Origin of the sequence: Amycolatopsis silviterrae (assembly GCF_042684085.1) — a bacterium.
GTDB lineage: Bacteria > Actinomycetota > Actinomycetes > Mycobacteriales > Pseudonocardiaceae > Amycolatopsis > Amycolatopsis silviterrae.
Map to the genome: position 1 here is coordinate 1 of NZ_JBHUKS010000030.1, position 228003 is coordinate 228003.

The 228003-nt window shown below is 70.7% G+C and carries 207 protein-coding genes and 1 pseudogene (1 of these 208 only partly in view); 118 read left to right on the top strand and 90 right to left on the bottom strand.

Annotation, left to right across the window (positions count from 1 at the left end; genetic code table 11):
- Positions 1-276: 276 nt before the first annotated feature.
- Positions 277-1005, bottom strand: a complete 729-nt coding sequence (locus ACFSVL_RS37245) for a FadR/GntR family transcriptional regulator (protein WP_378311307.1) — start codon at positions 1003-1005, stop codon at positions 277-279.
- A 55-nt stretch (positions 1006-1060) separates the two neighbouring features.
- On the opposite strand from ACFSVL_RS37245, the gene ACFSVL_RS37250 reads away from it, so the two are divergent.
- Positions 1061-3844, top strand: a complete 2784-nt coding sequence (locus ACFSVL_RS37250) for an FAD-binding and (Fe-S)-binding domain-containing protein (protein WP_378311309.1) — start codon at positions 1061-1063, stop codon at positions 3842-3844.
- 11 nt (positions 3845-3855) lie between these two features.
- Here ACFSVL_RS37250 and ACFSVL_RS37255 read toward each other — a convergent pair whose 3' ends face one another.
- Complete coding sequence (locus ACFSVL_RS37255) at positions 3856-4533, bottom strand: GntR family transcriptional regulator (protein WP_378311310.1); 678 nt, start codon at positions 4531-4533, stop codon at positions 3856-3858.
- A 179-nt stretch (positions 4534-4712) separates the two neighbouring features.
- On the opposite strand from ACFSVL_RS37255, the gene ACFSVL_RS37260 reads away from it, so the two are divergent.
- The gene (locus ACFSVL_RS37260; RefSeq protein ID WP_378311312.1) at positions 4713-5579 is read left to right on the top strand and encodes an FAS1-like dehydratase domain-containing protein; all 867 of its coding nucleotides are present in this window, start codon (positions 4713-4715) and stop codon (positions 5577-5579) included.
- Between the two features lie 28 nt (positions 5580-5607).
- Positions 5608-6414 (top strand): enoyl-CoA hydratase/isomerase family protein, encoded by an 807-nt coding sequence (locus ACFSVL_RS37265; protein WP_378311314.1) that lies wholly within the window; start codon positions 5608-5610, stop codon positions 6412-6414.
- 306 nt (positions 6415-6720) lie between these two features.
- Here ACFSVL_RS37265 and ACFSVL_RS37270 read toward each other — a convergent pair whose 3' ends face one another.
- A complete protein-coding gene (locus ACFSVL_RS37270) occupies positions 6721-7485 on the bottom strand; it encodes a GntR family transcriptional regulator (protein ID WP_378311316.1) in 765 nt (254 codons plus the stop codon).
- A gap of 98 nt (positions 7486-7583) precedes the next feature.
- On the opposite strand from ACFSVL_RS37270, the gene iolC reads away from it, so the two are divergent.
- Genes iolC through ACFSVL_RS37295 form a run of 5 tightly spaced genes read left to right on the top strand, consistent with a single transcriptional unit; the run spans position 7584 to position 13452 of the window.
- Entirely contained in the window at positions 7584-8531 is a 948-nt protein-coding gene (gene iolC, locus ACFSVL_RS37275; RefSeq protein WP_378311318.1) for a 5-dehydro-2-deoxygluconokinase, read from the top strand.
- Entirely contained in the window at positions 8528-9394 is an 867-nt protein-coding gene (locus tag ACFSVL_RS37280) for a Cgl0159 family (beta/alpha)8-fold protein (protein WP_378311319.1), read from the top strand. The genes iolC and ACFSVL_RS37280 overlap by 4 nt, the downstream gene beginning before the upstream one ends.
- Entirely contained in the window at positions 9391-10212 is an 822-nt protein-coding gene (gene iolB / locus ACFSVL_RS37285) for a 5-deoxy-glucuronate isomerase (RefSeq protein WP_378311321.1), read from the top strand. Before ACFSVL_RS37280 ends, iolB begins: the two co-directional genes overlap by 4 nt.
- Positions 10209-12068, top strand: a complete 1860-nt coding sequence (gene iolD / locus ACFSVL_RS37290) for a 3D-(3,5/4)-trihydroxycyclohexane-1,2-dione acylhydrolase (decyclizing) (RefSeq protein ID WP_378311322.1) — start codon at positions 10209-10211, stop codon at positions 12066-12068. Before iolB ends, iolD begins: the two co-directional genes overlap by 4 nt.
- 43 nt (positions 12069-12111) lie before the next feature.
- Positions 12112-13452 carry an MFS transporter gene (locus ACFSVL_RS37295; protein ID WP_378311324.1) on the top strand — a complete coding sequence of 447 codons (1341 nt, stop codon included), beginning with the start codon at positions 12112-12114 and terminating at the stop codon, positions 13450-13452.
- A 143-nt stretch (positions 13453-13595) separates the two neighbouring features.
- On the opposite strand, the gene ACFSVL_RS37300 is transcribed toward ACFSVL_RS37295, so the two are convergent.
- From ACFSVL_RS37300 to ACFSVL_RS37315, 4 genes are all read right to left on the bottom strand, one after another.
- Positions 13596-13718 (bottom strand): hypothetical protein, encoded by a 123-nt coding sequence (locus tag ACFSVL_RS37300; RefSeq protein WP_378311326.1) that lies wholly within the window; start codon positions 13716-13718, stop codon positions 13596-13598.
- 123 nt (positions 13719-13841) lie between these two features.
- Entirely contained in the window at positions 13842-14552 is a 711-nt protein-coding gene (locus ACFSVL_RS37305; protein ID WP_378311328.1) for an SDR family NAD(P)-dependent oxidoreductase, read from the bottom strand.
- Positions 14546-15424 carry a dihydrodipicolinate synthase family protein gene (locus ACFSVL_RS37310; protein WP_378311329.1) on the bottom strand — a complete coding sequence of 293 codons (879 nt, stop codon included), beginning with the start codon at positions 15422-15424 and terminating at the stop codon, positions 14546-14548. The genes ACFSVL_RS37305 and ACFSVL_RS37310 overlap by 7 nt, the downstream gene beginning before the upstream one ends.
- Positions 15425-15428: 4 nt before the next feature.
- The gene (locus ACFSVL_RS37315) at positions 15429-16595 is read right to left on the bottom strand and encodes a mandelate racemase/muconate lactonizing enzyme family protein (RefSeq protein ID WP_378311331.1); all 1167 of its coding nucleotides are present in this window, start codon (positions 16593-16595) and stop codon (positions 15429-15431) included.
- Positions 16596-16684: 89 nt separating this feature from the next.
- Between ACFSVL_RS37315 and ACFSVL_RS37320 the strand changes: the two genes are divergently transcribed.
- Both ACFSVL_RS37320 and ACFSVL_RS37325 read left to right on the top strand, forming a co-directional pair.
- A complete protein-coding gene (locus ACFSVL_RS37320; protein WP_378311333.1) occupies positions 16685-17488 on the top strand; it encodes an IclR family transcriptional regulator in 804 nt (267 codons plus the stop codon).
- A gap of 73 nt (positions 17489-17561) precedes the next feature.
- Positions 17562-18857, top strand: a complete 1296-nt coding sequence (locus tag ACFSVL_RS37325; RefSeq protein WP_378311334.1) for an MFS transporter — start codon at positions 17562-17564, stop codon at positions 18855-18857.
- Between the two features lie 3 nt (positions 18858-18860).
- Here ACFSVL_RS37325 and ACFSVL_RS37330 read toward each other — a convergent pair whose 3' ends face one another.
- The gene (locus ACFSVL_RS37330; protein WP_378311336.1) at positions 18861-20012 is read right to left on the bottom strand and encodes a DUF418 domain-containing protein; all 1152 of its coding nucleotides are present in this window, start codon (positions 20010-20012) and stop codon (positions 18861-18863) included.
- A 155-nt stretch (positions 20013-20167) separates the two neighbouring features.
- Between ACFSVL_RS37330 and ACFSVL_RS37335 the strand changes: the two genes are divergently transcribed.
- From ACFSVL_RS37335 to ACFSVL_RS37350, 4 genes are all read left to right on the top strand, one after another.
- A complete protein-coding gene (locus tag ACFSVL_RS37335) occupies positions 20168-20707 on the top strand; it encodes a hypothetical protein (RefSeq protein WP_378311338.1) in 540 nt (179 codons plus the stop codon).
- The gene (cseB, locus tag ACFSVL_RS37340; RefSeq protein ID WP_378311340.1) at positions 20704-21375 is read left to right on the top strand and encodes a two-component system response regulator CseB; all 672 of its coding nucleotides are present in this window, start codon (positions 20704-20706) and stop codon (positions 21373-21375) included. Before ACFSVL_RS37335 ends, cseB begins: the two co-directional genes overlap by 4 nt.
- A complete protein-coding gene (locus ACFSVL_RS37345; protein WP_378311342.1) occupies positions 21372-22568 on the top strand; it encodes a sensor histidine kinase in 1197 nt (398 codons plus the stop codon). The genes cseB and ACFSVL_RS37345 overlap by 4 nt, the downstream gene beginning before the upstream one ends.
- Positions 22569-23054: 486 nt before the next feature.
- Positions 23055-26321, top strand: a complete 3267-nt coding sequence (locus ACFSVL_RS37350) for a GH92 family glycosyl hydrolase (RefSeq protein WP_378311344.1) — start codon at positions 23055-23057, stop codon at positions 26319-26321.
- A gap of 108 nt (positions 26322-26429) precedes the next feature.
- On the opposite strand, the gene ACFSVL_RS37355 is transcribed toward ACFSVL_RS37350, so the two are convergent.
- A complete protein-coding gene (locus tag ACFSVL_RS37355) occupies positions 26430-28451 on the bottom strand; it encodes a glycosyltransferase (RefSeq protein ID WP_378311346.1) in 2022 nt (673 codons plus the stop codon).
- Entirely contained in the window at positions 28448-29041 is a 594-nt protein-coding gene (locus tag ACFSVL_RS37360) for a DUF998 domain-containing protein (protein WP_378311347.1), read from the bottom strand. Before ACFSVL_RS37360 ends, ACFSVL_RS37355 begins: the two co-directional genes overlap by 4 nt.
- A 405-nt stretch (positions 29042-29446) precedes the next feature.
- Between ACFSVL_RS37360 and ACFSVL_RS37365 the strand changes: the two genes are divergently transcribed.
- Both ACFSVL_RS37365 and ACFSVL_RS37370 read left to right on the top strand, forming a co-directional pair.
- Positions 29447-30001 (top strand): OmpA family protein, encoded by a 555-nt coding sequence (locus ACFSVL_RS37365; RefSeq protein ID WP_378311349.1) that lies wholly within the window; start codon positions 29447-29449, stop codon positions 29999-30001.
- Positions 29998-31167 carry a polysaccharide pyruvyl transferase family protein gene (locus ACFSVL_RS37370; protein WP_378311350.1) on the top strand — a complete coding sequence of 390 codons (1170 nt, stop codon included), beginning with the start codon at positions 29998-30000 and terminating at the stop codon, positions 31165-31167. Before ACFSVL_RS37365 ends, ACFSVL_RS37370 begins: the two co-directional genes overlap by 4 nt.
- On the opposite strand, the gene ACFSVL_RS37375 is transcribed toward ACFSVL_RS37370, so the two are convergent.
- Together ACFSVL_RS37375 and ACFSVL_RS37380 are read right to left on the bottom strand one after the other, a co-directional pair.
- Positions 31160-32476, bottom strand: coding sequence for an MFS transporter (locus ACFSVL_RS37375; RefSeq protein ID WP_378311352.1), 1317 nt, complete (start codon positions 32474-32476; stop codon positions 31160-31162). The genes ACFSVL_RS37370 and ACFSVL_RS37375 overlap by 8 nt on opposite strands.
- Before the next feature lie 178 nt (positions 32477-32654).
- A complete protein-coding gene (locus ACFSVL_RS37380; RefSeq protein ID WP_378311354.1) occupies positions 32655-33395 on the bottom strand; it encodes an IclR family transcriptional regulator in 741 nt (246 codons plus the stop codon).
- Between the two features lie 127 nt (positions 33396-33522).
- Here ACFSVL_RS37380 and ACFSVL_RS37385 point away from each other — a divergent pair, with 127 nt between their 5' ends.
- Together ACFSVL_RS37385 and ACFSVL_RS37390 are read left to right on the top strand one after the other, a co-directional pair.
- Positions 33523-34704: an acyl-CoA dehydrogenase family protein gene (locus ACFSVL_RS37385; RefSeq protein WP_378311356.1), complete on the top strand. Its 1182-nt coding sequence runs from the start codon at positions 33523-33525 to the stop codon at positions 34702-34704.
- Positions 34704-35888 (top strand): CaiB/BaiF CoA transferase family protein, encoded by a 1185-nt coding sequence (locus ACFSVL_RS37390; protein WP_378311358.1) that lies wholly within the window; start codon positions 34704-34706, stop codon positions 35886-35888. The genes ACFSVL_RS37385 and ACFSVL_RS37390 overlap by 1 nt, the downstream gene beginning before the upstream one ends.
- A 57-nt stretch (positions 35889-35945) precedes the next feature.
- Here the strand turns inward: ACFSVL_RS37390 and ACFSVL_RS37395 are convergent, their stop codons facing one another.
- From ACFSVL_RS37395 to ACFSVL_RS37405, 3 genes are all read right to left on the bottom strand, one after another.
- The gene (locus ACFSVL_RS37395; RefSeq protein WP_378311359.1) at positions 35946-39827 is read right to left on the bottom strand and encodes a Pls/PosA family non-ribosomal peptide synthetase; all 3882 of its coding nucleotides are present in this window, start codon (positions 39825-39827) and stop codon (positions 35946-35948) included.
- Between the two features lie 261 nt (positions 39828-40088).
- Positions 40089-41525, bottom strand: coding sequence for an LCP family protein (locus ACFSVL_RS37400; RefSeq protein WP_378311361.1), 1437 nt, complete (start codon positions 41523-41525; stop codon positions 40089-40091).
- Positions 41526-41685: 160 nt separating this feature from the next.
- Entirely contained in the window at positions 41686-43023 is a 1338-nt protein-coding gene (locus ACFSVL_RS37405; RefSeq protein WP_378311363.1) for an MFS transporter, read from the bottom strand.
- Between the two features lie 97 nt (positions 43024-43120).
- Here ACFSVL_RS37405 and ACFSVL_RS37410 point away from each other — a divergent pair, with 97 nt between their 5' ends.
- From ACFSVL_RS37410 to ACFSVL_RS37440, 7 genes are all read left to right on the top strand, one after another.
- Positions 43121-43606, top strand: coding sequence for a MarR family winged helix-turn-helix transcriptional regulator (locus ACFSVL_RS37410; RefSeq protein ID WP_378311365.1), 486 nt, complete (start codon positions 43121-43123; stop codon positions 43604-43606).
- 61 nt (positions 43607-43667) lie between these two features.
- A complete protein-coding gene (locus ACFSVL_RS37415) occupies positions 43668-44588 on the top strand; it encodes a hydroxymethylglutaryl-CoA lyase (RefSeq protein ID WP_378311367.1) in 921 nt (306 codons plus the stop codon).
- A 19-nt stretch (positions 44589-44607) separates the two neighbouring features.
- The gene (locus ACFSVL_RS37420; RefSeq protein WP_378311369.1) at positions 44608-45324 is read left to right on the top strand and encodes an enoyl-CoA hydratase/isomerase family protein; all 717 of its coding nucleotides are present in this window, start codon (positions 44608-44610) and stop codon (positions 45322-45324) included.
- Positions 45321-46511 (top strand): CaiB/BaiF CoA transferase family protein, encoded by a 1191-nt coding sequence (locus tag ACFSVL_RS37425; protein WP_378311371.1) that lies wholly within the window; start codon positions 45321-45323, stop codon positions 46509-46511. The genes ACFSVL_RS37420 and ACFSVL_RS37425 overlap by 4 nt, the downstream gene beginning before the upstream one ends.
- Positions 46511-47251, top strand: coding sequence for an enoyl-CoA hydratase/isomerase family protein (locus ACFSVL_RS37430; RefSeq protein ID WP_378311373.1), 741 nt, complete (start codon positions 46511-46513; stop codon positions 47249-47251). Before ACFSVL_RS37425 ends, ACFSVL_RS37430 begins: the two co-directional genes overlap by 1 nt.
- Positions 47248-48825: an AMP-binding protein gene (locus tag ACFSVL_RS37435; RefSeq protein ID WP_378311375.1), complete on the top strand. Its 1578-nt coding sequence runs from the start codon at positions 47248-47250 to the stop codon at positions 48823-48825. The genes ACFSVL_RS37430 and ACFSVL_RS37435 overlap by 4 nt, the downstream gene beginning before the upstream one ends.
- A complete protein-coding gene (locus ACFSVL_RS37440; RefSeq protein WP_378311377.1) occupies positions 48822-49802 on the top strand; it encodes an NAD(P)H-dependent flavin oxidoreductase in 981 nt (326 codons plus the stop codon). The genes ACFSVL_RS37435 and ACFSVL_RS37440 overlap by 4 nt, the downstream gene beginning before the upstream one ends.
- On the opposite strand, the gene ACFSVL_RS37445 is transcribed toward ACFSVL_RS37440, so the two are convergent.
- Positions 49756-50400 carry a VC0807 family protein gene (locus ACFSVL_RS37445; protein WP_378311379.1) on the bottom strand — a complete coding sequence of 215 codons (645 nt, stop codon included), beginning with the start codon at positions 50398-50400 and terminating at the stop codon, positions 49756-49758. The genes ACFSVL_RS37440 and ACFSVL_RS37445 overlap by 47 nt on opposite strands.
- Positions 50401-50439: 39 nt before the next feature.
- Here ACFSVL_RS37445 and ACFSVL_RS37450 point away from each other — a divergent pair, with 39 nt between their 5' ends.
- Positions 50440-50661 (top strand): hypothetical protein, encoded by a 222-nt coding sequence (locus tag ACFSVL_RS37450; RefSeq protein ID WP_378311381.1) that lies wholly within the window; start codon positions 50440-50442, stop codon positions 50659-50661.
- 233 nt (positions 50662-50894) lie between these two features.
- Here the strand turns inward: ACFSVL_RS37450 and ACFSVL_RS37455 are convergent, their stop codons facing one another.
- Complete coding sequence (locus ACFSVL_RS37455) at positions 50895-51779, bottom strand: SDR family oxidoreductase (protein ID WP_378311382.1); 885 nt, start codon at positions 51777-51779, stop codon at positions 50895-50897.
- Positions 51780-51810: 31 nt separating this feature from the next.
- A complete protein-coding gene (locus ACFSVL_RS37460) occupies positions 51811-53439 on the bottom strand; it encodes an AMP-binding protein (RefSeq protein ID WP_378311384.1) in 1629 nt (542 codons plus the stop codon).
- A gap of 90 nt (positions 53440-53529) precedes the next feature.
- Between ACFSVL_RS37460 and ACFSVL_RS37465 the strand changes: the two genes are divergently transcribed.
- The gene (locus ACFSVL_RS37465) at positions 53530-54375 is read left to right on the top strand and encodes a LuxR C-terminal-related transcriptional regulator (protein ID WP_378311386.1); all 846 of its coding nucleotides are present in this window, start codon (positions 53530-53532) and stop codon (positions 54373-54375) included.
- 502 nt (positions 54376-54877) lie between these two features.
- On the opposite strand, the gene ACFSVL_RS37470 is transcribed toward ACFSVL_RS37465, so the two are convergent.
- The 15 genes and pseudogenes from ACFSVL_RS37470 to ACFSVL_RS37540 all read right to left on the bottom strand — a co-directional run bounded on the left by ACFSVL_RS37470 (position 54878) and on the right by ACFSVL_RS37540 (position 79349).
- Positions 54878-55867: a 3-deoxy-7-phosphoheptulonate synthase gene (locus tag ACFSVL_RS37470; protein ID WP_378311388.1), complete on the bottom strand. Its 990-nt coding sequence runs from the start codon at positions 55865-55867 to the stop codon at positions 54878-54880.
- Positions 55868-57178 (bottom strand): MDR family MFS transporter, encoded by a 1311-nt coding sequence (locus tag ACFSVL_RS37475; protein WP_378311670.1) that lies wholly within the window; start codon positions 57176-57178, stop codon positions 55868-55870.
- 41 nt (positions 57179-57219) lie between these two features.
- Positions 57220-67098 (bottom strand): amino acid adenylation domain-containing protein, encoded by a 9879-nt coding sequence (locus tag ACFSVL_RS37480; protein WP_378311390.1) that lies wholly within the window; start codon positions 67096-67098, stop codon positions 57220-57222.
- A gap of 28 nt (positions 67099-67126) precedes the next feature.
- Positions 67127-67903: an ABC transporter ATP-binding protein gene (locus ACFSVL_RS37485; protein WP_378311391.1), complete on the bottom strand. Its 777-nt coding sequence runs from the start codon at positions 67901-67903 to the stop codon at positions 67127-67129.
- On the bottom strand, positions 67900-68922 hold the full coding sequence (locus ACFSVL_RS37490; protein WP_378311393.1) for a FecCD family ABC transporter permease: 1023 nt from the start codon (positions 68920-68922) through the stop codon (positions 67900-67902). The genes ACFSVL_RS37485 and ACFSVL_RS37490 overlap by 4 nt, the downstream gene beginning before the upstream one ends.
- On the bottom strand, positions 68919-69902 hold the full coding sequence (locus ACFSVL_RS37495) for a FecCD family ABC transporter permease (protein WP_378311395.1): 984 nt from the start codon (positions 69900-69902) through the stop codon (positions 68919-68921). The genes ACFSVL_RS37490 and ACFSVL_RS37495 overlap by 4 nt, the downstream gene beginning before the upstream one ends.
- On the bottom strand, positions 69899-70897 hold the full coding sequence (locus ACFSVL_RS37500; RefSeq protein ID WP_378311397.1) for an ABC transporter substrate-binding protein: 999 nt from the start codon (positions 70895-70897) through the stop codon (positions 69899-69901). The genes ACFSVL_RS37495 and ACFSVL_RS37500 overlap by 4 nt, the downstream gene beginning before the upstream one ends.
- 36 nt (positions 70898-70933) lie before the next feature.
- Positions 70934-71791, bottom strand: a complete 858-nt coding sequence (locus tag ACFSVL_RS37505; protein WP_378311399.1) for a siderophore-interacting protein — start codon at positions 71789-71791, stop codon at positions 70934-70936.
- Positions 71788-72030 (bottom strand): phosphopantetheine-binding protein, encoded by a 243-nt coding sequence (locus ACFSVL_RS37510; protein ID WP_378311401.1) that lies wholly within the window; start codon positions 72028-72030, stop codon positions 71788-71790. Before ACFSVL_RS37510 ends, ACFSVL_RS37505 begins: the two co-directional genes overlap by 4 nt.
- Entirely contained in the window at positions 72027-72689 is a 663-nt protein-coding gene (locus ACFSVL_RS37515; protein WP_378311403.1) for an isochorismatase family protein, read from the bottom strand. The genes ACFSVL_RS37510 and ACFSVL_RS37515 overlap by 4 nt, the downstream gene beginning before the upstream one ends.
- 3 nt (positions 72690-72692) lie before the next feature.
- Positions 72693-74291 (bottom strand): (2,3-dihydroxybenzoyl)adenylate synthase, encoded by a 1599-nt coding sequence (locus ACFSVL_RS37520; RefSeq protein ID WP_378311404.1) that lies wholly within the window; start codon positions 74289-74291, stop codon positions 72693-72695.
- On the bottom strand, positions 74288-75724 hold the full coding sequence (locus tag ACFSVL_RS37525; RefSeq protein WP_449224402.1) for an isochorismate synthase: 1437 nt from the start codon (positions 75722-75724) through the stop codon (positions 74288-74290). Before ACFSVL_RS37525 ends, ACFSVL_RS37520 begins: the two co-directional genes overlap by 4 nt.
- A 153-nt stretch (positions 75725-75877) precedes the next feature.
- Positions 75878-76639 (bottom strand): 2,3-dihydro-2,3-dihydroxybenzoate dehydrogenase, encoded by a 762-nt coding sequence (locus ACFSVL_RS37530; RefSeq protein WP_378311672.1) that lies wholly within the window; start codon positions 76637-76639, stop codon positions 75878-75880.
- 234 nt (positions 76640-76873) lie between these two features.
- A pseudogene (locus ACFSVL_RS37535) lies at positions 76874-77041 on the bottom strand (SDR family NAD(P)-dependent oxidoreductase); the annotation flags it as partial.
- Positions 77042-77111: 70 nt separating this feature from the next.
- Complete coding sequence (locus tag ACFSVL_RS37540) at positions 77112-79349, bottom strand: heavy metal translocating P-type ATPase (protein ID WP_378311406.1); 2238 nt, start codon at positions 79347-79349, stop codon at positions 77112-77114.
- A gap of 188 nt (positions 79350-79537) precedes the next feature.
- On the opposite strand from ACFSVL_RS37540, the gene ACFSVL_RS37545 reads away from it, so the two are divergent.
- Positions 79538-79771 (top strand): hypothetical protein, encoded by a 234-nt coding sequence (locus ACFSVL_RS37545; RefSeq protein ID WP_378311408.1) that lies wholly within the window; start codon positions 79538-79540, stop codon positions 79769-79771.
- An 89-nt stretch (positions 79772-79860) separates the two neighbouring features.
- On the opposite strand, the gene ACFSVL_RS37550 is transcribed toward ACFSVL_RS37545, so the two are convergent.
- Both ACFSVL_RS37550 and ACFSVL_RS37555 read right to left on the bottom strand, forming a co-directional pair.
- The gene (locus ACFSVL_RS37550) at positions 79861-81801 is read right to left on the bottom strand and encodes a cytochrome c oxidase assembly protein (protein WP_378311410.1); all 1941 of its coding nucleotides are present in this window, start codon (positions 81799-81801) and stop codon (positions 79861-79863) included.
- Positions 81802-82545: 744 nt separating this feature from the next.
- Positions 82546-83115, bottom strand: a complete 570-nt coding sequence (locus tag ACFSVL_RS37555; protein ID WP_378311411.1) for a sigma-70 family RNA polymerase sigma factor — start codon at positions 83113-83115, stop codon at positions 82546-82548.
- Positions 83116-83216: 101 nt separating this feature from the next.
- On the opposite strand from ACFSVL_RS37555, the gene ACFSVL_RS37560 reads away from it, so the two are divergent.
- Complete coding sequence (locus ACFSVL_RS37560; protein ID WP_378311413.1) at positions 83217-83957, top strand: zf-HC2 domain-containing protein; 741 nt, start codon at positions 83217-83219, stop codon at positions 83955-83957.
- 369 nt (positions 83958-84326) lie between these two features.
- On the opposite strand, the gene ACFSVL_RS37565 is transcribed toward ACFSVL_RS37560, so the two are convergent.
- Positions 84327-84935, bottom strand: coding sequence for a DUF5134 domain-containing protein (locus ACFSVL_RS37565; RefSeq protein ID WP_378311415.1), 609 nt, complete (start codon positions 84933-84935; stop codon positions 84327-84329).
- Positions 84932-86248, bottom strand: coding sequence for a PepSY-associated TM helix domain-containing protein (locus ACFSVL_RS37570; protein WP_378311417.1), 1317 nt, complete (start codon positions 86246-86248; stop codon positions 84932-84934). Before ACFSVL_RS37570 ends, ACFSVL_RS37565 begins: the two co-directional genes overlap by 4 nt.
- Before the next feature lie 190 nt (positions 86249-86438).
- Here ACFSVL_RS37570 and mftA point away from each other — a divergent pair, with 190 nt between their 5' ends.
- The 7 genes from mftA to mftD are packed head-to-tail and all read left to right on the top strand — an operon-like array spanning position 86439 to position 92082.
- A complete protein-coding gene (mftA, locus tag ACFSVL_RS37575) occupies positions 86439-86543 on the top strand; it encodes a mycofactocin precursor MftA (protein WP_378311419.1) in 105 nt (34 codons plus the stop codon).
- Positions 86533-86826, top strand: coding sequence for a mycofactocin biosynthesis chaperone MftB (gene mftB, locus ACFSVL_RS37580; protein WP_378311421.1), 294 nt, complete (start codon positions 86533-86535; stop codon positions 86824-86826). Before mftA ends, mftB begins: the two co-directional genes overlap by 11 nt.
- Positions 86826-88013, top strand: a complete 1188-nt coding sequence (gene mftC / locus ACFSVL_RS37585; protein WP_378311423.1) for a mycofactocin radical SAM maturase — start codon at positions 86826-86828, stop codon at positions 88011-88013. The genes mftB and mftC overlap by 1 nt, the downstream gene beginning before the upstream one ends.
- A gap of 1 nt (position 88014) precedes the next feature.
- Positions 88015-88704, top strand: coding sequence for a mycofactocin biosynthesis peptidyl-dipeptidase MftE (gene mftE / locus ACFSVL_RS37590; RefSeq protein WP_378311425.1), 690 nt, complete (start codon positions 88015-88017; stop codon positions 88702-88704).
- Positions 88701-89489: a mycofactocin-coupled SDR family oxidoreductase gene (locus ACFSVL_RS37595; RefSeq protein ID WP_378311427.1), complete on the top strand. Its 789-nt coding sequence runs from the start codon at positions 88701-88703 to the stop codon at positions 89487-89489. Before mftE ends, ACFSVL_RS37595 begins: the two co-directional genes overlap by 4 nt.
- Entirely contained in the window at positions 89486-90913 is a 1428-nt protein-coding gene (mftF, locus tag ACFSVL_RS37600) for a mycofactocin biosynthesis glycosyltransferase MftF (protein WP_378311428.1), read from the top strand. The genes ACFSVL_RS37595 and mftF overlap by 4 nt, the downstream gene beginning before the upstream one ends.
- Entirely contained in the window at positions 90910-92082 is a 1173-nt protein-coding gene (gene mftD, locus ACFSVL_RS37605; protein ID WP_378311430.1) for a pre-mycofactocin synthase MftD, read from the top strand. The genes mftF and mftD overlap by 4 nt, the downstream gene beginning before the upstream one ends.
- 176 nt (positions 92083-92258) lie before the next feature.
- On the opposite strand, the gene ACFSVL_RS37610 is transcribed toward mftD, so the two are convergent.
- A complete protein-coding gene (locus ACFSVL_RS37610; RefSeq protein ID WP_378311432.1) occupies positions 92259-93239 on the bottom strand; it encodes a winged helix-turn-helix domain-containing protein in 981 nt (326 codons plus the stop codon).
- A 275-nt stretch (positions 93240-93514) separates the two neighbouring features.
- Here ACFSVL_RS37610 and ACFSVL_RS37615 point away from each other — a divergent pair, with 275 nt between their 5' ends.
- Positions 93515-93928: a hypothetical protein gene (locus ACFSVL_RS37615; protein WP_378311434.1), complete on the top strand. Its 414-nt coding sequence runs from the start codon at positions 93515-93517 to the stop codon at positions 93926-93928.
- A gap of 53 nt (positions 93929-93981) precedes the next feature.
- Here the strand turns inward: ACFSVL_RS37615 and ACFSVL_RS37620 are convergent, their stop codons facing one another.
- Complete coding sequence (locus ACFSVL_RS37620) at positions 93982-94566, bottom strand: nuclear transport factor 2 family protein (protein WP_378311436.1); 585 nt, start codon at positions 94564-94566, stop codon at positions 93982-93984.
- 64 nt (positions 94567-94630) lie between these two features.
- Positions 94631-95323, bottom strand: coding sequence for a helix-turn-helix transcriptional regulator (locus ACFSVL_RS37625; RefSeq protein ID WP_378311438.1), 693 nt, complete (start codon positions 95321-95323; stop codon positions 94631-94633).
- 270 nt (positions 95324-95593) lie between these two features.
- On the opposite strand from ACFSVL_RS37625, the gene ACFSVL_RS37630 reads away from it, so the two are divergent.
- The 5 genes from ACFSVL_RS37630 (at position 95594) to ACFSVL_RS37650 (ending at position 98903) form a co-directional block, all read left to right on the top strand.
- Positions 95594-96421, top strand: coding sequence for a MerR family transcriptional regulator (locus ACFSVL_RS37630; RefSeq protein WP_378311440.1), 828 nt, complete (start codon positions 95594-95596; stop codon positions 96419-96421).
- Positions 96422-96503: 82 nt separating this feature from the next.
- The gene (locus tag ACFSVL_RS37635) at positions 96504-97433 is read left to right on the top strand and encodes a hypothetical protein (protein WP_378311442.1); all 930 of its coding nucleotides are present in this window, start codon (positions 96504-96506) and stop codon (positions 97431-97433) included.
- Between the two features lie 7 nt (positions 97434-97440).
- Positions 97441-97806 carry an RNA-binding S4 domain-containing protein gene (locus ACFSVL_RS37640; protein WP_378311443.1) on the top strand — a complete coding sequence of 122 codons (366 nt, stop codon included), beginning with the start codon at positions 97441-97443 and terminating at the stop codon, positions 97804-97806.
- Positions 97807-97896: 90 nt separating this feature from the next.
- Positions 97897-98328: a hypothetical protein gene (locus ACFSVL_RS37645; RefSeq protein ID WP_378311445.1), complete on the top strand. Its 432-nt coding sequence runs from the start codon at positions 97897-97899 to the stop codon at positions 98326-98328.
- Positions 98325-98903 carry a TetR/AcrR family transcriptional regulator gene (locus ACFSVL_RS37650; RefSeq protein ID WP_378311446.1) on the top strand — a complete coding sequence of 193 codons (579 nt, stop codon included), beginning with the start codon at positions 98325-98327 and terminating at the stop codon, positions 98901-98903. Before ACFSVL_RS37645 ends, ACFSVL_RS37650 begins: the two co-directional genes overlap by 4 nt.
- Here ACFSVL_RS37650 and ctaD read toward each other — a convergent pair whose 3' ends face one another.
- The 3 genes from ctaD to ACFSVL_RS37665 form a co-directional block, all read right to left on the bottom strand.
- Positions 98904-100610, bottom strand: a complete 1707-nt coding sequence (gene ctaD / locus ACFSVL_RS37655; RefSeq protein ID WP_378311447.1) for an aa3-type cytochrome oxidase subunit I — start codon at positions 100608-100610, stop codon at positions 98904-98906.
- A gap of 102 nt (positions 100611-100712) precedes the next feature.
- A complete protein-coding gene (locus ACFSVL_RS37660) occupies positions 100713-100955 on the bottom strand; it encodes a hypothetical protein (RefSeq protein ID WP_378311449.1) in 243 nt (80 codons plus the stop codon).
- A 5-nt stretch (positions 100956-100960) separates the two neighbouring features.
- The gene (locus tag ACFSVL_RS37665; RefSeq protein ID WP_378311450.1) at positions 100961-101377 is read right to left on the bottom strand and encodes an SPW repeat domain-containing protein; all 417 of its coding nucleotides are present in this window, start codon (positions 101375-101377) and stop codon (positions 100961-100963) included.
- A gap of 394 nt (positions 101378-101771) precedes the next feature.
- On the opposite strand from ACFSVL_RS37665, the gene ACFSVL_RS37670 reads away from it, so the two are divergent.
- The 4 genes from ACFSVL_RS37670 to ACFSVL_RS37685 all read left to right on the top strand — a co-directional run bounded on the left by ACFSVL_RS37670 (position 101772) and on the right by ACFSVL_RS37685 (position 105239).
- Positions 101772-102866, top strand: coding sequence for a calcium:proton antiporter (locus ACFSVL_RS37670; RefSeq protein ID WP_378311452.1), 1095 nt, complete (start codon positions 101772-101774; stop codon positions 102864-102866).
- Positions 102867-103222: 356 nt separating this feature from the next.
- On the top strand, positions 103223-103390 hold the full coding sequence (locus ACFSVL_RS37675) for a hypothetical protein (RefSeq protein ID WP_378311454.1): 168 nt from the start codon (positions 103223-103225) through the stop codon (positions 103388-103390).
- Positions 103387-104829: an MDR family MFS transporter gene (locus tag ACFSVL_RS37680; protein ID WP_378311456.1), complete on the top strand. Its 1443-nt coding sequence runs from the start codon at positions 103387-103389 to the stop codon at positions 104827-104829. Before ACFSVL_RS37675 ends, ACFSVL_RS37680 begins: the two co-directional genes overlap by 4 nt.
- Before the next feature lie 53 nt (positions 104830-104882).
- Positions 104883-105239 (top strand): hypothetical protein, encoded by a 357-nt coding sequence (locus tag ACFSVL_RS37685; RefSeq protein ID WP_378311458.1) that lies wholly within the window; start codon positions 104883-104885, stop codon positions 105237-105239.
- A 504-nt stretch (positions 105240-105743) separates the two neighbouring features.
- On the opposite strand, the gene ACFSVL_RS37690 is transcribed toward ACFSVL_RS37685, so the two are convergent.
- From ACFSVL_RS37690 to ACFSVL_RS37700, 3 genes are all read right to left on the bottom strand, one after another.
- The gene (locus tag ACFSVL_RS37690; protein WP_378311460.1) at positions 105744-107339 is read right to left on the bottom strand and encodes an FUSC family protein; all 1596 of its coding nucleotides are present in this window, start codon (positions 107337-107339) and stop codon (positions 105744-105746) included.
- A 445-nt stretch (positions 107340-107784) separates the two neighbouring features.
- A complete protein-coding gene (locus ACFSVL_RS37695; RefSeq protein ID WP_378311461.1) occupies positions 107785-109947 on the bottom strand; it encodes a tetratricopeptide repeat protein in 2163 nt (720 codons plus the stop codon).
- 62 nt (positions 109948-110009) lie between these two features.
- Positions 110010-110153 carry a hypothetical protein gene (locus ACFSVL_RS37700; RefSeq protein WP_378311463.1) on the bottom strand — a complete coding sequence of 48 codons (144 nt, stop codon included), beginning with the start codon at positions 110151-110153 and terminating at the stop codon, positions 110010-110012.
- Between the two features lie 534 nt (positions 110154-110687).
- Between ACFSVL_RS37700 and ACFSVL_RS37705 the strand changes: the two genes are divergently transcribed.
- From ACFSVL_RS37705 to ACFSVL_RS37715, 3 genes are all read left to right on the top strand, one after another.
- The gene (locus tag ACFSVL_RS37705; RefSeq protein WP_378311465.1) at positions 110688-111647 is read left to right on the top strand and encodes a hypothetical protein; all 960 of its coding nucleotides are present in this window, start codon (positions 110688-110690) and stop codon (positions 111645-111647) included.
- A 24-nt stretch (positions 111648-111671) separates the two neighbouring features.
- On the top strand, positions 111672-111794 hold the full coding sequence (locus tag ACFSVL_RS37710; RefSeq protein WP_378311467.1) for a hypothetical protein: 123 nt from the start codon (positions 111672-111674) through the stop codon (positions 111792-111794).
- Between the two features lie 130 nt (positions 111795-111924).
- Positions 111925-112575 carry a sigma-70 family RNA polymerase sigma factor gene (locus ACFSVL_RS37715; protein WP_378311468.1) on the top strand — a complete coding sequence of 217 codons (651 nt, stop codon included), beginning with the start codon at positions 111925-111927 and terminating at the stop codon, positions 112573-112575.
- Positions 112576-112699: 124 nt separating this feature from the next.
- Here ACFSVL_RS37715 and ACFSVL_RS37720 read toward each other — a convergent pair whose 3' ends face one another.
- Entirely contained in the window at positions 112700-113116 is a 417-nt protein-coding gene (locus ACFSVL_RS37720; protein ID WP_378311470.1) for an STAS domain-containing protein, read from the bottom strand.
- A gap of 257 nt (positions 113117-113373) precedes the next feature.
- Between ACFSVL_RS37720 and ACFSVL_RS37725 the strand changes: the two genes are divergently transcribed.
- On the top strand, positions 113374-114081 hold the full coding sequence (locus ACFSVL_RS37725) for a S1 family peptidase (RefSeq protein WP_378311471.1): 708 nt from the start codon (positions 113374-113376) through the stop codon (positions 114079-114081).
- 48 nt (positions 114082-114129) lie between these two features.
- On the opposite strand, the gene ACFSVL_RS37730 is transcribed toward ACFSVL_RS37725, so the two are convergent.
- From ACFSVL_RS37730 to ACFSVL_RS37740, 3 genes are read right to left on the bottom strand one after another with little or no spacing between them, the layout of a single operon-like run.
- On the bottom strand, positions 114130-117330 hold the full coding sequence (locus ACFSVL_RS37730; RefSeq protein WP_378311473.1) for an ATP-binding protein: 3201 nt from the start codon (positions 117328-117330) through the stop codon (positions 114130-114132).
- Positions 117327-119630: a KGGVGR-motif variant AAA ATPase gene (locus tag ACFSVL_RS37735; RefSeq protein ID WP_378311475.1), complete on the bottom strand. Its 2304-nt coding sequence runs from the start codon at positions 119628-119630 to the stop codon at positions 117327-117329. The genes ACFSVL_RS37730 and ACFSVL_RS37735 overlap by 4 nt, the downstream gene beginning before the upstream one ends.
- A gap of 4 nt (positions 119631-119634) precedes the next feature.
- Positions 119635-120210 carry a TIR domain-containing protein gene (locus ACFSVL_RS37740; protein ID WP_378311477.1) on the bottom strand — a complete coding sequence of 192 codons (576 nt, stop codon included), beginning with the start codon at positions 120208-120210 and terminating at the stop codon, positions 119635-119637.
- A 192-nt stretch (positions 120211-120402) separates the two neighbouring features.
- On the opposite strand from ACFSVL_RS37740, the gene ACFSVL_RS37745 reads away from it, so the two are divergent.
- Positions 120403-121368: an SEFIR domain-containing protein gene (locus tag ACFSVL_RS37745; RefSeq protein WP_378311479.1), complete on the top strand. Its 966-nt coding sequence runs from the start codon at positions 120403-120405 to the stop codon at positions 121366-121368.
- A 505-nt stretch (positions 121369-121873) separates the two neighbouring features.
- On the opposite strand, the gene ACFSVL_RS37750 is transcribed toward ACFSVL_RS37745, so the two are convergent.
- Positions 121874-122779, bottom strand: coding sequence for a serine hydrolase (locus ACFSVL_RS37750; RefSeq protein ID WP_378311480.1), 906 nt, complete (start codon positions 122777-122779; stop codon positions 121874-121876).
- A gap of 4 nt (positions 122780-122783) precedes the next feature.
- Positions 122784-123668, bottom strand: a complete 885-nt coding sequence (locus ACFSVL_RS37755) for a LysR family transcriptional regulator (RefSeq protein WP_449224404.1) — start codon at positions 123666-123668, stop codon at positions 122784-122786.
- 104 nt (positions 123669-123772) lie between these two features.
- On the opposite strand from ACFSVL_RS37755, the gene bla reads away from it, so the two are divergent.
- From bla to ACFSVL_RS37790, 7 genes are all read left to right on the top strand, one after another.
- Positions 123773-124660, top strand: a complete 888-nt coding sequence (gene bla, locus ACFSVL_RS37760; protein ID WP_378311483.1) for a class A beta-lactamase — start codon at positions 123773-123775, stop codon at positions 124658-124660.
- The gene (locus tag ACFSVL_RS37765; protein WP_378311485.1) at positions 124657-125178 is read left to right on the top strand and encodes a D-alanyl-D-alanine carboxypeptidase family protein; all 522 of its coding nucleotides are present in this window, start codon (positions 124657-124659) and stop codon (positions 125176-125178) included. The genes bla and ACFSVL_RS37765 overlap by 4 nt, the downstream gene beginning before the upstream one ends.
- A 128-nt stretch (positions 125179-125306) precedes the next feature.
- Positions 125307-126038 (top strand): hypothetical protein, encoded by a 732-nt coding sequence (locus ACFSVL_RS37770; protein ID WP_378311487.1) that lies wholly within the window; start codon positions 125307-125309, stop codon positions 126036-126038.
- Positions 126039-126192: 154 nt separating this feature from the next.
- Complete coding sequence (locus ACFSVL_RS37775) at positions 126193-126906, top strand: hypothetical protein (protein ID WP_378311489.1); 714 nt, start codon at positions 126193-126195, stop codon at positions 126904-126906.
- Positions 126907-126946: 40 nt separating this feature from the next.
- Positions 126947-127672 (top strand): maleate cis-trans isomerase family protein, encoded by a 726-nt coding sequence (locus ACFSVL_RS37780; RefSeq protein WP_378311490.1) that lies wholly within the window; start codon positions 126947-126949, stop codon positions 127670-127672.
- 53 nt (positions 127673-127725) lie between these two features.
- A complete protein-coding gene (locus tag ACFSVL_RS37785) occupies positions 127726-128088 on the top strand; it encodes a VOC family protein (protein WP_378311492.1) in 363 nt (120 codons plus the stop codon).
- A 32-nt stretch (positions 128089-128120) separates the two neighbouring features.
- A complete protein-coding gene (locus ACFSVL_RS37790; protein ID WP_378311494.1) occupies positions 128121-128576 on the top strand; it encodes a MarR family winged helix-turn-helix transcriptional regulator in 456 nt (151 codons plus the stop codon).
- Here ACFSVL_RS37790 and ACFSVL_RS37795 read toward each other — a convergent pair whose 3' ends face one another.
- Positions 128577-129194 carry a hypothetical protein gene (locus ACFSVL_RS37795; protein ID WP_378311496.1) on the bottom strand — a complete coding sequence of 206 codons (618 nt, stop codon included), beginning with the start codon at positions 129192-129194 and terminating at the stop codon, positions 128577-128579.
- A 118-nt stretch (positions 129195-129312) separates the two neighbouring features.
- Here ACFSVL_RS37795 and lexA point away from each other — a divergent pair, with 118 nt between their 5' ends.
- Positions 129313-129966, top strand: a complete 654-nt coding sequence (gene lexA, locus ACFSVL_RS37800) for a transcriptional repressor LexA (RefSeq protein WP_378311498.1) — start codon at positions 129313-129315, stop codon at positions 129964-129966.
- A 59-nt stretch (positions 129967-130025) separates the two neighbouring features.
- On the opposite strand, the gene ACFSVL_RS37805 is transcribed toward lexA, so the two are convergent.
- The gene (locus ACFSVL_RS37805; RefSeq protein ID WP_378311500.1) at positions 130026-131294 is read right to left on the bottom strand and encodes a Bcr/CflA family multidrug efflux MFS transporter; all 1269 of its coding nucleotides are present in this window, start codon (positions 131292-131294) and stop codon (positions 130026-130028) included.
- 105 nt (positions 131295-131399) lie between these two features.
- Positions 131400-134546 (bottom strand): GH92 family glycosyl hydrolase, encoded by a 3147-nt coding sequence (locus ACFSVL_RS37810; protein WP_378311502.1) that lies wholly within the window; start codon positions 134544-134546, stop codon positions 131400-131402.
- A gap of 143 nt (positions 134547-134689) precedes the next feature.
- On the opposite strand from ACFSVL_RS37810, the gene ACFSVL_RS37815 reads away from it, so the two are divergent.
- The 5 genes from ACFSVL_RS37815 (at position 134690) to ACFSVL_RS37835 (ending at position 138219) form a co-directional block, all read left to right on the top strand.
- On the top strand, positions 134690-135028 hold the full coding sequence (locus ACFSVL_RS37815) for a HEAT repeat domain-containing protein (protein WP_378311503.1): 339 nt from the start codon (positions 134690-134692) through the stop codon (positions 135026-135028).
- Positions 135029-135058: 30 nt separating this feature from the next.
- Positions 135059-135367 (top strand): cupin domain-containing protein, encoded by a 309-nt coding sequence (locus ACFSVL_RS37820; RefSeq protein ID WP_378311505.1) that lies wholly within the window; start codon positions 135059-135061, stop codon positions 135365-135367.
- Between the two features lie 80 nt (positions 135368-135447).
- Positions 135448-136275: a peptidoglycan-binding domain-containing protein gene (locus ACFSVL_RS37825; RefSeq protein WP_378311507.1), complete on the top strand. Its 828-nt coding sequence runs from the start codon at positions 135448-135450 to the stop codon at positions 136273-136275.
- A gap of 57 nt (positions 136276-136332) precedes the next feature.
- The gene (locus tag ACFSVL_RS37830) at positions 136333-137151 is read left to right on the top strand and encodes an LLM class flavin-dependent oxidoreductase (RefSeq protein ID WP_378311509.1); all 819 of its coding nucleotides are present in this window, start codon (positions 136333-136335) and stop codon (positions 137149-137151) included.
- Positions 137152-137196: 45 nt separating this feature from the next.
- Positions 137197-138219: an NADPH:quinone reductase gene (locus ACFSVL_RS37835; protein ID WP_378311511.1), complete on the top strand. Its 1023-nt coding sequence runs from the start codon at positions 137197-137199 to the stop codon at positions 138217-138219.
- On the opposite strand, the gene ACFSVL_RS37840 is transcribed toward ACFSVL_RS37835, so the two are convergent.
- Positions 138212-139072, bottom strand: a complete 861-nt coding sequence (locus ACFSVL_RS37840) for an SDR family NAD(P)-dependent oxidoreductase (protein ID WP_378311513.1) — start codon at positions 139070-139072, stop codon at positions 138212-138214. The genes ACFSVL_RS37835 and ACFSVL_RS37840 overlap by 8 nt on opposite strands.
- Positions 139073-139139: 67 nt before the next feature.
- Here ACFSVL_RS37840 and ACFSVL_RS37845 point away from each other — a divergent pair, with 67 nt between their 5' ends.
- A complete protein-coding gene (locus tag ACFSVL_RS37845; RefSeq protein WP_378311515.1) occupies positions 139140-139709 on the top strand; it encodes a TetR/AcrR family transcriptional regulator in 570 nt (189 codons plus the stop codon).
- A gap of 7 nt (positions 139710-139716) precedes the next feature.
- On the opposite strand, the gene ACFSVL_RS37850 is transcribed toward ACFSVL_RS37845, so the two are convergent.
- Positions 139717-140280, bottom strand: a complete 564-nt coding sequence (locus ACFSVL_RS37850) for a TetR/AcrR family transcriptional regulator (RefSeq protein ID WP_378311516.1) — start codon at positions 140278-140280, stop codon at positions 139717-139719.
- Positions 140281-140360: 80 nt separating this feature from the next.
- On the opposite strand from ACFSVL_RS37850, the gene ACFSVL_RS37855 reads away from it, so the two are divergent.
- Complete coding sequence (locus ACFSVL_RS37855; protein WP_378311518.1) at positions 140361-141278, top strand: NADP-dependent oxidoreductase; 918 nt, start codon at positions 140361-140363, stop codon at positions 141276-141278.
- 263 nt (positions 141279-141541) lie between these two features.
- Complete coding sequence (locus tag ACFSVL_RS37860) at positions 141542-141970, top strand: DoxX family protein (protein ID WP_378311520.1); 429 nt, start codon at positions 141542-141544, stop codon at positions 141968-141970.
- An 18-nt stretch (positions 141971-141988) separates the two neighbouring features.
- Here the strand turns inward: ACFSVL_RS37860 and ACFSVL_RS37865 are convergent, their stop codons facing one another.
- Positions 141989-143017: a LacI family DNA-binding transcriptional regulator gene (locus ACFSVL_RS37865; protein ID WP_378311522.1), complete on the bottom strand. Its 1029-nt coding sequence runs from the start codon at positions 143015-143017 to the stop codon at positions 141989-141991.
- Positions 143018-143137: 120 nt separating this feature from the next.
- Between ACFSVL_RS37865 and ACFSVL_RS37870 the strand changes: the two genes are divergently transcribed.
- Genes ACFSVL_RS37870 through ACFSVL_RS37880 form a run of 3 tightly spaced genes read left to right on the top strand, consistent with a single transcriptional unit; the run spans position 143138 to position 147087 of the window.
- Positions 143138-144574, top strand: a complete 1437-nt coding sequence (locus tag ACFSVL_RS37870) for a purine-cytosine permease family protein (protein WP_378311524.1) — start codon at positions 143138-143140, stop codon at positions 144572-144574.
- 24 nt (positions 144575-144598) lie between these two features.
- On the top strand, positions 144599-146197 hold the full coding sequence (locus ACFSVL_RS37875; protein WP_378311526.1) for an amidohydrolase: 1599 nt from the start codon (positions 144599-144601) through the stop codon (positions 146195-146197).
- Positions 146198-146229: 32 nt separating this feature from the next.
- Positions 146230-147087, top strand: a complete 858-nt coding sequence (locus ACFSVL_RS37880) for an LLM class flavin-dependent oxidoreductase (protein WP_378311528.1) — start codon at positions 146230-146232, stop codon at positions 147085-147087.
- 86 nt (positions 147088-147173) lie between these two features.
- Here ACFSVL_RS37880 and ACFSVL_RS37885 read toward each other — a convergent pair whose 3' ends face one another.
- The 4 genes from ACFSVL_RS37885 to ACFSVL_RS37900 form a co-directional block, all read right to left on the bottom strand.
- Entirely contained in the window at positions 147174-147632 is a 459-nt protein-coding gene (locus ACFSVL_RS37885) for a MarR family winged helix-turn-helix transcriptional regulator (RefSeq protein WP_378311530.1), read from the bottom strand.
- A complete protein-coding gene (locus ACFSVL_RS37890; RefSeq protein ID WP_378311532.1) occupies positions 147629-148987 on the bottom strand; it encodes an MFS transporter in 1359 nt (452 codons plus the stop codon). Before ACFSVL_RS37890 ends, ACFSVL_RS37885 begins: the two co-directional genes overlap by 4 nt.
- 635 nt (positions 148988-149622) lie before the next feature.
- A complete protein-coding gene (locus ACFSVL_RS37895) occupies positions 149623-150936 on the bottom strand; it encodes a M14 family zinc carboxypeptidase (RefSeq protein ID WP_378311533.1) in 1314 nt (437 codons plus the stop codon).
- 108 nt (positions 150937-151044) lie between these two features.
- Positions 151045-151356: a hypothetical protein gene (locus ACFSVL_RS37900; RefSeq protein ID WP_378311534.1), complete on the bottom strand. Its 312-nt coding sequence runs from the start codon at positions 151354-151356 to the stop codon at positions 151045-151047.
- Between the two features lie 31 nt (positions 151357-151387).
- Here ACFSVL_RS37900 and ACFSVL_RS37905 point away from each other — a divergent pair, with 31 nt between their 5' ends.
- Complete coding sequence (locus ACFSVL_RS37905) at positions 151388-151777, top strand: hypothetical protein (protein WP_378311536.1); 390 nt, start codon at positions 151388-151390, stop codon at positions 151775-151777.
- 68 nt (positions 151778-151845) lie between these two features.
- On the opposite strand, the gene ACFSVL_RS37910 is transcribed toward ACFSVL_RS37905, so the two are convergent.
- On the bottom strand, positions 151846-152703 hold the full coding sequence (locus ACFSVL_RS37910; protein WP_378311537.1) for an NAD(+)/NADH kinase: 858 nt from the start codon (positions 152701-152703) through the stop codon (positions 151846-151848).
- A 64-nt stretch (positions 152704-152767) separates the two neighbouring features.
- Between ACFSVL_RS37910 and ACFSVL_RS37915 the strand changes: the two genes are divergently transcribed.
- From ACFSVL_RS37915 to ACFSVL_RS37930, 4 genes are all read left to right on the top strand, one after another.
- The gene (locus ACFSVL_RS37915) at positions 152768-154003 is read left to right on the top strand and encodes an FAD-binding protein (protein WP_378311538.1); all 1236 of its coding nucleotides are present in this window, start codon (positions 152768-152770) and stop codon (positions 154001-154003) included.
- Positions 154004-154154: 151 nt separating this feature from the next.
- Complete coding sequence (locus ACFSVL_RS37920; protein WP_378311540.1) at positions 154155-155129, top strand: amino acid ABC transporter permease; 975 nt, start codon at positions 154155-154157, stop codon at positions 155127-155129.
- Entirely contained in the window at positions 155126-155905 is a 780-nt protein-coding gene (locus ACFSVL_RS37925; RefSeq protein ID WP_378311542.1) for an amino acid ABC transporter ATP-binding protein, read from the top strand. The genes ACFSVL_RS37920 and ACFSVL_RS37925 overlap by 4 nt, the downstream gene beginning before the upstream one ends.
- On the top strand, positions 155902-156891 hold the full coding sequence (locus ACFSVL_RS37930) for a transporter substrate-binding domain-containing protein (RefSeq protein ID WP_378311543.1): 990 nt from the start codon (positions 155902-155904) through the stop codon (positions 156889-156891). The genes ACFSVL_RS37925 and ACFSVL_RS37930 overlap by 4 nt, the downstream gene beginning before the upstream one ends.
- Positions 156892-157273: 382 nt before the next feature.
- Here the strand turns inward: ACFSVL_RS37930 and ACFSVL_RS37935 are convergent, their stop codons facing one another.
- On the bottom strand, positions 157274-157969 hold the full coding sequence (locus ACFSVL_RS37935) for a GNAT family N-acetyltransferase (RefSeq protein ID WP_449224403.1): 696 nt from the start codon (positions 157967-157969) through the stop codon (positions 157274-157276).
- A complete protein-coding gene (locus ACFSVL_RS37940) occupies positions 157966-159315 on the bottom strand; it encodes an aminotransferase class I/II-fold pyridoxal phosphate-dependent enzyme (RefSeq protein WP_378311547.1) in 1350 nt (449 codons plus the stop codon). Before ACFSVL_RS37940 ends, ACFSVL_RS37935 begins: the two co-directional genes overlap by 4 nt.
- A 188-nt stretch (positions 159316-159503) precedes the next feature.
- On the opposite strand from ACFSVL_RS37940, the gene ACFSVL_RS37945 reads away from it, so the two are divergent.
- The 3 genes from ACFSVL_RS37945 to ACFSVL_RS37955 are packed head-to-tail and all read left to right on the top strand — an operon-like array spanning position 159504 to position 163473.
- Positions 159504-160334 carry an ABC transporter ATP-binding protein gene (locus tag ACFSVL_RS37945; protein ID WP_378311549.1) on the top strand — a complete coding sequence of 277 codons (831 nt, stop codon included), beginning with the start codon at positions 159504-159506 and terminating at the stop codon, positions 160332-160334.
- 30 nt (positions 160335-160364) lie between these two features.
- A complete protein-coding gene (locus ACFSVL_RS37950) occupies positions 160365-161372 on the top strand; it encodes an ABC transporter substrate-binding protein (protein WP_378311551.1) in 1008 nt (335 codons plus the stop codon).
- 4 nt (positions 161373-161376) lie between these two features.
- The gene (locus ACFSVL_RS37955) at positions 161377-163473 is read left to right on the top strand and encodes an iron ABC transporter permease (protein ID WP_378311553.1); all 2097 of its coding nucleotides are present in this window, start codon (positions 161377-161379) and stop codon (positions 163471-163473) included.
- Here the strand turns inward: ACFSVL_RS37955 and ACFSVL_RS37960 are convergent.
- Complete coding sequence (locus tag ACFSVL_RS37960) at positions 163470-164885, bottom strand: FAD-dependent monooxygenase (protein WP_378311555.1); 1416 nt, start codon at positions 164883-164885, stop codon at positions 163470-163472. The genes ACFSVL_RS37955 and ACFSVL_RS37960 overlap by 4 nt on opposite strands.
- A gap of 59 nt (positions 164886-164944) precedes the next feature.
- Between ACFSVL_RS37960 and ACFSVL_RS37965 the strand changes: the two genes are divergently transcribed.
- Together ACFSVL_RS37965 and ACFSVL_RS37970 are read left to right on the top strand one after the other, a co-directional pair.
- Entirely contained in the window at positions 164945-165556 is a 612-nt protein-coding gene (locus tag ACFSVL_RS37965) for a TetR/AcrR family transcriptional regulator C-terminal domain-containing protein (RefSeq protein WP_378311557.1), read from the top strand.
- Between the two features lie 81 nt (positions 165557-165637).
- The gene (locus tag ACFSVL_RS37970; protein ID WP_378311558.1) at positions 165638-166834 is read left to right on the top strand and encodes an FAD-dependent oxidoreductase; all 1197 of its coding nucleotides are present in this window, start codon (positions 165638-165640) and stop codon (positions 166832-166834) included.
- Between the two features lie 119 nt (positions 166835-166953).
- Here ACFSVL_RS37970 and ACFSVL_RS37975 read toward each other — a convergent pair whose 3' ends face one another.
- The gene (locus tag ACFSVL_RS37975; protein WP_378311560.1) at positions 166954-168591 is read right to left on the bottom strand and encodes a choice-of-anchor A family protein; all 1638 of its coding nucleotides are present in this window, start codon (positions 168589-168591) and stop codon (positions 166954-166956) included.
- Between the two features lie 183 nt (positions 168592-168774).
- Between ACFSVL_RS37975 and ACFSVL_RS37980 the strand changes: the two genes are divergently transcribed.
- Together ACFSVL_RS37980 and ACFSVL_RS37985 are read left to right on the top strand one after the other, a co-directional pair.
- Positions 168775-169446 carry a FadR/GntR family transcriptional regulator gene (locus ACFSVL_RS37980; RefSeq protein WP_378311562.1) on the top strand — a complete coding sequence of 224 codons (672 nt, stop codon included), beginning with the start codon at positions 168775-168777 and terminating at the stop codon, positions 169444-169446.
- Positions 169443-170249, top strand: coding sequence for an ABC transporter ATP-binding protein (locus ACFSVL_RS37985; protein ID WP_378311564.1), 807 nt, complete (start codon positions 169443-169445; stop codon positions 170247-170249). The genes ACFSVL_RS37980 and ACFSVL_RS37985 overlap by 4 nt, the downstream gene beginning before the upstream one ends.
- A gap of 120 nt (positions 170250-170369) precedes the next feature.
- On the opposite strand, the gene ACFSVL_RS37990 is transcribed toward ACFSVL_RS37985, so the two are convergent.
- Positions 170370-171593: an MFS transporter gene (locus ACFSVL_RS37990; protein WP_378311566.1), complete on the bottom strand. Its 1224-nt coding sequence runs from the start codon at positions 171591-171593 to the stop codon at positions 170370-170372.
- Positions 171594-171702: 109 nt separating this feature from the next.
- Here ACFSVL_RS37990 and ACFSVL_RS37995 point away from each other — a divergent pair, with 109 nt between their 5' ends.
- The 3 genes from ACFSVL_RS37995 to ACFSVL_RS38005 all read left to right on the top strand — a co-directional run bounded on the left by ACFSVL_RS37995 (position 171703) and on the right by ACFSVL_RS38005 (position 173920).
- Positions 171703-172608, top strand: a complete 906-nt coding sequence (locus ACFSVL_RS37995) for a LysR family transcriptional regulator (protein WP_378311568.1) — start codon at positions 171703-171705, stop codon at positions 172606-172608.
- An 80-nt stretch (positions 172609-172688) separates the two neighbouring features.
- Entirely contained in the window at positions 172689-173186 is a 498-nt protein-coding gene (msrA, locus tag ACFSVL_RS38000; RefSeq protein WP_378311570.1) for a peptide-methionine (S)-S-oxide reductase MsrA, read from the top strand.
- Positions 173187-173188: 2 nt separating this feature from the next.
- Positions 173189-173920 (top strand): DUF427 domain-containing protein, encoded by a 732-nt coding sequence (locus tag ACFSVL_RS38005; RefSeq protein ID WP_378311572.1) that lies wholly within the window; start codon positions 173189-173191, stop codon positions 173918-173920.
- On the opposite strand, the gene ACFSVL_RS38010 is transcribed toward ACFSVL_RS38005, so the two are convergent.
- Together ACFSVL_RS38010 and ACFSVL_RS38015 are read right to left on the bottom strand one after the other, a co-directional pair.
- Positions 173921-176827, bottom strand: coding sequence for an MGDG synthase family glycosyltransferase (locus ACFSVL_RS38010; RefSeq protein ID WP_378311574.1), 2907 nt, complete (start codon positions 176825-176827; stop codon positions 173921-173923). It lies immediately after the preceding gene.
- A gap of 22 nt (positions 176828-176849) precedes the next feature.
- Positions 176850-177824, bottom strand: coding sequence for a DMT family transporter (locus ACFSVL_RS38015; protein WP_378311576.1), 975 nt, complete (start codon positions 177822-177824; stop codon positions 176850-176852).
- A 98-nt stretch (positions 177825-177922) separates the two neighbouring features.
- On the opposite strand from ACFSVL_RS38015, the gene ACFSVL_RS38020 reads away from it, so the two are divergent.
- Both ACFSVL_RS38020 and ACFSVL_RS38025 read left to right on the top strand, forming a co-directional pair.
- The gene (locus tag ACFSVL_RS38020; RefSeq protein ID WP_378311578.1) at positions 177923-178588 is read left to right on the top strand and encodes a VC0807 family protein; all 666 of its coding nucleotides are present in this window, start codon (positions 177923-177925) and stop codon (positions 178586-178588) included.
- Positions 178588-179337 (top strand): SDR family NAD(P)-dependent oxidoreductase, encoded by a 750-nt coding sequence (locus ACFSVL_RS38025; protein ID WP_378311580.1) that lies wholly within the window; start codon positions 178588-178590, stop codon positions 179335-179337. Before ACFSVL_RS38020 ends, ACFSVL_RS38025 begins: the two co-directional genes overlap by 1 nt.
- Before the next feature lie 115 nt (positions 179338-179452).
- Here ACFSVL_RS38025 and ACFSVL_RS38030 read toward each other — a convergent pair whose 3' ends face one another.
- On the bottom strand, positions 179453-180649 hold the full coding sequence (locus tag ACFSVL_RS38030) for a PucR family transcriptional regulator (protein ID WP_378311582.1): 1197 nt from the start codon (positions 180647-180649) through the stop codon (positions 179453-179455).
- A gap of 151 nt (positions 180650-180800) precedes the next feature.
- Between ACFSVL_RS38030 and hpnC the strand changes: the two genes are divergently transcribed.
- From hpnC to ACFSVL_RS38075, 9 genes are all read left to right on the top strand, one after another.
- Positions 180801-181667, top strand: coding sequence for a squalene synthase HpnC (hpnC, locus tag ACFSVL_RS38035; protein ID WP_378311584.1), 867 nt, complete (start codon positions 180801-180803; stop codon positions 181665-181667).
- A gap of 5 nt (positions 181668-181672) precedes the next feature.
- A complete protein-coding gene (gene hpnD / locus ACFSVL_RS38040) occupies positions 181673-182533 on the top strand; it encodes a presqualene diphosphate synthase HpnD (protein WP_378311674.1) in 861 nt (286 codons plus the stop codon).
- Entirely contained in the window at positions 182530-183867 is a 1338-nt protein-coding gene (hpnE, locus tag ACFSVL_RS38045) for a hydroxysqualene dehydroxylase HpnE (protein WP_378311586.1), read from the top strand. The genes hpnD and hpnE overlap by 4 nt, the downstream gene beginning before the upstream one ends.
- A complete protein-coding gene (locus ACFSVL_RS38050) occupies positions 183864-184904 on the top strand; it encodes a polyprenyl synthetase family protein (RefSeq protein WP_378311588.1) in 1041 nt (346 codons plus the stop codon). The genes hpnE and ACFSVL_RS38050 overlap by 4 nt, the downstream gene beginning before the upstream one ends.
- The gene (gene shc / locus ACFSVL_RS38055; RefSeq protein WP_378311590.1) at positions 184904-186808 is read left to right on the top strand and encodes a squalene--hopene cyclase; all 1905 of its coding nucleotides are present in this window, start codon (positions 184904-184906) and stop codon (positions 186806-186808) included. The genes ACFSVL_RS38050 and shc overlap by 1 nt, the downstream gene beginning before the upstream one ends.
- Positions 186805-188268 (top strand): 4-hydroxy-3-methylbut-2-enyl diphosphate reductase, encoded by a 1464-nt coding sequence (gene ispH / locus ACFSVL_RS38060; protein WP_378311592.1) that lies wholly within the window; start codon positions 186805-186807, stop codon positions 188266-188268. The genes shc and ispH overlap by 4 nt, the downstream gene beginning before the upstream one ends.
- Positions 188269-188271: 3 nt before the next feature.
- Positions 188272-189273, top strand: coding sequence for an adenosyl-hopene transferase HpnH (gene hpnH, locus ACFSVL_RS38065; protein WP_370938363.1), 1002 nt, complete (start codon positions 188272-188274; stop codon positions 189271-189273).
- A gap of 265 nt (positions 189274-189538) precedes the next feature.
- The gene (locus ACFSVL_RS38070) at positions 189539-190564 is read left to right on the top strand and encodes a phenylalanine--tRNA ligase subunit alpha (RefSeq protein WP_378311594.1); all 1026 of its coding nucleotides are present in this window, start codon (positions 189539-189541) and stop codon (positions 190562-190564) included.
- A 13-nt stretch (positions 190565-190577) separates the two neighbouring features.
- Positions 190578-192365 (top strand): phenylalanine--tRNA ligase subunit beta-related protein, encoded by a 1788-nt coding sequence (locus ACFSVL_RS38075; protein WP_378311596.1) that lies wholly within the window; start codon positions 190578-190580, stop codon positions 192363-192365.
- A gap of 10 nt (positions 192366-192375) precedes the next feature.
- Here ACFSVL_RS38075 and ACFSVL_RS38080 read toward each other — a convergent pair whose 3' ends face one another.
- Entirely contained in the window at positions 192376-192798 is a 423-nt protein-coding gene (locus ACFSVL_RS38080; RefSeq protein WP_378311598.1) for a PPOX class F420-dependent oxidoreductase, read from the bottom strand.
- A gap of 20 nt (positions 192799-192818) precedes the next feature.
- Positions 192819-194003, bottom strand: a complete 1185-nt coding sequence (locus ACFSVL_RS38085) for an MFS transporter (protein ID WP_378311599.1) — start codon at positions 194001-194003, stop codon at positions 192819-192821.
- Positions 194004-194085: 82 nt separating this feature from the next.
- Here ACFSVL_RS38085 and ACFSVL_RS38090 point away from each other — a divergent pair, with 82 nt between their 5' ends.
- Entirely contained in the window at positions 194086-195024 is a 939-nt protein-coding gene (locus ACFSVL_RS38090) for a LysR family transcriptional regulator (RefSeq protein WP_378311601.1), read from the top strand.
- Positions 195025-195046: 22 nt separating this feature from the next.
- Here the strand turns inward: ACFSVL_RS38090 and ACFSVL_RS38095 are convergent, their stop codons facing one another.
- Positions 195047-195472: an Ohr family peroxiredoxin gene (locus ACFSVL_RS38095; protein WP_378311603.1), complete on the bottom strand. Its 426-nt coding sequence runs from the start codon at positions 195470-195472 to the stop codon at positions 195047-195049.
- Between the two features lie 175 nt (positions 195473-195647).
- Between ACFSVL_RS38095 and ACFSVL_RS38100 the strand changes: the two genes are divergently transcribed.
- Positions 195648-196229, top strand: coding sequence for a CGNR zinc finger domain-containing protein (locus ACFSVL_RS38100; RefSeq protein ID WP_378311605.1), 582 nt, complete (start codon positions 195648-195650; stop codon positions 196227-196229).
- Here ACFSVL_RS38100 and ACFSVL_RS38105 read toward each other — a convergent pair.
- Positions 196215-197048 carry a helix-turn-helix transcriptional regulator gene (locus ACFSVL_RS38105; RefSeq protein WP_378311607.1) on the bottom strand — a complete coding sequence of 278 codons (834 nt, stop codon included), beginning with the start codon at positions 197046-197048 and terminating at the stop codon, positions 196215-196217. The genes ACFSVL_RS38100 and ACFSVL_RS38105 overlap by 15 nt on opposite strands.
- A 117-nt stretch (positions 197049-197165) precedes the next feature.
- On the opposite strand from ACFSVL_RS38105, the gene ACFSVL_RS38110 reads away from it, so the two are divergent.
- The 3 genes from ACFSVL_RS38110 (at position 197166) to ACFSVL_RS38120 (ending at position 200673) form a co-directional block, all read left to right on the top strand.
- A complete protein-coding gene (locus ACFSVL_RS38110; RefSeq protein WP_378311608.1) occupies positions 197166-198230 on the top strand; it encodes an aldo/keto reductase in 1065 nt (354 codons plus the stop codon).
- A 554-nt stretch (positions 198231-198784) separates the two neighbouring features.
- Entirely contained in the window at positions 198785-199303 is a 519-nt protein-coding gene (locus ACFSVL_RS38115; protein WP_378311610.1) for a lytic polysaccharide monooxygenase auxiliary activity family 9 protein, read from the top strand.
- A gap of 197 nt (positions 199304-199500) precedes the next feature.
- A complete protein-coding gene (locus tag ACFSVL_RS38120; RefSeq protein ID WP_378311612.1) occupies positions 199501-200673 on the top strand; it encodes a glycoside hydrolase family 64 protein in 1173 nt (390 codons plus the stop codon).
- 41 nt (positions 200674-200714) lie between these two features.
- On the opposite strand, the gene ACFSVL_RS38125 is transcribed toward ACFSVL_RS38120, so the two are convergent.
- Together ACFSVL_RS38125 and ACFSVL_RS38130 are read right to left on the bottom strand one after the other, a co-directional pair.
- Complete coding sequence (locus ACFSVL_RS38125; protein WP_378311613.1) at positions 200715-201842, bottom strand: mandelate racemase/muconate lactonizing enzyme family protein; 1128 nt, start codon at positions 201840-201842, stop codon at positions 200715-200717.
- A complete protein-coding gene (locus tag ACFSVL_RS38130) occupies positions 201839-202474 on the bottom strand; it encodes a TetR/AcrR family transcriptional regulator (RefSeq protein ID WP_378311617.1) in 636 nt (211 codons plus the stop codon). Before ACFSVL_RS38130 ends, ACFSVL_RS38125 begins: the two co-directional genes overlap by 4 nt.
- A gap of 83 nt (positions 202475-202557) precedes the next feature.
- On the opposite strand from ACFSVL_RS38130, the gene ACFSVL_RS38135 reads away from it, so the two are divergent.
- Positions 202558-203451 (top strand): NAD(P)H-binding protein, encoded by an 894-nt coding sequence (locus ACFSVL_RS38135; RefSeq protein ID WP_378311619.1) that lies wholly within the window; start codon positions 202558-202560, stop codon positions 203449-203451.
- Here ACFSVL_RS38135 and ACFSVL_RS38140 read toward each other — a convergent pair whose 3' ends face one another.
- Positions 203452-204183 carry a TetR/AcrR family transcriptional regulator C-terminal domain-containing protein gene (locus tag ACFSVL_RS38140; RefSeq protein ID WP_378311621.1) on the bottom strand — a complete coding sequence of 244 codons (732 nt, stop codon included), beginning with the start codon at positions 204181-204183 and terminating at the stop codon, positions 203452-203454.
- Between the two features lie 83 nt (positions 204184-204266).
- Between ACFSVL_RS38140 and ACFSVL_RS38145 the strand changes: the two genes are divergently transcribed.
- Positions 204267-205100, top strand: a complete 834-nt coding sequence (locus ACFSVL_RS38145) for an alpha/beta fold hydrolase (RefSeq protein WP_378311623.1) — start codon at positions 204267-204269, stop codon at positions 205098-205100.
- 46 nt (positions 205101-205146) lie between these two features.
- Here ACFSVL_RS38145 and ACFSVL_RS38150 read toward each other — a convergent pair whose 3' ends face one another.
- Positions 205147-205884 carry a TetR family transcriptional regulator gene (locus ACFSVL_RS38150; RefSeq protein ID WP_378311625.1) on the bottom strand — a complete coding sequence of 246 codons (738 nt, stop codon included), beginning with the start codon at positions 205882-205884 and terminating at the stop codon, positions 205147-205149.
- 84 nt (positions 205885-205968) lie between these two features.
- Here ACFSVL_RS38150 and ACFSVL_RS38155 point away from each other — a divergent pair, with 84 nt between their 5' ends.
- On the top strand, positions 205969-206424 hold the full coding sequence (locus ACFSVL_RS38155; protein WP_378311627.1) for a hypothetical protein: 456 nt from the start codon (positions 205969-205971) through the stop codon (positions 206422-206424).
- Positions 206425-206973: 549 nt separating this feature from the next.
- On the opposite strand, the gene ACFSVL_RS38160 is transcribed toward ACFSVL_RS38155, so the two are convergent.
- The 3 genes from ACFSVL_RS38160 to ACFSVL_RS38170 all read right to left on the bottom strand — a co-directional run bounded on the left by ACFSVL_RS38160 (position 206974) and on the right by ACFSVL_RS38170 (position 209255).
- Complete coding sequence (locus tag ACFSVL_RS38160; protein ID WP_378311629.1) at positions 206974-207354, bottom strand: hypothetical protein; 381 nt, start codon at positions 207352-207354, stop codon at positions 206974-206976.
- Positions 207355-207406: 52 nt separating this feature from the next.
- Positions 207407-208321, bottom strand: coding sequence for a hypothetical protein (locus ACFSVL_RS38165; protein WP_378311630.1), 915 nt, complete (start codon positions 208319-208321; stop codon positions 207407-207409).
- A 67-nt stretch (positions 208322-208388) separates the two neighbouring features.
- Positions 208389-209255 carry an EamA family transporter gene (locus tag ACFSVL_RS38170; RefSeq protein ID WP_378311631.1) on the bottom strand — a complete coding sequence of 289 codons (867 nt, stop codon included), beginning with the start codon at positions 209253-209255 and terminating at the stop codon, positions 208389-208391.
- Between the two features lie 69 nt (positions 209256-209324).
- Between ACFSVL_RS38170 and ACFSVL_RS38175 the strand changes: the two genes are divergently transcribed.
- The 3 genes from ACFSVL_RS38175 (at position 209325) to ACFSVL_RS38185 (ending at position 212042) form a co-directional block, all read left to right on the top strand.
- Entirely contained in the window at positions 209325-210206 is an 882-nt protein-coding gene (locus ACFSVL_RS38175; RefSeq protein ID WP_378311633.1) for a LysR family transcriptional regulator, read from the top strand.
- 242 nt (positions 210207-210448) lie between these two features.
- The gene (locus ACFSVL_RS38180; RefSeq protein WP_378311634.1) at positions 210449-210916 is read left to right on the top strand and encodes an HNH endonuclease; all 468 of its coding nucleotides are present in this window, start codon (positions 210449-210451) and stop codon (positions 210914-210916) included.
- A 22-nt stretch (positions 210917-210938) separates the two neighbouring features.
- Entirely contained in the window at positions 210939-212042 is a 1104-nt protein-coding gene (locus tag ACFSVL_RS38185; protein WP_378311635.1) for a PucR family transcriptional regulator, read from the top strand.
- 192 nt (positions 212043-212234) lie between these two features.
- Here the strand turns inward: ACFSVL_RS38185 and ACFSVL_RS38190 are convergent, their stop codons facing one another.
- Positions 212235-212816, bottom strand: a complete 582-nt coding sequence (locus tag ACFSVL_RS38190; RefSeq protein ID WP_378311637.1) for a TetR/AcrR family transcriptional regulator — start codon at positions 212814-212816, stop codon at positions 212235-212237.
- An 83-nt stretch (positions 212817-212899) separates the two neighbouring features.
- Between ACFSVL_RS38190 and ACFSVL_RS38195 the strand changes: the two genes are divergently transcribed.
- Complete coding sequence (locus tag ACFSVL_RS38195; RefSeq protein ID WP_378311639.1) at positions 212900-213787, top strand: alpha/beta fold hydrolase; 888 nt, start codon at positions 212900-212902, stop codon at positions 213785-213787.
- Between the two features lie 10 nt (positions 213788-213797).
- On the opposite strand, the gene ACFSVL_RS38200 is transcribed toward ACFSVL_RS38195, so the two are convergent.
- From ACFSVL_RS38200 to ACFSVL_RS38210, 3 genes are all read right to left on the bottom strand, one after another.
- On the bottom strand, positions 213798-214751 hold the full coding sequence (locus ACFSVL_RS38200) for an alpha/beta hydrolase (RefSeq protein ID WP_378311641.1): 954 nt from the start codon (positions 214749-214751) through the stop codon (positions 213798-213800).
- A 112-nt stretch (positions 214752-214863) separates the two neighbouring features.
- Positions 214864-215007, bottom strand: coding sequence for a hypothetical protein (locus tag ACFSVL_RS38205; RefSeq protein ID WP_378311643.1), 144 nt, complete (start codon positions 215005-215007; stop codon positions 214864-214866).
- Positions 215004-215282 carry a hypothetical protein gene (locus ACFSVL_RS38210; RefSeq protein ID WP_378311644.1) on the bottom strand — a complete coding sequence of 93 codons (279 nt, stop codon included), beginning with the start codon at positions 215280-215282 and terminating at the stop codon, positions 215004-215006. The genes ACFSVL_RS38205 and ACFSVL_RS38210 overlap by 4 nt, the downstream gene beginning before the upstream one ends.
- Before the next feature lie 66 nt (positions 215283-215348).
- On the opposite strand from ACFSVL_RS38210, the gene ACFSVL_RS38215 reads away from it, so the two are divergent.
- From ACFSVL_RS38215 to ACFSVL_RS38230, 4 genes are all read left to right on the top strand, one after another.
- A complete protein-coding gene (locus ACFSVL_RS38215; protein WP_378311645.1) occupies positions 215349-215984 on the top strand; it encodes a TetR/AcrR family transcriptional regulator in 636 nt (211 codons plus the stop codon).
- Between the two features lie 61 nt (positions 215985-216045).
- On the top strand, positions 216046-216486 hold the full coding sequence (locus ACFSVL_RS38220; protein ID WP_378311647.1) for a Fur family transcriptional regulator: 441 nt from the start codon (positions 216046-216048) through the stop codon (positions 216484-216486).
- Complete coding sequence (locus ACFSVL_RS38225; RefSeq protein ID WP_378311649.1) at positions 216483-218009, top strand: catalase; 1527 nt, start codon at positions 216483-216485, stop codon at positions 218007-218009. Before ACFSVL_RS38220 ends, ACFSVL_RS38225 begins: the two co-directional genes overlap by 4 nt.
- A gap of 99 nt (positions 218010-218108) precedes the next feature.
- Positions 218109-219728, top strand: a complete 1620-nt coding sequence (locus tag ACFSVL_RS38230; RefSeq protein WP_378311650.1) for an ABC-F family ATP-binding cassette domain-containing protein — start codon at positions 218109-218111, stop codon at positions 219726-219728.
- Here the strand turns inward: ACFSVL_RS38230 and ACFSVL_RS38235 are convergent.
- Positions 219725-220222 carry a putative immunity protein gene (locus ACFSVL_RS38235; RefSeq protein WP_378311652.1) on the bottom strand — a complete coding sequence of 166 codons (498 nt, stop codon included), beginning with the start codon at positions 220220-220222 and terminating at the stop codon, positions 219725-219727. The two genes, ACFSVL_RS38230 and ACFSVL_RS38235, sit on opposite strands and share 4 nt — an antisense overlap.
- Positions 220223-220317: 95 nt before the next feature.
- On the opposite strand from ACFSVL_RS38235, the gene ACFSVL_RS38240 reads away from it, so the two are divergent.
- Positions 220318-220590: a hypothetical protein gene (locus tag ACFSVL_RS38240; protein ID WP_378311654.1), complete on the top strand. Its 273-nt coding sequence runs from the start codon at positions 220318-220320 to the stop codon at positions 220588-220590.
- Positions 220591-220594: 4 nt separating this feature from the next.
- Here the strand turns inward: ACFSVL_RS38240 and ACFSVL_RS38245 are convergent, their stop codons facing one another.
- Positions 220595-221647 (bottom strand): YeiH family protein, encoded by a 1053-nt coding sequence (locus ACFSVL_RS38245; RefSeq protein ID WP_378311655.1) that lies wholly within the window; start codon positions 221645-221647, stop codon positions 220595-220597.
- A 95-nt stretch (positions 221648-221742) separates the two neighbouring features.
- Between ACFSVL_RS38245 and ACFSVL_RS38250 the strand changes: the two genes are divergently transcribed.
- On the top strand, positions 221743-222519 hold the full coding sequence (locus ACFSVL_RS38250) for a GntR family transcriptional regulator (RefSeq protein WP_378311657.1): 777 nt from the start codon (positions 221743-221745) through the stop codon (positions 222517-222519).
- Positions 222520-222908: 389 nt separating this feature from the next.
- Here ACFSVL_RS38250 and ACFSVL_RS38255 read toward each other — a convergent pair whose 3' ends face one another.
- Positions 222909-223700 (bottom strand): thioesterase family protein, encoded by a 792-nt coding sequence (locus ACFSVL_RS38255; protein ID WP_378311658.1) that lies wholly within the window; start codon positions 223698-223700, stop codon positions 222909-222911.
- A gap of 206 nt (positions 223701-223906) precedes the next feature.
- Here ACFSVL_RS38255 and ACFSVL_RS38260 point away from each other — a divergent pair, with 206 nt between their 5' ends.
- Genes ACFSVL_RS38260 through ACFSVL_RS38270 form a run of 3 tightly spaced genes read left to right on the top strand, consistent with a single transcriptional unit; the run spans position 223907 to position 225969 of the window.
- Positions 223907-224305: a YciI family protein gene (locus ACFSVL_RS38260; protein WP_378311659.1), complete on the top strand. Its 399-nt coding sequence runs from the start codon at positions 223907-223909 to the stop codon at positions 224303-224305.
- Positions 224305-225546, top strand: coding sequence for an RNA polymerase sigma factor (locus ACFSVL_RS38265; protein WP_378311661.1), 1242 nt, complete (start codon positions 224305-224307; stop codon positions 225544-225546). Before ACFSVL_RS38260 ends, ACFSVL_RS38265 begins: the two co-directional genes overlap by 1 nt.
- Positions 225547-225576: 30 nt before the next feature.
- On the top strand, positions 225577-225969 hold the full coding sequence (locus ACFSVL_RS38270; RefSeq protein ID WP_378311663.1) for an Imm1 family immunity protein: 393 nt from the start codon (positions 225577-225579) through the stop codon (positions 225967-225969).
- Positions 225970-225986: 17 nt separating this feature from the next.
- Here ACFSVL_RS38270 and ACFSVL_RS38275 read toward each other — a convergent pair whose 3' ends face one another.
- On the bottom strand, positions 225987-226814 hold the full coding sequence (locus tag ACFSVL_RS38275; RefSeq protein ID WP_378311665.1) for an SDR family oxidoreductase: 828 nt from the start codon (positions 226812-226814) through the stop codon (positions 225987-225989).
- A gap of 173 nt (positions 226815-226987) precedes the next feature.
- Between ACFSVL_RS38275 and ACFSVL_RS38280 the strand changes: the two genes are divergently transcribed.
- On the top strand, positions 226988-228003 hold the 5' portion of the coding sequence (locus ACFSVL_RS38280) for a hypothetical protein (protein ID WP_378311666.1). Its footprint extends 196 nt past the window's final position; only the first 1016 of its 1212 coding nucleotides appear in the window; its start codon is at positions 226988-226990; the stop codon falls past the right edge of the window.

The following is a 228003-nucleotide window of genomic DNA, read 5'->3' on the forward strand; positions in this document are numbered from 1 at the left end:
CCGCACCCATCTCACCAGCCCCCTCCAGCAAGATCACGAACTACAGCTGGAGTATTAGAACCGGCACAGCCACTCACAAGCCCCCAACTCGCGCTCTGCCCGTAGGTCGGTCCGTGTGCGACGACGAGCGGCCGGTGGCAACCCGCGGCTCTCGTGAGTGCTTGTGCCGGTTAGAACCGGCCGTTGAGTCTCACGACATCGCCGACAGTTGGTGTCTCAGGACATCGCGGACACTGACCGGCACAAGCACTCACGACCTCCCGTCACCGTGACCGCTCAGCCGCCCAGTTCGTCCACATAGGACCGTCCCCGCGAGACAATCCGCCCCAGCGCCGCACACCCCGGACCCGGATCCCCGGCCCGAACCCCCTCCGCGATCGCCCGGTGGTCCTCCCACGACCGGGTCAGGTCCCCGTGCTCGCCCAGTTCCTTCAGCAGCCGATCCGCCATCAACCGGCGCAACGGAACCCGGATCGCGAGCATGCTGCGCAGCAAAATCCGGTTGTGCGCCGCCTCCGCCAGCGCCACGTGGAACTCCGCGTCCGCCTCCAGAAAACGGTCCCGGTCGGTGCGAGCAGCACCCATCCGATCCACCAACCCCGCCAAAACCGCCAGTTGCGCGGCAGTCCGGCGCCGGGCGGCCAGCGCGATGATGGCCGACTCGATCGCCTCCCTCGCCTCGACCAGCTCCCGATACTCCGCGACATCCGAAGCGCCCAGCTGCCACGGCACGAACCGGGACGGCTCCGGCTCCAGCACGAACGTTCCAACACCCTGGCGCGTCTCGACCCAGCCACGCGCCTGCAGCGTCCGGACTGCCTCGCGGACGGTCAGCATCGACACCCCGGCCGAGGCCGCGAAGTGGCGCAGCGACGGCAGTGCGGTCCCGGCCGGCCATTCGCCGCCGAGGATCTTGCGGGTCATTTCTTCGACCAGCGAGTCCACCACGCTCACCCGCCGCACCCGCGCCAGCTCCGGCGGCGGGCCTCGCCGTCCCGAGGTCATCGCGTCAGCGTACGGATTGACGGCACTGTTTCAAACACCTAAATTCAGACCCGGGATGCCCACCGAAACCGATCTGCTCGCCGACCTCCGCGCGAACGTCCGCGGCGAGGTGCACGCCGACGTCCGCCGTCGCGCCGAGTACTCCACTGACGCGTCCAACTACCGTGTCGTCCCGCAGGTCGTCGTGCTGCCGAGGGAGACCGGCGACGTTCTCGCGACGCTCGAGATCGCCCGCCGCCACGGGGTTCCGCTGACCAGCCGCGGCGGGGGCACGTCGGTCGCGGGCAACGCGATCGGGCCGGGTGTGGTCGTCGACTTTTCGCGGCATCTCAACGGCATCGTCGACCTGGACCCGAAGGCCCGGACCGCGGTCGTGCAGCCTGGCGTCGTCCTCGCCGATCTTCAGCGCGCTGCCGCGCCGCACGGGCTGCGCTTCGGCCCCGACCCGTCCACGCACGCCCGCGCGACGCTCGGCGGCATGATCGGCAACAACGCTTGCGGCCCGCACGCGATCGCCTACGGCCGGACCGCCGACAACGTCCGCGAGCTGCGCGCGGTCGACGGCACCGGACGCCGGTTCACCGCGGGTCCGTCCGACGCAGTGCCCGGCCTCGCCGAGCTGATCGGGACCCGGCTCAGCTTGCTGCGCACCGAATTCGGCCGGTTCAGCCGTCAGGTGTCCGGCTATTCGCTGGAGCATCTGCTGCCGGAGAACGGCCGGTCGCTCGCCCGCGCACTGGTCGGCACCGAGGGGACGCTGGCCGTCACGCTGGAGGCGACCGTCGATCTGGTCGACATCTCCCCCGCGCGGCTGCTCGTCGTGCTCGGCTATCCGGACATGGCGACGGCCGGCGACGTGGTGCCGGGCCTGCTGCCGCACCGGCCGCTGGCGGTCGAAGGGCTCGACGCCCGGCTGGTCGATCTGGTCCGCAACCATCGCGGCGCCGTGCCCGCGCTCCCGGAAGGCGGCGGCTGGCTGATGATCGAGGTCGGCGGCGAGACTGAAACCGAGGCCCGCCACCACGCCGAACGCCTTGTGAAAGATTCCCACGCGCTCGACCACGTCGTGTTACCGCAAGGCCCCGAGGCCACCGCGATGTGGCGGATCCGCGAGGACGGCGCCGGGCTGGCCGGGCGCACCCCGGCCGGCGAGCAGGCTTGGCCCGGTTGGGAAGACGCCGCGGTCCCGCCCGAACGGCTCGGCGCGTATCTGCGGGATTTCGACGCTCTGCTGGACGAATTCGGCCTCGAAGGGCTCCCGTACGGCCACTTCGGCGACGGCTGCGTGCACGTCCGGCTCAGCCTGCCGCTGGAACGCGACGCGTCGGTGTTCCGCGCGTTCATGACCGCCGCCGCGAAGCTGGTCGTCGGCTACGGCGGCTCGTTCTCCGGCGAGCACGGCGACGGCCGGGCGCGCGGAGAGCTGCTGCCGCGGATGTACTCGGCGGAAACGATCGAGTTGTTCGGCGCGGTCAAGAATCTCTTCGATCCCGACGACCTTCTCAACCCGGGTGTCGTCGTCCGCCCACAGCCGCTCGACGCCGATCTTCGCCGCCCGCAAGCACATCCGCTCCCCGTCGTCGCGGGCGGTTTCTCCTTTTCGCACGACGGCGGCGACTTCACCCGCGCCGTCCATCGTTGCGTCGGCGTCGGGAAATGCCGTGCCGACAACCGTTCGGCCGGTGGTTTCATGTGTCCGTCCTATTTGGCCACTCGCGACGAGAAGGACAGCACGCGTGGCCGCGCCCGGGTGCTGCAGGAGGTCGCGAACGGCTCGCTGGTGTCCGGCTGGTCGGACGATGCGGTGCACGAATCGCTCGACCTGTGCTTGTCCTGCAAGGCGTGCGGCAGCGACTGTCCGGCCGGAGTGGACCTGGCGCAGTACAAATCCGAAGCCCTGCACCGGAAATACCGGCATCGGGTCCGTCCGGTGTCGCATTACACGCTGGGCCGGTTGCCGGACTGGATCCGCCTGCTGCACCGGATCCCGGTGCTCGGCCCGGTCGTCGTCAACGCGCTGATGTCGCTGCGGCCGGTCGAGAAGCTCCTTTTAGCACTGTCCGGAGTGGACACGCGACGCCGGGCGCCGAAGTTCGCTCGTCGTCCGTTCACCTGGTCCCGGCGCAGGATCCGCGACCAGGGCCCGGAAGTGGTGCTGTGGGCGGATTCCTTTTCGGACGGAATGGACACCGACGTCGCCGAGGCGGTCGCCGCGGTGCTCGCCGACGCCGGGTACCGCGTGCTCGTCCCGCCGCACCGGCCGTGCTGCGGCCTCACCTGGATCACCACCGGCCAGCTCGACACCGCGCGCCGGAAGCTCCGCGATCTCGTGCACACGCTGCGGCCCTACGCACAGGCCGGGCTCCCGATCGTCGGCGTCGAACCGTCGTGCACCGCCGTCCTGCGGTCCGATCTGCTCGATCTGTTCCCCGACGACCCGGACGCCAAAGCGGTTTCCGGTGCGGTCACGACACTCGCCGAACTTCTTGCCAAGACAGAAGGCTGGCAAGTGCCTGATCTGTCCGGCGTCACCGTGGTCGCGCAGCCGCATTGCCACCACCACTCGGTGATGGGCTTCGAGGCCGACCGAACGCTGCTCGCAGCATCCGGTGCGGAACTCCGGACTCTCGCCGGATGCTGCGGCCTGGCCGGAAACTTCGGCATGGAGCGCGGCCACTACGACGTTTCCGTTGCGGTGGCGGAGAACGCGCTCCTTCCGGCGTTGCGGGAAAACCCGGACGCCGTGTTCCTCGCCGACGGGTTCTCCTGCCGCACCCAAGCCGATCAGCTCGCCGGAGTACGCGGTGTCCACTTGGCACAGTTGCTCAAGCGGCACTGACGGCGCTGACGTCAGTGGTCCCAGAACCCTTGCTGCTCCAGCAAAGCGACCGCCCGCTCGCCGCCGTCCGCGAAGTGTTTCTCCACCACCGACCGCGCCCGCGAAGCCGACCGGGCACTGAGCGCGTTCAGGATCTTCCGGTGGTCGCCGTGCGCCTTCTCCGGCCAGTCCTCGTGCGCCTCGTAGAACCCGTGTGTCACCGTTTTCGCCAGGATGCCCAGGATCGAGACCAACCGGCGGGAATCGGCGGCGTAGTTGATCCGGCGGTGGAACTCGAAGTTCAGCCGTTCCTGTTCGACACGATCCACTTCGGACTCCATCCGGTCCGCCAGATCGTGCAGCGCCTGCAGGCTTTCCGGCGAGAGATTCTTCGCCGCCCGTTCCGCGGCCAGCCCCGACACCACGCCGAACACCCGGTAATGGTCCCGGATGTCGTCCCGCGTCATCCGCGCGACGAACGCACCGCGCCGCGCGATGTGCTCCACCACGCCCTCGTGGTCGAGCGTGATCAGCGCTTCCCGGATCGGCAGCTTGCTGATGCCGAGCTCGTCGGCCAGCGCCTCCTGGTCGATTTTCGCGCCCGAGCGCAGCTGGCCGGAAAAGACCCGTTTGCGAATCTCGTGCGCGGCCAGCGCTTTCAGGTTCGCCGGACCGCCGCGGCGCGGCCCCGCGCCCGTGGTCTCGGGCATCGCCTCTCCCCCGTCCGGCGAACTTCGGTACCGGGGAAGTATCGCATGCGGCCTCCCGCGGGCGGCCGCCGTTCGGCAGTGCCGGCCAGCGGATCATTCCTGATAAAGTATTCAGCCGACCGCGCCTCGTGGTCCATAGCGAAGGACGCCCCCGCCCCGACACAGACCCGAGGAACCCCATGTCCGGACCGGAAGCCTGGGAACCGCGCGCCGTCACCGGCGAAGACGTCGTCGAGGCCGGGCCGGTCGCCGCGCTGGCCGCGTTGTTCGACGACGGGATCCCCGCCCCGCGGGAAGGCGACGAGCTGCCGCCGCTGTGGCACTGGGTCGCGCTCCCGCGCTGGCCGGTGTCGTCCGCGCTCGACCTCGACGGCCATCCGGTGCGCGGCGATTTCCTTCCCCCGGTGAACCTGCCCCGGCGGATGTTCGCCGGCGGCGAGGTCGTGGTCCACCGCGCGCCGAAGGTCGGCGAGACGGTGCACCGGCGCTCCATTGTGGACTCCGTCACCGAGAAGTCCGGCCGCTCCGGGAAACTCGTGCTCGTCCAGGTGCGCACCGAATTGTCCGGAATGGACGGAACGCCGTACGTCGAGGAGCGCCAGGACATGCTCTACCGCGAGGCCGGACCGTCCGCCGCGCCCGCGGTGCCGGAGACCGCCGCCGCGCTGGAGCCAGTGGGTTCGCCGTTCCGCCGCACCGACGGGCAGACCTGGGAATTCGTCACCGACCCGACGCTGCTGATGCGCTTTTCCGCGGCCACCGCGAACGCGCATCGCATCCATTACGACTGGCCGTACGCGACGCGCGTCGAGGGCTATCCCGGGCTGGTCGTGCACGGGCCGCTGATGTCGCTGGCGCTGGCCGAGGTGCTGCGGCTCGACTCCCCCGCCGCACGGGTGCGCCGGATCAGCCACCGCAACCAGGCCCCGCTGTTCTGCGGACAGCCCGCACAGCTGCGCACCAGCCCGGGCGCCCGCTCCGTCGCGCTCGAACTGCTGGGCCCGTCCGGCCCGAGCACGAATCTCGCCGTCGAACTTGCCGAGTGAGAACCGATCACACCCGAAGGGACACTGCATGAGCCGCTACGCACAGTTCGAGAACCTGCGAGTCGACGGCCCGGACGAGGACGGCGTCATCGAACTGGTCCTCGACGCGCCGCACCTCAACGCGGTCAGCGAAGCCGCGCACGGCGAACTCGCCGACGTCTGGCGCGAGTTCGACCGCGACCCCGAGGTGAAGGCCGTCCTGCTGCGCGGCGAGGGCAAGGGGTTCTCGGCGGGCGGCTCGTTCGACCTGGTCGAGAAGCTGGCGAACGACTTCGAGGCCCGTTCCCGCACCATGCGCGAGGCTCGTGACCTGGTTTACAACGTCATCGACTGCTCGAAGCCGACCGTGTCCGCGATTCACGGCCCGGCCGTCGGCGCGGGACTGGTCGCCGGGCTGCTGTCGGACATTTCCGTGGCCTCCGCCAATGCCAAGATCATCGACGGGCACACCCGGCTCGGCGTCGCGGCGGGCGACCACGCGGCGATCTGCTGGCCGCTGCTGTGCGGCATGGCCAAGGCCAAGTACTACCTGATGACCTGCCGCCCGATGACCGGAGCCGAGGCCGAGCGGATCGGGCTGGTGTCGCTGTGCGTCGAGGAGGAGGACGGCCTGCTCCCGACCGCGCGGGAGATCGCGCACGAGCTGGCCAACGGCGCGCCGAACGCGATCCGCTTGACCAAGCAGAGCCTCAACCTCTGGTACCGCCAGCTCGCCGGCGCCATCTTCGACACCTCGCTGGCGCTGGAGTTCTACGGTTTCGCCGGTCCCGAGGTCCGCGAAGGCCTCGCCTCGCACCGCGAACGCCGCAAGCCGGACTTCACGCGGGAGTCCTAAAAGGACAGTCAGCGACCGGCGGGGCGGCGGGGCCGCATGACCGGATCGGAAGATGACGGAGAGCGGCTGGACACCGCCCTGCACGAATCGAAGGCGGGGAGCCGGTCAGCGGCGCAAGCCCTGGTCAAGGACCTGACGCCGATCGCCTGGCACGTCGCACGGGCACGGGGGTTGAGCGCCGCCAGGAGCTGCTGCGCTTGACCGTGCTCGCCGCTCGCGCCGACGACGCGCGTTGACCCGTTCGGAGGTCAAGCAACGCCCGCACGCGGTCGAAGCCGTGGCTTTGCAGTCCTCACAGGGGGATTCCTACTGCGGCCCGTGCGTCAGCGGAAGATTGAACGAATACCGCGACGCCCGGTAAACATGCCAGCCATACTCGACCACCCGGCCGGTTTCGTCGTACGTGGTGCGCTGCATGGTCAACAGCGCCGCACCGGGCGACTCGTCCAGCAGCGCCGCATCCTCTTCGGTCGCCAGCCGCGCGCCGATGCTCTGCTGCGCCGAATGCAGCCGGATCCCCACCCGTCGCAGCAGCTCGTACAGGCCTTGCGAACGCAGCTCGTCGTCGTCCGGGTCGAGGATGCCGTCCGGGAGGCAATTGTTCATGACCGCCAGCGGTTCGCCGCCGGTGCTGCGAATCCGTTTCAGCCGCCGGACCTCCTTCAGGTCCGGGGCTTCCAGCAGCGCGGCCGTCTCGGCGTCGGCCGGTTCCAGCCGGTTGACCAGCACTTCGGACGACGGCGTCTCGCCCAGCCCGGTGAGGTCGTCGAACAGGCTGCTCAGCCGCAGCGGCCGGGCGACCTTCGTGCGCACCACCTGGGTGCCGACGCCGCGTTTGCGCACCAGCAGCCCCTGGTTCACCAGCGACTGGATCGCCTGGCGCACCGTCGGCCGGGACAGCCGCAGGCCCGCCGCGAGGTCCAGTTCGTTCGCCAGCCGTGAGCCCGCGGGGAGGCGGCCGTCGTCGATCGCGGCGTGCAACTGGCGCGCGACCTGGAAATACAGCGGCTCGGGACTCGCCGGGTCCACCGCGATCCCGCGGACCGGATCCCAGGCCGGGCTGGTGCTCATCGGCGCAGCCTACCCCGTCCGGCCGACCTTGTCCGTATGTCTTGACAAAGTCGGCGGGCGCGGGGCACGGTCGGGGCACAGCCTGCGAGGAGGACGCGATGACCACGGGGTTCGACCTCGTCACGATGGGCCGGATCGGGGTGGACCTCTACCCGCTGCAGACCGGCGTCGGACTGGAAGACGTCACCTCGTTCGGCAAATACCTCGGCGGCAGCGCGACCAACGTCGCGGTCGCCGCCGCCCGGTACGGCCGGCGCAGTGCGGTGATCACCAAGACCGGCGACGATCCGTTCGGCCGGTTCCTGCGCCGGGCGCTCGCCGGGTTCGGCGTGGACGACCGGTTCGTCGGCACCTCGCCGCGGCTGCCGACGCCGGTGACGTTCTGTGAAGTATTCCCACCGGACGATTTCCCGCTCTACTTCTACCGTTTCCCGAAGGCACCCGACCTGGACATCGCGGTCGACGACCTGGACTTCGACGCGATCCGCGCCGCGAAAGTCTTCTGGGCGACGGTGACCGGGTTGTCCCGGGAGCCGAGCCGCTCGGCCACGCTCGCCGCGCTGGAAGCCCGTGGCCGCAACGGAATCACCGTGCTCGACCTCGACTACCGGCCGATGTTCTGGGACTCCCGCGAGCAGGCGCGCGAATGGGTCGGCAAGGCGCTGGAACACGCAACGGTCGCGGTCGGCAACCTCGACGAATGCGACACCGCGGTGGCCGTCCACGAACCTCGGGAGGCCGCGAAAGCGTTGCGGGGCCGGGGAATCTCGCTCGCGGTGGTGAAGCAGGGGCCGAAGGGCGTGCTCGCGGTGGACGCCACCGGCGAGGTGGAGGTGCCGCCGGTGCCGGTGGAGGTGGTCAACGGGCTCGGCGCGGGCGACGCGTTCGGCGGCGCACTGGTGCACGGGCTGCTGTCCGGATGGGACGTCGAGCGGATCATGCGGTTCGCGAACGCCGCGGGCGCGCACGTCGCCGGGGAACTCGCCTGCTCGGACGCGATGCCGACGGAGGACCAGGTGCTGCGGAAGCTCGGAGGGACGGAATGAACACGGTCGAGCGGATCGTCGCCAAACGGGTGCGCGATCCGGAGGCGATCGCCGAGGCCGCCGCCGCGCGGGTGCGGGCGAAATCGCCGTTCAACGACAAGGGCGCGGCGATGATCATCGCGGCCGATCATCCCGCGCGCGGCGCGAATGCCGTCGGGGCCGATCCGCTGGCGATGGCCGATCGCGGCGAACTGCTGGAACGGCTGTGTCTCGCGCTCGAACGTCCCGGCGTGACCGGTGTGCTGGCCACCCCGGACGTGATCGACGATCTGCTGCTGCTCGGCGTCCTCGACGGCAAGACGGTGCTCGGGTCGATGAACCGCACCGGACTGGCCGGGTCGAGCTTCGAAATCGATGACCGGTTCGCCTGCTACGACGCGGAAACCATCGCCCGCATGCGGTTCGACGGCGGAAAGATGCTCACCCGGATCTGCCTGGACGATCCGGCGACGCCGAGCGTCCTGGAGAACACCGCGAAGGCCATCGACTCGCTCGCCGACCGGAAACTGGTCGCGATGGTCGAGCCGTTCCTGTCCGGATGGATAGACGGGAAAATCAAGAACGACCTCTCCCCCGAGGCGGTGATCCGGTCCATCACGATCGCGTCCGGCCTCGGCCGGTCGTCGGCCTACACCTGGCTGAAGCTGCCGGTGGTCACCGACATGGAGCGGGTGCTGGCCGCCTCGACGCTGCCCGCCGTGCTGCTCGGCGGCGAGGTGACGGACCCGGACGCGGCGTTCGCGTCCTGGCAGGAGGCACTGGCATTGCCGACCGTGCAGGGCCTGGTGGTCGGACGCTCGCTGCTCTATCCGCACGACGGCGACGTGGCAAAGGCGGTCGACACGGCGGTGGGGCTGCTGTGAACCGTTCTCAAGAAGGCCCGTTCAGCCTGATCATCACTCCCGAATCGGCCGGGTGGGGGTTCTCCGGCCTGCGCGTGCTGGAACTCGACGGCACCGAGACGGTCGCCACCGGCGACGCGGAAACGCTCGTGCTCCCGCTGTCCGGGAGCTGCTCGGTGTCGGTCGACGGGGAGACGTTCGAGCTGGCCGGGCGCACCGGCGTGTTCGACGCGGTCACCGATTTCGCTTACCTGCCAAGGGATGCCGAAGCGGTAGTGAGCGGCCGGGGAAGGTTCGCGCTGCCGTCGGCGAAAACGTCGAAACGGCTGCCCGCGCGCTACGGCCCCGCGTCCGGCGTGCCGACCGAGCTGCGCGGCGCGGGGAACTGCAGCCGTCAGGTCAACAACTACTGCCTGCCGCACACCTTTCACGCCGACCAACTGCTCGTCTGTGAAGTTCTCACACCGGGCGGGAACTGGTCGTCCTATCCGCCGCACAAGCACGACGAAGCGCGCGAGGGCGAGAGCGAACTCGAGGAGATCTACTACTTCGAGGTCGCCGGCGGCGGGATGGGCTACCAGCGCGTCTACGGCACCGACGAGCGGCCGATCGACGTGCTGGAGGAGGTCCGCAGCGGCGACGTCGTGCTGATCCCGCACGGCTGGCACGGCCCGTCGATGGCCGCGCCCGGCTACGACCTGTACTACCTGAACGTGATGGCCGGTCCCGGCCCCGAACGGGCGTGGCTGATCTGCGACGACCCCGCGCACGCCTGGGTGCGCCAGACTTGGGAGACCCAGGACGTCGACCCGCGGCTGCCGTTCGGAGGCCCGCGATGAGGCTCACCACCGCCCAAGCCCTGGTGCGGTTCCTGGCCAGCCAGTACTCCGAACGCGATGGCGTCGAACACCGGCTGATCCCCGGAGTGTGGGGGATTTTCGGCCACGGCAACGTCGCCGGGCTCGGCCAGGCCCTGCTGCAGACCGCGCACACCGGGACGCTCCCCTACTACCTCGCCCGCAACGAACAGGGCCAGGTCCACGCCGCGACCGCGTTCGCGAAAATGCGCAACCGGCTGCAGACCTTCGCCTGCACCGCCTCCACCGGCCCCGGATCCACGAACATGATCACCGGTGCCGCGCTGGCGACCACGAACCGGCTCCCGGTCCTGCTGCTGCCCAGCGACGTCTTCGCCGGTCGCGGCCCGGATCCGGTGCTGCAGCAACTGGAAGACCCGCGCCACGGCGACGTCTCGGTGAATGACGCGTTCCGCCCGGTGTCGAAGTACTTCGACCGGATCACCCGGCCCGAACAGCTGATCCCCGCCGCGCTCGCCGCGATGCGCGTGCTGACCGATCCAGTCGAGACCGGCGCCGTCACGCTCGCCCTGCCGCAAGACGTGCAGGCCGAAGCCCACGACTGGCCGGAGGACTTCTTCCGCCGCCGCGTCTGGCACATCGACCGTCCGGTACCGGCTCCGGAAGCCGTCGCGCGCGCCGCGGAACTGCTGCGGTCCGCGACGAAACCGCTGATCGTCGCCGGTGGCGGCGTCGTGTACTCCGAGGCCTGGCCGGAACTGCGCGCGTTCGCCGCCGCGACGGGAATCCCGGTCGCGGACACGCACGCGGGCAAGGGCGCGGTGCCGTGGGACCATCCGTGCGCGGTCGGCGGCCTCGGCTCCACCGGCACTTCCGCGGCGAACGCTTTGGCCGCGGAAGCCGACGTCGTGCTAGGCATCGGCACCCGCTACAGCGACTTCACCACCGCGTCGCACACCGTGTTCGGCAACCCGGACGTGCGGTTCGTGAACCTCAACGTCGCCCGGTTCGACGCCGCGAAACACTCCGCCGAAATGGTGGTCGCCGACGCCCGGCGCGGTCTGGAGGCCCTGACGGCCGCGTTGTCCGGCTGGCAGGTCTCCCCCGCCTACCGCGACCGGACCCGGCAGCTCGCCGACGAATGGAACCGCACCGCCGACGCCTGCTTCGATCTCGGCCACCGCTCCCTGCCCGCGCAAACCGAGATCCTCGGCGCGCTGAACCGCTCGCTCGACGACCGCGACGTGGTGATCAACGCGGCCGGCTCGATGCCCGGCGACCTGCAAATGCTGTGGCGGGCAAGGGATCCGAAGTCCTACCACGTGGAATACGCGTACTCCTGCATGGGATACGAGGTCGCCGCCGGCGTCGGGGCGAAGCTGGCCGCGCCGGATCGCGAGGTGGTCGTGCTCGTCGGCGACGGCTCGTACCTGATGATGGCGCAGGAGATCGTCACGTTGATCGCCGAACGGCTCAAGGTGATCATCGTGCTGGTGCAGAATCACGGGTTCGCGTCGATCGGTTCGCTGTCGGAATCCCTTGGCTCGCAACGGTTCGGCACTTCCTACCGGTATCGATCGGACAGTGGCTTGCTGGACGGCGACGTGCTGCCAGTCGATCTCGCTGCCAATGCGGCCAGCCTCGGCGCGACAGTGCTGCGAGCGTCCACTGTGGAGGAATTCAAGGCGGCACTGAAGCAGGCAAAGGCGAATCCGGTGACCACGGTCGTGCATGTGGAGACCGATCCGCTCGCGCCCAATCCGCCCGGGTCGGCGTGGTGGGAGGTGCCGGTGAGCGAAGTGTCCGATTTGGACTCTACGCGGGCGGCTTACGCGGCTTATGCGGACGAGAAGCGGAAGCAGCGGCCGTACCTCTGACACTTCGGCCCCCGCCGAACCTTTCCCGGGCCACCATCGCCTGGTGACCGCAACCACCACCGCACCCAGGCAACGGCTCGCCCTGATCGCGCTGTGCCTGGCTTTTTTCATCGTCCAACTGGACGCGACCGTCGTGAACGTCGCCGTCGAAGCCATCCGGCGCGATCTCGGCGGCGGGCTGGGCGGCGAGCAGTGGGTGATCGCCAGCTACACCATCGCCCTCGCCGCCGGGATGCTCACCGCTGGCTCGCTCGGCGACCGTTACGGGTCGCGGCGGGTCTGTGTGCTGGGCACGGTCGTGTTCGGCGTCGGATCCGCGCTGTGTTCGCTGGCGCCGAGCATTCCGGTGCTGATCGTCGCGCGGACCGTGCAGGGCGTCGGCGCGGCGGCGCTGCTTCCGTGTTCCCTCGCGCTGATCGTCCGGCAGTTTCCCGAGCCCCGGGAACGGGCGCACGCGCTCGGCCTGTGGGGCGGCATCGCGGCGATCGGCCTGGCGACCGGCCCGGTCGCGGGCGGGGTGCTCATCGCGCTCGCCGACTGGCGCGCGATCTTCTGGGTCAACGTGCCGTTCGCCGTTCTCGCCGTGGTGCTGACCAGCCGTTACGTCGTCGAATCGGTGCCGGGGAACCGTCGCCTCGACCCGTACGGGCTCGTTCTCGGCACCGTCGCACTGTCCGCGCTCGCCGGCGGGCTGATCCAGGTCGGCCAGTCCGGCTGGGCCCTCCCGCTGATCGCCGCCGGCCTGCTGACCGGGCTCGCGTTCGTCCTGGTCGAGCGGCACCGGCGCGATCCGATGCTGCCGCTGGAAATCTTCTCGTCCCGTCCGTTCTCGGCCGCGAGCACCGCCGGGCTGATCTTCAACTTCTGCCTCTACGGCACCCTGCTCTGCCTGTCGCTGTACCTGCAGGGACCGCTGCACCAGTCCGCGTTCGCGACCGGCATGCTGACGCTCCCGCTCACCGTCGCGATCGGCATCGGAGCCACCGCGAGCGGACGCCTCACCGCGCGTTTCGGCCCCCGGGTCCCGATGCTGATCGGCTTCAGCCTCGCCGGACTCGGCGCCGTCCTGCTGGCCGCGGCCGGTTCCCCGCCGCTGGTGGTGGCGGGCGGCGTGGTGCTGTGCTGCTGCTCGATCGCGATGCCCGCGATGACGTCGGTCGCGATGTCAACGCCGCCCGAGGAGCACACCGGGCTGGCCGCCGGAGTGCTGAACACCGCCCGGCAAACCGGCGGCGCACTGGGCACCGCGGTGCTCGGCACGCTGCTCACCGCGGGCTCGACGATGTCGCTGAGCGTCCCGATGACGATCGTCGCCCTCGCCTACGCCGCGGCGGTCGGCTGCACTTTGCTGGCGACCCGCCGACGGGAGCCGGCCGTTCGCTAGCCCGGCAGGAGCCGCGCGGGGAGATCTGGCCGCGGGGACGCCGCCGGGGAAGCGATCGACAGCCTGCCGTCGACCGGCAGCACCTACGCCGCGGCAGTCGGCTGCACCTTGTCGGCCACCCACCGACAGGAGCCAGCCACTCGCTAGCCCGGCAGGAGCCGCGCGGGGAGATCCGGCCGCAGGAACGCCGCTGGCGAAGCAACCGACAACCCGCCGTCAACCAGCAGCACCCACGCCGCAGCGGTCCGCTGCACCTTGCCAGCCACCCACCGACAGGAGCCAGCCACTCGCCAGCCCGGCCAGAACCGCGCGCGGAGATCCGGCCGCACCAACACCGCAGCGGTCCGCTGCACCTGGCCAGCCACCCACCGACAGGAGCCAGCCACTCCCTAACCCGGCAAGAACCGCGCCCGCAAATCCGGCCGCAGAAACGCCGCCGGAGAAGCGATCGACAACCCGCCGTCGACCGGCAGCACCACCCCGGTCACGAACGACGCCCGCTCCGACGCCAGAAACTCCACCGCGTCCGCCACCTCCCGGGCAGTGCCCGTGCGGCCCAGCGGATATCCCTCGGTCACCCGCTCCAGGCCGGTCGCGCCGATCATCCCCGGCGCGACCGCGTTCACCCGGATGCCGCGCGGCCCGTACTCGAGCGCCAGCTGCCGGACCAGACCGTCCACTCCGGACTTCGCCGCCGCGTATCCGGGCAGCCCCGGCGCGGCGAGAAACCCGTTCACCGACGTCACCGCGACGATCGACCCGCCCGGCGGCAGCACCCGCAACGCCGCCCGGGCCGGGTAGAACGCCGCATCCAGCGTGTTCGCGATCGCCGCATGCCACTGTGCGTCAGTGGTGTCGACGGCCGCCGCGACCGGCTGGGCAGCAGCGGCCAGCACCAGCACGTCCACCGCCCCGGCGTGCTGGATAATCGCGTCCGCACCGTCCGAAGTGGACGCATCGGCGACCACGAAGTCCGCGTACGCCGGGTGGTCCGTCGCCGTCAAACCGGCGCCGATCACCCGGTCGCCAGCGAAGGCCTCGGCAATGGCGATCCCGATCTCCGAGCCACCGCCGATGATGACAACCGATCGCACTACCACGCCAGCTCTTCGAGAATCTCGTTCAACGCCTTGGCGGTGACCGCGTCGAGCGGCCGGGCGGGCAGCCGGACGGTTGCCGACGCGATGATCCCCCGCCGCACCAGGATTTCCTTGTGCACGGCCCACGCCTGCCCCGGCCGCACGCCGAGGTGGATCAACGGCAGCAGCCGCGCGAATCCCGCGCGCGCCTCGGCCCGGCGGCCGGCGGTGAGATCGGTTAACACGACCCGCAGCAAATCTGTGAACTCGCAAGCAGGCATGGTCCCGACGGCGCCGTTGTCGTACTCCTCGATCAGCGCCTGCGCGTTCTGCCCGCCCAGCACCGCGAGCCCGAAATCGCGCACGGCGGCGACCTTGACCGGGGTCGGCGGCGACTCGACCTTGATCGACGTGATGCCCTCGACCCCGGCCAGCGCCGCGACCGCCGCCGGATCGATCGGCACCCCGGTGACGCCGGGAGCGTCCTGGATCATCACCGGCACGTCCGCCCGCGCGGCGACCTCGGCGAAGAATTCCGCCACCTGACCAGGTCCGGGCTTCACCAGGAACGGCGGCAGGACCATGATCTGGTCCGCGCCGCCGTCCGCCGCGAGCCGCGCCTGTTCGAGCGCCGGGGCGATGCCGGTCGCATTGACCCCGGCGACCACCGGCACGTCCCGGCCGGCCGCGGCGCGCACCTCGTGCAAAATCTGCTCACGTTCCGCGGCGGACAGTGTGAAACCTTCACTCGCCATCCCGAAGACGGCGAGCCCGTCCGCGCCCGCGGACAGCTCGAACTCGACCAGCGAGCGCAGCGACGCCAGGTCGAGCGCGCCGTCCGGGGTAAACGGGGTGGCCAGGATGGGAATGAGCCCGATCGGCGGGTTCGGCACAGGGTCAGCTCTCCTTCGCAAGTGCGGCAACCGAATCAGCATCGACGTCAATGCCCAGCCCCGGCCCGTCCGGCACCGCGAAGCCGGTGGGGCCCGCGGTCAGCGGGGTGCGCAGGATGCTTTGTGCCACCGGGATCGTGTCGGGCTGGTACTCGAAATACGGCGAGTCCGCGCTCGCCGCCGTCACGTGGATCCCGGCCGCGAGCGAGACGCCGAGGCCGACGGAATGGTGGCAGACCACCGGAACGTGATACGCCGAGGTGAGTTCCACAATGGACATCGCCTCGGTGATGCCGGTGCGCGCAACGTCCGGCTGCGCCAGCCGCAGCGCGCGACGGCCGAGCCAGTCGGCGAACTCGTAGCGGTTGCGCATCGCCTCGCCGACCGCGACCGGCGTCGTGATCCGTGAGGACAATTCACAGTGCCCGTCGACGTCTTCGGGAACCAATGGCGCCTCGAAGAACAACGCACCACGGCGGTCCAGTTCGCGGCCCAGCTCGACGGCCTCGCCGATCCGGTACGCCCAGTGCGCGTCGAGCGCGATCTTCATCTCCGGCGCGGCCGCAGCAACCGCGTCGAACGTCGCCAGGTCGGCCTCGATTCCCTTGCCCGCGGCCAGTTTCACCCGCCGCGCGCCGTGGCGTGCCCAGTCCGCGGCGAGCGCGGCGCGTTCCTCGTCGGTGGAGCGGGCGAGGCCGGAGATGTAGACGCCGACGTGGTCGCGGTGCGCGCCGCCGAGCAACTGCGCGACCGACTGCCCGGTCAGCTTGCCGAAAAGATCCCACAGCGCGATGTCGACCGCGGCGAGCGCGTCGGCCTGGTGCCCGACGAGGTGGCCGCGCTCCCGCATCAGGTCGCGCAGCCCGTGCCAGAGCGGGCGCGGCCCGGTCAGTTCGCGGCCGCGCAGCCAGCCGGCCAGCAGCCGGTCGACGATCGTCGCGACGATTTCCGGGCCGACCGGGGCGAGCGCCTCGCCCCAGCCGGCGGTGCCGTCGTCCGCGGTGATCTTCACCAGCATCGTCTCGAACCGGCCGGAGTAGAGGCTGCGCCATGGCTCGCGCACGACGTAGCCCTGGTCCGCGCCCAGTTCGCTGCCGTCCTCGAGCGCGCCGAGATAGGCCTGCCGTCCAGCGGGTTTGAGCACGTAGGTCGTGACGTCGGCAATGCGCATGCAGCCCTCCAGCACCAGTATTCAGGAACTCGCAGCCAACTTTTGCACGCCACTTGCGAAATATGCAACTGCTACCCATACTCAGGACCATGGTTTCCGAGACTGGCGGCAATCAGAGCGTCGAGCGGGCCTCGGCGGTGCTCCGCGCCTTCACCCCCGGCCGTCCCGCGCTGCGTGTGTCCGACGTGGCGGCGGAGGTCGGGCTGGGCGTGTCCACCACCTCGCGGCTGCTCGCGACGCTCGAAGCGGCCGAGCTGGTGCGGCGCGATCCGGTGAGCCAGCTGTACGAGCTGGGCCCGGCGGTGCTGACCATGGCGGGCATCGCGCTCAACAACGACCCGATCTACCGGCAGGCCCGGCCGGTCGCCCAGCGGCTGGCGTGGGAACTGGGGCTGGGCGCGAACGTCGCGGTGCGGCGCGGGGCGTCGCTGTTCTACCTGCTGAACGTCGAGGGCCAGCTGGCCCAGAAGTCGTTTTCGCTGATGGGACAGCTCAATCCGCTGCACGCCACCGGCATGGGCAAGAGCCTGCTGCTCGGCACCACCGCCGAGCAGCGCGCCGAACTGCTCGGCGCCGAACCGCTGCCCGGGTTCACCTCGCACACCCACACCACCCTCGACGCGCTCGGCGCCGACCTGGCGACCTCCGCCGGGCGCGGCTACACGACCGAGATCGAAGAACTCGCGCTGGGCCGGGCCTGCATCGCCGCCCCGGTGCGCGACCACACCGGCGAGATCGCCGCCGCGATTTCGCTGTCCGGCGCGCTTTCCGCCATCGCGCTGGACGAACGCGAGGCCGAACTCGGCGCGCTCGTCGTCGAGGCGGCCGACACGGTCAGCATCGGGCTCGGCTACCTCGGCCCCGCCCACACTCCCTCCCCCGCCCGTCCGTGAGGGGAACCCTGAGGGACTCTGATTCCCTCAGGGTTCCCTTCACGGACCTCGCCGACAGACAACGAGGTCCGTCATGACTGCTTTGGGAACAGACGCGCCGGCAAGGGTTTCGCCGCGCAAGGTGGTGTTCGCCGCCGGGGCCGGCCACTTCGTGGAGTGGTTCGACGTCGGCCTCTACGGCACGCTGTCGGCCTCCATCGCGGACAACTTCTTCGCCGACGGCGACGCCACCGCGGCACTGCTGTCGACGTTCGCGGTGTTCGCCGCCGGGTTCGTGATCCGGCCGCTGGGCGGGCTGTTCTTCGGCCCGCTCGCCGACCGCATCGGCAGGCAGCGGGTGCTCGCGATCGTCGTGCTGGCAACGTCGCTGTCGACGTTCGCCATCGGCGTGCTGCCGACGCACCAGGCAGTCGGCACCCTCGCCCCGGTGCTGCTCGTGCTAGCCCGGCTGGTGCAGGGCTTCGCGGCGGGCGGCGAGACGTCCAGCGCGGTCACCGTCCTCTACGAGTTCGCGCCGCCGAACCGTCGCGGCTACTACACCAGCTTCTCCAACACTTTCGGCTTCGCCGCCTTCGTCGTCGGCTCCGGGCTGGCGCTGCTGCTCACCGCGACGCTCGGCGACGCGACGATGTCCGAGTGGGGCTGGCGGCTGCCGTTCCTGCTGGCGCTTCCGCTCGGCCTGGCCGGGCTGTACCTGCGGACGCGGCTCACCGACACACCGGAGTTCCGCGACCTCGAACGCACCGGCCAGGTTGCCGAAAGCCCGCTGCGGGACTCCTTCCGCACCGGTGGCCGGGCGATGCTGGTGCTGGCCGGACTGGTCGTGGTGAAGGGCGTCGCGCACTGGACGCTGCAGACGTTCATGCCGAGTTACCTGCAGAAAACGCTGCACTTCACGAAAACCGAATCGTTCGTCGCGGCCACCGTGTGCCTCGCCGTCGTGGCCGCGGCCGTCCCGGTCGCCGGCGCGCTGTCCGACCGGGTCGGCCGCAAACCGCTGCTCATCGCGAGCACCGCCGGGTTCGTCGTGCTGACCTGGCCCGCGCTGCTGCTGATGTCGCTGGGCAATCCGGTGCTCGCCGTCGCCGGGATGGTGCTGCTCGGCCTGCTGATCGCCGCCTACGACGGGGCCGCGGGCGCGGCGATGGCCGAACTGTTCCCGCCGCGCATCCGCTCCGGCGCGATCGCGATTCCGTACAACATCGCGGTTTCGCTCTTCGGCGGCACCGCGCCGTACATCGCGACCTGGCTCGTCGCCGCCACCGGCTACAAGCTGTCCCCGGCGTTCTACATCATGCTGGCCGCCGTGATCACCCTGGTCACGGTGCTGCGCGGGATCCGCGAAACCGCCGGACCCCGCGCCCGCTGAAACTCACGGCACGAGCAGCGTCGCCCGGTGCACCAGCCATTCCAGCGGACCGCGCCGCCGCCAGTGCCGCCACGCCACCGACGCGGCCAGCATCACCGCGACGACCGTCACCAGGAACACGAAGGAGTACGGCTTCGGCACCAGCTTCAGGACCGCGAAATGCGCCGCGTACCAGGTGAAAGCCATCCCGCCGGCGGCAGCGAGCGGCCACAGCAGGCGACGGCCGAGCGGCCGGTCCAGCACGATCAGCAACCCGCCGAGCAGCACCATCGCGACGCCGATCATGAGCACGATGCCGAGCGGGCTGGTGGCGTACAGCGATCCGTCCGGGGGCATCGCCAGGAGCACCTGCCACGGCATGTCCGGCGGCGGGGTCGTCGCGATCGCGTCGGCTCCGCCCAGCGGATAGGTGGCGATCCAGGAGACGAGGATCGAGGCGGTGGCGAGCACGAACCCGGTGTACAGCAAGCGGATCCGGATCTGGTGCGCACGGAGGTCGAGCCGGCCGATCGCCATCCCCGCCAGCGCCAGCGGCAGGCCGTACGCGACCTGGAAGCCGCCGCCGGTCAGCACCATCCCCTTGAGGAACTCGCCCCACTGCTCGGGATGCCCGAAGATCGCGAGCCCGCTCGCCGTTTCGCCCCGCATCCAGTCGGAGTGGGCGTTGAGCACCCAATACGCGTAGAGCGTCATCGCCGGAACCGCGATTCCGGACAGGACGAACAACGTCCGCGCGCGCAGCCGGGTCAGCGGCAGCAGGAGGATCATGATGATCGCGTAGTACCCGATCACCGACGCGCCGTACTCGTCGATCGCCAGGCTGAGCAGGAACAGCACCACCGCCCGGACGGCGAGGCGGCCGCGGGCGCGCCACCGCTCGTTGCCGGCGGCCGGGGCGGTGCCGCCGGTCATCAGCGCCGCGGACAGCCCGAACAGCAGCACGAACAGGCTCATCGCCCGGGACGAGGTCTGCACGTTCAGCCAGGTCAGGAAGTCCGGAGCCTGGTCCGGCGGGCCGCCGTGCAGCCAGCCGCTCGCGAAGAAGTGCTCGATGAACACCCCCACGATCGCCAGCGCGCGGACCGCGTCCACGCCCAGCAGCCGTCCTTTCGGCACCCGGGTTTCCACCGGGTCCGGCACCGTTTCCGTCCTCATCGGACTCCTCTCCCTTGTCAGTTCACCGCCAAGGTAGGAACCGCGGATCACCGGCGCGCCCGGACCGCGTTGCGGCTGTCCGGAGGAAACCCATCGGTCTTGTAACAGCGCTCCCCGAGCGGCGCGCGGACGGCAAAATGCGTACTGTGCAAAGCATGCGGAGGACAGTGCTGGCGGGGGTCGCCTTGCTGTCGCTCACCGCTTGCTCCACTGTGGACGGTGTGCGCATTTCCGGCCCTGCTCAACCGGCAGCCGCGACCACGGCACCGGCGAGCACCCCGCGCGGGCCGACCGTGGACGCGGTCGCCCTGCTGCTCGCGGACCCGACGGTCAGCGCGCGGACGAAAGCGGCGCTGCGACCGTGTCCGGACGCCGCGATCGCCGGGGAGTATCCCGTCAAAACCGCCTACTACGAGCTGACCGGTGAGACCGACGTGGTGGTGAACGTGTACCCGTGCGGCGCGGCCGGAGCCCCGGGAACCGGCAGCAGCGGCGCGGCGGGCGTGCCGGTCAGCGCGTATCTCGGCGGCTATGTCTACACCGTCGGCGGCAAACAGCTGTTCAAACTGGAGAACTCCGGCGCCCTGCTGACCGTGCTCGACGGGCAGCTGGCCACGATGTCGGCGACCGGACCGCACAACGGGGTGGCCCGCTACCGCTGGACCGGCGCCGGTTTCTCCCCGGAGGGACCGTGACGCGGGTGCTGATCGTCGAGGACGACGACGTGATCCGGGAGGCGACGCAGCTCGCGCTCGAACGCGCCGGATTCGAGGTCTCGACCGCCGCGGACGGACTGGCCGGGCTCGACCGGTTCCGCGCGCGGCCGCCGGACGTGGCCCTGCTCGACGTGATGCTGCCCGGGCTCAACGGCGTCAGCCTGTGCCGCCGGATCCGCGAGGAAAGCCGCACGCCGGTGCTGATGGTCTCCGCCCGCGACGACGCGGTCGACGTCGTGCTCGGGCTCGAAGCGGGCGCCGACGACTACGTCACCAAGCCGTTCGACACCTCGGTGCTGATCGCGCGGATCGAAGCGGTGCTCCGGCGCAGCGGCTGGTCCGGCCCCGAGGAAGACGCGCTCGTCCGGTTCGGCGACGTCGAAATCGACCGCAGCGGTTTGGAAGTGCGCCGAGCCGGCCGCCCGGTCGACCTGACCCCGACCGAACTGCGCCTGCTGCTGCGCTTCGCCGACTCGCCCGGCACCGTGCTCAGCCGGGACACCCTGCTGGCCAGCGTGTGGGATTACGCGTGGGGCGGCGACACGCGAGTGGTCGACGTCCACGTGCAGCGGCTGCGGGTGAAAATCGGCCAAGACCGGCTGCAGACCGTGCGGGGCTTCGGATACAAGCTCCGCGCCGAGCCATGAAACTCTTCCCGGCCACCCTGCGCTGGCGGCTGACCGCGGCGGTGACGCTCGTGTCCGCCGCCGTCGCGCTGACCCTGAGTTTGCTGGTGCACCAGCAATTCGCGCGCACCCAGGCCGATCAAGCACGGCACGCGCAGGACGAATGGGTGCAGCTGCTGCTGCGCAACCCCGGCGTCGACGGCCAGCTCGACGACCCGGCCCTGCCCGCTCCCCTGCGCGACGCCGTCCGCGGCGGCAACCGGGCGACCTATCTGGCCGGGCCGGTCCTCTGGGCGGCCGCCGAAACCGGCGGGCACGTCGTGTCGGTGCGGGTCAGCTACGCGGCGCAAACGCAGGCACTGGCCACTTTGGACCGGGAACTGCTGGCCGGTTCCGGTGTCGTGACCGTCGCCGGAGCGCTGCTGGGCATCGTGCTCGGCGCCGGGATGGCCCGCCGGCTCCGGCGCGCCGCCGACGCGGCCCGGGACGTCGCGAACGGCGCCCCCGCCCGGGTGCGCGACGCGATCGGCCCACGCCCGCGAGACGAAGCCGCCGACCTCGCCCAAGCCGTCGACGCGATGGCGGACGCACTGCAGGCGCGCTTGGCCGCGGAACAACGGGTCACCGCGGACATCGCGCACGAACTGCGCACCCCCGTGACCGGCCTGGTCACCGCAGCCGGCCTGCTGCCGCCCGGACGCCCGGCCGAGTTGGTCCGCGACCGGGTGGCGGCGCTGCGCTCGCTGGTGGAGGACGTCCTGGAGGTGGCCCGGCTGGACACCGCTGCCGAGCGCGCGGACCTGGCGGAGATCGACCTGGGCGAGTTCGTCCGCCGCCGGGTGCCGGACGCGGTCGTTCCGGCTTCGGTCCGGGTCCGGACGGATCCCCGGAGGCTGGAACGGATCCTGGCGAACCTGCTGTCGAACGCGGCGAAACACGGGGCGCCGCCGGTGACGGTGGAGGTGAGTGGCCGGTGTGTGGTGGTGTCCGATCGGGGGCCGGGGTATCCGGAGGTGCTGCTGCGGGAGGGTCCTGCGCGGTTCCGGACTGGGGAGGATTCTCGGGGCGGCGGGCATGGGCTGGGGCTGACGATCGCGGTGGCGCAGGCTCGGGTGCTGGGGGCGGAGCTGGAGTTCGGGAATCTGGAGGGGGGCGGGGCTCGGGCGGTGTTGCGGTTGCCGGGGGCGGGTGACGGTGCGGTGAGCGGGGAGTGACGGGCTGGGCTGGGGCGGGTGAGGCTGGGGCGGGTGAGGCTGGGGCGGGTGAGGCTGGGGCGGGTGAGGCGCTTCGGGCTGGGCGGGGAGCTGTGGTCTCGCGGCACCCCCACCAGAAGCCAGAGCCGCGCGGGTCGGCGAGCGCGGGGTCGGGTCGTCCGTGAGGGGAACCTTCACGGACTCTGATTCCCTCAGGGTTCCCTTCACGGACCTTCTGCCATGGTCATGCGGGCATCAATCGGGCACTTCGGCGGTTCTGGCGTCCTTTGTGGACGCTCAGCGGGCCGTGGCGTCGCCGCTTAAGGCCGATGTCAGCGGTCTGCCGCCTTCCCCCGGTCACCAGCCGGATCCCCGGCGAGCGGGACGGAACCTGTCCCGTTGTCGGGCTTCTCAAACCCCCGGCGGGGTGACAAGCTGCTCACCAGCCGGTCGCCTGCGTGCCGGTTCGCGTGATGACAACGTTGTCAGCCTGGGAGGTACGCGTCCATGGGGTCGCAGAAGAGACGGATGGCCGCGGTGTTCCTCGCGGCCGGGCTGGTGTCCGGGGTCGTGAACGCCACCGCCGCGAGCGCGGCCCCGGCGGAGGCTGATCCGGTTTCGCTGGTCAATCCGTTCGTCGGCACGCAGAACTTCGGCAACACGTTTCCCGGAGCCAGCGCGCCCTTCGGCATGGTCCAGGTCAGCCCCGACACTGGCGGCCAGGGCGGCTACGACTACCAGCAGAACTCCATCTACGGCTTCAGCCAGACCCACCTCTCCGGCGTCGGCTGCGGCGTCATGGGCGAGCTGCCGGTCATGCCGACCACGGGGGCCGTCGAGTCGGTCGACAAGAACGTCTACAAATCCGAGTACCGCCACGACGACGAGAAGGCCGAGCCCGGCTACTACCGCGTCGGGCTGAAGAAGTACGGCGTCAACGCCGAGCTGACCGCTACCCCGCGTACCGGGTGGCAGCGTTATTCATTTTCATCCGCCGGGCAGGCCAATGTTCTGTTTAACACCGGCCAAGCGAACCAGTCGGTGAAGGATTCCGAAATCCACGTCGTCGGCGACCGGACGCTCGAGGGGCGCGTGCGCGCCGACGGGTTCTGCGCTGGGCACGACGAGCACACCGTCTACTTCACCGCCACTTTCGACCGGCCCTTCGCCTCCTACGGCACCTGGCGCGGCACCACCCGCACCGCCGGCAGCCGGGACGCTTCGGGGACCGGCGGCAACGGCGCGTGGGTCAGCTTCGACGCTGCCGCTGATCACGACGTCGTCCTCAAGGTGGGACTCTCTTACACCGGTCTCGCCGGCGCGCGTGAAAATCTCACAGCGGAAACCGGCGACAGCTACGACTTCGACGCCACCCGCGCCGCGTTGCGGAAGCAGTGGGCGGACCGGCTCGGGGCGATCAAGATCAGCGGTGGCAGCGCCGAACGGCAGACCGCGTTTTACACCTCCCTCTATCACGCGCAGCTGCACCCGAACCTGGCCGGAGACGTCAGCGGCGACTACGCCGGTTTCGACGGCAAGGTGCATCGGGCCAGCGGTTATACGCCGTATCAGAACTTCTCGCTTTGGGACACGTATCGGCCGCAGAACCAGTTGCTTGAGATGCTGGAACCGCAGGTGGCCAGGGATGTCGCGTTGTCGGTGCTGGCGATCGGCCGCGACGGCGGCTGGTTGCCGAGATGGGCGCTGGCGGGCTCCGAGACCAACATCATGACTGGCGATCCAGTGACGCCATTCCTTGTCGAGGCCTGGTCGAAGGGGTTGTTAACCGGTCACGAGGACGAGGCGTATGGGCTGTTAAAGAAGAACGCGACCAGCACGCCGCCTGCTGATTCGCCGTACAACGGGCGCTCGGGCGTGAATTACTACAACGACCGTGGCTACATCCCGAGCGGGCTCGCGCTCGGGAAGGACTGTGCGGACAAGGGCGGCGACAACGACTGCGAGCACCCGACCTCGGCGACGATGGAGTATGCCGCTGCTGACGCCGCGCTCGCGTTAATGGCCAACGGTCTGGGGCACAAGGCCGACGCACGCGTGTTCGCCGATCGCGGCCAGTGGTACCGCAATGTGTGGAACGCCGCCGACAAGCAGTTCCGGCCGCGCACCACGGACGGCACCTGGCTCACGCCGTACGACCCGGTCGACGCCGATCACCAGTTCCACGAGGGCGGTGCGTACCAGTACCAGTGGCTCGTCCCGCAGGATCCGGCAGGACTCACCGAGCTGATGGGCGGCAAGCGGGCCACCGAGAAGCGGCTCGACTCCTTCTTCGCCTACGACAACCTGCTCAAGGACCCGGCGGGAACCGCGCGCAAGGACTGGATCGCCAGCCCGTACGACTATTACGCCAAGGCCACCTACAACCCCAACAACGAACCCGACCTCCTGTCGCCCTACATGTACAACTGGGTCGGCGCGCCGGCGAAAGCCGCGACGGTCGTCCGCGCGGCGATGACGTTGTTCACCACCGGCCCGGACGGCATGACCGGCAACGACGACCTCGGCACGATGTCCGCCTGGTACGTCTTCTCGTCGCTCGGCCTGTACCCGACGATGAGCGGCGCGAACTTCCTCGCCGTGTCGAGCCCGCAGTTCGAATCGGCGACTGTCCGGATCGGACAGTACGAGGGCAAGCAGGGCGGCACGCTCACGGTCACCGCACCGGGCGCGAGCGACACGAACCGTTACGTGCAAAGCGTTTCGCTCAACGGCCGGGACGTCCGGCAGACCTGGCTCGACTGGTCCACGGTCGCGCACGGCGGAAAGCTCGCCTATCAGGTCGGCGCGAAGCCGTCACGCTGGGGTACGCAGCCGGGCACGGAACCGCCGTCGGTGAACAAGGCCTCGGGTGATCTCCGGCGGCATGTGGACGCGACGCTCCGTCCTAGTTCCGTAGTACTGCCACAGCAATCCGCGGCGCAGACTGTCCACTTGAACCTCGACGTGCTCGGGCAGAATCCCGGTGCCCAGCCGGTCTTCGTGACTGCGTCGGCACCGTCCGGCTGGCGAGTGCAGACCGAACCGTTGCAGCTGCTGTGGTCCTTCCGGCTGCCGACGCAGAAGACCGCACCAATCACGGTAACCGTTCCGAAAGACACTCCAGTCGGGACGTATTCGGTGCAGGTCAAGGCATCTGGTCCGGGAGCGAACACCGTCACCCGCGCCGCGAGCATTGAGGTCCGTGAACCGACGGTGTGCGCGACGACGTCCGGAACGCAGTGCGCCGTCGATCTCGGCCACGACCGCAACCACGACGGCACCGCCACTGTCGCCGCGTCCGCGGAAGGCAACTTCGACGGCAGCGGCTGGAGCTACGACGCCGCACTCATGCCGCCAGCCGGAACGTTCGTCCACAACGGAGTAACCTACGCCGCGCCAGATCCTAACGGGACAGTGTCGAATTTCGTGGAAGCACGCGGGCAATCGTTGCTGCTGCCCGCTGGAAAGCATCAAGCGGTCCAGGTGATCGGCTCGTCGCACAACGGGCCGGTGTCCACCTCGCTCACCGTGCACTACAGTGACGGATCGAGCGCGGACCTCCCGGTGACGTTCGGCGACTGGGCCGGTTCGACGCCGTCCGGCACGACTGTCGTGCTGGACATGGCGCATCGCATCAAGGCGGGCAGCGGTGTCGACGGGCCGCCGGTGCGGCTGTTCGGCATGAACTCCACAGTGGACAGCGGCAAGACCGTCCAGTCGGTGAGCCTGCCGAACGACCCGCGAGTCCAGCTTTACGCGATCACTCTCGCGTAAAGCCTGGCCGGGTTCGCCGGATCCCTCCCCTCGTCCGGCGAACCCGGCCACCCCCCAGCCCCCCCAGCCTCCAAGACTCAAGCCCCAGTCCCCAGCACCCCGGCAGTCTCAGGCAGCCTGCCCCGCGGGCATCGCCGCGACCCTGCCCATCGCTTCGGCATAGCAAGCCTCGAAAGAATCCAAAGTGGACTCCAGCGCGTGCCCGGCGATCATCTTGCCGCTCGCCGCCCCCATCCGCGCCAGCGTCGCCGGGTCGGCGAGGACCGCACGCAGCCGCTCGGCCAGCTCGCCCACGTTGCCCGGTTCGAAAAGCCAGCCGTTGTATCCCGGACGGCACAGGTGCGGCAGCGCCATCGCGTCCGCGACCACCACCGGCTTCCCAGCCGCCATCGCCTCCATCGTCGCGAGGCTCTGCAGTTCGGCGATTCCCGGCATGCAGAACAGATCCGCGGCCGCGTAGGCGTCCAGCAAGTCCTCTTCGGACACAAACCCGCGGAACCGCACCCGGTCGGCGATACCAAGTTCGCCCGCGAGTTTTTCCCATTCCGCCCGGCAAGAACCGTCACCGACGATTTCCGCGCGCAGTCCGGGCACGAGTGCGACCGCGCGCAACAGCTGATCCACGCGCTTCTCCTCGTCAAGCCGTCCGACGAACAACACCGTCGGATCGTCGGACGACCGCGAAACCTCGCGCAACCGGTAGCGGTCGATGTCGATCCCGCAAGAGACCGCGACCGCTCGACGATGGAAACCGTTGTCGTGCAACAGTTCCACCGCACGTGGCGTCGGCGCGGTGACCACGCGGGCCGACGAGAAGACTCGCGTCAGGTCGCGCCACGCCCACCGCGAAGCCGCGCCGCGCAGCCACGTCGGCACCCGCACGTGGCCGAACAGGTTCTCCGGCATGAAGTGGTTCGTCGCCACCCCCGGCACGCCCATCGCGGCGGCGTGCTTCAGGACGTACCGGCCGACCACGAAATGCGCCTGGACGTGCACGAGATCCGGACGCAGCTCGTCCAGCAGCGCCGCGACGTCCTTGCTCACTTCCCACGGCAGGCCGATCCGGAAGGTCCGGTGGAACGGGGTGCGATGCGACCGGACGCGGTGCACCGTGACGTCGCCGTCTCTTTCGGTGCGCGCCGGGCCCTCCGGGTCGACAGTGATCACGTGCACCTCGTGCCCGCGGCCGGCGAGGCCGGTCGACAGCCGGTACGCGAACTGCGCCGCGCCGTTGACGTCCGGCGGATAGGTTTCGGCGGCGACCACGATGCGCAAAGCCCGGTCGTCGTTCACAGGATGCTCCGATCTGGTGGAGTGGACAGGAGAAGATTTGCTGCGGCTCAGCACCGCGACGCCGCCGACCGCCAGCACCGCGGCGGTCAGCGCGACCGCGGTCGCCGTCGCGTCGAGGTGGGTGGCTTCGCCGAGCACGCCGGCCCCGAGACCCACCGCGACCAGCGGATCCACGACCGTCAGGCAGGCGACGGCGAGATGCGGCGGACCGCACCGGTAGGACAACTGCACGAGCCAGCCACCGGCCAGCAGCGCCGCCGCCATCGCGGCGACCGACACCGCCGTGCCGAAGTCGACGGTGCCCTCGCGTACTTCGAGGGCGACCGCTCGCATCAGCACCGAAACGAAGCCGTAGGCAGCACCGCCGGCGGCGCCGAAACACAGCCCGCGGATCGACGGACGAGAGGAAATCGCGCCGATCAACGTCAGCAGCGCCACGGCCCCCAGCACCAGCAATGCCGCCCGCACCTGGGCATCGGCACTGACTTCGGTGCTCGTGGTGCTGCCCGCGGCGACGGTCACGAACGTCCCGACGCCGAGCATGGTGACCGCGACCGCGGGCAGGTCCCGCCGTCGCCGGTCGAGAATCGCGGTGATCGCGACGGCGATGACCCCGACCGGCTGTACGACGGTCAGCGGAGCCATGCCCAGCGCGATCGCGTGCACGCCCGCCCCCGAACCCAGCAGCGCCAGACCGCCGAGCCAGCGCGGCGCCCGGATCAGCTCCCCGATCCGCGGCCGACCAGGCAGTCCAGTGACCACCCGGTGCTGCAAAAGCGCGCCCACGGAAAAGAAAACCGCGCCGAGCGCGGCGAGCAGAATGGCGAAGACCGTCATGCGGGCACCTCGGCTCGCGCCGTCGCGGTGAGAGCGAAAAGCTGTGCGTAGAGCAGGGCGTACAACACGCGTTCGAACAACCCCAGAAACTCGGGCACGGACTGCTCCAGCAAGGGCAAGTGCGCCAGCAGAAACGCGAGCGAAGCGGCCCCGGACGCCAGGGAAAGCCAGCGCACCGCCTTCGCTTCCGGCCGCCGGCGCGCCAGCAACCATCCCGCCAACGGCAGGCACACGAACATCGCCGCGCCGGCATATCGGTGCACCGCACCGGAAAACGACGTCTCCACCCCGGTCGGATCGGTGGGGAAGAACGTCGCGACGACCAATCCGGCCGACCACAACGCGATCAGCACCGACTCCGGGCTGCCCTTCGGCAACCCCTGTTTGAGCAGGGCGTGCCGCACCGCCAGCGACGCCGCCGCCAGCCCGAGCGACGCGGCCGCGAGCAGCACCGCCCCGCCCGGCGGGAAGACGTAATCGCTGATCACGTCGCGGACCGGGTCGATCTCGCCCGCCACCACGTGCAACAGGAGGATCGGCACCAGCGAAAGAGCTAAGGCGGCACCGGCGAGCACCGGTGCGGTCGCCATGGGCTTCCGCGTTATGAGGGTCACATCGCTCAGCATGCTGGCGGCTGTGACCGCTCGACATCGGGGAACACCCTGAGATGCACCCCTGGAATCCGCAGCGGTCCGACTCCGGAACAGAGCGGACGCGCGCCTCCGGTTCACCGCCGGGCGAACCGCCTAAGCCGGGCTGAATAGGGCGTTATACATCAGCCGGAGAAGCCGCCCGAACTGTCCTTTGTGGACTCAACGGGTCCCTCACCCGGGTGGATGTCGGTTCCGGCGAGCGAAGCCGCGAGCCGCCGCCCGCCCTGCTGACGGCGCGAAACCGCGCGGCTGCTCGGACCTGCGGCCGGGTGAGCCGCGGTTGCCGCCGCACTGACCCCGTGGTCAGATCCCGGCGAACCCAGCCGAAGGAGCGCAATTCTCATGCAGAGGGCACTCGTCAAGGCGGTCGTCGGGGCCGCAGCTGTCATCGCCCTGGTCAGCGCGTGCGGGTCGGGCGGATCGAACGACTCGTCCGGGTCCGGCGCGTCCGGGCAGAACACCGCGCAGTCCAGCGGGGCCGGCCAGTCCGGCGACGCCGGGCAGAACGGCGCGTCCGGCCAGAACGGAGCGGACGGCGCGAACGGGCAGAACGGCCCGGCCGCACAGCAGGTCACCGCCGCGATCCAGCAGGCCGCGCAGGCCTCGCCGATCAAGTTCGAGCCGGAGAAGGCGGAACTCACCGCCAAGGCCAAGGAAGGCCTCGCCGCGATCGCGAAAGCCATGCAGGGCAACGATGTCAAGCTGAAGGTCGAAACCCACGCCGGCTACCCGGACGCGGAAAAGGCGAAGAAGCTTTCCGAAGAGCGCGCGCAGGCGATCACGACCGCGCTCGAGGGCGACGGCGTCGCCAAGGACCGCGTGCAGGCCGAGCCGAGCGGCAGCGAAAAGGCGCAGGGCGAACAGGCGTTGGACACGCAGCTCAGCGTCGCTTCGTGACCCGTGCCCCTGCTCCCCGCCGGCACTATCTGGTCGGGCCGAGCGGGTATCCGAACTTCGGCGACGAACTGATCGCCGCGGCCTGGATCCGCCGCTTGGCCCGCACCGAACCGGACGCCGAGGTCTGGCTCGACACGCATTCGCCGGGACCGGCCCAGCATTTGTTCGGCGACCTGCACCCGCGGCTGCGCTGCACCGACACTTTGTGGCGGCTGTGCGGCGAAGCCCCGTCGGATGATCCGTGGGAAGTCGCGTCCTGGGTGCAAAGCGCGGTGCACGACCCTGGTCGCGCGCCGCGCTGGGACGCGGGGATCGAATTGCTCGGCCGGCTCGACGTCGTGCATTTGATCGGCGGCGGCTACGTCAACGCGTTGTGGCCGCGGCACCTCGGCTTGGTCGCCGGGGCGGCCGCGGCCGCACAGCGTTCCGGCGCGCGCTCGGCGATGACCGGACAGGGTTTCGTCCCGTTCCCGCCGGGCGCCGCCGGACTGCTGCGCGCGCTCGCCGAACGGTTCGACGTCGTCGACGTCCGCGACGATCCTTCCGCCGAACTCCTGCACGGGGTCGCGGCTGTCGAACGGACCTGTGACGACGTCTTTCTCGACCCGCATCCGCCGACGACACCGACGTCGCGCGAGTTCGTCCTTTGTGTACAGTCCGACATCGGCACCGAGCCGACGTCCGTGCTCGCCGCGCAGGTGCTCGACTTGGTGCGCGCGTGGCGACTGCCGCCGGGCGAACTCGCGGTGGTGGAAGGGATTCCGCGCGTCGACCGCGAGGTTTTCGCGTTGCTGGAACACGAACTCCCGGGCGCGGAGTTCCACCCGTTCCGCGACGTGTGGCATCGCGGCCTGCCGCTCGCGCCCGGGCAGACGTGGCTCTCCAGCCGCTTCCACCTGCATCTGGTCGCCGCCGCGGCGGGGGCGACCGGCGTGGCTTTCGACGTTTCGCCGGAGTACTACACCACGAAACACCGGAGCCTCATCGAACTCGGTTCCGGGTGGACGCTCGTGGCGGCCGGGGCCGAGAAACCGCCGGAACGTCCGTCCGGCAACGGGTTTCCGGCCCACGTCCTGCATCACTGCGCGAACCTGAAGCGCTCGGTCGCCGATGCCGTCTATGGCGCTGCCCTGCCGAAGACCCGTCGGTGGCCGCGGCTCAGTTGAGTGCGCTGCGGCTCTGATCGGCCAGCGCGCCGATCCCGATGCACAGCGCACCCGCGACGAACAGCAGGGAAACGCCCCAGGTCGCGTGCGTCGCGGATGCCTCCACAATGGCCAGTGCGGCCAGCGGCGCGAGCCCGCCGGACACCGCTCCCCCGACCTCGCGCCCGGTGCCGAGGCCGGTCGATCGGACCTCTGCCGGGAACTGCTTGGCCAGGAACGCGCCTTGCGCCGACAGCATCGCCGGCACCACGATGCCGGTCGCGATCACCAGGCCGAGCCAGATGAACCAGCTGGTTCCGGTGTCCAGCAGCCAGAAGAACGGGAACGCCAGCAGCCCGGTCGCCACCGCTCCGGCGACCACGACCTTTTTCGCTCCGACGCGGTCGCTGATCCAGCCGGCGATCGGCACCGTCACGATCGCCACCCCGCTCGCGATGCTGATCCCCAGTGCGCCGATATTCGCCGGGACACCGCGGAAATTCGTCAGATAGGCGAGCGAGAACGTCTTGAACACATAGCTGACGCCGTTGTAGCCGATGGTGATCACCATGACCACGGCCAGCGCACGCCAATCGCTGCGGAACAGCTTCACCAGCGGCCGGTTCGCCCATCCGCGCGGGCGGTTTTCCTTGCGCTGCACCATCTTCTCGAACTCCGGCGTTTCCGGCACCCGGCGGCGCACCCACAGTCCGACGCCGACCAGCAGGAAACTCGCCAGGAACGGGATCCGCCAGCCGAAGCCGTGCAGGAATTCCTTGTCCAAAGTGGTCAGTCCGGCGACGGCCAGCGACGAAACGAGCAGCCCGACGTTCACGCCCAGCGCGGGCCACGAACCCTGCCGCCCGCGTTTGCGCGGATCCGCGTGCTCATAAGCGACCGCGATCGCGCCGCCGAATTCCGCGCCCGCGCCGAGCCCTTGCAACAGCCGCAGCACCACGAGCAGCACCGGCGCGAGCAGCCCGGCGCTCGCGTAGCTGGGCAGCAGCCCGATTCCCGCCGAGGAAACGCCCATCAGCACGAACGTCCAGGACAGCACCTTTTTCCGGCCGATCCGGTCGCCGAGCGCGCCGAACACGATGCCGCCGATCGGCCGGGCCAGGAAGCCGACGGCGAAGGTCGCGACCGAGGCCATCGTCGCGGTCGCGTCGTTGCCCGGCGGGAAGAAGACGTGCCCGAACACCAGCGCGGCCATCGACGCGTAGAGGTAGAAGTCGAACCACTCGAGCGCGGAGCCGACGACCACCGCCACCCCGACTCCGCGCGGGGCTTTCCGGGTCGTGCCAACGCTGTCGTTCACCACACTGGGCATGGTCCTGCTCTCCGGAACTGGGGCACAGGCGAGCGGAAGCCAGCCGGCGCGCGCCGTTGCGTGCGTATTTGAGAACGCTTGATGCGTATATCCGGATGCTAAGAGACCGCCGACACACCGGTCAAGGGTGTCGTGAGTGTTGATCACGGTTCTCACCGCGATCGGCGCGCACGAGCGTTCAGCTTTGGCGCGCGGCTTCCCAGCGCTGGACGACCGCCGCCGTGATGCCGGCCAGTGCGTCGCCGATCTCGGGCAGCCGTCCGGAAATCCGCGTGGTCGGGCCCGCGACCGCGATCGCCGCGACGACCTCCCCGTCGACCAGGATCGGCCGGGCCGCCGCGCTCACGTCGGGCAGCGTTTCGCCGCGGTTGAGCGCGACCCCCTCGGCGCGGACGGTCTCGAGTTCGGCCATCGCGGCCTGCACGCGGTCGGCATCGGGAAGCACGGACTTCAGATACGCCTCGCGGCGGCGCGCCGACCAGTGCGCGAGGAAGATCTTGCCCGCGCTCGGCGGGTAGAGCGGCCGCCGGGTGCGCAGCGGCGCGGAGTACCGGATCGGCTGCTCGGACTCGACCGCGTCCACGTAGATCAGCGAATCGCCGACCGCGGCGCCGAGCATCACCGTCTCGCCGAAGCGGCGGCGCAGTTCCTCCAGCGCGGGCCGGGCCGCGGTCGCGATGCCGGGCAGGCCGCCGGTGAGCAGGTTTCCCAGCGCGGGGCCGAGGCGGTACGTGCCGTCCGCCTCGATCAGGTATCCGGTCGACACCAGGCCCTTGACCAGGCCGAACACCGAGGATTTCGGCGCGTCGAGGGCGACCGACAGCTCGTGCAGCCGCATCCCGGGCTGGCGCGCGACGCACTCCAGGATGCTCGTGACGCGCCCGACCGTCCGGTGGGCCTTGGCGGTCGATTCGGGCACGGCGGCCTCCCCTGCGTTCGTAGATACGAACCCTATCGCGACATCCGCCCCGGACGGCGCTTGACCCGGAGCGCGCGCCGTCTTACGTTGGACGTATATCCGAACTTGGCGTTCTCATATACGCACGATGGAGAGCAGCACTGTGGACTTCCAGCTGACCCGAGACCAGGAGGACATCCGGCGCGCCGTCCGCGACCTGGCCGCCCGGTTCCCCGACGAGTACTGGGCGGAGCGCGACGAACGCGCCGAGTTCCCGCGCGAGTTCTACGACGCGTTCGCCTCGGCGGGCTGGCTCGGCATGGCGATCCCGGAGCAGTACGGCGGCGGCGGGCTCGGCATCCTCGAAGCCGCGCTGCTGCTGGAAGAGGTGGCCGCGTCCGGGGCCGGGATGAACGGGTGCAGCACGATGCACCTGACGATCTTCGGGCTCAACACGATCGTCAAGCACGGCAGCGAGGAAATGCGCCAGGCGATCCTGCCCGGCGCGGTCGACGGTTCGCTGCACGTCTGCTTCGGCGTGACCGAACCGGATGCGGGCACCGACACCACGCGGATCTCCACCTTCGCCCGGCGCGACGGCGATTCCTACGTGGTGCACGGCCGGAAGGTCTGGATCACCAAGGCGGGCCAGTCGCAGAAGATGGTGCTGATCGCCCGCACCACCCCCCGCGACGAGGTGGAGAAGCCGACCGACGGCATGTCCCTGTTCGTCGTGGACATCGAGTCCGACGCCGTGCAGCTGCGCGCGATCCCCAAGCTCGGCCGCAACGCGGTGTCGTCCTACGAGGTGCTCATCGACGGCCTGCGGGTGCCGGAATCGGCGCGCGTCGGCGAGGAGGGCAAGGGCTTCCGGTACCTGCTCGACGGGCTCAACCCGGAACGCATCCTGCTCGCCCACGAAGCGCTCGGCATCGGCCGGGCGGCGCTGCGGCGGGCCGTGCGGTACGCCGGGGAACGGCAGGTGTTCGGCCGTCCGATCGGGCAGAACCAGGGGCTCGCGTTCCCCCTGGCCGAGGCCGCGACCCGGCTCGACGCGGCGGAGCTGATGGCGCGCAACGCCGCCTGGCGCTACGACAACGGCCTGCCGGCCGGCAAAGAAGCGAACATGGCGAAGTGGCTGTGCGCGGACGCCGGGTTCCAGGCCGCCGACCAGGCGATCCAGACCCACGGCGGGATGGGGTACGCGCGGGAGTACCACGTCGAACGGTACTTCCGGGAGGCGCGGCTGCTGCGGCTCGCGCCGATCAGCCAGGAAATGGTGCTGAACTACGTGTCCCAGCACGTGCTCGGGCTGCCGAGGTCGTACTGATGGGCGCGCTCGACGGGCTGCGGGTGCTGGACCTTTCGCGGGTGCTGGCCGGGCCGTACTGCACGCAGATGCTGGCCGACCACGGCGCCGAGGTGGTGAAGGTCGAATCGCCGTCGGGCGACGAGACGCGGGGCTGGGGCCCGCCGTTCCTCGCCGAAGGGACCAGCGCGTACTACGCGAATCTCAACCGGGGCAAGAAGAACATCGTGCTCGATCTGTCCGGTCCGGACGGTCGGGAGCTGCTCGGCACGCTGCTGGCGGGCGCGGACGTGGTGGTGGAGAACTTCAAGGCGGGCACGCTCGCGCGCTGGGGCTGGCCGGACGAGACGATCCGGGCGGCGTATCCGGCGCTGATCCATTGCCGGATCACGGGTTTCGGCACCGACGGGCCGCTCGGCGGGCTGCCCGGGTACGACGCGGTGCTGCAGGCGTACGGCGGGCTGATGAGCGTGAACGGCGAGGCCGACGGGCCGCCGTTGCGGATCGGGGTGCCGGTCGTCGACGTGGTGACCGGGGTGCTCGGGTTCTCCGGGATCCTGCTGGCGCTGCACGAGCGGGAGCGGTCCGGGCTCGGGCAGCTGGTGGATTGTTCATTGCTGGACACGGTGATCAGCCTGCTGCATCCGCATTCCGCGGCCTGGCTCGCGGACGGCGCGGTGCCTCGGCGGACGGGTTCGGCGCATCCGTCGATCGCGCCGTACGAGACTTTTTCGACGGCGGACGGGCTGTTCTTCGTAGGCGCGGGGAACGACCGGCAGTTCGCGGCGCTGGCCGAGGTGCTTGGCGCGCCTGGGCTGGCTGCCGATCCGCGGTTCGCGTCCAATGCCGACCGGGTGAGCAATGTGGACGCGTTGCGGGCCGAGCTGAGTGTGCTGATTGGACAGTACAAACGGGACTCGCTGACGCAGCTGTTGCTGGCCAAGGGAGTTCCGGCTTCTCCGGTGCACGACCTCGCGGAGGCGATGAACGCTCCACAGGTGCGGCATCGGGAGATGGTGGTGGAGCGGGACGGATATCGCGGGGTCGGGGTGCCGGTGAAGCTCGGGCGTACGCCGGGTTGCGCTGCGGAATCGCCTCGGGCTCCGGGGGCGGATACCCGGGAAGTGCTTGCGGCGGCGGGGCTGTCCGGCGAGGAGGTGGAGGGGGCGCTGGCCAAAGGGGCGGCGTATACCCGGCTTCCGTAGGTGGTGGTCGTGAGTGTTTATCCCGGTTCTAACCGGGATAAACACTCACGACCCCGCTCACCGCCAGGGCCGGACTGGGGTGCCCCGCCACCTCGTCCGCGCGGGCACCGTCTCCCCCGCCATCACCAGCGACCCCGACCCCACCGTCGCCCCTTCCGAAATCCCGCTGCCCGGCAGCTGGAACGCACGCGGGCCCAGCGTCGCGCCATGGCCGAGACGGACCGGGTCCAGCCGCATGACGCGGTCGTGGAACAGGTGTGTCTGCAGTACGCAACCGCGGTTCACGACCGCACCGTCGCCGAGATGGACGAGGTCCGTTTCGGGCAGCCAGTAGCTCTCGCACCACACGCCGCGTCCGATGCGGGCACCGAGCGTCCGCAGCCACCAGTTCAGCACCGGCGTGCCAAGGAACGACCCGGCGAACCACGGGACGGCGAGCGTCTCGACGAAGGTGTCGTACAGCTCGTTCCGCCACACGAACGCGCTCCACAGTGGATGCCGGCCCGGCTGGAATCGGCCGACCAGCGTCCATTTCGCCAGCGTCGTCAGCAGTGCGGCGACGAGACCGGCCGACACGAACACCGCGGGCGCGAGGGCAGCGGCGACCCAGAAGCCGTCCGCGATGTCCACTCCGGACAGAACTGCGGTCACCGCGAGTCCGAGCAGGCCCGCGATCAGCAGCGGCGCGATCCGGAAGGACTCGACCACCGCGCGCGCCACCTTCAACCGGCGTGGCGGCGCGAACGTGCGGGCGGGGTCGACGGTGTCGGCGGTACGGCGCAGCTCCAGCGCCGGGCGGCCGAGCCAGGAAGTGCCTTCGGGAACGTCGGCCGGGGTGTCAGACAGGACGCCGACGAGCGCGCCGGAGCCGAGTGTCCGATCTGGACCGACGACGGCGGAGTTGCCGACGAAGGCGCGTTCGCCGACTTCGGAAACGCCTAGCCGGACCCAGCCGCGGTCCAGTTCGTACGGGGCAGCGAGGACGTCATCGGCGAGAAACGCTCCGTCTCGCACGCGCAGCAGCGACGGCAGACTGAGCACAGTGGACAGTTCGACGTCGCGGCCGATCCGCGCGCCCAGCAGCCGCATCCAGACCGGGGTCGCCAGCGCCGCGTAGAGCGGGAACAGCTGCCGCCGGGCGATTTCGAGCAGTTCGTGCACGAACCAGGCTGCCCAGCCCGCGCGGCTCAGCACCGGATAGGTGCCCGGTCGCACGGCGAGGCTGGCCAGCCGGACGAGGACGACGATTGTCAAGGCGTACAAGACAATTACGCCGAATACGAGCAGCGGTGTCCACGGCAGGATGGCCAGCGCGGCGCTGCGGGGGTCGTCTGCCGTCGGGATCAGCAGCAGCGCGACGACGATCAACGGGATCGCGGACACGAACATGAAGACCGACCGCAGCGTCCCGCCGAGCGCGAAGGCCAGCGAGTATCGCTTCGCCCGCGGTGCAGCTTCGGTGGGCCGCGAAGGACGTTCCCCGGACGGGCCGGCCGGGGAACCGCCCCAGATCGCACCGTCTGGCACGCGGGTGTCGAGCGTCGAGCCCGGCAGCAGTACCGCTCCGGTGCCGAGATCCGTGCCCGGCAACAAGGTGCTGCGGCCGCCGACCCGGGCCCCGGCACCGACTCGGACGCGGCCGATCCGCAGTACCGAGCCGTCCAGCCACCAGCCGACCAGGTCCGCCTCGGGCTCGATCGCGCAGCCGTCGCCGAAGTCGGCGAGGCCGCTGATCGGCGGCGGCGAGTGCAGATCGACCCCATGCCCGACGCGATTGCCGAGCAACCGGGCGTACGGCGCGGCGAGTGGTGTTCCGGCGACGCCCGGTGGGCCGACCACGGCAGCGAACCGTTCGGCCGTCCACAGTCGCATGTGGACAATGCCGCCCCGGCGGTACTCCCCCGGCGCAAGCTTTCCGCGCAGCAACCGCACACCGCCTGCGGCAAGGAGCATCCGTCCGGGCGGGCTCAGCAGCACCAGCCACGCTGGCACCAGGACCCACCACGACATCCTCGGCAGCCATTGCACTGGCAGCACCAGCGAGACCAGCGCCCCGAGCAGCGAAACCGAAAGCAGCCACCGCATTCCGGAGAGCGCCAGCAAAACCAGCTGCACCCCGGCCTGCCACCATCCGCTGCCGCGCACCGCTGCGGCTTGCGACTCCACCGCGACGGTTTCGACCGGCGCTCCGTCGAGTCGCTCGTAGAGTGCACGCGGCGTCGGGCAGGAGTACACATCGGACACTGCCGCGCCCGGATACCGTTCGCGCAGCACGGAAACGAGCCTCGCAGCCGTGACACTCGAACCGCCGAGGTCGAAGAAGTCGTCGTCCGGCCCAGCGGCGGTTCCCAGGTGTTCGGTCCACACCTGCAACAGCCACGCCAGCTTCGGATCGGACGGCACCACCGGAGCGGTGGACGGTTCCTCCAGCGGCCACGGCAGCGCGTCGCGGTCGAGTTTGCCGGACGCACGCACCGGCAGATCCGGCACCAACGCCAGTCGTGGCACCAAAGCCGCCGGAAGCCGGTCCCGCAGCAGACCGCGCGCCGCCGTACGATCGAGACTCTCGCCCTCCGGCACCACGTAGCCGACCAGCACCTGCGCGCCGCTGTCCGTGCGACGCACCACCGTCGCCGCCGCGGCCACGCCCGGCAGCGCCCGCAGCGCGGCGTCGATCTCGCCCAGTTCGACGCGCCGTCCGCCGATCTTGACCTGGCCGTCCGCGCGGCCGACGAACTCCAGCCCCTCCGGCACCGCGCGCACCAGGTCACCGCTGCGGTACGCGCGGCTCCAGCCGAGCCCCGGCAGCGGCACGAACTTCTGGGCGTCCTTCGCCGCGTCGAGGTAGCGGGCGAGCCCGGCCCCGCCGATCACCAGCTCGCCGTTGCGGCCCCACGGCACCGGGATGCCCGCCGGGTCGTCGGGGTCCACGACCGCGAGTTCCCAGCCGTCGAGCGGCAGCCCGATCCGCACCGGCTCGCCCGCGCGCAGCCGCTGCGCACACGCGACAACGGTGGTTTCCGTTGGGCCGTAAGTGTTCCAGATTTCCCTTTTGCCGTCGTCGAAGCGCGTCACCACCTCCGGCGGGCACGCTTCGCCGCCGAGGATGAGCAGCCGGACGCCGGCCAGAGTGTCCACTGGCCACAGTGCGGCGAGCGTCGGCACCGTCGACACGACCGTCACGCCGCGCTCCACCAGCCACGGCCCGAGGTCGGCGCCCGCGCGGACGAGCGAGCGCGGAGCCGGGACGAGGCACGCGCCGTGCCGCCAGGCCAGCCACATTTCCTCGCACGACGCGTCAAACGCGACACTCAGCCCAGCCAGCACGCGATCGCCCGGCCCGAGCGGCCGCGCGGCGCAGAACAACCGGGCCTCAGCGTCCACAAAGGCCGCTGCCGCGCGATGGGTGACCGCGACGCCCTTCGGCTTGCCGGTGGAGCCGGAGGTGAAGATGATCCAGGCGTCGTCCTGCGGCTGCGGACGGACCCGTGGCCACTGCGGCCCGTGCGACGGCGGCAATCCCGCATCGCTCAGCACCAAGCTCACCTGGGCTTCGGTCCACACTGTCTCGGCGCGGTCGGCCGGATCGTCGGCGTCGACCGGAACGTAGGCCGCGCCGGTGGCGAGAACGGCGAGAATGCTGCGGTACAGCGCCGCCGTACCGGACGTCATCCGGATGCCGACCCGGTCGCCCGGCACGACCCCGGCGGCGCGCAGGCGTCCGGCGAGTTCTTCGACCTGGGCGGCGAAATCGCGGTACGTCGCTTTTTCGGTTCCATCGTCAAGCGCGAGCGCGTCCGGGTGCTGGCGCACCGTTTCGGCGAAAATGTCGTAAAGCGTGCGCGTGGCGGGAGCCGGGCCTGCCCGGTAAACCGCCGTCGACTCTTCGGCGAGTCCGTCGGGCGCGACTGAGCGCGTCCGATCCGCGTCCAGCGTCACAGGAAAACCTCTTTCCAGGAGAACAGGATTCACGAAACCGGCTGACCGCCACTCAACAATGGGCGGCGTGAGGCCGGGCTGAAGCAGCAGCGCCATTCCCAGGCACGGAAACCGGAATATCGGGCAATCAGCGGGCCGCGACTGTGCGACCGGTCACCGGAGCCCGGACATCGGCGGACAAAAGGCCGCCGTACTCACTCGAGCGAGTTAATTTCGGCATTCGTTCTCAACGGGTTCACAGGATCGTTGTGCTTCTCCCGTTCACCGCACGCACGGCACCCCGCCTCCGGACAATTCGTCGGCGGGCGAAACCGGGGCGGCCGGCACCGGCTCCACCTGGCCGGCCTTTTCCCGGAAATCGGTGCCGAGCACCAGTTTCAGCTCCCCCGCCGGCAGCGCACTGTCGTAGCCGAGGCCGTACCCGCCGCCGAGCGCGGCCACGAGCTTCGCCGCCGACGCGGAATCACCGCGCCCGTAGCGGACCACGGTGTGGTGCGTGTGCTTGGCATTGGCCACGTGCCCGGCCCGGTATCCCCGCGACGGGAGCGTCTTCAACACCCGAGCGGCCACGCCCTCGCGGCCGCTCGCGTTCACCACGTCCACCGCCGGCCCGGCCGTCGCGGCGGGCGGCGGCGGGACCGCCCGGCCGAGCAGGCGCGCCGCGGCGGCCCGGATTTTCTCCGGATCGACGATAGCGACGTCTTCGCCCTTGGCGTCTTTTTCGAACCGTTCGACCGGAAGCGACGCCAGCGTCAGGTCTCCCCCGGCGAACGATTCCGCCTGATGCGCGAGCGCGTTGAGATCCAGCCCGGAATCGACGGCGATGTTCTGTTCGGCGACCGAAACCAGCTTCCCGAGTTTCGCCGGATCGCCGAACACCTGGCTCTCTTTCAGCTGATGCGCCAGCGAAACGAGAAAAGCTTGCTGCCGCCGTTCCCGGTCCAGGTCGGTGAACTCGTGCTGCGGATCGCGCTGTTGCCGCACGAACGCGAGAGCCTGCGCGGCGGAAATCCGCTGCTGCCCGCTCCGGAAATCCGCTCCCGAGTAGCTGTCGCGCGTGTTGCCGGACAGGCACACCGTGATCGGCTGCACGACCTCGGCGAGCTGGAAGAATCCGACGAGGGTGACTTCGACGAAATGGTCCACCACGACGCCTCCGAGGAACTGGCGCACCGTCGCGACTTCTGCCGCGCGGCCAGCGTCCCGGGACCTCTGTTCGCGAGCCGCCACGCCGGTGACGCCTTGCGCCGCGAGACGGTGGGATTCGGCGGCGAACGCGTACCCGTAAGCCTCCTTGATCCGGCCCTGGCACACTCCGCCCGGACAGCCGGCGAGATCGGTGTAGTCGTCGCGCGGAATGGAGATGACCGTCGGATGCCCGCCGTCGGCCGGGACGTGCAGCAGCATCAGCACGTCCGCGTGATAGCCGCCGGCGCGCTGGTCGCCCGCGTGCAGCTGCTCGTACAGCTCGGCGGGCAGCGGTTCGCCCCGCTCGTCGAGCCGCGAGTCGAGCCCGATGACCAGGATGTTCGTGTCCCCGCCGGACCTCGCCCGCCCGTCGAGCGCGGTGGACGTGGTCACCCCGGACAGCAGCGCGCGCAACTCGGCCCAGCCGTAGGCGGCCCCGCCCAGCAGGACCGCCACCAGGACGACCACGCCGATCCGTTCGGCCCAGTGCCCGTTCGCGCGCTTCACCACTCACCGCTCCTCCCTCCGGCGCACCCGGTCTACTCCGGGGTTCCTGTGAGAGCGATGAGAGCCGAGGCCGGCGCGGGGTCAGCGGAAGTCCGTGAGGGGAACCCTGAGGGACTCTGATTCCGTCAGGGTTCCCCTCACGGCCCGCTGGCGGCCGAGGGGGTCAGCGGCGCTGTTCGCGAAGATCCCCCGGCCGGACCCCGACCAGCAGCACCACGACCGCGAGCAGGATGATCCCCGCGCTGATCTGCAGCCCCAGCGACAGGCTCCCGGTCGAGGACTCGATGAACCCGAGCAACGACGGCGAAGCCGCGGCGGCGAACGAGCCCATGGACGTCACCACCGCGATCCCGGTGGCCGCCGCCCGGTCGGTCAGGTAGATCGACGGGATCGAGTAGAACACCGTCAGCCCGGAGTAGTGCGCGGCCGCCATCACGGCGAGCAGCAGGATGATCACCACCACGTTGCCGCCGGACACCGAGATCGCCAGCATCGCGAACGCCGCCACGATCCAGCTCGTCGCCGCGTGCCAGCGGCGCTCCAGGGTGCGGTCGGAGTGCCGCCCGACCAGCAGCATCACCACGATGCCGAGCAGCGGCGGGATCGCCGAAAAGAACCCGAGGTTCAGCACGTTGCCGACGCCGGCGTTGGCGATGATCCGCGGCGTCCAGTACGAGACGGCGTTCGCCAGCGTGTACGCACCGCAAGCGCAGAGGCCGAGAATCCACACCTTCGGGTCGCGAAGGGCCAGCAACAGGCCGCTGTGTTTCCCAGTCTCCGGGCCTTTGTCGCGCCGGTCCGCTTCGAGGTCGGCGCGCACCGCCGCCTTCTGCTCCGGCGTGAGCCACTTCGCCTGCTCCGGGCCGTCGGTGACGAAGAGCAGCACGAGCCCGGCCAGCAGGATCGGCGGGATCCCCTCGATCAGGAACAGCCACTGCCAGTCCGCGAGCCCGCTGACACCGCCGAGCGAGTGCATGATCCAGCCGGACATCACCGAGCCGAGCGCGCCGGACACCGGGATGCCGATGAAGAACACGGCCGTCATCCGCGTCCGCCGCGAGGACGGGAACCACAGCGACAGCAGGTACAGCGCACCGGGGAAGAACCCGGCCTCGGCGACGCCGAGCAGGAAGCGCGCGGCGTAGAACATGATCTCGTTGTGCACGAACATGGTCACCACGGTCATCACGCCCCAGGTGGCCATGATCCGGGCGAGTGTCTTGCGCGCGCCGATGCGGGCGAGCAGCGCGTTGCTCGGGACTTCGAAAAGGATGAAGCCGACGAAGAACAGCGTGACGCCGAGCCCGTACACCGCGGGCCCGAAGCCGAGGTCCCGTTTCAGGCCCTGCTGCGCGATCCCGATGTTGGTGCGGTCGATGTAGCTCACGACGTAACACAGCACCAGCAGCGGCATGACGCGGCGGGCGATCGTGCGATAGGTCGCTTTGCGGTCGACAGCGGCGGTTGCCGGAGCGCCGGTGACAGCGGATGGTTCGGCCACGGCTGAGACTCCTTCGTCCGGATCGGGCGAGTGGCAGTCTCCGCATCGAGTGTTGAGTTTGTCAACACCGGACGGGTAACGGCTACGATGTCCGGCCATGGCGGAACGCGCAGACGGACACGAACTGGTCCCCATTTCCGGGCTGCTGTCCTACCGGCTCTCGCGCACGTCGTCGGCGATGTCGCGCAGCGCCGCGGTGCGCTACCGCCGCGACTTCGGCGTGAGCCTCGGCGAATGGCGCGCGATCGCGCTCATCGCGGCCGACCCGACGCTCACGCTCAACCGGCTCGCGCGCCGCGCCGGACTGGACAAAGCGCAGATGAGCCGGGTGGTCAGCCGCCTGACCGAGCGCGGGCTGGTGAACCGCACGGCCGGGTCGGGGCGCACGTCGCAGCTGGCGCTGACCGCCGAGGGCACCCGGGTGTACCGCGGCCTGATCACCGCCGCCAACGAACGCGACGCGGACTTCCTCGCCGCCCTCACCGGCGAGGAGGCGCGGGTGCTGGACCGCGCGCTGGACAAGCTGGCGGAGCACGCGCTGGCCGTCGAGGAGCGTGAGCGGTCTCACCCGGCCGCCGAGTAGTGTTGACTTTATCAACACCCTCGCGTACTCCTGGAACCACCGACGAGGAGGTGGGCCCAGGATGTCCGACGCCGTCACGATCTGCGAGTGCTTCGCCCGCGACGGGCTGCAGCACGAGCCGGAGCCCGTGCCGACCGCGACGAAGATCGCGCTGCTGAACTCCTTCGCGCGCACCGGTTTCCGCCGGATCGAGGCGACCAGCTACAGCCATCCCGCGCGGGTGCCCGGGTTCTCCGACGCCTCCGAGGTGCTCGCCGGGATCGACCGGCACCCGGGCGTCGCGTTCAAGGCGACCTGCCCGAACCCGCGTGCCGTCGAACGCGCGCTCGCCGACCTCGAAGCCGGGCACGGCGCCGAGGAACTGAGCCTGCTGGTGTCGGCCACCGAAGCGCACACCGAACGGAACCTGCGCACCACGCGCGCCGGGCAGTGGGAGCGCGTGACCGAGATGGTCAAGCTCGCCGACGGACGGTTTCGCCTGGTCGGCGTGGTTTCGGTGGCGTTCGGCTGCCCGTTCGAGGGCAAGGTCGACCCGGGCCGGGTAGCCGAAGACGTCGCACGTTTCACCGACCTCGGCGCGAGCCTGGTGACGTTGGGCGACACCACCGGCGTCGCGACTCCGGGCTCGGTGCGCGCGCTGTACGCCCGGCTGTCCCGCGAAAACCCGGGCCTGCCGCTGGTCGCGCACCTGCACAACACGCGCGGCACCGGGATCGCCAACGCCGTAGCCGCGTTGGAAGCCGGGTGCCGGCATTTCGACTCCGCGATGGGCGGCGTCGGCGGGCATCCGGCGAAGATCGGCTACGGCGCCGGGCTCACCGGCAACGTGTGCACAGAGGACTTGGCCAGTCTCTTCGCCGCGATGGGCGTCGACACCGGCCTCGATCTCGACCATCTCGCCGCGGCGTCCGCGGCCTGCGAAGAAGCGCTCGGCCGCCCGCTGCACAGCATGGTCGCCCGCGCCGGCTTCGCGTCTGTCTGAACTTTTGGGGAGAAATCCAGTGCTGCTGACCGAAAATCACGACGCCGTCCGCGTCCTCACGCTCAACCGGCCGGACAAGCTCAACGCCCTCGACACCGCGCTCACCCGCGCCCTCGACACCGCGCTGGAAGAAGCCGGGCGGGACCCCAGCGTCCGCGCCATCGTGCTGACCGGGGCCGGACGGGGATTCTGCGCCGGCGCCGATCTGAACGAGTTCTCGTCGCTCACCCCGGACCAGCCGGAAGCCGTCCTCGAACGCGCCGCGCTCACCGCCCGGCTCCAGACGCGCATGCAGCAGCTGCCGGTCCCGGTCGTCAGCGCGGTGCGCGGGGCGGCCGTCGGCGGCGGCGCCGGGCTGGCGATCGGGGCGGACCTGGTGGTCGCCGGGTCGGACCTGAAGTTCGGCTACCCCGAGCTGAAGCATTCGATCGTTCCCGCGCTGGTGATGACCGGGCTGGTCCGGCACCTTGGCCGCAAGCTCGCGTTCGAGCTGGTCAGCACCGGCCGCTTGCTCACCGCCGCGGAAGCCTCTGCGTACGGGCTGGTGAACCAGGTGGTCGAACCCGCCGAGATCGTGCCCGCCGCGCTCGCGATCGCGCAGCGCTGGGCCGCAGTCGAGCCACGCGCGCTCGCCGCCGCGAAAGACCTCTTCTACCGGGTCGCGGACCTGCCGACGGACGCCGCGATGCGCGCCGGCCAGGACGTCAACGCCCTGATGCGCGGGTTCCGCTCGTGACCGGGCCGCTCGCCGGGGTGACCGTGCTGGACCTGTCCCGGGTCCTCGCCGCGCCGCTGGCCACCCAGATCCTCGCCGAACTCGGCGCGACCGTGATCAAGGTCGAACGTCCCGGCTCCGGCGACGAGACCCGCGGCTTCGAACCCCGCCTGCCGCACGGCGAAAGCGCGTACTTCTTCGCCTTCAACCGCGGCAAGCGATCGGTCACAGTGGACTTGAAGGACCCGCGCGGCCGGGACGTGATCCGGAAACTGGCCGCGCGCGCGGACGTCGTCGTGGAGAACTTCCTGCCCGGCACGCTCGACCGGCTCGGCCTCGGCTACGCCGAACTGTCCGCGGAAAACCCCGGCCTCGTGCTGGTGTCCGCGACCGGCTTCGGCCAGACCGGGCCGGACGCGCACCGCAAGGGCTACGACACGGTCTTCCAGGCGCTGTCCGGCGTGATGGCGATGACCGGCGATCCCGCGGGTCCGCCCGCGAAAACCGGGGTGCCGGTGGCGGACCTGACGTCCGGGCTGTGGGTGGTGATCGCCGCGCTGACCGGGCTCGCCGGGCGCTCGTCCGACGGCCGCGGCCGGCACCTCGACGTGGCCATGATGGACGTCCAGCTCAGCCTGCACGCCCTGAACGCCGCGCGGCTGTTCGCGCTCGGCGAGGACCCCGTCCGCACCGGGACCGAACACCCCGGGCGGGTGCCGTCGGCGGCGTTCCAGGCCGGGGACGGCGAGTGGCTGCACATCAGCGGCAGCGACCAGCACTGGGGTCCGCTGTGCACGGTGCTCGGACTGTCCGCTTTGGGCACTGACCCCTCGCTGCAGCACAACGCGGGCCGTGTCGAACACCGGGCGCGCGTCATGAAGGCCCTGCGCGGCGCGATCGCCCAGCACGACCGGGATCAGCTGGTCAAGGAACTGCAGGCCGCCGACGTCCCCGCTGGCGCGGTGCGTTCGGTCCGCGCGGCGCTGGCCGATCCGCACGCCGTCGCGCGAGGGGTCGTCGGCGAGTTCACGCATCCCGTCGAGGGCACGTTTCCAGCGCTGCGCACGCCGTTGCGCGAGACTGCCGGTGACGCGCCTGCGCCGGGAACGCCGCCGGTGCTGGGTGCGGACACCGACGCCGTGCTGCGCGAGCTGGCGGGACTGTCGGACAGCGAGATCGAGGGCCTGCGGGCCGCGGGAGTGCTCTGATGAACGAACGCGTGACGCTGGACGTCACCGAGGGGATCGCCCGCGTCGAACTGGCCCGGCCGTCGGCGCGCAATGCCGTGGACCTCGCGATGTGCCACGCGTTGAAGGAAGCCTTTGACGCCGTTGACGTCTCGGACGCCCGGGTGGTGCTGCTCAGCGGTGCCGGACCGGTCTTCTGCGCCGGTGCCGATCTGAAGGAACGCACGGGCAAGGACGCCGCTTGGGTCCGCCGTCGCCGGGTCGCGTCCTTCGCGGCCTACGCGGCGATCGAGGCCTGCCGCTGTCCCGTTGTCGCCTTGGTGCACGGCACCGTCGTCGGCTCCGGCGGGGAGATCACGCTGGCCGCCGACTTCGCTCTCGCCGCCTCGGGCACCGTTTTCCGCTTCCCTGAACCGCATTGGGGCACCGTCGGCGCGACCCAGCGGCTCCAGCGAGCCATTGGCAAACGCCGCGCGAAGGAACTGTTATTCACTAACACGCCGTTGTCTGCTGTGGACGCCGCCTCGCTAGGCCTGGTCAACCGTGTCGTCCCCGACCTGGCTGCCGCCGGCACCGAGGTGGCCGCTGCCATCGCCGCCGCCCCGCCCGGCGCGATCGCGCTGACCAAACGCGCCGTCGACCTGGGTGCGGAAACCGACCTGGACCGCGGCATCCGGATCGAAATGTCCGCCATCGAACAGAATCTCGCCGACGGCAGCTGGCGCGACGGCGTCGCCCGGTTCACTGGAGAGGCCCGATGACCGACCTGCGCACCGCCTGCCCGCTCACCGTCCAGGACGCCCTCGCCCGGGCCGCCCTGCTGGCTCCGGACGTCGAGGCCGTCGTCACCGCCGAAGCCCGGATCACCTACCGGGAACTGGCTCGTGACGTCGCCCGGGTGCGCGGCGCGCTGGCCGCTTCCGGGATCGGCCGGGGCTCCCGCGTCGGGCTCTGCCTCGGCAACACTCCCGAGTGGGTCACGCTGTTCCTGGCGCTGGGTTCCCTTGGCGCACTGGTCGTTCCCGTCAACACCCGCTTCACCGCCGACGAGGTGCACTACACGCTCGCCCATGCCGGGGTGAGCACGCTGTTCGCCGCCGACCGGGTGCTGAACGTCGATTTCCCCGCACTGTTCGCTTCCGCCGGCATCGAACCCGGCTGCGCGACCCTGCCTTCTCTGGAACGAATCATTATTCTGGGGCAAGACAGCTGGACGGATTTCCTGGCCGCGGGTTCCGAGGTGTCCGCCGAACCCGTTGCTACACCGGACGATCTTCTTCTCGTGCAATACACTTCCGGCACGACGTCGCGTCCCAAGGGCGTCCTCCTGACCCACCGCAGCATGTGCGCCGACGCCTTTTTCTCCGGCGCCCGCATGGGTTTGCGCCCCGGGGACCGATTCCACTCGGCGCGGCCGTTCTTCCACGTCGCCGGAAGCACGCTGTCGGTTCTGTCGTCGCTGCAGCACGCCACCACTTTGGTGACAATGCCGAAATTCGAGCCAGCGGAAGCGTTGCGGCTGCTGGAAACCGAGCGGTGCACGCACTTCTCCGGCAATGACACCATCGCGTTGCTCCTGCTCAATCACCCGGACCGCCCGCACCGCCGCCTTTCCCTGCGCGGCGCGTGGGTCGCCGCCTCGCCGACCGTCGTGCGCCGCGTCATCGACGAACTCGGGGCCCGCGAATGCGTTGCCGGGTACGGGCTTTCCGAAGCCTCCCCCAATGTCGCCCAATCCGCCTGGTGGGAGCCGGAAGAAATCCGCGCCTCCGGGGCGATGGCCCCCGAGCCGGGAGTGGAAATCCGCATCCGCGCTTTGGACGACACCCGCGACTGCGCGCCCGGCGAACCCGGCTCGATCCTGGTGCGCGGCTGGAACGTGATGCAAGGCTATCTGGACGATCCCGTCCGCACCGCCGAAACCGTCGACTCCGACGGCTGGCTGTCCACTGGGGACGTCGGCCTGCTCGACGAGTCCGGCCGGCTGCATTTCACCGGCCGCACCAAGGAAATCATCCGGGTCGGCGGGGAAAACGTCGCGCCCGCGGAGGTCGAGGATGTGCTGCACCGCCATCCCGCCGTACGTCAGGCCGCGGTCGTCGGAGTCCCGGACGAGCGGTTGATCGAAGTGCCTTTCGCCTTTGTCGTCCTTACCTCGCCCGGCATTTCCGAAGAGGACCTGCTCTTGTGGGCGAAAGAGCGGTTGGCGGGGTTCAAAGTCCCCCGTCATCTGCGCATTGTGGACGGCTTCGAGAAGATCGGCATGACCGCCAGCGCCAAGGTGCAGAAAAACCAGCTGGCGGCCTATGCCCGGGCTTTGCTGGAGAACTCATGACGCGGCTGCGTACCTCCGTCACCGACCTGCTGGGCCTGGACCTGCCGATCATCCAGGCCGGAATGTCGTGGGCCTCGTCGTCCTCGGCTCTCCCCTTGGCGGTCAGCAACTCCGGCGGCCTGGGCGTCGTGGCAGCCGGTCCGATGCGCCTGCCCGACCTGGCCCGGACGCTGGACGAAATGGCCGCTGGCACCGACCGTCCGTGGGCGGTGAACCTGCCCCTCTACCGGGCCGGTGCGGACGAGGTCATCGACCTGCTGCTCTCCCGCCGCCCGCCGGTCCTGATCGCCTCGCAAGGCGGCCCGCGCCGGTACCTGGACCGGTTCCATGACGTCGGGACGCGGTGCCTGCACGTCGTCGCCGGGGTGTCGCATGCGCTGAAAGCTGCCACCGCCGGGGTCGACGGGTTGGTGGTAGTCGGTGCCGAGGCCGGCGGACACCCGCCACCCGGGATGGTCACCACGCAGGTCCTGGTGCGCGCGGTGGTTTCGGCGGTGCCTTCGATCCCGGTGATCGCTTCGGGCGGAGTCGCCGATGGCGCCGGGCTGGCCGCGATGCTGGCCCTGGGCGCGGGCGCGGCGCAATTCGGGACCCGGTTCCTGGCGAGTTCCGAGGCGACTGTGCACCGTTCTTACCAGGAGGCGGTGCTCGCTGCGGGTGTTGATGACACGCGCACAGTCGGCCACGGGTTGGGTGTGATCCGTTCACTCTCGAACGACTTCACCACGAGAATGGCCGAGCTGGAGTCGTCCGGTGCCGAGGAGTCGTTGCGGCGCAAGGTCTTTCAGGCTTCTTCGCTGAAGGATGCCGCTTTGGACGGTGATGTCGTTTCGGGGAAGGTCGAGGCTGGTCAGTCGGCCGGGCTGATCACCGAGGTCCTTCCGGCGGCGGAGATCGTCTCGCGGATCACCGCGGAGTACGCGGCGGTGGTCAGCCGCCTGCCTCGGCTCGATCCTGCTCCGCCAAACGCTCGATGATCCGCCGAGGCACCTGAATCAACACCCCGCCCGCCACGCCAAGCGCGCCGACCATCCACAACGTCACCGTATTCGACATGTCGACCGCATCCGCGAGCCCCGCCTCCGAAGCACTCAGCAGGAGCACCGCCCGAACCACCGCCGCAGCCAGCAAAATCGCCCCTGACACCGCGGTCAGCGCGCGCTGCCACCGTCGATAGCGCGGCACGGAACTCCACGCGTACGCGAACGCCCGTTCCCGCGCCGGGTCGCCGAAACTGGCTGCCGACGCGGTGAAAACGTGCGTCAGCGGAGCCCGCTGAAACAGCGTGGCCAGGCAGAAAACCCCGGCGACCAGGACGTACGCCGCCTCGCGCAAGGCGGCCACCCGCGGGTTCCGCGTCACCAGCGTCAAGGTGAGCGTCGTGGCCAGTTCGGCCAGGACCAGCAGCCCGACGAAATCGAGCCGTCGCCGCCGGATCGTCGCGACGATGGCGAGCGCCGCGACTGCCAGCGCCGGCACCGTCAACGACCAGAAGACACCTGCCCCGCACGCACGCAGCACGTAGTAGCCCCGACGGAAGCCACGATCTCGAGCACCGACACTCCGGCTCTCCATCGCACCACCTCGCGGCAACCTGTCCCCGTCGTCCTCGCGATGCTGGCCGACGAGCCGCGGCACTCGTACTGGATGCAGCAGCTGATCAAGGAACGCGGCGTCGACCTGGTCGTGAACGTCCGCACCAGGTCCGGTTTGCACACCGCGCCGGAACGACTCGTCCGCGATGGTCTCGTCGGCGTGCACGCGGTCGAACGGCGGAACGACGGCCCGAGCGCACCGTTTACGAGATCACTCCAGCCGGACGGGAAACGTTGCTAACCGCAGTCCGGTCCGGCATTTCCACCCCGGCCGCCGAATTCCCGCTCTTCCCGGCGGCAGTGTCCTTTGTGCACCTGCTGACCCCGGAAGACGAGCTCCACGCGTCACGCGAAGCCAATGTCCCGCAGCTGTACTTATTGGAGCACGAACACCGCACGACCGTCGTCACCGCGGGATTGACCTGGCTCCGCGAAGTGTGCGCAGGGTTGGAAAACGGCGAACTCAGCTGGTGATCACCAGCTGTCCGGCTGCCGTCCGTCCACATCGGTCACGCCGTACTCCCGTGCCAGCTCCGCCGACGTCACCGAAAGCTGATTCCACCGTGCCCGCAACGGATCCGCCGCCATCGCCGCTACCCCGCGGCCGACATACCGCGGCGACTCCGATTCCGCGAACCCCGGCGGAGCCCCGTTCTCCAACGCCGAACGCCAGTTTTCTTCGCGCACCCCGTACGCGTCCAGCATCATTTCCGACCGCAGCCAGCCCGGCGTCACCGCCACCGCCGTCGCACCGTGCGGCGCAAGCTCATGTCCCTGCGAAAAAGCGAGCCGGTTCACCGAAGCCTTGGCCAGGTCGTAAAAGACGGAAATCCGGTAAAGCGAAGCGTTATGCGCCAAGGTCCCGTCAGTGACCTCGACCACCAATCCGCCGGGCTCGCGAATCACCAGCGGCAGCAGGAAATGCGACGTCACGAGATGCGTTTCGACCCCGAGCCGGAGAATCCGCAGCCCGGCGTCGAGATCGTGCTCCCACACCGGCGTGTTCCAGTCCGCCGGACCGCCCTTGAGCCGCTCCGCGCCCCAGATGTCGTTGACCAGCACGTGCAGCCGCCCGTACTCGGAGCGGACCAGCGCGGCCAGCCGGCGGACGTCGTCGTGGTCCAGATGGTCGGCGACGACCGGGACGCCGACGCCGCCGAGGCTGGTCACCAGTGCGGCGGTCTCCTCGATCGTCTCCGGCCGGTCGTAGTCCGAAGGCCGGCGATCGGGGCCGGCGCTGCTGCGCCCGGTGCAGAGCACGGTCGCCCCGGCCTCGCCGAGCGCGGCGGCGATGCCCCGGCCCGCGCCGCGGGTCGCCCCCGCGACGAGGGCGACCCGGCCGTGCAGATCAGGCGGCATCGGGCCAGTGTGGCACCGAGCGCGGAGAATCTCAGCGCGAAGCCGTGCTCAGCTCCCGGCCGCGCAGCGCGAACCGCTGGATCTTCCCGCTCGGCGTCTTCGGCAGTTCCGCGACGAAGTGGATCCGGCGCGGGTAGACGTGCGCCGCCAAGCGGGTTTTCACCGTCTGCTGCAGCTCGGCGACCAGTTCGTCCGAACCCTCGACGCCGGGGTTCAGCACGACGTAAGCCACCACCAGCTCCCCGCGCAGTTCGTCCGGTGCCCCGATCACCGCGGCCTCGGCGACGGCTTCGTGCTGCGCCAGCGCGCTTTCCACCTCGAACGGGCCGATCCGGTAGCCCGCCATGAGGATGACGTCGTCGTCGCGGGAACCGAAGGTGAGGTAGCCGTCGCGGTCCCGGGCGGCGATGTCGCCGGTGTAGTACCAGCGGCCGTCGGCGCTGAAGCGTTCCGCGGTCCGCTCGGGCGCGTCGCGGTAGCCGGAAAACGGCATCAACGGGCTGGCCGGCACGTCGATCGCGACCCGCCCGGTCTCGCCGACGTCCGCGATCTCGTCGCTGCCCGCTTTCAGCACCTCGACTGCGAACCCGGGCAGCGGCCGCCCCATCGAACCGGTCTTGACCGGCGCGATCAGGTGCGGATGCCAGGCGTTGCCGACGACCATGCCGGTCTCGGTCTGGCCGTAGTGGTCGCGCACCGGGCAGCCGAGCACCTCCTCGGCCCAGGTCACGACGTCCGGCGTCAGCGGCTCGCCCGCCGACGAGCAGTGCCGCAGCCGCAGGCCGGCCGGCACCGGCAGCCCCGAACTGCGCAGCGCGCGGTACACGGTGGGACCGGCGGTGAAGTTGGTGACGCCGAAGCGTTCGAGCACCTGCCAGGTCAGCTCCGGGCTGAACCCGGCGTGCAACAGCAGGCTGCGCCGCCCGGTCACGAGCGGGCCGAGCAACGCGAAGTACAGCCCGTACGCCCAGCCCGGGTCGGCGGCGTTCCAGAAGACGTCCTCGTCGGTCTGGTCGAGGCCGAACTGCTGGTAGGAGTGGATCCCGGCCAGCCCGCGCAGCGGCACCGGCACGGCCTTCGGGGTGCCGGTCGTGCCGGAGGTGAAGATCTCGACCAGCGTCCCGTCGCCGCCGACCGCGACCGGGCCGGGCAGCGGATGCGGCTCGTCGAGCAGCGCCTCGAACGACAGATCGCCACCGGACGCCTCGCCGGTCGTCACGATGATCCGCGAGGGGTCGGCAGGCAGGTCTTCACTGGGGTCGAGCTTGGCGCGCTGACCAGCGTCGACGACCACCACGCGCGTCCCGTTCCCGACGATCCGCTGCGCGATGGCCGGCGGCGCGAACGCCGTGAACAACGGCACATGGACCGCGCCGAGCCGCCAGATCGCGAGCAGCGCGGTGACCAGTTCGGCGGACTTGCCCATCAGCGTCGCGACCCGGTCCCCAGGACGCACCCCGTGCGCGGCGAGCGCGGCGGCGAAGCGGGCGGAAGCGGCCTCGAGCTGGCCGTAGGTGAGGTCGCGGCTGCTGAGATCGGCCTCCACGAGAGTGAACGCGACCGCGTCGGCGGGATGGCGCCCGCACAGCAAACGGGTCGCGTCCGCGTCCGGCGCGGCGTAGGTCTGCAGCAGGTCGAAGGTGGTCCGCTCAGGGCTCACAGCGTGCTCCACGGTCGTCGTTGGCCGGTGTCGGCGGTACTATCTCCGCACGTCAGCAGGCCCACTACCCCCGAAAAGGGGTGACGCCCGATGCCCGTCACCGACCCCGGCCCGGCCGAGGACGTCGCGGAGGTCCGCCGCGCCCTGGTCCGCCTGCGCGCAGCCGCCCAGGTCCCCCTGTCCTTCGGCGGCGTGGTGACCGACGGCCGCCGCCTCCGGATGACGGAACTGATCGGCAACTCGACCACTTCGCTGCTCGGCCTGGTCGTAGCGGAGGGCAAGGGCCTGGGCGGCCGCGCGATCGGCGTGCGGAAGCCGGTAGTGCTGCCGGACTACTACACGAGCGAAGCCATCAGCCACCACTTCGACCGCGCCGTGCAAGCCGAGGGCGTCCGTTCGGTAATGGCCGTGCCGGTGATCGTGTCCCGCACCGTCCGAGCAGTCCTCTACGGCGCCGTCCGCGAACACGTCAGCTTCGGCGACCGGTCTGTCACGGCGATGGTCGAAGTAGCCCGCGATTTGGAGCAGGAACTGGCAATCCGCACCGAGGTCCGCCGTCGCCTGGAACTGCTGGCCCCACCCGCGGACACGCCCGCCGGCGAACCAGCCGACCGCGAAACAGTCCGGGAAAACCACGCCGAACTCCGCCGCATCGCCGCGACCGTCGTTGATCCGGAGCTGCGAACCCGCCTGGACGCCATCTGCCGGTCCCTGGCCGGCGAGCCCCCGAACGGTCCGCAGCCGACGCTCTCCACACGCGAACTGGACGTCCTGGCCGGCGCGGCGGCCGGGCAGACCAACGCTGATATCGCCGAGACTTTGGGGCTGGGGCCGGAAACGGTGAAAAGCTACCTGCGCAACGCCATGCGCAAGCTCGACGCACGAACCCGCTTGCAGGCCGTCAACGCCGCCCGCCGCGCAAACCTGCTTCCGTGAGGGACCCCTTCACAGCCCCAGATTCCAATGCCAGAGATTAAAGCCGGGTGGCCTCAGTTTGCTGACCGTCCACAATGGACGCCAACGTCAGCAAAATGCCCGATTGACGCCTTGGTGACCGTTTCTTCAAGTCTGTGAGGGGAACCCTGAGGGAATCTGATTCCCTCAGGGTTCCCCTCACAGACCGAAACCGCCCACCGGGACGCACCAATGTGGCGTTCGGTGCGGCGCACGCACCCAATGTGGCATTGGTTGCATCTGACGCACCCAATGCCACATTGGGGCGCAAGCCCCACCCCCACCGAACCGCCACCGATGCACCCACCCCAGCCAGGCACCCACACCACCCCCGCACCCCGATACGAAGCCGCCCTGCGGTCGTTGGGTGTTTGTCAAGGCATCTTTCCCGCCTTGACAAACACCCAACGACCGTCAGCACACTCGGGCTTCGGGGTGCCCCCACCCACCCAGCCGCAATGTCGCCGCCAGGCGACGAGCCCCCTCACCGTCCGCGACGAGCCACCGCCAACTCCTCCAGCAACGGCACAGTCCGCTCCCACCCCAGACAAGGATCCGTCCGACTAACCCCCCGCAACGCAGGCACCCTCTCCGGATCCTGCGCCCCGTCCAGCAAATACGACTCGATCATCACCCCCACCACCGGCCCCCCGTCCCGAATCTGCCGCGCCACCTCACCCACCACCCCAGGCTGCCGGTCATGATCCTTCCCGCTATTCCCATGCGCCGCATCAACAACCACCCGCCGAGGCAACCCAGCCTCCCCCAATAACCCCACCGCCCCCGCAACCGACTCGGCGTCGTAATTAGGCACCAACCCCCCACGAAGAACCAAATGCGCATCCGGATTCCCCGTACTGCGCAAGGTCTTCATCCGCCCATCCACCCCCAACCCAGGAAACACATGCGCCGCCCCAGCAGCCCGAATCGCATCCACCGCAGGCCCCACCCTCCCGGAAACACAATTCTTCATCCCCACCGGCATCGGCAACCAAGACGCCAACTGCCGATGCGGCTGACTAGCCACCGTCCGCGCCCCAATCGCCCCCCAGCTCACCGTATCCGCGACATAAGGCGCCAACACCGGATCCACGAACTCATAAGCCAACGGCAACCCCATCCCCGCCGCCTCAAGCAAAAACCGCCGCCCCAACCGCACCCCAGCGGCGAGATCCCCTTTGCCGTCCAACGTAGGATCCGGCAAAAATCCAGTCCACCCCGTCACCGACCGAGGCTTCTCCAAATAAGCCCGCAAAACCACCACAAGATCGTCCGAATACCGCGCAGCCGCCCCCGCCAGCAATCCGGCATACTCCAGCGCCCCGTCCGGATCGTGCACCGAGCACGGCCCCACGATCACCAGCAACCGCGGATCCCGGCGAGCCAGCACCGCCGAAACAGTCTCCCGATGCCGCGCGACGTCCGGCACCACCCCCGCGGTCACCTCCGCTGGGCTGGGCAACGTGTCCTGCATCTACCGGCTCCTTTCCCTAGGCAGCTTCGCCGCCCCGGCAGCCGCCACCACGACCAGTCCGAGCACCCACCAAAACGTGTCCGCGAAAGCCGCCGCGACATCCGCGCCCCGTACGGCCAGCCGGTCCTGCAACACCAGCGCGAGCACCGCGGTCCCCACCGAACCGCCCAAGGTATTCAGCAAATTGAGCGCACCGGCGGCTTTCGGCAACTCTGCCGGTTCAAGACTGCGGTACACCAACGCCAGCACCGGCGCACTGATCATCGCCGCCCCGAACCCGCGCAGCAACAGCGAAATGACCAACACGACATCCGGCAATTCCGGGCCGAGCTGAGTAAACGCCGCAGTCCCCAGCGCGACCAGGCCGATCCCGGACAACACCAGCGTCCGCGGCGTCACCCGGTCCACGATCCGATGCACCAAAACCGACCCCGCCGCCGCACCAATCCCCTGCGGCACCAAAAGCAATCCGGTATTCCACGCATCCAGCCCAGCACCGCGCCGCAAATACAGCGGCAGCAGGAACATCGTCCCGAAAACCGACGCGCCCAGCACCACCAATGCCAACGCGGCGGCCCCGAACGGCGGCCGGGTGAACAACCGCGGGTCCAGCAACGGCGCCCGCACCCGCAACCCGTGCCGGACAAACGCGCCCAGCATCAGCAATCCCGCCACAACCGCCGCCGACGAAAGCAGCTTCGGATACCCGTCAGCAAACCCGGTAAGCCCGAAAACCACCGCCGCCAGGCCAGGCGAAAGCAAAGCGGCACCACGGAAATCGAACGGCTCGCGCGGATCAGCCGGCGCGTCCGCCGCGACATACCGCAGCCCGAGCAGCACCGCGACCACCCCGACCGGCAGATTGACGTAGAACAGCCACGGCCAGTCCGCGACGCTGAGGATCGCCCCGCTCGCCAGCGGGCCCAGCACCGGCGACAGCAACGGCACCACGCCGACGACGCTGATCAGCCGCCCGATCCGCTCCGGCCCGGCCGCTCGCGCCAGCAACGCCTGCCCGGTCGGCGGCAGCAGACCGCCGGCCAGCCCCTGCAGCACTCGGAACGCCACCAGCATCGGCAACGAACTCGCCAGCCCGCACAGCAGTGACGCCAGCACGAAGACAACCACCGCGGTCAGCCACGTCCGCCGCCCGCCGAACCGCGCGGCCAGCCAGCCGGACGCGGGCACGGCGGCCACCACCGCGAGCAGATACGCCGTGGTGACCCATTGGACCTCAGTGACCGACGCGTCGAACCGCTGCGCCAGCGTTTCCACGCCGACCGAAACGATCGTGCTGTCGAGCGTCGCCATGAACGTGCCCAGCACGAGCACGAACGCGGTCCGCCACAGGTTCACCGCGGCCACTCGCCCGCGTCGTCGTCCAGCCGGGAGGGAAGCTCGGCCAGGAACCGCAGCAGGTCCGTGACCAGCGCACGGGCCTCTGCCGCGGTGAGAATCCCGGCCTGATAACCGAACACACCGGACCAGCTGCCCGCGTGTTCAGGAATCACAGTCACCGTCATCGGGTAGTGCGTGCGCTCCCGGAACCGGGTCCCGGTGATCGCCAGCCCGGGAGCCGGTTCACGCAGCTTCGCCGGGTCCACCGGGTAGTTCTCGAACACGACAAGGCTGTCGAACAGCTGGTCCCGACCGGTCAGCGCACCCAGCTCCGCCAGGCCGACGTGCTGATGCGCCAGCAATTCCTGTTGCCGGGCTTGGGTGTGCCGAAGAGCCTCGCCGACGGTGCCGGTGAAACGAACCCGCACCGGCACGGTGTTGGCGAGCAGTCCGAGGATCTCCTCGACACCGTCCACTTCGGACGTCCGGCCGGAAACCATCGTGCCGAACGCGACGTCGTCGACACCGGCCCGCGCGGCAAGCACCGCCGCCCACGCACCCTGCAGCAAAGTCCCTGCCGTGACACCATGTTTGGCACCGGCTTGAGTCAGCGAAGCGACCAGTGAGGCGTCCACAGTGAACAGTTCCGGCTCCACCGCCGACGACTGTCCACTCAGGAGCTTTCGAGGCGGCAGACCAGCCAGCTCCGTCCGCCAGGCATGCCCGCTGACCGCGTGGTCCCGCGCCGCGAGCCACCGCGTGTACCGCGATACCGGCACCGCGTCCGGCAGCCGCTCACCGGCGTACCCCGCGAACAACTCGCCCAGGATCCGCGGCGCTGACCAGCCGTCGGACAGCAGATGATGGCTGGTGAGCACCACTTCGTGCCGCTCCGGACCGTGCCGGAGCACAGTGACCCGCAGCAACGGCCCGGCAGCGAGATCGAACGGTTCCGCGAGGTCCTCGGCCAGCAGCCGCTCGACCTCGTCCTCGACCGGGCGCACCCGGAACCCGACCCGCGGCTCCGTTGGCACGACCTGCAGCTCATGCCCGTCCGGGAAGACCGCGCCGAGGTTCGGATGCCGCCGCACCAGCGCGTTGGCAGCAGCCTCCAGCGCAGCCAAATCCAGCGCTCCGGTCAGCGAAAACGCCGCTTGCACCGGGTACGGATCCTCGCTCGCCGCCCGGGATTCGCGCAGGATCAGCTCCTGCAGCGGCGTCAACGGCAGCAGCTCGCCCGCCGGCACCGCAGCGGCCAGCGCGGCGAGTTCGTCCTGGAACAACGCGCCCAGCGCAGCGATCTCCTCGGCGGTGAAAACCGAGAACGGCCAGGTGAACCGCACCGCCAGCCGGTCGTCGCGCACCATCGCGTTCACCATCAGCGCATGCGCCAGCGGGCCGCCGTCCGAGCCGAGCGGATCGGCGTCCGGCGGGCGCTGCCACGGAGTCTCGGCCTGCGGAGCCGCCTCGAACCGGCCGAGGTAGTTCCAGCTGACGTCTGCACCGGTCGACGTGCCGCCGAGGATCCCGTACCCGAGCCCGTCGCCCGCGGCACGCAGCTGGTCGCGGACTGCGGCGATCGCCGTCGCCCCGGAGGGCGGCGTGATCCGCGCCGGGTACACCGCGGTGAACCAGCCGACCGTCCGGGACAGGTCGACCGCTCCGGCGAAGTCCGGCGTGTGATCCGGACGGCCGTGACTCTCCAGCGCGACATGCAGCTCCGAGCCGCGCCAAGCCCGGTAAGCCCGCGCGAACGCGGTGAGCAGCACGGTGTCCGGACCGGTCCGGTACGCGCCCGGCAACGTCGTCAGCACCGTCTGCGTGACGCCCTCCGGCATCTCGATCTCGTGGTGCCGCGCGGTCCCGCTTACCGGGCGAGCCGCACCGGAAACCCGTTGCCAATGCGGGCTTTCCACCTGCCGCGCCGGCTTGGCCGCAGCCAACGCGCGCGCCCAGCCGAGGAACGACGGCCCGCGATCCGGCAACGAGTGCCCGAGGTACGCCTGTTCAAGGTCGTCAAGAAGGATCCGCCACGACACCGCGTCCACGACGAGATGGTGCGCGACCAGCGCGAGCCGTCCAGGCCGCGCGGGCCCGGCGTCCACCCAAACGGCACGCAGCAACGGCCCGGTCCGCGGGTCCATGGCGGTCCGGACCGCGGTGATCCGCTCGTCCAGCAGCGCCCGCAGGTCCGCGTCCTCACCGGCCGGGACGACCATCAGCACGTCCGCCCCGGTCACCGCGCCCGGTTCCGGAATTCTCAACACGTCGCCAGCCAGGTGTGAACGGATCACATCGTGCCGTTCGAGCACTGCGTCCAGCGCCGCGCGCCACTGCGGCACGGCACCGCCGGACGGCACACAGACCTCGACCCACTGACAGAACCCATCCGCGGCCGAGCCAGCGCGTTCCAGCAGCTCACGCATGACGGGCGTCAGCGGCGCGTCCCCGACCGCGGGCGTCAGATCCGGCGAAACCACCACGGTCGTGTCACTGCAGCGGGCCGCGATCCCGGCGATGGTGCCGCCTTCGAAGACGTCCCGCGCGGTCAGGTGCAAGCCCTCCCGCCGGGCGCGCGCGACCAACCGGAGCGACGCGATGCTGTCGCCGCCGGCGTCGAGGAATCCGTCGTCCACCGTGACGTCCGGCCCGAGCAGTTCCCGAACCACTTGCAGCAGCACGGTTTCCGCTTCGGTCGCAGGCTGGCGAGCGGCGGCGGCGTTACGCGGGCCGGGTGCGGGCAGGGCGGCCTGGTCCAGCTTGCCGCTAGGGCCGAGCGGCAGCCGCTCCAGCGCGAGCACCGCCGACGGCACCATGTGCGCGGGCAGTTCGACGGCCAGATATTCGCGCAGCGCCGCCGGATCCGGGTCCGCGCCGTCGACCGGCACGACGTACCCGACCAGCCGCCGGTCCCCCGGCCGGTCCTCGCGCACCAGCACGACCGCCGCCCGCACGTCCGGATGCCGGGCCAGCGCCGACTCGATCTCGCCCGGCTCGATCCGGAACCCGCGCAGTTTCACCTGGTGGTCGGCGCGGCCGAGGAACACCAGCTGCCCGTCCGGCCGCCAGCGCACCAGGTCGCCGGTGCGGTACATCCGGTCGCCGGGCGCGCCGAACGGGTCGGCCACGAACCGCTCCGCGGTCTGCCCCGGCCGGTTCACGTAACCGCGCGCGAGCTTCGGCCCGGCGAGATACAGCTCGCCGGTGACGCCGGTCCCGACCGGCCGCAGCCCCGCGTCCAGCACATACGCCCGCACCTGCGGGTCCGGCCGCCCGATCGGCAGCGGACCCGGGTCGTCGGCGGAGTACACCCAGGTGACGGAGTTGATCGTGACCTCGGTCGGGCCGTAGGCGTTGAACAGCGCCCGCCGGTCGCCCCAGCGGCGCGCCAGCTCCGGGTCGAGCCGTTCGGCACCGACCACGAAGAACACCTCCGGGTCCACCGTCGCGTCGTCCGGCATCGCGGACAGGAACGACGGCAGCAGGTTCAGCCCGGTGACGCGGTGCTCGGCGGCATAGGCGAGCAGGTCGTCGCCCGAACCGCGGACCTCCTCCGGCGCGATCACCGAGGTGCCGCCGGACAGCAACGGCAGGAAGAACTGCCAGTAGGACACGTCGAAACTCGTGGACGCGAAGTGCAGGTACCGTTCGCCGTGCCGGATGCCGACGATGTCTTCCTGCAGCGCGACCAGGCTCGGAATGCCCCGGTGCGTAATCGCGACGCCCTTGGGCTGTCCGGTGGTTCCGGACGTGTAGATCACGTACGCCAGTGAGTCCGGCTGCGGGACCACTTCGTCCCCAGTAGACGGTCCATTAAGGACTAGCGGATCGATCACCGGAATGCCGAATCCGGGGTCCGAAGTGGACACCACTGCGGCGGGCGCGCTGTCTTTCACCAGATGCGCCAGCCGTTCGGCGGGATAGGACGGATCCATCGGCACGTGCACCGCACCGGCCTTGAGCACGCCGAACAACGCGACCACCAGGTCGATGTCCCGTTCCAGCAGCACCGCGACCGGGTCTTGCTCCCGCACCCCGGCAGCGCGCAACGCATGCGCGAGCTGGTTCGCCTTCCGGTCCAGCTCCGCATAGGTCAGCCGGCGGTCCCGGCACACGACCGCTTCAGCGTCCGGCGTTTCCCGGACCCAGCGGGCGAACTCCGCCAGGCAGTCGCCGGCTTCCCGACGCGGTTCCGGTCCGGTTCCCTGCCGCAGCAGAGCCGATTCCTCTTCTACCGCAAGAGAACGCAGCCGAGCGACCGGGCGCTCCGGGTCGGACACGATCTCGTGCAGCAGCGTCGACAGCCAGCGGCCGTACGCTTCCACGGTCGCTTCGTCGAAGGCGTTCGGCTGGTAGCCGAGACCGATCGCGATCTCGTCGCCGGGCAGCACGATCACGGTCAGCGGATAGTGCGTCGCGTCTGTGATGTCGACACCGGCGAGGTCGAGCCCCGGTGTGAGCCGTTCACGTTCCCGGCTGGAGAGCGGGAAATTCTCCATCACGAGCATCGTGTCGAACAGATCGCCGACGCCGGCCGCGCGCTGGATGTCCGGCAGGCCGAGATGGTGATGGTCGGTGAGCCGCGCATTCTCGTCCTGCACCTGCGTCAACAGCGCCGCGGCCGAATCGGACGGGGCGAACGACACGCGCACCGGGATGGTCGTGCCGAGCTGGCCGATCATCGCTTCCACCCCGGGCACGTCCGACGGACGGCCGGACACCGGGCAGCCGAACACCACGTCCTGCCGTCCGGTGAGCCGCGCCAGCAGGACGCCCCACGCGGTCTGGAACACCGCCGTCGGCGTCACGCCGCGTTCCCGCGCGAAGCCCCGCAGCTGCTCGCTGAACTCCGGGCCGAGTCCCACCCAGATCCGCTGTGGACGGTCCGAAGTGGACTCGGCAGTGGTGGGGGCGAGCCGGGTTCCTTCTTCCAGGCCGGCCAATGCCTCCCGCCAGGCCTCGACGGCCGCGTCGTGGTCGCGAGCGGCTAGCACCCGGTGGTACTCGGCGAGCGGCGGCGCGACCGGAGCCGCCGGCCCGCCGCCCAGCTCGGCGTAGGTGGCCAGCAGGGCGCGGCCGACGAGCGGCATCGACCAGCCGTCGAGCAGCGCGTGATGGATCGTCAGCACCAGCCGGTGTTCCGCCGCGCCGACGGTGAGCAGGAGGAACCGGATCAGCGGCGGTGCCGCCAGGTCGAACGGCCTGCCCAGCTCAGCCGCGCATTCGCCCCCGACGCTCGACGGACCTTCGACGTGCCGCCAGTCCAGGTGCACCTCGGCAGGCACGACCTGCACGACCTCGCCCGCCGCCGTCGTGTGCAGGTGGACACGCAGCGCCGGATGCCGTCGCAGCAGTTCCTCAGCGGCAGCGCGCATCCGGTCCGCGTCGAGCTGACCTTCGAGGTGGGTGACCGCCTGCACGGTGTAGACGTCCGGCCCGCCGCCGGTCAGCGTGTGGAAGGACAACCCGGCCTGCAGCGGCGTCGCGGGCAGGACGTCGGCGACCGGACCTTGCTGTTCGAGAGTATCGATCTCGTCCTGGCTGAGCGTGACCAGCGGAAGGTCCGACGGCGTGAGCCCGCCGGTGTTTTCCCTTGCGTGCGCGGCCAACGCGGCCAGCGCGGCGGCCCAATTTTCTTGCAGGCGTTCGACGTCCGCCGGCGGCAGCACCCGGCTGGCGGCGGTCCACTCGACCGCGATCCGCGGCACGCCGTCCTCGCGGACGAAGCAGTTCAGCGCGAGTACCTGCTCCAACGCCTTCGCGGGCGGCTCGATGACCGCGAACGGATCCTCGTCCGGCAGCTGCCAACCACCGGGCAGCGGGGCGAACCGGCCGAGGTAGTTGAGCAGGACGTCCGGCATCTCCGGCGTGAACTCCGCTCCGGGGTCCAGGTACCGGAGGACACCGAAGCCGATCCCGTCGTCCGGCACCGACCGCCGTGCTTCCTTTACCGCGCGCAGCAACCGATCGAGAGTGTCCACACCGGACAGATCTATGTGGACCGGGTATTCGGCGGTGAACCAGCCGACCGTGCGGGCAAGGTCCAAGCCTTCGCGGCCGTGGCCCTCCATCGTGACGGTCAAGGTGTCCTCGTCGCCGCGCAGCGTCAGCACGAGCGCAGCGAGCAGCACCTCGTCGACACCCGCGCGATAGGCCGCAGGCAGCGTCGTGAGGACGGCAGTGCTCTCCTCTTCGGACGCAACGGTAACCGAACGGTGTGCAGTGGCGACGGTATCGAGCGCCGGGTCAAGCTTGCTTGTCTGCGTCGACCGCCAGTACTCCAGTTCTCCGCGCCGTGCGCCGCTCCCGCCTTGTTCGGCCAGCGCCAACGCGTGCCGCCGCCAAGACGCCTTGACTGGCGCAAGAACCCCGCCCTCGCACGCGGTCTGCAGGTCCGGCAGCAGGATGCGCCAGGAAACGCCGTCAATCGCCAAGTGGTGCACGACAAGCACCAGCTGGTCCCCCACCAGCGCGACCCGCAGCATCGCCCCGGCGCGCGGGTCCAATTCGGACGCCAGCCGCTCCGCCACCTCGGCGGGATTCCCCGTCGTCTCGCTGAGCACTTCCGGCGCTTCGACCGCGCCACGCGGCCGGATCACCACCGTGCCATCAGGTTCGACGCGAAGCCGCAACACGTCGTGGTGATCGAGAACCGCCTGCACACCTTCGGCCAGCCCCGGCAGCGGACCGTCCACTCGGAGCACTGTCCACTGTGCATAGCCGACGATCGCGTCCAGATCCGGGTTCAGGTCGAACAGCGTCCGCACGATCGGCGGTGCGGGGACCTCGCCGACCGGCTCGTCCGGCGCACTGTCCGGTTCGGACAGATCCCGGCTCGCCGCCGCCAACACCGCGAAACTGCGCCGTGCGAGCAAATCCCGCGGCCGGAGGTCCAGCCCGTGCGCCCGCAGCCGGCTGCTCACGCTGATCGCGGTGATGCTGTCGCCGCCGAGCGCGAAGAAATCGTCGTCGACCGCGACCCGCTCCACCCCGATCACCTCGGCGATCGCGGCGCACAGCAACCGTTCCCGTTCCGTCCGCGGCTCGCGTCCGCCGTCTGCCGCCGCGGGCGCGGGCGCGGGCAGCGCGGCCCGGTCGAGTTTTCCGTTGTTGGTCACCGGAAGCTCGTCCAGCACCACGACCGCTGCCGGGACCATCGCCTCCGGCAACCGCTCCGCGAGCGTCGCCCGGACGTCCTCCGCGACCAGCCCGGCACCGACGACGTACCCGATCAGCCGCGGCCCGCGCACCGCCGCCGCAGCCGCCCGCACGCCCGGCACCGCACCGAGCGCGCCCTCGACCTCGCCCAATTCCACGCGGTGGCCCCGGATCTTAACCTGCCCGTCACGCCGTCCCAGATACTCCAGCCCGCGCCCGGGCACCCACCGCACGACGTCACCGGTGCGGTACATCCGCTCCCCCGGCGGCCCGAACGGATCGGCGACGAACCGTTCCGCCGTCCCGCCCGGACGGCCGAGATAGCCACGCGCCAGATGCGGCCCGGCGAGATACAGCTCCCCGCGGCTGCCCGGCAGCACCGGCCGCAAGGCAGCATCAAGCACGTAGGCACGCGTCCCCGGCACCGCGAACCCGATCACCGGTTCGTCCCCGGTGATCGCCGCGCTGGCACCGTCCACAGTGGCCTCAGTGGGACCGTAGATGTTGCGCGCCCGGATACCCGACGAAGCGATCCGCTGCCACAACGCGGGAGGCGTCGCCTCGCCGCCGAGCACCAGCAACGCCGGATCGAGTGACCCCGCGTCCAGCAACGGGGCCGCCATCGACGGCGTGGTGTCGATGACCTCGATCCCGTCCCGCACAAACGCGGCGTGCAGCGCATCGACGTCGCGGGCGGTTTCCGTGTCGTAGATGTGCAATTCGTGCCCGCACAGCATCCACAGCAACTGCTCGATCGCCGAGTCGAAAGCGAACGAATACGTGTGCGCCACGCGAAGCCGCCGCCCCCGCGCGGTCTCGGCGACCGTGGTCGCGCGGTGATTCCGCAGCAACGTCTCCAGCCCTCCGGACCGGACCAGCACCCCCTTGGGCTGACCGGTGGAGCCCGAGGTGAAAATGACGTACGCGAGATGTTCCGGATGACGGTCCACATCGGACAGATCCGCCGCCGAATACCCGGCGATCTCGTTCCGCACCAACGGATCATCTAGCCGCAGCTGCGGCACTCCGGGCAGCAGGTCCGAGTCCGTCACGGCGAGCTTCGGGGTCACCTCGGCGACCAGCGCGCGCAAGCGTTCCGCCGGATGTGCCAGGTCCAGCGGCAGGAACGCCGCCCCGGCGTCGAGCACCGCCAGCAGTGCCACCACCAGGTCGATCGAGCGGGGCAGCGCCAGCGCCACCACGTCGTCCGCCCCGACGCCCCGCGCCCGCAACGCCCGCGCCAGCCGGTGCACCCGGTCCAGCACCTCGTCGCCGGTGAGCCGTTCGTCGCCGCACACCAGCGCGGTCTGTCCGTGAAGGGCACCTTGAAGGAATCTGATTCCCTCAAGGTGCCCTTCACGGACTTCCGCCGAGGCAACCGCGGGCGCCGACCATTCGGCGAGCAGGGCGGCGACGTCCGGCACCAGGTCCACCCCGCCGACGACCGGCGCGGCCGCCCCGGTGAACGCGCCGATCAACGTCCGCAACGCGGCGAGCTGCGCGTCGACCCCGGCCTGGTCCTGGGACCGCGCGTCGACCTCGAAGCCCAGCAGCAGCCCGCCGCCGGACGTCGGCAGCACGCTGAGCCCCATGTCCTCCGGCGGCCCGCCCGCGACGTTCCGCATCGTCCCGCGCGCCTCGCCGAACGCCAGCTCCAGGTCGAACGCCTTGAGGTTGATCCCGCGCCCGTGCAGCAACGCGCCCGCACCGGGGACCGCCAGGTCCTGAGGAAGATTCTCACCCCGGTACCGCTGGTGTGCGCGCATTTCACGCAGCGCCTCGGCGACCCGCGCGGTCAGCTCCTCCGGCCGGTCCCCCGGCCGCACCCGGACCCGCAGCGGCAGCACGTTGACCGCCATCGCCGGGGTGCGCAACGCCGCCCCCGCCCGGCACATCAGCGGCACCGCGAACACGACGTCCGCCGTGCCAAGCACCCGGTGCAGGAACGCCGCGTAACACGCGATCAGCGCGTCCCCCCAGGTCGTCTTCGCCCGCTCCCCCAGCTCGCGGAGCCCGGCGACCTCGGCCGCGGTGAGTTCGGCGCGCGCGGTGAACGTCGCCTCCGGCAGCCCGGCCGTGCTCGCGTCCTCAGCCAGCTCCGGCATCGGTGTGAACCGTTCACACCAGTACTCGCGGTCCTGTGTGAAGCGCTCACTCGTCCGATACGAGCGGTCCGCTTCGACGAGATCGGCGAACCGGCCGAACGTCGACGGCGGCACGTCCTCGCCCCGCACCGCCGCGGTGTACCGGGCGGCGGTGCGCCGGGCGAGCATCGCCGCGGTGTAACCGTCGAACACCAGGTGGTGGCCGAGCTGGGTAAACCACACCTCGGTGTCGGAGAGCCGCAGGATCAGGTGCGAGAACAACGCCCGGTCCAGCATCCCCCGGCACGCCTCGGCCGCCCGCCGCCGTTCCGCCGCGACCCGTGCGTGCGCGGCGGCCAGCGGGTCCGGTTCCCCTTGCAGGTCAACGACTTCCGGCAGCGGCACCGGTTCGGCGGACACCACCTGGCGGGGGCCGTCCGGAGTGTCGAGCACCCGCAGCCGCAGGCTTTCCGCCTCCTCGGTGGTCGCGCGGATCGCCTCGGCCAGCGAGCCGAGGTCGACCGGCTCGCCGCCGGAGATCTCCACGACATCGCCGACCAGGTAGTACGGCGAGTCCGGCTCCAGCCGCTGCGCGTTCCAGATGCCCAGCTGGGCGCTGGTCAATTCGAGGGTGGCGGGTGCGGTGCTCAACTGGTGACTCCTGGGGTGCGGGCCGCGCTCAGAGCGACGGCACGACCATCGGCGTGCCGGTGACCGGATCGGGCACCACGACGCTCGGCAGGTCGAAGACTTCCTTGATCAGCGCGGCGTCCACGACGTCGCCGGGCGCGCCCTCGGCCACGACCCGGCCGTCGCGCAGGGCGACCAGGTGGTCGGCGTAGCGGCAGGCCTGGTTGATGTCGTGCAGCACCGCGATCACCGTGCGGCCTTCGTCGCGCAGCCGTTTCAGCAGCTCCAGCACCTGGTACTGGTGCGCGATGTCGAGGAACGACGTCGGCTCGTCGAGCAGCAGGTACGGCGTGCGCTGCGCGAGCACGACCGCGATCCACACCCGCTGCCGCTGCCCGCCGGACAGCTCCTGCACCGGGCGGTCGGCCAGCCCGGCGACCCCGGCCGCGGTCATCGCGCCGACGACCGCGGACTCGTCGTCGGCCGACCACGACGACAGCAGCGACTGGTGCGGGAACCGGCCGCGCGCGACCAGCTGCCGGACCCGGACGTCCTCCGGCGCGGACGGATCCTGCGGCAGGAAGCCGAGTTCCCGCGCCAGCGCCTTCGCCGGATACGCGCCGACCGCGCGGCCGTCGAAGGCCACCCCGCCCTCGGCCGGGCGGAGCAGCCGGACGAACGCGCGCAGCAATGTCGATTTGCCGCACGCGTTCGGGCCGACCACCGCGGTGAACGCGCGGTCGGGGACGTCGAGCCGCAACCCCGCCGACACGACGCGGTCGCCGTAGCGCAGGGTGAGGTCCCGCGCGGTCAAGCGAGCGGTCACTTCCGCCGCACCTCCTTGGTCAGCAGCCAGATCAGGTAACACCCGCCGATCGCCGTGCTGACCACGCCGACCGGCAGCGACACCGGGGCGAGCAGCATCTGCGCGACGAGGTCCGCGCCGGCGAGCAGCACCGCGCCGGTCAGCGCGGCGGGCAGCAGCGGGATGCCGGGCGCGCGGGCGAGCCTGCGGCCGATCTGCGGCGCGGCGAGCGCGACGAACGCGATCGGCCCGGCCACCGCGGTGACCGTCGCCGTGCAGCCGACGCCGAGCACGACCAGTTGCAGCCGCAGGGATTCGTGCCGGACGCCGGTCGTCACCGCGAGTTCCGTGCCGAGCGCCGCCTGGTGCAGCGCGGGCGCCCGGGTCAGCGTCACCGCGAACAGCACGGCCAGCACCCCGAACGGCACCGCGACGTCGTTCCAGCCGATCCCGTTGAGCGAACCGGCGCTCCATCCGACCGCCGCGATCGCCACTTCCAGGTCGGCGCGCAGCACGATCCACGAGTTCAGCGCGGTCAGCATCGCGTTGATCGCGATGCCGATGACGATCAGCCGCAACCCGGACCGGCTGCCGCCCATCGACAACAGGTACACCGCGGCCGCGGTGACCAGCCCGCCGAGCACCGACGCGAACGTCAGCTGCGCCGGCGACCCGGACAGCACCGTCATCGCGATCAGCGCGCCGGTGTAGGCGCCGGAATCGAGGCCGATGACGTCCGGACTGCCGAGCGGATTCCGCGTGACATTCTGGAAAATCGCCCCGGCCAGCCCGAGCGCGGCCCCGAAGACCAGCCCGGACGCCACGCGCGGCAGCCGCCATTCGCGGATCACCACGCCCGGCCCGCCGCCGGACCCGCCGAGCGCGGCGAACACCCGCGCCGGGCTCGCCCAGGCCGCGCCGTAGCACAGCCCCAGCAACGCCAGACCGGCGAGAATGACGACGAGCACGGCGACCAGGATGACGGTGCGGCGCTCGACCCGCATCGAAAACCGCCCGCGACGGAGCACGAAAGCGGTCATAGCGCGGCCGTCCCGTACTTGCGGACCGCCCAGATCAGCACCGGTCCGCCGACGAACGCGGTGACGATCGCGACCGGCACCTCGCCGGTCGGCAGCAGCACGCGCGAGCCGATGTCCGACAGCAGCAGCAGAATCGGGCCCAGCACGACGGCGAACGCGGTCAGCCACGGCACCGACGCACCGGCCGCGCGCCGCGCGAGATGCGGCACGATCAGGCCGACGAACAGAATCGGCCCGGCTACCGCGGTCGCCGCGCCGGCCAGCAAGGTGATCAGCAACAGCGTCACCGCGCGGATCCGGGCCACGCGCGCGCCGAGAGTGTGCGCGACGGTGTCGCCCAGGGCGAGCGCGTTCAGCTGACGGCTCAACAGGAACGCGGCGACCACGCTGACCGCGATCACGATCAGCGGCACCGCAAGCGGAGCCTGCTCCCGCCCGGCTAGCGAGCCGACCGCCCAGAACCGGTACCGGTCGAAGGTGTCCGGCAGCAACAGCCGCAGCCCGAGCGAAACCCCGCTGAGCACGAACGTCAGCGCGGTGCCGGTCAGCACCATCCGCAACGGCGACCGCCGGCCGACCGCGTACACCAGCAGCGTCGCCAGCACCGCGCCGAGCACGGCGAACAGCAGTTCGCCCGACGCCGAAACGGCGATGCCGAGCGCGGAACCGATCGTGATGGCGAACCCGGCCCCGGCGGTCACGCCGAGCACGCCGGGTTCGGCAAGCGGGTTGCGCGACAGCACCTGGACGAGCACCCCGGCCACCGCCAGCGCCGCACCGACGCCGACCGCCAGCAGCGCACGCGGTGCCCGGACGTCGCGCACCACCGCCTGATCGGCCGGATCGCCCTGCCCGAAGATGGCCCGGAGCACCTCCGCCGGCGCGATGCCGTGCGCCCCGATGCCCACGCTGACCACGGCCACCGCCGCCAGCAGGACGACGGCGGCGGCCAGCAGCACGGTCCGGCTGCGCCCCGTCACTTCTTCAGCAGCGGCGCGAACGCCTGGTCCACCGCGTCCAGCGTCTTCATCGCCGCCCGGTAGGTGGCCGCTTCGGTGTAGCGGAAGGCGAACGTCTTGCCCGCCTTCACCGCCGGAAGCTCCTTCCACAGCGGCGAATCGAGCACGTACTTCACCGCGGGCGGCACGGAGCCGTCCGGCTTGACCGAGTAGGTGATCGCGTCCGCCTGCGCGAACGCGGTCGGCAGCTCCTCGATCGACGGGTACTCGCTGACGTCCTTCGAGCCGCCGCCCTTGACCTTCACCTGTCCGAAGTAGTTCGCGCCGATGTCCTGCGCGACGTTGGTGCCCCAGGAATCCTTGAACTCGCGCTGGAAGTTGCCCTTCGCGACCTCGCCGTACGCGCCGACGTGACCCAGCTTCAGCTGCGGCAGCACGGCTTTGTACTTCTCCTTGAGCTGATTCGCCTTCGCCTCGTACTCCTGGCGCGCGGCGTCGAACCCGGCCAGCGCGCCCGCCGCGTCGGACTGCTTGCGCGAAAGCTCCCGCCACGCCGACGGCACCGACGGCCCGATCGCCACGACCGGCGCGATCTCCTGCAGCCGCTTGACGTCGATGTCGGCGAGCACCGGCTTCGGCACGCCGATCACGATCAGGTCCGGATCGGCCTGCGCGATGGCCTCGTAGTTCGTCTCGGCGGCCTGCTCGCCCGCGACCTTCGGCAGCTCGTCGTACTTCTTGCGGTCCTCGGCCGTCATCATCGGCAGGCCGCGCTTCCACGTCGAAATCCCGACGAGCGGGGCCTTCGCCTCGAGCAGCGCCGGAACGGCGTAGCCGGTCGCGATCACGCGCTTCGGCTTCACCGGGATCTTGATTTCGCCGTTGTCGGCGGCGAAGGCGCGGGTCGGGGCGTCGCTCCCGCCGCTCTGCGCGTCGCCGGAGCCGCAGCCGGCGACCACGGTGAGAGCGACGGCGAGCGCGGCCGCGGCGAGACGGGTCTTTCTGGTGACGGTCATGCGAGGGTCCTCAATGTTTCTTGCTGTTCCGATGGATCAGTGGTCGTGCTCGTCGTCGAAGTCCGCGACGCCGCGTTTCCAGTAGCCGGTCACGTCGTAGTCCTCGCGGGCGAGCCCGAGGTCGTCGCGCAGCCAGCGGCGCAGCGGCTTGATCGCGCCAGCTTCCCCGGCGACCCACGCGTAAAGCCGTTCGCCTTCGGGCATCTTGACTTCGCGCACGGCATCGGCGAGAAGCTCGACGCTGCCAGGCGGATTGCCGGGACCGCGGTGCAGCCAGCGGACTTCGACGCCGTCCGGAGCGTCGAGGTCGATCTGCTCGCTCGCGTCGGCGACCTCGGCGAACGCCCAGCCCACCGCGGTCCGCGGCAGCTCCTCCAGCCAGCGGGCCAGGGCGGGCAGCGCGGTGATGTCTCCGGCCAGCAGGTAGCGGTCGTAGTTGTGCGGCACGATCAGCCCGCCCGGCGGACCGGCGACGTGCACGGCCTCGCCCGGCCGGACCGCGCGCGCCCAGTCCGAGCCGAGGCCGCCGTCGTGCAGCGCGACGTCGAGGTCCAGCTCGCCGGACTCCGGGTCGTAACGGCGGACGGTGTACTCGCGCGAGACCGGCGAAGGCTTGGGCCAGCGGAGCATGTCGCCGTTCGCCTCGGGCAGCCGCAGCTGGCCGTCCGCGTCCGGGAAGAGGATTTTCACGTGCTCGTCTGGCGAATGCGCCTCGAACCCGGTCGTGCCCGGGCCGCCGAGGGTGACGCGCAGCAGCCCGGCGCCGACCGCGCTGGTCCGCACGACCTCCGCGCGCCGGATCCGGATGGGGTACGGCACTTTCTCCGCCTGGCGGCCCGCGCGGACCTCCGCGATCCGCGCGGTGTGGCGATGCCGGTGCGTGTCCCGGCTCATTGCGCGCCGCCGGCAAGCAATTTCGTCCAGTGCCCGAGACGCGGGTCCTCGGCGAGGTCCGCGAACTCCAGCTGCGCCGCGCCCGCGCCGCGCCACTTCTCGACCAGGCTCATGATCCGCATCGAATCGAGGCCGAGGTCGGCGAGATCGGTGTCCGGGGTCAGCTCGTCGACACCGCAGCCGAGCAGCTCGGCGACGTCGGCGTTGACCTGTTCGGCAGTCAGTCCGGGGGTGCTCATCGAGGTGCTCCTGCGGGAATCGGCGCCGACAGCGCGGCGAGCGTGTCGGCGGTGGTGGTGACGACGCCGCAGCGTTGCGCGACGTACTCGCACGCTTGGTCGTGCCGGGAGCGGTCGAAATCCGCGACCGCGTCGCTGATCAGGAACGGCCGGACGTCGCGCATGAACGCCTCGACGGCCGTGGTCTGGCAGCCGATGTGCGCGTAGACGCCGGTGATCAGCAACTGGTCGCGGTCGCCGAGTTGCTCGCGGAACGTGCTGCGCTGGAAGGCGCTGTACCGCCATTTGTCCAGCACCGTGTCACCCGGTCGCGGGGCCAGCTCGTCGACGATGTCGGCCGCGCGCGGGTCGTCGTCGATCACCGCGCCGATGCCGTCGCCCCAGAACTCGGTGAGCAGCCCGCGATCGGCGGCGGGCTGCCTTCCCGGCTGCGCGGTGTAGAACACCGGAACGCCGCTGTCGCGCGCCTTTCCGGCCAGCTCCGCGATGTTCGCGATCATCTCCGGGATCGGCGAACCCTCATACGGGGCAAGGAAATACCGCTGGACGTCGTGCACGAGCAGAGCCGCCCGCGCCGGATCGGGCCGCCAGTCGACCCGGCCCGCGGGCAGGTCCGCCGCCGTCGGCAGCGGATACGCCCGGATCTTCGGCAGGGACACGCCTCACCTCTCCTTCGCCAGGGCGGTCAGCGCCGCCCGCAGTTCGCGTTTGCTGGTCTTGCCCACGCCGGTGACCGGGAACTCCCCGACCACCTCCACCAGGTCCGGCACCTTGAACGCGGCCACCCCGCGCCCGCGCACGAACCGGCGCAGTTCCGCCGCGGTCGGCTGGGCTCCGTCCGCCGGAACGACGTACGCGCAGGTCCGCTCGCCGAGGTACTCGTCAGGCACCGCGACGACGGCCGCGTCGAGCACGCCCGGATGCGCCATCAGGTGGTTCTCGACCTCTTCCGCCGCGACCTTCTCGCCGCCGCGGTTGATCTGCTCCTTCGCCCGCCCGACGACCTCGAGATGCCCGGACTCCCGTTGCCGCACCAAATCGCCCGTGCGGTAAAAGCCGTCCTCGGTGAATGCGGTCTTGTTGTGTTCCGCGGCGTTGTAGTAACCGCGGATCGTGTACGGCCCGCGCGTGAGCAGCGCGCCGATTTCGCCCGGCTCGACGAGGTCGTCCGACGTCGCCAGCGGATCGTCCGGATTCACCACGCGCACCTCGTCGTCCGGCGAAATCGGCCGCCCCTGGGTGCCGAGGACGAGGTCCTCCGGGTCGTCCAGCCGGGTGTAGCAGACCAGCCCCTCGGCCATGCCGAACACCTGCTGCAGCCGGCAGCCCAGCGCCGGCCCGATGCGTTCGGCGAGTTCCCGGCCGCATTTCGCGCCGCCGACCAGCAGAACGTCCAAAGAGGACAGATCCCGCCCGGTCCGCGCCGCCGCCTGCACCCAGGCCGCGGCCAGCGGCGGGACGACCCCGCTGATCGTGACCCCTTCGGCCTCGATCAGCCGGAACGCGGTGTCCGCGTCCGGGCGCGGCGCCATGACCGTGGCCGCGCCCGCGTGCAGCGCCCCGAGCATCCCCGGCGAGCTGAGCGGAAAGTTGTGCGCGACGGGCAGCGCCGCGAGATAAACGCTTTCTTTCCGGAGACCGCAAATCCGCGCGCTTTCCCGGACGCTGTAAAGATAATCGTCGTGAGTACGCGGAATCAGCTTCGGCAGCCCCGTGCTTCCGCCGGAAAGCTGCAGAAACGCGATTCCCTCCGGATCCGGCTCCGGCAGCTCCTGCGGCTCGGTGTCCGCCAGCTCCCCGAACTCCGGCTCCCCGACCACGAAGACTTTTCGGTCCTGAGCAACCTCACGCGCCATCTTCGCGTGATCATGCCCCGCGTGCTCCCCGACGGTGATGATCGCTTTCGCTTCGCTCTGCTCCACGAAATGCCGCAGCTCGCTGTCCCGATGCGCGGGCAACGCGAACACCGGCACCGCACCGGCCCGCCACAGCCCGAAAACCACGGACGCGAACTCCGGGATGTTCGGCAACTGCACGACCACCCGGTCGCCTCTTCTTATCCCGCCCGCGGCAAACCCCGCCGCCAGCCGGTGCGCCCGCTCGTCCAGCTCAGCGAACGTCCACCGCGCTTCCTCGCCGACCACCGCCGTCCGGTCCGCGTACGCGTCCTTGAGCGACGTCAGCAGCGCCCCGAACGTCTGCCCGCGCCAATACCCGCTGGCCCGATACCTCGCCGCGGTTTCCTCCGGCCACCCGTTCACGCGACGCCCTCCGCACCCAGCGCACGCAGCAACGTCCCGAACTTCGCACTGGTCTCAGCCAATTCCGCCGCCGGGTCCGACCCGGCGACCACGCCCGCACCCGCGAACAACCGCGCAGTCCGGCCGGAAACCTCCGCGCACCGGATCGTGACCACCCATTCGCCGTCGCCCGCGAGGTCGGTCCAGCCGACCAGCCCCGCGTAGTACCCGCGGTCCTCGGGCTCCAGCTGCGCGATCGTGTCGCGCGCGAGGCCGACCGGCACCCCGCAGACCGCAGGCGTCGGATGCAGCGCCTCGGCCAGCTCCAACGACGACGGCCCGCCCGGCCCGACCCGCCCGGTGATCCGGGTCGAAAGGTGCCACATCGTCGGTGTGCCCATCACTTCCGGCTTCTCCGGGACGTCCAGTTCGGTGCAGTACCGGCCCAGCACCTCAGCCACCTGCGCGGCGACGAGGGCGTGCTCGTTGAGGTCCTTTTCGGACACTCGCAGGTCCGCAATCGCTTGCGCGTCCTGCGCCGGATCCCCCGTCCGCCGCCGCGACCCGGCAAGCGGATTCGCCGTTACGACGTCGCCCTTGCGCGAAACGAGCAACTCCGGACTGGCCCCGACGAGCGTCCGCGGCTCCGGATCCCCCGGCGCGCTGACGTCAACGGCGAAGGCGTGCGCCGCCGGATCCGCGAGAACCAGGTTGTTCAGCAACTGCTGGACGGAAACGCCCCGCTCCCCCACGAGATCCAGCGCCCGCGCGAGGACGACCTTGCGAAGCTCGCCGTCTTGGATGAGGTCGACCGCCCGGCGGACGCTTTCGGCGTAGACCTCGGGTGCCGGTTGGGGAACCACGGTCCAGGGTGTGTTGTTCAGCGGGGTTTCGGTGCCGTTGTTTCTTCGGTCTTTCGCGGAACGCTGGCCTGACGCGGCAGGGCGGTCCCCTTCGCGAGCGGGGTCGCGGCTGCCCGGCTCCACGCCGTCTCGCTCAGCGGCACTCGCGTTCGCGCGTTCGCCCGCAACGTCTCGCTCAGCGGCACCCGCATCCGCACCATCACCCGTGTGAGGACCTGCCACCAGCTCGTCCCCGGCACCCGCGTCCGCACAATTGCCCGCGTGGAGACCTGCGCCCAGCTCTTCCCCGGCGCCCGGCGCACCGGCCCGCCGCACCACCGCGGGCACGATCAGGCTGCTCCCGGAATCCGGCCGGAACCCGATGGCCCCCACGACGACCGGATTCTCGACCCCCGCCAGCACCGCCGCCTCCAGCGCCTCGGCAGCCGCCGCGGCCCGGTTGCCGGACGCGCCGCGGACGTGCGAGTGCACCCCGTCGGCGAGCAGCACCCCTCGGGCCGAGGAGTAGTAGAACGACCCTGGCAGGTACGCGGCCAGGAGATCCGCCGCCCGATGGACCGGCCGCGGACGGGCCGGAGCAGGTGAGGACACGAGGTGAATTCCCTTTCGCACACGTGCAGGCGGCCGAGCCGCCCCGTCCGTCCCTTGCGCAAGGCACGGCTGTCTGACTGTTCGGTTAGCCTAACCTAATGGACACTAACGTACCCGGACGAAAAGGAAAAGCCGCCCGGCGGGTCAACCCGGTCACGCACGGAGCGTGGCGCCGCCGTCGACGTAGAGGTTCTGCATGGTGATGTGCCGCGCCCGGTCGGACGCGAGGAAAAGCACCGCGTCCGCGATGTCGGCGGGATCGGCGATCCGCCCGAGCGGAATCCCGACGCGGAATTCCTCCGGATTCCCCGCGATTACCCGCGCTTCGCCGGAATCGTCCGTCCACAGCAGACGTTGCATGTCGGTGTCGGTGGACCCCGGCGAAACGATGTTGCACCGGATCCCCGACCCGGCGAGTTCGAGCCCGAGGCAACGGGTGAGCATGGTCGCGGCGGCCTTCGAAGCGGCGTAAGCGGCCATCCCGGTCCGCGGGACGCCGGCCGCGTTCGACCCGACCGTGACGAGCGCCCCGCTCCCCCGCGGCTGCATCCGCCGGGAAATCTCGCGCAGCACGGTGAACACGCCGGTCGAGTTGACCGCGAACGTCGCCGCCCAGTCCTCGTCGCTGGTCTCGCCCACCGACCCGGGCCGCAACACCCCCGCGACAGACACCCCGATCCCAATCGGCCCGAGGTCCCGCTCGACGTCCGCCACCACCCGCGCGACCGCCCCCGGATCCCCGACGTCAGCCACGAACGGCACCACTCGCCCGGCCCCGGCACTGACCGACAGCTCGGCGCGGCCACGAGTTTCCGCCACCGCGGCACTGCTTCCCGCGGCACCGCTTCCCGCGCGCACTCCCGCCGCCCGCGCGGCATCGCCGTCCGCAAAGGCCCCCGCTGGCGCGCTATCCACGAGCCGCGCACCACCAGGTCCCCCAGGCGCACCAGAACGCGACGCAACGTCGCCGCCAGCAAAAGCCCCGGCAGGCGCACCACTCACGAGCCGCGCACCACCAGACCCCTCCGGCGCTCCCGCCGCAGCAGAACCCCGCGCAGCATCGCCAGACGCCCCGAGACCCGAACCGGACCCGGCACCCCGCTCACCCGCTCCAACCGGCCCCGCACCGAAGTCCCGCGCGGCGACCTCCCGCAACCCCTCCTCGTCGATATCCACGGCGGCCACGACGGCACCGGCCCGGGCGAGCGCCTCCACGACCGCCGCCCCGATGCCGCGCGCACCGCCGGTGACCAGCGCGACCCGCCCCTCGATCCCGGCTTCCGCGTCCCGCGTCACCGCGCACCTCGCCTCCGTCACCCGATCTGATTAGGCAAACCTAACCTCATCAGGCGACCGGCGGCCAGGGTGATCCCGCCCACCTCCCTGTTCAGCGGCCGGGCGCGAAGTTCCGCAGCCGCAAGCTGTTGGCCACCACCAGCACCGACGACAGCGACATCGCGGCCCCCGCGATCAGCGGGTTCAGCAGTCCGCACGCGGCGAGCGGCAGCGCGGCCACGTTGTACCCGAACGCCCAGACGAGATTGCCGCGGATCGTGCGCAACGTCCGCTGCGCGAGGCGGATCGCATCCGGCAGCACCGACAGATCGTCGCGGACCAGGATGATGTCGGCCGAGCGCAAGGCGAGATCGGTTCCCTCCGCGACCGCCAGGCCGAGATCAGCGGTCGCCAGCGCCGGAGCATCGTTCACCCCGTCGCCGACCATCGCCACCCGATGCCCCTTGCGCTGCAATGCCGACACCGCCGCCGCCTTCTCGCTCGGCAGCACCCCGGCGAGCACGTCGGGAATTCCCACCTCGGCGGCGACCGCCTGGGCCGTCACCTCGTTGTCGCCAGTCAGCAGCACCGTTTTCAATCCCAGCCCGTGCAGTTGCGCGACCGCCGCCCGCGCCGAAGGCTTCACCTCGTCCCGCACGACGAGCATGCCCGCGACCTCTCCGCCCTTCGACACGAGCACGACCGTCGCCCCGGTCGCCTCCGCCGACGCCACCGCGGCCTCGACCTCCGGACCAACCGAAACCCTCTCGTCGGCCAGCAATCGCGGCCGCCCGACCACCACGGCCGTTCCCTCAACCAAGCCGCGCGCGCCCAGCCCTGGCAAGGCCTGGAACTCCGAGGCCTCCGGCAGCACCTCCGGCCCACCGGCGACAATCGCCGCGGCAATCGGGTGTTCTGACGAGGCTTCCACGGCAGCCGCGACACGAAGCACTTCCGCCGCGGAGAACGAACCGAACGCCCGCGTCTCGGCGAGGGTCATCCGTCCCTGAGTCACCGTGCCGGTCTTGTCCAGCACGACGGTGTCGACCGTGCGGCTCGCCTCGAGCGCGTCCGGCCCCTTCACCAGGATCCCGAGCTGCGCGCCGCGCCCGACGCCGACCATCAGCGCGGTCGGCGTCGCGAGCCCCAGCGCGCACGGGCACGCGATGATCAGCACGGACACCGCCGCGCCGAACGCGTCCCGCACCGGGTTTCCGCTGAGCAACCACCCGGCCAGCGTGAGCACCGCCAACGCCGAGACCACCGGGACGAACACCGCGCACACCCGGTCGGCGAGCCGCTGCACCGCGGCCTTCCGTTCCTGCGCCCGCTCGGCCAGCGCACTCATCTGCGCCAGCTGCGAACGCGCCCCGACCGCCTCCGCGCGCACCACCAGCCTGCCGTTCAGGTTGATGCTCCCGCCGATCACCCGGTCGCCCGGCCCGATCTCCGCCGGAACCGGTTCGCCGGTAATTGCGCTGACATCCACTGTGGACAGTCCACTGTCCACAGTGCCGTCCGCGGCGATCTTCTCCCCCGGCCGCACCACGAACCGGTCGCCGACCGCCAGTTCGCCGATGCCGACCAGCACCTCGCCGTCCGCGCGCAGGATCCGCACGTCCTTCGCCGCCAGCGCGTCCAGCGCGCCGAGCAGGTCCGCCGCACCGCGCCGGGACCGTGCCTCGAAGTACCTGCCGGCGAGCAGGAACGTCGTCACCCCGGCAGCGACGTCGAGATACACCGAATCCGCGCCCGGCGCGGTGGTGCCGAACCCGATCCAGTAGCCCGCCTCGCTGCCCGAGCCGATCAGCACCGACGCGGCCGACCACAGGTAGGACGCCAGCACGCCCAAGGAAACGAGAGTGTCCATACTGGACGATCGATGCCGCAGATTGCGCAGCGCGGCGCGGTGGAACGGGGCCGCCGACCAGAACACGACCGGGGTCGCGAGCAGCAGGCATACCAGCTCCCACAACGGGAATCGCAAGGACGGCACGAGCGCGAGCGTGATCGACAAATTGCCCAGCGGGACCGCGAGCACCGCGGCCACGATCAGCCGGCGGCGCAGATCGCGAACGCGGGCGTCGCGGTTCTCCGGGCTCGTTTCGCCGCGGACGGTCGCGGTGTAGCCCGCGCGCTCGATCGTCGCGACGAGCGCGGCGGGATCGAGATCGGCCGGGTAGTGAACGCTCGCGCGTTCGGTCGCGTAGTTCACCGTGGCGCGGACGCCGTCGAGCTTGCCGAGGGAACGCTCGACGCGCGCCGCGCAAGCGGCACAGGTCATCCCGCCGACGGCGAGATCGAGGTGATGGGTCGGGGTCGCCGCGGGGGCGGCGGTCTGCGTGGACATGATTCTCCGGATTCCAGGACGGGCACGAGGCGGTGGCAGTGCCGGCGCCGGGAAGGCGGACTGCTTCCCATCGTACGCCTGCTTTTCCGCCGCCACACCTTCGGGTGACTCGGGAACCTTTTGGCCCGCTGCGACGACTATCCGGATGGTGGCAGTGCCTGGCCCGACCCGATCAGACAGGAGCGATCATGAACGAATCCCTTGCCGCGACAGGAGATATGCGGCACGTGACCACATTCTGCGGCAACTGCGACTGCGGCTGCCCGGAGCTGTTCGTCGACGACGAAGCCCCGCCGGAACGCCGCGTCGTGCTGACCGACGACTTCGGTCAGCTGGTGCAGATGAGCGTGGCACAGCTGAAGGTTCTCGTCGCGGACGTCAAGTCCGGAGCCTTGGACGAGGTGGTGACCGCCGTGGTGTAACGACGGAATCGGCCCAGCACAAGGAGATCGCTGTTGCTGAGCCGTTGCCGGCGCGTGCTCCCGCCTGACTCGCGACAGGCAGACCGCGGCTACTGCCTTCTGGCGGCCAAGGTGGCGAGCATCGCGTTGTAGGCGGCGAAATCGTCGTCCTCGCCTTGATCGAAGCGACGGTCCAGGCGAGCGGCTTCGCGGTCGTCGTGGCGGCCCCACTGCACCAGCAGCGCCACGACGACCACGATCATCGGGATTTCGCCGGTAGCCCAAGCGATTCCGCCGCCGAGGCGCTGATCGGAAAGGAGGTCAGGCATCCACGGCAAGGAAAGGTAGCGGTAGAACGTCTCGGCGATCACCGTCTGCTTGTTCATCAGGATCACGCCGAAGAACGCGTGGAACGGCATCACCGCGAACATCATGCCGAGCCGCGCGAGATGCGGCATCGAACGCGGCGGGCGGTCGACGCCGATCACCAGCCAGAAGAAAACGTAGCCGGACACGAGGAAATGGAGGTTCATGAGCTGGTGTGCCCAGTGGTAGCGCATCGCCTCGCCGAACAGGCCGGAAAAGTACAGCGCGTAGTACGAGCCGACGAACACCACTGAAGCCACCAGTGGATGGGCGATCAGCCTGGTGAAGCGTGAGTGCAGCAATGCCGCCAGCCACTCGCGCGGGCCGTCCGGTCCTTTGCCCGCCACCGGCAGGGCGCGCAGCGCGAGGGTCACCGGGCCGCCGAGCACGAGGAGCACCGGGGCGAGCATGGCCAGCGTCATGTGGATGACCATGTGCAGGCTGAAGGTTCCGGACGAGTACTTGCCGAGGCCGGACGACGTCGCGATCAGCACCGTCGCCCAGCCGCAGGTCCACGCCCAGAACCGGCCGCGCGGCCAGTCGTCGCCGCGCTTGCGGAGGCGGCGCGCCGCGACCGCGTAGGCCGCCACGGCGAGCACTGCCACGACACCGAGCAGCAAGTCCGGACGCCAATCCAGGAAGAGCCGGGCGAACGTCGGCGGATCAGGCAGGTCGTAGCCGAGCACGGTCTCGCCGACGGTCGCCGGATCGTTCACGAACGCCGGCGGCACCAGGTGCGCGAGCCCGGCCGAGACGCCCATTGCCCCAGCCAGCACCACGACCTCCGCCACGAGAGCCGCGGTCCCGCCGCCCCACCGACGGCGGGTCACCGCGATCAGCGCCGCCAACACCGCCGCCGCCACGACCTTCACCCCGAGGAGAAAGCCATAGCCAGTAAATAATCCAGCCGGACGGGCCAGTGCGAGGCCGTCGACTATCCCGGATGCGGTCAGCACGACGAGGCAGCACGTCGCCAACCTGCGGTACCGGCGAAGTGCGACCTCGCGCGCCGAGCCCGCGCCGCGGACGTGGACCAGCAACGCGACCAGGGTGCCGGTCCACAGCGCGGCCGCGATCACGTGCCACACCAAGGCATTCGTGGCCAGGTCGTGCCACGCGCCGATGGAGACGTGCCCGGCGATCGCGCGCGGCAGCAAGCCGACGAGGGCGAGCCCCAGCCAGAACACCGTGGTCCGCCAGGTCAACGTGCGCCAGACGCCGATCGCCACCACCGTCGCCACCGCGAGGACGCAGAGCCATGCCTTGGGTTCCTCCATGGCGTCGACGAGGACGGCGAGGTTCGCCAGGTGCAACGCCTCGGAAACCGGCCGTCCGGACGCGTCGGCGGCGTCGAACGGCACCAGCACGGCGGCGGCGAGCATCCAGACGACCGCGGCGCCCGCCGCGGTGCGGGTCGCCGCGTAACCGTCCGGGGACAGCCGGCCCGATTCGCCCGGCGGACTCAGAAAGGCCGCGAACGCGAGTGCGCCGACGCAGACCACCCCGGCCGCGTCGGCGATCAACCGGAGCAAGGAGGTGCCAACGGACGTCAACGGCCCCGGAGCCGGGTTGCCGAGCGCGGCGTAGACGTCGCCCGCCGCGGCGACCACCGCCACCGCGGCCACCGCGGCAATACCCGCTGCGGCAAGCAAAGCGCGCCGGTGCGGGGTCGGAATAGTGCGCACAACTGAATGGTCGGGAGGAGGCGGCCGCGAGTTCCCGCGATCTGGATCACGGCCGGGATCCGGTGCCGGGCTGAGCCGGGATGCTGGGCGCTGTCCAGGTGCCGGGCGCGGCCGGGTCTCGGGCACGGTACAGGTGCCGGGCACAGCCTGGATGCCAGGCTCGGTCGAGGCACCGAGCACAGTCGGAGTGCCGGACGCGGTCCAGACACCAGGCACCGTCCAGGAGCCGGAGACGATCCAGGCACCAGCCACAGCCGGGGTCCCGGGCACAGCCGGGGGTCCGGGCATCGGGCAGGGCCGGGTCCGGGCGCCAGGCCGGGTCCGGGTGTCAGGCCGGGTCCGGGTGTCAGGCCGGGTCCGGGTGTCAGGCCGGGTCCGGGTGTCAGGCCGGGTCCGGGTGTCAGGCCGGGTCCGGGTGTCAGGCCGGGTCCGGGTGTCAGGCCGGGTCCGGGTGCCAGGCCGGGTCCGGGTGCCAGGCCGAGTCCGGGCCAGGCCGGGTCCGGGCACCCGGCCCTACCCGGGCCAGGCCGGGTAGGGCCAGGCCGGGTAGGGCCGGAGTGCCATGCCCAGCCGGAGTATCTGCACGGCCAGGTGCCGGACATCGCCGCGTGTCCTACGGATACGGCAACGACGGCTCGGGCAATCCGCTTGGCCGCCTAACCGCCGGGCAATCCGCCTGGCTACCCGACCGAGCCCGCCCCCGCACCGAGAGCCGCGCGATCCAGCCGGGCAGCACGACCCGCGTCACATCGCGGTGTCGTTCTCCTCCTGCGCGCGCAGCAAATCGTCGCGGGCGCGGGACACCCGGGAGCGCACCGTGCCGACCGGGCAGCCGCACACCTCGGCCGCTTCCGCGTACGACAGGCCCAGGAACTGGGTCAGCACCAGGGCTTCGCGGCGGTCGTCGTCCAGGGTGTCCAGCAGGAGGCCCAGTTCGATCAGGTCCTCGAAACCCGCCGTGCGCGTGCGGGCCGATTGTTCTTCGGCCGCGCGCTGCCAGTCGGCCGTCGTGGATTCGCGGGGGCGGACCGAGCGCGCGCGGATGCGGTCGACGACGACCCGGCGGGCGATGGACAGCAGCCACGTCCGCGACGACGACCGGCCCGCGAACCTCGGCAGCGAGCCGAACGCGCGCAGGTACGTTTCCTGGGTGAGGTCGTCCGCGTCGGCCGGGCTGGTGCGGTGGGCCAAGAACCGCCACGCGTCGGCTTGCGTCGCGCGGACCCAGGCTTCCAAAGCGACCCGGTCGCCGCGGCCGGCGGCGAGGGCCAGCGCGGTGATCCGCTCGTCGTCGTTGTCGCGGCCGGTGGACACGGGCCTCACGGTAGTCCATGCCGGTCCGGGGCCGTTCCGTGACCAGTGCCCGGGAAAAAACGCCGAACCCGGCGGGAACCCGGGCGCGCCGCCGAGCGACTATGACAGACGTGAGCTGTGAAATCTTCCGCGAAGCGCTGTCCGCGCGACTCGACGGCGAAGCGGGCCCGCTGCCCGAACCGCAGGTCGACCAGCATCTGGAGACGTGCGCGTCGTGCCGGAGCTGGTACGAGCGGAGCGCGTCGCTGCGCCGTTCCCTGCTGGTCCGCAGCGCGCCCGCGGTGCCCGACCTCACCGACCGGATCCTCGCCGAAACCCCCGCCCCACCTCGGGAAAAATGGGGACTGCGGGTCGCGCTCGGGCTGGTCGGGCTGGTCCAGTGCGGGCTCGCCTTCGCGCAGCTGCTCGGCATGGACAACGCCCACGGCAGCGGCGCGTTCATGGAAGGCCACCTCATCAACGAAAGCGCGGCCTGGAACCTCGCGGTCGGCGTCGGGCTGCTGTGGGCCGCGCTGCGGACCCGCGCCGCGGCCGGGCAGCTGCCGATGATCACCGGCTTTGTGATCGTCCTCGCGGTGCTCACGACCAGCGACCTGATCGGCGACCGGGTGACCGTCGCCCGGGTGCTGTCGCACGTCTTCCTCGTCGTCGGGCTGGTGCTGCTCTACGCGGTCCACCGGCAGCACCGGCTCCGCCACCAGCCGGGCCCTGACCTGGCCGACACCGCCGACGACCCGGACCACACCTCCGTGACGGCCCACGGCGCGCTCGCCCTGGTCCGCCCGCACCCGAAGCGCGGCCGCGATTCCCAGCGCCCGACCGGACGGCACCGCGCCGCCTGACCCCCGCGAAGCAAGCTCACACAGCCGGGAACAGGAACGCCTGCCGCACTCCGCCACCGCGACGCCTTCGGGAGAGTGCGATGGCGCGAGCCTCGCGCCCGACGACACAGCCGCCACCCCGGCGAAGACGACCGCGCAGCCTGAAAGACAGGCCGCGCAGCCTGGGGCAAACCCCGCCACCCTCCGGAACAGGCCCGCCCCGTTCAGGAGGCGGACAAGGCACCAGGGCGGAGTTGTTCACCTCGCGCAGTCGCGCACCAGCGGAGGCGATTGATCCGCACAGTGCCGCGCAAGGCAGTGCGAATCAACGGCAGTCCGGACCAATCGCCACGCTCTCACCAGGATGTCAGCAACGCGCCCCAAAAAACCTCAAATCATCGCCACCGCCATCACCGCCATCCCCAGGCTCATCACGCCCTCCATCACCAGCCCAGCCTCCCTCCGCCCAGGCCGGGCAACCGCCCGGGCGTGATCGATCGCCCGGGCCAGCCACACCGTCCCCGCCACGAGAAAAACCGCCGCCAGCAGCACCGCGACCACCACCACATGCGCCGGTGCGTGGCCGGTCATCGTCATTCCCGCGTCGCCCATGTCCATTCCCGCGTGTTCGCCGCCCATGGCTGTCGCGGACATCGTCATTCCCGCCATCGCCGACGGCATCACGAACGCCATCCACGCCATCCCGGCCATCATCAGCGCGTGGTGCGCGCCCGGCAGCCGTCCGTGGCCGAGGCCCAGTGCGGCGCTCACGGCGAACCATCCGGCCGCCGCGGTGAACAGCACGACCTGGGGCATCCGCGCGAAAGTCATCGTCGCGGGCCATGTCATCGTCACCATTCCCACGCACATCGCCGCGTGCAGGGCGTCTGCCACTCGATCGCTCACGCCGGGGCGTCGCGCGCATCGGTACAGGCAGAACGCTCCGGCTGCCGCGAACACCAGAGTGAGGATCCATCGCAAACCCAGTCCGGCGATCATCGCGCGACCTCCCGGCGCAAGCCCAGCAGGCAGTCCACCGCCAGGAATCCCAGCAACGACACCCCGAACACCGGCAGGAACCACGCCACCACCGCGGCTCCGACCAGGACCGGAGCCAGCACGCGTCCGGGTACCCGACGCCAGGCGCCGCGCACCGGCAAGCGGCCGAAGCGGGACCGTCCGCGTAGCCACCACATCCGGTATCCCCAGCCGACGACGCAGATCAACGCCAAGCCAAGGACTGTCAGCGCGATCTGGTTGGCGACCCCGAACAGCAACCCCATGTGCGCGTCGATCCCCCACCGGCTCAGTTTCGCGGCCAGCGGGTAGTCGGCGAACCGCAGCGTTCCGGTGAGCTGGCCGGTTCCGGGGTCGACCGACATCGAGTCCTGCCGGGACGGCCAGCTCCGGCCGATCTGCTGCACGACGTAACCGCCCTCGGACGGCGGCCGGATCTCCACGGGATCGGACAGTCCGGCCCGGGCGGTCGCGTCGCGGGCGGCTTGCCAGCCGACGTCGCCGGGAGTCCGCACCGAGGCCGAGACCGACGGGGTCGTCCAGTCCAAAGAGGACCGGAGATCGGTGACGTTCGCGCCCGCGTGCAGCGACCAGGTCAGTCCGGTGGCGGAAAGGAACAGCAGGCCCGCGGCGATCCACAGGCCCGCCGAACCGTGCCACGTCCGCAGGCGGCGCCGTCCGGGCTTTCCGGCGGACGGCAGCAGCACGGCACGCAGGCGCCGGCGGCGGCGGCCGAGCCACAGCGCCAATCCGGCCAGGGTGATCACCCACAGCCAGCTCGCCGCGAGTTCGCTGTAGAGGCGGCCGAAGTCGCCCAGATGCAGGCTGCGGTGCAGGGTGTCGATCCAGCCGCGGACCGGCAGCGCCTGCCCGGAGCCGTAGGTCTCGAGTGCGCCGCGAACCTCCCCGTCGTGCGGGTTCACGAACACTGTGTACCGATAACTCGGAGCCAGCCCCGGGCGGTCGAAGATCACCTGGGTGGTGTCGGTCGCCGACGGCGCCGGGCGCACGCCGATGATCTTCCCGTCCGGCACCCGACCGCGCGCGACGAGGACCTGCTGGTCGAGCGGGACCGCCCCGGCCGTGGCCGGGACGTGCAGTTCCCGCGGGTAGACAGCCTGTTCCAGCTGCGGCGTCCACACGTACGCGATCCCGGTCAGCGCGGCGACCAGGAGGAACGGTCCGACGAACACTCCGGCGTAGAAATGCAGCCGCAGCACGAGCGGGCGGAGCGCCGCCCACCCAGCCGCCGGTTCCGGTTCGATGCGTGGCACGTCGTCGATGCCGATGGCCATCCTGCTCCCTTCGCGTGGTCCGCCTCCTGAGGAGTCGGACCGGCGGGGCCGTCGGTTCCCGGCCGCGGAGAACCCCCATTCGGGTGCCCCGCGCGAGCAGGCCATTGCTTCTGGCACTGGGTGACAGTATTCTCGCCGTCACATTCGACACCAGGTGTCAAATATCGCCGCACGAGACAAAGGAGTCACGATGAGCGACACGACCGCCGCACCCGAGACGAAGCCCGAAGAGGTCGTAGCCGACGAGCTGCTCGTCGAAGAGGTCTCGATCGACGGAATGTGCGGTGTCTACTGATCGCAGCGCCGCGGCGTTCGATCTGGACGGTGCTTGGGAACTGGACAGCCGGGTCTCCATCCGGCCGGAGCGGTTCGGCGCGCTGCTGTACCACTTCGGCACCCGCCGGCTGTCGTTTCTCAAGAGCCGCACCATGCTCGCCGCGGTGCAGGCGCTGACCGACCATCCCTCCGCCCGCGCGGCGTGCGCGGAGGCCGGGGTCGCGCAGGCGGAACTGCCCCGTTACCGCGCCGCCCTCGCCGCCCTCGCGGCGTCGGACATGATCCACCCGAGGAGCGTGTGATGTCGCTTGTGGACGAATTCCAGTTCGGGCTCGACGCGCCGATCTGCCTGACCTGGGAACTCACCTACGCCTGCAATCTCTCGTGCGTGCACTGCCTTTCCTCGTCCGGCCGCCGCGACCCGCGCGAGCTGAGCACCGCCGAGTGCAAGGCGCTGATCGACGAATTCGAGCGCATGCAGGTGTTCTACGTGAACATCGGCGGCGGCGAACCGACCGTCCGGCCCGATTTCTGGGAGCTGGTCGACTACGCGACCGAGCACCACGTCGGCGTCAAGTTCTCCACCAACGGCGTCAAGATCACCGAGGACGTCGCGAAGCGGCTCGCCGGCAGCGATTACGTCGACGTCCAGATCTCCCTCGACGGCGCCACCGAGGAGGTCAACGACCACGTCCGCGGCCCCGGCTCCTACCGCACCGCGATCCGGGCGATGGAGCACCTCGCCGCCGCCGGGTTCGGGAACTTCAAGATTTCTGTCGTGGTGACCCGGCAGAATGCGGGGCAGCTCGACGACTTCAAAGAGATTGCCGACCGCTACGGCGCCCAGCTGCGGCTCACCCGGCTCCGCCCGTCCGGCCGCGGCGCGGACGTCTGGGACGAGCTGCACCCCACCGCGGCCCAGCAACGGGACCTGTACGACTGGCTGGTGAAACACGGCGAAAACGTGCTCACCGGCGATTCGTTCTTCCACCTCGCGGGCTACGGCGACGGCGGCCTGCCCGGGCTGAACCTGTGCGGCGCGGGCCGGGTGGTGTGCCTGGTCGACCCGGTCGGCGACGTGTACGCGTGCCCGTTCGCCATCCACGACACCTTCCTCGCCGGGAACATCCGCGGCGAGGGCGGTTTCACCGGCGTGTGGCGGGAATCCGCGCTGTTCGCCGAGCTGCGCAGCCCGCAAAGCGGCGGGGCCTGCACGTCGTGCTCGGCGTTCGACGCCTGCCGCGGCGGGTGCATGGCGGCGAAGTTCTTCACCGGGCTGCCGCTCGACGGCCCGGACCCGGAATGCGTGCGCGGTCACGGCGAACGCGCGCTGGCCGGGGTCGCCGCGGGCAGCGCGCCGAAACCGTCGCTGGACCACTCGCACCGCACCCGCAAGCGCGAACCGGTGCCAGTGACGATCGGCATGCGCCGTCCGCCGGAACGGGCCTGCGACGAGAACCCGCTCGCCGGCTTCACCCCCGGCCGCTGAGATGCGCCTGGCCGACCTGTCGTCGCCGGACGTCGCCGCACACGCGGCGTCCGGCGCGATCCTCGCCGTGCCGCTCGGCGCCACCGAACAGCACGGCCCGCACCTGCCGCTGAGCACGGACACCGACGTCGCGACGGCGTTGTGCGACCGGCTCGCCGCGACCCGGCCGGACGTGCTGGTCGCGCCCGCGGTCCCGTACGGATCGAGCGGCGAGCACGCCGGCTTCGCCGGGACGCTGTCGATCGGGCAGGCGGCTACGGAACTCCTGCTCGTCGAGCTGGGCCGGTCGGCCAGCGAGACGTTCCGGCGGCTGCTTTTCGTGTCCGCACACGGCGGCAACGCGGCTTCGGTGACCCGTGCGGTCGCGACGCTGCGTGCTGAATCGCGCGACGTCTCGGTGTTCGAGCCGCGCTGGCAAGGCGATCCGCACGCCGGACGGCCGGAAACCGCGCTGCAGCTGGCTCTTCGGCCCAACGCGGTGCGGATGGACAGGGCAGCGCCGGGCGACATTCGTCCGCTCAGCGAGCTGCTTCCCGCGCTGCGCAAGGGCGGCGTGCGGGCGGTGACCGACACCGGAATTCTCGGCGATCCCACCGGAGCCACCGCGGACGAAGGCCGGGACCTCCTCGACGACCTCACGACACAGTTGCGGGCGCACGTGCGTGACTGGACTTCCGCGGGGACGTCATGAAAGCCGCTCTCGTGACCGGCGCGGCGCGCGGCATCGGCGCGGCCACCGCGATGAAGCTGGCCGAACAGGGCTGGGCCGTGCTCGCCGTGGACGTCGCCGAAAACGATCCCGCCCTCCCCTACTCGATGGGCACTAGCGAAGAACTGTCCACAGTGGTCGCCAAGATCCGCGAAAACGGCGGGACCGCCGAGGAATTCCGCGCAGACGTCCGCGACCGGGCTCAGCTGGGCACGGCGGTAACAGCAGCGGAAGAACGCTGGGGCGGCCTCGACGCGGCCATCGCGGCCGCGGGGGCGATCGCGGGCGGAGTGCCGCTGTGGGAGATGCCGCCGGAGCAGGAAGACGCTGTCCTCGACATCAACCTCCGCGGCGTCCTCAACCTCGCCCACGTGGCGATTCCCGCGTTGCTGCGCCGTCCGAAACCCCGCTCCGGCCGGTTCCTGGCCGTGGCGTCCGCCGCCGCGACGCGTGGGCTGCCGATGCTCGCCGCGTACTGCGCGGCGAAAGCCGGGGTCGCCGGGCTGATTCGCGCGCTGGGCACCGAATTGGGCGACTCCGGCGTCACCGCCAACGCGGTCAGCCCGGGTTCGACCGACACGCCGATCCTCGCCGAAAGCGCCCGGCTGTACGACCTTCCTTCAGCAGAAACCTTTGCCGCCCAACAACCCGTGCAGCGGCTGCTCGATCCCGCCGAGGTCGCGGCCGTGCTGGCGTTCCTCGCCGGACCGGAAAGCAGCGCGATGACCGGCACCGTGATCCCCGCGGACGGAGGGCTGGCGCTGTGACGACCCCGCTGCCCGCCGGCTTCCGCCTCGCCAGGGACCCGAGCGTCAAACAGCTCTCCGGCAGCCTCCTCTTCGGCGGCTCCCCCGCCCGCGTGCTGCGCCTGACGAAAGCCGGGCAGACGGCATGGAAACGGCTGGCGGACCATCCGGTCGAAACCCCGGCCGAAGGCACCCTCGCCCGGCTGCTCACCGACGCTGGGTTCGCACATCCGTTGCCGCCAAAAGAAACCGCCGACGCTACCGTAGTCATCCCGGTCCGCGACCGCGCCGAACTCCTCAGCCGCTGCCTCGCCGGGCTCGACGGCCGCTACCCCGCGCTGGTCGTCGACGACGCCTCCGCCGACCCGGCCGCCATCGCCGCGGTCGCCTCCGCACACGGCGCGAAACTCGTCCGCCGCGACGTCAACGGCGGCCCGGGAGCAGCCCGGAACACCGCGCTGGAGCACGTTTCCACCGGCCTGATCGCCTTCCTGGACAGCGATTGCGTCCCCTCGCCCGACTGGATCGACCGCCTCGCCGGGCATTTCGCCGACCCACTGGTCGCGGCCGTCGCGCCACGCGTGCGTCCGCTCGCCCCCAGCACCTGGGCCGGCCGCTACACCCGCGCCGCCAGCAGCCTCGACCTCGGCACCGCCGCCGCCCGCGTCGCGCCCGGCACGCGAATGTCCTATGTGCCCACTGCCGCGCTCCTGGTTCGCCGGACAGCACTGGATTCCGTCGCCCGCAACGGTGCGGTCTTCGACCCGGCGATGCGCGTCGGCGAGGACGTCGACCTCGGCTGGCGGCTCCACGACGCCGGTTTCCGGATCCGCTACGACCCCTCCGCGCACGTCGACCACCACGAACCGGCCACCTGGCGCGCGTTGCTCCGCCGCCGCGCCAGCTACGGCACTTCCGCCGCGCCGCTCGCCATCCGCCGCCCGGCCGCGATGGCCCCGCTCGTCCTGCACCCGTGGCCAACGCTCACCGTCGCCGCGCTCCTGGCCCGCCGCCCGCTTCCCGCCGCCGCCGCGTTCACGGGCGCGGTCCTGAGCATGACCCGCGTGCTGCGCCGCAGCGACATCCCCGCAAACGGCGTCGTCCAAGCGATGGGCACCGCCGTAGGCCAGACCTGGCTCGGCTTCGGCCGCTACAGCACGCAATTCGCCGCTCCCCTGGCCGCCGCGCTCATGCTGCCCGGCGGGCGAAAACGCTGGGGACGGCGGGCTGCGCTCGCGTCCCTGCTCGCCGGACCGCCGTTGACCGCCTGGCTGCGGCAACGGCCCGATCTCGATCCGTTCCGCTACACCGCCGGCGCGGTCGCCGACGACCTCGCGTACGGCGCCGGGGTGTGGGCGGGCTGTTTCCGCCACCGGACCGCGGTCCCGCTGCGCCCGCACGTCACCTGGCGCCCGCTGCGCGCCGACCCGAAGGGAAAACGATGAGCACCACCTGGTTCGAATCGATCGCCGAAGCACAGCGCCGGGCGAAGAAGCGCCTCCCCGCGTCCGTCTACTCGGCACTGATCGCCGGTTCGGAAAAAGGGCTGACGCTGCAGGACAATCTGGCCGCGTACGACGAACTCCGCTTCGCCCCGCGCACCGCCGGGCTGCCCGGCGAACGCGATCTGAGCACGCACGTGCTCGGCCGCGACGTCGCGCTGCCGGTGCTGATCTCGCCCACCGGCGTGCAGGCCGTGCACCCCGACGGCGAGGTGGCGGTCGCCCGCGCCGCCGCCGCGCGCGGGACGTCGATGGGGCTGTCGTCGTTCGCCAGCAAGCCGGTCGAGGAAGTGGTGGCGGCCAATCCGAACACCTACTTCCAGGTCTACTGGACCGGCAGCCGCGACGACATCCTGCGCCGGCTGGAGCGCGCCCGGTCCGCCGGCGCGGTCGGGATCATCCTGACGCTCGACTGGTCGTTCTCGCACAGCCGCGACTGGGGCAGCCCGCACATCCCGGACAAGCTGTCGCTGCGCGAACTGATCCGCTTCGCACCCGAAGGCATGATGCACCCGCGGTGGCTGTTCACTTACGCCCGCACGCGGAAGCTGCCGGACCTGAGCGTCCCGAACATGGCCGAACCGGGCACTCCGGTGCCGACGTTCTTCGGCGCGTACGGCCAGTGGATGCAGACCGCGCCGCCGACCTGGGAAGACGTGAGCTGGCTGCGGAAGCAGTGGGACGGGCCGTTCCTGCTGAAGGGCGTCTACCGGGTCGACGAGGCGCGCCGCGCGGTGGACGCCGGGGTCAGCGCGATCTCGGTCTCCAACCACGGGGGCAACAACCTCGACGGCACTCCCGCCACGATCCGCGCGCTGCCCGCTGTCGCGGAAGCAGTCGGGAAGGACGTGGAAGTGGTGCTGGACGGCGGAATCCGGCGCGGCAGCGATGTCGTGAAAGCCCTCGCGCTGGGGGCGCGCGCCGTGCTGATCGGGCGCGCGTACCTGTGGGGCCTCGCGGCGGGCGGGCAGGCCGGGGTGGAGAACGTGCTGGACGTGCTGCGCAACGGCATCGACTCGACGCTGCTCGCGCTCGGGCACCGCAGCGTGCACGACCTGAGCCGGGACGACCTGATCGTCCCGGAAGGATTCGAACGCCGCATCGGCGCCTAGCTGTCCGTGAAGGACTCCTTGCGGGACATAGATTCCCGTGCCAGGAACTCAAGCTGCGCGGCCCCATGCCTGCCATATCCGAAGGTCTGTGAGGGGAACCTTCACGGACTCTGATTCCGTGAAGGTTCCCCTCACAGACAGGCCAGCCCGCGCCCTCAAGGAGTCCTTCACGGACCTCAGGCGACCAGTTGGCCGTTCAGCAGGCAAGCGCCAAGCTCGGTCAGCCCGTGCCGCGCGGTCGCGCCGGAGCGCGTCGTGCGGATCAACCCGTTGTCCCGCAGCACCGACGCGTGCTTGCTCGCCGTCGCCGGCGACACGCCGAGGTGCCGGGCCAGCGTGGTCGTCGTGCGCGTGACCCGCAGCGCCACCAGGCATTCCGCGCGAGTGCGACCCAGCAGCGAAACCAGCGCGCCGTTCAGGCTCCGCTCCGGGCGGAGCGGCGGTGCCTCGGCCGGGTAGACCAGCACCGGGGCCAGATCCGGGTCGATCAGGCTGACCGGCACGCCCGCGCAGAACGCCGACGGCACCAGCACCAGCCCGCGTCCGGCCAGCTCCACGGTGCGGTGGTGCGGGTAGCGCACCGCCAGCGTGGTCCCGTCCCAGCCGCAGACCCCCGGCAGCGTGCTGAGCACCTGGCCCATTCCCCGCTGTGCCAACGTCCGCAGCCGAGCCGAGCGGTCGCCGCCCACGACATCCTCGACCCGGTGCCGCACCGGCGCGACGAGCAGCCGGTACGCCGTCCGCAGCGATCCGACCAGGCTGCCGACCTCCCCGTCGGCCAGCTCGCGCAGCCACGACGACCCGGCGCCGCCGGGGAACGCGCGCTGGAGGTCGCCGCGCAATCTCGAACGAGAGGTGCACGCGATCGCGGCGCAACCCGCGTCCAAGTCGGACGTGTACGGCGCGGGCGTGAGGAAATCCGGGAAGTCGCCGCGCGCGGGCGCGATCGCGGTGAGGTTTTCCACCGCGGCGCGCGCGGGCAGCTCGGCCTCGGCGATCCGCCGCGCCGCGTGCGCCCGCCAGGCGTGACAGTGAGCCGCGGGCTGGCGCGATCTCAGCTGCTGCCCGGCGAGAACCAGCTCCCACAACGGGTCCGCACCCGTCGCGAAGCGCGTCCGTTCGAGGTCACGCGGACCGAAGATCATTTGCAGTACCATCGACGTCCTCCCCAGGGTCGACGCAATCACCATCTCATACGCGTCCGCCGCAAGCCAGCCGTCCGCCTTTTCGCCTCAGCGAAATCTTGTGGACTCGCCCGGACTCCCTTGTCACTGTCACCCGGACAGCCCGAAAACACTTTCGGAGGGAGAAAAAATGCGAAGTCGCGTATCTGCGTGGCTGGCAAACGCACTGGGCCTCCCGGGCGGTTGCGTCCCGGGTCGGTGCCGCGAAACCGGCACCGAGTTCTGCTGATCAATTCACTGGGGGAATCATGAGGAATTTGCTGCGCATCACCACCGGCGTCACCGCGGCGGGAGTGGCGGCCGTGCTCACCGCGACCAGCGCGTCCGCGGCGTCTTCGCCGACCTACACCAAGAGCACCACCGGCGCGAAGGCGAGCTGTTCCTTCATCAGCTGGGGAACACTCGTCCACGACGACCATTTGCAGATCAACTGCACCCTGTCCGACACGAAGGCGGACGGCGATTCGGTGTACGTCGAATGGTGGGGCGACGGATACGCGCACCGCCTGCTGTACAACCGCGGCGGGAACGGCAGCGCCAAGAAGGTCTCCGAGGCACGCGAGAACCCGGACGGCTCGTACCAGTACGCGCATTTCCGGGTGTGCCGCGACATCAACTGGTGGCCGGACAACTGTTCGGCCAGCAAGAAATGGACGATCTAGCAGGCGACTGGGGGTCGGCGCCGAGGCGGACAGCACCGCCTCGGCGCCGGACATCACGGAAGCGGGCGCGTCCCCGGCACCACCCATTCGCGGTCCACCCGCCCGTCGACCGCGACCAGCACCGCCAGCCCGCCGCGCGAGCCGTCCGACCAGGTCCCGGCGACGGTCTGCCGCACCGGATCGAGCGCCAGTTCGCCGTGCCACGGGTGCGCGCCCGCCGCCAGCGCCCGCAATCCGTCCCGGTCCAAGCCGCCTTCGCCCGGTCCGTCCGGCAAGGCCGACCGCCCGTCCGGCGAGGGGATCGTCCAGTTCCGCGCGACCTTCCCGCCGGACAGCACGCACATGTCAGCCCCGGTGATGACCACGCCGTCGCGCCGGGTGACGTCCCAGGTGAAGGCCAGCCGCTCGGTGCCGTCGATGACAAAAGTGCGCGGCACGAACACATTGCCGACCTCGACCTGATACTTCGCGATGAACGCTTCGGCGTCCGCGGGCCCGATCAGCGGGTCGAGGCCGGGTTTGGTGCCGGACCGCTGCCGTCCGTCGGCGGTGAGCAGCCGGTGCGCGAGCGAGGCGTCCTCGTTCCACATGCGACACCAGAGGGCGGGGATTTCTTCGGGGTTCAGTTCGGTTGTCATGCGACGAAGATCGCGGGCACTGGCGACACCGTCCTGTCGGTGTTTCCCCGCCGCGTGGCGCAGGTCACTCGCCGAGCGGACGGGCGGAGATCCGCGCGAGTTCGGCGTCCAGGTCCACCTCGCGGCGTTCGACGCGGTCGCCGGTGAGCGCGATGGCGCGGACCCGGTCCAGCAGGAAGCCGCGGACCGCGTCGCGCAGGCGGCACCAGCCGAGCACGTACCAGCCCGCCGGGCCCCACAGCAGTCCCAGCGGCTCGACGTCGCGTTCCGTCTCCTGGCCTTGCGCGTCCACATAGGACAGAGCGAGCACGCGCCGGGCGGCGAGGGCGGTGAGGATCAGTCCGCTGTGGACAGCCGGCGGCTCCGGCTCGCCGACCCGGTGCAGCCGCGCGGCGAGGTGCTGTTCGGCGTCGCGGACGTCGGACGGCAGCCGCGCCAGCACCTTGCGCGCCGCCGACTCCGCCGCCCCCGCGAACGGCGAACCGGCGGCCGAACGGAGCGCGACGGTGATCGCGATGGCCTCCTCCGGAGTCAGCGTCAGCGGCGGCAGCGTCCGCTCGCGGTCGAGGCCGTAGCCGCCGGTCCGCCCGGTCTCGGTCCAGATCGGGACGCCCGCCTCGCGCAGCGCGCCGAGGTCGCGTTCGACCGTGCGCACGCTGACCTCGAACCGGGACGCGAGCCACGCCGCGGTCCGGGTGCGCGGCGAGACCGCCCGAAGCTCTTCGACAAGCGCGTACAGCCGGTCCGTGCGATTCACCCGGCCAGCCTACGGACCTGCCGATACTCACCCGATCGGGTGGCTTTGCGGGCGACCGCCGTCACGAGGGAGCACCTCCGCTGTTCCGTTCGCGGGAGCCGCGCCCGGCGCCGGCCCGTCCTGTGGAGGGCGGCGGGCCGGCGAGGTCCCCTCGTTCGTCGGGGGACGAGGGGGCCTCCGGGAGCGGGTCGGCGCAGGGGGCCGGCCCGTTCCCGGTCCGGCGGGGACACTTGACTCTCACACCGTGTCAGAGCGTGTGCTGGGAAGGTCATGTTCACCATCGGAGAATTCGCCCGCCACGGCCGGGTGTCGGTCCGCATGCTGCGGCATTACGACGCGCTCGGCCTGCTCCGGCCCGCCGAAGTCGACCCGCGCACCGGCTACCGGCGCTACACCGCCGGGCAGCTGGCCGTGCTGAACCGGATCGTCGCGCTGAAAGATCTCGGCTTCGGTCTCGGCGACGTGGCCGCGCTCCTGGACGAGCGGGTCACGCCCGAGCAGGTCCGCGGCATGCTGACCCTGCGCAGGGCCGAACTGGCCGAACGGGTCGCGGCCGACCGGCTCCGGCTGGCCGAGGTCGAGGCGAGACTCCGCACCCTGGAAAGCGAGCACGCCATGCCGGACACCGACATCCTCGTGAAGGACCTCCCCGCGACGCGCGTCGTGCGGCTCACCACCACCGCGGAAAGCTTCTCCCCCGCCGCGATCACCCCCGTCCTGCGCCCGCTGTGCGCGGAACTGGGCCAGCGGCTCGAAGGATCCGACGCCTCCCCCGCCGGGCCGCTGATCTGCTACTACGAAAAGCCCGCCGGCGAGGACGACCCGGTCGTCGTGCACGCGGCGCTCCCGGTCTCCGGCCCGGTCGCCGAGCCGAACGGCCTCGAAGTGGCCGAGCTCCCCGCGTCCCGCGCCGCGACGCTGGTCCACCGCGGCCCGGCGGCCGGGATCCTCGTCGGCTACCAGCAGCTCGCCCGGTGGACCGACGAACACGGCTACCGCCCGGACGGCTTCCCGTGCGAGGTCTACCTGCACACCTCCGACGACGAGCGCGAATGGGTCGTCGAACTGCGCGAGCCCTTCGCCGAGGGTCCGCGCTGACCCGCGAAGACCCGACCTTCGGCGGTTGCGCCGCCGCCGGTTCCGGAGGCGAATGGGTGAGGTCGACCCGAGGAGGACGCAGGTGTTCTCGACAGGTCCCGGCACCCAGCCGGACCGGCTCGCCGACGCGCTGGCGGACGGGCCGTTCAGCCGCGCCCTGACCCTGGCCATCGACCGCAGCGGGCTCGGCCTCGACCGGCTCCGGGACCGGCTCGCCGCGGCCGGCGCGGCGGTCAGCACCACCACCCTCAGCTACTGGCGGACCGGCCGCACCGTGCCCGCCCGCGCCCGCTCCCGCGTCGCGGTGCGGATCCTCGAAGGCGTGCTCGACCTGCCGCCGGGCTCGCTCACCGGCCTGCTCGAACGCGATCCGGAACCGCCGCCGGTTCCCGTCGTGCGCTGGGAACGGCTGTGGGGACGGCGAGGCGCGGTGCTGCGCGTGCTGAACTCGTTCGAGGCGGCGTACCGGACGTCGCTGGTCCTGGTCAGCCTCCACGAGGCCGTGCACGTCGGCCCGGACCGGCGGCTGCACCGGCTGGAGGTGCGCGAGGTCGTCCGCGCGACCGAGGACGACACGCACATCCGGCTGGTCACCGCGCACGGCGTCGGCCCCGGCTGCCCGCCCCGGCTGGTGCGCACCCGCTACTGCTCGCCGGGGCGCTCCGAAACCCTCGCCGAGGAGGGGTTCACGGTGACCGAACTCGTCCTCGGCCGCGGCCTCGACCGGGGCGAGACCGCGATCGCCGAGTACGAGTTCGAGTTCGCCGACGACCGCCCGGACTTCTCCTACGAGCGCCGGTTCCGCAACGCCGTGCACGAACACCTGCTGGAAGTGCATTTCGCGCCCGGCTGCGAACCGCGGACCTGCCACGCCTACCGCCTCGACTCGCCCGCCGGGCCGGAGACGCCGGTCGCCGAGCTGCCGGTCGCCCGCGGCCTGCCCGCGCACGTCGTGTCGGCCGGGGTCGCCCCGGGGATCCTCGGCATGCGCTGGCATTGGGACGGGCCATGATGGACGCATGGAATCGACGCGGATCGACCGCTGGCTCTGGGCGGTCCGGCTGACGAAGACGCGCGCCGACGCGGCGGCCGCCTGCCGCGGCGGGCACGTGCGCGTGAACGACCGTCCGGCGAAGCCCGCGACCTCGGTCGTTCCCGGCGACGAGGTCCGCGCCCGGATCGGGACGACGACCCGCGTGGTCGAGGTCGTGCAGGTGATCCAGAAACGGGTCGGCGCCGCGGTCGCGGCCACCTGCCTGATCGACCGCACCCCGAAGCCGCCGCCGGAAGCGGCGATCCCGGTCGCCCGCCGCGAACGGGGAGCGGGCCGCCCGACGAAACGGGAACGCCGCGTGCTGGACGATTTCCGCCGCCAGCAGGGCTGACGACCCGCTCCTCTCTCGACAACCGGTTCCGCCCGGGCTAATTTGCGTACCTTGTAAGCTTACTTTGTACGTAAACCTGAGGAGACCGCCTTGACCACGATCGCCGTCGCCGTCCCCCTGCTGTGGCTGGCCTGGCTCGCCCTGACCGAATGGGTCCCGATGTTCCCGCTCAACGACCTCGCGCCGGGCACTCTCCGCCCACGCCTGCTCGCCGCCGCGATCAACTACCCGTTCCCGCTGCTCATCGCCGCGGGCGTGGCCCTGCACCGGCCGTGGTCGTCGATCGCGGCGCTCGCGCTGTGCGGGCTGATCCTGGCCGGGCACGTCGCCAGCTGGTGGCTGCCGTACTTCGGGATCAGCTCGGCCGCCCAGCGCGAGGTCTACGCCCGCGACTACGCGCGCACCTGGAAAATCCTGCCGGCGCGCGGGCACGACGTCGTCCCGGACGTCCAGCACCTGGTCGTCGGCCTGCTCACCCTGGTCATGCTCGGCACGACGCTGGCTGCGACGCTGACCGCATGAACGACACGCCGCGCCGCCGGCCGGGCCGCCCGCCGCAGGTCAGCGCCGACCAGATCGTCACGGCCGCGATCGGCCTCATCGACGACGACGGCCTGGACGCCCTGACCATGCGCGCGCTCGGGGCCCGCCTCGGCGTCGCGGCGATGTCGTTGTACCGCCACGTCCCGCACCGCGACGCCGTGCTCGCCGCGGTCGTCAACCGCCTGGTCACCGCCGCGCTCGCCGACCTCGAACCCCAGCCGTCCTGGCCGGAAGCGGCGACCGGGTTCGCGCGGGCCTACCGCGCCATGCTGCTCAGCCACCCGAACGCGGTTCCGCTGCTGGCCACGCATCCGGTCGACGTCGGTGCGGTCACTCCGCTGCTCGCGGGCGTGCTCGACCGGTTCGCCGCCGACGGCATCGCCCAGGACACCGCGCTGATCGCGTTGCAGTCCATCGGCGTCTACACCCTCGGCCACGCGCTGGCCCAGGTCGGCTCGCCACCGGACCGGACCGCCGATCCGGCCGCCGCCGAGTACTACGACCAGTGGTTCGCCGCCGGGCTCCGCGCCATGGTCAAGGGGTTCCGGCCGTGATCAGGCCCCGGATTTCTCCCGCGCCCGCCGTCGCCACTCGATGTGCTGCTCGTCCCGCATCCGCCGCACGGCGTCCGGGTAGTGCAGTTCGAAAGCGGGCCGTTCGGAGCGGATCCGCGGCAGTTCGGTGAAATTGTGCCGCGGCGGCGGGCACGACGTGGCCCATTCCAGCGAATTGCCGAAGCCCCACGGGTCGTCCACTTCGACACGTTCGCCGTAGCGGTAGCTCTTCACCACGTTCCAGATGAACGGCAGTACCGACGCGCCGAGAATGAACGCGCCAATGGTGGAAATCGTGTTCAGCAAGGTGAACCCGTCGCTGCGGAGATAGTCCGCGTACCGCCGCGGCATGCCTTCCGAGCCGAGCCAGTGCTGCACCAGGAACGTCGTGTGGAAACCGATGAACGTGGTCCAGAAGTGCCATTTGGCGAGCGATTCGTCGAGCATCCGGCCGGTCATCTTCGGGAACCAGAAGTAGATCCCGGCGAACGTGGCGAACACGATCGTGCCGAACAGGACGTAGTGGAAGTGCGCGACCACGAAATACGTGTCGGTGATGTGGAAGTCCAGCGCGGGCGCGGCCAGCAGCACCCCGGTCAGGCCGCCGAGCAGGAATGTCACGAGAAAGCCGACCGACCACAGCATCGGCGATTCGAACGACAGCGTCCCCTTCCACATCGTGCCGATCCAGTTGAAGAATTTCAGCCCGGTCGGCACCGCGATGAGGAAGGTCATGATCGAGAAGAACGGCAGCAGCACCGCGCCGGTCGCGTACATGTGGTGCGCCCAGACCGTCGCGGACAATCCGGTGATGCCGATCGTCGCGAACACCATCATCCGGTAGCCGTAGAGCGGTTTCCGGCTGAACACCGGAATGATCTCGGTGACGATCCCGAAATACGGCAGCGCGACGATGTACACCTCGGGATGGCCGAAGAACCAGAACAGGTGCTGCCACAGGATCGCCCCGCCGTTGGCCGGGTCGAAAACGTGCGCGCCGAGCCGCCGGTCGGCCTCCAGCGCGAACAGCGCGGCGGTGAGGATCGGGAACGCGATCAGCACGAGAATCCCGGTGAACAGGATGTTCCAGGTGAAAAGCGGCATCCGGAACATCGTCATTCCCGGTGCGCGCAGGCACAGAATCGTCGTGGTCATGTTGACCGCGCCGAGAATGGTGCCGAGGCCGGACACGATGAGGCCCATGATCCACAGATCGCCGCCGACGCCGGGGCTGTGCACGCCGTCCGACAGCGGCGTATACGCGGTCCAGCCGAAATCGGGCGCGCCGGCCGGAGTGAGGAACGAACTCAGCACGATCAATCCGCCGAACAGGTACAGCCAGTAGGAAAACGCGTTCAGCCGGGGGAACGCCACGTCCGGCGAACCGATCTGCAGCGGCAGCACGAAATTGGCGAACCCGAAGACGTTCGGCGTCGCGTACAGCAGCAGCATGATCGTGCCGTGCATGGTGAACAGCTGGTTGTACTGCTCCTGCGAGAGGAATTGCAGGCCCGGCTGGGCCAGTTCGCCGCGCATCAGCAGCGCCATCGCGCCGCCGACGAGGAAGAACGCGAACGAGGTGCCGAGGTAGAGCAGCCCGATCTGCTTGTGGTCGGTGGTGCGCAGGATGCCCAGCAGCACCCCGCCTTTCTTGCCGCGCGGCCGCGCGTCGGCGATCACTACCGGCCGGGGCTTCAGCTGCGTCATGATCGGCCTCCCGCGCACCCGACGTTTTCCGGGCAGCCGACAGCCGCCCGGCCTCACCTCGCGCCGGATAACCGGCCGCAGCCCCCGGCAAACCCGGCTTTCTCAGCGGGACGGCAGCTCCCTGTTCACCAGCGCCGCGCCGAAAACGACCGCCGCGCCGATCACCAGGAACACCGCTCCGGCGGCGGGTGCGGACGCCCACCACACCACGCCCGAAGCGGCCACCAGCCAGGCGCCGACGAGCGTCTGCTTCCGCCCCGGCGAAGCCGCCTTGAGCGAACGCAACCCCGCGCCGCCCAGGGCGAGCACGCCGAGCGCGAGCACCGCCAGCACCGGCCAGTACATGGCTCCTACTCCCGGAAATCGCCGCTGTGCCTGCGATACGCGACGGTCACCGAGATGGCCGCGAAAATCGCCAGCAGGACGCCGACGATCAACGCATTCGTGCGAAGAGCGTCGCGATGGCCGTCGACCGGGTAGCCGAACGCGAACGGCGCGGCGATCAGCCAGAACCCGATCGCGACGTTGACCAGCCCCAGCCAGCGCGCCCGCTCCGGCAGGCCGAACCGGACCAGCGCGACCACCGCCACGACGATCCCGCACAGCAGGCTGTTCCAGAACCCGGCCGTTCCGGACAGCGTGAACGAATAGGTGTACGCGAACGCCGCGATCACCAGCCACGCCCCGGCCAGGAACTCCGCGGCGAGCGGCAGCCTGCTTTCCCGCAGCTTCCGGTCCTGCGGCGTCAGCGCGATGCTCATCTTCATCGATGTTCACCTCCTCGCCGGGCTACTGCCCGGCCTTGCTCCCTGGCTCGCCGTGATCGAGCCGGATCGCTTGGCGCCACGGCACTGTCGTGGCGCGGGCCTCCCGCCGAGGCCGACGATCAGCTGGCGACCCCGTAGCCGAGCCAGCACGCGCCCCGCGCCATGGCCGTCGGCCAGCTGCGTCTCGCGGGTCATCTCCGGCTCCTTCCTCACCGGCCTCCTGCCGTGCGCCGCGCGTACCCCGCCGCCGACCTGCGGAACCCTGCAATGAGTACGCCGAACGAGTGAATTTCGCGCACCGCCGCGCGACAGGCAGTGTCCATTTCGGACGCGACACTCCCCCGCGCGGACGGCATCCCGGGCGACGGCGGGTCCGGTGTGCCAGGGTGTGCGCATGGCGCGCGTCCGCGGTTATCTGTTGTCCTGGACCACTTTGCTGCCCGTGATCTCCCTGGTCCTGCTGGCGCTCACCTGGGGCCGCACGCTGGGCCCGGCGCCGGTCGCACTGGTGGCGATCGCGCTGGCGGGCACGGTTCTCGCCGCGGTGCACCACGCCGAGGTCGTCGCGCACCGGGTCGGGGAACCGTACGGCTCGCTGGTGCTCGCGGTCGCGGTGACGGTCATCGAGGTCGCGCTGATCGTCACGATGATGGCTTCCGGCGGGGAAAAAGCCGACACCCTGGCGCGCGACACGGTGTTCGCCGCGGTGATGATCACCACCAACGGCATCGTCGGCCTGTCCCTGTTCGTGGGTGCCCGCCGGTACGGGGAAACGCGGTTCCACCCCGAAGGAAGCGGCGCGGCACTGGCGACCGTCGGCACGCTGGCGACGCTGAGCCTCGTGCTGCCGACGTTCACCACCAGCACCCCGGGCCCGGGTTTTTCCGCACCACAGCTGGCTTTCGCGGCCGGTGCGTCGCTGGTCCTGTACGCGACGTTCGTGGCGACGCAGACTGTCCGCCACCGAGACTTCTTCCTCCCGGTCGACGCCGACGGCGAGACCCGCGAGGAGGAACACGCCGAACCGCCGAGCCTCCAGAAGACCATGGTGAGCCTCGGGCTGCTGCTGGTCGCGCTGGTCACCGTGGTCGGCCTGGCGAAGGTCGAATCCCCGGCGATCGAGGCGGGCGTGCGCGCGGCCGGGCTGCCGCAGTCGTTCGTGGGCGTCGTGATCGCCCTGCTGATCCTGGCCCCGGAAACGCTGGCGGCGGTCCGCGCGGCCCGGCGCGACCGGATGCAGATCAGCCTCAACCTCGCGTACGGCTCCGCGATCGCCAGCATCGGCCTGACGATCCCGGTCATCGCGCTCGCTTCGGTGTGGCTGAAGGGCCCGCTGCTGCTGGGCCTCGGGCCGACGCACATCGTGCTGCTCGCGCTCACCGTGGTGGTCAGCGTGCTGACCGTCGTGCCGGGCCGGGCGACGCGTCTTCAGGGCGGGGTGCACCTGGTGTTGCTGGCGGGATTCCTGGTGCTGGCGATGAACCCGTGAGCTGCTGCTCGGCGGTCTCCTTCCGTGAGGGGAACCCTGGGGGACTCTGATTCCGTCAGGGTTCCCCTCACGGACAGCGGCGGCTGCGGACCGCACTCCCGCGCGGAATGCTCCGCCGCCAAGATCCCCGCAGCTCGCGATGAACTCTCCGTGAACCCACCCGCCCCCTGGTCAGGCCGCCTTTCCCGCCGCCCGCGAGCCCGCGATCAGCGCACCTCCGCACCCCTCAAGCGGAAAACGACGCCGGTTTTGTCGGTGCTCCTCCGTATCCTGGCCGGGTGAAGATCCAGCAGTCCCCCACCCCGTCCGCTGCGGCTGGTGCAGCCGCGCGCAGAGCCTTCTCGAGGAGCCGTCCGATGTTCTCCGGCCGTCCGTCGGCCGATGCCCGCTTCGTTCGTGTCGCCCCGGCGACCGCCGCGTCCGCGAGCGCCCGAGGCAACGCCGCCCGGCTCGCGACCCCCGAATTTTCCCGCGAAGCGCGCACCGCCGCCACTCCCGCGAGCACCGGCGAGGTGCGCGCATGAGCGGCGTCTCGTCCCCCGCCGCGGCGGCTCCCGGGCGGCCCGCCGCCAAGCCGGGGCTGCTGATCGGCGTGCTCGTGCTGTCGGCGTTCGTGATGATCCTCAACGAGACCATCCTGAGCATCGCGCTGCGCGACCTCACCGTCGACCTGTCCGTGCCGACCACCACGATCCAATGGCTCACCAGCGGCTTCCTGCTCACGATGGCCGTGGTGATCCCGACGACCGGGTTCCTGCTCGAACGGTTCACGCCGCGGCAGGTGTTCGTCTTCTCGCTCGCCTCGTTCAGCCTCGGCACGCTGCTGTGCGGCGTCGCGCCCGGGTTCGGCCTGCTGATGGCGGGCCGGGTCGTGCAGGCGTGCGGCACCGCGGTGATGATCCCGCTGCTGATGACCACCGTCATGCGGCTCGTGCCCGCCCAGCGCCGCGGCGCGACGATGGGCACGATCAGCATCGTCATCGCGGTCGCGCCCGCGATCGGCCCGACCATCGGCGGCGCGGTGCTGTCGTCGCTCGGCTGGCGGTGGATGTTCTTCATCGTGCTGCCGCTGTCGCTGGCCGCGCTGGTCACCGGAATGCTGCAGCTGCGGATCGACAGCGAAACCCGCGCGGTTCCGCTCGACGTCCTCTCGGTCATCCTGTCCGCGGCCGGGTTCGGCGGCGTGCTGTACGGCCTGTCGTCCGCGGGCGAATCGGCCGAGACGGCGCTGGCACCGCCGTGGCTGCCGATCGTCGTCGGCGTGGTCTCGCTCGCGGTGTTCGGCTGGCGGCAGCTGCGCCTGCAGCAACGCGACCGCGCGCTGCTGGACCTGCGGCCGTTCACCCATCGCAGTTTCGTGGTCGCGCTGGCGCTCAGCGCGTTGCTGTTCATGTGCCTGATCGGGGCGGGCGCGATCCTGCTCCCGCTGTATCTGCAGACCGTCCTGCACAAGTCCACGTTCGTCAGCGGCCTGGCCGTCCTGCCCGGCGGTCTGGTGCTGGGCTTGCTCGGCCGTCCGGTCGGCGCGCTGTTCGACCGGGTCGGCGCGCGTCCGCTGGTCCTGCCCGGCGCGCTCGCGATGACGGTCGCGCTGTGGCTGTTCTCGCTGCTCGGCCCGGACTCGCCGCTGATCGCGGTGATCGGCATCCACATCGTCCTGATGGCCGGCCTCGGCCTGATGATGACGCCGCTGATGACCGAATCGCTGGCCGTGCTGCCGGACCACCTCTACTCGCACGGCAGCGCGATTCTCTCGACGCTCCAACAGGTCGCGGGTGCGCTGGGCACCGCGGTATTCGTCAGCGTCGCGACCCTGACCAGCGCCGAGCACGCGGCGGTGAGCCCCGACGCCGACGGCCTCCAGACCGCCTTCGTCGTCGCCGGCTGCATCGGATTGGCCGGGCTGGTCGGCGCCTGGTTCGTCCGGTCGACCCGCCCGGAACAAGCGGAGGAGAAAGCCTGACGCCAGTAGACCCAGAACGGCTCGACGCCGTCGCCCGCATCTACGCCGCGGCGATGACCAGCATCCGGGGCCGGCGCGTCCACCGCCTGGTGACGCGCCGGATGGCGGGCTACGACCACGTCCTGCCCGCCGTCACCGCCGACGGCGCCCCGGCGCTGCTGGCCCTGTCCGCCGACGGCCGGGCCGCCTTCTGCCAGACCGACGGCCGCGGCCCGTCCGCGGACGTCGTCACGTGCGGCCCGACGCCGGGCGTCACCGTCACGTCCGCGCACGACCTGACCAAGGATTCGCTGCCGGTGCTGAGCTGGACCGTCCGGCATCCGGGTCTGCTGGACGTCGCGGGCCCGCTGACGATCGTCCCCGGCGACACCGGCGAAACGGAGATCGAGGCGGTCCTGCGGCCTCAGTAGCCAGACGGTCCGAGCGAGCGGAGGCAGGTGGCTCGGAGTCGACGCTGCGCGCGGTCGCGGTCCGGCTTCGAGCCGCTCGGGGCGTTCGACGCTTCGGGGTGCGCTCCTGCACGGGCCCGCCGTTCGCGGACGGGCTCGCTGGATGGCGGCGCAGGCTTGGCCAGTCATCCGCGGGCGGGCTCGGCGCGCGCATCCGCCGGGTGTCGGTGCGCTCGCCGTGCGCAAGCCATCTCCAGCGGCCCGCCGCGCCTAGGCAGGCATCCCGGCCGCACCGGGCATGCGCGCGGCGAACCGCCATCCAAGGCAGCCATCGCATCTGACCTGGAGCCACGCGACGAGCCGCCATCCGGGGCAGTCATCATGACCAGGCATTCGCACGGCAGACCACTATCCGAGGCAGTCATCGCGCCTCACCGGGCATCACACGGCATCGCCGTCGGAGGCAGTCGTGGCACCTGACCAGCCATCCGCGCGCCGCAGGGCGGGCCAGCAACCCTCCCGGTCTCACCGGCCGAACGCGCGCTCCCACCGTCCGACGTCCCGCACTCCGCCGTCCGGGGCGGACCAGCAGGCCTGGAGCAGGTCGTAACCGTCGTGGACCAGTGCCGCGTGATCGGGCCAGCGCCCGGCGGTCCAGCCGGGTTCGTTGTGCGCCGAGTCCACTCCGGCCCGGGTCGCTCCCTCCAATTCGAACTGGAGGTCCCGGCGCGCGGCCGGGCGTGGCACCGGAGCCCCGGCCAGCACCGCACGGGCTGCCGCGCGGACGCGGGATCCGGTCCAGTCCAGCGTCTTCCGGTGCGCCCGCGGCAGCACCGCGTACTGCACGACCACCGCCACCGCGACACCGATCGCCGTCTGGGCGAAGCGGTCCGCCACCGCGGGCCACACCGGGCCCGGCAGGCTCGCCACTCCGGCGGCCAGCAGCGCGAGCGGCGTGATGACCACGACCGCCACGGCGTAGTTCCGCGGCACCACCAGTTCCACACAAAACTGCAGCACCGCCAGGATCAAGATCAGCACGATCCCGGACGGCGCGGCCATCATCACCAGCCCGAAGAGCACCAGCCCGGCGGCAGTCCCGACAAACCGGTGCAGCGCACGCACATTCGCCCGCCGCCGGTCCAAGCCTTGCTGCAGCACCACGAGCGCGCTCAGGACCGCCCAATGCGGACGTCCGAACCCGACCGCCACCGCCAGCTCCCCCGCGATTACGCACCCCGCCCCGACGCGCAACGCCGTCAACGCGGCATGCGAGCGCAACGGAACCGCGCGCCGCAGCCGGTAGCCGATGCTCGGTCGCGGCAACGGCAGTTTCCCTGGCGGCAGCTCGACGGACTCGCCGGGCGAGGCGTCCGCGAACCGCCGGTGCGCGGCGAGCAGCTTCGCCACCAGGTCCGGTTGAGTGCCCCGGCGTGGATGTCCCGCGTCGTGCAACGCAGTCCACGCCGCGGACACCGCAGCGCCAGCGGCGTGCCGGGCCTCCGCCGTTTTCCGCTCCGCCGAGACAAAGACGTCGACCGCCCGCACCGCACGTTCGACGGCGGTCCGTTCCGGTTTGGCCCGATCAGCCAGTACCCCGGCCATCGACACCACCACCGACGACCCGACCCCCGCCGCCGCGCACCCCAGCACGACCCACGGCCGCGCACCCGCCTCGACGGCAGCCTGCGCACCCGCGCAAACGAGCGCGAAGAACAACGGCCCCGGCGGCCCGAGCCGCAACGCGTCGACGACGTACGTCGCCAGCACCGCGACCGCCGAAACCACCAAAACGGACACCGGCCCAGGCGGAACGACCATCCCCACCGAAGCACCCAGTGCGGCAGCCGCGAGCAACCCGGCACCAGCAGTCGCGACAACACCCGCGCGAACCCGGTACGGCCGCCCCTCGCCGTACAAGACCGCGAACGTCCCCAGCGTGACGAACAACGCCGAGGCCGACGCCCCCGCCAGCACCAGCGCGATCCCCGGAACCGCCACCGCCGCCGCGGCCCGCAGCCCCGCCGACCACCGCCGCCCGACCGGCGGGAGGGCGAACATCAGCGCCCGGAACCCCGCCACGCGAGGCAACTGCTCAATCGGCTCGGGCGACGATCCCATCCGCCCATCCCAGCACGCCCCCGCCCGCCCCGAAAGCCCGGCCACAACGGGCAGAGACGGCGGGCACACTCCGGGGCGAGGCGGGCCTGGCTTCCGGCGGCGGGGTTCTTGCCCAGCGGCCAACACCCCGGACAGGCCAGACGCACCCAGCTTCCGACGACGGGGCTCTTACCCGGCAGCCAACACCCCGGACAGGCCAGACGCACCCAGCTTCCGACGACGGGGCTCTTACCCGGCAGCCAACACCCCGGACAGGCCAGACGCACCCAGCTTCCGACGACGGGATTCTTACCCAGCGACCAGCACCCCAGATGCGCCCTGCCTCCAGCGACGGGATTCCTGCCAGCGGGACAAGTCGGCAGGAGGACATCAGCGAGCTGTGGAATCACCTGCGCGCGTCCGGAAGAGGCGAATCTCGACAGGCCCTTCGGCCGAGCCGGAGTCCTCAGTGGAACTCGGCGCGCGCGGCTGCCTCTCCGACGGTCACCGGGTCAAGCTCAGCATGCGCGGCATCAGCGCGTTCCCATTGCCCGGCAGCATCCGAAGCACTCCCCCGCGCCGCAGCGACATTCCCCAGCCCCAGGTAAGCGCGAGCCGCCTCGTGCGTGCTTCCGCGAGCCTCCGCACGAGCCGCCGCTTCCCGGTACGCCGACGATGCATCGACATACTCCCCAGCGCGGAATTTCGCCCAACCGAGACAATTCAGGCCCATCACGACGTCCAGTTCCAACTCCAGGTCCTCGAACACCTCCAAGGTTTCCTCCACCAGACGGGCGGCTTCGGCGGGGCGGCCCAGTGCGGTCAGGACCAGTGCGACGCCTCGCCGAGTGATGGCGCGGCTGCGGCGGTTGCCGGTCAGGTCGTAGAAGTCCGCGGCGGAACGCAAGTCCCGCAAGGCTTGTTCGTGGTTGCCTCGGTAGTGCTCGGCCCAGGCGGCATGGGCCAGCGCGGTCGCTTCGCCGTGGCGGTCGCCTATTTCCCGGTACTCCCGCAGGGCTTGGCGATAGCACTGGGAAGCCGCGTCCAGGTCGCCGCGGTCGACGTAGGCGATTCCCAGGTTCGCGGTGGTCGTGGCGGCGGCCCAGCGGTTGCCGGTGGCTTCGGCGGCGGCGCGCGCCCAGCGGTGGGTCGCGATCCACGGGTCCCACAGTTTGGTCAGGTAGAAGAAACCGCGCAGGAAGAACGCCAGTTGCCAGCATCGCTCCGACTCGCCGGCCCGGCGGCAGAGCGCGACCAGGTTCGGCCATTCCGCGCGGAACCAGGCGATCGCGGCGTCCTGGTCCGGGAACTCCACCTCGGGCAGGCCCGGCGGGTACGTGACTTCCGGCCGGTATCGCGGGCCGCTGATCGCGCGGTCGGCTCGTTCCGCCGTCGCTGCGGAAAAGTCCGCGAGGCGGCCGAAGGCATCGTTGTCAGCGGCCCCGGAGGCGGCGAAAACCCTTACCAGATCATGGAAACCGAACCGGCCCAGTTCCGGCTGGGTGAGCAGGTACGCCTGGTGCAGCCGGTCGAGCAGGCGTTCCGCCGAGAGGGCGTCCAGGGAACCTAGAGCTTGCGCGGCGGTGACGTCGAAGTCCGGGCCGGGGTGCAGGGCCAGCAGGCTGAACAGCCGTGCCTCCGGCTCGCCCAGCTGGCGGACGGACAAGCGGAACGCGGCGGCCAGGCTTCGTTCGCCGTCGTCGAGTTCGCCCAGGCGCCGGGTTTCGTCGGCCAGGCGGCGTTCCAGTTCCGCGACATCCCATGCCGGGTGCGCGCGCAGGCGGGCGGCGGCGATCCGGATCGCCAGCGGGAGGCGGCCGCAGCGGTCGGCGATCCGCCGCGCGGCGTCGGGCGGTGCGCTGGTCACCGCGGCGACGAGCGCGGCCGCCGAATCCGACGGGAGGACGCCCAGCGAGACGTGCCTCGCCTCGTCCAGCGCGGGCAGCCGGGAGCGGCTGGTGACCACGACGCGGCATTTCGGTTCGGCGGGCAGCAGCGGGCGCACCTGCCCGGTGCTGCCCGCGTTGTCCAGCACCAGCAGGAAACTCCGGCCGCGCAGGCAGGTCCGGAACAGCGCGGCGCGGTCGTCGGGATCGGCCGGGATCCGCTCGGCGGGCACCTCCAGGATCCGGAGCAGCCGGTCGTGCGCGTCGGCGGGCGTGACCGGTTCGTCGGAGGTGCCGCGCAGGTCCAGGAAGAGGCAGCCGTCGGCGAAGGACGCTTCGAGCCGGTACGCGCACCGCACCGCCAGCGCGGTCTTGCCCGCTCCGCCCATCCCCGAAATCACGCAGACGCCGCCGTCGGATTCGAGGATCTCGCGCACCGCCCGGGATTCCTCGTCGCGGCCGGTGAAGTCGGCGGTCACCGGAGGGAGGCCGGACGGGCGGGTGTCCGGCCGGGTCCGGCGTTTGCCGGTTTCCGCGGGAATCAGCGAAGTAAGGACGCCAGGAGTGTGGAATTCTGCTTCGCATAGGGCCGCGAGTGTGGAATTCGGGGCAGCGAAACCGGTTTCGACCTTGCTCAGGTAGCCCTTGCTGTAGTGCACCCGGCCGGCCAGTTCGGTGAGCGACAGCCCGGCCGAAGTGCGCAGCCTCCGCAATTCCGCCCCGAAAGTCGCGCGCGCGGTCATCCGCCTCCACCTTCTTCTCGCTCCCAGTATGACGGTCCGGCAGGCGCCGGAGCGCGGTTCGGTCACGGCGCGGTCCGCGCCGGAACCGGCGGCACGACCGCCCCGGGCCCGCCGGGATGGCCGAGCGCGAGGCCGGACACGAGTGCGATCCCGGCGAGCCACAACGCGGCCCGCACCAGCAGAGAAAACGAACAGACGACCTTCACGGCAGCTCCTTCGGCGGATTTCCGCCCGCCCGATCGGCGGCTTGTCCCGAGAATGCGGGAGCCCCCGCCCGCCGGGGAAGGAGTTTCCCGTTTCCGCCTTAAACAGGTGAACGGGAAACCGGAGGCCGGATTGCGCGTGCGCGCCCCGCCGCCGGGAAAGGCATTCGGCGAACGGGACGGTCCGCATCGTAGCCCCGGCCGCCGGGCAGCACGGCTTACGAGATCGCAAGCTGCCCGAACGGGATCGGCTGACCGCCTGCCAGCAGCGCGGACGGGACGTGCGCCCCTCGCGTCCCATCCGCCCCGCCCGCATCCGGAGACCCCGGCGCGCGGCAATAGATCAGTCACCCGCCGTTTCGGGAAGGCGCCATCCGAGCGAATTTCCGGCGCGGATAAACCGGGGCCCGCCAGCCGTATGCGGGAATGGGAAATCATTACGGTCACAGTCCGTGCGCCGCCGCCGGGCGAGGCTGGACATCGGCGGCCGCATTGCGGAACAGTGGCTGCGGGCGGGGAGACGCGAGGGAGGAACGGGTGGAACCGAACGCGGCGGACTTGGTCGCGGAATTGAAAGTTCTCCGGAAGGGGCGCGGCGTATTCACCACTCCGCTCGGGATTCGGGTCGGCCCGGTCCTGCGCGAGGTGTGCGGGATTCCCGATCACGCGGAAAACGTGGAGATCCGCGACCGGCTCGCGCACGTGCTGGAACCGCTGGCCAAGACGCTCCCGGACGATCTCCGGATCGCCGTGCTCGCCGCGTTCGCGATGCACGAGCCTGCGCGCAAGCCGTTCTACCAGGAGCGGGTGCACTGGGCCGCGCGCGAGCTGGACCGCGACGACCGCACGATCCGGCGGCGCATCGACGAGGGCATCCAGCACGTCGCGCAGCTCGCGCTGGCCGCGCCGCGCGAGGGCGGCGGGCGGCCCGCGCCGGACGGCAGCTGGCACACCGAGCTGCTGCGCGTCTTCCTTGCGCTGGACCAGGATCGGCCCGAGGTGTTCGAGTTCCGGCGGATCGTCGCCGACGCCGACGAGGTCGCCGAACTGGACCTCGCGCTCACCCTCACCACCACGTCCGCGACCTCCGGGCCGGTGCGGGAAAGCGATCTGGAGGTCGACGTCTTCCACGGCGGCACGCTGGTCCGCCGCGCGATGGAATCGAACGACCGGGTCGGGCTCGCCCTGCAGCTGGCCGATCCGCTGCCGCGCGGGAAAACCCACGACCTCGCGCTGCGGTTCCGCGCGGAATTCCGGCATCCGCACTACGTGTGCGTGCCGCGGCATCCGGTCGACCGGTTCGATCTGCATGTGCGCTTTCCGGCCGCGCCGCCGCCCGAAATCGTGCGGCTGGACCGCGTGTTCCAGGACGACGCACGCGATCCGGGCGCGCGCGGCGACGTGGTGCACCCGGACGGATCGGGCGAGGCGCACCTGCTGTTCGAACATCTCGCGCCCGGTTTCGCCTACGGCATCCGGTGGTGCCCGGCCGGCTGAACCGGCCGGGCCTCCGGTCAGTGCGTGATCATCGCGATTCCCCTTCCCGATCGGGACGAACTCTCCGACCGCACCGGGATCGCCGCCGCGGCGCGCCGCGCTACCGGCGGGCCGGACCTGTCCAAGATCTGTCCAGGTCCGCGCTGAACTCGTTGCCGCGCAACGGACAGAAGCTGGACAAGACCCGCGCCCGCGCAACATTCGCGCGCGGGCCCCCGATTCCCGGAGCAAGCGGGCGAGGACCGCCGCGGCCGCCCGTACGAAAGGAACGACCCCTATGCCCACCGCCACCGTGCCCGAGCCGGTCGAAGGCTATGTCCCGCTGGCCGCGCTGCCGCGCCCGTCCGGGCTGCCGCAGCAGCTGGAAACCGTCGTCCGCGCGGCCCGCGACGGCGTCCCCGGTGCGGCCCCGGAACTGCTGGCGCTGCTGAAACCGGTGATCGCGCGCTACTGCCGGGCCCGCATCGGCGGCCGCGACCTGTCGTACCTGTCGGCCGACGACGTCGCGCAGGAAGTGTGCATCGCGGTCCTGCAGGCGGTGCCGGGCTACGAGGACCGCGGCGGATCGTTCCTGCACCTGGTGCGGGCGATCGCGGCGAACAAGGTAGCCGACGCGTTCCGCGCGGTGTCGCGCGACCGTTCGCGGCCGGTGCCCGACGTCCCGGAGAACCCGGATCTCGGCGACGGCCCGGAATCGCACACGATGACCGCCGACCTCGGCGCGTCGCTGGGCAGGCTGCTGGCCGGGATGCCGAAGCTGCAGCAGGAAATCCTGACGCTGCGGGTGGTCGTCGGCCTGACGTCGGCCGAAACGGCGAAGGCGCTGGGGATCTCGCCGGGCAACGTCCGGGTGACGCAATGCCGCGCGCTGGCGAAACTGCGGGACTCGATCAAGGAGCAGGGACTCGCCGAAGCGCTGCTCGCGTGAACTGGTCACCTCCGGGCACTGGTCCGGACCACCGGCGGAAAAATCCGGGAAGTTCACCCGCTCGGGCCACGCCGCCGGAGCCCGGCAGGCCCGGGCGGGCCGGAAAGCCCGGACCGGACCCGGCTCAGCCCGCGTCGAGACGCCGGCGCATCCGGCGCAGGAACGCGATCCGGTCGGTCTCCACGCGGACCGCCGTGCGGTCGGGATAGATGTCGAACACCCCGGTCATCCCGGTCTCGGCGAGCCGGCGGCCCGCCGCGCCGGAGGGGTGCGCGAGCAGCCGCAGCACCACGCCCTCGGCGGCCGCGCGGTCCTGCGCGGCCCGCAGCACGTGGACGCCCGCGTCGCTCAGCTCGGTCAGCCCGGTCAGGTCCAGCACCAGCGCCATCGGGCGCTTGGCCAGCGCGAACGTCACCGCGCGCACCACCACCAGCGCGGTGCCGGCGTCGAGTTCGCCCGCCAGCAGCAGCGTGAGCACGTCGAGGTCGTCGTAGCGGTACGACGACCTCAGCCGTGCCGATCCCTGTGAGCCGGCTTCCATCCGCGTGCTGCGCTCCCTGTCCCAGGCGGGGCCCGTCGCTCCCGCACGTCCACCCGACACCATTCTGGACCTCCGGGCACGGTGACCGCGCGCACAGTCCCCGTCCGCGCACCTCCGGCGGGGACTGCTCCGCCTGTCCTACGACGAAAGTCGGGAACTCTGCGGGCCCGACCTTCGGCGGGTTCCGTCATTTACCGACATTCACGACGGTGGGTCAGTACCTGACAGCTCCCCGTACCCACCGGAGATGATCACCAGTGCGAATCGCGCGTACCGCCGCAGTCCTGTCCGGCCTGGCCTTCGCCGCCGCAGTCGCGGCCGCCCCGGCCTCCGCCGCCCCCGCCCAGCCCGCCATCATCGACGGCAGCAACGCCGACTCCCTGCACGCCGCCGCCCGGATGTTCGCCGGGGGCCAGGAACTCTGCTCCGCCACGATCGTCGCGCCGGATTGGATCCTCACCGCCCGGCACTGCACCCAGGGCGCGGGCGGCAAGCAGATCACCTTCCACATCGGGAGCCTCGACCAGACCCAGGGCACCGAGGTCTCCGCGACGTCGGTGCACGACTCCCCCGACGCCGACATCTCGCTGGTCCAGATCGACCAGAAGGTGGAGACCGAGTACGCGCCGCTCGGCACCGCGAGCGACGTCAACGTCGGCGACACGGTCCAGGTCTACGGCTGGGGCGCGACCTGCACCGACCAGCCCGAGATCAACTGCCAGTCGCAGCAGCTGAAGGTGGCGAACGTCCAGGTCACCTCGGTCGACTGCCCGGACGGCGCGGCCGGCGTGTCGGTGTGCGCCAACCGCGGCGACGGCATCACCGCCGGCGGCGACTCCGGCGGCCCGATGTACGCGAACGGCAAGCAGGTCGGCGTCGCCTCGACCAGCGACCGCCAGTCCTACACCGCTTACATCAACGTCACCCAGTACCGCGACTGGATCCAGTCCGTCGCGGGCGTCTGATCCGCAGCGGCCCGGGTCCGGACGGATCCCCGGGCCCGGGCCGCTGTTTCACCCCTCCCCTCTTCCCTCCCCGTTCCTGGCCCGCGCGAGCACCTCCTCGATCCGCAGCGGGCTCGCCGGGTGGTGGCTCAGGCACAGCGGCGCCGACACCCGCCGGAACCCGAACGCCTCCCCGGACACGTAGAACTGGGCCCGCTCCAGTCGCGCGATGTCCGCGACCTGGCTGCCTTTCGCCCGCGCCATCTCGTTCGCCGCGGCGATCTGCGCCGGGCTGTTGAGCCGCCCGAAGAACTGCGTCGTCGCGTTGCCGGAGATCTGGTTGTGCAGGCCTTTCGGCGCCTGCGTCGCGAACAGCAGCCCGAGCCCGTACTTCCGGGCCTGCGCGGCCAGCACGATCGTGCTGCGCGTGCTCGCGGTGAGCGGCCCGGACGCCGCGAGCGTCTGCGCCTCGTCCATGACGAACAGCCCGCCCAGCGGCCGGTCCCCCGCCGGATTCCGCTTGATCCACGCGAACAGCTCCATCTGCAGCTGGTTCACGAAACTCTGCCGCTGAGACTCGGACGGCAGCCCGGCGAAGCTGATCACTGAGATCCGCGCGCGTTTGCCGTCCGCCGGGGTGAGCAGCAGCGCCGGATCGACCGGGGTGGCGGCCCCGGCGAACAGCGGATCGTTCACCATCGCCGCCTTGAGCAGCTCGGCGACCTCGGCCGCGATTTTCCTTCCGCCGTTGAGATCCGTGACGCCCTCGGGCAGATCGGCGAGGACCCGGATCAGCTCGGGCAGGCTCCGCGACCCGGTGCGCGCGTGGTGCACGATCGTCTGCCGCAGCACCGCGAGGCCGATGTCCGCCTTCGCGGTGCTGCCGGTGAGCCGGGCCTGCGGCGCGAGCGCGGCCACCGCCACCTCGACCGCCGCGGCGAACTCGTCCTCGTCGTCGAGCACCCCGGCGAAATCCGGCAGCGGCTCGAACCCGAGCGGCCGTCCGGCGGCGCGGCCCGGCGTCCACACGACGACGTCGGTGCCCTCCAGATACCGCTCCGCGAGCCGCGCGTCCTCCGGCCCCCACCCGCTCGGCGGGCTCGGCCACGCGTCGCCGAGGCGGGCGAGGTCGTTGTTCGGGTCCAGCACGATCGACGACACGCCGAGCAGCGCGCATTCCTCGACGATCCGGCGCAGGAGCACGGTTTTCCCCGACCCGGATCCGGCGAAGACCGCGGCGTGCTTGCGCAGGGCGGACAGTTCGATCCGGACCGGAGCGCCGGAGCCGGTTTCCGTGCCGAGGGTGAGGGCGGCCTCGGGCGGGGGGTGGGTTCCGTCGGAGCGGGGGGCCTGCGCGGTGCCGTTGCGGGCGGAACGCTGCGTTTGCGCTGGTATGGAGGTGGGTTGGGGGAAGAGGGGCGGCTGGGTCGGCGAGTGCTGGACTGGGGGCGCCGGGTTGCCGGGGCGTTCCGCGGTGTCGGGCAGGACACCGGAGAGCAGCTGGGAGCGCCGGGCCGGACGGCGGTCGATGAGCCATTCGTGGACGTCCGGGCCACCCTTGACGAACATCTCGTCCAGCGCCCAGAACGTGCGGACGTCCGCTTCGGACATTTTGCGCCGTTTCCCGCCGGCCGCTTCGAAGGCCCGCAGTTCGGCCTGGGTCTGCTTGCCTTTGGACCATGACGAGTTCCTGATCACAACGAGGTGCCGGTTGTCCGCTCCCCGTCGCTGTCCGGCTGCCGAACGAGCCTTGCGGAACCGGTTCAGCACCGCGACAGCATGATTTGCGGCTATCGCACGAAACGCCCAGTGCTCCTCAAGGTCCGAAGTCTCGTCGAGCGTATGGGTGAGCCAGGCATGCAACTCGCCGTCGCTGCCGCGGGTGTCCCACTCCATCTCGTCGTCGCCGACCTCAGTGATCCAACCGCGCAATGCGGCCGAGAGCAGCCGGGGCATCACCTCGTCCTCGACCTTGTGGTCGAGCAGCGCTGACGGATCCGCCTCGGCACGGAGTTGCTCGAACCACGCATCGAGTTCAGCGAAACGATCAAGCTTCGGATGGGAACGCGCAGGCAGCGTCGTCGGCGTGTCCGGATCGAAGGTGGTCATTTCCACCACTCGCTCGGCTCGGACGCACGCCTCGATGTGCGCACCGACTCGCTTCAGCATCTCCCGTGGGGTGCATTCTTCCCACGGGCCGTCGAATGCCGAGGCGGCCACCGGCCAGGTCGCGTGCGGAGGAGTGAAATCCATCGCCGCGTAGGCGACCCCGAGACGCCGTTCCACCAGGCGCCGACCCACCTCGCCGTCCAGGACCCGTCCGAGCGTGCGCGTTTCCTCGAACCGGTCGGGCACGGTGTCGGCAGCCTTCTCCTTGACCAGCTCCCACGTCGAAGGCAGGCACGCGAGCACGGTCACCGTCCGGCGGGTGATATCCCGCAGTCCCATGAGCCCGTCGGCGATCTGGGCGACAACCAGGTCGGTTGCCCCCGGCCGCCCGCTTTCCCGCGCCAGCTTCTCCGAGCTGGCGATCAACGTGTCGAACTGATCGACGCTGATCACCAGCGGCCCGGTCAGCGCGAGCAACCGCGTGAGGTCGTGCACTTGCGCCGACGAGGACTTGGGCTTCCTCCCGATGCCCCACTTGCGACGGGCACCGGACTTCGTTTCCTCGTTCCGGCTGAGATACTCGTTGCCGACCTCATTGTGAGTCGCATCGTCCGATGCGTACAGCACCAGCGCGCGGGCCGTGTCCGCACATTCGATCGCGACCTGCCGGTCCAGTTTTCGGAGTCCGGTCAGGAACGCTTCGAGATGCGATCGGCTCAATCCCCGGCCGCTCAACAGCGCCGCAGTGCTTTCCCACGGCACGTCGCTGCGCTCGCACACCCGCCGTACAAAGCTGCGCACCTGTGGTTCCCCAGAACCGTCCAAACGCGACAGACCATGGCGCAACGCGTCGGCCGCATCTTCCCAAAACGCGTCAGCGGCAGTGAGGTTGTCCAGGAAGAAGTAGCCGCCTGCCTGATGCGCGGCCCGCCGGACCATGCCGAGCAGATGCGTCTTGCCGACGCCCTTCATCCCCTGCATCGCGAGGCCAATCGGGCTCGGTCCGTCACTCGCAGCCGCATGACGGATCCTGGCGTCGATCGCGGCCATCACGTCGGCGTGCAGGCCGTCGACATGGTAAGGCGAATCCCGCCAAACGTGGTCGGGCGCGTCGACCCAGTCGAAGCGCAAGGTCGCCAGAACAGCGAGGTGTTCGATCATGACGCCTCGATGGAGAGCAGATGATTGTCCTCACCGCCAATGCGCACGGCCGCATCCCGGTCTGCAGGGGTGAGAGCCTTGCGATTGGACTCGGGCACCAAGTGCGCCTGCCCCGTACGACTCAACTGCTTGAGCACTGCGTCTACCTCAGTGCTCGCAGCATCGCCGAGCAATGGCCGGAGGTCAGCAAGACCGACCCAGCCGCGGGGCGAGCGGGCGAGTTTCCGGTACGCCGTGCGGATCGCTTCCTCCAGGTCCGCCACCGGCGGCGCGTCGGCCCCGGAGAACACCTCTTTGAGGGAGACGTTGTGCAGGCGCAGGTACTCGAAGAACCGGTTGAGCGCCAGGTAAGCCACCACGGTCAGCGTGCTGCGCACCGGTTTCGGCGGGGTCAGCGAGGCGAGTTCCTCCTCGCACCAGACCCAGCCGTCGTCGGTCAGCCGGTGCACGAACGCGCGGCCGGATTTCCTGCTGCTGACGTACTTTTCGTTGAGCTTGAGCCGATCCCTCCCGTCGAGCGCGAAACCCGCTCTCTCGCGCAGCTGCGGGTTCGACATCTCCTGGCCGTGCACCATCAGCGCCATCATCGCCGCGGACTGCTTGTGGCTCAGTCGTTCGTGCATCCGCCGTCCTTTCTCACCGGGCGTCCCGGCCGCGGGCGCGGCCGGGCGTGGGGATTTCGCGGGCGCGGCTAGCCGCCGGTCACCCGCACGTCGAGCACCCGCCGGGCCCAGTCCAGGACCTTCTGGACCCGTTGCGGCGGCGGGATCGCGCCGTCGTCGTCCCGGCGCGGGCGCAGCAGCACCGCCAGATCCGCGCCGAGTTCCTGCGCCCGCACGCTGTCCCCGGCGCCGACTGCGGCGGGCATTTCGCCGGCGAGGTCGTCGACGAGGTCCCACAGCCCCGGCCGGAGCCGCGCGTGCACCGCTTGCCGCAGCAGGGAAACGAGGTCGGCCTGGCCGGTGTCGACCAGCGACCGGCCTGCTCCGATCTCGTCGGCGAGGCCGCGCGCGACTTTTCGCCGGGCCGTTCACCGAGCTGAGCCGCAGATGCCGCAGATTGCCGAGGTACCCGGACAGCTCGCGCGGGTCGGTCCCTTCGGTGAGCACCGGGATCAGCCTGCGGTCCTGGCCGAGCGTGCGGTGCAGGAACAGCTCGACCTCCGCCAGCTGCCACCGGCTCGCCTTGCCGTCGATCACCAGGCACAGGTGCCGGGCGTCGGTCTCCGCGCGGCCGAGCCAGGACCGGTCGCCCGACAGCGACCGGCCGACCCGGATGCCGAGCTTTTCCAGCTCCGCCACCACGTTCTTGGCGACGTCGAGACTCGAGCGGGGCATGCTGACCTGGATGTCGTAGGCGAAGTTCTGCGTCTTGGTGCGGACCGCCGCCACGTAGGCGTCGCGGTTTTCGGCCAGCAGCTCGGTCCGGTCGAAGGAATGCGCGATCACCGCGGCGACTGTTTCGAGGGCGAACCCGATTTGGTCCGCGCCCGGGCTTTTCTCCTGCAGCACCGGCAACTGCTCGCCGAAAGTCCAGTACGACACGTACGGCAGCGTGAGGTGCCGGGCCATCACCGCGGGCGGGACCTCCTGGTCCAGCCAGCTGTCGAACAGGCTCCGCGTCTCGTCGAGGCAGATTTCCCGCCAGTTCTCCGAGCGGTCGTACTCCTCGCGCGTGTCGAACCGCGAAAGCACTGGCAGCACTGGCAACTGAGGCCGGTCGTACGGCAGGGCATTCCGCGCGACGTTCGCCCGGTGCGCGACGTCGACTGCGCCGCGCAGGCTCTGCATGTTCGCGGTGTAGAGGACGACCAGCCGGTCGGGCAGGTGCGCGGTGCAGATGCCGCCGACGTCGGAGATCCCGGTGCGGCTGTCGAGCAGGACGTAGTCGTAGTCCGAGGTCCACGTCTCGCGGCAGCGTTCGAGGTACTCGCCGAACTCGTCGTCGTACAAACTCTCCCAGTCGATTCCCTGTACCTGTCCCGGATAATCAGGGCTGTCGGAGCCCGCCGGAAGGAAATCCAGTGCGCCGGGCACGGTGTCCAGATCGACCGGGAGGACGTGCCGGTTCGGTTGGACGGAGCCCGTCCGGAAGTCGGTCACGAGGTCGACGACCCCGCCCTTCGGCGCCCGGTTCAGCCGCGGGCGGAAGTACTCGCGCAGGCCCGGCGCTTCGAGGTCCCAGTCGACGCACAGCACGCGATGCCCCCAGCGGGCCAGCAGCACCGCGACGTTGGCCAGCGTGAAGCTCCGGCCCACCCCGCCTTTGTAGGAGTAGAACGTGATCACGGTCCCGGCCATCGCGTCAGAGCCTCGGGAAACGGGACGCGGGCGGGACGTCCGGCCGGGGAGTGAGCACCGGCCAGTCCGCGCGCCACACCGGCGCGTCGCTGAGCAGTTCCTCGATCTCGGCCGCGATGCGGTTCATCCGGTCGTGGAAACCGATGTATTTCGGCGAGGCCTGGAATTGCTCGTACGGATGATTCCATTCGGTCAGATTCTCCCACCGGCGCTCGTGCGCGTACGGCGGGAAATTCTTCGAATCGCAGTAGATCACCGGGTAGATCAGGGTGGCCGGGCGGTCCCCGCAGGCCAGTTCCTCGCGGCGTTCCATCGAGGCCCACTCGGCGAGGCACCATTCGTTGTAGAAGTACTTCGGGGAGCACACCGGGACCAGGATCCTGGTGTGCCGCAAGGCGGAGCGCACCTCGTCCGGCCAGCGCCCGCCGACCCGGACCGAGCCGTCGAAGAACACCTTGACCTCCCGGTCGAGGTTGCCGTCGAGCAGTTCCCGCAGCAGGGGCTGGAAATGGTTGCGCACCCATCGGGCGATCGGATCGGCGGTCCGCAGATAACTGATGAAAACGTCGTAGTGATACACCTGGGCAGCGCTCCCCGTCGAATTCCGCGGCCGTGGCTGTGCTCGACTCGACCACCGACGATACCTTCGGCCCCGGCGCGGACAAGGGACAGATTCTGGACACTTTGTGGCCGAAAACCCGCGGCCGCCGGTCGCGCCGGGGGCCGGAGCCGAAACTGGACCGGTCGCTGCCGCCGGAATCCGAGGAGACCGATGTCCGCCCCCGCCGCACCGCGGATCTTCATCAGCTACGCCCACGACACCGCCGCGCATTACCAGCGGGTCGGGGCCTTCGCCAGCTTCCTGCGCGCCCGGATCGGGCTCGACGTCCGGCTGGACCAGTGGGACGACTCCGCCCGACTCGACTGGTCGGACTGGGCGATCCGGAACATCCTCGCCGCCGATTTCGTCCTGGTGATCGCCTCCCCGGACTACAAACGGCGCGCGAACGGCGAGGCGCCCTTCGACGAGGGCCGCGGTTCCCAGTTCGAGGCGCGGATCATGCGCGACGCGCTCACCCGCGACCTGCACGGGGAGACCCGCCGCATCCTGCCGGTGATCCTGCCCGGAGGCGCCGTCGAGGACATCCCGTCGTTCCTGACCCCGTATTGCACCACGCACTACCGGATTCCGGAATTCACCGACGACGGCGTCGCCGGGCTGATCTCCGCGATCACCGGCCGCAGCCAGCACGAGCGCCCGGTGCGCGGGATCTGGCGCGGCGCACCGGATTCCGCGGCCGGGCCGACGCTGGCCACCGAATTGCCGTGGCGCGACAAGAGCGCGGACATCACGGCGGGCTCAGCGCGGATCGACGGGATCAGCTACGAGCACAGCGTCGTTTTCCGCACCGCCGGGCCGACCTCCGGCTCGTGGGCGTTCGCGGAAATCGACCTCGGCGGCAGATACGCGCATTTCACCGCGGTCGCCGGAATTCTCGACGACGCCGAGGACGCGGCATTCCAGACCGGGCTGTTCTGCGTCCGGCTCGACGGGGAAATCCGCCATCTCGACCATTCCGCGTTCGGCAGCCCTCGGCACACCGAACTCGACGTCACCGGCGTCCGGCGGCTGCGGCTGGAGATCTGCCGCCCGGCGGCGGGCGTCTCCCCGGCGGGCCCGGCCGCCCGCACGACCCGGCCGGCCGCCCTCGCCTGGGGCACTCCGACCCTTCGCTGAGCAGCCCCGAGCAGGCCCGCGCGGGGTTTTCGAAGGGCCGTGAAGGGAACCCTGAGGGAATCAGAGTCCGTGAGGGTTCCCCTCACGGACGACGAAACCCGCGACGGCCGGCCCCGTAGGGCTGGGCTGACCAGCGCGACCGCGTCCGCAGCCTCGCCCGCGCTTCCGGGCATTGGTTCCGAGTCCCTCGGGGTTCTTTCACGGACGTCCGCGGCAGCAGTGTTTCCTGCTTTCGAGGAAACAGGAAACCCCTTGTCCGCCCTCGTTCCCGGATCGCATTCTTGGTGCACGCCGCCCGCCGCGGGCGGATCGCCGAGAATCACGGAAGTCCCGGAAACCGCGAATAGCACGGCTTTCGCGGCGGGGATTTTCCGTGCCCGGATCCGGGAGGGAGGTGCGCGAAAATGCAGACGCACGGAATTGTTCTCATCCTCACGCTGCTGGGCCTCGTCTGACGAGGGAACCGGCCGGGTCCGCCGCGAGGGGGCGGACCCGGCCGGGCCGCTCAGCCGCGCGCCCGCAGGTGGTCCCGCAGCGTCCGGGCGACCCGGGCCATCAGGATCTCCGCCTCCGGCTGGACCGCCGCCGGCACGCGGGATTCGGTGAGCGCGGCGACCGCGAAACTCTGGCCGTCGGAGTGCTCCACCACCCCGATCTCGTGCCGCAGGTTCAGCAAGGTCCCGGTTTTCGAGGACCATTTGGCGGAATCGGACGCGAAATCCGGGGCCAGCCGTTGGCGCAGCAGGTTTTCGCCCATCAGTTCGCGTACCCGCGCGGACACGTCCGGGTCGATCTTCGACGGCGTCCACAACGCGGTCAGCAGGTCGGCGAACGCGCGCGCCGAACCCGAACTCGCCCGCGAAACGTCCAGCTGCCGCACCGGATGTCCCTGTCCCTCGGTGACCGCGCCGATCGCCAGCGAGTGCGCGAGATGCACGTCGGCCGCGGCGAATCGTTCCACCGGCGTATCGCTCAGCTCCCGCACCGAATGCCGCACCGAAATGCCGGTGATCCCCCAGTCGCGCACCGTTCGCGTGACCTCCGCGGGCGAGGTGAGCGCGAACAGCTCGTCGGCCGCGGCGCTGTCGCTGATCGCCGAAGCCAAGTACATCAGATCGGCGACCGCCACGCGCGCCGGATGCCGGAAGCGCGAGAGCCCGGTCGGCCCGGCGGTGTCGATGCGGTCGGGTGCGATCTCGACCTGCCGCGCGCCGTCCAGTTCGCCGCGCCGGATCCGGTCCTCGATCACCGCCACGAGCGGGACCTTGACCAGCGACGCGGTCGCGAACTCCAGGTCGGGCTCGATCCCGATCTCGCGGCCGGACCCGAGATCGCGGACGAGGAACGAGCCGCGCAGCCCGCCTTCGTCCAGTTCGTCCCGCAGCCGCGCCAGCAGCGCCTCAGTGTTCACGGCGTCAGTCTGCCCCAACGCTCGCGCCGAGACAGCGGGCGATCGCGGCGCGCAGCGGCGTCCGTACCCGGTCGACGTCGTCGCCGAGCCCGGCCGCCACGTCGTACCCGCGCGCGAGCCGGACATCGCCCACCGGCCGCCACGCCAGCCCCAGCTCCCGTGCCTGATCCGCCGAGCACAGCAGCAAATCCGCCGAACCGAAGACGCTCGCCGCGGCCGTCGTCAGCGTTCCGGCGACCTCGACCTGCGCGGGCAGCAGCCCGGCCGCGTCGCGCGCGCGGAACACGCGGTCGCGGACGTGCGGCACGTCGTCCTCCGGCTGCACCCACACCCGCCGCCGCGCGCCCGCCGACCGGCCCGCGCGCAGGGTTTCCAGGTACCGCACCGGTTCGCCGGGCTCGGCCTCGCTCGCCAGCCCCAGCGGCACCGTCCACTCCCCGTCCTCCGGCGGCACCGCGACGAGCGCGGCCCGCACCTCCTGCGTCCGCACCAGCTCGGCCCGTTCAGCGGGCCCGGCGACGCGGAATTCGAGGAACACCTCGACGGTCCGGGCCTGCGCCTCGAGTTCGGCGAGATCGCGGGTGGTGGACGTGTCCGGGACCGCCAGCCGCAGCGGCCGCCGGCGCGCGCGCTCGGCGTCGTGCTCCATCGCCTCGGCGAGCCGGACCAGGCGTTGCGCGGACGGCAGCAGGTCCCGGCCGAACGGCGTGAGCCGCGCCCGCCGCGTCGACCGGTCGAACAGCCGCTCCCCCAGGTGCCGTTCGAGCGCGGCGATGCGGCGGCTCGCCACCGGCTGCGGGATCCGCGCGACCGCCGCGCCGCCGGTGAAACTCCCCGCTTCGGTCACGCTCACGAACGCCTTGCAGCAGCCGACCAAGTCCACGACCAGAGCTTATGCCAGATTCGCATCATCTCGCACAGAAGTGTCTTGGACCGCATGAACCGGCGCGGGCACGCTGCTGGGGAGTTGATCGACTTCGGAGGGAGAACCCCGTGTTCCGCAGGCTGACCCTGGCCGCGTTCGCATTGGTCGCGCTAGCCTCATGTGCCACACCAGCACCACCGGCCGCCCCGGCGCCGTCCGCCGCTCCGGCCGCCGCCAAGACAGTCGTCCAGCCGGATTTCGCCGCGCTGGAAAAGGCTTTCGACGCGCACCTCGGCGTCTACGCGATCGACACCGGCGACGGCCGCGAAGTCGCCTATCACGCCGACGACCGCTTTGCCTACGCTTCCACGCACAAGGTGTTCAACGCGGCAGCCATCCTGCACCGAGGGGATGACCTGGCCCGGACGGTCACGATTCGGCAAAGCGATCTCGTGCCCAATTCCCCGATCACGGAGAAGCACATCGGGGAGCAAATGTCGTTACAGAGCGTCCTCGACGCTGCGCTGCGTTACAGCGACAACACGGCGGATAACCTCATGTTCCGCGAAATCGGCGGTCCGGCCGGGCTGGCCGCCGAGGTGCGCAGGCTGGGGGATACGGTCACCCACGTGGACCGCATCGAGCCCGCTCTCAACGAGACGAGCCCTGGTGACGTCCGGGACACGACCACCCCGCGAGTCTGGGCCAAGGACCTGCGCGCCGTCGCGCTCGACTCGGGACTCCCGGCGGACAAGCAGGCCGTGCTCACGAAGATCATGCGCGCCAACACCACCGGCGCGAACGTGATCCGCGCCGGCGTGCCCGCGGACTGGCCGGTCGCGGACAAGACCGGTTCCGCCGATTACGCCACGCGCAACGACATCGCCGTGCTCTGGCCGCCGCACCGGGCGCCGATCGTGCTCGCCGTGCTGTCCGACCGGGCGGGCAAAGACACGAAGTCCGACGACAAGCTGATCGCGCAGGCCGCCGCCGCGGTCGTGAAGGCGTTGCCGTGACCGGAATCTACCGAGTGGTCACCCACGTGCTCGCGGTGCTTTTCGTGCCGGTCGCGTGGGTGGTCGCGCGGGGCCGGGCACGGCACGTCGCGTGCCAGTGGGCGCTGGGGGCCCGCTACCCGGCCGAAAACCTCGCCGGGCTCACCCCCGGCACGCACGCCGCGTTCACCGCGGCGCGCACCGAAGCCTTGTGGCGGCACGGAATCCTGCTCGGCCTGACGTCCGGGCACCGCGATGCCGCGACGCAGGCCGACTTGTTCCGCAAAGAGGTGCTGCGCGCCGGTTCGCACGAACTCGCCCTGCAGCTCACGTTGCCGCCCGCGCAATCGCAGCACGTGCAAGGCGTCGCGCTCGACGTGCGCCCCTACGAAGGCGCGCAGTGGCTCGAAGTCCACGGCGGACGATTCGGCCTGTACCGCGTGTACGACAACGAATGGTGGCACTTCGAGTACCACCCCGGCGGCCGTCCGCAGCGGCTGCCGCACCCTGGCTACACCGCCACCCGCGCCGCCAGCTAGTCCACAGTGGACCGCGCCGCGGGTCACGGATGCGTGACGGAAACCGAAGCGCCGTAACGGGCACCCGGACCAGGCGATAAGCGGATGTGCTCAGGGGTGGTCCTGGGCCTGTCCCGAACGGAAATCGCATGATTCGCCCGGTTTCGCCTCGTTTTCTTCTGCGCTACGGCACTCTCGCGGCCGCTGCCGCGCTCGTGTCCACCTCCTGCTCCGGCTCCGGCGACACCGCCGCCCCGCCGCCCGCCGCGGCCAGTCCGGCCGCGAGTTCCTCGGCCGCTGGCCCGCTCGACCCCGCGGCCGTCAAGGCCGCGATGAAGAAGTCGACCGCGGTCCACGTCAAGGGCACGAACAGCGACGGCGGCGGGATGAAGCTCGACCTGCAGCTCAACCGGGACAGCGTGAGCGGTTCGATCGAGAAGGACGGCGTCGTGGTGCCGGTGCTGCGCGTCGGCGACAAGGTCTGGATGAGGTTCAGCGAATCTCTCACGAAACAGGCCGGGCTGCCCGCCGCGGCCGCCGCGATGGTGAACGACAAGTGGGTGTCGCTCGACTCCAAGCTCGGCCAGGGTCTCGGCGAGGCGTTCAAGCTGTTCCTCGACTTCGACGTCTTCGTCAGCGGCATGGCCAGCGAAACCGACAAGCCCGGCTTGACGACGGGTCAGCCCGCCGACGTGGCGGGTGCCCCGGCGCTGCGGTACCAGAACGACGGTACGACGGTCTTCGTCGAGGCCGTCGAACCGCACCGCCTGCTGCGGATGGAGTCCCCGAAGGAAGGCACGATGGAGTTCACCGGCTGGGACAAGCCGGTCCCCGCCCAGGCCCCGCCCGCCGCGGAGATCTACTCCGGCCCCGGCTCCTGACCGGGCGGCCTCGCGTTCCCGTGCCGCTCGGGAACGCGAGGCTGTTCGTCCACTGTGGACCACAGCCGTAACGAACCGCCGGGCCGCGCGATAAGCGGATGCGCCCGGCGGTGGTCCCGGGCCTGTCCCGAACGGAAATCGCATGATTCGCCCGGTGTCTCGCTGTCTCCTCCTCGCGGCCGCTGCCGCGCTCGTGTGCACCTCCTGCTCCGGCTCCGGCGAAAACGCCGCCCAGTCTCTGGTCAGCGCGGCCGCGAGTTCGCCTGCCAAGCCGTTCGACGCGCCGCCCGATGCCGCGACGGTCGGCGAAACCGCCGCGAGCCAGTTGAAGATGTCGGTCGCCCTCCATGTCAAGGGCGGGGACAGCCGGAAGACCAAGCTCGATCTGCAGCTCAACCACGACAGTGCGGGCGGCACGATCGAGTCGGACGGCCTGGCGATGCAGCTGCTGCGCGTCGGCGACAAGATCTGGGTGAAGTACAACAAGGGGATGGCCGACGCGGCCAGGCTGTCCGCCAAGGACTTCGCGGCGGTGGACGGCAAGTGGGTGCCGATGGACTCCCCGATGGCCGGGATTTTCCGCGAAGCGCTCACCCGCGCCCTTGACCTCGACTTCTTCGTCGGCAGCGTAGCCGACGACCTCGACCGGCCCGGCTACTCCGAGGGCGAACCCGTCGACCTGGCGAGCGCTCCGGCGGTGCGGTACCGGAACGGCAGCAGGACGATCTACCTCCAGCGCATCGGTTCGTCCTACGAGCTGGTGCGGTACGAGTCCCCGAAACAAGGCACGCTGGACTTCAGCGGGGACGGCCCCCACCCGTTCAAGGCCCCGGCCGCCGAGGAGATCTACTCCGGCCCCGGCTCCTGAAGTTCTGCCGGGCGGGCGGACGAGTGCGACACTGCCCGGGATGATCGGTCTGCTGTATCCCACGCGCGAGTGCGCCGAAGACGACTTCACCGCACTGGCCGGCTGCCTCGACGCCCGGCCGGGAGTGGAATTCGCCTACGTGCCCTGGGCACGGGACGTCGTCGAGCGGGAAACCGTCCAGACCGCCGTGCGCGAGCTGAGCGAACCGGACCGGCTGGTCGCGACGGCGGCGAAGTTCACGACGTCCCCGCGAGTGGTCAGCTGGGCGTGCACGAGCTGCAGTTTCCTCGACGGCGTCGCCGTGGCCAAAACGCAGACCGCCGCACTGACGGACGCGCTGGGCATCCCGGCGAGCAGCACGTCGCTGGCGTTCCTCGCCGCCGCGCACCGGCTCGGCCTCAAGCGGATCTCGCTCGCTTCGGTGTACGCGCCGGAGATCACCGACAAGTTCGCGGCGTTCCTTGCCGAGGAAGACATCGCAACCGTGCACGCCGTGTCGGCTGACGCCGGTTCGGACCGCGACCTGGCCGCCTGGGACAGCGACCGCATCCGTGACCTGGTCCGCGCCGCCGAATCCCCGGACGCCCAAGCCGTCCTCCTCCCCGAAACCGCCCTGCACACCGCGCCGCTGCTCGCCGAACTCGAAAACCTCGCGGGCAAACCGGTGCTTACCGCGACGCAGGTGACGCTGTGGCACTGCCTCACCCTGCTCGGCCGCCCGGCCGCCGGACCAGGGCTCGGCACCCTGCTCGCCCACCCGCATTGACGTCCACTGTGGACGGATGAGTAACCGGGCCGGATCGCGGGTAGCCGCCGGGCATGAGCAGTCACCTGATCGCCGTCACCGTCGACTGCCGGGACGCCGACGCGCTCGCCGAATTCTGGCGGGAGGCGCTGGGCTGCCCGCGGACCGAACGGTGGCAGGACAGCCACGGGCTCGGCTACGTCGAACTGAAGGCGCCGGACCGGCCGGCGCTGCTGTTCCAGCCGGTGCCCGAAGGGAAGACCGTCAAGAACCGGCTGCACCTGGACATCGCGCCGGACACGGTGGAACAGCGCGACGAGGTGTCCCGCCTCGTCACCCTGGGCGCGAGAGTCGTGGAAGATCCGGAAAACGACCACTGGATCGTCCTCAAAGACCCGGAAGACAACGAATTCTGCGTACTCCCCCGGCGGTCCTGACCCGCGTCCGGCCGCGGGCTACGATCTTCGCCGTGCCCGAGTCCCGCGTGCCCGCCCGTCCCGATCTCGGCATGCTCGCCGGGCAGCTGCTGTTCGCGGTGCAGCGGGAACTGTTCACCGCGCTGGCCGCCGAGGGCTTCGGCGACCTCAGCCCCCGGCACGGCGCGGTGCTCGCCTATCTGAGCCCGGACGGCTCGCGCGCGACCGAGCTGTCCCGGCTGTCCGGACGGCGCAAGCAGGTCATCGGCACGATGGTCGACGAACTCGAAACGCTCGGCTACGTCGAACGCCGCCCCGACCCCACCGACCGGCGCGCGAAACTCGTCTGCCCGACCGCCCGCGGGCAGGCCATGATCAGCGCCTCGGCCCGCGTGCTCGCCGCGATCGAGGACCGGCACGCCCGGCGGCTCGGCCGGGGCGAGTACGAGGAGTTCAAGCGCGTGCTGGCCGAGGTCACCGACCAGCAGCGGCACTTCGCCGGGCAGTGATCACCGGCCCGGCCACCCTTGCGGCGGCTGCGGCGGCTGGCCCGGCATCGGCTGCGGCGGATACGGCTGCTGCTGCGGATACGGTTGCTGGGGATACGGCTGTTGCGGATACTGCGGCGGCGTCCCGTACTGCTGCGGATACTGCGGCGGAACCGGGCCCGGCGGCGGATACTGCTGCCCGGGATACTGCTGTCCCATCGGAACCGGTGCCCCGTAAGGCATTCCGTATCCCACGGGCGGAGGCGTCTTCGCGGACACCGCGGGCAGCCACAGCACCACCGCCAGGACCGTCATCACGCCGTACGCGATGCTGTCCCACCAGGAATGAGCAAGGATCACCATGACGAGCGCACAAAGCAGCTGCACCGGCGCACCCCAGAGCAGCATCCGGCCGACCCGCTGCCTCCGCGCGAAAATCATCGCCACGCCGACGAGCACTGCGATCGCCAGCAGCAGGGACACCACAGACAGGTAATCGGAGGCGGTGCCTCTGCCGGTCACGATGTTGCCGACCCACCAGATTGCCCCGGATGCCCCGTAGATCTCCAGCAGCGCGAGCAGCACCGCCACCGCGATGCCGATCCCCGTCGCCTTGGGCCGCTCCAGCGGCTGCGTCATCCCGCTCCCCCTCCGTCACCCTCCGGAGGGAAAAGTCTACCAACCGCATCCACAGTCCACAGTGGAACAACGCCCCCGGCCCCGGCGACCGGCCCGGACGCCCTCTACGATCGGGCCCGTGACCGCCTACGACGACGTCTTCGACGACCTGGACGCTTCGGCCCTGCCCGAGCGGCAGCAGCACATCCTCGCCACCATCCGGGACTGGGTGGGCAGGCACGGGTATTCGCCCAGCACGCGCGAGATCGGCGAAGCGGTCGGGCTGCGGTCGACGTCCTCGGTGTCGAAGCATCTCGCCGCGCTGGAGGACAAGGGTTTCCTGCGCCGCAGCTCCAGCATGTCGCGGCCGATCGACGTGCGCGCGTTCCTCGGCGACGTCCCCGCCCGCGAGAGCGCCGACTCCGTGCCGGTGCCGGTGGTCGGCGACATCGCGGCCGGCACGCCGATCGCCGCGCTGGAGCACGTGGACGACGTGATGCAGCTGCCGCGCGGGCTCACCGGCCGCGGCACCGTCTTCGGGCTGCGCGTGCGCGGCGATTCGATGGTCGACGCGGCGATCTGCGACGGCGACATCGTGGTGGTGAAGCAGCAGCACGAGGCGCATTCGGGCCAGATCGTCGCCGCGATGATCGACGAGGAGGCGACGGTGAAGGTCTACCGCCGCCGCGACGGGCACGTCTACCTCGAGCCCCGCAACCCGGCCTACGACGTGATCGACGGAGACCGGGCCGCGGTGCTCGGCGTGGTCGTCTCGGTGCTCCGCAGCATGTGATCTCGTGAGCGGCGTTGCCGGTGAGAACCGGCAACGCCACTCACGACCCCCAGCAGCCCTCAGTCGACCGCCACCGGCACCCGGGCCTCGGCCAGCCCATCCAGTTCGGCGGATTCGGCCGCCCTGCCCTGCCACGGCCGCGCGATCAGCCACAGCACCAGCCCGGACACCACCAGTCCGCCGAACATCACCGCGGCCATCGCGACCGCGTTGTTGCCCAGCAGGCCGACCACCGGCGAAACCGCCGCGCCGACGCCGAACTGCACCGCACCCAGCAGCGATGCCGCCGTTCCCGCGTTGTCGCCGTGCGCGTCCAGCGCGACCGCGGGCGCGTTCGGCAGGATCAGCCCGGCGAAGAACAGCACCACCCACACCGGCACCGCGACGCCGAACATGCCGCCGAATCCGGTCAGCGCGGTCGCCAGCAGCACCGCGGCCGACACCGCCGCGGCGATGCTCGCCACGAGCAGCACCTGGTGCGGTTCGAACCGGTTCATCAGCCGGGCGTTGACCTGCGTCGCGGCGATCAGCCACACCGCGCTCGCCCCGAACATCAGGCCGAACTGCTGCTGGTCCAGCCCGTACTGCTGCTGGAACACGAACGACCCGCCGCTGACGAACGCGAACAGCCCGGCCATCGCGAACCCGGCCACCAGCACCAGCCCGACGAACGAGCGGTCGGTGAACAGGCTCCGGTAGGACCGCACGGTCGCCCGGACCTTGAACGGCTGCCGCCGCGCGGGCGGCAGGGTCTCCGGCAGCGCCAGCGCCGCCGCGATCCCGCTCGCCAGCCCGATCGCGGCGAGCACCACGAACACCCCGCGCCAGTGCGTCCACGCCAGCAGCGCGCTGCCGAGCGTCGGCGCCAGCACCGGGGAAACGCCCATCACCAGGATGAGCTTGGACAGCAGTTTCGCCGCGGCGCGATCGGTGTAGAGATCGCGCACCACGGCCAGCGCCAGCACCGCGCCCGCGGAGGCGCCGAGCCCCTGCAGCACGCGCGCCGCGCTCAGCAGCTCGACCGTCGGAGCCACCAGGCACAGCAGCGACGCGAGCACGTGGATCGCGCTTCCCGCGACGAGCGGGATCCGGCGCCCCATCGCGTCCGAAAGCGGGCCGGCGATCAGCTGGCCGAGCCCGAGCCCCAGCACCGTTCCGGTCAGGGTCAGCTGGATGGTCGACTCCGTCGTCGACAGTTCGCGGGTGATGTCCGGCAGCGCCGGCAGATACATGTCGATGGACAGCGGCCCCAGTGCCACCAGAACGCCCAGCACGAGCACCAGCTTGAGCTGGCTCCCGGCGTTCGGCGTTTCGCGTGTTTCGTTCACGCCACTCCCCTTCGTAGTGAGCACGCCAGTCACCTACGAAGAAGACGGCCGAGAAATTCCATGCCCCTCGAACAGATCACACCCTGGGAATCCTGCTTGACAAACTCAGCCGAGGCCGAGTGCGAATACGTGAAGGTCCGGATCGGCCGGGAGAGTCACCGTCGCGATCTGCTTGCCTGCCGGGATTTCCAGCGGCGCGGTGGCGTAAACCGAGGCGCCGATTCCCTGGCCGCCGGGCTGATTCCGGTGCGCGGTGCGGGCCACGAGCGTATTGCCGAACACTGGTTCGGTGCTTCCGCCCGGCAACACCCAGTCACCGAACGAAAGATCGGCGGTCGCCGTCGTGCCGTCGGTGAACGCGACGGCCGCGCTCCCCCGGTGGTCGCCGTTCGCCGCCGAACCGACGAAAAGCAGCCGGCGCGCTGAAGTTCCACCTAGATCGAGCTTCTGCCCGGACGCGACCGCGTTGTCCGGACGGCCGGACGGCGCGGCGGGCCAGACGAACGTCGTACCCGCCGCGTGCCCGGTCGACCCCGGAGCGAGACCGGCGTCAGCAAGCGCTTTCCGCGAATAGCTGTTGCCGGCGCCGTCGAAATTCGCCGAACCGCCGTCGCCGTCGTCGGAAATTCCGGTATTGCCGAACGCGCCCGCGAGACTTCCCTTCGGCGCGACCAGCACGATTACCGAGGACGAAACCGAATGTCCGGCGCCGCGCAAGGTCACCGGAACCTCGTAGTAACCCGCGCGAATTCCCGCCGCGGCCGTCACCGTCAGCTCGGTTTTCCCGCCGCCAGTGCGATCGTCGAGCCGCACCGAACGCGGGCCGGACACGGTGATCCCGGCCGGGGGCGACGTCGTGAGGTTCAGCGAGCGCAGGTGCCCGCCGAGCCGCTGGCCGTGCACCGCGACCGTGCCGGAGCCGCCCGGTTCGACGGTGACCTGGTTGGCCGCCGAGCCGACGTACGGCTCCTCACCGTCCCGATAGGACGGTGGCTGGGTGTTCGCGGCCCAGTTCCGGTCCGGCTGCGCGGACAGCGTGAAGTCGAGCCGCCCGCCGTTGCGCGCGAGATCCTGCGGCAAGGACGTCCGGTCCCACCGGTGCCCGTTCAACGCCAGCCCGTGCACGTACGGCGTGGTCGTCGACACTCCCGGCGCGCGGAGGTCCAGTGTGCGACCGCCCGGCAAGCTCAGCACCGCGCGTTCGAACAAGGGGCTGTGCACCGTGAGATCCGGCGTGCCCGGCGTCGACGGGTACAGCCCCAGCGCCGCCCAGACGTACCACGACGATTGCGCGCCGAGGTCGTCGTTGCCGGGTTCGCCGTCCGGCGTCGCGCTGAACAACGTGGTCGCGATCCGGCGCACCACTTCCTGCGTCTTCCACGGCTGGCCGACGTGGTTGTACAGCCACGGCACGCCGAAGTCCGGTTCGTTGCCCGCCCACATGTACGGCTCGTTCGGGCCGACGTTGAGCTTCTGGAAGAACGTGTCGAGCCGCGCGGACACCGCCGCCGGGCCGCCCATCGCGGTCACCAGCCCGGCCGTGTCCTGCGGCACGAGCCAGGTGTACTGCGCGGCGTTGCCCTCGTCGAACCCGTCCTGGCCGAAGGTGCCGGGCGCGGGCGGCTTGAACGCCGGACCGTCCGGGAACCGGCCGTCCTGGCCGCGCGGCTGGAGGTAGCCGGTGGCCGGGTTGAACAGGTGCTGCCAGTTCTGGCCGCGTTTCGTGAACTCGCGGGCCACACCGCGGTCGCCGATCGCGCCCGCGAACTGCGCGATGGCGAAGTCGTCGATCGCCCATTCCAGCGTGATCGACGCCCCGACCCGCGCGTGGTCGCCGCGGGAGGCGTCGTTGTTCGGCAGGTAGCCGCGGGCGAGATAATCGGCGATCCCCCGGCGCTCCTGGTACGCGCCCGGCGTTTCGTCCACCGAGGTCGCGCCCTTGACCAGGTATTTCAGCGCGGTCTTGACGTCGAAGTCGCGGGCCCCGAAGGCGTGGAGACTGGACAGCAGCGCGACCGAGCTGTCGCCGGTCATCTGCCCGGTGTAGCCGTTGGCCATCGGCCAGCGCGGCCACCAGCCGCCCTGGACCGCGTCGTTGGTCAGCGACTGCGCCATGTCGCTGGCTTCCTTCGGGAACAGCATGCCGTGGAGCGGCGCCAGCGAGCGGTAGGTGTCCCAGTCGGAGAAGTTGGCGTACTGCGCGTGCCCGGCGGGAAGCGTGCGGATCTGGTTGTCGAAGCCGATGTAGCGCCCGTCGACGTCGTTGAACGTGTTGGGATGCATCAGGCTGTGGTAGAGCGCGGTGTAGAACGTCTTGAGCTGCGCGGAATCCTTGCCCGCCACGCGAATCCGGCTCAGTGCGTCGCGCCAGGCGTCCCGAGTGCCCTTGCGCACCGCGGCGAAATCCCAGCCCGGGACCTCGGCCGCCATGTTCTTCTTCGCGCCCTGAACGTCCACATAGGACATAGACACCTTCGCGTGGACCACGCCCGCGTCGCCGAACGTCAGGTACGCCCCCGCTTTCGGCGCGTCGACCTGGTCACTGCCTGGCTGCACGGTCTTGCCGTCCCAGGTGCCGTGCGCGGTGAACGGCCGGTCGAAGGTGATGTCGTAGTAGACGGTGTACTTGTTCGGCTTGCCGCAGAAATGCCCGGTCGTGGCTTGCCCGCTGACCTCCCGGTCGCCGGTGATCCGCAGTCCCGCCGCGGAGTTCCCGGCGAGACTCGCGCCGGCCTTCACGAGCACCTGCGCGTTCTGTCCTGCGGGGAAGGTGAATGCCGCCAGCCCCGTGCGCGTGGTCGCCGTCAGCTCGCTGCGGACGCCCGAATCCGGGAAGGTGACCGCGTAATAGCCGGGCTCAGCCTGCTCGTTGTCGTGGGTGAACCGTTCGACGCGGTCCCACGGCTTCGCCCCGACGTCGCCGGTCACCGGCAGAATCGGCACGTCGCCGAACGCGTTGCAGCCGACCGACGCGTGATCGAGGCTGAAGCCGCGGATCTTGTCGCTGTGGTACTGGTAGCCGGCGTACGACCCGTCGGTGTCCGGGGAGAACTGCATCATCCCGAACGGCGCGGCCGGCCCGGGAAAGTTGTTGATCTCGCCGACCGACGACCCGCCGCGCCCGGTGCCGATGAGCGGATCGGCGTACGCCGCCGGATCGCCGGTCAACGGAGCCCCCGGCGCGGCCGCCGCGACCGCCCCCGTCCCGACGACTGCCGCCGTCATCAACGCTGCCACGACTGAGTACCGCACGGCACCTCCCAGACCTCGTGTTGTCCGACCTTTGCGGCTGGCGGGCGGCGAGGTCAACCGGATGACAGAGATCTGGCCGGTTTGGGCCGGACAAACATCCGACCGGCGGGAAAGCGCTGTACGGCGCCGATAGGTTCGATGCCATGGCGAACGGCTTCGAAGCGGCGATGCGGATGATGCGCAGCCGCGATCCGCAACGCGCGGAGGACGGCTTCGGCTTGCTGCGCGACCGAGCCGCCGAGTACCTCCCCGCGCTGCTGAAGGAGTTCGAGAACGAAGCTGAGGACCGCGGCGTGCGCAGTTGGCTGCTGGAGCTGATCGGGATGGCCGAATCCCCCGCCGCGCTGCCGGTGCTCGCCGCCCAGCTCAACAGCCAGAACGAACTGCTCCGCAACTGGGCGGTCATCGGGCTTACGCGCCTGGACACCCGCGAAGCGCGGACCGCGCTCTGGCGGGCGCGAGCCAACGGAACGATCCCCTAAACCGCACGAAGCGCGCTAACGTTGACGGACATGACAGAACCCGTCACCAGGGACGTCGAGGGCTACGAGGTCGGCTCCAGCGTTTCCGTCATCCGCGAATACGTCGTCACGCCCGGAGCCGGGCCGCGGCTCCACCGCCACCCCTACCGCGAAACCTTCGTCGTCCAGCGCGGCCGCGCGTTGTTCACCATCGGCGACGAACAGCGCGAAGGCGCGCCCGGCGACGTCCTCGTCTGCCCGCCGGACACTCCGCACAAGTTCGCCTCCATCGGCCCCGAACCGTACGAGGCGGTGCACATCCACGAGAATGACCGGTTCGTCACCGAGTGGCTGGAGTGAGGTCAGGCCGCATTTGTACGTCCCGTGTATCCCGCCGCGCGATGCTCGGCCCCGGACCGACCAGTACCGGGAGGACACGGATGTTCAGGAAACTCGCAGTGCTCACCGCCGGGGCCGCGGCGGCGGCCACGGTCGCCGTCGCCGCTCCGGGGGTCGCCGCGGCGGTGCCGGCGGCGAACATGGAGGCCGTGCTGCTGGCGGCCCAGATCGACCCGCAGCGCGCGGACAGCACGCAGACGCCGGGCGCGCACGACAGCGTCCTGCTGGTCGAGAAGGCGTTGCAGGCCAAGGGGCTGCTGGACGCCAAGTACGTCGACGGCTACTTCGGCACCACCACGATCGACGCCTACTCGAAGTACCAGAAGTCGCTGGGCTACACCGGGATCGACGCGTCCGGCCTGCCCGGCAAGACGTCGCTGGAGAAGCTCAGCAGGGGCACGTACACCGTCTCCAACGTGGTTTCCGCGGGCAGCCACGTGACCTACCACGGCGTCACGCTGAACACGCGCACCAAGGCGATGCTCCAGGCGGCCGAGAAGCTGTTCGGCAAGGAGGTCGGCCTCACCCAGGGTTCGTACAACCCGGGCGGCGTCGGCGCGTCGGCCGGGACGCACGACGGCGGCGGCGCGTTCGACGTTTCGGTGGCGAACATGTCCTCGGCGACCCGCACCGAATTCGCGAAGGACCTCCGGAAGGTCGGCTTCGCGGCCTGGGTGCGCACGCCGTCCCAGGGCGACTGGGGCTACCACATCCACGCGATCGCGGTGAACGATCCCGACCTTTCCTCGGGCGCGCAGCACCAGGTCGGCGCCTACTACCTCGGGCAGAACGGCCTCGCCAACCACGGCAAGGACGACGGGCCCGCGGTGAACCCGAAGCTGACCTGGGAGCAGTACCAGCGCGGCTGACCCGCCCGGCCGCCGCACTTGCTGGCGCGAGTGCGGCGGCCGTGGTTTTCTGGTGGCATGGCGGGAAATACTTTTCGGTTCGGGGTTGTCGCGACGGCGCAGGAAGGCGGTGCGAAATGGCGCGAAACCGCGCGCCGCGCGGAGGATCTCGGATATTCGACCCTGCTTTCGCCCGATAATCTGCACCTGCCCACCCCGACCGCCGCGCTGGCCGTCGCCGCGGCGGTGACCACCGAACTGCGCGTCGGCACGTTCGTCTTCGCCACCCCGCTGCGCACGCCGCGCGCGGCCGCGTGGGAGGCGCACAGCCTCAGCCAGGTCACCGACGGCCGGTTCGAGCTGGGGATCGGCACCGGGCTGCCGGCGATGCGCGAAGCCGCCGCCGAACTCGGGCTGCCCTACGGCACCGGTTCCGAACGGCTGGCCCAGGTGTCGGACACGATCTCGCACCTGCGCCGGCTCGACGGCGACGCGCACACGCCGGTGATGGTCGCCGCGGGCGGGCCGAAAGCGCGGCAGCTGGCGGGCGAACGCGCGGACATCGTCACCCTCGCCGGCAGCGTCCTCACCAGCCGCGCGGACACCGCGAAGCACACCGCTGAGATCCGCGCCGCGGCCGGCGACCGGAGCATCGAGCTGGCGATGAACATTTTCGTCGTCGGCGAAGAGGTACCGCCGTGGATCCGCGGCTTCATCGGCCACGACGCGCAAACCCTCATCGAGCACGATTCCCTCACCCTGCTGCGCGGCGGCCCGGCCGCGATGGCCGAGGAGCTGCAGCGGCGGCGCGAGGAACTCGGGGTGTCGTACTACAGCGTGAACGGCGCTTTCCTGGAGGACTTCGCCCCGGTGATCGCCCGGCTCAGCGGCCGCTGACCGCCCGGCGGGAATAGCCGCGCCCGCCGGTGGATTGCACCGAGGGTGAAAGCTGTGACCTACCGCCGGTTCGGCGGCCCGGAAGTGCTGACGTTGTCCGAACTCGCCGTGCCGGAGCCAGGGCCGGGCGAGGTGCGCGTGCGGATCGTCGTGTCCGCGGTGAACCCCACCGACTGGAAAGCGCGCGCCGGGTCCGGGTTCGTCGCGGAGCCGGAGCTGTCGGTGCCCCACCAGGATGGCGCCGGAGTCGTCGACGCGGTCGGCGCCGGAGTCACCGAATTCTCCGTCGGCGACCGGGTCTGGACGCTGCTGGCCGCCGCGCACGCGCCATTGTCCGGCACCGCGCAGGAGTACACCGTGCTTCCGGCGGACCGGCTCGTCCCGCTCCCTGACGAGGCCGGTTTCGACGAGGGTGCCGCGTTCGCGATCCCGGCGCTCACCGCGCACCGCGCGCTCACCGTCGCGGAGGACGGACCGCGCCGGCTGGCTCCGAATGCGTTGTCCGGCAAGACTGTTCTGGTCAGCGGCGGTGCGGGCGCGGTCGGCAACTCGGCGATCCAGCTGGCTCGCTGGGCGGGCGCGACGGTGATCTCCACGGTCAGCACCGAGACGAAGGCCGATCTCGCACGCGCGGCTGGCGCCCACCATGTCGTGCGGTACACCGAAGGAAACGTCGCGGAGGCTGTGCGGGAGATCGCGCCGGACGGCGTCGACCTGATCGTGGAAGTCGCCGCTGGCGTCAACGCGGCCCTGCACACTGCGGTACTCCGCCCTCGCGGCACCGTCGCGGCCTACGGCGACGACGGCGGCACCGGTTCGGTGGCTCTCGACTTCCGCCAGAACGTGCTTCTCAACACCCGCTACCAATTCCTGGTGCTCTACACCGTCGGATTCGACCGCCTGCGCGAAGGCGCGGAAGACCTGAACGCCGCCCTGCGCGACGGACGGCTCAGGCTCGGCCCCGACCACGGGCTGCCCGTGCACCGGTTCCCGCTGGCGGAAACCGCTCGCGCGCACGAGGCGTCGGAGAAGGGCGTCACCGGCAAGGTGCTGATCGAGGTCAGCTGACCGGCGGCTCGACCCCGGTCAGCTCCGCGCTCGCCGCCCACAACCGGGCGGCGGCTTCGGGGTCCGCGTACGGCCCCCGAACCGGCTCCGGCCGGGGCCGCCCCTTGAGACCGAACATCCGCGGCCCCCAGATCTGACCACTGTGGACATCCGGGCCGGCCGCCGCCCGCACCGCCGGCCGCGCGCCGTCGTCCTTGCCCTGCAAGACGATCCGCGCGAGACTCAGCTTCTGCCGAGCGCTGCGCACGTGCAACGGCGGCCGGTCCGGAGTCAAGCTGTCCAGCGCCCCGCCGGGATGCGCCACGACGCTCAGCTTGCTGCTCCCCGCCGCGCGGAGCCGTCGATCCAGCTCCAGCGCGAAGAGCGTTTGCGCGAGTTTCGACCGCTCGTACGCGGTTTTCGGCGCGTACGAACGCGTGCTCTGCAAATCCGTGAAATCGAGCTGAGCCGATTTCGCCGCGAAGCTCCCGGCAGTCACGATCCTGGCTTCTGGCGTCAGCCGGTCCCAGAGCGCCGCGGTCAGCGCGAAATGGCCGAGGTGATTGACCCCGAACATCAACTCGTGCCCGTCCTCGGTCTCGCGCCGCTCCGGCCCTTCGAGATACACGCCCGCGTTCAGCACGACCGCGTCGAGCGGCCCGGTCTCGATCCCCTTCACCGAAGCCAGATCGGCGAGATCCAGCCGCGCCCACGACGCCCGCGCCCCCGGCACCCGCTCGCGGAGGACCCGCAACGCGACCTCCGCCTTGGCCTCGTCACGACTGCCGAGCACGACCTCGGCACCCTGCTGCGCCAGCTGCTCCGCGACGAAGTAGCCGATCCCGGCATTGCCCCCGGTCACCAGCACCGCCATGACACCCTCCTAAATCTGAAGTCATTCTGACTTTAGACCCACTTCAGGTTTAGGTACACTCGGGGCCGTGGTCAACACCGGACGACGCGAACGCCGCAAACTCGAAACCCGGCGCCGGCTGGACGAGGTCGCGCTGCGGCTGTTCCTGGAACACGGCTACGACGGCGTGACCGTCGCGCAGATCGCCGAAGCGGCCGACATCTCCGTCGCGACCCTCTTCGCCCACGTCCCGGACGGCAAAGACGCCCTGATCTTCGACGACGGCTCCGAACGCCGTGCCGGAATCGTCGCCGCGGTCCGGGAACGCGACGAGCCGATTCTCTCGGCCCTGCACCGGTTTTTCGCCGCCCGCGGCCCCTACTCGAGCGACCTGCCGCCGGAACACGCGCCGAAACGCGACCTGATCGTGCACACGCCCGCACTGCGCGAGTACGCGCGCCGGCTGTGGCACTCCTGCGAACCCGACCTGACCGCGGCCCTGGCCGAGGAAAGCGACCTTCCGCCAGACGACCCAGCCGTACGGGCACTGGCCCGGTTCATCCTGGAAATCCCGGACCTCACCGGCACCGCGCCCGACCCCGCCGCCGCACTGGCGTCAGTGTTCGCGCTGCTGGAATCCGGCTGGCCACCACGCTGAACAGCCCTCAGCAGTCGGCGCTGGCCTCCCGCACCTCGGCGAGCACCTGCCGGGCCAGCGAGCCAAACTCGTCGCTCGCGCCGATCCACCGGTCGTAGGCGATCTCCCAGGCCAGCGCGCCCAGTTTCGCCGCCACCCGCGCGGTCAAACCCGGCACACCACGGCGTTCGAGCGCCTCGATCATCGAGTCGGCGAGGTCGGTCCTTTTCCGGGCCTCGCGTTCCCACAGCTCCGGATTGGCAGCCAGCACGGCCTGACGCCGGGCACTGAACTCACGGCGGTCGCCAGCAAAGAACTCCCGGCCGAGCGCGTCCAGCGCGTGCGCCACCGCGTCGAGCGGCCCGGCCGACGGCGGTGCCGCGGCGATCCCCTCGACCAGCAGACCGGTGATCTCGCCGCCGCCGAAGAGGACCTCGCGCTTGTCCGGGAAGTACCGGAAGAACGTGCTCTTGGTGAGCCCGGCGCGCTCCGCGATCTCGATCACGGTGGTGTTCTCGTAGCCGCGTTCCTCGAACAGGTCGAGGGCCGCGGCGGCGAGCCGTCCTGGTGCGTCGGGTTGCCAGCGGGCCATGAAAACCAGTCTACGGGACTTGGTCCCATCACCTCGGGTACGGTTGATGGGACCAAGTCCCATCACTCAGGAGGTGCCCGATGAGCAAAGCTGTCGTCTACCGGCGGTTCGGCGGTCCCGAAGCGCTCGAACTGCGAGACGTGCCCGAACCGCACGCCGGACCGGGCGAGGTCCGCGTCCGGGTCACCGCCGCCGGGCTCAACCCGATGGACTGGCAGATCGCCGCGAATCCCGAAATGGCGGCCAGGTTCGGCATCACGCTGCCGGCCGGCTTCGGCACCGACTTCGCCGGAGTGGTGGACGAGGTGGGTGCCGACGCTGTCGGATTCGCGGCGGGCGACCGCGTGCACGGGGGCGCGATCGGCCGGGCAGTCGCCGACTACGTGCTGGTCAAGACGCCTGCCACGACACTGTGGCGCACTCCGGAGGGCATCAGCGACGAGGTCGCGAGCACCCTCTCGGTGGCCGGTCTGACCGCCTCTGCCGCGCTCGCCGCGATCGGGCTCCAAGCCGGGGATACTGTCCTGATCGGCGGCGCGGCGGGCGGCGTGGGCATCTTCGCCGTGCAACTGGCGAAGCTCGCCGGCGCCCGAGTGCTCGGCACCGCTTCCGAGCGCACGTTCGGCTTCCTGCGCGAACTCGGCACCGAACCGGTGGCGTACGGGCCCGGCCTGGCGGACCGGGTGCGGGCGCTGGCTCCCGAAGGGATCACCGCGGCGGCCGACCTCTTCGACCGGGACACCGCGGAAACCGCGCTCAAGCTCGGCGTCGCGCCCGAGCGAATTTCCACCGTCGCCGACGGCCCCGCCATCCCCGGCGTGCGCGCGACTGGCGCCTTCGAAGCGGAACCGGGCTCCCTCGAACGGATCGCCGGCGCGGTCCGCTCCGGCAAGATCACCGTGCCGATCGCCGCGACCTTCCCGGTCGAGCAAATCCGCGAAGCCGTGACCACGCAAGCCGGACGGCACACGCACGGCAAGATCGTGGTCCTGCCGTGAACCGGCGGCGGGCGCGCGCAGACGCCGGAAACCCCGTTCCCCCCAACGGCCCTGCCCCTTCCCCGAACCGGACGCCGCCGCGTTCCCCAGCCGATACCACACCGGGCAGATCGGGCGGAACCTGACTTTCGCAGGTATCGCCGAGACTCCGGTCACCGGTATACCTGACACCGGTCCAGGAAAGGTCTGGACCACTGTGCGGACCGGTACGGGTGTCCGAACGGACGTCGCCGTCCGCCCGAGTCGTCCTATGTGGAGGCATCATGCACCGGCTGGACGCGGCGCAGGATTACGCGCTCGGTTTGTTCCGCATCGTCGTCGGGTTCCTTTTCGCCTGCCACGGCGCGAAAACGCTGTTCGGAGTGCTCGGCGCGGAGAGCACCGCGCAGGTGGGCGCGTGGCCGGGCTGGTGGGCCGCGCTCATCCAGCTCGTCGGCGGCGGGCTGGTCCTGCTCGGCGTCGCCACGAGGATCGCGGCGTTCATCGGATCGGGGTCGATGGCGTACGCCTACTTCACCGTCCATGTGCCGCAAGCGCTTTTCCCCATCGAGAACGGCGGCGAAGCGTCCGTGATGTTCTGCTGGGCGCTGCTGCTGATCGTGTTCACCGGCCCCGGCCGGTTCGCGCTCAGCGGGGCGCTGTCGGCGCTGCGGCCGCGGGATTCGCGCGTCGGAGCCGTTCCGCACGCCTGATTCCCGAGCACAACCCCCTCACCCCCGGGTCGATCCGCGCACCATCAGCTCGTACTCCGCCGGCCCGGGGGCCGGGGATTGTTCAATCCCCTCAACACGATCCACGAGCACCTCGACCGCGACGCGAGCCAATCGCACTGGACGCAAGTCCACCGAAGTGATCGGCGGGACGGACAACCGGGTCTGCTCGGAATCGGAATCCGACCCGCAGGCGATGCGCACGTCGCCGGGCACCGCCAGCCCCTTCGCCCGCGCGGCGGCCAGCACCCCGGCCGCGTGCCGCCCGGTCTGGCAGTACACCGCGTCCGGCGGCGAGGCCAGCCCGAACAGCTCCTCCCCCGCCTCGCGGCCGCCCGCCTCCCCGGCGACCTCCGCGCGGCGCACCGCCAGCGGCTCCTGCCCGCGCGCGCGAACCCAAGCGAGATAAGCGGTTTCGGCGTCCAGGTTCCACTCGTTGCGGTCGGTGCCCAGCACCGCCGCGACCCGCGACCCGCCCGCCTCGGCCAGATGGTCGAGCACGTCGGTCACGATCCGCCTGGTGCCGAGGTCGAGGTAGTCCGGCGACGCGGGACGCGCCGGGTCCCGGCCGACGCCGAGGAACGGCACGCATTCGCGGGTCAGCATCGTGATCAGCGGATCGTTCTCGACCGGTTCGGTGATCAGGAACCCGTCGCAGGCGAGCCCGACCGCGGGCGCGTCGGCGCGCGTCGGATCGGGCACCAGCATCAGGCCGTACCCGCGTTCCACCGCGGCCAGCGCGGCCGACCCGGCGAACCGCAGGAAGTAGTCGACGCCTTCCAGGAACGCGGTGTCCTGCGGGTCGAGCGGCCGGACCACGAGCCCGAGCACCCCGAGCCTGCTGGACCGCAGCCCGCGCGCGACCGTGTCCGGCCGGTAGCCCAGCTCGCGCGCCGCCTCCCGCACCCGGTCCGCCGTCCCGGGCGCGACCGTCCCGTTCCCGCTGAAGGCGTGCGACACGGTGGTCGGCGAAACCCCGGCGCGGCGGGCGACGTCCTTGATGGTCGCCCGCGTTCTCTTCCCGGCCATAGCGCACGAGCCTAACCTCGTCCAAATCGTTTTGGAACCCGGTCCGCCGCGGCCATTGCCCAAATCGATTTGGGTGCTTACCGTGACCCGGGTCGCGTCCCCGGCCCGGAGGTTCTCGCCATGACCGCTCCCGCCACCCCGCCCGCGTCCCCCGGCACGTCCGCGCCGCCCCCGGCCCGCTCCGGGCGCGGCCCCCGGGTGGAGGCCCACGGCATCGACGTCATCGGCGACGGCGAGCGGCACGGCCGGGCGCGGGACCTGTTCGGGGTGTGGGCCGCGCCCAACGTCAGCTACCTCAGCCTGGTGATCGGCGGCGCGCTGGTGCTCAGCGGGCTGAGCCTGCTGCAGGCGCTCGCGGTGATCGTCGTCGGCAACCTGTGCTGGGCGCTGGTCGGGCTCGTCGCGGTCAGCGGACCGGCGGCGGGCGCGCCGAGCGAGGTCATCATGCGCGCGATGTTCGGCACGCGCGGCAACCGGTTCGTGATCGGGCTGAACGGCTGGCTCGTTTCGGTCTGCTACGTGGCCCTGAGCTGGTCCGCGGCGTCGGTGACCGCGTTCAGCCTGTGCGCGCGGCTCGGCATCGAACTGAACACGCTGGGCAAAATCCTCGTGATCGTCGCGATCGCCGCCGCGACGCTGGCGATCAGCGTCTACGGGCACTCCGTGATCGTCCGGCTCTACCTGCCGCTCGCCGTCGTGACGGCCGCGATCTTCCTGGTACTGGGCGGTTTCCTGCTCCCGCACACCAAGTGGAGCTACCAGCCCGCGGCACCGCTGCACGGAGTGGCGCTGTGGGCCGCGCTGACCGGCGGCGTCGCGCTGGTCGCGTCCGCTGCGCTGTCCTACAACACCAGCGCGGACTTCGCGCGGTACTTGCCGCGCGACACCAAGCCGTTCGCCGTCGCTGCCTGGACCACCGCAGGTGCGTTCCTGCCGAGCATCGTGTTCACCGCGCTCGGCGCGTTCGCCGCGACCACTTTGGACATGAGCGATCCGCAGTCCGCGCTGGAATCCGTGCTGCCGCAATGGTTCACGCCGATCTTCCTGATCGCGGTGATCCTCGGCGCGATCGCCAACAACGCGATGACCGTGTACAGCTCCGGCCTCGCGCTGCAGGCGATGGGCGTCCGGCTCCGCCGCTCCCGCAGCGTCCTGCTGGACGGCACGGCCGGGGTCCTGCTCACGCTGTACGCCTTGCTCGTGTCGGATTTCCTCAAGGCGGTCAACGACCTGCTGCAGCTGATGGTCGTCGTGCTCGGCCCGATGATGGCGATCTACGTGACGGACCTCCTCGCGCGCCGCAACCGCTACGACGGCCACGCCCTCGCCGACGAACGCCGCGGCGGCCCGTTCTGGTACACCGGCGGGGTGCACTGGCCCGGAATCGCCGCTCTCGTCCTCGGCGCCGCCGCTTCGGCCGCGTGTCTGTCGGTTCCCGGCATGTACACCGGATTCGCCGCGAGTGCGGCCGGCGGGATCGACTTCTCGCTGCCCGCCGGAATGCTGATCGCCGCCGCCGTCTACCTGTTCATCGGCCGTCCCCGCGCAGCCGCCTGACCTTCGATCGCAAGGAGTTTCTTCATGGACCTGACCCCGGTGCACTACCGAGGCGGCCGGATCTTCACCGCCAGCCCGTGCGGCTGGGCGGAATCCATGGTCGTGCGCGGCGAAACGATCGAATACGTCGGCAGCACCGCGGACGCCGACCGAATCGACGCGCGGGTAGTCGACCTGGACGGAGCCTTCGTCCTGCCCGGTTTCGTCGACGCGCACACCCATCTGGTGTCGATGGGCGAAGCACTCGACCAGGTGGACCTGTTCCCCGCCACCTCCCCCGAGGACATCCAGCACCGGCTCGCCCGCGCCGCCGCGAACGATCCGGCGGCACCGCGGATCCTCGGCCGCAGCTGGCTTTTCGACGCGCTCGGCGACCGCGCCCCGGATCGGCAGCTGATCGACGCGGTCGTGCCGGACCGGCCGGTCTACCTCGCCGCGAACGACGTCCACTCCGCCTGGGTCAACAGCGCCGCGCTGCGCGAGCTGGGCATCGACCGCGACACGCCGGACCCGCTCGACGGGCGCATCGGCCGCGACGCGACCGGCGAACCGGACGGCATGCTCTACGAAACCGCCGCGCTGCAACTGATGCGGCACTTCCTCGACGAACAGACCAGCGACGCCGACCGGGACCGCGCCCTGAAGTCCGCCTTCGCGCAATACCGCGCGGACGGCGTCACGACCGCCGTCGACATGGCGCTCAACGAGGTCGACCTCGCGGCGCTGGAACGGGCGCTCGAAGGCGGGCGGCTGCCGATGCGTGTCGCCGGGCACTGGCTGATCGAACGCACCGGCAACACCCAGGACGATCTCCGTCAGGTCGAGCGCGCGGCCGAGTTGAGCGCGCGGTTGTCCGGACCGTGGCTTCGGGTGGCCGGGATCAAGGTGATGGTCGACGGAGTCATCGACACCTGTACTGCGGCAATGAAAAAGCCGTTCGCCGACGGCAGCCATCCCGGGCCGTTGTGGCCGCTGGAAGCACTCTCCCCGGTCGTCGCGGCAGCGGACGCGGCGGGCCTGCAGGTCGCGATGCACGCCATCGGCGACGAAGCGTCGGACATCGCACTGTCGGCGCTGGAGCACGCGATCGAGACGAACGGCCCGCGCGACCGGCGGCACCGGCTCGAACACCTGGAGACCGTGACCCCGGAAAACGTGCGGCGGCTGGCCCGGCTCGGCGCGGTCGCGTCGATGCAACCGGTGCACGCCGACCCGGCGATCCAGGAGAACTGGCGCGCGATGCTGGGCGACGACCGGGCGCGGCGCGGATACCCGTGGCCGGAAATGACCGCCGCCGGCGCCGTCCTCGCGTTCGGCTCCGACGCCCCGACCGCTCCGCATCCGCCGCTGCCGAACATGTACATCGCCACCACCCGCCGGTCCGCGCTCAACCCCCAGCTCGAACCCAACCTGCCGGAATACGCCCTGCCGCTGGCCGAAGCCCTCGGCCACGGCACCCGCGACGCGGCGTACGCCTGCCGATGGGACGGGCTGACCGGACAGCTCGCGCCGGGCCTGGCCGCGGACTTCGCCGTGCTGGACGTCGATCCGTTCGCCGAAGAACCGGACGCGCTGCTGCGTGCACAGGTGCGCCAGACTTTCGTGGCAGGCAAATCCGATTGACGCGCCACCGGGGCCTGGGCAGGGTGGCGAGTATGCGTTTCTCGGTCTGCATCCCCAATTTCGGCGATTTCGCGGACCCGCGCGCGGTGGCCCGGGTGGCCGCCGCCGCGGAAGAGACCGGCTGGGACGGGCTGTTCGTCTGGGACCACGTGGTGCTGGACAAACGTCCCGGCCGCCGGTTCGGCGACCCGTGGCTCCTGCTGGCCGCCGCCGCGCTCGCCACCAGCCGCATCCGGCTCGGCCCCATGGTCACGCCCGTCGCCCGCCGCCGCCCGCAGCAGCTCGCCCGCGTAGTGTCCACTTTGGACCACCTCTCCGGCGGCCGGGTCGTGTTCGGCGCCGGGCTGGGCGCCCCGCTCGAAGCGGAGTTCGCGGACTTCGGCGAATCCGCCGACCCGAAGGTCGTCGCCGAGAAGCTGGACGAGGGGCTCGACCTGCTCGCCCGCTTCTGGACCGGCGAGCCGGTCACGTTCTCCGGCAAGCACTTCACCGTCCGCGACGTGCCGCTGCTGCCCGAACCGGTGCAACGCCCCCGCCCGCCGATCTGGGTGGCGGGCCGCTGGCCGAACCGCCGCCCGATGCGCCGGGCGGCCCGCTGGGACGGCGTGGTGCCGATCTTCGAATCCGCCGGGCACGCGGGTTTCCCGGACCTGGCCGAGGTGCGGGACCTGATCGCCTACATCCGGCAGGAGCGCGACACCGACGCCCCGTTCGACGTGGTGTTCGGCGGACCGAGCCCCGCCGACCCGGCCCAGGCGCGAAGCCTCGTCGAACCGTTCGCCGAGGCCGGAGTCACGTGGTGGGAGGAAAGCCTGCCGTACGGAAGCCCGGAGGAGGACAAGCTGGACCCCGTACTGCGCCGCGTCGAAGCCGGCCCGCCCTCGCTCTAAGCCCGCTTCAGGTCCGTGAAGGGAACCCTGGGGGAATCAGAGTCCGTGAAGGTTCCCCTCACGGACTTTCGCCCCGACCCGCCGGTTCAGTGCGACTGCCCCGACTCCGCCAGCGCGTCGATCGCCCCGACCAGCTCGTTCAGCGCGGGCACCGCGGCCGCGATCAGATGCCGCCACGCCGGATGCACCCCGTCCAGCGCGGCGGCCAGGATCGCGGCGTTGTGCCCCTGCCACCGCTCGACCGCGGCGCGGCCGGTGTCGGTGAGTTCGAGCGCGACCGTCCGCCGGTCGTCGCCGCCGCTGGTGCGGGTGACCAGGTCCCGTGCGCGCAGCCCGGTCACCATCGTGGTGACCGAGTTCGGCGCGAGCTTCAGCAATTGCGCGATCCGGCTCGGCCGCGCGCCAGGATTCTCGAAGAGGCAGGACAGCAATTCCAGCTGCGCGACCGACAACGTGTTGTCCGGGTCGGCCGTGCGCGCGGCCCGCCGCATGGCCCGCCGCAGCCGGGCGACGACGTCGGCGAGCGCGGGTTCCGGCGCGGTCACCGTACCGGCTCCGGCCGTGCCGCCAGCCCGGTCGCCGCGGCCAGGACGCCCGCCCCCGCGAGCACCGCGAGCGCGGCCGTCTCCCCGCCGGTGTGCAGGCACAGCGTCACCAGCGCCACGCCGAGCGCCGTCCCCAGTCCGCGCGCCATGTTCACCAGTCCTCCTCCGGTGGCCGACATCCGCGCCGGGATCGCGCTCATGACAGCCGAATTGTTGGCTGGAATGAACACTCCCAGACCGAGCCCGGCCACCACCAGCGACACGCCCACCTCCCACGGAGCGGACGCCGGCCCCAGCCCCGCGCATCCGGCCGCCGCGACGAGCGCGCCCAGCACCGTGCGCCCGCGAGTGCCCAGCCGCGCCGGCAGCGCCCGGTCGGCCAGCACCGCCGCCACCGCGAACCCGGCGGGCAGGCAGGTCAGCACGAGCCCGGTCCCGCCCGCCGCGCCGAGCACCTGCGGCAGCAACGTCAGCGGCCCGAATAGCACAAGGTATCCGCACAGCGCGCCGGCCAGCCCGAGCGACACCACCGGCGGCCGCAGCACCGACAGCCGCAGCAGCGGGCTGCTCGCCGCCTTTTCCCGCAGCACGAACCCGATCGCCGCGCCGACCGCCGCCGCGGCCAGCGCGAGCACCAGCCACCCCGGCATCTCCAGCCCGGACACCCCGGAGATCACCAGCAGCAACGCGGTCGACGAGGTCGCCAGCAACGCGACGCCTGCCCCGTCGAAGCGGCCGAGCGGCGTGCGCTCGCGAGTGCGCGGCAGCAGGTACCGCCCGGCGATCAGCCCGGCCAGCCCGACCGGCGCGTTGACCAGGAAAACCCACCGCCAGCCCGCGGTGTCGACCAGCAGCCCGCCCACCGCGGGCCCGAGCGCGAGCCCCAGCGCCTGCGCCGCCGCCTGCACCCCGAGCGCGGAGCGCATCCGGTCCTCGCGCACGCTGCGCACCACCAGCGCGACGCTGTTGGCCTGCAGCATCGCCGCCCCGATCGCCTGCACCACGCGGAACGCCACCAGCCAGCCGAGCGTCGGCGCGAGCCCGCACGCGACCGACGCGACGGTGAACACGCCGAACCCCTGCACGTAGGTGAGCTTCCGCCCCACCGCGTCGGCCACCCGCCCGACCGCGGCCAGCAACCCGACCAGCGCGAGCAGATACGCCAGCGACACCCATTCGACGGCGGCCAGCGGAGCCCCGTATTCGCGCTGCAGCGCGGGAAAGGTGAGCGTGACGATGCTGGCGTCGAGCTGCCCCATGAACGCCCCGAAACACACCGCGCCGACCGCGAACCACCCGGCCTTCGGATGATCCCGCACCGCCGCCGGCCGAGCCCGCTCCAGGCCGATCGTCACTGCCGCCTCCCGTTCGATTAGTTCTGCTACCGAACTACTCTACGGGATGTACGTACATATCGCATAGCCGCTGAAGCGACGTTCTTGTGGCGAGCCGGGTGAGATAGGTCGCCCACCGAGTTACCCGACGGTGACCTGAACACCACCCGGAGCACTCAGCGAGCAGCCGTTCGACCACGAACAACGCGACGGCGGACCCAGGGGCAGCACGCCCCTGAGCCCGCCTCGGCGAGATTGCCGTCCAACGTCAGGGACTCAAGGCGGCGCTATGGGCACAGCCGAGGAGTGTCCGCCCAGGCCGAAACGGCTGACGGACCGGATTGGCTCGCACCGGGGCCGACGCGGGCGGCGGGCGCTCGGTGCGTCGTCCGTGAAGGGCACCTTGAGGGAATCAGATTCCCTCAAGGTGCCCTTCACGGACTTGAAGAAACGGGCACCCTGACATTAATCGGGCATTTCGCTGAGGTTGGCGTCCTTTATGGACGGTCAGCATGCTGAGCCACCCGGCTTAAGTCCCGGCATCAGGATTGTCGTCCGTGAGGGGAACCCTGAGAGACTCAGAGTCCCTCAGGGTTCCCCTCACGGACACTCGAACCGACGGTCGGCAGGCGGGAGACCGCGGGGTCAGCCCCCGCTCACTGCAGGTACGGAGCCGCCGCCGACTTCGCCGCGGTGATCAGCGCGCCCTTGTTCTTCGGCCAGAACGTGCTGTCCACGCACGAATACCGGGGCAGGAACCCGCCGCAGGTGCCGCTCTGCCCGCCGACCTCGAACGTGAAGCTCGCGGCCCCCAGCGCGCCGTAGGTGAAATCGTCCGTGGTCCCGCTGGTGGAGTAGCCCACGGTTTCCGTGTTGGTCCCGACCAGATACCCGTTCGACTCGCTGAACCGCGCACCGAGCTTGCGCAGCGCGGCGTTGTTCGGCGCGGGGTCGGAGGTGAAGCCCCACGGGACGATGATGTCGTTGCCGTAGCTGTGCAGCGTGATCATCGTGCCGCGCGCGGTGTCGGGAGCCGGGTCGTTGTCGCCGCTGCCGCGCTGTTCGGAGATGACCGAGCGGAAAAGCTTTTCCAGCGCCTGGACTTCCGGTTCCGAACCGGCACTCGGCCCCTGGTAGGTCTCCGCGCACGGCGAGTTCGAATCCGCGCCCCAGCGGAAGGTCGAATTGCGGTTCAGGTCGATGCCGCTTCGCGTCCCGCCGCAATTTCCGTTGCTGGTGTTCGCGTTCTTGCGCTGCAGTTTCGGCGAATTGCCGCCGGAGGCGACGATGTCGACGCCGTCCGGGTTCGAGATCGGCACCACCCACACCTCGGTGGAGTCCAGAATGGACGTCGCGGTGGCGTCTTTGCCGTAGCCGTCGGCGAGGTAGTCGATCCAGCGCCAGGCGAGTTCGCCGGTCGCGATCTCCCGCGCGTGGATCTGGGCCATCAGCACGAATTTCGGCTTCGGCGATTCCGTGGACAGCACGCAGTCGCCGTCCTGCTTCTTGGTCAGGCAGATCGCGTTGATGTCGTGGCCGCCCTTGCCCTGGGTCTTGCGCCACGACTGGCCGATCGTGTACTCGGTCGCGAGATCCGGATGCGCCGCAGCCACTTTCGCGAGATGCGCCTCGTGCGCCGGAACGGTGCGGTAGCCGCCGTAGTACGTGTCCGCCGCGGCGCGCGTCGTCACTCCTTTGTAGACAGTGTCGAAGAATTCCGGCGCGTACCCGCGATCGCGCAATTGCCGGGCCACCGCCTGGTTTCCGACCACGTACGCCACGCCCGGCCCGGATTCCGCGACGTCGAACCCGGCCCGGGCCAGATCCGCGGCTTGCGCGGGAGTAGCAGGCACGCGCCACGAAACCGGATCATCCGGTGCGGCAGCGGCGGTCGCGGTCGTGGCGCCGCCAAGAACGGCCAGCGCTCCGACGAGGCTGAGAGTGAGCCGGATCGAGAACTTGCCCGCCATCGAAGCTCCTCACGCAGCAAGGGAAGGCCAGCCGTGCAGACGGTGACCGATTAGCAGCGCACAGTGTGCTCTTCCGGACGAATCCGGCCCACCTCCGAAAGTCGGGTGTCAGCAGGTGACCGAAACCTTCGCGCCACGCTCGAACGAAACGTGGACGTGGTCGTAATGGTTCGCGGTCTCGCCGCCCCGGTCCTCCATCGCCGACCAGCCGCCGCCGTCGTTGTAGCGCTGCTGCCAGATCACGTACTTCACGCCGAAGTCCTCCTGGTGCTCGAGAACATAAGCGGCGACAGCGTTTCCGGTCTTCGTGTCCACCATGAAGTCCAGCGCGAGACCGGCCGGATGGTCGCTCGCCCCGGACCGTCCGGCCCGCCCGCCGACCGAATCCACCCCGAACTTCTCCTTGACGTGATTGCCCACCTGAGCCACCGCGGGCTGCGTTCCGGCCAAAGTGGACGAACACGCTTTCGCCGCCGGGGTTTCCGGAGTGCGCGAGGTCGTTTTGCTAGTCGGCGCACTCGAAGAAGTGGTCGGCGCGGCACTCGAAGACGTCGGCGGCGTGGAGGTGGTGGACGGAACGGTGCTCGACGCCCGCGGTGCGCTGAACGCGTGCATTTCGGCGGCGGCGGCCGGGAACTGCTCCGGTTCGACCGAACTGGCGGCCAGCCACACTGGCACCGCCAGCGCGCCGACGGCCAGCGCGCCGGCCGCGGTCGGCAGCCGCCACGATTTCGATCCGTCCCGATGTCTACCGGACACCTCGCACCACCATCTCCTCGTTCGGGTCCGCAAAGCCGCCACGACATTACGAACAGGACACGGCAATGTCACCGACAAGTGACAGCGGGCACACTCCGAACGAGATCACCGCAGGTCAGCGCCCGATTACCGGGCGAACGCGCGGCCAGCTCAGGACAGCGGGATCTCCGCCGAATCGCTGAGCCGCAGCTTGCGCCGGGCGCGCTGGTAGAACGTCGTCATGCCGAGCCGGACCACCCGGGCCGCGCCCGGCCGGGCGTGCAGGTCGACCGTTTCGCCCGGCCCGACGTACCCGGCAACCTGGCCGTCGACCTCCACCGCGAGCCGCCCGCTCGACGGCAGCACCTCCAGCGTCACGGTGTCCTGCACCGACAGCACGACGCCGCGGCTGTACGCCGAATGCGGCGCGGCGGGCGTGACCAGCAGCGCTTCCACCGCCGGGCTCGTGATCGGCCCGCCCGCGGAGAAGCTGTACGCGGTGGAGCCGGTCGGCGTCGCGACCACAACGGCGTCCGCGGCGTAGCTGACGAACTGTTCGCCGTTCACCTGCACTGCGACGACGGCGCTCCCGTCGCCGGGCACGCGCACCACCGCGACGTCGTTGAACGCGGTCTCGATCCGGCCGCCGAACCGCGCGTCCACAGCCAGCCGGGGCTCGACTGTGAATTCTTCACGGTCGATCGCGGACAGCGCGAGCGGCAGGTCCGGCACGTCGACCTCGGCGAGGAAACCGAGCTTCCCGAGATTGACGCCGAGCACCGGCGCGTGCTGCCCGTCGGCGAGCCGCATCGCGCGCAGCATCGTGCCGTCGCCACCGAGACTGACCACCAGATCCGACCGTTTGCCCAGCTCAGCGGGCTGGACGCCGGTCGCCGAGCAGTCCACGCGCGCGATCTCGTCCACGATGCCGAGGATCTCGATCCCGCGCCCGGCGGCCCAGCCCAGCACCGCGTCGACCGCGGCTTTCGAATCGCGGCGCGGGTGCAGCACGAGTCCAGCGGAATGCATGTCGGGTCTCCTAGGTCGGCCTGTCCCCAGTCTGCCGCGCCGGGGCCGGTTAGGCTCGGCGTTCGTGATCGAAAACTGGGCTGGCAATCTCACTTACCGCGCACGCGAGATCCGCGCCCCGCGCACCCTTTCCGAAGCGCAGGACCTCGTCGCGGTCGCAGCCCGGGTGAAAGCCCTCGGCAGCCGGCACAGCTTCAACACCGTCGCCGACAGCCCGGACGGCATCCAGCTCGATCTCACCGCCCTCGGCACCGCACCGGAAATCAACGCCGGAACCCTGACCATCGGCGGCGCGACCCGCTACGGCGACGTGGTCGCACAGGTGCACGAGGCCGGATACGCCCTGGCCAACCTGGCGTCGCTCCCGCACATCACCGTCGCCGGCAGCGTCGCGACCGGCACCCACGGCTCCGGCCAGCGACTGCCCGGCCTGGCGTCCGCAGTGTCCGCAGTCGAACTACTCACCGCCGACGGCTCCCTGCGCACTTTCTCCCGCGCCGACGCCGAATTCCCCGGAGTAGTGGTGAATGTCGGCGCACTCGGCGTCCTGACCCGGCTCACCCTCGACCTGGAGCCGACTTTCGAGGTGCGCCAAGACGTTTTCGACACCCTCCCCTGGTCCGCCGCACTGGAGCACTTCGACGAAATCCAAGCGGCGGGCTACAGCGTCAGCCTGTTCACGAACTGGGCCCGCGCCGCGATCGACCAAGTCCTGCTCAAAAACCGCGTACCGGCCGAGATCCCCGATTCGCTGTTCGGCGCCCGCCCCGCCGACGGCCCGCGGCATCCCGCCCACGCAGCGGGCATTTCGGCGGAAAACACCACGATGCAAGGCGGCGTCCCCGGACCGTGGTACGACCGGCTGCCGCATTTCCGCCTGGAATTCGCGCCCAGCGTCGGAACGGAATTGCAAAGCGAATACTTCGTCCCCCGCGCCCACATCGCCGCGGCTTTCGAGGCATTGCGCGGCATCGGCGACCGGATCGCGCCACTGCTGGTGGTGTCGGAAATCCGCACTGTCGCAGGCGACGAACACTGGCTGAGCCCGGCATACGGCGGCGATCAGGTGGCCGTGCATTTCACCTGGCAGCAGCGGCAGCCGGAAGTGGAAGCGGTGCTGCCGTTGGTCGAAGAGAAACTGGCCCCGTTCGGCGTCCGCGCCCATTGGGGAAAGCTGTTCCACGGCGCGGCTTTGGATCTGGACCACGACGGGGTGCGGCAGTTCCGGGAACTGGCGGCTGAACTGGATCCGGCCGGGAAGTTCCGGAACCCGTTCCTGGACCGGCATCTGCTCCGTTAGTCCACAGTAGACAGTCAGTAACAAAGCCGGTACAAAACCTCCTTCCGTACCACCGCGCTCACCATGTGGGAGTCCCCAGAGGACGCTCGACAGCCGGGAACCCAGCGGGTCACAGTGGCGATCGCCCTCTCCGCGATCCCCAGGAGCCACTGTGAGTTCTCCGCCGACGCTGCGCGCCGTGCCGTCGCCGTCCGCAGGTCCCGAACCGCCCGGCGAAGCGCGGTTGCGCGAGCTGGCCGCGAAGAAAGTCGCCCCGCTGCGCCGTCCCGGCCGCTGGGCCGCGGCGGCCCTCGTGCTCGTGCTGCTCGCCCAATTGGCGCACGCGCTGATCACCAATCCGGTGTTCCAGTGGAATGTCTTCGGCTATTGGTTCTTCCGCCCGGTGATCCTCGACGGGCTGCTGCTCACCCTTGAGCTGACCGGCCTCGCCGCGGTGTTCGGGCTCGTCGGCGGCATTGTGCTCGCGTTGCTGCGGCTGTCGAAAAACCCGCTGCTCCAAGCGGTTTCGTGGGCGTATGTGTGGATCTTCCGCTCGATTCCGCTGATCGTGCTGCTGCTGTTCCTCGCCAACGTGACCGCGCTGTACAGCACGCTGAGCATCGGCATCCCGTTCGGCCCGTCCTTCCTGAGTTTCAGCGCCACCGACGTGCTGAGCTTCTTCGTCGTCGCGGTGCTCGGCCTGAGCTTGAACGAAGCCGCCTACGCCGCGGAAATCGTGCGGGCCGGCGTGCTTTCGGTGGACCAGGGCCAGCTCGAAGCGGCGGCCGCGCTCGGGCTGCCGCGCTCCCGGCAGTACCGGCGGATCATCCTGCCGCAGGCCACCCGCGCGATCGTGCCCGCCTACGCGAACCAGCTGATCGGCCTGCTCAAAGGCACTTCAGTCGTCTACATCACGTCGCTGCTGGAGCTGTTCGGCGTGGTGGAAACCCAGGCCAGCACCAACAGCGGGCAGATCATTCCGCTGCTGCTCGTCGGAACCGTCTGGTACATCATCCTCACCAGCGTCCTGTCCGTGCTCCAGTATTACGTCGAACGTTTCTTCTCTCGCGGCGCGCTGCGCACCGTGCCGCCGACGCCGTTCCAGCGGTTCCGCGCCCGGTTTCGCGCGCTGGGGGTGGCCCGGTGAGCGTGCACGTCCGCAGCGCGGTCAAGGCATACGACGGAATCCGCGTGCTCGACGGCATCGATCTCACCGCGCCCGCCGGGCAAGTGACCGTCGTTCTCGGACCGTCCGGTTCCGGCAAATCGACTTTGTTAGGGACGATCAACCATCTGGAACGCCTGGACAGCGGCTACGTCAGCATCGACGGCGAACTGATCGGCGTGCGGGTGCACGGAGACCGGTTCAAGGAACTGAGCGAGCGCGCCATTCTGCGGCAACGGTCCCGGATCGGGTTCGTGTTCCAGAATTTCAACCTGTTCCCGCATCTCACGATCCTCGACAACATCGTGGAAGCGCCGATCGTCACGCAACGGCTGCCTCGCGCCGAAGCCGAGACGCGCGCGAAGGAACTGCTCGCCCGCGTCGGTCTCGCAGACAAGGCCGGGGCGTATCCACGGCAACTGTCCGGCGGCCAGCAGCAACGCGTCGCCATCGCGAGAGCGCTCGCCCTCGAACCACGGCTGATCCTGCTGGACGAACCGACGTCCGCGCTCGACCCGGAACTGGTCGGCGAGGTCCTGTCGGTGATCCGCGAACTGGCCCGCTCCGGCACGACGATGATCGTGGTCACGCACGAGATCGGCTTCGCCCGCGAGATCGCCGACCACGTCGTGTTCCTCGATGCCGGCCGCGTCGTCGAAGAAGGCCCGCCCGCGGCCGTCCTGGACCGTCCCCGCCACGACCGGACCCGAGCCTTCCTCGGGAAGGTCGCCCGCCTCGAAACCCAGGAGAACGCATGAAACCCCGCACGATCCTGCCCGTCCTCGCCGCGGTCGCGCTCCTCGCCGGCGCGTGCGGCGGCAACACCCAGGCGTCGACGAGTGTGAACGGTTCACAGACCGTGGAAGTCGCCGCGAACACCGCGGACGCGCACCCGGTTTCGCTGACCGTTCCCGCCGTCGCCGAGATCCGCGCGCAGCTGCCGAAGAAGGTGCTCGACCGGGGCAAACTGGTGATCGGCGTCGGCGCGCTGCCGTCGGGATTCCCGCCGTTGTCCTACGTAGGCACCGACCAGCGCACCCTCACCGGAGCCGAACCCGACCTCGGCCGCCTCGTCGCCGCCGTGCTCGGGCTGGAACCGGACGTGCAGAACGCGTCCTGGCAGAACCTGTTCGTCCGGCTGCAAAGCGGCCAGTTCGACACGGGATTCTCGAACATCACGGTCACCGAGCAGCGCAAACAGCAGGGCTTCGACTTCGCCGCCTACCGCGAGGACAACCTCGGTTTCGAGACGAACCGCGCGAACGCGTGGACCTTCGCCGGGAATTACGAGGTGCTGGCCGGAAAAACCGTCGCCGTCGACAGCGGGACCAACCAGGAGAAAATCCTCCGGGAATGGCAGCGCAAACTGACCGCCGAGGGCAAGAAACTCGACGTGCGCAATTTCGCCGACAAGAACAGCACGTACCTGGCACTGGCGTCCGGCCGGATCGACGCGTACTTCGCCCCCAACCCGAGCATCGCCTACCACGCCGCCCAGACCGCGAAAACCCCGAACCCGACGCGCAGCGCGGGCACCTACTCGGGAGCCGGGGCGCAACTGCAGGGCCTGATCGCCGCGACGACCAAAAAGGACAACGGCCTCGTGAAGCCGGTCGCAGCCGCGATCGACTACCTGATCCAGCACGGCCAGTACGCCAAATGGCTGGCCGCGTATGGGTTGGACAATGAAGCGGTGAAGAAGGCGGAGGTCAATCCGCCGGGCCTGCCGCTGAGCGATTCCTGAAGGGCCTCGTGAGTGGTGGCGCCAGTTAGAACCGGCGCCACCACTCACGAGGGGGTGCGCGACGCAACCCCGCGCGGACGGGCCTGCGACTGGCCGCCAGGCCCGCTGCGGCCACGACGCCTGGAGCGGGGTCGTGAGTGGCGATCCCGGTTAGAAGCGGGATCGCCACTCACGACCCGGTCAGCGACGCTTCCCAGCGCCGGACCAATGCGCTGGCGCAGGGCGGGGCGCGACGGCCGGACAGCCTGCTGTCTCAGGACGGAGCCGCACGACAGCAGCGCCGGACACGAGGGCGAAAGCCGGCCGCGGTCGCTTCGGCCGAGCGAGGGGTCGTGAGTGGCAATCCCGGTTAGAACCGGCATAGCCACTCACGACCCCCACCTCAAGCCGCAGCCCGCCAGTCACGCGGAATGCGCACCTGACCGAACGCATTCCGCCGCCGCAGCCGAAACCCCATCCCCTCGTACCGCCGGATCGCGTTCACGTTCCCTGCCGCCGCGTGCAGGAACGGCGTCTCGCCGCGCTCCCGGATCCCCGCCGCCACCGCGCGCACCAGCCGTCCGGCCAGCCCCCGGTCCCGATACGCCGGATCCGTGCACACCGCGCTGATCTCCGTCCACCCCGGCGGATGCAGCCGCTCCCCCGCCATCGCGACCAACACTCCCTCGTGCCGGATGCCGAGATACGTGCCCAGCAGCACCGTCCGCGGCAGGAACGGCCCAGGCTTCGTGCGGGCGACCAGATCCAGCATCTCCGGCACGTCATCGAGAGTCAGCCGGACCGCTTCGGGCCAGTGCGCCGCCTCGACCCCGTCGTCCACCAGCTGGACCCCGCCCATTTTCTCCAGAATCTCCCACTCCGCCGGTGGCGGCCCCGCCTGCGGCAGCAGCGGCACCACCGCCCCCGGCCCGGCGAGGGCGGCGATGTCGTCCCACACGCGTTCGTCCGGCTCGTCGGGCACCGCCAGGAACACAGAAACGTCGACCGGGTACCGGACCGCCTGCCCCACCCGCTCCGCGAACGCGGCATGCGGGCCGGTCAACGAAGCCCACGCGGCATTGTCCAAAACAGACATCAAGGCCGCCGCGAAGCACGGGCGATCATCCGCGCCAGGTCGGCCACCAGCGCCGGATCGTCCGGCAGCTGCCCGGTCGCCACCCGGATGTGCGGCGTCCCCGGATTGCCCGCCCGGGTGCCCGACCCGGCGGACACCCCGTTCGCCGCCAGGGTCATCAACGTCCGCGATTCCTCCGGAACCGGCACCCACAACGTCAGCCCGTCCCGCGCCCGCACCGAAATCCCGTGTTCCCGCAACGCTTCCGTCAGCGCCGCCCGGCGGTGCGCGTACCGGTTCCGGGCCCGGTTCAGCAATTCCCCGCTGCCCGGATCGGTCAGCAGAAACGCCTGCGCGTCCTGGAGAATCCGGCTCGACCACACCGACCCGGGCCCGCGCTGCTGCCGCACCCGCTCCACCAGGGCCGTCGAACCGCCGATCACGCAACTGCGCAATTCCAGCCCGAAAGCCGCGCAATAAGACCGCACCAACAGCACCCGGCCGGGCAGGTGCGCACCGAGACTCAACGACGGCGCTGAAGCCAGCGGACCGAAATCGTCGTCCTCGATCACCGCGATGTCCTCTTCGGACAGTACCTCGGCGAGTTCCGCGAGCCGGTCCGCCGGAACCGCGTGGCCGAGCGGGATCTGCGCGCGCGGCTGGTACACGAACGCGACCGGGCGATGTTCCAGCGCCGCCGCCAGCGAGGACGGCAGCGGCCCGTTCTCGTCGCAGCGCACCGGCACCACGTGGATCCGCGACCGGCGCAGCAGCTCGCGCAGCCACGGCGCGGTCGGTGCTTCCAGCGCGATCACGTCGCCCGGACGCGCGACCGCCTGGCAGGCCAGCAGCATCCCGTCCTGCCCGCCGGCCGCGACCGTCCACGCTTCGGCGGCAAACGGCCACGTCGGCCGCACCGCGGCGCGCAGTTGCGGGGTGATCGAGTTCTTGACCGGGCCGCCGAACCGTTCCGTGTGGACACCCGCCGCGACGGCGTCCTCCAGCGGCGGCAGCAGTCCCGGATCCGGCAGGCCGTGTTCCAGGTCGACCGTCTGCCAGCCGGAAAACGCGCGCTCCGGCGGCGGGCTCGAAGGAGGTTCCAGCACTATCGTGCCGCGGCGGCGCCCGGTGCCGATCAGCCCGGCGGCCCGCAGCTGCGACCACGCCTCGGCGATCGTCGTGGGGCTGACCGAAAGCTCGGCGGCCAGCGCGCGCACCGTGGGCAGCCGCGTGCCGGGCGGCACCTCCCCGTCGCGGATCAGGCCGGACACCGTCCCGGCCACGCCCCGCGCCGTGCGCTCGCCGATGCGGGACCCGAGCCAGCCTGCCCCGACCGGCAGCGTCGTCGTCGCGAGTTCGCCCGTGGCCACGCACCGGCTCCCCTCGTCACCCGGAAATCCGAAAACCTCTGACCCGATCAGAAGCTAGAGCGGCAACGGCACGCGGGAAAGGCGTTTCACATCCTGGCGGGCCCGCCCGGTACAAAGCGCCCGTGACGTCCGACACCGCCGGTGCGGGCGGTTTCAGAATTTCACTCGATCAGGTTAGGCTAACCTTCATGAGTCACTCCTGGCCGGAAGCACCGGCGCTCGCCGGCACCGGGCTCTCGCTCGGCTACGGCGGAAAGCCAGTGGTCCAGGACGCCGAGATCGTCCTGCGCGCGGGCGCGGTCACCGTCCTCGTCGGCCCCAACGGTTCCGGCAAGTCGACGCTACTCCGTTCGCTGGCCCGGCTGCATCCGCTCGCCGCGGGCGACGTCACGCTCGCCGGACAGGACGCGCTCGCGTTGTCCCCCAAGGAGTTCGCCCGGCACGTCACGCTGCTGACCCAGTCGCGCCCCACGCCCGGCGGCGTGCGCGTGCGCGACGTCGTGTCCTACGGCCGCCATCCCTACCGCGGCCGCTTCGGCTCCGGCGACCCCGAGGGACCGGAACTGGTCGAGCGGGCCATGCGGCACACCGGCGTGGACGGCATGGCCGAGCGCCCGGTCGACGAGCTGTCCGGCGGCGAGCTGCAGCGCGTCTGGCTGGCCACCTGCTTCGCCCAGGACACCGGCGTCGTCCTGCTCGACGAGCCGACCACCTTCCTCGACCTGCGCTACCAGATCGAAACGCTCGACCTCGTCCGCGACCTCGCCGACGAGCACGGCGTCGCGGTCGGCGTGGTGCTGCACGACCTCGACCAGGCCGCCGCCGTCGCCGACGAGGTGGTGCTGCTGTGCCGGGGCGCCGTCCGCGCCACCGGCCGCCCGGCCGACGTGCTGACCGCCGAAGCGCTCAGCGACGTCTACGGCCTGCGCATCGACGTCCACGTCGACGCCGAGGGGCACGTCCGCACGCGCCCGGTCGGACGGCACACCTCCCGGCCGCGGCCGGTCCGCTCAGCTTGACCTGTCCCTCTAGTTCAAAGGAAAACCCCCGTGTCCAGTGTGTTCTCCCGGCCTGCCCGCCGGTCGCTCCTCACGGCCGCGGCCGTGCTCGCCACGTTCGCGCTCGCCGCGTGCGGCACCACCGAAGCCCCCGCCGACCAGGCAGGAGCCGCCGCCGCGAAGCCGTCCGGCCCGGTGCAGCTGACCGACGAGCGCGGCAAGGTCGACCTGCCCGCGCCCGCGGCCAAGATCGTGTCGCTGGAATGGGGCCTCACCGAGAACCTGCTGGCGCTGGGCGTGAAGCCGGTCGGCGCGGCGGATGTCAAGGGATACAACACTTACGACAAGGTGATGCCGCTCGCCGCGTCCACTCCGGACGTCGGCACCCGGGGCGAGCCGAGCCTCGACGCGATCGCCGCCCTGCACCCGGACCTCGTGGTCACCACCACGGACCTGCCGGAGAACGTCATCGCGCAGCTTTCCAAGCAGACGAAGGTGCTCACGCTGCGCGGCTCCGATTCGGCCGACCCGATCGGCTACCTGCGCAAGACCGTGACGACGCTGTCCGAGGCGACCGGGACGCAGGAGAAGGGCCGCGCGCTGCTCGGCGAATTCGACGCCAAGGTCGCCGACGGCAAGAAGAAGCTGGCCGACGCGGGCAAGTCCGGGGCCAAGTTCGTCATGGCCGACGGCTACACGACCTCCGGCACGGTCACCGTCCGGATGTACACGAAGGGCTCGTTCCTCGGCAGCATCGCCGACCAGCTCGGCGCCGCCAACCAGTGGACCGAAGCGGGCGACAAGGTCTACGGCCTCGCGCCCACCGACGTCGAGGGCCTGACCAAGATCACCGACCCGGCCACGACCTTCGTCTACGCGGCCAACGCCGCCGAATCCGACGTCTTCACGCAGGACCTCGCGGGCAACGCGGTGTGGAAGCAGCTTCCGTTCGTGAAGGCCGCCAAGCTGCAGCGGATCCCGGACGGCATCTGGATGTTCGGCGGCCCGAAGTCGGCGATCGCCTACGTGGACGCGCTCACCGGCGCACTGACGCGCTGATCCGATGACCACTACCGCCCCCGCCCGGCCGCTCGCCTCGCGCAAGCCGGGGCGCACCGCGTCCGTCGTCTTCCTCTCCGGGATCGTCGCGCTGGTCGTGCTTTCCGCCGTGCACCTGCTGCAAGGCACGTCGCACGTCGGGCTTGGCGAACTCCTGCGCGCCGTTTTCCCCGGCACGGACGACGACGCGCGGAGCCAGGCGGTGGCGGTGCTCGTGGCCAGCCGGCTCCCCCGGCTGGCCGCGGCGCTGCTCGTGGGGCTGGCGCTCGGGTTCGCGGGGTGCGTGCTGCAGTCTGTCGCGCGGAACCCGCTTACCTCGCCGGACACTCTCGCGGTGAACGCCGGCGCGTACGTCTCGGTAGTCGGCGTGGCCGCGTTCGGGATCTCGCTTCCCTTCTATGTCAACGGAATCGTCGCCTTCGTCGGCGGTCTCGCCGCGGCCGGGCTGGTGTTGCTCGTCGCGCGCAGCAGCAGCGGCGGAGCGGCCCGGCTGGTGCTCGCCGGGTCCGCGATCGCATTGGCGCTGACCGCGCTCACGTCGGTACTGCTGATGTTGTTCCAGGAGCGGACCGCCGGCCTGTACGGCTGGGGCAGCGGCACGACTGTCCAATCCGGACTGCGGCAGGTTTCCCTTGCCGCGCCGGTGATCGCGATCGGCATCGTGGCCACGCTGCTGCTCGCGCACCGGCTCGACGTGCTCGGCCTCGGCGACGACCACGCGCGCGTGCTGGGCATCGACGTCCGCCGCACGCGCACCCTCGCCGTCGTCGTGGCGGTGCTGCTTTCGGCGGTCGCGGTGACCGTCGCCGGCCCGATCGGGTTCGTCGGACTGTGCGCGCCGGTGATCGCGCGACTGCTGGCCAACCGGGTGCCCGGGCTCGGCAAACATCCGCTGCTGCTGCCGCTTTCCGGGCTGACCGGCGCGCTGGTCGTGGTGGCCGCCGACGTCCTGCTGCGCGCACTCGTGCCCGCGGACAAGGCGGTTTCGGTGCCGACCGGCGTCGTGACGACTCTCGCGGGCGCGACCGTCCTGGTCTGGCTCGCCCGGCGGCAGCCCTCCGGCACGCCGTCCGCACGCGGGACGCACGGCACCGTCCGGTCCCGCCGCTGGGTGGCCGGCACCGGGATCGTGCTGGCGGTCGCGCTGGTCGGCGCGGTCATCGCCGCGCTCCTGCTCGGCGACCGGATCGTGCTGCTCGGCGACCTGATGAACTGGCTGCGCGGGGTGTCCGGCACCGAGGTGTCGTTCGCGCTCGACCTGCGCTGGCCGCGGATGCTCGCCGCGCTGCTCGGCGGGGCGGCGCTGGCCGTCGCGGGCGCGCTCGTGCAGGCGATCTGCCGCAACCCGCTGGCCGAACCGAGCCTGCTCGGCGTGACCCCCGGCGCGAGCGTCGGCGCGATCAGCGTCGTGCTGCTGGTGCCCGGCATCGGGGTCTGGCCGATGATGGGCGCGGCGACCGTCGCCGCGTTCGCGACGTTCGCCCTCGTGCACTGGCTCGCCACCGGACGCGGTGCGACCGGCCGCGGGCTGTCGTCGGACCGGCTGGTGCTGGTCGGCATCGGCGTCAGCGCGGGCGCGCAGGCGATCACGACGCTCGTCGTGGTGCTCACCTCGCCGTGGAACGCGCATCTGGCCCTCACCTGGCTCGCCGGGTCCACCTACGGCCGCGAGTTCAGCCAGGTCCTGCCGGTGCTGTTGTGCCTGGTCATCGCACTTCCGATCGCCCTGTCCAGCGCGCGGACGCTCGATCTGGTCTCGCTCGACGAGGACGTGCCGCGCGTGCTCGGCGTCCCGCTGGACCGGTCTCGCCTCGCGTTCGCCGCGCTCGCCGCGGTGCTCACCGCCGCCGCCGCGTGCGCGGTCGGAGCGCTCGGTTTCGTCGGGCTGGTGGCCCCGCACGCCGCGCGGGCGCTGGTGGGTTCCCGGCACGCGCGGTCGCTGCCGGTGGCCGCTGCGCTGGGAGCTGTGCTGGTGTGCGTCGCCGACACACTGGGCCGCACAGTGCTCGCCCCGACCCAGATCGCGGCCGGCCTGGTGACCGCGCTGATCGGGGCACCGTACTTCGGCTGGCTGTTGTGGCGGAGCCGCGCCAGCGCCTAGCCGAACCAGGCGTCCAGCGCGGTTTTCAGCTCGGCCTCCCCTCCCGTCCAGGCGATGACTCCGTCTGGGCGCAGCAAGAACGATTCGGTGTTCGTCACCGGCACCACCTCGACCCGCTTTGTTGCCAACGCGGCGAGGTCGCGGTTCTCCGGATCGAGCACGAGCACGCCCCGCCCGGTGCGCGTGTGGTCCGACAGCCGGGAGACCTGGCCGTCATCGTCCACAAGGGACCGATCGGGACTGTGCAGCCCGACGGGTTCCTCAGCCGGATAAGGGAATTCGTACCGATGGTCCACTCCGGACAGCAGATCCGAGAAGTACCGGTTCGCCTCCGGAAGATCCATCAGCTCCGCGACGATCTCCCTTAATGCGTCGACGTGCGGCCCCGGCGCGAGCAACGCCGACTGCGCCCGCGTATTGCGCAGCACCGCCGCACCGGCCGGCCCGCGCTCGCGGAAGTAGCTGTCCAGCAACGCTTCCGGTAGATCCCCGCGCACGACCGCGGCCAGCTTCCAGCCGAGGTTCGCCGCGTCGAGCAGGCCGAGGTTGAGCCCTTGCCCGCCGCTCGGCGAGTGCACATGCGCGGCATCGCCCGCCAGCAGGACCCGGCCGCGCCGGTAGTCGTCGGCCTGGCGCGCTTGATCGGTGAACCGGCGGGAATTGCGCACTTCCGCCACGGCGACCTCGTCGCCGGTCACCCGCTGGATCGCCGCCGCCAGTTCCGCCGGCGTGACCGGACCGTCGGGCTCGCCATCGCGGGCCAGCTCGGTGACACCCGCCATGCTTCCGCCGTGCATAAACGTCCCGTCGGCATAACGCCCGGCCGGCGGCACCGGCCCGGCGAACTGGACTTGGCCCGCGAGCGTCCGCAGCAACGGCGACGTGCCCGGAAACCCGAACCCGGCGAGACTCCGGACCTTTCCCCGTCCGCCGTCGCAGCCCACCAGGTACGCCGCGCCGATCCGCTGTTCCCCTTGCGGCGTCTCGACAATCGCGGTCACACCGTCCACAGCGGACTCGATCGCAGTCACCCGGTGCGCCCGGCGCACCGGAACGCCGAGCGCGTCCGCGTGCCCGGCGAGCAGCTGCTCCAGGTCCGGCTGCCAGATGTGCGTGCGCGGGCGTTCATTGTCCGGGAGGAGTTTGTGGATGTTCGCGAAATGGCCGAGCGGGCTGCCGTGGTCGCGGGCGAAGTCGCGTTCGCCCTCCTCGTGCGCCTCGGCCAGCCGCGGCCCGAGCCCGCGCCGGGTCAGCGCCTCCGTCGCGAGCACGCCGATGCCGCGCGCCTTGCGTTCCGTCGCGGGCTCCGCGAGCCGCTCCAGCACCAGCGGCCGGATGCCGCCGAGCCGGAGTTCGGCGGCGAGGAACAGGCCGACCGGCCCGGCTCCGACGATCACTGCGTCTGCGTCCATGACTCTCCTTAACTTGTTAAATACTAGACTGCCCTGAACTAGTTAAGGAGGCAACCGAGGTGCCGATCGAAATCCCCGCCGCGGTCCGGACCGCGCTCGCCCTCGTCGACGCCGACGGCCTCGACAAGCTGACCGTGCGCCGCCTCGCCACCGAACTCGGCGTCAAGGCACCCGCGCTGTACTGGCATTTCAGCAGCAAACGAGCCCTGCTCGACCACCTCGCCGACGCTCTCGTAACCCCCGCCCTGAACGACCTCCCGCCACTGGACACCCCGTGGCTGTCCTGGCTGGAACAAGCGGGCACCGCTCTGCACACCGCCCTCCTCGGCCACCGGGACGGCGCGCGCATCGCCCTCGGCGCCGACCTCCGGATCGCCCGCTCGCTGGGCGAGTTCGCCGAGCGCGCGGTGGACGTGCTGCACCGCGCCGGGTTCCCGCTCGCCGACGCGACGCGGTGCGCCGGGGTGTTCATCCACTTCGTCCTGGGCCGCGCCGTCGAGGACCAGACCTGGCCGGACGACGAGGAAGCGGCGATCGCGAGCATCCCGTTTCCGCTGATGGCGCAGGGAATGCGGGAACGGCAGGCGGCCGGGAGCACCGTCGGCGACAGCTTCGGCTACGCGCTCGGGATCGTGCTCGCCGGACTGGCGGCGAAGCGACCAGTGCAATGAGTCACTAAGTTCTACGGTTGCACTTTTTGCATGGTGCCACTTATGCTGGGCGCAGACCACACCGGCACGAGAGGGGAAACCATGAAGGAGACACCGCGCATCGCGATCGTCGGCGGCGGCCCCGGCGGGCTGCTCGCCGCCCGCGTCCTGCACCGCCACGGCATCGCCGCGACCGTGTACGACGCCGACACCGCCGTGGATTCGCGCGATCCCGGCGGCACGCTCGACCTGCACGCCGACAGCGGGCAGATCGCGCTGGAAGACGCCGGGCTGCTGCCCGCCTTCCACGCACTGGCCCGCGCCGAAGGCCAAGCCATGACCAGGCGCGACCACCACGGCACCCTGCTGAAGGAGTTCGTCCCCGCCGACGGCGAGACTTCGGCCCCGGAAATCGACCGCGGCCAGCTGCGCACCATGCTGGCCGAACAGCTCGCCCCCGGCACCGTCCACTGGGGACACAAACTCACCGAGCTGACCACCGAAAACGGCGTCCACCGCCTGCATTTCGCCGATGGCTCCACAGTGGAGTCCGACGTCGTGATCGGCGCGGACGGCACCTGGTCGAAGGTCCGCCGCCGCCTCACCGACGCCATGCCGGAATACCTCGGAGTGTCCTTTCTGGACGTCCGGTTCGACAACGTCGAGAACCGGCACCCCGGGATCGCGGCTTTGGTCGGCGACGGACAGCTGTTCGCCACCGACGGCGCGGGCCGGGCGGTGATCGTGCAGCGCAACAGCAACGGAATCATCCGCGGCTACGTGGCGTTCCGCGCCGAAGAGGACTGGGCCGCCCAGGCGGGCGTCGACCTGGCTGACCGCGAGTCGGTGCGGGAGTTCCTGCTCCGCGAGTTCCACGGCTGGGACCTGACCGTGCGCCCGCTGCTGACTGACAACGACGGCGACTATGTGGCGCGCGCCTTCACCGCACTGCCCGCTCCCCTGACCTGGCAACGGGTCCCGGGCATCACCGTCCTCGGCGACGCCGCGCATGCGATGGCCCCGTTCGGCGGGCACGGCGCGAACCTGGCGCTGCTCGACGGCGCCGAACTGGCGCACGCGCTGCACGAGGAACCGACCGTCGAGGCCGCGCTGACCCGCTACGAGACGGCGATGTTCGCCCGCACCGGGCACCTCGCCGCCGCCTCGAACGAGGCCCTGCGCGGATTCTTCGCCGACCAGCCGGACGGCGGCCAGCACGAGGTGCCGGACCGGGAAGAGGAACTCCGCGCCTACGAAACGCGAGCCGCCGAATACCGCGCCTCGCGCACCCCGGCCTGACCTGCCGTGAGGGCCACCCTGAGGGACTCAGAGTCCGTGAAGGTGGCCCTCACGGCAGCGGGCTGTGAGGGGAACCCTGAGGGAATCAGAGTCCGTCAGGGTTCCCTTCACGGCTTTGGTCAGGAGCGCTTGCGGCGAACTGCCACCGCCGCCACCAGCGCACCGCCGATGAGCAGCAGCGCAGCGCCGCCGATCAGGTAGCCGCGGACGTCCGCGCCGGTCGAGGCGAGCGGGCCCTGGTCCGAAGGACCAGTGCCCGGGGCGACGCCGCCGGAGTTGTCGCTGGTGGTCGTGATCGGGGCCGGGGCCTCCGACGACGAGGACGAACTGGACGTCGCCGGGCTCGTGCTGCCCGTCGAGGACGTGGGCTGCGAACTCGAGGACGTCGCGCTGGACGAGGTCGGCGCGGTCGAGGACGACGACTCCGTCGGGCTGGTCGACGTGGCCGAACTGCTCGACGTAGTCGGCTCAGTACTGCTCGACGTAGTACTGGACGACGTGGTGCTCGTCGGCTCGGTCGACGTGGTGGTCGAGGTCGTGGAAGAACTCGACGTGCTCGTATCGGTGGCCGAAGGCTCCGTGCTGGACGTCGTGGTGCTGGTCGAACTGGTCGGCTCCGTCGTGGTGCTGGACGTCGTGGTGCTGGAGGTAGTCGTGCTGGACGGCGTCGTGCTGGTCGAGCTGGACGTCGTGCTGGTCGGCGTCGTGGGCGTCGTCGTCGGGACGGCGCAGTCCGGCAGGTCGCCGGTGAACGGGTAGGCGTGGAACTCCTGCCCGCCCGCCGCGCCGTCGGACGTGTGCAGCAGGTTCCCCGCGGTGAAGAACCGGCCGTTCGTGCCCGACGCGGTGACCGTCGTGTCGCTGGCCGGGTTGCCGACCAGCACGCTGCCCTGGAACTGCGCCTGCCCGGCGATCTTCACCTTCGACGCGTCCGGGAAGTTCCACAGCAGCTTCTCGCGCAGCTGGTTGATCGGGTCCTGGTCGGCGAGGTCGCCGGTGTAGGTGTTGATCACCCGGGCGCCGCCGACGAGGTTCACCAGTACCGTCGCGCCCGCCGGGATGCCGGCGAATTCGAGGCCCTGCATGCCGCCGCCGGAGCCGGTGAGGTCGAAGTCGACGTTGAACACCTGCAGCGCGGACTTCCCGTCGCCGGTGAACAGCGTGCGGTAGCCCTCGTTCTTCGCCGTGCCGGTGGCCGCGGACTTGCCGTAGCAGGTGCTGGCTTCCTGCAGTTGCGGCCGAAGCTGTTTGTACGGATCGGCCGCGTTCGGGTCCTGCTTCAGCGTGCCGGTGACCGTCCCGGTGACGGTGCCGCCGTACCGCACGACGCCGCCGTCCGCGAGCAGCCGCTGGTCCGGCGCCACGGCGACATTCTTGCCGGTGGTGAGGAAGTCGCCGCCGTCCGGCGGGGGCACGCGCGAGCCGACGCCGGCGATGCCGACGTTGTAGATCGAGGACCCGCCCGCCCGCTTGTTCATGTCGAAGCCGCCGAGCACGACGACCCGGCCCTCCGCCTCGGCCGCGCCTTCGCGCACCAGGAAATCGCCGCCGGCGAAGACGTTGATGCCGTTGTCCCGTCCGGCGAACGGCCCGTTGTTGACCGGCGGGTACTTGCCGCCCGGACAGGCGTCGCCGACGCACGGGCCCAGCCCTCCCGGCAACGGAGCGGCGCTCGCGCCCGGTCCGGCCACGAACGCCACTGCACACACCGCCGCGGCGATCGCTCCGCCGACGACGGCCACTTTCCTGGCACGCATGCGGCCGATCCTTACCCGGCGCGGCCCGAATGGGGTATTCGAAACACCGTAACCCACCCGAACGGGTCAGAAAAAACCGAACCCCTCAGACAAGTAGACTAGTGACGCTCCACACTCGACCGCCCGTTCCGCGAATGTCCCGCAGTAGCATCGCCCCGTCCCCCCGACCAGAAAGCCGCTCCGATGTCCCCTCTCGTGCAACGGCATCCGCTCGCCGCGCAGGCCGCCGAAGTCCTTCTCGGGCGCATTCGCGGCGGGGAATGGCCGCTCGGCCACAAATTGCCCGGGGAAACGACTCTGGCCGCGCAGCTGGGCGTCGGCCGTTCGACTTTGCGCGAAGCGATCCGCGAACTGGCGGGCAAAGGCGTGCTCGATTCCCGCCAGGGCTCCGGGGTATTCGTGACCGCCCTGGACGTCGCCGAGGATTGGGACGCGGTGCTGCGCCGCGCCACCATCGGCGCGGTGATCGAAGCGCGCATCGCCATCGAAGCCGAGGCCGCCGCCCTCGCCGCGCACCGGCGGACGCCGACCGACCTGCGCGCGATCCGCCGCGCCCTCGCCGCCCGCGCGACCGGCGACCCGGACATCGAGTCCCTGGTGGACACCGACACCGCCTTCCACCGCACGGTGCTCGTCGCCGCGCACAACGACGTGCTGATCGAACTGTTCGACAGCTTCGTCCCGCGCATCCACCGCGCGATGACGGACATGCTGCGCGCCCGGCCGATCACCGCCCCCGAAGAAGACCAAGCCGCGCACCAGGCGCTCGTCGACGCGATCGCGGACAAAGACGCGTCCGCGGCCGCCGAACTGAGCCGGGCGCACCTGACCGCCTTGAAGGAGGCTCTTTCGTGAGCGAGGTCGTGCTGCAGCTGACCGACGTGGTGTTCCGCAGGCAGGGCAAGGAAATCCTGCACGGCGTGAACCTGACCGTGCGGGCAGGCGAACACTGGGCGCTGCTCGGCCCGAACGGCGCGGGAAAGAGCACGATCCTCGGTTTCTGCGGCGCCGTCACGCACCCGACCACCGGCACCGTCGACGTGCTGGGCGGACGGCTCGGCCGGGTCGAACTGCAGGCGCTGCGGCGCAGCATCGGGCACGTCGACCCGCGGCATCCGCTGCGTTCGCCGCTCACCGTCCGGGAGGTGGTGCTGACCGGCGTCACCGGGACCATCGACACTCCCCCGCGCTGGCAGCCGACCGCGGCGCAGCTCGCGCAGGCCGGCGAACTCGTCGCTTTGCTGGGCCTGGACGGCAAGTCCGGCGAACGCTGGCCGACGCTGTCCCAGGGCGAACGCGGCCGCGCCCTGATCGCCCGCGCGCTGATCAGCGAACCCCGGCTGCTGCTGCTCGACGAACCGTCCACCGGCCTGGACGTCGCGGCCCGCGAGCAGCTGCTCGAAACGATCGACCTGCTCACCCGGACCCATCCCCGGCTCGCCTCGATCGTGGTCACCCACCACCTGGAGGAACTGCCGGAGACGACCACGCACGCGCTGGTGATCGCGGACGGTTCGGCGGTCTCTTCCGGCCCCATCGAGCACGCCGTCACGACCGCGAGCATCAGCCGGGCGTTCGGCCACCCGATCCGGGTGGACCGGCACGACGGGCGGTGGAGCGCCCGCGCCGCCCGCACCCGGACCACCGAGGTCGCCTGACCGCCGCGGCTCTCCGCGGTCCGTGAAGGACTCCTTGAGGGAATCTGATTCCCTCAAGGAGTCCTTCACGGACTTCCGGCGACCCTGGCTCGGCAGCGGCAGCCGGACCATCGAAGCCGCTCAAGCCGTCCGCAGCACCCGCCACGCGGAGAACGCCAGCAGCACCAGCTCCGCGGCGGAAAACCCGACCAGCGCGAGCGGGCTCGGCACCCACAGCAGCGTCATGCCCACCAGCAGCACCGGCACCACCAGCCCGGCGTAGGCGGCGAGGAAGATCCCCGCCAGCACCTCGCCCCGGGACAGCGGATCGGCCAGCGCCGCCACCGTCCCGACCGCCGCGCGGAAGCCGAGCCCCATCCCGCTCCCCGCGACCACCGAGCCGACGAGGAACAACGCCAGCGAAGGCAGCAGCGCCGCGACCGAAAGCACCGCCAACCCGACCGGCATCAACACAAACCCCAAGCGCAGCTGTGCCCGCGAAGCCATCGACGCGAACACCACCTGCGCCACGGCCGCCGCGCCGAGCATCGACCCCGCGGTGACTCCGGCGAGCATCCGGCTGTGCTCGTGCAGCCCTTCGGCGAGCAGCGTCGGCGCGAGCGACATGAACAGTCCGGTGATCGCGAACGCGGCGAACACCCCGATCGCCGCGCCGACGAACGCCGGCCGCGCCCCGGCGGGCAGCGACACCCGCTGCGGCCGGTACGCCGGACGCTCCTCGCGCCGTTCGACGGTCTCCGGCACCAGGCACACCGCGAACGCGGCGACCAGCAGCACGACCAGGAACACGATGAACGTGCTGGTCAGCGGGCTGTCGATGTACTGCGCGAAGATCCCGCCGACCACCGGGCCGAGCCCAAGGCCGCCCATATTCACCACAGTGGCGATCAGGCCGGAGCGGCCGAGGTCTTCGTCCGGGCGGGTCACGGCCCGCAGTTCGGACAGGTGCGCGGTGGCGGTCGCGGTCAGCGCGCCGATGCCCACGCCGCACACGAACCGCGCGATCAGCAGGCCCGGCACCTCCGGCCAGACCAGGAACAGGACCGCGGAAAGCGCCTCGGCGAGCGTCGAAGCGAGGATCACGCGGCGGCGGCCGAGCCAGTCGCTGACGTGCCCGGCAAGATAGAGGCTGGCCATCACACCGACCGCGTAAGCCGCGAAGACGACGGTGACCAGGAACGTCGGAAACCCGTCCCGCTGCTGGTAAAGCGCGTACAGCGGGGTGGGCACGGTGGAGAACGCGAGGCACGAGGCGAACGCGAAAGCGATGACCCGGAAACCCCAGCCGTGGCTGACACGCCAGCCGGCCGGGGCGGAGAGAGCGGGCGGAACTGTGGTGACCATGTCGACCTTCCGGAACGGGAACCTGCCTCTCAGACGATCCCCGTCCCGACTCATCAAGTCCAACGAAAAGTGCTGGTCATAGTTATCGGGTTCGGCGATAATCAGCCGCATGGAGACGCGGCAGCTGGAGTTCTTCGTGGCGGTCGCCGAGGAGCTGAGCTTCACCCGGGCGGCGCAGCGGCTGTTCGCCACCCAGTCCACGGTCTCGGCGACCATCCGCGCGCTGGAGACCGACCTCGGCACGACGCTGTTCGACCGGTCCACCCGCCGGGTCGCGCTGTCGACCGCGGGCGCGCTCTTCCTGCCCGAGGCGAAAGCGGCGCTGGAATCGGTGGAGCGGGCCCGCGAGGTGGTGCAGCAGGCGTCCGCCGGCCTGCGCGGGAGCCTCCGCATCGGCACGCTGACCAGCATGAACGCCTTCGATCTGCCAGTGCTGCTCGGCGCGTTCCACCGCAGGCACCCGCGGGTCGACCTGCACCTGACGGTGTCGCTCAGCGGTTCGTCCGGCCTCGCCGACGACGTCCGGCACGGCAGGCTCGACGTCGCGCTGCTCGGCCTTTCGCAAGCGGAACTGGGCGGCCTCGACGCGACGCAGCTGGCGAGCGTGCCGTACTACGCCGTGCTGCCGGACAGCCATCCGCTGGCCGGCCGCGAGTCGGTGACGCTGCCGGAGCTGGACGGCGAGCTGTTCGTCGACTGCCCGCGCGGCTTCGGGAACCGGCTGGCGGTGGACCGCGAATTCGCCGCGCTCGGCCTTTCCCGCCGGTTGACCGCCGAGGTCGCCGACCTGCGGACGGTGCCGCGTTACGTCGCCGCCGGACTCGGCGTCGCGGTCCTGCCCGGCACCGCCCGGCTCGACATCCCGGGTGTGACGGCGATCCCCCTCGCCGACACGTCGCTGACCTGGCCGCTCACCGTCGTCGTCTCCGCCAAGCGGCCGCCGTCGCAGGCCCTGCGGACGCTGCTCGAACTGTTCGTCGCGGCCGCGGCGGAGGGAGATATTACGGAGTTCTGACCGGGCACCGGGCGGCCGGAATAGCGACCGGCTCCGCAGCGTCATCCTGTACACGGATTCCCCCGACGGGAGAGAAGGAAATGACGGAAAAAGCGATCCTGGCCGGCGGATGTTTCTGGGGCATGGAGGAGCTGTTCCGCCACCAGCCCGGCGTCACCGCGACCCGCGTCGGCTACAGCGGCGGCGACGTCCCCCACGCCACCTACCGCAACCACGGCACCCACGCCGAAACCATCGAGGTCACCTACGACCCCGCCCGCACCGACTTCCGCGCCCTGCTCGAATTCTTCTTCCAAGTCCACGACCCCAGCACGAAGAACCGCCAGGGCAACGACATCGGCGCCAGCTACCGCTCAGCGATCTTCTACACCACCGACGAGCAAAAGCAGATCGCTGAAGACACCATCGCCGACGTCGACGCCTCCGGCCTTTGGCCCGGCAAGGTCGTCACCGAGGTCACCGCGGCCGGCGACTTCTGGGAAGCGGAACCGGAGCACCAGGACTACCTCCAGCGCTACCCGCACGGCTACACCTGCCACTTCCCGCGTCCCGGCTGGAAACTCCCGAAGCGCGGCTGACCATGACCGGGTATCCAGCGGCAGCAGTCCACAAAGGACACGTCGAACCGGTCCCCCGGCGAGTGCGCGGCATGCTCGCCGGGAAGACCATTGTGGACAGCACGCGGGCCAGCTACGTCTGGGAATGGCCGTACTATCCGCAGTTCTACTTCCCGATCGCCGACGTGCTTCCCGATGTCCTCGTTCCGGAGGCCGACGGCCGGTACTCGCTTCGGGTCGAGGGCGTCGAAAAGCCTGCTGCCGCTTGGATAGCCGAAGACGTCCTACCCGGACACATCCGGTTCGCCTGGGACGCCTTGGACGCCTGGTTCGAAGAGGACGAACAGGTTTACGTCCACCCGCGCAGCCCGTACACGCGAGTGGACGCCCTGCGCTCGACCCGGCACGTCCGGGTCCAACTGGACGGCGTGACCTTGGCGGAGTCATCGTCACCAGTGCTGCTGTTCGAAACCGGCCTCCCGACGCGGTATTACTTCAACCGCACCGAAGTCGACTTCACGCATCTGGTCGCCGAGCCCGGCATGGTCACCGCCTGCCCGTACAAGGGCGAGACGTCCGGCTACTGGTCCGTCCGCGTCGGCGACGTCCTGCACGAGCATCTCGCGTGGACGTACACCTACCCGGCCGCGGCGGTCCAGCCCATCGCCGGGCTGGTGGCGTTCTACAACGAGATGGTGGACATCGAAGTAGACGGCGAACTTCTCCCCCGCCCGCACACGCACTTCTCGCAGTAGCTACACCCGGCCGAACGCCTCCACGACCGCCGCCGCCAGCCGATCCCCGCGATCATCCTGTCCGGAGGGCACGGTGATGCAGACGGTGAACCGGTCCGCCCACGTCATGATGCCGACCGCCACCGGCACCCCCGGGGCGAGCGACAACACCGGGTACACCGTGCGAACGAGCGCACCGTTAAGCACCACCGGCGACCGCGCACCAGGAAGCACCGAAGCAATGACGCTGAACCACGTGCCACGGTAGACGAGCTTGGCCGCGCGGCGATGCAGCGCCGGCGGAAGAACCCCGAGCACGCGCACAACCGCGTTGCCCGCACGGGGTGCTCCACGGCCAACCTGCTCGGACAACATCCGATCGGTCGCGCGCACCCGCTCCGGCAGCGACATCGCGGCTGTCGGCAGGTCGACCGAGGCCGCGCCGGTGTGGTTGCCGAGCTGGCGGAAGGTCCCGGTGTCGCGGACCGACATCGGGATCAGCACCCGCAGCTGATCCGGCGCGGCATCGCCGAGTTCGCGGTGCAGCGCCTCGGCGACGAGCGCGAGAACGAGATTGGTAGTAGGCACCCCCACCCGCCGCGCGGCGGCCCGCACCTCGGGCGCGGAGAGATGAGCGCGCGCGAAATGCCGCTGGGGACCGTCGATGCGCTTGTCCCAGCGAACGCGAGGCGCGGCCCCGGCCCGGGCGAGGGTCCAGACCCCGCGAGCCAGATCGGCGGCGCGGGTTGTGCTGCCGGAGCCGGACTTCGGGCGCTCGGACCCAGCGGCGCCGGACCGGGGAACGACACCAGCCCAAACGCCGCGAGCCAGACGGCTTCCGGCACCGGATCCGGGCTTCGCCCGAGCGGGCCCGGCGACGCTGGAGCCACCGGCCGTTTCCGCCGGTCGTTCCAGCCCGTGCCACACCGGCCCCGCCACGCGAGCGAACGCCTCGCGCACCGGCGTCACCAGCCCGGCAAACCCCGCCCGCCCCGGCGCCACCAGCCCGGCGAGCCCCGACCGCTCCACCCTCCGCTCGGGTCCAGACCCGTTGCGCCCCAATGTGGCATTGGGTGCACCTGACGCACCCAATGTGGCGTTCGGTGCATCCGACGCACCCAATGCGGCATTCGGTGCGTTGAGCGCACCCAATGTGGCATTCGGTGCGCTGGACGCACCCAAAGTGGCGTTCGGTGCATCCGACGCACCCAATGTGGCGTTCGGTGCGTCTGACGCACCCAAAGTGGCATTCGGTGCGTTGAGCGCACCCAATGTGGCATTGGGGCGGCCCCGCCACCCAGCCAGCCACCCCGCCCACCGTCCCCTCCGCCGAGGCACCGCCACCGGCTCCAGCGGCTCCTTCCCCCGAGCCTGCCCCACCAGCGCACTGATCACCGCGATCCCGTCACTCGCCGCATGGTGCAACGCGATCAGCAACGCCCCCTGCTCCCCCTCGATCCCGGTCACCAGCCGCGCCCGCACCGGATGTTCCGGCGACACCGGTTCCGAAAAGAACCCATCCATCTCCCGCGTCAAAGCCGCGTCCAGCGGAGCGTCCGGGCCGACCCGCACCGACGTCAGCACGTCCGCCGACGTCCGCCCCGGGTCTTCCTGCCACCGTGCCCGCCACAACCGGCTGCCCGGCAGCAAGCGCGTGCGCAGCCCGGGCGTGGCCGCCAGCAGGTGCTCCGCATCAGCGTGAGTGACCGGCGTGCCATCCGCCTTCGGGTCGAACAGCAGCACCGCCCCAACTTGCTGCGGGACCTCCGGCGTGGCCACGTGCACGAACAGCGCATCTTCAGGACGGAGCCGCTGCGTCGGCGGATTCAACGGCGAGGAAGCGAGCGACTCCAGCGCGGTCCCGAGCGGGGTCGCGGTTTCGCAATGCCGGGCGACCGCTTCGGCCAGCGTCTTGAGCCGGTCCGGTTCGGCCAGCAGGCCGCGCACCGCCGCGGCCAGCTCTCCGTCCTTTGTGGACACCAGGGCGAGGCCGGCCGCGGCCATCAGCCGGGCGTTGGCCTTGCCGTGCGCGGCGATCGGGTGGTGCATCAGCACCGGGCGGCCGCACGCCAGCGCCTCCAGCGAGGTCGCCCCGCCGGCGTTCGTCACCACGACGTCCGCCGCCAGCGTGTACAGCTCGGGCCGATCGGTCCAGCCGACCACGTGCAGCCGCGGTTCGTCGAGCGCGCGCAGCCGGGCGGCCGCCGCCTCGTTGCGGCCGCAGATCGCGATCGGCGCGACCACCGGATCCGCGGCCAGCAGTTCGCGCACCGTGGTCTCGATCTCGCCGAAACCCAGCGACCCGCACGAAACCAGCGGCACGAACGCATCCGGCGGCAGGCCCAGTTCCTGGCGCGCCGCCGCCTGGTCTCCTGGCCGGAACACCGCGCGCACCGGCGGCGCGGACACCCCGACGTGCGCCGACGGCGACGAGCGCAGCGCGGGCTCGACCGCGACGTCGTGCATCACCATGGTCAGGTCGGCCGCGCCGTAAACCCAGAACGGATGCGGCGCGAAGTCGGAAACCCACGCACCGAGCGGCACGGCGAGTTTTCCCTTGCGGCGCAGCCACGCCAGTCCCGCGGTGCCCATCGGATACGTCGACAGCACCAGGTCCGGCGCGAACTCGGCGACCGGTTTCGCGAGCCGCCTGCCGCACCACGCGGCGGTGAACCACCGGGACGCCGCGGCGAACCACGGAAGCCGCCAGATCGCGCCGTAGAAAAACTCGTACAGCCACGGCACGCTTTCCACATTGGCGACGTAAATCCGCTGGAAAAGCCCCTCGAAACCGGGTCCGAGCCGTTCCAGGGCGTTCAGCCACGAAACGGTCGCGTCCGGCCAGCGCTCCCGCACCGCGTCCTCGAGCGCGCGTCCGGTGGCGTTATGCCCCTGGCCCATGTTCGCGGACACGATCAGCACGCGCACCAACGCTGCCCCCTTTGTTTCGCTAACAAGCGGTCCCGGCGAGGCCGTATCCGTCGTCCGGGTCCGAATCGGGCCGTTCGCCCGGTTCGGCGTCCTCGTTCGCCGGCGCGGCCTCCGATTCCGCCGACAAATGCGAGGCGCGGGTGGACATCAGCGCGATGCCGACCACGATCACCAGCCCGGCCAGCGCCTCGCCGAACAGCGCGAGCGGCCTCCCGTCGGCCGATTCGCCCATCCACGACAGCCCGATCGCGACCCCGACCAGCGGATCGAGCGCGGTGATCACGGCCAGCGCCGGCGTGAGGAACCGGCCCTGCTGGAACGTGTTCTGGCTCAGCAGGAAGCCGAGCGGGCCGACGACGCACACCAGATACAGCGTCCAGTGCCGGAACGGTTCGCCGATCCCCATCCGGAACTGGCCCGCGACCACCTTCATCAGCCCGGCGGTGAGGCCGTAGAGCACGCCGGTGGCAACCGCCAGCCCGAGCACCCGCCAAGATCCGGAATTCGTTGACGCGGCAACAACAAGCGAGGCCAGGGTGAGCACGGCGAGCGCGATGCCGAGCGGCAGCAGGTCGCCGCCGCTGACGAGCGTCTCGCTGTTGCCGCTCGGCCGGGCGACGACGAGGAACGCGGCGAGCCCGGCCACGCACAGCAGCCCGCCGACGCTCATCGTGCGGTCCGGGCGGCGGCGCTCCAGCCGCGCCGACGCGAGCCCGGCGAACATGAGCGACGTCACGAGCAGCGGCTGGACCAGCAGCAACGGGCCAAACGCGAGCGCGACGAGCTGCAGGACGAGACCCAGGATGGTCGCCGCGATGCCGATGAGCCACAATGGGCGTCCGACGAGCCGCTTGAAGAGCGTCAGGTCGAGCGGTTTGCCGGTTTCCACCTCTTTGGTCGCCCTGGCCTGCGCTGCGCTCGCGAGTCCCATGCACGCCGCGCCTGCCACGGCGGCGGGGACAGCCACGACCAGCGACATCCCCGTAACTGTCACGGACTCTTCACCTCACACCGTCCCCATCCGCCGTGCTTATGCTCAAGCCTTGTCCGAGGCCGAGTCGCCCGGTTGGCACCGGAGGCAGCAGAACCCGCATGCGACACCCCCATACGATCGACCTCCCCTCGTTCCGCAACCTCGTGGTGGGCGGGGGCCGGCACCTGCTGGAGTCCGCGCTGGTCCCGGCCGGCCTCTTCTATCTCCTGCTGACCCTGGTGAGCTTCGACAGCGGGGTGATCGCCGCGCTGTGCTGGTCGGTCGCCGTGCTGGGCGCCCGGCTGGCGCTGCGCAAGAAGATCCCCGCGGTGCTGCTGCTGACCACGGCGCTGCTGGTCGCGCGCACCGTGCTGGGGCTGGCCACCGGCAGCGCGTTCCTGTACTTCCTCCAGCCGACTTTACAGAATTTCCTCGTCGCGAGCCTGTTCCTGGTGTCCGCGCCGTTCAACAAACCGCTGCTCGCGCGGCTGGCGGGCGATTTCTGCGCATTCCCGGAAACGCTGTCCGGGCACCCCGGAATGCGCCGGTTCTTCCAGCGCGTGTCGGTGCTGTGGGGACTCGTGTTCGCGGTGAACGGCGGCGTGACGCTGCTGCTGCTCGCGCGCGAAACGGTCGGCAATTTCCTGATGGTGAGCACCGCGGGCTCGTACTCGGTGATCGGGCTGGCCATCGCCGGTTCGCTGTGGTGGTTCCGCCGTTCGCTGCGCTCGGCGGGGATCACGCTGCGGATGGGCCACCGCCCGGCCGCGCTGCCCGCCGCCTGATGACCCGCACCGCCCTCGTCACCGGCGCGTCGTCCGGCATCGGAGCCGCCACCGCGCGGCAGCTTGCCCGCTCCGGCGTCCAGGTGCTGCTGCACGGCCGCGACGAGGACCGTCTCGCCGCCCTTGCCGCGGAAACCGGCGGCACCGCACTCGTCGCCGACCTCGCGGACCCCGGCGCCGCGGCGGATCTCGCCGAGCGCGCGCTGAAGATCACCGGATCGGTGGATCTCCTCGTCAACAACGCCGGTCTCGGCTGGGCCGGTCCGCTGCCCGAGCTGTCCGAGGAGAAGCTGCGGCAGCTGGTGGCGGTCAACCTCACCGCGCCGCTGGAGCTGACCCGCGCGCTGCTGCCCGCGATGCTGGAACGCGACCGCGGGCAGATCGTGTTCGTCTCGTCGATCGCCGGACGCACCGGTGTCGCCGGGGAAGCGGTGTACGCCGCGACAAAGTCCGGTGTGGACGCCTTCGCCGACAGCCTTCGATTCGAGTTGCACGGCACCGGAATCACCGTCGGAATCGTAGTTCCCGGTGTGGTGCGCACAGAATTCTTCGAGCGCCGCGGCCGTCCCTACACCCGCGGCACGCCCCGCCCGGTGAGCGCCGAACGCGTGGCCGCCGCCGTGGTGCGCGCCGCCGCGCGTCCGGGCGACTACTACGTGCCGCGCTGGCTGCGGTTCCCCGTCGCGCTGCGCGGCGCCGCGCCCGGTCTGTACCGCGCGCTCGCGGCGCGGTTCGGCGCCGAAAGCTGACACGCACACCTCCTCCCCGCGTCCCTCGTGAGCGGCAATCCCGGTTCTAACCGTGATCGCCACTCACGAGACCCAAGCATGTCCAACGTGCTGCCGCATCAGGGAAATTCCCCCATCACCCGCTCTCGTCCACTTCCCCAGGCGGTCCCCAGGCCAGCGCCAGCACCAGCGTCGCCCGGACGGACGGGTCGTCCAGCGACGGCCCGAACAGGTCGTGCAGGCGGCCCAGCCGGTAGGACACCGTCTGCGGGTGGATGTGCAGGTCCTCCGCGACGGCCTTGCGGTCCCCCAGATGCAGCAGCCACGACGTGAGCGTGGTGGACAGCCGTTCCCGCGCGGACTCGTTCAGCTCGGCGAGCGGGGCGAGGGCTTGTCTTCGCAGGACGTCGAGCAGCCGGTCGTCGCGGTGCACGATGATCGCGTCGAGATGCTCGTCGGCGAACACCGGATCGTCGCTGAGCAAATGGTCCCGGCGCAATCGCGCGGTCACCTCGGCGATCCGCAGGCTGGCCGGGAGCCGGTCCAGCGGCACCGTCGCGCCGACCACCGCGCCGCCGCCGCGCAGCGCACGGGCCAGCCACGCGCGCCGTCCCGGGCCGCCCGGGTCCGGCACGATCGCCACGACCACCCCCGGACGGCGCAGCCGCAGGCAGCTGTCTTCGAGGCGGAACACCAATTCCCGGCCCAGCTCGTTGTCGTCCTCGACCAGCACCACCGCGGCGTGCTTCGGCAGCCGCCAGTCCGCGCGCATCGCGGCGGCCCGCACCGCGGCCTTGTCCGCGCGGTCGGACAGCAGCAGCGCGGTCAGTTCGTCGCGCAGCCGTTCCCGCGCGCGCACCGCGTCGGACTGCTCCTGCAGGTATCCGCGCAGCGACGATTCCGAAAGCTGGTCCACCAAAGCGAATACCGTGGTGGCGAGCGACGCGAACAGTTCGGCGGGCACGTCGAGATCGAGCGCGGCTTCGGAAACGTGCCGCCACGCCACGCGCGCGCCCACGCGGTAGGCCGACAGCAGGCTGGTGACCCGTCTGCCCTGCTGGTACTGGCTGCGCCCGATTTCCTCGAACACCGCCTGCTCCACGCCGGACCCCAGTTCCGGCAGCCGCTCGTCGGGCTCGGCGGCCATGTCGATGAGCCTGCGGACGAACCCCGCGCTGGCGGTGACGAGGTCGGCGAGTTCCTCGGTCAGGAACTCCGCGTAGTCGGGGTGCTCGTCCGCGAGCTGGTCTCGGACCTCGTTGAGCATGGCGGGCAGCCGGCGGGTCACCACCGTCTCCAGTTCGTCAAGCCGGGTCACCTGATCTGGTCCCATGTGTCCGGGAGTCCTTCCGTCGCAGGCAGCGGTCATCGGGTCGCCTCGGGACATCCTGTCCCCACTTTGGCCTCTCGTGCCAAGTCGAAGCCAGCGAAATTCGTCTTCCGGCGGCAGAAGCCGCCCGACCGGGGGCGCGACACTGGCGGGGATGAGATCAACGTCGGCCGTCCGTCACGCTCCGGATACGTCCGGCCTGCGTGCGAAACGGCGCGCGGAAAACTTCCCGGTGGCCCTGCGGGTGCTGCCGGAACAGCTGCGCGCCGACCTCGTCACGGTCTATTCCGTCGCGCGCACTGTGGACGATCTGGGCGACGAAGCCGCGGGCGACCGGGTCGCGCAGCTCAAGGCGTTTTCCGCGGAACTGTCCGCCGCGTTCGGCAAGGGCGAACCCACCGATCCGGCGGTGCGCGGGCTTCTCCCGGCGATCCGCGCAGGGCGGCTGGCCGAGGAACCGTTCCAGCGGCTGGTCCGGGCGAACATCCAGGACCAGGAGGTGCACCGCTATCCGGTCTTCGCGGATTTGCTGGCGTATTGCCAGCTGTCCGCCGACCCGGTCGGGCGCATCGTGCTCGATCTGCTGGGCGTGGCCGATCCGGCCGCCGCCGAGCTGTCCGACCGGATCTGCACCGGGCTGCAGCTGGTGGAGCACTGGCAGGACGTCGGCGAGGACTACCGCAACGGGCGGGTGTACCTGCCGCAGGAGGACCTCGCCGAGTTCGGCGTCGCCGAGGAGGAATTGGGCGCCGCGCACGCGTCGCCCCGGATGAAAGCGCTGATGCGCTGGGAAACCGGCCGCGCCGCCGCCTTGCTGGGCGGCGGCGCGGATCTGCTGGGGCGCCTGTCCGGCTGGGGGCGGTTCGCGGTGAGCGGCTTCCTCGCCGGCGGGCTCGCGACGGTGGACGCGTTGCACGCGAGCGGCGGCGACGTGCTGTCCGCACCGGTCCGGCCCAGCCGGACCGGGCTGCTGAGTTGGCTGGGGTGGCTGCAAGTCGGCACGAGGAGGCGGTCCGGATGACGGCGATGGGCACAGTGGACGAGGCCTACGCGCACTGCGCGGGGGTCACCAAGGAACAGGCGCGCAACTTCTACTACGGAATCCGGTTGCTGCCGCCGGACAAACGCTCGGCGCTGTGCGCGGTGTACGCGCTGGCCAGGATCATCGACGACATCGGCGACGACACCGAAGCGTCCGCCGAGGCGAAGCTGCAGGGGCTCGCCGGGGTGCGGAAATCGCTCGGCGACCTGTCCGCGACGACGGATCCGGTGTACGTCGCGGTCGCCGACGCCGCGCGCCGGTACCCGATCCCGCTCGGCGCGTTCGAGGAACTGCTCGACGGCGTCGAGATGGACGTGACCGGCCGCGAGTACGTGCGGTTCGAAGAACTGGTCGAGTACTGCCGCTGCGTGGCGGGTTCGGTCGGGCGGCTGTGCCTCGGCGTGTTCGGCAGCAGGCCGGAGCCGAACGCGCCGGTGTACGCCGACGAGCTGGGAATCGCCTTGCAGCAGACCAATATCCTCCGCGACATCCGCGAGGACCTGCTCAACGGCCGGGTGTACCTGCCCAAGGAGGACCTCGACCGCTTCGGCGTCGAGCTGTCCGTCGGCCCGGACGGGAAGCTGGCCGACCCCGAAGGCGGACTCACCGCGCTGATCCACGACAGCGCCGCGCGGGCGCGTGACTGGTACTCCCGCGGCCTTCGCCTCGTGCCCTCTTTGGACGGTCGCAGCGCCGCGTGCTGCACCGCGATGTCAGGCATCTACCGCACGCTGCTGGACCGGATCGACGAGCAGCCCGCGCGCGTGTTCGACCGGCGGCTTTCGTTGTCCGGCCGGGAAAAGGCGGTGGTGGCGTTCCGGGCGCTGACCGGGATCGGCCGATGACCGCCCCGGTCGCGGTGGTCGGCGGCGGGCTCGCGGGCATCGCCGCCGCGCTCGCCTGCGCGGACGCCGGGCGGCCGGTGACGCTGTTCGAGGCGCGGCCGTACCTGGGCGGGCTCACGCATTCGTTCACTCGCGGCGAGCTGCGCGTCGACAATGGACAGCACGTGTTCCTCCGCTGCTGCACCGCTTATCGCGCGCTGCTGGACCGGCTCGGCGTCGCGGACCGGGTCACGCTGCAGCCGCGGCTGGAGATCCCGATCCGGCTGCCCGGCGCACCCGAGCCGACCTGGCTGCGGCGCGGCGATCTGCCCGCGCCGCTGCACCTGGCCGGCTCGCTGCTGCGGTACGACCCGCTGCGCCCGCTCGACCGGGCCCGGTTCGCGATGGCCGCGCTCGCGTTGCGCCGGGTGGACCCGAAGGCGGACCGCACCGATCGGCAGTCCTTCGGGGAATGGCTGCGCCGGCACGGGCAGAGCGCGGCGGCGATCGAGGCGCTGTGGGATCTGGTCGGCGTGGCCACGCTGAACGCGACCGCCGACGACGCGTCGCTCAGTCTCGCCGCGACGGTGTTCCAGGAGGGCCTGCTCACCGATCCGGCCGCCGCGGACATCGGATGGTCGCTGGTGCCGTTGCGGGAACTGCACGGCGACCCGGCGCGCGAACGGCTGATCGAGGCCGGGGCAGACGTCCGGGTCGGCACGAAGGTGCGCGAGATCAGCGAAGGCTGGCGGGTAATCACCGACCGGGGCGAGGAAACTTTCAGTCAGGTCGTCCTCGCCACTCCGCCGCCGGTGACCGAACAGCTCGCGCCCGCCGGGGCGATCCGGATGCCGCCGGGCTGGTCCGGCGGGCTCGGCAGCTCGCCGATCGTGAACGTCCACGTGGTGCTCGACCGGAAGGTGCTCGCCGAGCCGTTCGTCGCGGGCGTGCGCACGCCGGTGCAGTGGGTGTTCGACCGAACGCGGCAGTCCGGTTTGGACTCCGGGCAGTACCTCGCGATGTCGCTGTCCGCCGCCGACGCGCAGATCGACCTGCCCACCGCGAAACTGCGCGAACGGCTGCTGCCCGAACTGCTCGCGCTGCTGCCCGAGGCGCGCGGCGCGAAGGTGCTCGACTTTTTCGTCACCCGCGAGCGGCATGCGACGTTCCGGCCCGGCCCCGGCACCGCGTCGCTGCGCCCGCCCGCGCGCACCGCGCTGCCCGGGCTGTACCTGGCGGGCGCGTGGACCGCCACCGGATGGCCCGCGACGATGGAGGGCGCCGCGCGCAGCGGTGCGGCCGCGGCCGCCGCCCTCCTTCAGCACAACGGCAAGAGGGAGGGAGTCGGAGCATGACGACCGAGGTATTTTCCGCCGAGAAGACAACGTCCGTCCGGCCGGCGGCGCCGCCGGTGCTCGGCAGAGCCCGCGACGTCGTGCAGCCAGCGTTGCGCGCCGCCGTCGACCGGCTGGACGACGACAGCCGCGCGATCAGCGCTTATCACCTCGGCTGGACCGATCCGAACGGCGTGCCGGTGCAAGGCAACGGCGGCAAGGCCGTGCGTTCCGCGCTGGCCGTCGTGTCCGCGCAGGCCGCGGGCGCGCCGGTGGAGGTCGGCGTGCCCGGCGCGGTCGCGGTGGAGCTGGTGCACAACTTCTCGCTCGTCCACGACGATCTGATGGACGGCGACACCGAGCGCAGGCACCGCCCGACGGTGTGGGCGCTGTGGGGTTCCGCGAGTGCGATCCTGACCGGGGACGCGATGCTCGCGCTCGCGCAGGAAGTGGTGCTGGACAGCGGTTCCCCGCACGCGGTGGCGGCCGGGCGGTTGCTCACCGAGACCACGAGACGGCTCATCCACGGCCAGTTCCTCGACGTCGCGTTCGAACAGCGCGACGACGTCACGCTCGCCGAATGCGTGACGATGGCCGCCGGGAAGACCGGGGCGCTGCTGTCCGGCAGCGCCGCGATCGGGGCGCTGCTCGCCGGCGCGCCCGCCGAGGTGGTCGACGCGCTGGCCCTGTTCGGCGAGGAGATCGGCCTGGCGTTCCAGCTCGTCGACGACGTGCTCGGCATCTGGGGCGATCCGGCGGTCACCGGGAAATCGGTGTACTCCGACCTGCGGGCGCGGAAGAAGTCGCTGCCGATCACCTACGCGACCACCCGCGGCGGCGCGGCGGGCAGGCGGCTGGCCGAATGGCTCGCCGGGGACGACGACGCCGACCTCGCGCGGATCGCCGCGCTGGTGGACGACGCGGGCGGCCGCGCGTGGGCCACCGCCGAAGCGGCGCGGCACGTCGCCACGGCCGAAAAGGCGCTGGCCGCGATCCCGCCCGGCCCGCGCGCCGATCTCGTGTCGATCGCCCGTTTCATCGCCGGAAGGGAAGCGTGATGACCCAGACCGTCCCCCGGGCGTCCGCGCCCGCCGCCCGCACCGCCGCCGACACGGTCGCCTCGGCCGTCGAGTTCCTGCGCCGCGAACAGGACGGCGCCGGCTGGTGGAAGGGCGAACTCGCCACCAACGTCACGATGGACGCCGAGGACCTGCTGCTCCGCCATTTCCTCGGCATTCTCACGCCGCAGATCGCCGAGGAGTCCGCCCGCTGGATCCGTTCGCAGCAGCGTGCGGACGGCACCTGGGCGAACTTCCCGGACGGCCCGGCCGATCTGTCCACCACCGTCGAGGCGTGGGTCGCGCTCCGGCTGGCCGGCGATCCGGCGGACTCGCCGTGGCTGGCCGCCGCCGCGGAGTTCATCCGCGAGCACGGCGGGATCGAGGCGACGCGGGTGTTCACACGGATCTGGCTCGCGATGGTCGGCCAGTGGTCGTGGGACGACCTGCCGAGCCTGCCGCCGGAGCTGATCTTCCTGCCGTCGTGGTTCCCGCTCAACGTCTACGATTTCGCCTGCTGGGCCCGGCAGACCGTGGTGCCGCTGACCGTCGTCGGCACCCTGCGCCCGGTCCGGAAGCTGCCGTTCGACGTCGCCGAGCTGCGCACCGGCAAGCAGCCGCGGAAAACGCGGACGCCGTGGACGTGGGACGGCGTGTTCCAGAATCTCGACACCGCACTGCACGCGTACGCGAAGCTGCCGCTCAACCCGGTGCGCAAGCTCGCGATGAAGCAGGCCGCGGAGTGGATCCTGGCCCGGCAGGAGGCCGACGGTTCGTGGGGCGGGATCCAGCCGCCGTGGGTGTACTCGATCCTCGCGCTGCACCTGCTCGGCTACCCGCTCGACCATCCCGCGCTCAAGGCCGGGATCGCCGGGCTGGACGGTTTCACCATCCGCGAGAAGACCGACCAGGGCTGGGTGCGGCGGCTCGAAGCCTGCCAGTCGCCGGTGTGGGACACCGCGCTGGCGATGACCGCGCTGCTCGACGCGGGCGTCTCCCCCGGCGACGAAACCCTGGTGCGGGCCGCCGACTGGATGCTGGGCGAGGAGATCCGGGTGCCCGGCGACTGGGCGGTGCGACGGCCTTCGCTGGCGCCGGGCGGGTTCGCGTTCGAGTTCGCCAACGACGGCTACCCGGACACCGACGACACCGCCGAGGTGGTGCTCGCGCTGCGGCGGATGGGAAAACCGGACCACCTGCGGATCCGCGAGGCGGTCGACCGGAGCGTCGCGTGGCTGGAGGGCATGCAGTCCAGCGACGGCGGCTGGGGCGCGTTCGACGCGGACAACACCCAAGAGCTGATCAACCGCCTGCCGTTCTGCGATTTCGGCGCGGTGATCGACCCGCCGTCGGCGGACGTGACCGCGCACGTGGTCGAAATGCTGGCGGCGGAAGGGAAATCCGACACGCGCGAATGCCGTCGCGGAGTGAAGTGGCTGCTGGACAACCAGGAGGACGACGGCTCCTGGTTCGGCCGCTGGGGCGCGAATTACGTGTACGGGACGGGTGCGGTGGTGCCCGCCCTGGTGGCCGTCGGAATTCCCGGGACTTCGCCGCGGATCCGGCGTGCGGTGAAATGGCTGGCGGAGCACCAGAACGACGACGGCGGGTGGGGCGAGGACCTCCGGTCGTACGACGATCCGGCGTGGGCCGGGCGCGGCGATTCGACGCCGTCGCAGACCGCGTGGGCGCTGCTGGCGCTGCTCGCCGCCGGGGAACGGGAGTCCGAAGTGGTCACCCGGGGCGTCGAGTGGCTGTGCGAACGGCAGCGTCCAGACGGCGGCTGGGACGAGGACAAGCACACCGGCACCGGATTCCCCGGCGACTTTTACCTGTCGTATCACCTGTACCGCGTGGTGTTCCCGTTGTCCGCGCTCGGCCGGTATGTACGAGGCAGCTCATGACGCCGATCGTCTGCACTCCGCTGTGGATCGAGCAGGCCGCGGTGCGCGGTCCGCGGACGGTCCACACTGGACTCGGGCCTCGCCGGGCCGCTGCCGCTGCGGCCCGGCTCCCGTCCGGTCCGCGGATCGTGGCGGGGCTCGGCGGCGGACTCACTCCCTCCGTACGGCCGGGGGATGTCGTTGTCGCGACCGAGGTACGCGGTCCTTCCGGCGTGGTGCCGGTTCCGTCCGCACCGTTGCTGGCTGGTGCGTTGCGGCGGCTGGGGTTGACTGTCCATCTCGGACCGGTGGTCGGCAGTTCGCACGTGGTGCGGGAGCGGGAACGGGCCGCGCTGGCCTCCAGCGGTGCTTTGGCGGTCGACATGGAGTCCGCGTGGCTCGCTGACCGGGACGAACCGTTCGCGGTCGTTCGGGCCATTGTGGACACTGTCGGCGAACCGCTACTTCGTCCGTCGACGGTCTCAAATGGACTCGCCGGGCTGCGGAGCCTGCGCCGGGCCGCCCCCGCGATCACCGCGTGGGCCGAAGCGGTGCGGCCGCGCACGGTGCTGCTGGCCAGCCCGCGTTCGTTCTGCGCCGGGGTGGAACGGGCGATCGAGATTGTCGAGCGGGCGTTGGAGAAGCACGGTGCGCCGGTGTACGTGCGACGGCAGATCGTGCACAACACCCATGTCGTGCACCGGTTGCAGGGCCTCGGTGCGGTGTTCGTGGACGAGGTGGAGGAAGTTCCGGAAGGCGCGACGCTGGTGTTCGCCGCGCACGGCGTCTCCCCGGCGGTCCGGCACGCGGCGGCCGAGCGCGGACTGTCCGTAGTGGACGCGACGTGCCCGCTGGTCACCAAGGTGCACAACGAAGTCCGTCGTTACACCAATCGCGGCGAGACGGTATTCCTCATTGGACACGCCGAGCACGAAGAAGTCGAAGGCACCGTCGGAGAAGCGCCGGACAACGTCGTGATCGTCGGCGACGTCGCGGCCGCCCGGGCGGTCACCGTGCACGATCCGTCGCGGACCGCGTACACCATGCAGACCACGCTGGCGCTCGACGAGGCCGAGGAAATCGCGTCCGTGCTGCGCGAACGTTTCCCCGGGCTTTCCGCGCCGCGCAAGGACGACATCTGTTACGCCACCACCAACCGGCAGCGGGCGCTGCGCGCGATCGCCCGCGAGGTGGATCTCGTGCTGGTGGTGGGGTCCGGGAACTCGTCCAACTCGCGCCGGCTCGTGGAAGTGTCCGAACGCGAGGGCACTCCTGCGGTGCTGGTGGACGGATGCGCCGACGTCGACCTGCGCCGGCTCGCCGGAGCCGGGCGGATCGGGCTCACCGCCGGCGCGTCGGCTCCGCCGCATCTGGTGTCCGAAACGGTCGCGGCACTGCGCGGACTGGGACCGGTCAGCGTCGCGGAAAACACGCTGACGGAGGAAGAAATGACGTTCACCCTACCTCGGGAGGTGCTCTGAGCGATGGCCATGCCGTTGCGCCAGTCTCTTCGGCTGGGCGGTTACCTGATGAAGCAGAAGCTGCTGCGCAAGGAGAAATTCCCGCTCTTGGTCGAGCTGGAACCGCTGTTCGCGTGCAACCTCAAATGCGGCGGCTGCGGGAAGATCGCGCAGCCGCACACCTTGCTGAAACAGCGGATGCCGGTGGAGCAGGCGGTCGGGGCGATCGAGGAAAGCGGCGCGCCGATGGTGTCGATCGCGGGCGGCGAGCCGCTGATGCACCCGCAGATCGACGAGATCACCCGGCAGCTGCTCGACCGCAACAAGATCATTTTCCTCTGCACCAACGCGCTGCTGCTGCCCAAGCACATCCACAAATTCAAGCCGCACCGCAATTTCGCGTGGATGGTGCACATCGACGGTCTCGAAGAACGGCACGACGCGTCAGTCCGCAAGGAGGGCGGTTTCCAGGCGGCGGTCGACGCGATCAAGCTCGCCAAGGAAAAGGGCTTCCGGGTGATGACGAACACGACGTTCTTCACCGGGGACACCCCGCAGGACGTCATCGACGTGCTCGACTACCTCAACGACCTCGGCGTCGACAACATGCAGATCTCGCCGGGGTATGCGTACGAAAAGGCGCCGGACCAGGACCACTGGCTCGGCGTGCAGCAGACCCGGGAACTGTTCGCCAAGGCCTTCGGCGGCGGCAACCGGAAACGCTGGCGGCTCAACCATTCCCCGGTGTTCCTCGATTTCCTCGAGGGCAAACGCGACCTGGAATGCACGCCGTGGGGCATCCCGTCGTATTCGCTGCTCGGCTGGCAGCGCCCGTGCTACCTGCTGGACGACGGCTACGCGAAGACGTACCGGGAACTCATCGAAACCACCGAATGGGAGAACTTCGGCCGCGGCAAGGACCCGCGCTGCGCCAACTGCATGGCGCACTGCGGCTACGAACCGACCGCGGTGATCGCGACGCTCGGCTCGCTGAAGGAGTCCGTCCGGGCCGCCGTCGGCCACTGACCCACTGGTCGTGAGGGGAACCTTCACGGACTCAGAGTCCGTGAAGGTTCCCCTCACGGCCCTTCCGCAAGGCCGCCGGTTAAGGGGTTTGTGCTTGGCGTGGCGGGCGTGCCATGATGGCGGCATGCGTACGCAGCGATTTCTTCGCCCCCGGGGAGTGCCCGGGGGCTGCGCGTGCGCGCCGGGTTCCGCCCGCTGACCACTGCGTTTCCCCTCGCTGCCCGGGGGTGAAGTCCCGTACTTCACGATCCGAAGCGAGGAACCCGTGGACCCCCTTGACCCTGCCTCGACGCTGCGCCGGATCGCCGCGCTGACCGAGGCCGCACTCGCCGAGCTAGCCCAGGCGAACAGTCCGGCCGCAATCGCCGCGGTACGACGTTCCGCACTCGGCAAATCCAGCCCGCTCGCCGCGATACGCCGCGAACTCGGCCGCTGCGACCCGTCTTCCCGAAAGCAGCTCGGCATCGCGCTTTCCGAGGCGCACCAACGCATTACCGCACTCCTCGACGAGAAGCACACCGCCGAGCCAGCACTGGACCATCCGCTCGACCCGACCATCCCAGGCCTCGCGCCGCCCACCGCCGGACTGCATCCGGTCACGCAGCTCAGATACGACCTCGACGACGCCTTCCGCGCACTCAACTTCGAGATCGTCGAGGGTCCGGAAATCAGTTCCGCGGAAATGGAATTCGACCGGCTCAACTTCCCCGCCGACCACCCCGCGCGCGAAAGCATGGACACCTACTGGCTGGCCGACGGCCGTTGCCTGCGCCCGCATCTGACCGGCACGAGCGTCCGGCATCTGAGCACGCACGAGCCGCCGGTCCGGATCGCCTACCCCGGCCGGGTCTACCGCAACGAAAGCACCGACGCCCGGCACGAACGGGCGTTCTTCCAGTACGAGGTGCTGGTGGTGGACGAGGCCGTCCCGCTCGCGACCGCGCGGTTCCTCGTCGACACGATCCTCGGCACGGTGTTCGGCGAACCGGTGCGAACGCGCATGCGGGCCGGGTATTTCCCTTTCGTGGAGCCAGGTTTCGAGATCGACATGGCCTGCCGAGTGTGCGCCGGACGCGGCTGCCGCACCTGCGGACGGACCGGCTGGCTCGAACTGATGCCCGGCGGCAGCCCTCATCCGCACGTGCTGCGCGCGGCCGGGCTCGACCCGGCGCGGTGGTCCGGATGCTATCTGAACGTCGGCCTGGACCGGCTGGCGATGATGCGGTACGGCATCGGCGACGTCCGGCTCATGCACAGCGCCGACCTGCGCTTCCTCTCCCAATTCGCCTGAAAGGCCCGCTGCGGTGAAGATCTCCCTGGAATGGCTGACCGATTACGTCCCCCTGCCCGGCTATTCCCCTGACCGGCTGGCACACGACCTGACCTTGAAGACCGTCGAAGTCGAGGGTTACGACACCGTCGACGGCGACGTCGTCTTCGAGATCGACAACAAGTCCCTCACCAACCGCCCCGACCTCTGGGGCCACTACGGAATCGCGCGGGAGTTCTCCGTCCTCTATGGACTCCCGCTGACTCCGCTCCCCCGCGCACCTCGACCGCCTCGCGCGACCGGCCTCATCCGCTCAGCAGATCCTGACTGGCACCAACGCATTCTGGCCATCCAGTGCACAGTGGACAGTACGGTCCCGGTTCCCGCATTCGTCCGGGACCGCCTCCGCCGGATCGGCGCACCGAGCCGGGACCTGAGCGCCTACGTGATGTACGCAGTCGGGCAGCCAAGCGACCTCCGCACCGCCGGCGAATCGCTCGTGCTCGAAATACCGACGCTGATCCCCAGCCGAGCCCGCCGCAGCGCCCGGACCGAAGCCTCAGTCCGGCAAGAGAAAGGCCTCGACACCCAGCGTGCCGACCAAGCCGCCGATCTGTTCCTCCACCTCCTGACCGAGGCCGATCCGTCAGCCGTGGCCATCGGCGAGGAAGACCTCGTCCTCTCCGCCACCCACCGCGCCGAGATCGAAACCAGCCTGGCGGAGATCGAACGCCGGATCGGCCTCCGCTTGCCCGAAGCCGAAATCCTCCGCACCCTCCGCGCCCTCGGCTGCACCGCCGAGATCACCGGCGACCTGCTGCGCGTCGTCGCTCCGTCGTGGCGGTCCACCGGCGATCTCGCGCTGCCGGTGGACATCGCCGAGGAGCTGGCAAGGATCCACGGCTTCGACGCGCTCCCCGCGCGACGCCCCGTCGTCGAACTGGCCCCGCGACCGAACCGGCTCCCGCTGAGCCGCCAGGTCCGCGAGACACTGGCCGCGCGCGGCGGTGCCACCGAAGTGCTGACCTACCCGTGGTCCGCCGACCACCTGCTCGCCGCCTGCGGACTCGACGCCACCCTCACAATCGCCCATCCGCCAGCCCCCGATCGCGCCCGGCTGCGCCCGTCGCTGGTCCCGAACCTGCTCGAAGCCGCAGCCGCGAACCTGCGCTACTACGACGAGTTCAGCCTCTTCGAAGTCGGCACCGTCTTCACCGCGACCGAACGCACCTCCGCCGGAATCCTGCTGGCCGGGCCGGACGGAATCGCCCTGTTCCGCCGAGCCAAAGGACTGGCCGAACTGCTCCGCCGCCACTGCCACCTCACCGCACTGGACCTGTCCGGCACACCCGACCTGACCTGGGCGGACGAGTCGGCCCGGCTGGCGATCCACGACGGCAGCCGCCCCGTCGGCGCACTGGCCCTGGTCCGGCCGTCGATCCTCCGGGCAGCAGGGATCGACCGGGGCGCGGTCGCGTGCGTCGAACTGGACTTAGACGCACTGCGCACGCACCCGTCCCGGGAAAACCGCTACGACCCGGTCAGCGACCTGCCGGAATCGGACTTCGACCTGTCCGTCGTCGCAGCCGACACCGTCCGGTGGGCACAGGTCGCCGACACCGCGGCACAGGCCCATCCTCTGGTGCGGCGGGTGACTTATGTCGACGACTACCGGGGCGCACCGATTCCTCCCGAGCACCGGTCGCTCACCTTGCGGGTCACCCTCCGCCCGCAGTCCGCCACGTTGACGACCGGCGAAATCGCCGCGGCCCGCTCCGAAGTGCTGGCTGCACTCGAGCGGGCCGGGGCACGGTTGCGATGAGACACAAAGGTCAGCCGAGACCGGACCAGGCAATAACCTTCGAGACACTGATCCGGACCGCGGTAAACCCGCCCTGGACAAACGATTCCGCAACGTCCACAGCGGACTGATCGGGATAGTACCGCTCAGCAATCCCCATTCCGACGCGCTTGATCTCCTCGGCCTCAGCAGAAATCCGCGCCTCCCCCTCAACAGTCACAAACCCATACGGCTGCCGCTCATCACTCACGCAAACCGCCACCCGCCCGTCCCGCGCCAGGCTCTTGCCTTTGACACTCCCCGGCGACAGAGCGAACGCGAGTTCGTCACCGTCGAGGACGAAACAGATCGGGGTGACGTGCGGGCGTCCGTCGGCGCGGGTGAGGGCGAGGTGCGCGAGCCGGGTTCCCTCGGTGAGAAAGGCTCGCCATTCGCTGTCAGTCATGGTCGTCATCAGTTTTTCCTCTCAGGTGACTAACTCTGGCGTCCGCGCAGGGACCCTGCGACGGCTTGCTGTGCGGCAAAAAGCAGGAGCCCGGCGGCGACAGCGACGGCACCGAGCCATACCCGGCCGGCTTGCTCCAACAACGCCGTCCCGGTAATCGGGCCAAGAACGGCGCCAAGACTCCACGCGCTGGAAGCGACCCCCATATACCTGCTGCGCAGATCAGCCGGCGCGAGCGCGGCGAACGTAGCCCCGAACTGGACCGCAAGCCCGATCTGCCCAAGACTGAGCACGAGGATCGCGACGGCGAACCCAGCCGTGCTCTGACTCACGGCCGCCAGCCCGCCGCCCAAGCCCGCCAACAACATCGAACCGGCCAGCACCGTCCCCCGGTCGCGATGAGCCAGCACCGCGACGGCCAGTGGTTGCAGGATGACGATGGCGAATCCGTTGAGCGCGAGCACCGCACCGTACGTGGCGGCATCGAGCTGCTGCGCGGTCATCAACAGCGGCAAGGTAGCGAACGCCTGCATCAGCAACGTAAAGCAGCCGACATGAATCACCGTCATGGTGATCATCAGGCGATCAGCGAGCAAGGCTGGCAGCAAAGCGCGCCGGGAACGGCTCGATGGCGAACGGGTCTCCGGCACCGCGGTCACCACGATCAGCGCCGCAGCCAGCATCGCGACCGCGTTCAGCCAGAACAGCAGACCGTAACCACGGCTCGCCAGCACCCCGGCAACCGTTGCGGCGACGGCGTATCCGAGGTTCGCGGCCCAGTAAAGCAGGCTGTACGCCCGCGTTCGCTGCTCTGCCGGAAGGTCCGCCACCGCCGCCGATCCCGCCGGCCGGAAGAGCCCGGCGGCGAGACCGTAGCCGAGCGCGGCGGCCCAGATGACCGGTGCCGTGGCAGCCGTTCCCAAGGCAGCCAAGGCGATCGACGTGCCGAGGAACCCCAGCAGCATCGTCTTCCGCCGCCCGATCCGGTCCCCGAGCCAGCCGCCCAGCAATTGCGATCCGAAGTCTCCGATGCCCACCGCGGCGACGACCGCGCCCGCCGCCGTCGGGGTCATCCGCTGTTCCTGCGTCAGGTACAGCACCAGCATCGGCTGCACGAACGAACCGGCCCGGGCGACGAGATGGCACGCGCCAAGGGCCCACGCGAGGGCCGGCAGCCGGGTTCTCTCGCTGAGGGGTGTCGTTGCGACTGTCATGGCTTCGACGCTAAGAGCGCCGGGAGATTAAGAAAAGCGATTGTTTACGATTATATCCATCGTGATCTGCTATACATAGCTCATGGCCGACCTCGACCTGCGGCAGCTGACGACGATGATCGCGATCGCCGAGGAGGGAACGTTCTCCCGCGCGGCGACCCGGCTCGGCTACACGCAGTCGAGCGTGAGCCAGCACATCGCGGCGCTGGAGCGGGCGCTCGGCGGCTCGGTCTTCGACCGGCCGGGCGGGCCTCGGCCGGTGCGGATCACGCCCCTCGGCGCGGTGGTGCTCGAGCACGGCCGGGAGGTGCTGGCGAAAGCCGAAGCGCTGGGCCAGGCGGTCGACCGGTTCAAAGCCGGCGACGGCCGCATCGACGTCGGCACCCTGCAGAGCGTTTCGCACGCGATCCTGCCGACCGTGCTGCGCCGCCTCCGGGAAGAGCACCCCCGCTGCGAAATCCGGCTCTCCGAAGCGGAACCGGACGACGCCCGGCTCGGCGATCTGGACCTGCTGTTCTACGACGGCCTGATCGCCGACGAAACGGAACACGTCCTGCTGATGGAGGACCCGTACCTAGTGGTGGCTCCCCCGGGAGACTTCCCGCCCAGCCCGGTGCCCGCACGGGAACTGGACGGCAAGGCGATGGTGGCCTGGCCGTCCACCTGCGATCAGCCCCGGCTGGAAAAGTCGCTCGCGGACGCGGGCGCCCGGCCGCGCATCGTGTTCCGCTCCGCCGGGAACGAAACGATCCTGTCGATGGTGCGCGCCGGGATGGGCCTCGCGGTGCTGCCGTGGATGGCGATCCACCAGGTCGTCTGCCGCGACTGCGGCGCGATCCACGGCCCGGAGGGATGGCCGGATCTGCAGGTCCGCGAACTCGATCCGGCCCCGGCGCGCGCGATCTGCCTGCACTGGCCGCCCGGACGGCGCGGCCAGTCCCCGCTCGCGGCGCGCACCGTCGAGATCGCCGTCGAAGTCGCGCGCGAGCTGGCCCGGCAGGCTCCGTCCGCCCGGGCCTGACCCGCCTGCCGGACACTCCCGGTCAGGCGACCGTCGCGTCCACCGTCACCTCGATGCTGCCGCCCAGCGCCTTCGAATACGGGCAGGTCTGGTGCGCGGCCGCGGCCAGCGTGTCGGCGGTTTCCTGATCGATCCCGGTCAGCTCCAGGTGCAGCGCGGCGCTGAGCCAGAAGTTCGCCTCGTCGTGATGAAGCGTCACGTCCGCGACCACCGCCAGGTCCGCCAGCTTCACTTTCCGCTGCGCCGCGGCGATCCGGACCGCACCCATGAAACAGGACGACCAGCCGGCCGCGAGCAGCTGTTCCGGGTTGGTCGCGCCGCCGTTGCCGCCCAGCTCCTTCGGAACGGCGAACTTCAGGTCGAGCGCGCCGTCGGACGAAACCGCGCGTCCGCCGTTGCGGCCCTCGCCGGTGGTGGTGACGACGGCGGTGTAGGTGGTTTCAGACATGACTTTCCTTTCCAGGGGTTTTCCGAAGCCGCCGGTCTCGGCGACCAGCAAACCTTCGCACGGTCATTCGTCACCGGTCAAGATGGTTATGTATTTGTGTGACCGCGAACTCATAACCCCCTTGGGCGGTTATGGTTCCTTGTGTCGTGATTCATCACCTGCCAGACTGGTGCGCATGGAGCACGCCTTCCCCTGCGGCAACCCGGCGCTGGACTTCGTCGGCACGCTGCGCGCCCGCCGCAACGACGAGCCGGCCGAGATGCTGGGTTCGCCGCGCAGCCTGGACGCCTGGTTCCGGGAGTCGGGCGTCACCGGCGCCGATCCGGGGAGCACCGCCGCCGACCTGGCCGGGGCGATCGCGGTCCGGGAGGCGATCTACGCGCTGGTCGCGGCCCGGCTCGTCGGCCAGGAGTACGACCCGGAGGCGCTGACGCTGGTCAACGAGGCGGCCGCGCAGCCCGACGCGGTCCCGCAGCTGAGCCCGACCGGACGGCACGTGCACGCGACGGCGGCGCAGGCGTTGTCGACGGTGGCGCGGGTCGCGGTGACGATCCTGGGCGGTCCGGACGCCGATCTGCTGAAGGAATGCGGACGGCCGGAATGCACACAGGTTTACCTGGACCATTCACGCGGGTCGCGGCGCGAATGGTGCGCGATGGCGACCTGCGGAAACAAAATGAAAGCCGCGGCTTACCGGGCGCGGCAGCGGGGAAACCCGCCGCTCACTCCGTCGAGGCAGTCCTCACTGGGCGAATAACCGGTCCAGCGCCGCCCGGCTCGCGTCGTCCGCCGCGCGGTAGATCAGCACCCGCTGGTCCGGATTCTCGATCGGGGCAAGCACTTCGAACCGCACTGCCAGCTCGCCGGCCACCGGATGCCGCAGCACTTTCCGGCCCCGGCCGTTCACCGCGACGTCCCGTTCCGCCCACCAGCGCGCGAAATCCTGATCCGCATCAAGGAATTCCTCGATGAGATCACTCAGCGCCGCATCGTCAGGATGCGTCGCCCACGCCGCACGCAGATGCGCGATCCCTTGCCGGACAACGGTTTCCCGGTCCGCGTAGAACTTCTGCAGTTCCGGATGACGCAGGCACAGCCACATCGCGTTGCGCTGCGCGGGCGGCAGGGCCTCGAAATCCACCAGCAGTCGCGTCATTTCGCGGTTCCACGCGAGAATGTCGTAGCGGTGGTTCAGCAGCATCGCCGGGAGCGGCGCAAGCTCGGCGATCAGCTCGGCCAGCGGTTCCGCCGCGACGGCAGCGGGTTTGTCCGCCTCGCGAGGCTGCTGCTGAGCCAATCCGTACAGATACGTCCGCTCGCCCGGGCTCAAGCGCAGCGCTCCGGCCAGCGCCTCCACTACGTCCGCCGACGGACGCAGCCCGCGCGCCTGCTCCAGCCGCACGATGTAGTCGATGCTGACCCCGGCCAGCTCGGCGACCTCTTCGCGGCGCAACCCGGGCGTCCGCCGGGCCCGGCGACGAGCGGGAAGCCCGAACTCGTCCGGGTCCAAGCGCTCGCGGCTGGTCCGCAGGAACGCGGCCAGCTCCTCGGTCCGGTCCACCGCTCTGGTCATCACCGCCGACTCTACCCCAAGGGTAGGACTCGCTTTCCCAGGCAATTCCTTCCCTTATTACCGGCGCGCGACGGGAACAGGCTGGTCAGCGGCACTGGATCACGAGCACAGGAGGACCCCATGCCGCTCACCCTCGACACCTACCGGCTGCTGGGCCGTTCCGGGCTGCGCGTCTCGCCGCTGGCGCTCGGCACCGCGACCTTCGGCACCGAATGGGGCTGGGGCGTGGCCGAGGAGGGCGCGCGCCGGCTGTTCGACCGCTACGTCGAACGCGGCGGCAACTTCGTCGACACCGCCCCCACCTACACCGACGGCACCGCCGAGCGCATGCTCGGCAAGTTCACCCGCGGCAACCGCGAAAGCCTTGTCCTGGCGACGAAGTACACGACCCTGCGCCGCCCCGGCGACCCGAACTCCGGCGGCCCGCACCGCAAGAACCTGTTCGCGTCGGTGGAGGCCAGCCTGCGCCGGCTCGGCACCGACTACCTCGACCTGCTCTACCTGCACGTCTGGGACTTCACGACGCCGGTCGAGGAGATCCTGCGCGGCATGGACGACCTCGTCCGCCAGGGCAAGATCCACTACGTCGCGATCTCCACCGCCCCCGCCTGGCAGATCTCGCGGATGCAGGCGATCGCCGACCTGCGCGGATGGTCGCCGCTGGTCGCGCTGCAGGTCGAGTACAACCTCGTCGAGCGCACCGGGGAACGCGACCTGCTCCCGATGGCCCGCGAGCTTGGCCTGGGCGTGGTCCCCTTCTCGCCGCTGGCCGGCGGCGTCCTGACCGGCAAGTACACCCGCGCCGACCTGGTCCCGGCCGAGCCCGCTCCCGGCGAGAGCACACGCAAGAGCTTCAACCTCGCCATCGGCGCGGTCACCGAACGCGGCATCGGCATCGCGGAGGTCTTGACGGAGGTCGCCAAGGAGATCGGCTGCACGCCCGCCCAGGCCGGGCTGGCCTGGACGCTGCGGAACCCCGCCGTGACCGCGCCGATCATCGGCGCGCGCACGCCGGAGCAGCTGGAAGACAACCTCGGTGCGCTGTCGGTCGAGTTCACCGAGGCGCAGCTGGCCCGGCTCGCCAAGGCGAGCGCGTTCCAGCTCGGCCTGCCGCACGAGGCGCTCGCCAGCGACCACCTCCGGAGGACGACCCGGGGCGAGATGGAGATCGAAGCCCGGCGCTGACCTTCCTTTCCCCGGCAGCCCCTGTCGCCCGGACCCGATAGGGGCTGCCGAAATGCCGCCGTCGCGAATACGGAACCGGTTCAGTCTCCGCGAACACCCCAACCTTCCAGTGCACCATTTCCGGTCGAATCCGTTCAACCCGCCGGAAGTCGGGGATTTCGGAAGCCGGGCAGAATCGCTGCACCAGACCGCCCCGCCGCGCCGCTTTCCTTGCGCCCGCGCATCTTCGCACTATCCACAGTAGACAGTCCAGATCGGACGGAATCACGCTGCGTGGCCGCAATCCGCGCACTCGCCACCCGTCCGGCGCAGCGGCGGGCACCGCTCCGGCAAGCGCCACAAGAGACAAACCCCTTGCCTGACAACGTTGACGGATAACCCTCTGTCCCCCTTTCTTTGCCAGCTGTTGACCTTCCGCGCGCTCCGGGCGTATGGTCTAGACCAAGAAGCCCACCCCTTCGCTCCGCACCTTCCGCGGGCCGGCTCCCGGAAAGCCGGTGCGTCGCTTTGTCGTATCCGCGAAAGGAAACGAGCATTCCCCGAAGGAGCAGCCCATGAAAGCGAACCGGAAACTCGTCGCCGCGGCCGTCGGCACGGCGATCGCCCCGGTGCTCGTGCTGATCAGCCCCGCGGGCATCGCCAGCGCGCACGGGTACGTGAACGCACCGGCGAGCCGGCAGGCCCAGTGCGCGAAGGGCGTCGTGTCCTGCGGCCAGATCAAGTACGAGCCGCAGAGCGTCGAAGGGCCGAAGGGGCTGCACAGCTGCAACGGCGGCAACGCGCAGTTCGCCGAACTCAACGACAACAACAAGGGCTGGAAGGTCACGCCGACCGGCTCGTCGGTGCAGTTCACCTGGACGTTCACCGCCCGGCACCGCACTTCGACTTACGAGTACTGGATCGGCAACGAGAAGATCGCCACGGTGAACGGCAATGGCCAGCAGCCGCCGGCGACGGTCACCCACAACGTGGACCTCAAGGGGCACACCGGAAGGCAGACGGTGCTCGCCGTCTGGAACATCGCGGACACCTCGAACGCCTTCTACGCCTGCGTCGACCTGCAGGTCGGCTGACCCGCACAGTCCACATCAGACACTGAGGCACGGGCCGTGGCGGCGGCCCGTGCCTCAGTGCGCTTCCAGGACTTTTTCCGGCCGTTTCCGGGAATGACAAAACCAGCCAGTTTCCCGTGCATTCGTTGACCCCGTCTCCGGGCCGTGACTAGCGTGCCGGTCACCGGAAAGGGCACGACTCCAGGAGGCGGTTTTCCTTGATTTCCCGGCGGGCTTTCCTCGGCGCATCCGCGGCGGCCGCGACATTTCCACTCTGGAACTCCGCGTTCGCCTCCGCGACCACCCCGGACACCGCGAAGGTCGCTTTCGTCGACCGATCCGGTGCGGGCCAGGCGTACGCGTACATCACCGGAACTACGCTGGACAACCGGCTCATCGTCCTGAAAGCCGATGGCACGCCTTATTATCCGCCATCCCCGGGCAGCGACCACACCCCGCTCGGCGAGGACTGCGCGATCCCGCTGAAGTCGCTTTCCCAGGTCACCGTCCCTAAAATGTACGCGGCCCGGATCTATGTCGCGCTCGACAGCAAGCTCGATTTCTTCGTCAACCAGGGACCGGCGCTCGCGCACCCCAGCTTCCTCAACGCCGACGACCCGAATTACGGCAAGAACTGGTCGTTCTGCGAATTCACCTTCAACAACGACGTGCTGTTCGCCAACATCAGCTACGTCGATTTCGTCGCGATCCCGATCGGCCTGCACCTCACCACGACAGGCTCCGGCGACCAGACCGTACCCGGCCTGCCCGCCCGCTCGCTCGACCCGATCTGCGACGCGCTCAACGCACAGGGCGGCAAGTGGGGCAGCCTGATCGAAACCGGCGGCGACGGGAAACCCTTGCGCGCGCTGTCCGCGCACTACCGCGCCGACCAGTTCGGCGGATACCTCGACGGCTACATCGACGAGGTATGGAAGAAATACGCCAGCGAGACGCTCACCGTCGACACCCAGGTCCCCGGCCTCGGCGCGTTCACCGGCAAGGTCGGCGCGGACGGCGTGCTCGCCTTCGACAACGGCGAACGATTCGACAAGCCCGCCACGCCGGACGTGTGGAGTTGCGACAGCGGGCCGTTCGCCATCAAACAAGGCGACAGCGACGCGCGCAAGGCGATCATTCCCCGGCTGGCGGCGGCGCTGAACCGCACCACGTTGCGCGACAATCCGAAACAGCCGACCGGCGAGGACCCCGCGAAGTTCTACCAGAACGCGGAAACCAACCACTACGCGCGGATCGTGCACAGCAAACTGCCGGACAACCGGGGCTACGCGTTCCCGTACGACGACGTCTCCCCCGGCCCCGATTTCAGCGGCGCGGTGCAGGCAGGCGACCCGGACACGCTCACCATCACGGTGAACGCCTTGCGCTGAACCGATGACGGTGCCGCGGTCCTTTTCGGACCGCGGCGCCGTCATCCGGTGAGATCGCCTTCCCGCTCGTTTTTCGCCGCGTAGAACGCCAGCTTCTCCTCGTCCACGTCCACCCCGAGCCCCGGCCCGGTGGGCACCCGCAGCCGACCGCCGGAAAGCTGCAGCGGTGCCACAATGTCGTCCGCGTGCAGGTAATACATGCTGTCGATCGCGCGCGAAAGCACCGGCGTGCTCGCCACCACCGCGAGATGCGCGGCAGTGGCGATGCCGAGTTCGCCGCCGCTGTGCAGATTCATCCCGAGCCCGAACGTCTCGCAATGCGCGGCAAGCGCCTTCGTCGCCGCGATACCGCCCCATTTGTAGACGTCACCGTGGATCACGTCCACCGCGCCGAGCCGCACCGCCGGGGCGAACTCCTCGAACCGGACCACACACATGTTGGTGCATAACGGAATCCGCACCTTCGCGCGCACCTGGCTCATTCCCTCGATGCCCGCGCACGGGTCTTCGAGATACTCGAGATCCAGCTCCTCCAACGCGATTCCGGCGCGAATCGAATCCGGCACCGACCACGCGGCATTGGGATCGACCCGCAACTCGACGTCCGGCAGCGCGCTCCGCAGCTCGCGGAGAATCCGGACATCGCCGCGCACATCCCGGGTGCCTTTCAGCTTCACCGCCGAAAAGCCGCCCTCGGCAACCACTCTCGCCGCGTGTTCGGCCAACCCCTGCGCGAGTTCCGCGCCTTCCGCACCAGGCGCGTCAGCACGCGTGATCAACGCGGTAATCGGCACCTCATTCCGCACCGCCCCGCCGAGCAGATCAGTGACCGACTGCCCGGTGACCCGGCCGATCAAGTCCCAGCACGCCACGTCCAGCCCGGCCAGCGCGGCATAACCCAGATAGCCGTGGAAAAACGGCACCATGTGGTGGCGGCGATGGAACGCTTCGAGCGCGAACGGGCTGGTCCCGATCATTTCCGCGCCCAGTTTCCGGGTCAGCTCCGCGACCGGGCGGCCCCACATCGTCTCGCCCCAGCCCTCGGCGCCGGTGTCCGTGCGCAGCCGCACCACGGTGCGGGTTTCGCCGGTCTTGGTCTCGAACGAACTGGTGAACGGATTCGTCAGCGGCAGATTCACGACCCACACGTCGACCTCGGTGATCTTCACGCCCGTTGCCCCAGCTCCGCCGAAACGACCCGCCGAATCGGTTCCAGATCCACGTTTTCCACCGCGGCCTCGGCCCCCGGCAGATCCTCGATCGCCGGTTCCGCCTTCAGCAGCACCCGGAACACCCGCGGCAGCACAGTCCGCCCCACCAGATCCTCGGCAAGCGCCGTCGCCACCGGACGGTCCATTTTGTACTGTGCGGCGAGATAGTCGGCAAGCCGCGTATACATCACCTCGAACATCGCCTCGTAGTACGCCTTCGCGCTGTCCGGCAATCTTTCCGCGGCCGAGATGCAGAGCCGGCACGTCCGCGCCTGTGGCTCCCAGGTCAGCAGTTGCTGAAACCGGCCGCAGAAGAGCGCGACCGCCTCGACCGGGTCGGCCGCGTACGCGTCCGGGGTCATGAGCTTGCCCAGGTACAGCTCACGCACAAGGTCGAGCACCGCGAGGAAGAGCTTGTCCTTGCTCTCGAAATGCGCGTACAGCGACCGCTTCGACGTCCCCGCCCCGGCCGCGACCGCATCCATCGACGCGCGCTCGAACCCGGTCTCGAGGAACACGTTCTTCGCCGCCAGCAGGATGTGCTTGCGCAGCTCCGCACCCCGCAGCTGCGAACCGCCTTCACGCGCCATCGGCCTTGCCTCCGCCAAAAGTAAACGGTACGGTGGAGTTTACTTCCTCCTCCACCTCTTCGACAGTCTCCTGGAGTGCCCGCATGATCGTCGTCACCGCCCCCACCGGGAACATCGGCAGCCGCGTCCTCGCCGACATCGCCGACGGCTCGCGCCCCGTCCGCGCGATCGTCCGCGACCCCGCGAAAATCCCCGCCGACCTGCGCGAACGATGCGAAGTAGTCCCCGGCTCGCACAGCGACCCCACCGTGCTCGCCCGCGCCTTCGACGGCGCGGACACCGTGTTCTGGCTCGTCCCGCCCGACCCGCGGGCCGCGAGCGTCGACGAGGCCTACTCGGGTTTCGCCCGCCCCGCCGTCGAAGCAATCCGCACCCACGGCGTCCGGCGGGTCGTGTCAGTCAGCGCACTCGGCCGCGGCACCGCCTCCGCCGAGCGGGCCGGGCACGTCACCGCGACGCTGGCCATGGACGACCTGATCGCCGACACCGGCGTCGCCTTCCGCGCGCTGGCGAATCCGACCTTTATGGACAATCTGCTGCGCCAGACCGCGGTACTGAAAGAACAAGGCGCGTTCTACGACATCCTGCCGCCGGACTACGCCGCGCCGACCGCCTGCACGCGCGACATCGCCGCGGTCGCCGCCCGGCTGCTGGTCGATCCTTTGTGGACCGGCCGGGAAGACGTCCCGGTGCTCGGCCCGGAAGACCTGACGCCGAACGAGGAGGCCGCCATCCTCAGCGACGTACTGGGAACTTCAGTTAAATACCAGCAAGTCCCGGTCTCGACTCTGGGCGCGCAGGTCCTCGCGCACGGCCATTCCGAGGCGATGGCACAGTCCATGATGGACATGATGACCGCGAAGCTGAACCACCTGGACGAGGACGTCGTCCGCACGCCGCAGCACGCCGTCGAAACCCCGACCACTTTCCGGCAGTGGTGCGAGGAAGTCCTCAAGCCGGCCGTGGACCAGGCCTGATCATCGGCCGCCGTGCGCGAGCCCGGCCAAAATGTGGTCTAGTCCGCGCCGGAAGGCTCGTTCGTAGCGATCATCGGCATGCGGCGTTTCCGCTTCGACCATGATCCGGCTCAAATGCGGATAGTCGCCGCTGCCGATGATCCGCTCCCCGTATTGTGCTTGCGCCGCCAGCCAAGTCGGCATGTCCACTCCGGACCGTCGAGCTGTCTCTTTCTCGGCCAGCTCGTCGAGGACGTGGCCGCGGACGAAGGTCAGCAGAGTGCCGACCTGGGCCAGCACCTCGTCGGCGGCCAAGCCCAGTACGTCGACCGTCGCGTAAGCCGCGTCCAGCCACGCCAAGCTGTTCGGCCCCAACGCCGGACGAGTCGCCGGCAACGCGGCCAGCCACGGGTGCCGCACCACCAAGGCACGGTATTCGCCGGCGACCGCCCGCAGATCCGCCTGCCAGTCCCCGCTCGGCGCGGGTGGCTCGCGTTCCCCGAAGGCGGCGTCGATCATCAAGTCGAACAGTTCGTCCTTGGTGGCGATGTAGCGGTACAACGTGGTCGTGCCGGTGCCCATCTCGCCGGCGACCCGGCGCAGGGACACGGCTTCAAGCCCTTCGGCGTCGGCGACGCGGACGGCCGCCGCCGCGAGGTCCGCCCGGCTGTGCGCCGGACGCGGCCCCCGGGACCCGCGTTCCGGCCGCAGCCAAATCGGCGGGCGGACCTCCGGCGTTGCGTCGTCAACCATGGAACACATTATTGCGAACACCGTACGCGGTTAGCTACCGTGGTCTTTATGCGAACACTGTGCCCGGGTAACCGGGAACCCCGATGACCGAGTACCGCACCGCGTCGACCAGGTCCGCCGACGGGACCACTCTCGGATACCGCATGCTGGGCAACGGCCCGGCGGTGCTGCTGATGCACGGGGGCATGCAGGCGGCGCAGCACCTGATGAAACTCGCCGCCGCCCTGTCGACCGAGTTCACCGTCTGCGTACCCGACCGGCGCGGGCGCGGACTCAGCGGACCACACGGTGCCGACTACGGAATCGCGCGGGAGACGGAAGACCTGCGCGCGCTGGTCGAAGAAACCGGAGCGTCGCGGGTTTTCGGCCTCAGCTCAGGCGCGCTGGTCACGCTGCGAAGCGCACTTTCCACCCCCGGCATCAACGCGATCGCGCTCTACGAGCCGCCGCTGTCGGTCAACGGCTCGGTGCCGTTGGACTGGGTGCCGCGCTTCGAACGGGAAATCGCCAGCAGCAAGATCTCCTCCGCACTCGCCACTGCCTTGAAGGGATTGCGGATCGAGCCAGCATTCGCCCGAATCCCGCGGCTCGCCCTAGTGCCGCTCATGACAATCGGCGCACGCCTGCAACGCAACGCTGACGTACCGATCCCCGCCCTCGTCCCGACCCTGCGCTTCGACGTGCAACTGGTCGAAGAACTGGCCGACACCGCACCGGATTACGCGAACCTCAAGCCGCGGGTCCTCCCGCTAGGCGGCACCACAAGCCCCGCCTACCTCCGGACCGCACTAGACGAACTCTCCACCACAATCCCGCACGCACGCCGGATCACCTTCTCCGGCCTAGGCCACTCCGGCCCAGACGACGGCGACCCGCCCCGCGTCGCCAAGACCCTGCGCACGTTCTTCTTGGACTGACCTCAATGGCACTCAGTGCACTTCCCTTGCCGACCGGCAAGGGCGGTCACCCGGCCCCGTCCTGCCGGAGCGCGGCTCCGATCCGGTTCACCACCTCGTGCAACGGCGTCTCCGTGCTGAGCACCGCGACCACCGTGCCCGTCCCCCGCCGGCCCGGCGGTTTCCCGTCCGGCGTCCGGAACGCGTCCGCGACCAGGGTGAACGCCTCCGTCGCCGCGGCCGCGATGTCGTCCTGGCCGCCGCTGCGCAGCCAGCGCCGCAGCACGTGGTTGTTGGCCGCCGCGATCGCCGCCGCGGCCACCGCCGCCCGGAGAGTCGCCGCCTCGTCGCCGGCCGCCGCGAACCGGTCCTGCAGGTAGCGGGCGAGGACGCGCTGGTACCGGTCGACCGTCGCGACTTCCTTGTCCCGCAACGAGGGCACCGTGCGGGTGAGGGAAAACCGCTTGAGCGAGACGTCCAGCTCCGCCGCGTAGGACTGGAGCACCAGCGACACCGCCGCCGTGGCCACCTCGACCGGGTCGCGCGCCGGGTCGGCGGCCTCGAAGACCTGCTCCATCTCGGCGACGATCTCGTCGTGATTGGCGAAGAGGACGTCGTCCTTGCTGTCGAAGTACCGGAAAAACGTGCGCCGCCCGACCCCCGCCGCCGCGGCGATGTCGTCGATGGTCGTCGCCTCGTACCCGTTGGCCGCGAAGAGATCCACCGCCGCCGTAGCGAGCGCGCGCCGCAACTGCCGCCGCCCGGCGGGCGTGGCCCCGACCCGGGTGCGCGGCGTCTCCGTCATCCCCGAACGGTAGCAGCCGGGTTGCTAGTGGCACTGAGTGCCGTTAGCATGGTCACGCACCCCTGCGAGCGGAAGGCGTCGACGATGACACTCGACCAGCAACTGCGGCCCGACCACCACACCGCCCAAGACCCGGCGGACGCTTACTACGGCGGGGTGTTCGGCTGGTCGACCCGGAGGCAGGGCGCGCGCCTGTTCCTGGCCTTGGAAAACGGCCTGTGCGCCGTCACGCTGCCGAAACTCACCTCGGCTCCCGTGCGCACCCACCTGGCCGCGCTAGGCTGCGAAGGCCCCTCCCTGATCCTCCCCACCCAACACGGCCCACGCCTGGCAATCCTCGCCGAAACCGACGGCGAACTCCTCCTGCGCGGCACCCTCCCGCCCGACGTAACCGTCCTGGACAGCGGCGCGCTCCTGCCCCTGCCCATCGGACAGCAGGCACCCGGCATGGGCCCGGAATGGGAGACCGCCCCCGACCCGAGGCACCGCTGGCTGCCGAGCGTGAGCGCCGTGCTGGCCGGAGTGCGCCAGCGCCCCTGACCCAGGCCGCCCCCGCCGCTCGCCGTGAAGGACTCCTTCACGGACTTAGATTCCCTCAAGGGGTCCTTCACGGACATCGTTTCCGTGAGGGCCACCTTCACAGCCCCTGATTCCCTCGGGGTTCCCCTCACAGCCATCGCTTCCGTGAGAGCCACCCTGACGGACTCCGCTTCCCCAGGATTCCCCTAACCGACACCACTTCCGTGAGGGCCACCCTCACGCCCCCAGATTCCCTCAGGGTTCCCCTCACGGACCTGAATTTCCGCGAAGACTTCCTTCCCGAACCACCCCACTCCACGCACCCAATGCCACTTTGGGACGCAAGCCCCACCCCACCAAAACCGCCGCCAACGCACCCAGCCCGCATCAGGGCACCCACACCCCCCGCACCCCGATACGAAGCCAAAAACACGGGCGGCGGGTGCTTGTCAAGGCATCTTTCCCGCCTTGACAAGCACCCGCCNCCCCCGCCGCCCGTAGTCACAATCAAGCTTCGGGGTGGTGGCCCCAAAGAACCGAGCCAAAACAAACCGCCGCCGGCAAGCCCCTTCAAGAAACAGAAACCCCCACCGCTTCCCCCACCACAGCAGAAGCCTCCCCCACCATCCCGTCCACCTCAGACACCAGCACATCAATCTCCCCCCACCACCGCGAATCCCGCCGGGCATCCGGAATCAACGCCGTCCCCACCAGCAACAGCAACGTGTCAATCTCATAAACCCGATCAGCCAGCCGCAACAACGGCACCGGATCCCCGCCGGAATTCCCGGCCGCCCACCGGCAAGCCGCATGCCCCAGCCCCCGGCACACCGTCCGCAGCCGCTCCCGCACCGCGTCCGCCCGAGGATCCGCTCGCGGACCGCCGGTCCGGATATTCCACGCCACCGAAAGCAAGCAGCGCCCGGCATCGTCCATCGAGGTGTTCGTCACCGGGCGAGTCTGGAAGCACCCTCCCCGCCGCGGGTGACCCGACACGCACGGCTCACCGCATCGAGTGAAGCAACCGCACGGTCGCGTCGAGCGGCAGCCGATCGTCCGCCGCCCGCGCGAGAAAGTCCTTGATCCACTGGCCGTCCGGCGTCAGCGAATCCACGTCGTTGACCTCCGCGCTCGCCGCCTCCAGCGTGCCCAGCCCGGCGTGATGGTGCGCGTCGCGAACCGCGTTCCGCAGCACCGCCAGCTCCGCCGGCGACGGCCCGCGTTTCTCCGTCCGCAACCGCTCGACAATCCGAAGCACCTGCGGCGAATGCGCCGCCAGCGCCTGCCGACCGGCGAACGACGCCACCATCCTCGGCGTCGCACGTGTCTCGGCCGGGGGCGGAGGCACCTCGACCGCTTCCCCCACCACCTTCAGGCTCTCCAGCGCAGCAGCACGCCGCCGTTCACTCTCGCGCACGCGCGCGAGCGGATCCTTCCGCCGTGACGCCGCGATCGAACGAGCCTCGGCCCGTGCCTGTTGTCCCGTTTCAGTGAGCCGCGAGCGCCGCTGATACGTGCCCTCGTCGGCGGCCTGCTTGCGCCGGTTCGCGAGCCAGGCCTCGAACGTCTGCCCCTGCCGCGGCGGCTCGCGCACCTCCGTCATCGCGGCGTCGGACTCGTCGGCGAACCAGCCCTTCATCCGCGAGCGCAGGAAGTCGCCCGGTTTCTCGCCGGACCGGCGCGGCCGCTGGCGCGTCCCGTCCGGCAGCGCGCTCATCGCGATCAGCAGCGCGTCCGGGCAGTAGCCGTGGGAGTACCAGAATTCCAGCTGCCGCTCGACGTCGTCGCGCTCCTCCCGGGTCAGCCGCTCGGAGACCCAGCCCATGCGGCGGACCAGCACGCCGGTGGACTGCGCGCGTTCGCGCGCGTCGGCGGGCACGACCGTCGACGGCCATTCTTGATCCGCGATCCGCACCACGCCACACCTCCTCACCGCGACACCCAGCACCACCAGCGACGCCTACGTTATCCCGCCGCACCGACAATTACCGCGCCCGCCGCAGCACGGCCACCGTGTTCGCCGCCACGATCACCCCGATCGCGGCCCAGGCGATCGCGTCCAGCCGCTGGTCCAGCACCACGAGCCCGGCCAGCGCGGCCATCACCGGGTTGACGCTCATGAACGCCCCGAAGAACTGCGCCGGAACCCGCCGCAGCGCCATCAGGTCGACGAGGAACGGTACCGCCGACGCCAGCAGACCGGCCGTGACCGACGCCGCCAGGGCCCCGAGCGTCGGCGGATGGTGCAGCATCGCGATCACCCCGATCGGCACGTACAGCAGACCGGACACCCCGGCCGCGGCCGCCGAACCCGCCGCGCCGGGCACGCGCCGCCCGACAGTCCGGTTCAGCAGGATGTAGCAGGCCCAGCACACCGCGGCGACCAGCGCGAACCCGATCCCGAGATAGTCGGTGGTCGGCTGCGGCCGCATCAGGACGCCCACCGCGCACGCCGCGGCCACCGCACACGCCAGGTCTATCCGACGGCGCGAACCGGCCAGCGCGATCGCCAGCGGGCCGAGGAATTCGAGCGTCACGGCCAGTCCGAGGCCGATCCGGTCGATCGCCGTGTACAAGCACAGATTCACCGTCGCGAACACCGCGGCCAGGCCCAGCACCGGCCACCACTGCCGCGCGGTGAACGTGCGCAGCCGCGGCCGTCCGATCGCCAGCAGCACCACCGCCGCCACCCACTGCCGGACCGCCACCACGCCCGGCGGGCCGAGCACCGGGAACGCGAGCGCCGCCGTCGCCGCGCCGGCCTGGTTGGAGAGCGCGCTGCCGAGCAGCATCGCGGCACCGGTCGCCCGGGCCTTGTCGCGCGTTCGCGGAGCCAGTTCCGTAGTCGCCATGCGGTGCAGCATGGGGCCGCCGGATCCATGCGAATAATGCATTGATTGCACCAGCGATACGCTGGACGCATGGATCTGGAGCTGCGTCAGCTGCGCTGCCTCGTGACGATCGTGGACGCCGGGACGTTCACCGACGCCGCCCGGGAACTCGGCGTCTCCCAGGCCGCGGTGTCGCGGAATCTGGCTTCGCTGGAACGGGTTCTCGGCGTGCAGCTGCTGCACCGCACCAGCCGGAGCCTCGAACCGACGACCGCGGGCGTCCAGGTGCTCGCCCGCGCCCGGCACCTGCTCGCCGAGGCCGACGACCTCGTCCGCGAAGCGGCCACCGGGCACACGCGGCTGCGCCTCGGCCACGCGTGGTCGGCGATGGGCAAGCACACCGCGGAGTTCCAGCGCCGGTGGGCCGTCCGGTACCCGGACATCGAACTGCTGCTCGTGCGCGCCAACACCGCGACCGCCGGGCTGGCCGAAGGGCTGGTCGACCTCGCCGTCGTGCGCCATCAGATGCCGTCGGGGAAGTTCGCGCAGGCGACGGTCGGCCGCGAAGACCGCTACTGCGCCATGGCCGTCGACGATCCGCTCGTCCGCCGCCGCACCGTCGTGCTCGCCGATCTCGCGTCCCGGCTGGTGGTCGTCGATCCGCGCACCGGCACCACTTCCGCCGAACTGTGGCCGCCGGAATCGCGCCCGCGGCTCGAATTGACGCACGACGTCGACGACTGGCTCGCCGCGATCACCACCGGCCGCTGCGTCGGAGTCACCGCGCATTCGACGGTGACGCAGTACCGCCGCGACGGAATCGTGTACCGCCGGGTCCGCGACGCCTCGCCGGTGCCGGTGCGGCTCGCCTGGCGCGCCCGCGACCCGCATCCGGCCACCCACGCCGCGGTGGCCCTGCTCGGCGAGCTGTACCGCACGCCGCCGAAGCGGTCAGTCCACTGTGGATCTTGAAACCGGGGCGATCATTTTCCGTTGACGCGGGGGCGCCGGGCGGCAATGATGAACTCGTCCAGCCACGAAAGGAACCACGGAATGCCGCACCGCAATGAACGCATGCGCCTGCCGGGCATTCCTGGCTCCACGCCATGACGTGGCCTGCCACGCCGTGAGCGAGGAGCCGCCCGCCGGACTGCCGGCCGGGCGGCTTTTGCGTTCACGGCCCGTTTTCGCCTTGGAAGGAGGTGCCCGTCGCCATGGGAGTCCTGGTCCTCAATGCCGGCTACGAGCCCCTGCACACCGTCTCGCTCCCCCATGCCATCCGGATGCTGGTCCGCCAGGTCGCGGTCGTCCACGAAAGCGACGGGCCGGACCTCGGCGTCTTCCCGCGGCCGAAGGTGGTGCGGCTGCTGCGCTACGTCGTGATGAAATGGCGCTATTCCGGGCCGCCGCGCTGGTCCCGTTCCGGCGTGCTGCGGCGAGACCGGCACACCTGCGCCTACTGCGGGCGCCGGGCCACCACGGTCGACCACGTCACGCCGGTTTCGCGCGGCGGCCCGCGGACGAGCTGGCTCAACACCGTCGCCGCGTGCGGCGGTTCGGCACGCAGCTGCAACGCGCGCAAGGCCGACCGCACGCCCGCGGAAGCCGGGCTCACGCTCCGGTTCGCGCCGCGCGTCCCGCGCTGGGAGGAGCTGCATCCGCTGACCGGACTGTCCACTTGAGACTCGCGCTAAGCTGGTTTCCGTGAAGGGCTTGCTGCTGCGGTTGTCCTCGGTCGATTCCGGCGCGGAAACGGCGGTGCGCGTCATCGCGTATTTCGACGAGCTGATCGCCCGCCGCGCGACGCTGCCGGATCTGCTGCGCGCCACGGCTTTCCTCGCGGAATGCGTCGCCGGGATCCGCTGTGTCGACGGAACCGTGCTGCGGTTCCGCCCGACCGGCGATCCCGGCGGCGACGGCCCGATCCCGTCCGACGCCGTCTTCGTGGACCTCGACGGCGCCGGACGGGTGTGGCTGGAACGCGCAGGCGAACCGGGTCCGCTCGACGTCCTGGTGCTCGAACGGCTCGCGATCTCGGCGAAGGTGCTCAATCCGGTCGAAATGCCGCCCGCCGCACCGCATCTGGCCGACCCGGCGCTGGTCGAACTGGTCCTGGGCGAACAGGCGGCCGACGAGGACCGCACCCGGGCGCTGACCCTGCTCGGCCTGGACACCACGCGCCCGCTGCGAGTGGTGGCGGTCGCTTCGGGCCCCGGCCGCGACGCCGGCGCGGACGCAGTCGCCCTCGTCGCCCGCGGCGGACCGCTCGGCGCGCGGGTAGCCGTGGTCGGCGGGGTCGCCGCGGTGGTGCTTCAGCCGCGCGAGGGCCCGGATTCGGTCGTCTCGACGTTGCGCGAGACGCTGACGTTGCGCGCAAAGGACCGCACGCTTCCGGACACTGTCCGGGTAGGAGTCGGCGACGCGGTCGACGGCCTGGACGCTCGGCGTTCGTGGCTGCAAGCCCGCCTCTCCCAGCGCTTCGCGGCGACGACGCGGCCGCTGATCGTGCACGAGGACCTTGGCGCGGTCACGCTGCTGGCGGAGATCCCGGCGGAACAGTTGCGCGCGCAGCCGGACGTGCTGGCGCTGAACGCGCTCGCGGAGAACGGCGATCTGGAAACGCTGGAAGCCTTCTGCCGCACGGGTTCCCTGCGCCAGGCGGCGATCGCCCTGCACCGGCACCACAGCTCGGTGGCGGCTCGGCTGGCGCACGTGGAGGACGCACTGGGCTGGTCTTTGGACGGCCCGGAGGGACGATTCCGGGCGCGGCTGGCGTTGGTGGCGCGGAGGTTGGCGGAGTCGGGGTGAATCGGCGGGGATTGGGCTGCGTGGCGGTTAGCGGAGTCGGGGTGAACCGACCGGAATCGGGCCGTGCTGCGGCAGTCCCGCCTCGGGGTACCCCCGAATTCCACTCTATCGGCCACCACCGACAACATCGGCGCCTCAACCCGGCTTGTCCACAACAAACCCGACTTGAGGAAAACAACCGGCCCCCAGCACCTACCTCCCCGATACCGCCCGAGAAAGCGCCCCCACACTGACCTCAACCACCGCACGAAGCTGCTCCCCGCCAGCCCCAGCCCGGCTCAGCACCGCCAGCGACTGGTTCACCGCCGCGAGATGCGCGGCGAACCCATCGGCATCAGCCACCCTCGCGGCCGTCAACGCAGCCCGCAACCGCGCCTCCTGAACACCCAGCGCCTCAACGGCGCGCGACGCGATATCCGGGCTCAGCACCGGAATCGCCATCGCAGTCTGAGCAACCAGACACCCATCCGGCACCTCAGGATCGGCAATCCGGTCCAGCGTGACCTCGAAAAACTCCCGCACCGCACGCACCGGATCCTCCGAAGCACCTGACAGCGCCTGGTCGTACCGGCCCCCATAACGCACGGCATACCGTTCCAGGCAGCGCAAATACAGCGAATCCTTGTCACCGAGCGAGGAGTAGATCGAGCTGCGGTTCAACCCGGTCGCCCTGGAGAGATCGTCGAGCGACGTGTCCGCGTACCCGGCCCGCCAGAACTGGAGCATCGCCGCGTCAAGCACGGTGTCCACATCGAACTGCTTCTTCCCGGCCATCCCACGCACCTCTCGAACCGAGCCGTCGTGACCATCCTAACTCATCTTGAACCAGACAGTTCAAGATGAGTTAGGCTCCGGACATGACTGAAGCACTGCCGGGATTCACGCACCGCTGGGCCGACGCGGAAGGAATCCGGCTCCACGTCGTGGAAGGCGGCCAAGCGGACGGACCGGCAGTGGTCCTGCTGGCCGGATTTCCGCAGACCTGGCGGGCCTGGCGCAAAGCGATGCCAGGCCTCGCCGAGCGATTCCGCGTGCTCGCGATCGACCTGCCGGGACAAGGCGACTCCGACCGTCCGCACGACAGCTACGACACGCACACCGTCGCATCGCGCGTCCAGGCCGCGGTGAACGCGTTCAACGTGCAGAAGTACTGGCTCGTCGCCCACGACATCGGGGCCTGGGTCGCCTTCTCCTTAGCCCTGAAGCACGAAGAACGCCTGCACGGCGTCGCTCTGCTGGACGCCGGCATCCCCGGAATCACCCTCCCCGACAGCATCCCCACCGACCCCGACCGAGCCTGGAAGACCTGGCATTTCGCGTTCCACCTGGTGCCCGATCTCCCCGAAACGCTGCTCGCCGGCCGCGAACGCGCCTACGTCGACTGGTTCCTGAAAGCCAAAGCCTTGTCCCCCACCACGTTCGACAGCGACGACATCGACCATTACGCCGCCGCGCTCGCAGCCGAGGGCGGTCTCCGGGCCTCCCTCGCCTACTACCGCGACGCCGCGGAATCGGCGCGCAAGAACCACGAAGCCCTGGAACGACAGCACTTGACCGTCCCGATCCTGGGCATCTCCAGCTCCCACGGCTCGATCCCGGACATGGCCGCGTCCCTCAGCCCGTGGGCCGACAACGCGACCGGCGTCGTCATCCCACAGGCCGGGCACTTCATTCCGGACGAGCAGCCCGATGCGGTCGTGGCGGCGGTGACCGCGTTCATCGAGGGTGCCGCGAAACCGGTCTGAGGCAAGAGAATCAGCCCGGTTCGACCCCCAGCACCCGGGCCAGCACCGCCCGCCGCTCCGCAGTCTCCCGGCGGCTCACCGTCGCGTGCTGGATCACGCCCGACCCGTGGAAGGTGCCGGGGAACAAATGCAGCTCCGTCGGGACTCCGGCGGCCAGAAGCCCTTGTGCGTAAGCGATCCCCTCGTCCCGCAGCGGGTCGAACTCCATCACCGAAACGTACGCGGGCGGCAGTCCGGAGAAGTCGGCCGACCGGGCCGGGGCCGCGTAGACCTCGACGTCCGGGCCGCCGCGTTTGCCCGGGCCGCCGAGGTAGTAGTCCCAGCTGGCCTCGGCGGCCCGCGAGTGCCAGATCGGCGTGTCGGCGAACCGGCGCATGCTGCCGGTTTCGAGGCGGTCGTCCAGTTCGGGCACCGAGAGGAACTGGAACGCGATCGACGGGCCGCCCCGGTCGCGGGCCAGCAGCGCCAGCGCCGCGGCCAGTCCGCCGCCCGCGCTCACGCCGTAGACCACCGTCCGTTCCGGATCGACGCCCAGTTCGTCCGCGTGCTTGACCGACCATTCGAGCGCCGCGTAGCAGTCCTCCAGCCCGGCCGGATACGGATTCTCCGGCGCGAGCCGGTACTCGACCGACACGATCACGACCCCGAGGTCCCGCGCCAGCTCCACATTCGTCGCGTGGTCGACTTCCAGGTCGCCGAGCGCGAAACCGCCGCCGTGGATGTCGAACAGCAGCGCCTTCGTCGCGACGCGATCCGGGGTGTAGACGCGGACCGGGACGTCCGGCGCACCCTCGGGACCGGGCACGGCGATGTCGCGCGCGGTCACGCCGGTTTCGTCGACTTCGCCGCGCATCGAGGCGATCAGCTCCGCCATGCCGCGCCGCGAAGCCTCCACGTCGCGGAAGTCGACATCGGGCAGCATCGGGATCGCGGCGGCGATTTCGGGATCGAACGGATAACTCATCGACGGCCTCCGTCTTCCAGGGGAAGACACCATCGTGCCGAAATTCCGGGACCGCCCGGCACCGCCACGTGTCGCGTACCCCACGGAGTTGTCCCGCCGAACGGCGCGGCCCTCAGCGCCCGACCTTCTTCCAGATCACCACCACGCCGATCACCGCCACCAGCACCGCGCCGAGCACAATCAGCCCCTTCACCAGGAAGTCGTGCATGAGGTGCTGCAGCATTTCGCTCCCGTCCGCGAGCAGCACCGCGTTCACCGGCCGGACCGCTTCCGGCCCGGGTCCTCGTCCAGCCACCGCGCGGCCTGGCGCACGACCTCGCCGCCGACCCGCCCGCGCACGCCCCGCGCCCCGCGCTGGTCCATCGCCCTCGCCGCGGACTTCGCCAGCGTCGCCGCGCCCTCCCGCACCCGCTCCCCCTTGCCGCGCCGCCGCAGCGAAACGACCAGCGCGAAGCCGGCCAGGCCGACGACCACGACGATCCCGGCGATGATGCCGAACCGGATCAGCAGGATGTTCAGCACCGTCTCCACAGCGCACCCCTTTCTGTCACACCTGTGATACAAAAAGTTCTATCACGGCTGTGATATAAAAGTCCAGTGCCCCGAGTGGTGGATGAGGAAGCGCGGCGCGCGCACATCGCCGACGCGGTGCTGCGGCTGGCCGCGAAAGACGGTCTGCACGCGGTCTCGCTGCGCGCGGTGGCCGCGGAGTCCGGCCTGAACATCGGCTCAGTGCGGCATTACTTCGACAGCCAGCACGCGCTCATGCGGTTCGCGATGCGCACCACCATCGACCAGACGACCGCGCGGCTCGTCGAACGCCGCGCGGCGATGGGTTCGCTGGCGGACATGCCGCCGGAGGAGACCGTCGACCGGCTCACCGAGTTCCTCTCCGAACTGCTGCCGCTGGACGAGCGGCGGCGCACCGAGATCACCGTGCTGGTCGAGTTCCTGATGGCCGCGCGCGCGAATCCGGGCCTGGACGACCTGGCCAGGGAGGCGGTCGAGGGCACCGTCACGCTGGCCCGCCGCATCGTCGACGCCCAGGCCCGCAGCGGCCGGTACGAGCCGCGCGACCCGGAGATCGAAGCGCCCCGGCTGGCCGCGCTCATCGACGGGATCGCGTTCCGGGCCGTCCTGCAGCCGGATCTCACCACGCCCGGGGAGTGCGTCGCCGTCCTCCGCGCGCACCTCGCCGAACTCACCCGTCCGGTGGGCGACCCCCACGTGTGAGCGCCGGGAAGTCCGGGTAACCGGCGGAACTGGAGCGGTTCCAGATCCCGGGAGGACTCCGATGCCGGACTCGGCGGCCACGCTGCGCGCGGCCGGCCTGCGCGTCACCAAGCCCCGGCAGGCTGTGCTCGGCTGGCTCGGCGAACACCCGCACGCGACCGTCGAGGCGATCGTGGCCGGGGTGCGCGAAAGCCTGGGCAGCGTGTCGATCCAGGCGGTGTACGACGTGCTCGCCGCGTGCGGCGACGCGGGGCTCGTCCGCCGGATCGAGCTGTCCGGGCACCCGGCGCGGTTCGAGCGGCGGACCGGCGACAACCACCACCACGTGGTCTGCCGCCGCTGCGGCCGGGCCGAGGACGTCGACTGCGCCCGCGGCGAGGCCCCCTGCCTGACGCCGCACGACCGGCACGGGTTCGCCGTCGACGAGGCCGAGATCGTCTTCTGGGGTCTGTGCCCGGACTGCTCCGGCGTTTCCGACCACCACGAGGAGTTCGCGAGATGACCGAAGAACCGAAACCCCCGGCGACCACGACGGACTCCGGGATCCCGGCGGAGAGCGACGAGCATTCGCTCACCGTGGGCCCGGGCGGCCCGATCCTGCTGCAGGACCACTACCTGATCGAGCAGATGGCGCAGTTCAACCGGGAACGGGTGCCCGAGCGGCAGCCGCACGCCAAGGGCAGCGGCGCGTTCGGGCGCTTCGAGGTGACCCAGGACGTCAGCCGCTACACCAAGGCCGCGGTGTTCCAGCCGGGGGCGAAAACCGAGATGGCCGCCCGGTTCTCCACCGTGGCGGGCGAACGCGGCAGCCCGGACACCTGGCGCGACCCGCGCGGTTTCGCGCTGAAGTTCTACACGTCCGAGGGAAACTACGACCTCGTCGGCAACAACACGCCGGTGTTCTTCATCAAGGACCCGCTGAAGTTCCAGCACTTCATCCGTTCGCAGAAACGCCGCGCCGACAGCAATCTGCGCGACCACGACATGCAGTGGGACTTCTGGACGCTGTCCCCCGAATCGGCGCACCAGGTCACCTGGCTGATGGGCGACCGGGGGATCCCGCGCACGTGGCGGCACATGAACGGCTACAGCTCGCACACGTACATGTGGGTCAACGCCGCCGGCGAGAAGTTCTGGGTGAAGTACCACTTCAAGACCGACCAGGGCGTCGAGCACTTCACCCAGCACGAGGCCGACCAGATGGCGTCCGCGGACACCGACTACCACACCCGCGACCTGTTCGAGGCCATCGCGCGCGGCGATCACCCGAGCTGGACGCTGCACGTCCAGGTGATGCCGTTCGAGGACGCGAAGACCTACCGGTTCAACCCGTTCGACCTGACGAAGGTGTGGCCGCACGGCGACTACCCGCTGATCGAGGTCGGGAGGATGACGCTGGACCGCAACCCGACCGACCACCACGCCGAGATCGAGCAGGCCGCGTTCGAGCCGAACAACCTGGTGCCCGGCATCGGCCCGAGCCCGGACCGGATGCTGCTGGGCAGGATCTTCGCCTACGCCGACGCACACCGGTACCGGATCGGCGCGAACTACAAGCAGCTGCCGGTGAACGCGCCGGTCGCGCCGGTGCACAGCTACAGCAAGGACGGCGCGATGCGCTACGCCAAGGTCTCGGACCCGGTGTACGCGCCGAACTCCAAGGGCGGCCCGCGCGCCGACACCGAACGCTACGGCACGCCCGCGGGCTGGCACGCCGACGGCGAGATGGTCCGCTCGGCCTACGTCGACCACGCCGAGGACGACGACTGGGGCCAGGCCGGCACGATGGTGCGCGACGTGCTGGACGACGCCGCGCGCGAACGGCTGGTGGACAACATCGTCGGGCACCTGCTGAACGGGGTCACCGAACCGGTGCTGAAGCGGGCCTTCGAGTACTGGCACAACGTGGACAAGGATCTCGGCGACCGCGTCGAATCCGGCGTGCGCGCGAAGCAGGGCGAGAAGGACCCGAAGGCGGCGGAGCAGGCCAACCCGGCGCGGGAAAGCATGCAGCGCAAGGCATAACCCCTCGTGAGCGGCAATCCCGGTGCCAACCGGGATTGCCGCTCACGACCCCCGAAAAACCGTGCGGCCATTCGCGGCGCTCTGGGTAGAGTCCCGCCCATGGGCCATTTGGAAGCCGCGCACCTGCGCTATGTGCTGCCCGACGGGCGTCCGCTGCTCGGCGACGTCTCGTTCCGGGTCGGCGAGGGCGCGGTCGTCGCGCTGGTCGGCCCCAACGGGGCCGGGAAAACCACGCTGCTGCGGCTGTTGTCCGGCGAGCTGAAGCCGGACGAGGGCGCGGTCACCGTGTCCGGCGGGCTGGGCGTGATGGCGCAGTTCGTCGGGTCGGTGCGCGACGAGCGGACCGTGCGGGACCTGCTGGTTTCCGTTGCCCCGAAACGGGTTCGCGACGCTGCCGCCGCGGTCGACGCGGCCGAGGAGCGGATGCTGGAGGTCGACGACGAGGCCGCGCAAATGCAATACGCGCAGGCGCTCAGCGACTGGGCCGAAGCCCGCGGCTACGAGTTCGAGACCACTTGGGACATGTGCGCCACCGAAGCGCTCGGCGTGCCGTTCGACCGGGCGCGGTGGCGGCTCGTGCGCACGCTCAGCGGCGGCGAGCAGAAACGCCTGGTGCTGGAAGCGTTGCTGCGCGGGCCGGACGAGGTGCTGCTGCTGGACGAGCCGGACAACTATCTCGACGTGCCCGGCAAACGCTGGCTCGAAGCCCGGCTGAAGGAAACCCGCAAGACCGTCCTGTTCGTCTCGCACGACCGCGAGCTGCTCGCGCGGGCGGCGGACAAGATCGTGAGCGTCGAGCCCGGCGGCGACGGCGCGGACGCCTGGGTGCACGGCGGCGGTTTCGGCACATATCACGAGGCGCGCCAGGAACGGTTCGCCCGCTACGACGAGCTGCGGCGGCGCTGGGACGAGAAGCACGCGCAGCTCAAACGGCTGGTCCGCGACATGCAGCAGTACGCCGCACGCAGCGACGAGATGGCGTCGCGGTACAAGGCGGCGCAGACCCGGCTGCGGAAGTTCGAGGAGGCCGGTCCCCCGCCGGAACCGCCGCGGCCGCAGGACATCCGGATGCGGCTGCGCGGCGGCCGCACCGGCGTGCGCGCGGTGACCTGCGCGAATCTGGAGCTCACCGGGCTGATGAAACCGTTCTCGCTGGAGATCTTCTTCGGCGAGCGGGTGGCGGTGCTCGGCTCGAACGGCTCCGGGAAGTCGCATTTCCTGCGGCTGCTCGCGGGCGGCGACGTCGCGCACACCGGCGAGTGGAAAACCGGCGCACGCGTGGTGCCCGGCCATTTCGCGCAGACGCACGCGCGCCCGGAGCTCACCGGCCGCACGCTGATCGACGTGCTGTGGACGGAACACGCGCGCGACCGCGGCGCGGCGATGTCCGCGCTGCGCCGATACGAACTGCACCGCCAGGGCGAGCAGACGTTCGACCGGCTGTCCGGCGGGCAGCAGGCGCGCTTCCAGATCCTGCTGCTGGAGCTGGAAGGCACCACCGCGCTGCTGCTCGACGAGCCGACCGACAACCTCGACCTGGAATCGGCCGAGGCGCTGCAGGAGGGGCTGGAGTCCTACGAGGGCACGGTGCTCGCGGTCACCCACGATCGCTGGTTCGCGCGCTCGTTCGACCGCTACCTGGTCTTCGGTTCGGACGGCGTCGTGCGCGAAACCCCGGAACCGGTCTGGGACGAGCGGCGGGTGGAGCGGGTTCGCTAAGCCTTGCGCAGCAAGGCATCCAGCTCGCGCACCAGCTCCCCCGCCCGGCCACGGCCGCCCGGTGCCGCCGGATACCGAGACAGCACCCGGACCACCACCGGATCGGCCGCCGGGCGCTGAACCGCTTTGCCGGCCAGCTCCAACGCATACGCCGCATGCCCGGCCGGGCCCAGGATGTGCCACACCTGCGTCGCTTTCGCGAGTGGATGCAGGAACGCCGCACCCGCCGCCGCGACAGCGGCCCGCGCGGCCTCGCTCGCCGCAGTCTGACCGGTGTCGCGCGTTTCCTGATACGCCCGTTGCGCTGCCCACGCGCCGTCCCGGATTGCCTTGCTGCGCTTGGCTCCTTCGGCGAACGCCCGGGCCGCTTCGATCGCGTCGTGCGGGCGGCGGTCGTCCGGACGGGCTTGCTCGAAGACGGGCAACGCGGGCTCCGCACAGGCCACCGCGTAAGCAGTGACGGCACGCAGTTCGTCCAGGCTGAGTTCGATCATGTGCTTGAACTGTATCGTTGAACCGCCGGTTGGCAGTTCCTGCCGAATTCCGGCAGGAGCACTGGGCGGAACCCTCAACCGGGGGAAGGACGGCGGTGGACGAGCGGAGGGCGTGGTCGGAAGCCGACAAGGCGGCCTACCGCCGGCTCGTGCGCACCCATCACCCGGACGTCGGCGGCGACCCTGCCGAGTTCGCCGCGCGGCTGGAGGAGTTCCGGCGCGGCCCGCGAACGGAAAACGCCGCGGAGACCGAGACGGCCTCGCACGGCGAATCCATTGTGTTCGTGCGGAGGAGCCGGGGACTGCCCCGGCTCCTCGATGCGCTGACCGCGCGACGGCGGCGGAAGCGGAATCCGCGCGTGCGCTAGCGCGTCACATCCCGCCGGTCAGCGCCTGCAGCCCGAGGCTGGACGCGGCGACCGCGATCCACAGGATCGCACCCATCAGCAGCGGCTTGTGGCCCGCCTTGCGGAGGTCGGACGGCTTGAGCGCGAGGCCGATTCCGGCGAGCGCCATGGTGATCAGGAAGGTGCCGAGCGTCGACAGCGGCGCGTGCCACGACTCCGGGATCCAGCCCGCGCTTTCCACCGTCGCCGCGGCGAGGAAGCCGATCAGGAACGGCGGGACCAGCCGGTGCCACGGCATGGCGCGCAGCGAAACCCGGCCGCCGGACTGCTTGCGCGCGGCGAGCACGGCGAGGAACAGCACGATCGGAATCAGCGTGAGTGTGCGGGTGAGCTTCACGACGAGGCCGTACGAGCCGGCGTCGCCGCCGTACGCGTAGGAAGCCGCGACGACCGAGGACGTGTCGTTCACCGCGGTGCCCGCCCACAGGCCGAACGCGTGCGGCGACATCCCGAGCGCGTGCCCGAGCGGCGGGAACAGCAGGACCGCGGCGACGTTGAAGGTGAAGATCGTGCCGAGCGCGTAAGCGATATCGGCTTCCTTCGGCTTCAGCACGGCGCTGGTCGCCGCGATCGCGGACGCGCCGCAGATGCCGGTGCCGACGCCGATCAGGGTCTGGGTGTCGCCGCGGACGCCGAGGAACCGGCCGAGCACCCACGCGCCGCCGAGCGCGATCGCGAGCGTGCCGAGCATCACCGGCAGCGACTGCCCGCCGACGTGCACCACCTGCTGGATCGACAGTCCCGTGCCCAGCACGACGATCGACAGCTGCAGCACCGGCCGCGACGCGATCGCGTAGCCCGGGCTGAACCGCCAGCCGCGCAGCCCCGGCACCACCGCGCCGGCGATCGCGCCGAGCAGGATCGCGAGCACCGGCCCGCCGACCACCGGAACCAGCTTCCCGCCCGCCGTCGCCACCGCCGCGACCAGCAGCGCGACCGCGAGCCCGGGCACCGGGCGGGCGAGCTTGGCCCGCCACTCCGCCGTCGCGCGGGTCGCTCCCAGCGCTGCCCCGGTCACCGGTCTGCTCCTGTGCGCACTTCGGCCTCCTCGCTAATGTACGTACATTTAATCTAAGAGCTGTGCGTACATTTGGCAAGCGGTACTGTTCCGGCATGGGCGAGGCGGAGCTGGACCGCGCGGGCGGACAGCCGCTGTGGCGGCAGCTGCAGCAGCGGCTGCTGGTGCGCATCCGCGCTGGCGAGTTCGACGGCGCGTTCCCCGGAGAACTCGCGCTCGCCGAGGAATACAGCGTGAGCAGGCAGACAGTCCGGCAGGCACTGCGCGAACTGCGCGCGGACGGCACGCTCATCGCCGAACGCGGACGCCAGCCCCGCGTCGCCGCGGCCGCGGAGATCCAGCAGCCGCTCGGCGCGCTCTACAGCCTGTTCGCCGCGGTCGAGGAGGCCGGGCTCGACCAGCACAGCGTCGTGCGCCGCCTCGACATCCGCGCGGACGCGGTGGTCGCCGAACGCCTGTCGCTGGAGGGCTCCACTCCCCTGCTGTACCTGGAACGCCTGCGGCTGGCCGGAAACGACCCGCTGGCCGTCGACCGGGTGTGGCTGCCCGCCGACCTCGCGCGGCCGCTGCTCAACGCGGATTTCCAGCACACCAGCCTGTACGGCGAACTGCACCGCCGCACCGGCGTCCGGCTCGACCACGGCGAGGAGCAGATCCGCGCGGTCGTGCCGACGCGGGCCGAACGCACCCTGCTGGGCTGCGGCGAGACCGTCGGCGCGTTCTCCATCGGACGCCTCGGCACCAGCGCGGGAAAACGGATCGAATGGCGGCACACGCTGGTGCGCGGGGACCGGTTCGCGCTGACCGCGGAGTTCTCCGGACGCACCGGGTACCGGCTGGTCACGACCGGCGCTCTGGCCGGGATCCGCTGACCCGGCTGCGGAGGGACCGGCTTCACGAGTCCGCGAGGGTTCCCGTCACGACCTTGGATTCCCCTGCGAGGGACTTAGGCTGCGTCGCCGCGGGCCGCTGACCGTCCATAAAGGACGCCGGTGCCGCCGAAATGCCCGATTGATTCCTGTCTGACCGTTCCCGTGATGCACCCAATGCCACATTGGGCGCATCACATGCACCCAATGCCGCATTGGGGCGCTAGTCCTCCCCGCCGAGCCGCCGAGCGGACGAGCCGCCGCAGTCCCGCCAGTCCTGCGACCTGGGCAAACACTCCTCAACGGTGCCCGCCGCGCCGCCTTAAGTCCCCGGCATCGGCCTTGGATTCCCGCAAGGAGTCCTTCACGGACCGGACCGGACCGAGCCTGCGTCAGCCGAGGCGGATCCCGGCCAGCTGCGTGCTGTGCGCGACCAGCGTTCCCTTGCTGTCCCACACGTGGCAGGACTCGTCGACCCGCCCGTCGCCGATCAAGTGGGCGCGGTGCAGCACCCGGACCGGCCCGGGAGCGGGATGCGCCCGGACGTAGGCGGTCAGCTCCAGCGTCGGAACCCAGCCGGACGGCGCGATGTCGAAGGTCGCCGGCGGCAGCGCGTCGACCGCGAACAGCAGGCTGACCGGGTCGAACGACTCGCCGCCGGGCAGCGCGAGCAGGGCGCGCAGTTCGCCGCGGCCGCTGGGCCCGTCGGCCATCGGCCGGTCGAAGCGCACGTCGATCTCGTCGCGGATCGCGATCGGGAAGCCCGCGGACTCCACGCCCCCGCCCCACGGCTCACCCGAAAACGTGCCGAACTCCGGCCGCGGCACGCCGTCCTGCCAGAACGGTTCGGTCTCGCCGAGCTTGCCCAGCGTCAGCAGGGCCTCGACCTGCGGCACGCCTTCCTTGAGCAGCCGTCCGCGCAGCTGGGTCGCGGTCCGGCCGGTGCGCAGGACCTCGACCTCGATCTCCGCCGGGCCCGGTTCGGGCGAGCGCAGGTAGTGCGCGCTGGCGGCGAGGACGTCCGGATGCCCGGCCACGACCGTCGCCGCGCGGGCGATGGTGGCCAGCAGATAGCCGCCGTTCGGACGGCCGCCGATGGTCCACGCCGGGCTGAGGTCGACGCTGAACCCGGTGTCCGACTGCTGTTTGACCGCGGACACCGCGGCGAAGGTCGTCGTGCTCACGGTCCCTCCAGGTGAGTTGCTTACCGCAACCTACCTGCTAGACCACACTGGCGTCCCCGGCACTGAGACTGAGACCACCCAAGGTGCCCACGCTCGGAGAATTTTCCCGGCAAAATGTCCGCGGGGGATGTCGAAGACGGCGCGCGGGTTCCGTTCCCTTGATGAGCCCGCCCGGAAGCGGCGAGCCGGACACTGGAGGAAAAGCCATGCCGAAGTACATGCTGCTGCAGACCTACGCCGAGGGCGAGGGCTGCGACGTGCCGCTGCCGGAGTGGGCCCCCGAGGACATCCGCGCGCACATCCAGTTCCAGCACGTGCTCAACGCCGAACTGGCCGAGGCCGGGGAACTCGTCGAGGCGGAGGGGCTGGCCGGGCCGGAAGCGGCCAAGACCGTGGTCTCGGACGGCAACGGCGGGTCGGTCGTCACCGACGGCCCGTTCCCGGAAGGCAAGGAACTGCTGGCCGGGTACCGGGTGGTGGACGTCGAATCGGAGACGCGGGCGCTGGAGATCGCGACCCGGATTTCCGCCGCGCCGGGCCCGGAAGGCGCGCCGCTGCGGGCGCCGATCGAGGTCCGCCAGGTCATGAGCGCGCCGGCCGTCTGATGCCGGAGGCCCGGGTCGAGGACCTGGTGCGCACGCTCGCGCCCCAGGTCCTCGCCGTCCTCGCGCGCCGGTCCGGCGATTTCGGCGCGGCGGAGGACGCGACTCAGGAAGCGCTGCTCGCCGCGGTGCAGCACTGGCCCGTCGAGGGCATCCCGGAGAATCCGCGCGGCTGGCTGCTGCAGACCGCCAGCCGCCGGGTCATCGACGGCTTCCGCAGCGACCAGGCCCGGCGGCGGCGCGAGGACACCGTCGCCGCCGAGCCGCGGGGCGCCGAGGTGCCGGACCGGGACGACACGCTGACACTGCTGTTCCTGTGCGCGCATCCGTCGCTGACCTCCGCGTCGGCGATCGCGCTGACGCTGCGGGCCGTCGGCGGCCTGACGACCGCGGAGATCGCCAGCGCGTTCCTCGTGCCGGAAGCCACGATGGCGCAACGGATCAGCCGGGCGAAGGCGAAAATCAAGAAGTCCGGCCTGCCGTTCCGGATGCCCGCCGCCAGCGACCGGCAGGCGCGGCTGCGGTCCGTGCTGCACGTGCTGTACCTCGTGTTCAACGAGGGATACACGAGCAGCGGGCGCGGCGGACTGCACCGCGCCGAACTGTCGGCCGAGGCGATCCGGCTGGCGCGGCTGCTGCACGCCGCGCTCCCGGACGACGGCGAAGCGGCCGGGCTGCTCGCGCTGATGCTGCTCACCGACGCCCGCCGTCCGGCCCGCACCGGCCCGGACGGCGACCTGATCCCGCTCGCCGACCAGAACCGGGCACTGTGGGACCGTTCGCTGATCCGGGAAGGCGTCGCGCTGATCACCGCCGCGCTGACCCGCGACGGCATCGGCGAGTACCGGCTGCAGGCGGCGATCGCCGCGACGCACGACATCGCGCTGCGGGCCGAGGACACCGATTGGCCGCGCGTGCTCACGTTGTACACGCGGCTCGAGGCGCTGACCGGCAACCCGGTCGTAACGCTCAACCGCGCGATCGCGACTGCGATGGTGCACGGCCCGGACGCCGGGCTCGCGATGCTGGCCGGCCTCGACGATTCGCTCCCCGACCACCACCGCCTCGCCGCCGCCCGGGCGCATCTGCTGGAGCTGGCCGGCGAACAGGAGGAGGCCGTCCGCCACTACACCGCGGCCGCCGCACGCACCGGAAACACCGCCGAGCAGCGTTATCTGACCCTGCGCGCGGCCCGGCTCCGCGCCGGCCATTCCACAAGTCGCTCGCCGATCGGTACCGAGTAGTATCAGAACACTTCACGAGCGGAGCGCACCATGGCGAGCATCGAAGACGCCCGTCGCCGGACCGGATACGACGTCACCGAGGCGACTGTCGACGACGTGCTCTCCGCCCTGCGCGCCGCCGAACCGCCCGCCCCCGGCAGCGGGGTCGTGTGGTGGCTGTACGCGGGCCGGAAGCCGCGGACGCCATACCTGGTCGCCGGCCTGCGCGGCGACCGGGGAAGCCTGGTGTGGCACGAAAACGGCGAGACCTACCTGCCCGCTGCTGGCTCAGGCGAGGAGCCGGTCGACTACTTCAGCCTGCAAGGAGCGCACTTCCCGCAGCCGCCGGGCAGCGAGGTTCCCGCCGAGGACGTCCTGCGCGCGGTGCGGGAACTGTGCGAATCCCGGGTACGGCCCGCCGGGGTCTCCTGGAAGCTCGCCTAACTGTCCATATCGGACACTTAAGCGAAGTCGTCCTTATGCGCCCGCGCCCATTCCCGGAATGACGTCGCTCGCCCAGCAAACCGTTCCACCGTGTTGTTCACCGGTGCCGCTCGCCCCACCGCCGCCTCCTCGACGTCCATCAGATGCTCCAGGACCGCCTCCGGCATCCACTCCGGCCGCCGGGCCAGCGCCTCGCTCCGCGTTTCGGCCGCCACTTCGATCGAGCGACCCAATTCCTCCGCGAGGGTCTCCACCACCCCACGCTGCGTCATCGACTCCGGCCCGGTCACCGTCAGCGCCCGCCCCGGGTAGCTACGCTCGGTAAGCAACTTCGCCGCGACCGCGCCCACGTCCGCCTCCGCCGTCGGCGTGCACTGCGCCTCCGGTGCGACGAGCCGCACCGGCCCCCCTGCCCGGATCGCCGCACCCCAGTCGCGCCGGGCGTTGCCCGCCAGCCAGCCCGGATACAGGACCGTGAACGGCAGCCCAGACTCCGCGACCGCCGCCTCCGCGGGCAGATGCCCCCGCCGGATCGGATTGTCCGCCGCCCCCTCGTAGACGTCCGGCGACGACAGCAGCACGACGTACGAAACTCCCGATTTCCTCGCTGCCGCAAGGAAATCCGCCGCACCATTCGGCCGCGTCGGATAGAGGAAGATCGCGTCCACGCCGCGCAACGCGTCCTCGAACCCGCCCTCGGCCGCGAGGTCCAGCGACACCGCGTCCGGCAGATCCAGCTTCCCGGCGTCCCGCGCCGACCCCCGCACCTCATGCCCGCCGTCCCGCAGCACACGGACGACCTCGCTCCCGACGTTCCCGCGCGCCCCCGTCACCAGGATAGTCATCCCGCACTTCCTTTGCTAGTAAATTAACTTTGTCAGCAAAGTTATCTACGTGACCCACCGCTGTCAACCTCGCGCCTCCGGTACACGACCGGGCGAGATCGTTGTATGGATCGTGTACGGACCCCTCCGACACTCCCGGCAGTTCGATTCGGACGAGTGAAGGGAGATCCTTCGTGGTCGGGAATGTGCTGGTCCGGCGCGCAGTCGCCGCACTGCTCGCCGCGGGAGCGGTCACCGCTGCAGCGACCCCCGCGAGCGCCGCCGAGGCCTCCGGCGCCTGGCGCGCTGATCTGTCCTCAGTGGACAGTGACGACGTCAACGTCGCCACGTCCAGCGGCGCACTCACGCTGCGGGACTCCGCGTGGAGACCCGCCGACCGAGCCGCCGGAAGCGAGGGCTACCTGCTCTCCGCCGAACGGCGCCTGTCCGCGCCAGCCAACCGGATAGCCGCGGAAGTCGCCGCAGACGCTCCGCAGGGCACGTCCGTCGACGTCGACGTCCGCGGCCGCAACGGCGCCGACGACTGGACGGAGTGGACACCCGCCGGCACGTCGCTCCCCCGCGCGGTGACCGTCGTGCAAACCAGAATCACCCTGTCCGGCACCAGCACCGCCCGCCCGACCGTGCGCGACGTCGCGCTGACCAGCTCACTGGCCCCGCAGGCGAACGCCATCGCCGCGGCCACCCCGCTCACCTACACCATCTACGCCACCCGCGAAGGGCTCACCGGCCACACCACCGCGAACGGCCACGTCATCACGAGCAACGACCACTTCGTCGCGCTTCCGTCCGGGAAGGCATTGTCGCCCAAGGGAACCGGCAACTACACCGTGCGCGTGTGCAAGACGGACAACAGCCGCTGCGAATACGCGCCGGTCTGGGACGTCGGCCCGTGGAACACCAAGGACGACTACTGGAACCCGCCCTCGGTGCGCGCGGAGTTCAAGGACCTGCCCCAAGGCCAGCCGGAGGCTTATGCCGCCTACCACAACGGCTACAACGGCGGCCGCGACGACCTCGGCTACAAAGTCGGCAACCCCGCGGGCATCGACCTCGCCGACGGCACGTTCAGCTCCGGAGTCGGCCTTGGCGACAACGGGAACGTGAAGGTCACGTACCTGTGGACGGGTTCCGCCGCGGCCACCGGCCTGGTGCAGACGGCAGGCGACCCGGTGAACGTCCGGTCGGG

Bases quoted from the DNA above. Each gene is read 5' to 3' on its own strand.
- ACFSVL_RS37780 (WP_378311490.1), top strand. From the start codon at position 126,947: ATGATCGGTCTGCTGTATCCCACGCGCGAGTGCGCCGAAGACGACTTC.
- ACFSVL_RS37435 (WP_378311375.1), top strand. From the start codon at position 47,248: ATGACCGACCTGCGCACCGCCTGCCCGCTCACCGTCCAGGACGCCCTC.
- ACFSVL_RS37440 (WP_378311377.1), top strand. From the start codon at position 48,822: ATGACGCGGCTGCGTACCTCCGTCACCGACCTGCTGGGCCTGGACCTG.
- ACFSVL_RS37830 (WP_378311509.1), top strand. From the start codon at position 136,333: ATGGCGGGAAATACTTTTCGGTTCGGGGTTGTCGCGACGGCGCAGGAA.
- ACFSVL_RS37375 (WP_378311352.1), bottom strand. From the start codon at position 32,476: ATGCCCAGTGTGGTGAACGACAGCGTTGGCACGACCCGGAAAGCCCCG.
- mftC (WP_378311423.1), top strand. From the start codon at position 86,826: ATGTCGCTTGTGGACGAATTCCAGTTCGGGCTCGACGCGCCGATCTGC.
- hpnC (WP_378311584.1), top strand. From the start codon at position 180,801: ATGAGATCAACGTCGGCCGTCCGTCACGCTCCGGATACGTCCGGCCTG.
- ACFSVL_RS37855 (WP_378311518.1), top strand. From the start codon at position 140,361: ATGAGCAAAGCTGTCGTCTACCGGCGGTTCGGCGGTCCCGAAGCGCTC.
- ACFSVL_RS37895 (WP_378311533.1), bottom strand. From the start codon at position 150,936: ATGGCGGGCAAGTTCTCGATCCGGCTCACTCTCAGCCTCGTCGGAGCG.
- ACFSVL_RS38155 (WP_378311627.1), top strand. From the start codon at position 205,969: ATGACACTCGACCAGCAACTGCGGCCCGACCACCACACCGCCCAAGAC.
- ACFSVL_RS37850 (WP_378311516.1), bottom strand. From the start codon at position 140,280: ATGGCCCGCTGGCAACCCGACGCACCAGGACGGCTCGCCGCCGCGGCC.
- ACFSVL_RS38235 (WP_378311652.1), bottom strand. From the start codon at position 220,222: ATGATCGAACTCAGCCTGGACGAACTGCGTGCCGTCACTGCTTACGCG.
- ACFSVL_RS38005 (WP_378311572.1), top strand. From the start codon at position 173,189: ATGACCGGGTATCCAGCGGCAGCAGTCCACAAAGGACACGTCGAACCG.
- hpnD (WP_378311674.1), top strand. From the start codon at position 181,673: ATGGGCACAGTGGACGAGGCCTACGCGCACTGCGCGGGGGTCACCAAG.
- ACFSVL_RS37365 (WP_378311349.1), top strand. From the start codon at position 29,447: ATGCAGAGGGCACTCGTCAAGGCGGTCGTCGGGGCCGCAGCTGTCATC.
- ACFSVL_RS37500 (WP_378311397.1), bottom strand. From the start codon at position 70,897: ATGACCGTCACCAGAAAGACCCGTCTCGCCGCGGCCGCGCTCGCCGTC.
- ACFSVL_RS37735 (WP_378311475.1), bottom strand. From the start codon at position 119,630: ATGGCCGGGACCGTGATCACGTTCTACTCCTACAAAGGCGGGGTGGGC.
- ACFSVL_RS37745 (WP_378311479.1), top strand. From the start codon at position 120,403: ATGTCCGCCCCCGCCGCACCGCGGATCTTCATCAGCTACGCCCACGAC.
- ACFSVL_RS37825 (WP_378311507.1), top strand. From the start codon at position 135,448: ATGTTCAGGAAACTCGCAGTGCTCACCGCCGGGGCCGCGGCGGCGGCC.
- ACFSVL_RS37320 (WP_378311333.1), top strand. From the start codon at position 16,685: ATGGTTTCCGAGACTGGCGGCAATCAGAGCGTCGAGCGGGCCTCGGCG.
- ACFSVL_RS38225 (WP_378311649.1), top strand. From the start codon at position 216,483: ATGACCGAAGAACCGAAACCCCCGGCGACCACGACGGACTCCGGGATC.
- ACFSVL_RS37465 (WP_378311386.1), top strand. From the start codon at position 53,530: ATGCCCGTCACCGACCCCGGCCCGGCCGAGGACGTCGCGGAGGTCCGC.
- ACFSVL_RS37280 (WP_378311319.1), top strand. From the start codon at position 8,528: ATGAACACGGTCGAGCGGATCGTCGCCAAACGGGTGCGCGATCCGGAG.
- ACFSVL_RS37260 (WP_378311312.1), top strand. From the start codon at position 4,713: ATGTCCGGACCGGAAGCCTGGGAACCGCGCGCCGTCACCGGCGAAGAC.
- ACFSVL_RS37930 (WP_378311543.1), top strand. From the start codon at position 155,902: ATGAAACCCCGCACGATCCTGCCCGTCCTCGCCGCGGTCGCGCTCCTC.
- ACFSVL_RS37345 (WP_378311342.1), top strand. From the start codon at position 21,372: ATGAAACTCTTCCCGGCCACCCTGCGCTGGCGGCTGACCGCGGCGGTG.
- ACFSVL_RS37715 (WP_378311468.1), top strand. From the start codon at position 111,925: ATGCCCACCGCCACCGTGCCCGAGCCGGTCGAAGGCTATGTCCCGCTG.
- ACFSVL_RS38085 (WP_378311599.1), bottom strand. From the start codon at position 194,003: ATGACAGTCGCAACGACACCCCTCAGCGAGAGAACCCGGCTGCCGGCC.
- ACFSVL_RS38095 (WP_378311603.1), bottom strand. From the start codon at position 195,472: ATGTCTGAAACCACCTACACCGCCGTCGTCACCACCACCGGCGAGGGC.
- ACFSVL_RS38175 (WP_378311633.1), top strand. From the start codon at position 209,325: ATGGATCTGGAGCTGCGTCAGCTGCGCTGCCTCGTGACGATCGTGGAC.
- ACFSVL_RS38130 (WP_378311617.1), bottom strand. From the start codon at position 202,474: ATGGCGCGTGAAGGCGGTTCGCAGCTGCGGGGTGCGGAGCTGCGCAAG.
- iolD (WP_378311322.1), top strand. From the start codon at position 10,209: ATGAGGCTCACCACCGCCCAAGCCCTGGTGCGGTTCCTGGCCAGCCAG.
- ACFSVL_RS37255 (WP_378311310.1), bottom strand. From the start codon at position 4,533: ATGCCCGAGACCACGGGCGCGGGGCCGCGCCGCGGCGGTCCGGCGAAC.
- ACFSVL_RS38230 (WP_378311650.1), top strand. From the start codon at position 218,109: ATGGGCCATTTGGAAGCCGCGCACCTGCGCTATGTGCTGCCCGACGGG.
- ACFSVL_RS37315 (WP_378311331.1), bottom strand. From the start codon at position 16,595: ATGCGCATTGCCGACGTCACGACCTACGTGCTCAAACCCGCTGGACGG.
- ACFSVL_RS37675 (WP_378311454.1), top strand. From the start codon at position 103,223: ATGTTCTCCGGCCGTCCGTCGGCCGATGCCCGCTTCGTTCGTGTCGCC.
- ACFSVL_RS38220 (WP_378311647.1), top strand. From the start codon at position 216,046: ATGCCGGACTCGGCGGCCACGCTGCGCGCGGCCGGCCTGCGCGTCACC.
- ACFSVL_RS37610 (WP_378311432.1), bottom strand. From the start codon at position 93,239: ATGGTACTGCAAATGATCTTCGGTCCGCGTGACCTCGAACGGACGCGC.
- ACFSVL_RS38110 (WP_378311608.1), top strand. From the start codon at position 197,166: ATGCCGCTCACCCTCGACACCTACCGGCTGCTGGGCCGTTCCGGGCTG.
- ACFSVL_RS37795 (WP_378311496.1), bottom strand. From the start codon at position 129,194: ATGACGCAGCCGCTGGAGCGGCCCAAGGCGACGGGGATCGGCATCGCG.
- ACFSVL_RS37335 (WP_378311338.1), top strand. From the start codon at position 20,168: ATGCGGAGGACAGTGCTGGCGGGGGTCGCCTTGCTGTCGCTCACCGCT.
- ACFSVL_RS38050 (WP_378311588.1), top strand. From the start codon at position 183,864: ATGACGACCGAGGTATTTTCCGCCGAGAAGACAACGTCCGTCCGGCCG.
- ACFSVL_RS38090 (WP_378311601.1), top strand. From the start codon at position 194,086: ATGGCCGACCTCGACCTGCGGCAGCTGACGACGATGATCGCGATCGCC.
- ACFSVL_RS37695 (WP_378311461.1), bottom strand. From the start codon at position 109,947: ATGACCGCGCGCGCGACTTTCGGGGCGGAATTGCGGAGGCTGCGCACT.
- ACFSVL_RS37720 (WP_378311470.1), bottom strand. From the start codon at position 113,116: ATGGAAGCCGGCTCACAGGGATCGGCACGGCTGAGGTCGTCGTACCGC.
- ACFSVL_RS37650 (WP_378311446.1), top strand. From the start codon at position 98,325: ATGAACGACACGCCGCGCCGCCGGCCGGGCCGCCCGCCGCAGGTCAGC.
- ACFSVL_RS38150 (WP_378311625.1), bottom strand. From the start codon at position 205,884: ATGACGGAGACGCCGCGCACCCGGGTCGGGGCCACGCCCGCCGGGCGG.
- ACFSVL_RS37980 (WP_378311562.1), top strand. From the start codon at position 168,775: ATGTCCCCTCTCGTGCAACGGCATCCGCTCGCCGCGCAGGCCGCCGAA.
- ACFSVL_RS37785 (WP_378311492.1), top strand. From the start codon at position 127,726: ATGAGCAGTCACCTGATCGCCGTCACCGTCGACTGCCGGGACGCCGAC.
- ispH (WP_378311592.1), top strand. From the start codon at position 186,805: ATGACGCCGATCGTCTGCACTCCGCTGTGGATCGAGCAGGCCGCGGTG.
- ACFSVL_RS38200 (WP_378311641.1), bottom strand. From the start codon at position 214,751: ATGAGTTATCCGTTCGATCCCGAAATCGCCGCCGCGATCCCGATGCTG.
- ACFSVL_RS38250 (WP_378311657.1), top strand. From the start codon at position 221,743: ATGGGCGAGGCGGAGCTGGACCGCGCGGGCGGACAGCCGCTGTGGCGG.
- ACFSVL_RS38135 (WP_378311619.1), top strand. From the start codon at position 202,558: ATGATCGTCGTCACCGCCCCCACCGGGAACATCGGCAGCCGCGTCCTC.
- ACFSVL_RS37265 (WP_378311314.1), top strand. From the start codon at position 5,608: ATGAGCCGCTACGCACAGTTCGAGAACCTGCGAGTCGACGGCCCGGAC.
- ACFSVL_RS37475 (WP_378311670.1), bottom strand. From the start codon at position 57,178: ATGGCGACGCTCGACAGCACGATCGTTTCGGTCGGCGTGGAAACGCTG.
- mftA (WP_378311419.1), top strand. From the start codon at position 86,439: ATGAGCGACACGACCGCCGCACCCGAGACGAAGCCCGAAGAGGTCGTA.
- ACFSVL_RS37970 (WP_378311558.1), top strand. From the start codon at position 165,638: ATGAAGGAGACACCGCGCATCGCGATCGTCGGCGGCGGCCCCGGCGGG.
- hpnE (WP_378311586.1), top strand. From the start codon at position 182,530: ATGACCGCCCCGGTCGCGGTGGTCGGCGGCGGGCTCGCGGGCATCGCC.
- ACFSVL_RS38025 (WP_378311580.1), top strand. From the start codon at position 178,588: ATGACCCGCACCGCCCTCGTCACCGGCGCGTCGTCCGGCATCGGAGCC.
- ACFSVL_RS38170 (WP_378311631.1), bottom strand. From the start codon at position 209,255: ATGGCGACTACGGAACTGGCTCCGCGAACGCGCGACAAGGCCCGGGCG.
- ACFSVL_RS38100 (WP_378311605.1), top strand. From the start codon at position 195,648: ATGGAGCACGCCTTCCCCTGCGGCAACCCGGCGCTGGACTTCGTCGGC.
- ACFSVL_RS38145 (WP_378311623.1), top strand. From the start codon at position 204,267: ATGACCGAGTACCGCACCGCGTCGACCAGGTCCGCCGACGGGACCACT.
- ACFSVL_RS37870 (WP_378311524.1), top strand. From the start codon at position 143,138: ATGACCGCTCCCGCCACCCCGCCCGCGTCCCCCGGCACGTCCGCGCCG.
- ACFSVL_RS37910 (WP_378311537.1), bottom strand. From the start codon at position 152,703: ATGCATTCCGCTGGACTCGTGCTGCACCCGCGCCGCGATTCGAAAGCC.
- ACFSVL_RS37990 (WP_378311566.1), bottom strand. From the start codon at position 171,593: ATGGTCACCACAGTTCCGCCCGCTCTCTCCGCCCCGGCCGGCTGGCGT.
- ACFSVL_RS37570 (WP_378311417.1), bottom strand. From the start codon at position 86,248: ATGGCCATCGGCATCGACGACGTGCCACGCATCGAACCGGAACCGGCG.
- hpnH (WP_370938363.1), top strand. From the start codon at position 188,272: ATGGCCATGCCGTTGCGCCAGTCTCTTCGGCTGGGCGGTTACCTGATG.
- ACFSVL_RS37270 (WP_378311316.1), bottom strand. From the start codon at position 7,485: ATGAGCACCAGCCCGGCCTGGGATCCGGTCCGCGGGATCGCGGTGGAC.
- ACFSVL_RS37630 (WP_378311440.1), top strand. From the start codon at position 95,594: ATGTTCACCATCGGAGAATTCGCCCGCCACGGCCGGGTGTCGGTCCGC.
- mftE (WP_378311425.1), top strand. From the start codon at position 88,015: ATGCGCCTGGCCGACCTGTCGTCGCCGGACGTCGCCGCACACGCGGCG.
- ACFSVL_RS37455 (WP_378311382.1), bottom strand. From the start codon at position 51,779: ATGCCGCCTGATCTGCACGGCCGGGTCGCCCTCGTCGCGGGGGCGACC.
- ACFSVL_RS37450 (WP_378311381.1), top strand. From the start codon at position 50,440: ATGCTGGCCGACGAGCCGCGGCACTCGTACTGGATGCAGCAGCTGATC.
- ACFSVL_RS37245 (WP_378311307.1), bottom strand. From the start codon at position 1,005: ATGACCTCGGGACGGCGAGGCCCGCCGCCGGAGCTGGCGCGGGTGCGG.
- ACFSVL_RS37815 (WP_378311503.1), top strand. From the start codon at position 134,690: ATGGCGAACGGCTTCGAAGCGGCGATGCGGATGATGCGCAGCCGCGAT.
- ACFSVL_RS37415 (WP_378311367.1), top strand. From the start codon at position 43,668: ATGTCCGACGCCGTCACGATCTGCGAGTGCTTCGCCCGCGACGGGCTG.
- ACFSVL_RS37545 (WP_378311408.1), top strand. From the start codon at position 79,538: ATGAACGAATCCCTTGCCGCGACAGGAGATATGCGGCACGTGACCACA.
- mftD (WP_378311430.1), top strand. From the start codon at position 90,910: ATGAGCACCACCTGGTTCGAATCGATCGCCGAAGCACAGCGCCGGGCG.
- ACFSVL_RS37880 (WP_378311528.1), top strand. From the start codon at position 146,230: ATGCGTTTCTCGGTCTGCATCCCCAATTTCGGCGATTTCGCGGACCCG.
- ACFSVL_RS37595 (WP_378311427.1), top strand. From the start codon at position 88,701: ATGAAAGCCGCTCTCGTGACCGGCGCGGCGCGCGGCATCGGCGCGGCC.
- ACFSVL_RS38030 (WP_378311582.1), bottom strand. From the start codon at position 180,649: ATGGGACCAGATCAGGTGACCCGGCTTGACGAACTGGAGACGGTGGTG.
- ACFSVL_RS38190 (WP_378311637.1), bottom strand. From the start codon at position 212,816: ATGGCCGGGAAGAAGCAGTTCGATGTGGACACCGTGCTTGACGCGGCG.
- ACFSVL_RS37360 (WP_378311347.1), bottom strand. From the start codon at position 29,041: ATGGCGACCGCACCGGTGCTCGCCGGTGCCGCCTTAGCTCTTTCGCTG.
- ACFSVL_RS37560 (WP_378311413.1), top strand. From the start codon at position 83,217: ATGACAGACGTGAGCTGTGAAATCTTCCGCGAAGCGCTGTCCGCGCGA.
- ACFSVL_RS37540 (WP_378311406.1), bottom strand. From the start codon at position 79,349: ATGTCCACGCAGACCGCCGCCCCCGCGGCGACCCCGACCCATCACCTC.
- ACFSVL_RS37390 (WP_378311358.1), top strand. From the start codon at position 34,704: ATGGGCGCGCTCGACGGGCTGCGGGTGCTGGACCTTTCGCGGGTGCTG.
- ACFSVL_RS38115 (WP_378311610.1), top strand. From the start codon at position 198,785: ATGAAAGCGAACCGGAAACTCGTCGCCGCGGCCGTCGGCACGGCGATC.
- ACFSVL_RS38195 (WP_378311639.1), top strand. From the start codon at position 212,900: ATGACTGAAGCACTGCCGGGATTCACGCACCGCTGGGCCGACGCGGAA.
- ACFSVL_RS37510 (WP_378311401.1), bottom strand. From the start codon at position 72,030: ATGAGCACCCCCGGACTGACTGCCGAACAGGTCAACGCCGACGTCGCC.
- shc (WP_378311590.1), top strand. From the start codon at position 184,904: ATGACCCAGACCGTCCCCCGGGCGTCCGCGCCCGCCGCCCGCACCGCC.
- ACFSVL_RS38265 (WP_378311661.1), top strand. From the start codon at position 224,305: ATGCCGGAGGCCCGGGTCGAGGACCTGGTGCGCACGCTCGCGCCCCAG.
- ACFSVL_RS37690 (WP_378311460.1), bottom strand. From the start codon at position 107,339: ATGGGATCGTCGCCCGAGCCGATTGAGCAGTTGCCTCGCGTGGCGGGG.
- ACFSVL_RS37505 (WP_378311399.1), bottom strand. From the start codon at position 71,791: ATGAGCCGGGACACGCACCGGCATCGCCACACCGCGCGGATCGCGGAG.
- ACFSVL_RS38180 (WP_378311634.1), top strand. From the start codon at position 210,449: ATGGGAGTCCTGGTCCTCAATGCCGGCTACGAGCCCCTGCACACCGTC.
- ACFSVL_RS37995 (WP_378311568.1), top strand. From the start codon at position 171,703: ATGGAGACGCGGCAGCTGGAGTTCTTCGTGGCGGTCGCCGAGGAGCTG.
- ACFSVL_RS37865 (WP_378311522.1), bottom strand. From the start codon at position 143,017: ATGGCCGGGAAGAGAACGCGGGCGACCATCAAGGACGTCGCCCGCCGC.
- ACFSVL_RS37325 (WP_378311334.1), top strand. From the start codon at position 17,562: ATGACTGCTTTGGGAACAGACGCGCCGGCAAGGGTTTCGCCGCGCAAG.
- ACFSVL_RS37350 (WP_378311344.1), top strand. From the start codon at position 23,055: ATGGGGTCGCAGAAGAGACGGATGGCCGCGGTGTTCCTCGCGGCCGGG.
- ACFSVL_RS38260 (WP_378311659.1), top strand. From the start codon at position 223,907: ATGCCGAAGTACATGCTGCTGCAGACCTACGCCGAGGGCGAGGGCTGC.
- ctaD (WP_378311447.1), bottom strand. From the start codon at position 100,610: ATGACGCAGCTGAAGCCCCGGCCGGTAGTGATCGCCGACGCGCGGCCG.
- ACFSVL_RS37770 (WP_378311487.1), top strand. From the start codon at position 125,307: ATGATTCGCCCGGTTTCGCCTCGTTTTCTTCTGCGCTACGGCACTCTC.
- ACFSVL_RS37730 (WP_378311473.1), bottom strand. From the start codon at position 117,330: ATGATCGAACACCTCGCTGTTCTGGCGACCTTGCGCTTCGACTGGGTC.
- ACFSVL_RS37615 (WP_378311434.1), top strand. From the start codon at position 93,515: ATGAGGAATTTGCTGCGCATCACCACCGGCGTCACCGCGGCGGGAGTG.
- ACFSVL_RS37445 (WP_378311379.1), bottom strand. From the start codon at position 50,400: ATGGAGAGCCGGAGTGTCGGTGCTCGAGATCGTGGCTTCCGTCGGGGC.
- ACFSVL_RS37860 (WP_378311520.1), top strand. From the start codon at position 141,542: ATGCACCGGCTGGACGCGGCGCAGGATTACGCGCTCGGTTTGTTCCGC.
- ACFSVL_RS37685 (WP_378311458.1), top strand. From the start codon at position 104,883: ATGACCAGCATCCGGGGCCGGCGCGTCCACCGCCTGGTGACGCGCCGG.
- msrA (WP_378311570.1), top strand. From the start codon at position 172,689: ATGACGGAAAAAGCGATCCTGGCCGGCGGATGTTTCTGGGGCATGGAG.
- ACFSVL_RS37945 (WP_378311549.1), top strand. From the start codon at position 159,504: ATGAGTCACTCCTGGCCGGAAGCACCGGCGCTCGCCGGCACCGGGCTC.
- ACFSVL_RS38270 (WP_378311663.1), top strand. From the start codon at position 225,577: ATGGCGAGCATCGAAGACGCCCGTCGCCGGACCGGATACGACGTCACC.
- ACFSVL_RS37410 (WP_378311365.1), top strand. From the start codon at position 43,121: ATGGCGGAACGCGCAGACGGACACGAACTGGTCCCCATTTCCGGGCTG.
- ACFSVL_RS38275 (WP_378311665.1), bottom strand. From the start codon at position 226,814: ATGACTATCCTGGTGACGGGGGCGCGCGGGAACGTCGGGAGCGAGGTC.
- ACFSVL_RS38080 (WP_378311598.1), bottom strand. From the start codon at position 192,798: ATGACGACCATGACTGACAGCGAATGGCGAGCCTTTCTCACCGAGGGA.
- ACFSVL_RS37670 (WP_378311452.1), top strand. From the start codon at position 101,772: ATGGCGCGCGTCCGCGGTTATCTGTTGTCCTGGACCACTTTGCTGCCC.
- ACFSVL_RS37640 (WP_378311443.1), top strand. From the start codon at position 97,441: ATGGAATCGACGCGGATCGACCGCTGGCTCTGGGCGGTCCGGCTGACG.
- iolC (WP_378311318.1), top strand. From the start codon at position 7,584: ATGACCACGGGGTTCGACCTCGTCACGATGGGCCGGATCGGGGTGGAC.
- ACFSVL_RS37820 (WP_378311505.1), top strand. From the start codon at position 135,059: ATGACAGAACCCGTCACCAGGGACGTCGAGGGCTACGAGGTCGGCTCC.
- ACFSVL_RS38140 (WP_378311621.1), bottom strand. From the start codon at position 204,183: ATGGTTGACGACGCAACGCCGGAGGTCCGCCCGCCGATTTGGCTGCGG.
- ACFSVL_RS37490 (WP_378311393.1), bottom strand. From the start codon at position 68,922: ATGACCGCTTTCGTGCTCCGTCGCGGGCGGTTTTCGATGCGGGTCGAG.
- ACFSVL_RS37960 (WP_378311555.1), bottom strand. From the start codon at position 164,885: ATGGACGCAGACGCAGTGATCGTCGGAGCCGGGCCGGTCGGCCTGTTC.
- ACFSVL_RS37680 (WP_378311456.1), top strand. From the start codon at position 103,387: ATGAGCGGCGTCTCGTCCCCCGCCGCGGCGGCTCCCGGGCGGCCCGCC.
- ACFSVL_RS38020 (WP_378311578.1), top strand. From the start codon at position 177,923: ATGCGACACCCCCATACGATCGACCTCCCCTCGTTCCGCAACCTCGTG.
- ACFSVL_RS37385 (WP_378311356.1), top strand. From the start codon at position 33,523: ATGGAGAGCAGCACTGTGGACTTCCAGCTGACCCGAGACCAGGAGGAC.
- ACFSVL_RS37620 (WP_378311436.1), bottom strand. From the start codon at position 94,566: ATGACAACCGAACTGAACCCCGAAGAAATCCCCGCCCTCTGGTGTCGC.
- ACFSVL_RS37665 (WP_378311450.1), bottom strand. From the start codon at position 101,377: ATGAAGATGAGCATCGCGCTGACGCCGCAGGACCGGAAGCTGCGGGAA.
- ACFSVL_RS37565 (WP_378311415.1), bottom strand. From the start codon at position 84,935: ATGATCGCCGGACTGGGTTTGCGATGGATCCTCACTCTGGTGTTCGCG.
- ACFSVL_RS37875 (WP_378311526.1), top strand. From the start codon at position 144,599: ATGGACCTGACCCCGGTGCACTACCGAGGCGGCCGGATCTTCACCGCC.
- ACFSVL_RS37660 (WP_378311449.1), bottom strand. From the start codon at position 100,955: ATGTACTGGCCGGTGCTGGCGGTGCTCGCGCTCGGCGTGCTCGCCCTG.
- ACFSVL_RS37955 (WP_378311553.1), top strand. From the start codon at position 161,377: ATGACCACTACCGCCCCCGCCCGGCCGCTCGCCTCGCGCAAGCCGGGG.
- ACFSVL_RS37430 (WP_378311373.1), top strand. From the start codon at position 46,511: ATGAACGAACGCGTGACGCTGGACGTCACCGAGGGGATCGCCCGCGTC.
- ACFSVL_RS37330 (WP_378311336.1), bottom strand. From the start codon at position 20,012: ATGAGGACGGAAACGGTGCCGGACCCGGTGGAAACCCGGGTGCCGAAA.
- ACFSVL_RS37250 (WP_378311309.1), top strand. From the start codon at position 1,061: ATGCCCACCGAAACCGATCTGCTCGCCGACCTCCGCGCGAACGTCCGC.
- ACFSVL_RS37470 (WP_378311388.1), bottom strand. From the start codon at position 55,867: ATGCAGGACACGTTGCCCAGCCCAGCGGAGGTGACCGCGGGGGTGGTG.
- ACFSVL_RS37840 (WP_378311513.1), bottom strand. From the start codon at position 139,072: ATGGCGGTGCTGGTGACCGGGGGCAATGCCGGGATCGGCTACTTCGTC.
- ACFSVL_RS37975 (WP_378311560.1), bottom strand. From the start codon at position 168,591: ATGCGTGCCAGGAAAGTGGCCGTCGTCGGCGGAGCGATCGCCGCGGCG.
- ACFSVL_RS37355 (WP_378311346.1), bottom strand. From the start codon at position 28,451: ATGACGGTCTTCGCCATTCTGCTCGCCGCGCTCGGCGCGGTTTTCTTT.